This is a genomic window from Zymomonas mobilis subsp. pomaceae ATCC 29192 (genome assembly GCF_000218875.1).
GTDB lineage: Bacteria > Pseudomonadota > Alphaproteobacteria > Sphingomonadales > Sphingomonadaceae > Zymomonas > Zymomonas pomaceae.
The window spans coordinates 749,729-980,414 of record NC_015709.1; the positions used below are offsets into that span (position 1 = coordinate 749,729).

General features: G+C 44.3%; 202 protein-coding genes, 5 tRNA genes, 1 other RNA gene, 3 pseudogenes and 1 riboswitch. Of the genes and pseudogenes, 65 read left to right on the forward strand and 146 right to left on the reverse strand.

From position 1 onward, the window contains the following. The first annotated feature begins 3 nt into the window (after positions 1-3). The 4 genes from ZYMOP_RS03335 to ZYMOP_RS03350 all read left to right on the forward strand — a co-directional run bounded on the left by ZYMOP_RS03335 (position 4) and on the right by ZYMOP_RS03350 (position 2,869). A complete protein-coding gene (locus ZYMOP_RS03335; RefSeq protein ID WP_013933949.1) occupies positions 4-420 on the forward strand; it encodes a succinate dehydrogenase, cytochrome b556 subunit in 417 nt (138 codons plus the stop codon). A gap of 10 nt (positions 421-430) precedes the next feature. Continuing rightward, positions 431-805, forward strand: coding sequence for a succinate dehydrogenase/fumarate reductase transmembrane subunit (locus ZYMOP_RS03340; protein ID WP_158498490.1), 375 nt, complete (start codon positions 431-433; stop codon positions 803-805). 92 nt (positions 806-897) lie between these two features. Further along, entirely contained in the window at positions 898-1,782 is an 885-nt protein-coding gene (gene sucD, locus ZYMOP_RS03345) for a succinate--CoA ligase subunit alpha (protein WP_013933951.1), read from the forward strand. 559 nt (positions 1,783-2,341) lie between these two features. Further along, positions 2,342-2,869 (forward strand): glycosyltransferase, encoded by a 528-nt coding sequence (locus ZYMOP_RS03350; protein ID WP_252507451.1) that lies wholly within the window; start codon positions 2,342-2,344, stop codon positions 2,867-2,869. 143 nt (positions 2,870-3,012) lie between these two features. Here ZYMOP_RS03350 and hrpB read toward each other — a convergent pair whose 3' ends face one another. Beyond that, on the reverse strand, positions 3,013-5,514 hold the full coding sequence (gene hrpB / locus ZYMOP_RS03355) for an ATP-dependent helicase HrpB (protein WP_013933953.1): 2,502 nt from the start codon (positions 5,512-5,514) through the stop codon (positions 3,013-3,015). Positions 5,515-5,554: 40 nt separating this feature from the next. After that, positions 5,555-6,568: a polyprenyl synthetase family protein gene (locus ZYMOP_RS03360; RefSeq protein WP_013933954.1), complete on the reverse strand. Its 1,014-nt coding sequence runs from the start codon at positions 6,566-6,568 to the stop codon at positions 5,555-5,557. Positions 6,569-6,683: 115 nt separating this feature from the next. Here ZYMOP_RS03360 and ZYMOP_RS03365 point away from each other — a divergent pair, with 115 nt between their 5' ends. Beyond that, positions 6,684-6,986, forward strand: a complete 303-nt coding sequence (locus tag ZYMOP_RS03365) for a chorismate mutase (protein ID WP_013933955.1) — start codon at positions 6,684-6,686, stop codon at positions 6,984-6,986. A gap of 177 nt (positions 6,987-7,163) precedes the next feature. Here ZYMOP_RS03365 and ZYMOP_RS03370 read toward each other — a convergent pair whose 3' ends face one another. The 3 genes from ZYMOP_RS03370 to ZYMOP_RS03380 all read right to left on the reverse strand — a co-directional run bounded on the left by ZYMOP_RS03370 (position 7,164) and on the right by ZYMOP_RS03380 (position 10,965). Beyond that, positions 7,164-8,333 (reverse strand): pyridoxal phosphate-dependent aminotransferase, encoded by a 1,170-nt coding sequence (locus ZYMOP_RS03370; RefSeq protein ID WP_013933956.1) that lies wholly within the window; start codon positions 8,331-8,333, stop codon positions 7,164-7,166. 252 nt (positions 8,334-8,585) lie between these two features. Continuing rightward, positions 8,586-9,413, reverse strand: coding sequence for an ATP-binding protein (locus tag ZYMOP_RS03375; protein ID WP_013933957.1), 828 nt, complete (start codon positions 9,411-9,413; stop codon positions 8,586-8,588). 205 nt (positions 9,414-9,618) lie between these two features. Beyond that, positions 9,619-10,965, reverse strand: coding sequence for a PQQ-dependent sugar dehydrogenase (locus ZYMOP_RS03380; protein ID WP_158498491.1), 1,347 nt, complete (start codon positions 10,963-10,965; stop codon positions 9,619-9,621). A gap of 433 nt (positions 10,966-11,398) precedes the next feature. Here ZYMOP_RS03380 and rimP point away from each other — a divergent pair, with 433 nt between their 5' ends. The 13 genes and pseudogenes from rimP (at position 11,399) to ssrA (ending at position 25,476) form a co-directional block, all read left to right on the forward strand. Then, entirely contained in the window at positions 11,399-11,956 is a 558-nt protein-coding gene (gene rimP, locus ZYMOP_RS03385; protein ID WP_013933959.1) for a ribosome maturation protein RimP, read from the forward strand. Between the two features lie 5 nt (positions 11,957-11,961). After that, a complete protein-coding gene (gene nusA / locus ZYMOP_RS03390; protein WP_013933960.1) occupies positions 11,962-13,578 on the forward strand; it encodes a transcription termination factor NusA in 1,617 nt (538 codons plus the stop codon). A 66-nt stretch (positions 13,579-13,644) separates the two neighbouring features. After that, a complete protein-coding gene (locus ZYMOP_RS03395; protein WP_158498492.1) occupies positions 13,645-14,391 on the forward strand; it encodes a DUF448 domain-containing protein in 747 nt (248 codons plus the stop codon). Next, a pseudogene (locus ZYMOP_RS09685) lies at positions 14,381-14,546 on the forward strand (translation initiation factor IF-2 associated domain-containing protein); the annotation flags it as partial. The gene ZYMOP_RS03395 and the pseudogene ZYMOP_RS09685, both read left to right, overlap by 11 nt. Before the next feature lie 176 nt (positions 14,547-14,722). After that, positions 14,723-17,455, forward strand: coding sequence for a translation initiation factor IF-2 (gene infB, locus ZYMOP_RS03400; protein ID WP_371851885.1), 2,733 nt, complete (start codon positions 14,723-14,725; stop codon positions 17,453-17,455). 194 nt (positions 17,456-17,649) lie between these two features. Continuing rightward, complete coding sequence (gene rbfA / locus ZYMOP_RS03405; RefSeq protein WP_013933963.1) at positions 17,650-18,081, forward strand: 30S ribosome-binding factor RbfA; 432 nt, start codon at positions 17,650-17,652, stop codon at positions 18,079-18,081. Between the two features lie 27 nt (positions 18,082-18,108). Beyond that, the gene (locus tag ZYMOP_RS03410) at positions 18,109-18,690 is read left to right on the forward strand and encodes a thymidine kinase (protein ID WP_013933964.1); all 582 of its coding nucleotides are present in this window, start codon (positions 18,109-18,111) and stop codon (positions 18,688-18,690) included. Beyond that, positions 18,687-19,625 (forward strand): tRNA pseudouridine(55) synthase TruB, encoded by a 939-nt coding sequence (truB, locus tag ZYMOP_RS03415; RefSeq protein ID WP_013933965.1) that lies wholly within the window; start codon positions 18,687-18,689, stop codon positions 19,623-19,625. The genes ZYMOP_RS03410 and truB overlap by 4 nt, the downstream gene beginning before the upstream one ends. 16 nt (positions 19,626-19,641) lie before the next feature. Further along, positions 19,642-19,911: a 30S ribosomal protein S15 gene (gene rpsO, locus ZYMOP_RS03420; RefSeq protein ID WP_013933966.1), complete on the forward strand. Its 270-nt coding sequence runs from the start codon at positions 19,642-19,644 to the stop codon at positions 19,909-19,911. Positions 19,912-20,024: 113 nt separating this feature from the next. After that, complete coding sequence (pnp, locus tag ZYMOP_RS03425) at positions 20,025-22,289, forward strand: polyribonucleotide nucleotidyltransferase (RefSeq protein WP_013933967.1); 2,265 nt, start codon at positions 20,025-20,027, stop codon at positions 22,287-22,289. A gap of 173 nt (positions 22,290-22,462) precedes the next feature. Beyond that, positions 22,463-23,473: a sensor histidine kinase gene (locus ZYMOP_RS03430; protein ID WP_013933968.1), complete on the forward strand. Its 1,011-nt coding sequence runs from the start codon at positions 22,463-22,465 to the stop codon at positions 23,471-23,473. A 58-nt stretch (positions 23,474-23,531) separates the two neighbouring features. Continuing rightward, positions 23,532-23,611, forward strand: a riboswitch (Fluoride riboswitch). A 22-nt stretch (positions 23,612-23,633) separates the two neighbouring features. Then, on the forward strand, positions 23,634-25,115 hold the full coding sequence (locus tag ZYMOP_RS03435; RefSeq protein ID WP_013933969.1) for a voltage-gated chloride channel family protein: 1,482 nt from the start codon (positions 23,634-23,636) through the stop codon (positions 25,113-25,115). A 13-nt stretch (positions 25,116-25,128) separates the two neighbouring features. Beyond that, positions 25,129-25,476, forward strand: a transfer-messenger RNA (tmRNA) gene (gene ssrA / locus ZYMOP_RS09300). A gap of 139 nt (positions 25,477-25,615) precedes the next feature. On the opposite strand, the gene ZYMOP_RS03445 is transcribed toward ssrA, so the two are convergent. Further along, complete coding sequence (locus ZYMOP_RS03445) at positions 25,616-27,073, reverse strand: SulP family inorganic anion transporter (RefSeq protein ID WP_013933970.1); 1,458 nt, start codon at positions 27,071-27,073, stop codon at positions 25,616-25,618. Positions 27,074-27,407: 334 nt separating this feature from the next. On the opposite strand from ZYMOP_RS03445, the gene ZYMOP_RS03450 reads away from it, so the two are divergent. Together ZYMOP_RS03450 and trpC are read left to right on the forward strand one after the other, a co-directional pair. After that, on the forward strand, positions 27,408-28,655 hold the full coding sequence (locus tag ZYMOP_RS03450; RefSeq protein WP_013933971.1) for an MFS transporter: 1,248 nt from the start codon (positions 27,408-27,410) through the stop codon (positions 28,653-28,655). A gap of 92 nt (positions 28,656-28,747) precedes the next feature. Then, positions 28,748-29,542, forward strand: a complete 795-nt coding sequence (trpC, locus tag ZYMOP_RS03455; RefSeq protein ID WP_013933972.1) for an indole-3-glycerol phosphate synthase TrpC — start codon at positions 28,748-28,750, stop codon at positions 29,540-29,542. A 104-nt stretch (positions 29,543-29,646) separates the two neighbouring features. On the opposite strand, the gene icd is transcribed toward trpC, so the two are convergent. The 41 genes from icd to ZYMOP_RS03660 all read right to left on the reverse strand — a co-directional run bounded on the left by icd (position 29,647) and on the right by ZYMOP_RS03660 (position 60,298). Then, positions 29,647-30,909 (reverse strand): NADP-dependent isocitrate dehydrogenase, encoded by a 1,263-nt coding sequence (gene icd / locus ZYMOP_RS03460; RefSeq protein ID WP_013933973.1) that lies wholly within the window; start codon positions 30,907-30,909, stop codon positions 29,647-29,649. A gap of 105 nt (positions 30,910-31,014) precedes the next feature. Then, complete coding sequence (locus ZYMOP_RS03465) at positions 31,015-33,285, reverse strand: aconitate hydratase (RefSeq protein ID WP_013933974.1); 2,271 nt, start codon at positions 33,283-33,285, stop codon at positions 31,015-31,017. Between the two features lie 671 nt (positions 33,286-33,956). Further along, positions 33,957-34,047, reverse strand: a tRNA-Ser gene (locus tag ZYMOP_RS03470). 152 nt (positions 34,048-34,199) lie between these two features. Continuing rightward, entirely contained in the window at positions 34,200-34,622 is a 423-nt protein-coding gene (gene rplQ, locus ZYMOP_RS03475) for a 50S ribosomal protein L17 (RefSeq protein ID WP_013933975.1), read from the reverse strand. A 118-nt stretch (positions 34,623-34,740) separates the two neighbouring features. Next, on the reverse strand, positions 34,741-35,802 hold the full coding sequence (locus ZYMOP_RS03480) for a DNA-directed RNA polymerase subunit alpha (RefSeq protein ID WP_013933976.1): 1,062 nt from the start codon (positions 35,800-35,802) through the stop codon (positions 34,741-34,743). A gap of 92 nt (positions 35,803-35,894) precedes the next feature. Then, positions 35,895-36,284 (reverse strand): 30S ribosomal protein S11, encoded by a 390-nt coding sequence (rpsK, locus tag ZYMOP_RS03485; protein WP_013933977.1) that lies wholly within the window; start codon positions 36,282-36,284, stop codon positions 35,895-35,897. A gap of 63 nt (positions 36,285-36,347) precedes the next feature. After that, entirely contained in the window at positions 36,348-36,716 is a 369-nt protein-coding gene (gene rpsM, locus ZYMOP_RS03490) for a 30S ribosomal protein S13 (RefSeq protein ID WP_013933978.1), read from the reverse strand. A 315-nt stretch (positions 36,717-37,031) separates the two neighbouring features. After that, entirely contained in the window at positions 37,032-37,706 is a 675-nt protein-coding gene (locus ZYMOP_RS03495) for an adenylate kinase (RefSeq protein ID WP_013933979.1), read from the reverse strand. Between the two features lie 41 nt (positions 37,707-37,747). Next, a complete protein-coding gene (secY, locus tag ZYMOP_RS03500; protein WP_013933980.1) occupies positions 37,748-39,130 on the reverse strand; it encodes a preprotein translocase subunit SecY in 1,383 nt (460 codons plus the stop codon). Positions 39,131-39,427: 297 nt separating this feature from the next. Continuing rightward, positions 39,428-39,919, reverse strand: coding sequence for a 50S ribosomal protein L15 (rplO, locus tag ZYMOP_RS03505; RefSeq protein WP_013933981.1), 492 nt, complete (start codon positions 39,917-39,919; stop codon positions 39,428-39,430). A 151-nt stretch (positions 39,920-40,070) separates the two neighbouring features. Continuing rightward, positions 40,071-40,247 carry a 50S ribosomal protein L30 gene (gene rpmD, locus ZYMOP_RS03510; protein WP_013933982.1) on the reverse strand — a complete coding sequence of 59 codons (177 nt, stop codon included), beginning with the start codon at positions 40,245-40,247 and terminating at the stop codon, positions 40,071-40,073. Between the two features lie 5 nt (positions 40,248-40,252). Further along, complete coding sequence (gene rpsE, locus ZYMOP_RS03515) at positions 40,253-40,960, reverse strand: 30S ribosomal protein S5 (RefSeq protein WP_013933983.1); 708 nt, start codon at positions 40,958-40,960, stop codon at positions 40,253-40,255. Continuing rightward, positions 40,961-41,317, reverse strand: coding sequence for a 50S ribosomal protein L18 (rplR, locus tag ZYMOP_RS03520; protein ID WP_013933984.1), 357 nt, complete (start codon positions 41,315-41,317; stop codon positions 40,961-40,963). Beyond that, positions 41,317-41,850 (reverse strand): 50S ribosomal protein L6, encoded by a 534-nt coding sequence (gene rplF / locus ZYMOP_RS03525; protein WP_013933985.1) that lies wholly within the window; start codon positions 41,848-41,850, stop codon positions 41,317-41,319. Before rplF ends, rplR begins: the two co-directional genes overlap by 1 nt. Then, positions 41,850-42,245, reverse strand: a complete 396-nt coding sequence (gene rpsH, locus ZYMOP_RS03530) for a 30S ribosomal protein S8 (RefSeq protein WP_011240437.1) — start codon at positions 42,243-42,245, stop codon at positions 41,850-41,852. Before rpsH ends, rplF begins: the two co-directional genes overlap by 1 nt. Positions 42,246-42,257: 12 nt before the next feature. Then, positions 42,258-42,563 (reverse strand): 30S ribosomal protein S14, encoded by a 306-nt coding sequence (rpsN, locus tag ZYMOP_RS03535; RefSeq protein WP_013933986.1) that lies wholly within the window; start codon positions 42,561-42,563, stop codon positions 42,258-42,260. A 43-nt stretch (positions 42,564-42,606) separates the two neighbouring features. Beyond that, a complete protein-coding gene (gene rplE, locus ZYMOP_RS03540; RefSeq protein WP_013933987.1) occupies positions 42,607-43,185 on the reverse strand; it encodes a 50S ribosomal protein L5 in 579 nt (192 codons plus the stop codon). After that, complete coding sequence (gene rplX / locus ZYMOP_RS03545; RefSeq protein WP_215904809.1) at positions 43,178-43,498, reverse strand: 50S ribosomal protein L24; 321 nt, start codon at positions 43,496-43,498, stop codon at positions 43,178-43,180. The genes rplE and rplX overlap by 8 nt, the downstream gene beginning before the upstream one ends. Next, positions 43,495-43,866, reverse strand: a complete 372-nt coding sequence (gene rplN, locus ZYMOP_RS03550; RefSeq protein ID WP_013933989.1) for a 50S ribosomal protein L14 — start codon at positions 43,864-43,866, stop codon at positions 43,495-43,497. Before rplN ends, rplX begins: the two co-directional genes overlap by 4 nt. 74 nt (positions 43,867-43,940) lie before the next feature. Then, on the reverse strand, positions 43,941-44,192 hold the full coding sequence (gene rpsQ / locus ZYMOP_RS03555) for a 30S ribosomal protein S17 (RefSeq protein WP_013933990.1): 252 nt from the start codon (positions 44,190-44,192) through the stop codon (positions 43,941-43,943). Between the two features lie 12 nt (positions 44,193-44,204). Then, entirely contained in the window at positions 44,205-44,408 is a 204-nt protein-coding gene (gene rpmC, locus ZYMOP_RS03560; RefSeq protein ID WP_013933991.1) for a 50S ribosomal protein L29, read from the reverse strand. A gap of 2 nt (positions 44,409-44,410) precedes the next feature. Beyond that, entirely contained in the window at positions 44,411-44,842 is a 432-nt protein-coding gene (gene rplP / locus ZYMOP_RS03565; RefSeq protein ID WP_013933992.1) for a 50S ribosomal protein L16, read from the reverse strand. Between the two features lie 63 nt (positions 44,843-44,905). Beyond that, entirely contained in the window at positions 44,906-45,601 is a 696-nt protein-coding gene (rpsC, locus tag ZYMOP_RS03570; RefSeq protein ID WP_013933993.1) for a 30S ribosomal protein S3, read from the reverse strand. A 1-nt stretch (position 45,602) separates the two neighbouring features. Continuing rightward, a complete protein-coding gene (gene rplV, locus ZYMOP_RS03575; protein WP_013933994.1) occupies positions 45,603-45,983 on the reverse strand; it encodes a 50S ribosomal protein L22 in 381 nt (126 codons plus the stop codon). Beyond that, the gene (rpsS, locus tag ZYMOP_RS03580; RefSeq protein WP_013933995.1) at positions 45,983-46,258 is read right to left on the reverse strand and encodes a 30S ribosomal protein S19; all 276 of its coding nucleotides are present in this window, start codon (positions 46,256-46,258) and stop codon (positions 45,983-45,985) included. The genes rplV and rpsS overlap by 1 nt, the downstream gene beginning before the upstream one ends. Before the next feature lie 2 nt (positions 46,259-46,260). Further along, positions 46,261-47,097 (reverse strand): 50S ribosomal protein L2, encoded by an 837-nt coding sequence (gene rplB / locus ZYMOP_RS03585; RefSeq protein ID WP_013933996.1) that lies wholly within the window; start codon positions 47,095-47,097, stop codon positions 46,261-46,263. Positions 47,098-47,101: 4 nt separating this feature from the next. After that, complete coding sequence (locus ZYMOP_RS03590; protein WP_013933997.1) at positions 47,102-47,413, reverse strand: 50S ribosomal protein L23; 312 nt, start codon at positions 47,411-47,413, stop codon at positions 47,102-47,104. After that, positions 47,406-48,032 (reverse strand): 50S ribosomal protein L4, encoded by a 627-nt coding sequence (gene rplD, locus ZYMOP_RS03595; protein WP_013933998.1) that lies wholly within the window; start codon positions 48,030-48,032, stop codon positions 47,406-47,408. Before rplD ends, ZYMOP_RS03590 begins: the two co-directional genes overlap by 8 nt. A 2-nt stretch (positions 48,033-48,034) precedes the next feature. Beyond that, complete coding sequence (rplC, locus tag ZYMOP_RS03600) at positions 48,035-48,763, reverse strand: 50S ribosomal protein L3 (RefSeq protein ID WP_013933999.1); 729 nt, start codon at positions 48,761-48,763, stop codon at positions 48,035-48,037. 312 nt (positions 48,764-49,075) lie between these two features. Further along, positions 49,076-49,387 carry a 30S ribosomal protein S10 gene (gene rpsJ, locus ZYMOP_RS03605; RefSeq protein WP_012817274.1) on the reverse strand — a complete coding sequence of 104 codons (312 nt, stop codon included), beginning with the start codon at positions 49,385-49,387 and terminating at the stop codon, positions 49,076-49,078. A 104-nt stretch (positions 49,388-49,491) separates the two neighbouring features. Continuing rightward, entirely contained in the window at positions 49,492-50,685 is a 1,194-nt protein-coding gene (gene tuf, locus ZYMOP_RS03610) for an elongation factor Tu (protein ID WP_013934000.1), read from the reverse strand. A gap of 106 nt (positions 50,686-50,791) precedes the next feature. After that, the gene (gene fusA, locus ZYMOP_RS03615; RefSeq protein WP_013934001.1) at positions 50,792-52,864 is read right to left on the reverse strand and encodes an elongation factor G; all 2,073 of its coding nucleotides are present in this window, start codon (positions 52,862-52,864) and stop codon (positions 50,792-50,794) included. A 57-nt stretch (positions 52,865-52,921) separates the two neighbouring features. Then, on the reverse strand, positions 52,922-53,392 hold the full coding sequence (rpsG, locus tag ZYMOP_RS03620; protein WP_013934002.1) for a 30S ribosomal protein S7: 471 nt from the start codon (positions 53,390-53,392) through the stop codon (positions 52,922-52,924). 14 nt (positions 53,393-53,406) lie between these two features. Continuing rightward, entirely contained in the window at positions 53,407-53,778 is a 372-nt protein-coding gene (rpsL, locus tag ZYMOP_RS03625; protein ID WP_011240418.1) for a 30S ribosomal protein S12, read from the reverse strand. A gap of 387 nt (positions 53,779-54,165) precedes the next feature. Next, positions 54,166-54,864 (reverse strand): phosphatase PAP2 family protein, encoded by a 699-nt coding sequence (locus ZYMOP_RS03630; RefSeq protein WP_013934003.1) that lies wholly within the window; start codon positions 54,862-54,864, stop codon positions 54,166-54,168. Positions 54,865-54,875: 11 nt separating this feature from the next. After that, complete coding sequence (lpdA, locus tag ZYMOP_RS03635; protein ID WP_013934004.1) at positions 54,876-56,276, reverse strand: dihydrolipoyl dehydrogenase; 1,401 nt, start codon at positions 56,274-56,276, stop codon at positions 54,876-54,878. Between the two features lie 49 nt (positions 56,277-56,325). Then, positions 56,326-56,766, reverse strand: a complete 441-nt coding sequence (locus ZYMOP_RS03640; RefSeq protein WP_013934005.1) for an acyl-CoA thioesterase — start codon at positions 56,764-56,766, stop codon at positions 56,326-56,328. Beyond that, on the reverse strand, positions 56,766-58,067 hold the full coding sequence (locus tag ZYMOP_RS03645; RefSeq protein ID WP_013934006.1) for a pyruvate dehydrogenase complex dihydrolipoamide acetyltransferase: 1,302 nt from the start codon (positions 58,065-58,067) through the stop codon (positions 56,766-56,768). Before ZYMOP_RS03645 ends, ZYMOP_RS03640 begins: the two co-directional genes overlap by 1 nt. A gap of 347 nt (positions 58,068-58,414) precedes the next feature. Next, positions 58,415-59,209, reverse strand: coding sequence for an RcnB family protein (locus ZYMOP_RS03650; RefSeq protein WP_252507443.1), 795 nt, complete (start codon positions 59,207-59,209; stop codon positions 58,415-58,417). 141 nt (positions 59,210-59,350) lie between these two features. Continuing rightward, positions 59,351-59,713 (reverse strand): GNAT family N-acetyltransferase, encoded by a 363-nt coding sequence (locus ZYMOP_RS03655; RefSeq protein WP_252507444.1) that lies wholly within the window; start codon positions 59,711-59,713, stop codon positions 59,351-59,353. Between the two features lie 99 nt (positions 59,714-59,812). Next, positions 59,813-60,298, reverse strand: a complete 486-nt coding sequence (locus tag ZYMOP_RS03660; RefSeq protein ID WP_013934009.1) for a GAF domain-containing protein — start codon at positions 60,296-60,298, stop codon at positions 59,813-59,815. Positions 60,299-60,411: 113 nt separating this feature from the next. On the opposite strand from ZYMOP_RS03660, the gene arfB reads away from it, so the two are divergent. Further along, on the forward strand, positions 60,412-60,831 hold the full coding sequence (gene arfB, locus ZYMOP_RS03665) for an alternative ribosome rescue aminoacyl-tRNA hydrolase ArfB (protein WP_013934010.1): 420 nt from the start codon (positions 60,412-60,414) through the stop codon (positions 60,829-60,831). 44 nt (positions 60,832-60,875) lie between these two features. Here the strand turns inward: arfB and ZYMOP_RS03670 are convergent, their stop codons facing one another. Together ZYMOP_RS03670 and ZYMOP_RS03675 are read right to left on the reverse strand one after the other, a co-directional pair. Beyond that, positions 60,876-61,568, reverse strand: coding sequence for an RluA family pseudouridine synthase (locus ZYMOP_RS03670; RefSeq protein WP_013934011.1), 693 nt, complete (start codon positions 61,566-61,568; stop codon positions 60,876-60,878). A 121-nt stretch (positions 61,569-61,689) separates the two neighbouring features. Further along, on the reverse strand, positions 61,690-62,889 hold the full coding sequence (locus tag ZYMOP_RS03675; protein WP_013934012.1) for a glycosyltransferase family 2 protein: 1,200 nt from the start codon (positions 62,887-62,889) through the stop codon (positions 61,690-61,692). 227 nt (positions 62,890-63,116) lie between these two features. On the opposite strand from ZYMOP_RS03675, the gene ZYMOP_RS03680 reads away from it, so the two are divergent. Further along, on the forward strand, positions 63,117-64,772 hold the full coding sequence (locus ZYMOP_RS03680) for a hypothetical protein (RefSeq protein WP_013934013.1): 1,656 nt from the start codon (positions 63,117-63,119) through the stop codon (positions 64,770-64,772). Here the strand turns inward: ZYMOP_RS03680 and ZYMOP_RS03685 are convergent. Next, a complete protein-coding gene (locus tag ZYMOP_RS03685; protein ID WP_158498493.1) occupies positions 64,767-65,231 on the reverse strand; it encodes a GtrA family protein in 465 nt (154 codons plus the stop codon). The two genes, ZYMOP_RS03680 and ZYMOP_RS03685, sit on opposite strands and share 6 nt — an antisense overlap. A gap of 207 nt (positions 65,232-65,438) precedes the next feature. Between ZYMOP_RS03685 and ZYMOP_RS03690 the strand changes: the two genes are divergently transcribed. Both ZYMOP_RS03690 and ZYMOP_RS03695 read left to right on the forward strand, forming a co-directional pair. Beyond that, a complete protein-coding gene (locus tag ZYMOP_RS03690; protein WP_013934015.1) occupies positions 65,439-67,397 on the forward strand; it encodes a hypothetical protein in 1,959 nt (652 codons plus the stop codon). A gap of 30 nt (positions 67,398-67,427) precedes the next feature. Beyond that, a complete protein-coding gene (locus ZYMOP_RS03695) occupies positions 67,428-69,527 on the forward strand; it encodes a transglycosylase domain-containing protein (protein WP_013934016.1) in 2,100 nt (699 codons plus the stop codon). A gap of 105 nt (positions 69,528-69,632) precedes the next feature. Here ZYMOP_RS03695 and glmU read toward each other — a convergent pair whose 3' ends face one another. Then, positions 69,633-70,997: a bifunctional UDP-N-acetylglucosamine diphosphorylase/glucosamine-1-phosphate N-acetyltransferase GlmU gene (gene glmU / locus ZYMOP_RS03700; RefSeq protein WP_013934017.1), complete on the reverse strand. Its 1,365-nt coding sequence runs from the start codon at positions 70,995-70,997 to the stop codon at positions 69,633-69,635. Positions 70,998-71,206: 209 nt separating this feature from the next. Here glmU and ZYMOP_RS03705 point away from each other — a divergent pair, with 209 nt between their 5' ends. The 3 genes from ZYMOP_RS03705 (at position 71,207) to ZYMOP_RS03715 (ending at position 78,288) form a co-directional block, all read left to right on the forward strand. After that, a complete protein-coding gene (locus ZYMOP_RS03705) occupies positions 71,207-71,908 on the forward strand; it encodes an HAD-IA family hydrolase (protein WP_013934018.1) in 702 nt (233 codons plus the stop codon). Between the two features lie 126 nt (positions 71,909-72,034). Continuing rightward, positions 72,035-74,002 carry an autotransporter assembly complex protein TamA gene (locus tag ZYMOP_RS03710; RefSeq protein WP_252507445.1) on the forward strand — a complete coding sequence of 656 codons (1,968 nt, stop codon included), beginning with the start codon at positions 72,035-72,037 and terminating at the stop codon, positions 74,000-74,002. Further along, positions 74,002-78,288, forward strand: coding sequence for a translocation/assembly module TamB domain-containing protein (locus tag ZYMOP_RS03715; RefSeq protein ID WP_013934020.1), 4,287 nt, complete (start codon positions 74,002-74,004; stop codon positions 78,286-78,288). Before ZYMOP_RS03710 ends, ZYMOP_RS03715 begins: the two co-directional genes overlap by 1 nt. Here the strand turns inward: ZYMOP_RS03715 and ZYMOP_RS03720 are convergent. The 4 genes from ZYMOP_RS03720 to ZYMOP_RS03735 all read right to left on the reverse strand — a co-directional run bounded on the left by ZYMOP_RS03720 (position 78,285) and on the right by ZYMOP_RS03735 (position 83,507). Continuing rightward, positions 78,285-79,529 (reverse strand): multidrug effflux MFS transporter, encoded by a 1,245-nt coding sequence (locus tag ZYMOP_RS03720; RefSeq protein WP_013934021.1) that lies wholly within the window; start codon positions 79,527-79,529, stop codon positions 78,285-78,287. The two genes, ZYMOP_RS03715 and ZYMOP_RS03720, sit on opposite strands and share 4 nt — an antisense overlap. Before the next feature lie 192 nt (positions 79,530-79,721). After that, complete coding sequence (gene glnA / locus ZYMOP_RS03725) at positions 79,722-81,134, reverse strand: type I glutamate--ammonia ligase (RefSeq protein WP_013934022.1); 1,413 nt, start codon at positions 81,132-81,134, stop codon at positions 79,722-79,724. Positions 81,135-81,233: 99 nt separating this feature from the next. Beyond that, positions 81,234-81,572 (reverse strand): P-II family nitrogen regulator, encoded by a 339-nt coding sequence (locus tag ZYMOP_RS03730; RefSeq protein ID WP_013934023.1) that lies wholly within the window; start codon positions 81,570-81,572, stop codon positions 81,234-81,236. A gap of 135 nt (positions 81,573-81,707) precedes the next feature. Further along, positions 81,708-83,507 (reverse strand): aminopeptidase P family protein, encoded by a 1,800-nt coding sequence (locus tag ZYMOP_RS03735; RefSeq protein WP_013934024.1) that lies wholly within the window; start codon positions 83,505-83,507, stop codon positions 81,708-81,710. A 119-nt stretch (positions 83,508-83,626) separates the two neighbouring features. Here ZYMOP_RS03735 and ZYMOP_RS03740 point away from each other — a divergent pair, with 119 nt between their 5' ends. The 3 genes from ZYMOP_RS03740 (at position 83,627) to ZYMOP_RS03750 (ending at position 87,089) form a co-directional block, all read left to right on the forward strand. Beyond that, a complete protein-coding gene (locus ZYMOP_RS03740; RefSeq protein ID WP_013934025.1) occupies positions 83,627-85,711 on the forward strand; it encodes a S9 family peptidase in 2,085 nt (694 codons plus the stop codon). A gap of 150 nt (positions 85,712-85,861) precedes the next feature. Beyond that, positions 85,862-85,953, forward strand: a tRNA-Ser gene (locus tag ZYMOP_RS03745). 308 nt (positions 85,954-86,261) lie between these two features. Continuing rightward, positions 86,262-87,089 carry a hypothetical protein gene (locus tag ZYMOP_RS03750; RefSeq protein WP_013934026.1) on the forward strand — a complete coding sequence of 276 codons (828 nt, stop codon included), beginning with the start codon at positions 86,262-86,264 and terminating at the stop codon, positions 87,087-87,089. 110 nt (positions 87,090-87,199) lie between these two features. Here ZYMOP_RS03750 and ZYMOP_RS03755 read toward each other — a convergent pair whose 3' ends face one another. From ZYMOP_RS03755 to ZYMOP_RS03775, 5 genes are all read right to left on the reverse strand, one after another. Continuing rightward, positions 87,200-87,526 carry a TM2 domain-containing protein gene (locus tag ZYMOP_RS03755; protein WP_013934027.1) on the reverse strand — a complete coding sequence of 109 codons (327 nt, stop codon included), beginning with the start codon at positions 87,524-87,526 and terminating at the stop codon, positions 87,200-87,202. Between the two features lie 185 nt (positions 87,527-87,711). After that, positions 87,712-88,518, reverse strand: a complete 807-nt coding sequence (locus ZYMOP_RS03760) for an HpcH/HpaI aldolase/citrate lyase family protein (RefSeq protein ID WP_013934028.1) — start codon at positions 88,516-88,518, stop codon at positions 87,712-87,714. Continuing rightward, entirely contained in the window at positions 88,518-89,390 is an 873-nt protein-coding gene (locus ZYMOP_RS03765; protein ID WP_013934029.1) for an HTD2 family dehydratase, read from the reverse strand. The genes ZYMOP_RS03760 and ZYMOP_RS03765 overlap by 1 nt, the downstream gene beginning before the upstream one ends. A 72-nt stretch (positions 89,391-89,462) precedes the next feature. Next, positions 89,463-90,641 (reverse strand): acyl-CoA dehydrogenase family protein, encoded by a 1,179-nt coding sequence (locus tag ZYMOP_RS03770; RefSeq protein ID WP_013934030.1) that lies wholly within the window; start codon positions 90,639-90,641, stop codon positions 89,463-89,465. 314 nt (positions 90,642-90,955) lie between these two features. Beyond that, a complete protein-coding gene (locus ZYMOP_RS03775; RefSeq protein ID WP_013934032.1) occupies positions 90,956-91,651 on the reverse strand; it encodes an MgtC/SapB family protein in 696 nt (231 codons plus the stop codon). Between the two features lie 199 nt (positions 91,652-91,850). On the opposite strand from ZYMOP_RS03775, the gene ZYMOP_RS03780 reads away from it, so the two are divergent. The 3 genes from ZYMOP_RS03780 (at position 91,851) to ZYMOP_RS03790 (ending at position 94,825) form a co-directional block, all read left to right on the forward strand. Next, positions 91,851-93,143: a homoserine dehydrogenase gene (locus tag ZYMOP_RS03780; RefSeq protein WP_041581689.1), complete on the forward strand. Its 1,293-nt coding sequence runs from the start codon at positions 91,851-91,853 to the stop codon at positions 93,141-93,143. A gap of 110 nt (positions 93,144-93,253) precedes the next feature. After that, positions 93,254-94,252, forward strand: coding sequence for a class II fructose-bisphosphatase (glpX, locus tag ZYMOP_RS03785; protein ID WP_013934034.1), 999 nt, complete (start codon positions 93,254-93,256; stop codon positions 94,250-94,252). Positions 94,253-94,375: 123 nt separating this feature from the next. After that, on the forward strand, positions 94,376-94,825 hold the full coding sequence (locus ZYMOP_RS03790) for a hypothetical protein (protein ID WP_158498494.1): 450 nt from the start codon (positions 94,376-94,378) through the stop codon (positions 94,823-94,825). On the opposite strand, the gene ZYMOP_RS03795 is transcribed toward ZYMOP_RS03790, so the two are convergent. The 3 genes from ZYMOP_RS03795 to ZYMOP_RS03805 are packed head-to-tail and all read right to left on the reverse strand — an operon-like array spanning position 94,814 to position 99,192. Further along, the gene (locus ZYMOP_RS03795) at positions 94,814-97,108 is read right to left on the reverse strand and encodes a CHASE2 domain-containing protein (RefSeq protein WP_013934036.1); all 2,295 of its coding nucleotides are present in this window, start codon (positions 97,106-97,108) and stop codon (positions 94,814-94,816) included. The two genes, ZYMOP_RS03790 and ZYMOP_RS03795, sit on opposite strands and share 12 nt — an antisense overlap. Continuing rightward, positions 97,101-98,429 (reverse strand): FecR family protein, encoded by a 1,329-nt coding sequence (locus tag ZYMOP_RS03800; protein ID WP_013934037.1) that lies wholly within the window; start codon positions 98,427-98,429, stop codon positions 97,101-97,103. The genes ZYMOP_RS03795 and ZYMOP_RS03800 overlap by 8 nt, the downstream gene beginning before the upstream one ends. A 43-nt stretch (positions 98,430-98,472) precedes the next feature. Next, the gene (locus tag ZYMOP_RS03805) at positions 98,473-99,192 is read right to left on the reverse strand and encodes a response regulator transcription factor (protein ID WP_013934038.1); all 720 of its coding nucleotides are present in this window, start codon (positions 99,190-99,192) and stop codon (positions 98,473-98,475) included. Between the two features lie 219 nt (positions 99,193-99,411). Here ZYMOP_RS03805 and ZYMOP_RS03810 point away from each other — a divergent pair, with 219 nt between their 5' ends. From ZYMOP_RS03810 to ZYMOP_RS03835, 6 genes are all read left to right on the forward strand, one after another. Then, the gene (locus ZYMOP_RS03810) at positions 99,412-99,726 is read left to right on the forward strand and encodes a hypothetical protein (protein WP_013934039.1); all 315 of its coding nucleotides are present in this window, start codon (positions 99,412-99,414) and stop codon (positions 99,724-99,726) included. Between the two features lie 57 nt (positions 99,727-99,783). Beyond that, positions 99,784-100,776, forward strand: coding sequence for a bifunctional diaminohydroxyphosphoribosylaminopyrimidine deaminase/5-amino-6-(5-phosphoribosylamino)uracil reductase RibD (gene ribD / locus ZYMOP_RS03815; RefSeq protein WP_013934040.1), 993 nt, complete (start codon positions 99,784-99,786; stop codon positions 100,774-100,776). A 55-nt stretch (positions 100,777-100,831) separates the two neighbouring features. Beyond that, positions 100,832-101,452 (forward strand): riboflavin synthase, encoded by a 621-nt coding sequence (locus ZYMOP_RS03820; RefSeq protein WP_013934041.1) that lies wholly within the window; start codon positions 100,832-100,834, stop codon positions 101,450-101,452. Then, positions 101,449-102,588, forward strand: coding sequence for a 3,4-dihydroxy-2-butanone-4-phosphate synthase (ribB, locus tag ZYMOP_RS03825; RefSeq protein ID WP_013934042.1), 1,140 nt, complete (start codon positions 101,449-101,451; stop codon positions 102,586-102,588). Before ZYMOP_RS03820 ends, ribB begins: the two co-directional genes overlap by 4 nt. A 1-nt stretch (position 102,589) precedes the next feature. Then, positions 102,590-103,009, forward strand: coding sequence for a 6,7-dimethyl-8-ribityllumazine synthase (gene ribH / locus ZYMOP_RS03830; protein ID WP_013934043.1), 420 nt, complete (start codon positions 102,590-102,592; stop codon positions 103,007-103,009). Positions 103,010-103,287: 278 nt separating this feature from the next. Continuing rightward, positions 103,288-103,968, forward strand: a complete 681-nt coding sequence (locus ZYMOP_RS03835) for a COQ9 family protein (protein WP_013934044.1) — start codon at positions 103,288-103,290, stop codon at positions 103,966-103,968. A 54-nt stretch (positions 103,969-104,022) separates the two neighbouring features. Here the strand turns inward: ZYMOP_RS03835 and ZYMOP_RS03840 are convergent, their stop codons facing one another. Next, on the reverse strand, positions 104,023-104,982 hold the full coding sequence (locus ZYMOP_RS03840; protein ID WP_013934045.1) for a LysR family transcriptional regulator: 960 nt from the start codon (positions 104,980-104,982) through the stop codon (positions 104,023-104,025). A gap of 224 nt (positions 104,983-105,206) precedes the next feature. Here ZYMOP_RS03840 and ZYMOP_RS03845 point away from each other — a divergent pair, with 224 nt between their 5' ends. Continuing rightward, positions 105,207-105,665 carry a hypothetical protein gene (locus tag ZYMOP_RS03845; RefSeq protein WP_252507446.1) on the forward strand — a complete coding sequence of 153 codons (459 nt, stop codon included), beginning with the start codon at positions 105,207-105,209 and terminating at the stop codon, positions 105,663-105,665. A 59-nt stretch (positions 105,666-105,724) separates the two neighbouring features. On the opposite strand, the gene trpE is transcribed toward ZYMOP_RS03845, so the two are convergent. Beyond that, positions 105,725-107,272: an anthranilate synthase component I gene (trpE, locus tag ZYMOP_RS03850; protein ID WP_013934047.1), complete on the reverse strand. Its 1,548-nt coding sequence runs from the start codon at positions 107,270-107,272 to the stop codon at positions 105,725-105,727. After that, complete coding sequence (locus tag ZYMOP_RS03855) at positions 107,269-109,218, reverse strand: peptidylprolyl isomerase (protein ID WP_013934048.1); 1,950 nt, start codon at positions 109,216-109,218, stop codon at positions 107,269-107,271. The genes trpE and ZYMOP_RS03855 overlap by 4 nt, the downstream gene beginning before the upstream one ends. A 316-nt stretch (positions 109,219-109,534) precedes the next feature. Here ZYMOP_RS03855 and tpiA point away from each other — a divergent pair, with 316 nt between their 5' ends. From tpiA to ZYMOP_RS03885, 6 genes are all read left to right on the forward strand, one after another. After that, the gene (gene tpiA / locus ZYMOP_RS03860) at positions 109,535-110,287 is read left to right on the forward strand and encodes a triose-phosphate isomerase (RefSeq protein WP_013934049.1); all 753 of its coding nucleotides are present in this window, start codon (positions 109,535-109,537) and stop codon (positions 110,285-110,287) included. A 350-nt stretch (positions 110,288-110,637) separates the two neighbouring features. Continuing rightward, positions 110,638-111,012 (forward strand): preprotein translocase subunit SecG, encoded by a 375-nt coding sequence (gene secG / locus ZYMOP_RS03865; protein WP_013934050.1) that lies wholly within the window; start codon positions 110,638-110,640, stop codon positions 111,010-111,012. A 141-nt stretch (positions 111,013-111,153) separates the two neighbouring features. Further along, the gene (locus ZYMOP_RS03870; protein ID WP_013934051.1) at positions 111,154-112,788 is read left to right on the forward strand and encodes a CTP synthase; all 1,635 of its coding nucleotides are present in this window, start codon (positions 111,154-111,156) and stop codon (positions 112,786-112,788) included. Between the two features lie 548 nt (positions 112,789-113,336). After that, positions 113,337-114,656 (forward strand): proline--tRNA ligase, encoded by a 1,320-nt coding sequence (gene proS, locus ZYMOP_RS03875; RefSeq protein WP_013934052.1) that lies wholly within the window; start codon positions 113,337-113,339, stop codon positions 114,654-114,656. Positions 114,657-114,664: 8 nt separating this feature from the next. Then, positions 114,665-115,915, forward strand: coding sequence for a lipoprotein-releasing ABC transporter permease subunit (locus tag ZYMOP_RS03880; protein WP_013934053.1), 1,251 nt, complete (start codon positions 114,665-114,667; stop codon positions 115,913-115,915). Then, positions 115,908-116,618, forward strand: coding sequence for an ABC transporter ATP-binding protein (locus ZYMOP_RS03885; protein ID WP_013934054.1), 711 nt, complete (start codon positions 115,908-115,910; stop codon positions 116,616-116,618). The genes ZYMOP_RS03880 and ZYMOP_RS03885 overlap by 8 nt, the downstream gene beginning before the upstream one ends. A 73-nt stretch (positions 116,619-116,691) precedes the next feature. On the opposite strand, the gene ZYMOP_RS03890 is transcribed toward ZYMOP_RS03885, so the two are convergent. Together ZYMOP_RS03890 and ZYMOP_RS03895 are read right to left on the reverse strand one after the other, a co-directional pair. Then, positions 116,692-117,171 carry an Lrp/AsnC family transcriptional regulator gene (locus ZYMOP_RS03890; RefSeq protein WP_013934055.1) on the reverse strand — a complete coding sequence of 160 codons (480 nt, stop codon included), beginning with the start codon at positions 117,169-117,171 and terminating at the stop codon, positions 116,692-116,694. A gap of 230 nt (positions 117,172-117,401) precedes the next feature. Then, positions 117,402-118,364, reverse strand: coding sequence for a PDR/VanB family oxidoreductase (locus ZYMOP_RS03895; protein ID WP_013934056.1), 963 nt, complete (start codon positions 118,362-118,364; stop codon positions 117,402-117,404). Between the two features lie 387 nt (positions 118,365-118,751). Here ZYMOP_RS03895 and ZYMOP_RS03900 point away from each other — a divergent pair. After that, positions 118,752-120,424 (forward strand): annotated as a pseudogene (locus tag ZYMOP_RS03900) (formate--tetrahydrofolate ligase). Between the two features lie 81 nt (positions 120,425-120,505). On the opposite strand, the gene der reads toward ZYMOP_RS03900, so the two are convergent. The 4 genes from der to ZYMOP_RS03920 form a co-directional block, all read right to left on the reverse strand. Then, positions 120,506-121,873 (reverse strand): ribosome biogenesis GTPase Der, encoded by a 1,368-nt coding sequence (gene der / locus ZYMOP_RS03905; protein WP_013934057.1) that lies wholly within the window; start codon positions 121,871-121,873, stop codon positions 120,506-120,508. A gap of 76 nt (positions 121,874-121,949) precedes the next feature. After that, the gene (locus tag ZYMOP_RS03910) at positions 121,950-123,449 is read right to left on the reverse strand and encodes a PQQ-binding-like beta-propeller repeat protein (RefSeq protein WP_013934058.1); all 1,500 of its coding nucleotides are present in this window, start codon (positions 123,447-123,449) and stop codon (positions 121,950-121,952) included. 14 nt (positions 123,450-123,463) lie between these two features. Then, a complete protein-coding gene (locus tag ZYMOP_RS03915) occupies positions 123,464-124,228 on the reverse strand; it encodes a DUF2659 family protein (protein WP_041581697.1) in 765 nt (254 codons plus the stop codon). A 328-nt stretch (positions 124,229-124,556) separates the two neighbouring features. Then, positions 124,557-124,633, reverse strand: a tRNA-Asp gene (locus tag ZYMOP_RS03920). A gap of 489 nt (positions 124,634-125,122) precedes the next feature. On the opposite strand from ZYMOP_RS03920, the gene ZYMOP_RS03925 reads away from it, so the two are divergent. Continuing rightward, a complete protein-coding gene (locus tag ZYMOP_RS03925) occupies positions 125,123-125,779 on the forward strand; it encodes a cell wall hydrolase (protein WP_013934060.1) in 657 nt (218 codons plus the stop codon). 30 nt (positions 125,780-125,809) lie between these two features. On the opposite strand, the gene ZYMOP_RS03930 is transcribed toward ZYMOP_RS03925, so the two are convergent. From ZYMOP_RS03930 to ZYMOP_RS03945, 4 genes are read right to left on the reverse strand one after another with little or no spacing between them, the layout of a single operon-like run. Continuing rightward, entirely contained in the window at positions 125,810-126,133 is a 324-nt protein-coding gene (locus ZYMOP_RS03930) for a hypothetical protein (protein ID WP_013934061.1), read from the reverse strand. 16 nt (positions 126,134-126,149) lie between these two features. Beyond that, the gene (locus ZYMOP_RS03935) at positions 126,150-127,556 is read right to left on the reverse strand and encodes an MBOAT family O-acyltransferase (protein ID WP_013934062.1); all 1,407 of its coding nucleotides are present in this window, start codon (positions 127,554-127,556) and stop codon (positions 126,150-126,152) included. A gap of 36 nt (positions 127,557-127,592) precedes the next feature. After that, a complete protein-coding gene (locus tag ZYMOP_RS03940) occupies positions 127,593-129,140 on the reverse strand; it encodes an SGNH/GDSL hydrolase family protein (RefSeq protein ID WP_013934063.1) in 1,548 nt (515 codons plus the stop codon). Further along, a complete protein-coding gene (locus ZYMOP_RS03945; RefSeq protein ID WP_013934064.1) occupies positions 129,137-130,198 on the reverse strand; it encodes an SGNH/GDSL hydrolase family protein in 1,062 nt (353 codons plus the stop codon). Before ZYMOP_RS03945 ends, ZYMOP_RS03940 begins: the two co-directional genes overlap by 4 nt. A 338-nt stretch (positions 130,199-130,536) precedes the next feature. On the opposite strand from ZYMOP_RS03945, the gene ZYMOP_RS03950 reads away from it, so the two are divergent. After that, positions 130,537-131,574 carry a ribonucleotide-diphosphate reductase subunit beta gene (locus ZYMOP_RS03950; RefSeq protein WP_013934065.1) on the forward strand — a complete coding sequence of 346 codons (1,038 nt, stop codon included), beginning with the start codon at positions 130,537-130,539 and terminating at the stop codon, positions 131,572-131,574. 119 nt (positions 131,575-131,693) lie between these two features. Here ZYMOP_RS03950 and ZYMOP_RS03955 read toward each other — a convergent pair whose 3' ends face one another. The 5 genes from ZYMOP_RS03955 to ZYMOP_RS03975 all read right to left on the reverse strand — a co-directional run bounded on the left by ZYMOP_RS03955 (position 131,694) and on the right by ZYMOP_RS03975 (position 135,104). Next, positions 131,694-132,332 (reverse strand): HAD family hydrolase, encoded by a 639-nt coding sequence (locus ZYMOP_RS03955; protein WP_013934066.1) that lies wholly within the window; start codon positions 132,330-132,332, stop codon positions 131,694-131,696. 4 nt (positions 132,333-132,336) lie between these two features. Further along, a complete protein-coding gene (locus tag ZYMOP_RS03960) occupies positions 132,337-133,068 on the reverse strand; it encodes an ATP12 family chaperone protein (protein ID WP_013934067.1) in 732 nt (243 codons plus the stop codon). Positions 133,069-133,085: 17 nt separating this feature from the next. After that, entirely contained in the window at positions 133,086-133,379 is a 294-nt protein-coding gene (locus tag ZYMOP_RS03965) for a hypothetical protein (protein ID WP_013934068.1), read from the reverse strand. A 107-nt stretch (positions 133,380-133,486) separates the two neighbouring features. Further along, complete coding sequence (locus ZYMOP_RS03970) at positions 133,487-134,599, reverse strand: RluA family pseudouridine synthase (protein ID WP_013934069.1); 1,113 nt, start codon at positions 134,597-134,599, stop codon at positions 133,487-133,489. Between the two features lie 283 nt (positions 134,600-134,882). Then, positions 134,883-135,104: a hypothetical protein gene (locus ZYMOP_RS03975; RefSeq protein ID WP_013934071.1), complete on the reverse strand. Its 222-nt coding sequence runs from the start codon at positions 135,102-135,104 to the stop codon at positions 134,883-134,885. Positions 135,105-135,252: 148 nt separating this feature from the next. On the opposite strand from ZYMOP_RS03975, the gene ZYMOP_RS03980 reads away from it, so the two are divergent. The 3 genes from ZYMOP_RS03980 to gmk all read left to right on the forward strand — a co-directional run bounded on the left by ZYMOP_RS03980 (position 135,253) and on the right by gmk (position 137,020). Then, a complete protein-coding gene (locus ZYMOP_RS03980) occupies positions 135,253-135,651 on the forward strand; it encodes an MAPEG family protein (protein WP_013934072.1) in 399 nt (132 codons plus the stop codon). A 141-nt stretch (positions 135,652-135,792) separates the two neighbouring features. Next, positions 135,793-136,224, forward strand: a complete 432-nt coding sequence (locus ZYMOP_RS03985) for a glycine zipper 2TM domain-containing protein (RefSeq protein ID WP_013934073.1) — start codon at positions 135,793-135,795, stop codon at positions 136,222-136,224. Between the two features lie 142 nt (positions 136,225-136,366). Continuing rightward, positions 136,367-137,020 carry a guanylate kinase gene (gene gmk, locus ZYMOP_RS03990; RefSeq protein ID WP_013934074.1) on the forward strand — a complete coding sequence of 218 codons (654 nt, stop codon included), beginning with the start codon at positions 136,367-136,369 and terminating at the stop codon, positions 137,018-137,020. A 91-nt stretch (positions 137,021-137,111) separates the two neighbouring features. On the opposite strand, the gene dapD is transcribed toward gmk, so the two are convergent. The 9 genes from dapD to ZYMOP_RS04035 form a co-directional block, all read right to left on the reverse strand. Further along, positions 137,112-137,942, reverse strand: coding sequence for a 2,3,4,5-tetrahydropyridine-2,6-dicarboxylate N-succinyltransferase (dapD, locus tag ZYMOP_RS03995; RefSeq protein WP_013934075.1), 831 nt, complete (start codon positions 137,940-137,942; stop codon positions 137,112-137,114). A 50-nt stretch (positions 137,943-137,992) separates the two neighbouring features. After that, positions 137,993-138,658, reverse strand: coding sequence for a pyrimidine 5'-nucleotidase (locus tag ZYMOP_RS04000; protein WP_013934076.1), 666 nt, complete (start codon positions 138,656-138,658; stop codon positions 137,993-137,995). A 207-nt stretch (positions 138,659-138,865) separates the two neighbouring features. After that, complete coding sequence (locus tag ZYMOP_RS04005; RefSeq protein WP_013934077.1) at positions 138,866-139,207, reverse strand: HesB/IscA family protein; 342 nt, start codon at positions 139,205-139,207, stop codon at positions 138,866-138,868. A gap of 40 nt (positions 139,208-139,247) precedes the next feature. After that, on the reverse strand, positions 139,248-139,679 hold the full coding sequence (locus tag ZYMOP_RS04010; protein WP_013934078.1) for an SUF system Fe-S cluster assembly protein: 432 nt from the start codon (positions 139,677-139,679) through the stop codon (positions 139,248-139,250). Continuing rightward, positions 139,676-140,899, reverse strand: a complete 1,224-nt coding sequence (locus ZYMOP_RS04015; protein ID WP_013934079.1) for an aminotransferase class V-fold PLP-dependent enzyme — start codon at positions 140,897-140,899, stop codon at positions 139,676-139,678. The genes ZYMOP_RS04010 and ZYMOP_RS04015 overlap by 4 nt, the downstream gene beginning before the upstream one ends. After that, positions 140,899-142,017, reverse strand: a complete 1,119-nt coding sequence (locus ZYMOP_RS04020) for a SufD family Fe-S cluster assembly protein (RefSeq protein ID WP_013934080.1) — start codon at positions 142,015-142,017, stop codon at positions 140,899-140,901. The genes ZYMOP_RS04015 and ZYMOP_RS04020 overlap by 1 nt, the downstream gene beginning before the upstream one ends. Then, complete coding sequence (gene sufC, locus ZYMOP_RS04025) at positions 142,014-142,757, reverse strand: Fe-S cluster assembly ATPase SufC (RefSeq protein ID WP_041581951.1); 744 nt, start codon at positions 142,755-142,757, stop codon at positions 142,014-142,016. The genes ZYMOP_RS04020 and sufC overlap by 4 nt, the downstream gene beginning before the upstream one ends. A 21-nt stretch (positions 142,758-142,778) precedes the next feature. Next, on the reverse strand, positions 142,779-144,251 hold the full coding sequence (gene sufB, locus ZYMOP_RS04030) for a Fe-S cluster assembly protein SufB (protein ID WP_013934082.1): 1,473 nt from the start codon (positions 144,249-144,251) through the stop codon (positions 142,779-142,781). Then, the gene (locus ZYMOP_RS04035) at positions 144,251-144,661 is read right to left on the reverse strand and encodes an SUF system Fe-S cluster assembly regulator (protein ID WP_013934083.1); all 411 of its coding nucleotides are present in this window, start codon (positions 144,659-144,661) and stop codon (positions 144,251-144,253) included. The genes sufB and ZYMOP_RS04035 overlap by 1 nt, the downstream gene beginning before the upstream one ends. Before the next feature lie 1,152 nt (positions 144,662-145,813). Between ZYMOP_RS04035 and hisC the strand changes: the two genes are divergently transcribed. Both hisC and tyrC read left to right on the forward strand, forming a co-directional pair. Beyond that, entirely contained in the window at positions 145,814-146,920 is a 1,107-nt protein-coding gene (gene hisC, locus ZYMOP_RS04045; RefSeq protein WP_013934084.1) for a histidinol-phosphate transaminase, read from the forward strand. Continuing rightward, positions 146,920-147,804, forward strand: a complete 885-nt coding sequence (tyrC, locus tag ZYMOP_RS04050; RefSeq protein ID WP_013934085.1) for a cyclohexadienyl dehydrogenase — start codon at positions 146,920-146,922, stop codon at positions 147,802-147,804. Before hisC ends, tyrC begins: the two co-directional genes overlap by 1 nt. Here the strand turns inward: tyrC and ZYMOP_RS04055 are convergent. From ZYMOP_RS04055 to ftsE, 4 genes are all read right to left on the reverse strand, one after another. After that, entirely contained in the window at positions 147,801-148,529 is a 729-nt protein-coding gene (locus ZYMOP_RS04055; protein WP_013934086.1) for a lysophospholipid acyltransferase family protein, read from the reverse strand. The two genes, tyrC and ZYMOP_RS04055, sit on opposite strands and share 4 nt — an antisense overlap. Before the next feature lie 164 nt (positions 148,530-148,693). Continuing rightward, positions 148,694-149,302 carry a YdcF family protein gene (locus ZYMOP_RS04060; protein WP_013934087.1) on the reverse strand — a complete coding sequence of 203 codons (609 nt, stop codon included), beginning with the start codon at positions 149,300-149,302 and terminating at the stop codon, positions 148,694-148,696. 31 nt (positions 149,303-149,333) lie between these two features. Continuing rightward, positions 149,334-150,125 (reverse strand): cell division protein FtsX, encoded by a 792-nt coding sequence (locus ZYMOP_RS04065; protein ID WP_158498495.1) that lies wholly within the window; start codon positions 150,123-150,125, stop codon positions 149,334-149,336. Between the two features lie 86 nt (positions 150,126-150,211). Beyond that, positions 150,212-150,913 carry a cell division ATP-binding protein FtsE gene (ftsE, locus tag ZYMOP_RS04070; protein WP_013934089.1) on the reverse strand — a complete coding sequence of 234 codons (702 nt, stop codon included), beginning with the start codon at positions 150,911-150,913 and terminating at the stop codon, positions 150,212-150,214. Positions 150,914-151,121: 208 nt separating this feature from the next. On the opposite strand from ftsE, the gene ZYMOP_RS09660 reads away from it, so the two are divergent. From ZYMOP_RS09660 to ZYMOP_RS04085, 3 genes are all read left to right on the forward strand, one after another. After that, positions 151,122-152,228: a zinc-ribbon domain-containing protein gene (locus ZYMOP_RS09660; RefSeq protein WP_013934090.1), complete on the forward strand. Its 1,107-nt coding sequence runs from the start codon at positions 151,122-151,124 to the stop codon at positions 152,226-152,228. A 41-nt stretch (positions 152,229-152,269) separates the two neighbouring features. Continuing rightward, complete coding sequence (locus ZYMOP_RS04080; protein WP_013934091.1) at positions 152,270-152,596, forward strand: YggT family protein; 327 nt, start codon at positions 152,270-152,272, stop codon at positions 152,594-152,596. Positions 152,597-152,784: 188 nt separating this feature from the next. Continuing rightward, positions 152,785-153,411 carry a MarC family protein gene (locus ZYMOP_RS04085; RefSeq protein WP_013934092.1) on the forward strand — a complete coding sequence of 209 codons (627 nt, stop codon included), beginning with the start codon at positions 152,785-152,787 and terminating at the stop codon, positions 153,409-153,411. Between the two features lie 205 nt (positions 153,412-153,616). On the opposite strand, the gene parE is transcribed toward ZYMOP_RS04085, so the two are convergent. From parE to ZYMOP_RS04110, 5 genes are all read right to left on the reverse strand, one after another. Further along, the gene (gene parE, locus ZYMOP_RS04090; protein ID WP_013934093.1) at positions 153,617-155,596 is read right to left on the reverse strand and encodes a DNA topoisomerase IV subunit B; all 1,980 of its coding nucleotides are present in this window, start codon (positions 155,594-155,596) and stop codon (positions 153,617-153,619) included. A 62-nt stretch (positions 155,597-155,658) separates the two neighbouring features. Further along, positions 155,659-156,585, reverse strand: a complete 927-nt coding sequence (hslO, locus tag ZYMOP_RS04095; RefSeq protein ID WP_013934094.1) for an Hsp33 family molecular chaperone HslO — start codon at positions 156,583-156,585, stop codon at positions 155,659-155,661. Positions 156,586-156,720: 135 nt separating this feature from the next. Beyond that, a complete protein-coding gene (gene argF, locus ZYMOP_RS04100) occupies positions 156,721-157,665 on the reverse strand; it encodes an ornithine carbamoyltransferase (RefSeq protein ID WP_013934095.1) in 945 nt (314 codons plus the stop codon). A 29-nt stretch (positions 157,666-157,694) separates the two neighbouring features. Beyond that, complete coding sequence (locus ZYMOP_RS04105) at positions 157,695-158,885, reverse strand: aspartate aminotransferase family protein (protein WP_013934096.1); 1,191 nt, start codon at positions 158,883-158,885, stop codon at positions 157,695-157,697. Positions 158,886-159,121: 236 nt separating this feature from the next. Continuing rightward, the gene (locus ZYMOP_RS04110; protein ID WP_013934097.1) at positions 159,122-159,787 is read right to left on the reverse strand and encodes a GcrA family cell cycle regulator; all 666 of its coding nucleotides are present in this window, start codon (positions 159,785-159,787) and stop codon (positions 159,122-159,124) included. A gap of 156 nt (positions 159,788-159,943) precedes the next feature. On the opposite strand from ZYMOP_RS04110, the gene ZYMOP_RS04115 reads away from it, so the two are divergent. Further along, positions 159,944-160,765, forward strand: a complete 822-nt coding sequence (locus ZYMOP_RS04115; RefSeq protein WP_013934098.1) for an ABC transporter permease — start codon at positions 159,944-159,946, stop codon at positions 160,763-160,765. A gap of 129 nt (positions 160,766-160,894) precedes the next feature. Here ZYMOP_RS04115 and clpA read toward each other — a convergent pair whose 3' ends face one another. Together clpA and ZYMOP_RS04125 are read right to left on the reverse strand one after the other, a co-directional pair. Beyond that, complete coding sequence (clpA, locus tag ZYMOP_RS04120) at positions 160,895-163,216, reverse strand: ATP-dependent Clp protease ATP-binding subunit ClpA (protein WP_013934099.1); 2,322 nt, start codon at positions 163,214-163,216, stop codon at positions 160,895-160,897. Between the two features lie 700 nt (positions 163,217-163,916). Next, positions 163,917-163,990 (reverse strand) — tRNA-Gln (locus ZYMOP_RS04125). Between the two features lie 193 nt (positions 163,991-164,183). Between ZYMOP_RS04125 and ZYMOP_RS04130 the strand changes: the two genes are divergently transcribed. From ZYMOP_RS04130 to ZYMOP_RS04140, 3 genes are all read left to right on the forward strand, one after another. Further along, positions 164,184-165,284, forward strand: coding sequence for a Ppx/GppA phosphatase family protein (locus tag ZYMOP_RS04130; RefSeq protein WP_013934100.1), 1,101 nt, complete (start codon positions 164,184-164,186; stop codon positions 165,282-165,284). After that, on the forward strand, positions 165,284-165,961 hold the full coding sequence (locus tag ZYMOP_RS04135; protein ID WP_013934101.1) for an RlmE family RNA methyltransferase: 678 nt from the start codon (positions 165,284-165,286) through the stop codon (positions 165,959-165,961). The genes ZYMOP_RS04130 and ZYMOP_RS04135 overlap by 1 nt, the downstream gene beginning before the upstream one ends. A 228-nt stretch (positions 165,962-166,189) precedes the next feature. Continuing rightward, positions 166,190-168,256: a putative bifunctional diguanylate cyclase/phosphodiesterase gene (locus tag ZYMOP_RS04140; RefSeq protein ID WP_013934102.1), complete on the forward strand. Its 2,067-nt coding sequence runs from the start codon at positions 166,190-166,192 to the stop codon at positions 168,254-168,256. Positions 168,257-168,293: 37 nt separating this feature from the next. On the opposite strand, the gene ZYMOP_RS04145 is transcribed toward ZYMOP_RS04140, so the two are convergent. From ZYMOP_RS04145 to ZYMOP_RS04240, 20 genes are all read right to left on the reverse strand, one after another. After that, on the reverse strand, positions 168,294-170,948 hold the full coding sequence (locus ZYMOP_RS04145; protein WP_013934103.1) for a hypothetical protein: 2,655 nt from the start codon (positions 170,946-170,948) through the stop codon (positions 168,294-168,296). Between the two features lie 4 nt (positions 170,949-170,952). Next, a complete protein-coding gene (locus ZYMOP_RS04150) occupies positions 170,953-172,068 on the reverse strand; it encodes a tail fiber domain-containing protein (protein ID WP_013934104.1) in 1,116 nt (371 codons plus the stop codon). Between the two features lie 5 nt (positions 172,069-172,073). Beyond that, complete coding sequence (locus ZYMOP_RS04155) at positions 172,074-172,451, reverse strand: carboxypeptidase-like regulatory domain-containing protein (protein ID WP_013934105.1); 378 nt, start codon at positions 172,449-172,451, stop codon at positions 172,074-172,076. A gap of 6 nt (positions 172,452-172,457) precedes the next feature. Next, positions 172,458-172,904, reverse strand: coding sequence for a hypothetical protein (locus tag ZYMOP_RS04160; protein WP_013934106.1), 447 nt, complete (start codon positions 172,902-172,904; stop codon positions 172,458-172,460). Next, positions 172,901-173,269, reverse strand: coding sequence for a hypothetical protein (locus ZYMOP_RS04165; protein ID WP_013934107.1), 369 nt, complete (start codon positions 173,267-173,269; stop codon positions 172,901-172,903). The genes ZYMOP_RS04160 and ZYMOP_RS04165 overlap by 4 nt, the downstream gene beginning before the upstream one ends. 228 nt (positions 173,270-173,497) lie before the next feature. Further along, complete coding sequence (locus ZYMOP_RS04170) at positions 173,498-174,205, reverse strand: hypothetical protein (protein ID WP_252507447.1); 708 nt, start codon at positions 174,203-174,205, stop codon at positions 173,498-173,500. Between the two features lie 20 nt (positions 174,206-174,225). Continuing rightward, a complete protein-coding gene (locus tag ZYMOP_RS04175; protein ID WP_013934109.1) occupies positions 174,226-174,897 on the reverse strand; it encodes a hypothetical protein in 672 nt (223 codons plus the stop codon). Between the two features lie 9 nt (positions 174,898-174,906). Continuing rightward, positions 174,907-175,344, reverse strand: a complete 438-nt coding sequence (locus tag ZYMOP_RS04180) for a hypothetical protein (RefSeq protein WP_013934110.1) — start codon at positions 175,342-175,344, stop codon at positions 174,907-174,909. Between the two features lie 53 nt (positions 175,345-175,397). Continuing rightward, positions 175,398-175,643: a hypothetical protein gene (locus ZYMOP_RS04185; RefSeq protein ID WP_013934111.1), complete on the reverse strand. Its 246-nt coding sequence runs from the start codon at positions 175,641-175,643 to the stop codon at positions 175,398-175,400. Next, positions 175,640-177,061, reverse strand: a complete 1,422-nt coding sequence (locus tag ZYMOP_RS04190; protein WP_013934112.1) for a hypothetical protein — start codon at positions 177,059-177,061, stop codon at positions 175,640-175,642. Before ZYMOP_RS04190 ends, ZYMOP_RS04185 begins: the two co-directional genes overlap by 4 nt. Further along, positions 177,055-177,720 carry a phage adaptor protein gene (locus ZYMOP_RS04195; RefSeq protein WP_013934113.1) on the reverse strand — a complete coding sequence of 222 codons (666 nt, stop codon included), beginning with the start codon at positions 177,718-177,720 and terminating at the stop codon, positions 177,055-177,057. The genes ZYMOP_RS04190 and ZYMOP_RS04195 overlap by 7 nt, the downstream gene beginning before the upstream one ends. A 9-nt stretch (positions 177,721-177,729) precedes the next feature. Beyond that, complete coding sequence (locus tag ZYMOP_RS04200) at positions 177,730-178,056, reverse strand: hypothetical protein (protein WP_013934114.1); 327 nt, start codon at positions 178,054-178,056, stop codon at positions 177,730-177,732. A 183-nt stretch (positions 178,057-178,239) separates the two neighbouring features. Further along, positions 178,240-179,154 carry a DUF5309 domain-containing protein gene (locus ZYMOP_RS04205; protein WP_013934115.1) on the reverse strand — a complete coding sequence of 305 codons (915 nt, stop codon included), beginning with the start codon at positions 179,152-179,154 and terminating at the stop codon, positions 178,240-178,242. A 388-nt stretch (positions 179,155-179,542) separates the two neighbouring features. Further along, positions 179,543-179,650: a hypothetical protein gene (locus ZYMOP_RS04210; protein ID WP_041581954.1), complete on the reverse strand. Its 108-nt coding sequence runs from the start codon at positions 179,648-179,650 to the stop codon at positions 179,543-179,545. Between the two features lie 40 nt (positions 179,651-179,690). Further along, positions 179,691-180,530 carry a hypothetical protein gene (locus tag ZYMOP_RS04215; protein WP_013934117.1) on the reverse strand — a complete coding sequence of 280 codons (840 nt, stop codon included), beginning with the start codon at positions 180,528-180,530 and terminating at the stop codon, positions 179,691-179,693. A gap of 135 nt (positions 180,531-180,665) precedes the next feature. Continuing rightward, positions 180,666-180,968, reverse strand: a complete 303-nt coding sequence (locus ZYMOP_RS04220; protein WP_013934118.1) for a hypothetical protein — start codon at positions 180,966-180,968, stop codon at positions 180,666-180,668. Then, positions 180,965-183,157, reverse strand: coding sequence for a portal protein (locus ZYMOP_RS04225; RefSeq protein ID WP_013934119.1), 2,193 nt, complete (start codon positions 183,155-183,157; stop codon positions 180,965-180,967). The genes ZYMOP_RS04220 and ZYMOP_RS04225 overlap by 4 nt, the downstream gene beginning before the upstream one ends. A gap of 70 nt (positions 183,158-183,227) precedes the next feature. Beyond that, positions 183,228-184,514, reverse strand: a complete 1,287-nt coding sequence (locus ZYMOP_RS04230; RefSeq protein WP_013934120.1) for a PBSX family phage terminase large subunit — start codon at positions 184,512-184,514, stop codon at positions 183,228-183,230. 6 nt (positions 184,515-184,520) lie between these two features. Beyond that, positions 184,521-185,018: a hypothetical protein gene (locus ZYMOP_RS04235; protein WP_013934121.1), complete on the reverse strand. Its 498-nt coding sequence runs from the start codon at positions 185,016-185,018 to the stop codon at positions 184,521-184,523. A gap of 123 nt (positions 185,019-185,141) precedes the next feature. Beyond that, positions 185,142-185,777 (reverse strand): DNA-3-methyladenine glycosylase family protein, encoded by a 636-nt coding sequence (locus tag ZYMOP_RS04240; RefSeq protein ID WP_013934122.1) that lies wholly within the window; start codon positions 185,775-185,777, stop codon positions 185,142-185,144. Positions 185,778-185,983: 206 nt separating this feature from the next. Between ZYMOP_RS04240 and lon the strand changes: the two are divergent. After that, a pseudogene (lon, locus tag ZYMOP_RS04245) lies at positions 185,984-188,400 on the forward strand (endopeptidase La). A 132-nt stretch (positions 188,401-188,532) separates the two neighbouring features. Then, positions 188,533-188,607, forward strand: a tRNA-Val gene (locus ZYMOP_RS04250). Positions 188,608-188,652: 45 nt separating this feature from the next. Here the strand turns inward: ZYMOP_RS04250 and ZYMOP_RS04255 are convergent. Both ZYMOP_RS04255 and ZYMOP_RS04260 read right to left on the reverse strand, forming a co-directional pair. Next, positions 188,653-189,903, reverse strand: a complete 1,251-nt coding sequence (locus tag ZYMOP_RS04255; protein WP_013934123.1) for a glycoside hydrolase family 68 protein — start codon at positions 189,901-189,903, stop codon at positions 188,653-188,655. A gap of 204 nt (positions 189,904-190,107) precedes the next feature. Beyond that, a complete protein-coding gene (locus tag ZYMOP_RS04260) occupies positions 190,108-191,352 on the reverse strand; it encodes a glycoside hydrolase family 68 protein (RefSeq protein WP_013934124.1) in 1,245 nt (414 codons plus the stop codon). A gap of 437 nt (positions 191,353-191,789) precedes the next feature. On the opposite strand from ZYMOP_RS04260, the gene ZYMOP_RS09545 reads away from it, so the two are divergent. After that, on the forward strand, positions 191,790-192,155 hold the full coding sequence (locus tag ZYMOP_RS09545) for a hypothetical protein (protein ID WP_013934125.1): 366 nt from the start codon (positions 191,790-191,792) through the stop codon (positions 192,153-192,155). 209 nt (positions 192,156-192,364) lie between these two features. On the opposite strand, the gene glk is transcribed toward ZYMOP_RS09545, so the two are convergent. From glk to ZYMOP_RS04330, 13 genes are all read right to left on the reverse strand, one after another. Next, on the reverse strand, positions 192,365-193,339 hold the full coding sequence (gene glk, locus ZYMOP_RS04270) for a glucokinase (protein WP_013934126.1): 975 nt from the start codon (positions 193,337-193,339) through the stop codon (positions 192,365-192,367). A 149-nt stretch (positions 193,340-193,488) separates the two neighbouring features. Beyond that, the gene (gene edd / locus ZYMOP_RS04275) at positions 193,489-195,315 is read right to left on the reverse strand and encodes a phosphogluconate dehydratase (protein ID WP_013934127.1); all 1,827 of its coding nucleotides are present in this window, start codon (positions 195,313-195,315) and stop codon (positions 193,489-193,491) included. Beyond that, positions 195,308-196,765 (reverse strand): glucose-6-phosphate dehydrogenase, encoded by a 1,458-nt coding sequence (gene zwf, locus ZYMOP_RS04280; RefSeq protein ID WP_013934128.1) that lies wholly within the window; start codon positions 196,763-196,765, stop codon positions 195,308-195,310. Before zwf ends, edd begins: the two co-directional genes overlap by 8 nt. A gap of 151 nt (positions 196,766-196,916) precedes the next feature. Then, complete coding sequence (locus ZYMOP_RS04285) at positions 196,917-198,329, reverse strand: sugar porter family MFS transporter (RefSeq protein ID WP_013934129.1); 1,413 nt, start codon at positions 198,327-198,329, stop codon at positions 196,917-196,919. Between the two features lie 376 nt (positions 198,330-198,705). After that, complete coding sequence (gene ligA, locus ZYMOP_RS04290) at positions 198,706-200,904, reverse strand: NAD-dependent DNA ligase LigA (protein ID WP_013934130.1); 2,199 nt, start codon at positions 200,902-200,904, stop codon at positions 198,706-198,708. 129 nt (positions 200,905-201,033) lie between these two features. Continuing rightward, positions 201,034-202,197 (reverse strand): tRNA guanosine(34) transglycosylase Tgt, encoded by a 1,164-nt coding sequence (gene tgt, locus ZYMOP_RS04295; protein WP_013934131.1) that lies wholly within the window; start codon positions 202,195-202,197, stop codon positions 201,034-201,036. 230 nt (positions 202,198-202,427) lie between these two features. Next, positions 202,428-204,650 (reverse strand): excinuclease ABC subunit UvrB, encoded by a 2,223-nt coding sequence (gene uvrB / locus ZYMOP_RS04300; RefSeq protein WP_041581964.1) that lies wholly within the window; start codon positions 204,648-204,650, stop codon positions 202,428-202,430. 90 nt (positions 204,651-204,740) lie between these two features. After that, positions 204,741-205,712: a hypothetical protein gene (locus ZYMOP_RS04305; RefSeq protein ID WP_013934133.1), complete on the reverse strand. Its 972-nt coding sequence runs from the start codon at positions 205,710-205,712 to the stop codon at positions 204,741-204,743. A gap of 219 nt (positions 205,713-205,931) precedes the next feature. Next, positions 205,932-207,038, reverse strand: a complete 1,107-nt coding sequence (rodA, locus tag ZYMOP_RS04310) for a rod shape-determining protein RodA (RefSeq protein ID WP_013934134.1) — start codon at positions 207,036-207,038, stop codon at positions 205,932-205,934. Continuing rightward, a complete protein-coding gene (mrdA, locus tag ZYMOP_RS04315; RefSeq protein ID WP_013934135.1) occupies positions 207,038-208,981 on the reverse strand; it encodes a penicillin-binding protein 2 in 1,944 nt (647 codons plus the stop codon). Before mrdA ends, rodA begins: the two co-directional genes overlap by 1 nt. Positions 208,982-209,141: 160 nt before the next feature. Next, a complete protein-coding gene (gene mreD / locus ZYMOP_RS04320; protein WP_013934136.1) occupies positions 209,142-209,666 on the reverse strand; it encodes a rod shape-determining protein MreD in 525 nt (174 codons plus the stop codon). Beyond that, positions 209,666-210,727, reverse strand: coding sequence for a rod shape-determining protein MreC (gene mreC / locus ZYMOP_RS04325; protein WP_013934137.1), 1,062 nt, complete (start codon positions 210,725-210,727; stop codon positions 209,666-209,668). Before mreC ends, mreD begins: the two co-directional genes overlap by 1 nt. Positions 210,728-210,760: 33 nt before the next feature. Beyond that, positions 210,761-211,807: a rod shape-determining protein gene (locus ZYMOP_RS04330; protein ID WP_013934138.1), complete on the reverse strand. Its 1,047-nt coding sequence runs from the start codon at positions 211,805-211,807 to the stop codon at positions 210,761-210,763. 254 nt (positions 211,808-212,061) lie between these two features. Here ZYMOP_RS04330 and mutL point away from each other — a divergent pair, with 254 nt between their 5' ends. Continuing rightward, on the forward strand, positions 212,062-213,930 hold the full coding sequence (gene mutL, locus ZYMOP_RS04335) for a DNA mismatch repair endonuclease MutL (protein ID WP_013934139.1): 1,869 nt from the start codon (positions 212,062-212,064) through the stop codon (positions 213,928-213,930). A 38-nt stretch (positions 213,931-213,968) separates the two neighbouring features. Here mutL and ZYMOP_RS04340 read toward each other — a convergent pair whose 3' ends face one another. The 10 genes from ZYMOP_RS04340 to tldD form a co-directional block, all read right to left on the reverse strand. Then, positions 213,969-215,315 (reverse strand): bifunctional cytidylyltransferase/SDR family oxidoreductase, encoded by a 1,347-nt coding sequence (locus ZYMOP_RS04340; protein WP_013934140.1) that lies wholly within the window; start codon positions 215,313-215,315, stop codon positions 213,969-213,971. 49 nt (positions 215,316-215,364) lie between these two features. After that, positions 215,365-216,948, reverse strand: coding sequence for a glycosyltransferase family protein (locus ZYMOP_RS04345; RefSeq protein WP_013934141.1), 1,584 nt, complete (start codon positions 216,946-216,948; stop codon positions 215,365-215,367). A gap of 170 nt (positions 216,949-217,118) precedes the next feature. After that, complete coding sequence (locus ZYMOP_RS04350) at positions 217,119-222,323, reverse strand: DUF4011 domain-containing protein (protein WP_013934142.1); 5,205 nt, start codon at positions 222,321-222,323, stop codon at positions 217,119-217,121. A 238-nt stretch (positions 222,324-222,561) separates the two neighbouring features. Next, positions 222,562-223,185: a ParB-like protein gene (locus ZYMOP_RS04355; protein WP_013934143.1), complete on the reverse strand. Its 624-nt coding sequence runs from the start codon at positions 223,183-223,185 to the stop codon at positions 222,562-222,564. Between the two features lie 153 nt (positions 223,186-223,338). Then, positions 223,339-223,911 (reverse strand): YqgE/AlgH family protein, encoded by a 573-nt coding sequence (locus ZYMOP_RS04360; protein ID WP_013934144.1) that lies wholly within the window; start codon positions 223,909-223,911, stop codon positions 223,339-223,341. A gap of 21 nt (positions 223,912-223,932) precedes the next feature. Continuing rightward, the gene (gene hflX, locus ZYMOP_RS04365) at positions 223,933-225,309 is read right to left on the reverse strand and encodes a GTPase HflX (protein ID WP_013934145.1); all 1,377 of its coding nucleotides are present in this window, start codon (positions 225,307-225,309) and stop codon (positions 223,933-223,935) included. Next, on the reverse strand, positions 225,306-225,791 hold the full coding sequence (gene hfq / locus ZYMOP_RS04370; protein WP_013934146.1) for an RNA chaperone Hfq: 486 nt from the start codon (positions 225,789-225,791) through the stop codon (positions 225,306-225,308). The genes hflX and hfq overlap by 4 nt, the downstream gene beginning before the upstream one ends. A 391-nt stretch (positions 225,792-226,182) precedes the next feature. After that, the gene (locus ZYMOP_RS04375; RefSeq protein ID WP_013934147.1) at positions 226,183-227,529 is read right to left on the reverse strand and encodes an ammonium transporter; all 1,347 of its coding nucleotides are present in this window, start codon (positions 227,527-227,529) and stop codon (positions 226,183-226,185) included. A 202-nt stretch (positions 227,530-227,731) separates the two neighbouring features. After that, positions 227,732-228,481: an endonuclease/exonuclease/phosphatase family protein gene (locus tag ZYMOP_RS04380; protein WP_013934148.1), complete on the reverse strand. Its 750-nt coding sequence runs from the start codon at positions 228,479-228,481 to the stop codon at positions 227,732-227,734. A gap of 267 nt (positions 228,482-228,748) precedes the next feature. Further along, complete coding sequence (gene tldD / locus ZYMOP_RS04385) at positions 228,749-230,185, reverse strand: metalloprotease TldD (RefSeq protein ID WP_013934149.1); 1,437 nt, start codon at positions 230,183-230,185, stop codon at positions 228,749-228,751. Positions 230,186-230,686: the final 501 nt, after the last annotated feature.

The following is a 230,686-nucleotide window of genomic DNA, read 5'->3' on the forward strand; positions in this document are numbered from 1 at the left end:
CTTGTGGCGAGGCCGATTAATCCTTCTTCTTCTAAAACAGCATCGCCGGATTTCCAAAAATCGGCTACTTTGTTACACCGCATAACCGCGTTAGCAATTGCCTTTATTGCTTTTCCTGTTTTTACGCTATGGTTATTCTCGGTTGCAAGTAGCCCCGAAAATTATGCCTTTTTTCTGCATTATATGGTTCATGCAGCCGACAAGAACTCTTTTGCTTTTTCTGTGAATATTTTAAGCCGGATAATCGGGGTCGGGCTGACATGGTGTTTTTTTTATCATGTTATGGCCTCGATACGTTTTAATGCTCTTAAGGGAAGCCGTAATCCTTCGCTTAGAGAAAGCCACGGCTTCTATTCCGCTATGAGTATGATAGCGCTGCTTATAACATTTTTAGTGTGGGCTCTCATTTTATTAAGGTAATATTCGAGACATGATGAAAGACAGCCTCAGCCCGACACCCCCTATAGACAGGGATAAAAAAGCTGATTTTTATAAACAGCTAACAGCCTTGGCGAATGTCTTCTTATACAGTTGGTTAATTATCTCGTTTTTTCGGTTGCCGTCTTATGACTTTAACCTTGTGCGGCGGTGGCTTGGCCAAGCTATCGTGGCCATACCCATAGTGCTCTTGGTGTTTTCTACGTATGGTTATGCCCGATTTTTTGTCGATACGCTTTTTCCTTCGCCTTCTTATCGTAAAATAAGAAATAGTCTTCAGCTTATCCTCTATTTTTATATGATAATCGTAGGGAGTTTTGCTATTTTTTCTGTTTTGAAAATTGCTTTTCATTCAGGCATAAGCTGATTTCCATTTTCCGTTTTCTTTATAACTAAATCGCTTTTAAGACGGTCTGCCACGGCCTTGCAGCTGGGCGTCTGGTCAGGAGAAATTAACCGATGTCAATTCTTGCTAGTGCGGCGACGAAAGTTATTACGCAAGGCATCACTGGCCAGCAAGGCAGCCACCACACGGCACAATCACTGGCTTACGGAACAAAAATGGTGGGCGGTGTCACGCCGGGTAAGGGGGGACAAACCCATCTTGATCTTCCTATTTTTAATACTGTTTCCGAGGCAAGGGCAAAAACGGGCGCGGATGCGTCCATGATATTCGTTCCCCCCGCTTTTGCCGGGGATGCCATCTTAGAAGCGATTGATGCTGAAATTCCGTTAATTGTAACGGTAACAGAAGGCATTCCGGTTCTGGATATGGTACGGGTGAAACGGGCTTTAACCGGTTCTAAATCACGGTTAATCGGCCCGAATAGTCCAGGATTGCTGACGCCGGAAGGCGCACGGATCGGTATTATGCCGGGGGCTATTTTCAAAAAAGGTTCGGTGGGCATCGTCAGCCGTTCCGGCACCCTCACTTATGAAGCCGTTTTCCAAACCAGCCAATTGGGGTTAGGGCAATCAACGGCCGTAGGTATTGGGGGGGATCCGGTTAATGGAACCGATTTTATCGATGTGCTGGATATGTTTTTAGCGGATGATGAAACGGAATCTATTATCATGATCGGGGAAATCGGTGGCACGGATGAAGAGAACGCGGCAGAATTTTTAAAAGAGCAAGCCCGTAAAGGCCGTAAAAAACCAGTCGCCGGTTTCATTGCGGGCGTTTCAGCGCCACCGGGGCGTCATATGGGTCATGCGGGGGCTATTGTTTCCGGTAGTTCGGGGAATGCCGCGACAAAAATAGAAGCCATGCGGAAAGCGGGTATCGCCATGACACCCGACCCGTCAAAAATTGGTCAGACACTCTATAATCTGATTAAAGATTAATATCCCTTATCAGATATACAATGAAAAAAGAGGCGTGTATTTTTACATGCCTTTTTTCATTCTGTATTCTTCATTCACCCTCGCATTATCAATAAATAAGATAAACAAAAGGCTTGCAACATTCCCTATAGAAAACCCGATGTCTTCGGCCACATTGTGAATATTATAGGTTTATTCAGGCATTATAGATAATAAATCATATTTTATTTATTGTAAGATTTTTATAAAATTTTCTTATGTTTCTGGTAAGAAAAAAAATTACCTAAAATTAAAAATTTTAAATCTGTAGAGCCTTATATTAATAAGGCACTAATACATCTTTTAATTTATTGAAATAAATTGACGAATTCTTTACTACTTTCAATATCCAATATTATAAACAAAAGAAACGATATGGCTGATAAATACGGATTTAACGATATGATGGGGGGGGGGATTATCAATCCCGAAAATCATTCATACCATTTGGATCGGAGATGAGAGTAAATGCCCTACTCATTTCATCAACAGTTGGGTTGATAAAAATCCAGATTGGCAAGTTAAGGTCTGGGGTAACGATATTTTAGCTAATCATAATTGGTATAACATCCAACACATCAAAACGTTGTTAGAATGGGGCCGTTTGGATGGCGTTAGCGATTTGATGCGTTATGAAATCCTTTTTATTGAAGGCGGCTTCTATGTGGATGCAGATTGTTATTGTATCCGCCCCTTAGAAGACTGGCTTTTTGATAGCGATATTTGTCTTGGTTGGGAACATGAACAAATGCGCCCTGGCCTTATTGGCAATCATGTTATGGGGGCGGCCCCAGAACAAGAATTTATGGCTAAACTTATCGAAAGAATTCACGCCAGAGAATCTATTGTGGATGGTTGGCCTTGCCATATAACTGGCCCTAAACTCGTTACGGAAATCCACAAAGAAAACCCTCAATATGGCTATACTTTATGGCCTAGCCATTATTTTACCCCGATTCACAATACCGGTGCCCGCTATAGCGGAAAAGGGCATGTCTTTGCTGATCATGTATGGGGAACGACCAAGGGGCAACCTAATCGTGTCTGCGAAATAGCTCTAGAAGAATAACGACACAAAGAAAAGAGTCCCTATCCGCGCAAGCTTAAAGGCCAAAGATTTCGCCTGCCGGATGGTCCTGTCCTATGTCTGACTATAAGCATATTTGCGTTTATAGGACGGATTAACGTTCCATAATAAGGCTTTGGAAAAGGCTAATGTACTTTGCGCCCTTTTTGTGTACGCAAGGTTGGCACAGCGGAGGCGGGATCATCTGGCCATGGATGGCGAGGATACCGTCCCCGCATCTCTTTGGCGACCATTTTCCAACTTCCTGCCCAAAAATCGGGCAAATTTGTTGTGGTCTGAATAGGACGGCCTGCGGGTGAAACGAGACGAAAAACCAACGCCACCCTTCCATTGGCTAACATCGGATGGTTTTTCATCCCGAATAAAGCCTGGGGCCTTACTTCAACCGCAGGCCCTCCTTCGGCTTGATAATCAATAACATGGCTGCTGCCTGCGGGTGTTATCAATCGTGCCGGTGCCCAATCCTCTAGTTGCTGTTTCCCCTGCCAACCCAAAAGATTGTCCAATGCCTGCGATAAAGCGGTAGGGGCGATTTGATCCAGACGTCGACACCCCTTTAAAATCGGTTCTAACCAGATCGCCTGTTTTTCTAACAAGGCGTTATCGCTTAGATCGGGAAGATTATCTCTTATCTCATCCGATTGGGCAGCAAGAAAAGCCCATCGTTGACGTAAAGTACACGCCGTTTCCGGCCATGGAAGAATATTCAAGCCATATTGCTGCACAGCCTCGAGTAAAGCCGCCGCGATCATCGATTCATCAGGTGAATCATCACGCCCTTTACTGAGGATAACAGCCCCTAAGCGCTGCCTTCTCTGGGGCTCAACAGCATAATTCTCTTTATTCAACTGAACGAGATGCTCTGTCATAATTTTGTCTGAAAAAAGCGCCGTTATATCTTCTTTATCAAGAGGCGCTGCGGCTATAATCCGTGCCGATTGGGCAGAACCTTGCGCTTCTGCAACGGCTAACCATTCATGACGGGCTAGGGGTGAAGCTGGGTCTAGTTGGAATCCTCTTCCACCCACAGATAGCCATTGGGACCCCGTTGAATCGCGCCTTTTTGCGACCCGATCAGGAAAAGCCAAAGCGATACAAATACCGATATGATTTTCATTATCGGGCGTAGGTGGGGTAGAGGATGAAATACCGGCTAATTTTTGCCATCTTGCCGCTAAATCCCGTGCTTTTTGGGCACGTGGCCCTCTATCACGACGAAAACGGGCTAAACGGCTTTCAAGGTCACAGTCTAACCCGCCTAACCCGCGTTCTGATAATAAGACAGCCATATCCGCTGCCATTTTTCCCAGTCCTCTTTCTTTCGCCGCTAAAAGCATATGGCCCAGAGGTAAAGACATCGGTAAACGCGTTAAGGCCTCACCATGAGGTAACGGGCGATTTTCTGCATTAATCGCCTCTAAATTGCGTAATCGCGTATAGGCTTCTTCAATCCCGCTTGAAGGGGGGGCGTCAATCCAACGCAATTTCCGAGGATCATCAAGTCCCCACAAAGCGGACTCAAGCGTTAAAGTCGAAAGATCGGCTTCGGTAATCTCGGGTGGATCATAGGGCGATAAACCAGCTTGAGCGGCTTCTTCCCATAATCGCCAAACATAGCCGACGGTCTGTCGCCCTGCCCGTCCTGCGCGTTGATCGGCTGAAGCGCGACTGACACGCTCTGTTACTAATCGGGTTAAACCCGCTTGCCGATCATAACGGGCACGGCGCGTTAATCCAGAATCAACAACAATAGAAATGCCATCCAGTGTCAAACTTGTTTCCGCGATAGCACTGGCTAATACCAGTTTTCGTTTTCCTTTTTCGGCGGGTAAAATTGCCGCCCTTTGTTCTTTAGGGTCAATCACACCATGCAAGCGATAGAGACAGATATTGGACGGTAAATCTTTTAATAAAGCCGCTGTCCGTTCAATCTCGCCTAGACCGGGTAAAAAAGCTAAAAGGCCGCCTTCATTTTCCTGTAAAGCTCGCCGGATTATGGCCGCCATATTTTGTTCAATCGAGATTTCAGCTTGACGCCCGACATAATTATAATGAAGCGGATAACAGCGTCCCTGACTTTCAAAAACGGGGGCTATCCCCCTATCCTCTTCGGCCATTAATGCCGAAAAACGTGTCCCGTCCATCGTGGCGGACATAGCAATCAACCTTAAATCAGGTCGCAAGGCGGCTTGAATATCTAACGCGAGCGCTAAAGAAAAATCGCTATCCAAACTGCGTTCGTGAATCTCATCAAATAAAACGGCCGATATACCCTGTAATTCAGGGTCTTTCTGAATATAATGTCGAAAAATACCCTCGGTCACGACCAGTATGCGGGTATCTTTAGAACGCTTGGATTCCATCCTCGTGGCATAACCTATTTGATGCCCCACAGGCTCACCCAGCATAGCCGCCATCCGCTCGGCGGCGGCTTTGGCCGCCAATCTACGCGGTGATAATAAGATTATTTGTCCATCACACCATGCTTCTTGCAGCAAACAAGGCGCTAATCCTGTTGTTTTTCCTGCCCCCGGAGGTGCAATCAGCACGGCATTGCTACGTTTTTGCAAAGCACTCAACAGAGAAGGAATGATCTGAGTAACCGGTAAATCAGGAAAAGAAGACAAAGCGCAAAGAGCCTTATAAATAAAATACCCGTATTTCTTCTTAATAAGCGCGCGCTATAGTGAACTCCACCGTTTCTAAAAGCGCCTCTTTCACCGCATTATCGGGAAAAGCTTTTAAAGAAGACATTGCCTTATCGCCATATTCATGGGCCCGTTTTAAGGTGTCTGTTAAAGCGTCGGTTTTGACCAATAAATCTTTGGCGATCATCAAATCTTCATTTGAAATCCGTCGGCCTTCTATGGCTTCACGCCAGAAAATACGATCTTTATCATCCCCTCGCTTATAAGCCAGAATGACAGGCAGCGTTACTTTGCCGTCGCGGAAATCGTCGCCGACCCCTTTACCCATGGTCTCACTATCGGACATATAATCAATAGCATCATCGACCAATTGAAAGGCAATACCTAAATATTGCCCATAATTGGCAAGGTTTTGTTCCAAAATATCAGAACAGCCCGCCATAACAGCGGCAATGCGGCAAGATGCTGCAAATAAAACTGCTGTTTTAGCCCCAATAATAGACAAATATCGCGGCTCGTCGGTTTCAACCTGATATTGGGATACCAGCTGATCGACTTCCCCTTGGGTAATAACCGCCGCCGCATTGGCAAGGATGTCTAACGCGCGCAAAGAGCCAGATTCGACCATCATTTCAAAAGCACGGCTTAATAAAAAATCACCAACCAGCACAGTCGGCCCATTACCCCAGATATTATTAGCGGTGCGCTTACCCCGTCGCAGATCGCTGTGATCAACGACGTCATCATGCAGCAAGGTAGCCGTATGAATAAATTCAATGGCAGCCGCTAACTTATAATGGACGGTTTCAGGTTGTCCGATCAGGCGAGAACATGCCAACATCAACATCGGGCGCATCCGCTTGCCACCACTAGAAATCAAATGGCCTGCCAATTCAGGAATAAGCGGTACTTCGCTTTGCATTCTATTAAGAATGACGGCGTTCACAGCCTGCATATCATCAGCCACTAAACGCATAAGCGGATCGAGAGAAGCCGGTTTGGAACGGCGGGAAGAGGATAAAATAGCGGTCATGCCGGAAGGGCTGTGCCTTGATGCGTAAAGAAATACAAGCGTTGACACTTGCCCAACTTGTTTGCAACCGTCAAAAAGATACCTCCATCGCTTCGATAACTAAGGATTTTCATTTATGCCCAATGATCGGTTGCAGCGCTATCGTAAAAGTATTGATAATATTGATACGGCCTTAATCTGTCTTTTAGCAGAACGATTCAAGATTACTTCAGATGTCAGTTATTACAAGGCTGAAAAACAACTTCCCCCTGCCGATCTTGCCCGTGAAGCCGAACAGACCACACGTCTAAGGCATTTAGCTGAATCAGCAGGGCTTAATCCGGATTTTGCGGAAGGTTTTTTACGGATGGTTATAGAAGAAGCGACCCGTCACCACCGGCTTATAAGAGACGAACTCCAAAAAAATGGGTCTAATTAACTTTTTTACAAAAGCGATGAAAAAAAAGGCCTTTTCAAAAAGAGAAGGCCTTTTTCTTTAAAAATTAAACCAAAACAAAAGTAAATTTCATCGAAAATAGATCAGAAATATTCAAAATAACCAAGGATAAACCCTAAAAATTATCCTCATATTTTTAATTTTAAGTGATTCTTTTCGTCAGGCGGCCATTACCTTGGTAAAAGCAGCCTTAAAAATATTCATCTCAGCGGGTGTCCCAAGCGAAACACGTACCCAATCAGGATAATTCGGACGCGGTCCTGAAATATGAACCTTATATTTTTTTAAAGCATCCGTGACAGATTGCCCCGGTTTTCCAACATGCAGCATGAAGAAAGAAGCCTCAGACGGTGTAAAACGATAGCCTTTTGAAGTAAGCCATGCGAAAATATTATCACGCACGGCTTTATTGTAAGCCTTTCTTCGGGCGACCAAGCCGACCTCTAATAAACTGGCTTCGGCAGCAGCAAAAGCGGGCAAAGGTGGTGTATTAAAATCAAACTGCAATAATTTTTCGAGTAAATCAGGGCGCGCAGCGGCAAAACCTAAACGAAGCCCTGCTAATCCATAAATTTTGGAAAAGGTTCGCAAGACAATAACCTCTTTATTCTGTGCAACCAAAGGCAAGGCTGATTTAGCGTTATCACTATAGTGAATATAAGCCTCATCCACCAAGACAATCGATCCCACAGGTTTATGGGCCAACAACCATTCAATGTCGGCCAGCGGTGTAACCACCCCTGTTGGGTTATTGGGATTACAAATATAATAAAGACCAGCATTAGGCGCTGCGGCTAGCATAGCCTGAACATCAATTTTATGGTCTTTGGTAATCGGCACGGTTTGAATCGCTGTTAAAGCTTCACCTGAAGGCGTCATAAAAAACATATCGAATGTAGGAACCGAGTAAGCGAGGGGATGAGTCTTACTGGTAAAAGCCAAAGCCGCTGCATGAAGCGGTACCGATGAACCATTAAAAAAACGCACATAGTCGGTGGGGATATGCGCTTGTTTTCCAACAATCGCCGCAATATTTTCAGCAAATCCCATACCATAACGCCCGCTTAACGCTATCGTTTTACTTAAAATAGTGCGGGCTTTCTCGCTGGGGCCGAGAGGATTTTCATTATAATTAATGAAGACGCCGTCTGTCACACTGTTCAATAAGGCTTCGGGGGACACAATATTTGTATCAGTCTGTAAGACATTCGCTTTTACGGCATGAGCGGCTTCACTCTGAAGTATAAAAGGCACCGCAACCGTACCTCCGACCGCCCATTGCATTAAATGCCGACGAGAAACATCAGACTTTTGCAAACTATCGCGCATTTTATTCCCCCTATAGCCTATACTTAGTAATATAAGCGGCTATTAAAGAATGAATAATCCCGGATATTCAACACCATTCTTCATTGAAGGAGATAATAATATACGTATTTTTTGCCATTATTTATAATAATAAATTAAATAAAAACCAAATATATTAACCCTATTTCAATAGGGCATTATCCAAGAACTCTATTAATAATAAAGTTCTCAGATAATAAAGATCAAGATGAAATTAATTTTTACTTTTAAAAGTTAAAGAGAAATATTTTTTCCCTGTTCTCCGGCAATTTCAATGATATATTGCCATGCCATACGACCCGAGAGGCCGCTTCTGGAACGAACCCAAGATAAAGCCTGCTTTTCATCCAGTTGTAAACCAAAACGGGCAGCATAGCCGCGCACCATTTCAATATAAGTATCCTGATTACACACATGAAAACCAAGATTAAGACCAAAACGATCAGCCAAAGCTAATTGATCATCTAAAACATCCCGCGCAAAAGAAGCCTCCGTATGCTGCACTTCACGCGCCACAATATGACGGCGATTGGCCGTAACATAGAGTCGGGCATTTTCAGGCCTAGCTTCGGCCCCACCTTCTAACAAAGACCGTAAAAGACGGGGCGCAGAGCTTCCTTCTTCAAAACCAAGATCATCGACAAATAAAACAAAACTACGCGGTTGATCCGCGATATGACCAAATAAATCGGGTAAAGTATCAACCCGTTCCCCTGCAACTTCTATCAGGGCGATGGGTGCCCCTTCTTTTTGTAATTCACCAACGACTGACTTACAAAGTGCGGATTTCCCACTGCCGCGTGATCCCCATAACAAAACATCATGGGCCGCAACACGATTAGCCAGACGCGCAGTATTATCTAATAAAGCCTTCTTCTGAACATCTACCCCCGCCAAACATTCCAATGGGAAGGGTTTAAAAGAGCGGGTGGCAATCAAACTTTTGTCACGCCAAACATAAGCAGGGGCCGCTAGGGGATCTGCCAAAACCGGAGGAGGTGGCGCAAGACGTTCTAAAGCATCCGCAATGCGTTTAAGCGTAGTATCATCAGAAGCAAGCATATCTTTTTACCTTAAGAATTCTATAAAACGAGTATTCTGTCTCATAAATTACAATTTAGACGCATTAGAAATTATATTTTCTTCTCTAAAAATAAAAGAAACAGCCTAAATCGAGACCCCAAAAAATTGGTCTAAATTCACGGAAAATCGACAAAAATAATAATAATTTCAATGTCTTATTAACTTATCCTAGAGGCTAATCAATTTAGCGCCCTGGGGGTGCTAAACGGATTAATATCCCTCCATTAGGATCATCACAAATCAACCAAAGCGCGCCATCAGGTCCCTGCGTTACATCACGCACAGAATGTCCCATCGGCCAACGATCCGTTTCACGCACTTTTTCCCCCTTTATCTCCATCCTTACCAGCATCTGGCTAGCGAGACCGCCAATAAAGGCGTTTCCTTTCCATTCAGGAAAAAGATTGCCTGTGTAAAAAGCGAGCGAAGAAGGGGCAAGGCTCGTACTCCAACTCCATTTAGGGCCAACAAATTCTTGATGGGTTACATTGGATTCTGTTGTGGGCGTGTTGCTTGCTGCGGTCGCTTGTTCTGACACGATAGGCCAACCATAATTAGCCCCTTTTCTAATCAGATTAAGTTCATCACCCCCATTTTGACCAATTTCATTTTCCCAAAAAAGACCATCGGGAGAAAAGGCCAAGCCCAAAGGATTGCGATGTCCTGATGTCCATATTTGAGATTTTAAAAAACTGGTGCCATTGAAAGGATTATCCGGAGGAATACGTCCAATATCCGTAATTCTTACAATTTTCCCAAGATTAATACTCATATCTTGGGCAGAGGCGGGCTGGTGACGATCGCCACTTGAAATAAACAGAGATTTATCAGGCGCAAAAACCATTCTGGCCCCAAATTCCAGATTACCTTCTGTCTTTGGATCTTGACGCCAGATAACGGATAAACCGGATAATCGCCCACCGCCCTTATTATCAAAGATCAATTCCGCACGCCCGACGACAGCACCGACAATTGTTTTATCAAAGGATTCATTGCCATTATTTTCAGCTGGAATTTCTGCTGATAATTGCGAATTTTTATTTTTTCCAACAGTACTCGTCTCTGTCCAGCTGAGATATATTAGATGATTCCGGTCAAAATCAGGATGCAAGGCTATATCGAGCAAGCCCCCCTGCCCGGCATCTGAAACGGCAGGTAAATTCCTAATAATGCCGATCTGATTATCAGGATGCCATAACTTAATTTCGCCTGATTTCTCCGTAACTAACAAACGACCATCAGGCAAAAAAGACATCGCAGTAGGATGCGCGAATTTTGCTAATTCATGGACAATAAAAGGCCGTCGATCAACCGGTGTTAGCTGACCTTGAAGGACGCTGACAGACTCACCGCTTTCATCACTCTTTGCGGCTAATTCAGCATCTATCGCCTTGTGATACTTTTTAATGACGTTGCAACCACTGAGCAGAAAGGCCGATAAAAAAACACTTCCCCATGTAAAAACAGCCTTCCCCCTTATCCGCTGGCCAAAAGAACGGTTAAACAAGGGGGCTTTCGGGTGTTTGATCATGGCAATTCTTTCTTCCATTATCCGAAAAGAGGGTATTTAAGATGCGACATAGCAGATATTCAAAAGCAAAAGAGTGAAAAACAGTTCAAAAATAATCAAAGCCAAAAATCTTTAGAAGAAAATTTTTTATCCGGCTTATTTTTCTCCATAACCCTGAAAATAAGCAATATTATAGATATATCCTCTTGTAGGAAGCGACGAAAATCTGTATATAATTAGTGATCTCCTCGACATAGACGGTCTTTGTTGGGGCTGGTACTCTTTCAGTGCCGGCAGGATAACCTGTGTAAATAGGCTTATATAACCTTAAGGTATCATGAGCACCGATCAGATATTAAAGCCGCGTACGAAAATGAGAATAAATCTCGCTGATTAACACTGCCAAAACCTTAAATCATAAGGTTTAAAGGCAAAAGACGGAACAGACAGGGCTATGACAGATCCGGCAGAAAAAAAACCTCTCGTGGATATTCCCGCGATTACAGCCTTGATTGAACCCGAAGTTAAAAAGTTAGGTTTAGACTTGGTACGGATTGCTATGCTGGGTGGGAAAAGCGATCCGACTTTACAGATAATGGCAGAACGCCCTGATACACGGCAAATCGGCCTTACTGAATGTGAAACGTTATCACGCCGTATTTCTGACATACTGGATGAAACCGATCCGGTAGAAAGTGCTTACCGCCTTGAGGTTAGTTCCCCCGGTATTGATCGGCCTTTGACCCGTCTAAAAGATTATCAAGATTGGCAGGGCTTTTCCGCCCGTATTAAACTATCAGAACCGATAGATGGTCGAAAACAATTTGATGGCGTTTTACTAGGACTTGATGAAAAGAACGAAGCTATTGTCATCGACTGTGTTAAAATTGGTCGTAAGACGCTATCTTTTACGGCTATTGAACGTGCGAAATTATTGTTGACTGATGCGCTTATCGCCGCCACCCAACCGCTGACTAGCGAAGGTGCCGACCAGATTGTAAGAGAAGGATGACCGATATGGCTACTGCCATTTCTGCCAATAAGGCTGAACTACTTGCGATCGCCGATGCTGTGGCGCGTGAGAAGCTGATTGACCGCGCTATTGTTATTGAAGCGATGGAAGAGGCTATTCAGCGTGCAGCTCGGGCCCGTTATGGGGCTGAAAATGACATTCGGGCTAAAATTGACCCTAAAACTGGTGATATGCGCCTATGGCGTGTAGTCGAGGTAGTCGATCAAGTCGATGATTTTTTCAAGCAAGTATCCGTTACGGATGCTCAGAAATTACAAAATGGCGCCTCAGTTGGGGACTTTATTGTCGATCCGCTTCCCCCGATAGAATTCGGACGGATCGCAGCACAGGCGGCTAAACAGGTCATTTTTCAAAAAGTCCGCGATGCAGAACGTGAACGGCAATATGCCGAATTCAAAGACCGTATCGGTGAAATCATCACGGGTATTGTCAAGCGTATTGAGTTTGGCCATGTCGTGATAGACTTGGGTCGTGCTGAGGGTGTTTTACGCCGCGATCAACAAATTCCTCGGGAAACCTTCCGTGTTGGAGATCGCGTTCGCTCTTTGATTATGAATGTCCGCCGTGAAAATCGTGGCCCACAAATTCTACTTTCCCGATCTCATCCTACCTTCATGCGCAAGCTTTTTGCTCAGGAAGTACCCGAAATTTATGACGGTATTATTGAAATCAAAGCTTGCTCGCGTGATCCAGGCAGCCGCGCCAAAATCGCTGTTGTCAGTCAGGATAATTCCATTGATCCGGTCGGTGCCTGTGTGGGTATGAAGGGCAGCCGCGTTCAAGCCGTTGTTCAGGAAGTACAAGGCGAAAAGATCGACATTATCCCATGGTCAGAAGACATGGCGACCTTTGTGGTCAATTCCTTACAACCGGCACAGGTCTCTCGTGTGGTCATTGATGAAGATGACAGTCGAATAGAAGCTGTGGTACCTGATGATCAGCTTTCCTTAGCCATTGGTCGACGCGGACAAAATGTCCGTCTTGCCAGTCAGTTGACTGGATCCGCTATTGATATTCTGACTGAAGCCGATGCCTCGGAACGTCGCCAGAAAGAATTTGTGGCTCATTCCGAATTATTCCAGCAGGATCTGGATGTTGATGAGACCTTGGCGCAATTATTGGTTGCTGAAGGTTTTGGCAATTTGGAAGAAGTCGCTTATGTTGATCAAGCCGAAATTTCTAGTATTGAAGGTATCGACGAAGAGCTTGCTTCTGAGTTACAAAGCCGTGCCCGTGAAGCTTTAGAGCGACGCGAAGCAGCGGCTTGCGAAGAACGACGCAATCTTGGCGTTGAAGATGAACTGGCTTCTTTGCCTTATATGACAGAAGCGATGCTTCTTACTTTAGGTAAAGCGGGCATTAAAACGCTTGATGATCTTGGTGATCTTTCCACTGACGAACTAGTGCAGAAGAAACATCAGGATCAGCGGCGTCGACGTACGTCCGATAATAACGAAGAAGACGGTATTCTGGCTGAATATGGCCTCAGTCAGGAACAGGGGAACGAAATCATCATGGCAGCACGAGCCCATTGGTTCGATGAAGCGGATGATGAAAAAACTTCCTCAGAAGACACTGAAACAAGGTCGGAGAAAGCCTAATAATGGTTTATGGAACCTCATTCCATTGCCTTTGGGCGCCTTTATTTAAAGGAGGCGCCCTGGCGTATGGAAGACAATGAAACCGTCAATGATGAACTGACGATCGATTCGTCCCGCCGGTGTATTTTAACTGGCGATAAGGACTCGCGTGATTGTTTGATCCGCCTTGCACTTGCACCGGATGGCTCTGTCCACCCCGATGTTAGGGCGCGTGCGCCCGGACGTGGGGCATGGATTAGCGTTGATCGCACGACACTCGACCAAGCAATTGCAAAAGGTAAATTGAAGGCAGCGTTACAGCGAGCCTTCAAAACCTCTCAGATTGTTATTCTTCCTGATCTTTCCACCCGTATCACAGAAGCACTGCAACAGCAGTTTCTTAACCAGCTGGGCATAGAAGCCCGCGCGGGAAGACTTCTCACGGGATCAGAACGCATTGCAGATAGCTGCAGAGCTGGGCATATAGCCCTCTTATTGCATGCCTCCGATGCAGGCGAAGATGGACAGGGAAAGCTTGATTACGCTTTCCGTGTCGGGGGGAAGAATAAAGGTACGGGACAAGCGGTCATATCTGAAAAAGGTCTGATTCTGCCTGTCGATCGCATGATTTTGTCATTGGCGCTGGGGCGCGGAAATGTGGTACATATCGCATTAACTGCGCCAACTACAGCGGATCGCATCAAACATTCTTTGATGCGATGGTGCCGATTTATAGGTTGGAACTGGGATACCGATGCTTGTGTCGAAAAGACACAGGATCAACGGCTATCGCTGGAAAAATGTGAAGGGTTCGGATTAGCAGATGAGCGATAACGACAAGCCGAAGCTCGGGATGCGGGCGCCGCTGGGGGTAAAACGCACAGTAGAGACCAGCAAGGTGAAGCAGAGCTTCAGCCATGGCCGTTCAAATACCGTGATTGTAGAGACCAAAAGAAGGCGGGTTATTAACAAACCGGGGGCCAGTGATACGGCTGTAGAAAAAGCTGCCACACCGGAAACTGTTAAAGAGACAGAACAAGCCGCCGTCGCAAGCCAGAATAAGGATATAAAAGTTACTCAAACGATAGAGAAAACCGAAACTACCGCATCGGTTGCCCCTACAGCAGTAGAAAAGCCTGCTGTTCAAAAGCCGGTAGAAACTGAAATGCTGATTACAGAAGCGGCCCCTAAAACCGCATCGGTTGAGCCTGCTGCAAAGAAAACTGAAGCAGAAAAAGCGCCTATTGAAGCCGCTAAACCTGCAACAGAAACTAAGGCTACCGTAGAAAAAGCTCAGGTTGAAAAGGCCTCGGCACCAAAAGCGACAGCGGTCAAATCAGCAGATAAAGCCCCTAAAAAAGCGGGGGAACGTACCACAGCTAATAGTGGTAATAATCGTAACCAGCCTAACCGTGCACAGGATGGCCGTGGCCGTCAGGGTGCGCGTGGTCAGGGCCAAGGTCAAAAAAATCAGCCTGCACGTAGCGGCGGTGGACAGCGTGCGCCGCAACGGACGTTGCCGCATAGAGATCTTGCCTCACGGCAGGAATTACAGGCCAAGCTGTTACGTGAAGCCGAAGATGCGCGTTTACAGGCACTTGAAGAAGCCCGTCGCCGTGAAGACCGATTAAAGTTGGAAGCGGATCAAGAAGAGCAACGCCGTATTGAAGAAAAGCGGCGCCTTGAAATGGAAGCCAAGATTGAAGCCGAAAAACAGGCTGAAATTGCGGAAATTCAGGAAAAAGAAAAAGCTGAAGCCAAAGCCCGAGCTAAAGCTGAAAAAGAAGCCCGAGCAGCTGCTGCGCCTCAGAAAACAGCTGAGGCTGAGGATAAAGGACGTCGTCATCCACCGAAAACGGGTGCAGCAAAACCGCGCACGGCTGAAGAAGGTCGCACGACAGAAACGCCACGGACAACGACAGTACCGCGTCGCTTTACACCGGTGGCCCCTGCGCGTCGTGAACCGGCTCGTCCTGCTATGCGGGATCGTAAAGGTGAAGATCGTCGTCAATCAGGTAAGTTAACCGTTACCAAGGCTTTATCGGGTGATGAGGGGGGTGCACGTGCACGTTCATTAGCGGCCCTTCGTCGGGCACGTGAAAAAGACAAACGCGCCAATCAAAACCGTGCACAACAGGTGCGGCAGGTACGTGATGTTGTCGTCCCAGAAGCTATTACGGTTCAGGAACTGGCGAACCGTATGGCTGAACGGGGTGCCGATCTTGTCAAAGCGCTGTTCAAAATGGGGGTTGCAGTTACGCTAACCCAGACGATTGATCAGGATACCGCTGAATTGCTCGTGACCGAATTTGGTCACAACATCAAACGCGTATCAGACAGTGATGTCGAAATTGATACCCTAAGCGATGTTGATCCCGAGGAAACGCTAAAAGAACGGCCTCCTGTTGTTACGATTATGGGTCACGTCGATCATGGTAAGACGTCTTTGCTGGATGCCTTGCGCGGTAGTGATGTTGCTCGGGGTGAAGCGGGCGGTATTACACAACATATTGGTGCCTATCAGATTCAGGTTCCATCAGGGGCGAAAATCACCCTTTTGGATACACCAGGTCATGAAGCCTTCAGTGAAATGCGGGCTCGGGGTGCCAATGTTACGGATATCGTTATCGTGGTTGTCGCGGGTGATGATGGCTTACGACCACAAACAGTCGAAGCGATTGACCATGCGCGTGCCGCCAATGTGCCGATCATTATTGCCATCAATAAAATGGATAAGCCTGATGCAAATGCTCAGCGTGTCCGTGAAGCTCTGCTGCAATATAATGTGCAGGTTGAAGAGATGGGCGGCGATGTTCAGGACGTTGAAATTTCCGCTGCGAAAAAGACCGGCCTGGATGATTTGATCGACAAAATTCTGCTGCAAGCAGAAATGCTTGATTTAAAGGCCAACCCCGATCGTTCGGCAGAAGGTACTGTTGTCGAAGCCAAACTTGATCGCGGTCGCGGCCCAGTGGCCACCATTCTTGTCCGTCGAGGCACCTTGAAAGTCGGTGACATCTTTGTTGTCGGTGAATTCAGTGGGCGTGTTCGGGCTATGACGGATGCGCAAGGCCGCAATCAGCAAGAGGCAGGTCCTTCTATGCCGGTTGAAGTCCTTGGCTTATCCGGTGTGCCACAGGCAGGTGATACGTTATCCGTTGTTGAAAGCGAAGCTCGTGCTCGTGAAGTCGCGTCCTATCGTGCAGAGCTGGCCCTTCGCAAACGGACAACAGCGGCCCCTGCTAGCTTGGAATCAATGTTCTCGGCATTGAAAGACAAGCAGGCAGTCGAATATCCGCTGTTAATCAAGGCAGATACACAAGGTTCGGTTGAGGCTATTGCGGGTGCTCTGAACAAAATTTCGAATGAGGATATTCGCGTTCGTATTTTGCATCAGGGTGTAGGGGGTATTACCGAAAGTGATGTTTCACTAGCCGCCGCTTCTGGTGCCCCGATTATCGGTTTCCATGTTCGTCCCAATAGTAAAGCGCGTGACATTGCGCGTCGCGATGGCGTCGCTCTCAAATTCTATGATGTAATCTATGATTTGATCGACGAAATTAAAGCGGCAATGGCTGGCAAACTTGGGCCGGAATATTTTGAAACCGTCGTGGGTCAAGCTGAAATCCGTGAGGTCTTCTCGGCTGGTAAACACGGTCGGGCCGCCGGTCTTCTCGTTCTCGAAGGCTTTATTCGCCAGAAATTACGGGCGCGTGTATTACGTAATGATGTCATTATTTATAATGGCTCCATTGCTTCTCTCCGTCGGTTTAAGGACGATGTATCCGAGGTTCGCGCGGGTCTGGAATGCGGTATTACGCTTGAAGGCTCAATCGATATTAAGGCCGGTGATACCATCGAGACCTTCGAAGTCGAAGAGCGTGAACGCACCCTTTAACATTAACCTAATAATCCTCTGCTATAGCGGTCAGAAAAACTTTCTGGCCGCTATAGCCTCTTTATTCTAAACCGATGTCTTTTTAAGGGTCGTTCCTCACAGCCTTTAAAAAGGTATCGTGTTTTCTGCTTATAAAGCGGAAACAATAGATAAATCTGTTTTGTTTTTCTTTATTCCGCAAGGTCAGTTTACCAATGCGTCGTAACCAAACGCCCGAAGGTCACTCTATTCGTCCACTTCGCGTAGGAGAGCAAATCCGCCATGTTTTAGCGGAAATGCTTATGCGAGGAGAAGTGCATGGTGACAGCCTAGATAATCTGATGGTTTCCATCAGCGAGGTGCGAATGACACCGGATTTACGCATTGCTACAGTTTTTGTGAAATCTCTGGGCGGCGTTGCTGATGAAACGGTTATTTCGACGCTATCTAAAAATGCGACCTTTCTTCAACGGGCGATAGGACAAAAAATCAGGCTCAAATATGTGCCACGCCTACGCTTTTTAGCGGATGAAAGTTTTGAGCAAGGTAGTCTTATCGATCATCTATTAAGGTCGCCCCATGTCGCTCGTGATTTACAGGAAGATGACAAAGATATGCCAGATTCAGTGAGTAAAAATAAAGAATAACAGGATATAAAAGCGGACAAGCCTCAAATGGCCAAACTTTATTTTTACTACGCTTCGATGAATGCGGGGAAATCAACGAACCTATTGCAGGCGGATTTTAACTATCGTGAACGGGGTATGCGCACGATGTTATTTACCGCTGGTATTGATACCCGTTATAAAAAAGGCATGATCCGTTCTCGTATTGGTCTCGAAGCCCCCGCAATCCCCTTTTTTGACCACACTGCTATTCTGCCTCTAGTGCGCTATCAACATCAAGCAACCCCTGTGGATTGTATCTTGGTCGATGAAGCGCAATTTCTTAAAAAAGCACAAGTATTTCAACTTGCCCAAATCTGTGATGAGTTAAGTATTCCCGTCTTATGTTATGGTCTTAGAACTGATTTTCAGGCCCAATTATTCGAAGGTTCTCAATATCTATTAGCTTTGGCAGATGTCTTAACGGAAATTAAATCTGTCTGCCGTTGCGGTGCAAAAGCCACGATGAATTTACGGGTAGATGATCGGGGAAAACCAGTCAGACAAGGCCAACAAACGGAAATCGGGGGTAATGATCGCTATGTCGCACTTTGCCGCCGTCATTTTATGGAAAATCTAAACGCCCTATGACGATAGCTGATAAGTCGGAAAAGGTTACTTTATCCCCTCCTCTACTAGCCGCGCTTCACGGTTGGATCATCCTTGATAAAGCAGAAGGCCCTGGATCAACGCAAGCCGTATCCGCGGTTAAACGGGCCATTCGTCTAGCTGGCTTACCCAAAGTTAAAGTCGGCCATGGCGGGACATTAGATCCGTTAGCATCAGGTGTCTTACCCGTAGCCTTAGGTGAGGCGACTAAATTAGCAGGCTATGCCCTTAATTCTGATAAGGTTTACGAATTTACCTTACGTTTTGGCGAAGAAACAGACAGCTTGGATCGTGAAGGCGCCGTTATCGCGCAGTCGGATAATCGACCGACAAAAGAAGCGATCGAATCGATATTACCTAGTTTCCAAGGGAACATTCACCAGATACCGCCTATTTATTCAGCCTTGAAGATTGATGGAAAACGGGCCTGTGATCGTGTCCGTGCCGGTGAAACTGTAACGGTTAAAGGGCGAGATATTACGATCTATGATCTAAATCTTGTTGCATATAGTCCAGATGAGGCATCTTTTCGAGCCACTGTTTCCAAGGGTACCTATATTCGGAGCCTCGCTCGAGACATAGCCCATGCCCTTGATTGTCACGGTCATGTTAGTCGATTGCGCCGCTGTAAATCAGGTCCATTTACGGACAAACAGGCAATTTCGCTAGACAAACTGATGGAAATAGCTAATACTGGAAAGCTGAATAAAATACTTTTGCCCCTAACAGCAGGGCTGGACGACATCCCGGCTTTCGCTGTTTCTTCCGATCAGGCAAAAGCACTCCGTCAGGGGCAGAAATTGGTCGGAATTAATGCAGAACAAGGCTTGAATATGGCGATGGAAACAGAAATGCCCGTCGCATTAATTGAAGTTTTCGAGCAACAAGCTCGGGTTTTGCGCGGTTTCAATTTTTAAATAGAAAGGATCGCTGATGTCGATCACTGCAGAGCGCAAAGAAGCGCTGATTAAAGAATATGCTCGTGTTGAAGGCGATACGGGTTCCCCCGAAGTTCAGGTAGCGGTTCTGACCGAACGGATTATCAATCTGACGGAGCATTTCAAAGCCCACGCCAAGGATAACCATTCCCGTCGTGGTCTTTTACGTTTGGTAAACAAACGTCGCAGCTTGCTTGACTATGTTAAAAACAAAGATCAGGCTCGTTACAGCGATCTTATCGCGAGGCTGGGTCTTCGCAAATAAAAGACGACGCGGCCTCCTTAACTGGGGGCCGTTTCGCATCCGGGCATCTCGCAATCCGGCGACCCCGGAAAAAGGCAGCTCCAGACATAGGGTCGGAGCCAGAAGGAATTTGAATGTTCGATATTAAACGCCAGGAAATCGATTGGGGCGGAAAGAAGCTGACGCTGGAAACCGGACAGGTTGCCCGTCAGGCAGATGGCGCCGTCATCGCGACCTTAGGTGAAACGGTCGTGCTTTGCGCGGTAACAGCGGCCAAAACGGTTAAAGAGGGACAGGATTTTTTCCCTTTAACGGTTCATTATCAAGAAAAATATTCAGCAGCCGGTCGTATCCCCGGTGGCTTTTTCAAGCGTGAACGTGGTGCTAGCGAACGCGAAACTTTGGTTTCACGCTTGATTGATCGTCCAATTCGCCCCCTTTTCCCGGACGGTTTTTATAACGAAACCTTACTTATCGCTCAGGTCATGTCTTATGACGGCGAAAATGAACCTGACATCTTAGCCATGATTGCGGCCTCGGCTGCTCTTGCGCTTTCCGGTGTGCCTTTCTTGGGCCCAATTGGTGCTGCGCGTGTTGGCTATCAAGATGGCGAATATATTTTAAATCCGACCTTGGCTCAGCTCGAAAACAGCGATCTTGATCTGGTAGTCGGTGCAACGCGCGATGCCGTGATGATGGTTGAATCGGAAGCAAAAGAGCTATCCGAAGAAATCATGCTTGATGCGGTTTCCTTTGCGCATAAATCTTTACAGCCTGTTATCAAGGCGATCATCAATCTTGCCGAGCAAGCCGCGAAAGAACCGTGGGAGCTCTCAAGCTATGATGACACAGCTTTGGCTGCAAAAGTTGAAGAACTTTGCAAAGATAGCCTTGATAAGGCCTATCGTCTGACCAAAAAAAGTGAACGTGTAGAGGCTATTTCTAAGGCCAAAGCCGTTTTGGATGAAGCTTTCCCCGATGCTGATGCCTCGGAAAAACTACGCATTCAGAAATTGGCGAAAAAACTTGAAGCCAAAATTGTTCGCACTGCGATCTTAAAAGAAGGTCGTCGGATTGATGGTCGTGATCTAAAAACGGTTCGTCCTATCCGTTCACAGGTTGGTTTCTTACCTCGGACCCATGGGTCTGCGCTCTTTACGCGGGGTGAAACCCAAGCCTTGGTTTCCACAACCCTTGGAACCGCAGATGCTGAGCAAATGATTGATGGCCTGAATGGCCTTCATTACGAACGCTTTATGCTGCATTATAACTTCCCACCTTATTCCGTTGGTGAAGTGGGTCGTTTTGGCGCTCCTGGCCGTCGTGAAATCGGTCATGGTAAACTGGCATGGCGTGCTTTACATCCTGTGCTTCCTAGCAAGGCTGACTTCCCTTATACGATCCGCGTTCTATCCGATATTACGGAATCAAACGGTTCTTCCTCGATGGCAACGGTCTGCGGTGGCTGTCTTGCTTTGATGGATGCGGGCGTTCCCTTGAAGCGTCCGGTCTCCGGCATTGCGATGGGCCTTATTCTTGAAAAAGATGGTTTTGCCATTCTTTCCGATATTATGGGTGATGAAGATCACTTAGGGGATATGGACTTTAAGGTAGCCGGTACAGAAGAAGGCATTACCAGCCTTCAGATGGACATTAAGGTTGCTGGTATCACTGAAGAAATCATGGGTAAGGCTTTGGAACAGGCAAAAGCCGGCCGTGCCCATATTTTGGGTGAAATGTCCAAAGCTTTGGGTGAAGTTCGTTCGGAACTTTCGAATTTAGCGCCTCGTATTGAAACAATGAGCGTTCCTAAAGACAAAATTCGTGATGTTATTGGAACTGGCGGTAAAGTCATTCGTGAGATTGTTGCGACAACCGGCGCGAAAGTTGACATTGAAGATGACGGCACCGTACGCTTGTCTTCTTCTGATCCGGCTCAGATCGAAGCTGCCCGTAATTGGATTACCGGTATCATCGAAGAACCGGAAGTCGGCAAAATTTATAACGGTAAGGTTGTCAACATTGTTGATTTCGGTGCCTTTGTGAATTTCATGGGTGGCCGTGATGGTCTGGTTCACGTCTCTGAAATTAAAAACGAGCGCGTGAACAAGGTCAGTGACGTTCTGGCCGAAGGCCAGGAAGTTAAGGTTAAGGTGCTTGAAATTGACAATCGCGGTAAAGTCCGCTTGTCAATGCGTGTTGTCGATCAGGAAACTGGCGCGGAACTGGAAGACAATCGTCCGCCTAGGGAAGCTCGTGAAGTCAGTGATCGCGGTCCACGGGGTGATCGGCCTCGTCGCGATCGTGGCCCACGTCGCGAACCGCAGAATGGTTCAAACCATTCAGGCCGTGATATGGAACCCGAATTTGCTCCGGCTTTTTTACGAAAAGATGATTAATTTTTCTTTTTAGAAACTTAATCTTTGTTAAAAGAAAAGGGATCTTTCAAGGTCCCTTTTTTTATTTAAATAAAGAAGATGAAACCTGTAGAAAAAGAGACAAATATCATTTTTTACGCTATTATGTAAAAAATCTATAATAAAAAATACCAGAAGTTATCTGGAGAGGATGCATGGCCTTAGACCATAAAATTCCAGTCGCTTATAGCGTTTTGGAACGATTGCCCCTGTTACAAAATAGGCCATGGCTTGGCTATTTTTGTGCGCTCATTGTTGCGGGTGGAGCCTTTCTTCTCCGTGTTACCATCGATCATCTTCTTCCCGAAGGGTATCCCTTCATTACTTTTATGCCGGCGATACTTATCGCTACATTTTTATTTGGTACTAAACCCGGTCTTATTACAGCGATTATCAGTCTATCTTTAGCGCCCCATTTTATTGAGGAAGGCGTAGACTTTAATGGCGTTCTGGTATGGTTTTTATGCCTTTTAGAAACCGCCACAGATATGGGCTTGGTCGTTGCTTTACAGCATGGAACCTATCGGCTCAGAAAAAAACGCGCCTATAATCAAATGCTGGCTGAACGTAATGAATTACTGTTTCATGAGCTTCAGCACCGTATTTCTAATAATTTGCAGGTAATCGCTTCATTACTGCGGATGCAAAGCCGCAGTATCACAGATCAAAAAGCAAAAGAGGCCATCGATGCCTCGGTTCAGCGGATCCATATGATTGGTGAGCTTCAGCGTGCACTTTATATAAAGAACGGTAATCAACTGGGTGCTAAGCTCATCCTTAATCGCCTTATTCAAGATATTATTGCCTCTAGTGATCATCCTCATATTCGTTGCACTATCGAAGCAGAAGATTTAATTCTTCCTTCCGATATGGCTATCCCTTTGGCATTAGTCTCGGCAGAATCTGTATCCAATGCTTTGGAACATGGGTTCAAAGATAAAGAAAATGGCTGTATTGATATCAGTCTTAAAAAAATAGATGATCATATAGAATTGACTATTTCTAATAATGGGAAACCTTTACCCCAAGGGTTTTCTTTGGAAACAGTCGATAGTCTGGGCTTGAAAATCGCGGCGATGTTTGCCCGTCAATTTAAAGGTAAATTTACACTCACCAATCGTGCCGATCAAAATGTCGTTTCCTGCCTTATTCTTCACTATGGCTAAAATTACGTGTTATTTTCTACCTACCGTCACCTTGACTTTTTTTGTAATTTTTGGCTTATTTAGCACCGGTAATGGATTCTGCCTGATCCTTTGAATAAGGATCGAACCGCCAATCAGGCTAATGACTCCTGCTCAAACATATTTTTATGATTGAGGAGTCATGCCTGCTTTACGTCCCAATGAGGATGGCGGTAGCTCCTTGATCAAAGGAGCGAGAATGTATCAATTATTTTCAAAATATAAGCCTTTTAAACTCATTCTTCTGCTCAAATGGCTGGCTATTATTTTCCCCCTGTCGGCTATAATCGGTAGTTGCTGCGCTCTGTTCCTCTGGGCCTTAGAATGGGCCACAAAAACCCGTATTGCCTATCCCGTTTTGCTTTTTGGATTACCAATAGCCGGTTATATTACCGCATGGTTTTATGATCGCATTGGCCGCCCTGCTGCCGCCGGTAATAATCTTATTCTCGAAGAAATTCATAAACCGAATGCAGGCGTGCCTTTGCGCATGGCCCCCTTAATTTTCATTGCAACAATTATTACCCATCTTTTTGGTGGCTCTGCTGGCCGTGAAGGTACGGCTGTTCAATTGGGTGGTAGCTTTGCCAGTGGCATGGGTAAAATTATCGGTCTTAATAAAGCGGATATCAGACTTTTATTAATTTCTGGTATTGCGGCTGGTTTTGGTGCGGTTTTTGGCACCCCTGTTACAGGGGCTATTTTTGCACTTGAAGTCCCCGTCATTGGAAAATTAGAATATAGTGCGATGATCCCGGCTTTCGCTGCTTCGATTTTCGGAGACTGGATATGTCGTTTATGGGGTATGGATCACCTGCGCTATGTGATGAGTTTTCCAAGTGAAGTCGGTCATTTCGAACTAAATATCGTTATTTTCTTTAAAGTGATCTTGGCTTCCATCGCCTTCGGGATGGTGGCACGCCTTTTTTCCGAAAGTCTATCGAATACATCCCAATGGTTTAAAAAAATTATCCCCTCCTCGCCCCTCATCAGTTTTACAGGTGGCCTTATCATAATCGCTTTAGTCTATATCACAGGAACAAGGGATTATCTGGGTTTAGGGGTTATCGCCGAGCATGTCGGAGGCTTGCAAATCGGCAGTTTTTTTGATCCTGCACAAACGCATTATTGGAGTTGGCTTCTTAAATTCATCTTTACCGTCATCACTTTGAGCACAGGTTTTAAAGGCGGTGAAGTAACACCTTTATTCTTTATTGGGGCGGCCTTGGGTAGTGCGATAGCACATAGTATCGGTGCACCTGTTGACCTTTTTGCTGGCATTGGTTTTATCGCTGTCTTTGGGGCTGCGGCCAATACACCGCTTGCTTGTATGATCATGGGTGTAGAAATGTTCGGCGCCGGCAATATCGTTTATTTTGCAGTGGGCTGCTGCACTGCTTATGTTTTCAGTGGTTATTCTGGTATTTATCTTTCCCAGATTGTGGGTACTCTGAAACCGGATCCTCATCCGGTAACGTTACAACAAAGTCTTAAAATGCTGCAAAGGAATTGGTGGACAACGGCAACAGATCCGCTTCCTTCAGAAACAGAAATTTCAGAAAAACAGACACCCCAATCCTCTAAAAAGAAAATAGATTCCTCTAATAACACAGAGTTTTTATAAAAAATTGAAAGCAGCCCTTGCGTTTAGACGCATCCATCCCTAGCTACATAGCGTCACTTCGGTGACTATGATGGTAGATTTTCAGGTGAAATAGACTCGACGGACCCGGAGGGCAGTACTCCGGCGCCTCCACCATCAGTAGCGGTTTACATCCGCTGTTGATGATGGGGGCGAAACAGGATCGACGTGTGTAGTAAAGATCTGATTGCTATCCGGCGTGATTGAGCCGTTAAACCGATCATTTTCACAAGTGCCAACGATAACGAGGTACTCGCTGTTGCTGCGTAATGAAAACCCTCACGGGTAGACATTACAAAGTAAAAGCGCGGTTGGGCTGCACCGGGCAACAGAAGCAGATTCCAGCGGTTTGGGGAGCACCGGGCAACAGAAGCTCCCTATTTCTCCTTAAAAAATTCCAAAAGCAAAAACTTGAGCTGATAGACCCTAAAATCCCTATTTTAAGGCCTGATAGAATAGTGTGCCCGATTGGCTTTTGAAAATCATTCAGGGTCAAGTTTGTCAATCAGTACAGCACTAGCTTGGTTAAGACCCACAATAGCCAAATCAACATTATGATGCCGGAAGCGGGTCTGTACCTTATGAAAGGCTTCAACGGCTGTCACATCCCAAAGATGGGCATGGGTTAAATCTATTGTAACCGAACGACCCTCAATCCCTTTCATTTCAAAGGCATCAATAAACATATCGGCTGAAGCATAAAAAACCTGCCCTTTCACCTGATAAATCCGACTATCAGCTTCTTCGATAATATGGATTTTGATAAGGGCTGCGATTTTAAACGAGAAAAATAAGCTACTTAATAAAACACCGGCCAAAACACCGGCGGCTAGATTATGGGTAAAAACGGTCACAAGAACCGTTGTCAGCATAATAATAGCCGAAAGCTTTGGTAAGCGTCGAACGTCTTTGATGGATTGCCAGTTAAAAGTACTTACAGAAACCATCAGCATAATAGCGACCAGTGCCGCGACTGGAATCTGAGAAACCCAAGGGCGTAACCCTAATATCAAAATCATTAGAAAAGCACCGGCGGCAAAGGTTGATAATCGCCCCCTACCCCCATAGCGTATATTACCGACTGTTTGACCTATCATACCGCAACCCGCGATGCCGCCGAATAAACTGGCTGCAATATTCGCCATACCAAGGCCTAAAGATTCACGATTTTTATTACTATTGCTATCAGTCAGATCATCAGCCACAAACGCGGTCATAATAGATTCTAGCAAACCGACCATTGCAATAGCGAGCGCTGGCAAAAAGATGATTTGTAAACTCTCCCAGGCGAAAGGAATCGTCAGTGGGGTAAAATGAGGTAATGTCAGGGGTAAACGGCCAAGATCGGCTACAGTACGCACAGGTAAATGCCAAAAATTTGTGACAAGAGTCAAAATGACGATTGCAATTAAAGGCGAGGGAATGGCGCGGATTATACGCGGCGCACCATAGATAATTCCCAAACCGGCTATAATTAAGAGCAGGCCTTGCATATTAGCAGCAAAAATTTGTGGTAACTGTGCCGAAAAAATCAAAATAGCCAAGGCATTGACAAAGCCTGTTCGAACGGGACTAGCGACAAACCGCATCAAGACAGATAAGCGAAATAAACCAAAAACAATTTGGATGAGCCCCGCAAGAAGACCTGCGGCTAAAAGATAAGGTAATCCATGACTATGAATAAGGGGGGCAGCGACCAAGGCAACAGAACCCGCTGCTGCCGAAATCATAGCAGGCCGTCCCCCAAAAAAAGCAATAACAATACCGATCACAAAAGAGGCGTATAAGCCAACCTCAGGATCGATACCGGCAACAAAGCTGAAAGCAATTACCTCAGGGATAAGCGCAAAAGTAGCGACCATACCGGCTAAAAGTTCACGGCTTATATAAGGGAATAGTTTTCTCCCCTCGCCGCCGGATAATCCCTTGGCGCTTATCATGCTATTCTCCTTGGAAGTTACAGAATTTTAGTAATAAATTAAGGCTAGTTTCAGGTGATAAGAAAAAACGCTGACAGGAAAATAGCGCTAAAAAAATCTTATCCGCTTTTTATAAAAATATGATTTTTTTATCATAGCCTATCTATCAAAGAATATTAAACAATCTATCGTGTTTTTGATGGGAGAAAGCAGCGTCCTATAGGCTTATGGCAAATTTATAAGCATAGAGACGCTATCATTGACGCCTTACGCCGAAACATTAAGTCAGTATTTTATCAATATGCAAAGCTTAGATTGCTTGCCCCCCGATATTATCAAAAAGGCATCTTTTTCTATGGCATGGGACAAACAAAAAAATAGAAACGATTATTCGACAGCATCCGTTTCTTCTGGTGAGGGGACAGGTAATCTTAAAAAACTGAATCTGTCGATGCTGATTTTAGCCCTAGCGTTAGGTACCTTTTCTATCGGCATTGGCGAATTTGCAGTAATGAGTTTACTACCTAATTTTGCTAAGGGACTTCATATTTCTATCCCTGATGCGGGTAATGTCATTAGTGCTTATGCTTTAGGTGTAGTGATCGGAGCCCCCATAATCGCGATCGGTGGCGCATGGCAAAGTCGTCGTCATCTCTTAATTGGGATGATGCTGCTCTTTATGCTTGGAAATACGGCCAGTGCTTTGGCCCCTAATTATCACTGGATGTTATTATTTCGTTTTATCAGTGGTCTTCCTCATGGTGCATTTTTTGGCATTTCAATGTTGGTTGCGGCAGCACAAGTACCTTTTGAACAAAGATCGCGAGTAATTGGTCGGGTATTTTTCGGATTAACCCTTTCAACCCTCTTTGGGGTACCCATAGTAACGGCTTTCGGCCAATATCTGGGTTGGCGCTGGGGTTTTGGGTCGGTAGCTATCTTAGCAACGATAACATTTATTCTTATTATTATTTATTGTCCCTATGACGCCCCCAATAAGGACGAAAGTCCGCTTTCCGAAGTGAAATCAATGGGACGCATCCAAATATGGTTGACCTTGTTGATAGCCGCAATCGGTTTTGGAGGCATGTTCACAATTTATAGCTATATTGGGGCAACACTTACCGAGGTAACCCATATTTCTCCCCATTTAGAGCCTATGGTTCTCTTTATTTTCGGAAGTGGGATGGTTCTCGGTAATATCATCGCCAGTTGGTTTGCTGATAAATCCTTACTACCTACAATCGGCGGATTATTAATCTGGAGTATTCTTTCTGAACTTCTATTTTTCTTTGTTGCCGGTAATATTTGGCTACTAACTATAGATGTATTTCTTATCGGTGGGGGTGTCGCCCTCTCTCCGTTGCTTCAGACCCGACTTATGGATGTCGCAGGGAAAGCGCAGACATTAGCGGCTTCGCTTAATCACAGTGCCTTTAATATTGCTAATGCTATTGGACCTTTTTTAGGCGGTGAAGCAATCCGAGCTGGTTTTGGCTATCAATCCACGGGATGGGTCGGTGCCCTTCTTGCCGCAGGTGGTTTAGCTTTCTTTCTGATTTCTATTATGATTGACTCACGACATAATAAGATCAAGGCATGAATCTTAATTTGAAATACCATATTCATAAAGCACTGTTGTCTCTATTATCATACAACAGTGCTTATTCTATTGACTGTTCATTCGGATAACAGATGTCAAATATTCTTACAGAAATTTGTGCTACCAAAGCACGCCACGTTGCAGACAAAAAAAAGCATATCAGTGAAACTGATCTTTATAATTTGACGAAAAATCAGACTGCCCCGCGAGGTTTTCGCGCTGCTTTAGATAAAAAAAGAGCTGAGGGTAAATTTAGTTTAATCGCTGAAATAAAGAAAGCTAGCCCCTCCAAAGGCCTAATCCGTCCAGATTTTGAGCCTATTCTTCATGCTCGTTCCTATCAGGAAGGCGGTGCGGCCTGTCTATCAGTTTTGACTGACCAGCCTTACTTCCAAGGCCATGAGGACTATTTAATTGCGGCACGGAATGAAGTGACGCTTCCCGTTTTACGCAAAGATTTTATGATCGATCCTTGGCAGGTTACAGAAGCCCGCGCCATCGGTGCCGATGCGATATTAATTATCGTGGCTGCTTTAGAGGACAACCAGATGCAAGAAATCGAAGCCGCCGCCTTAGAATATGGAATGGATGCCTTGATAGAGGTGCATAGCACACAGGAAATGGAACGCGCTTTAAGGTTAAAATCGCGTCTTATCGGGGTAAATAATCGGGATTTAAGAGATTTTTCGGTTAGCTTTGACCGAACTTACGAACTGATCAAACAGGCGCCGAAAGAGTGCACTTTTGTGGCGGAAAGTGGAATCCAGACCCATGATGATTTAGTGGCAATGAATCAGCATAATATTGGTTGTTTTTTAGTCGGGGAAACCCTTATGCGTCAGAAGGATGTAAAACAGGCAACCCGTGACTTATTGGGATTAAACTAAAAATATAAAGCCTGATGCCGCTTTGTCGATGTAAAGCAAGGCATCAGACTTTTTATCACTCTGAAAATCCAAGGGTAAAAAATTACCTCTAAAATTTTATCATCTTAAAGATGAGCCACCATCTCTTCTGTGAACTGGCTTGTTGTCAAGGTTTGGCCATCAGGCATAAAACGCGCCAGATCAACCGTGGCTTTACCTTTTTGGAATAGCGACTCCATGGCCTTAATGATAAGCTGACCGACTTCGAACCAGCCTAAATAATCGAATAGCATGGCGCCTGAAAGCAATAAGGATGATGGATTAGCCTGATTTTTTCCAGCAATGTCTGGTGCGGTGCCGTGGGTTGCTTCAAAAATAGCATGGCCGGTTGCGTAATTAATATTAGCCCCTGGTGCAATGCCAATACCCCCAACCATAGCGGCCAGCTGGTCAGAAATATAATCACCGTTAAGATTAAGGGTCGCAATAACAGAATAGTCTTCTGGCTTTAATAAAGTATTCTGTAAAAACGCATCAGTAATCACATCTTTGACAATGATTTTTTGTGCGTCTTTCGCCGCCTGCAAGGCTTTATCTGCCGCTTCACTGCCTTCCGATTTTTTCAGCTTTTCATACTGATTCATCGTGAAAAGCTTATCGCTGAAATCACGCTCCGCTAAAGCATAAGCCCATTGTTTGAAGCCCCCTTCAGTAAACTTCATAATATTACCTTTGTGCACCAAGGTAATAGAAGGAGCCTTTTGAGCAATGGCATATTCAATCGCTGCTCTTACAAGACGTTCAGAACCCTCTATTGAAACAGGTTTGATGCCGAAAGAAGAGGTTTCAGGAAAACGAACTTTTGTAACGCCCATTTCTTCATGAAGGAATTTATAAAGCTTTTTCGCTTCATCCGTTCCTTCCATCCACTCAATACCCGCATAAATATCTTCGGTATTTTCTCTGAAAATTGTCATGTTGACTTTTTCAGGATGCTTGACAGGGGTTTCAACGCCCTTGAACCAGCGAACTGGACGAAGGCACACAAATAGATCTAACTCTTGTCTTAACGCCACATTCAAAGAACGGATACCACCCCCGACGGGCGTCATCAGCGGGCCTTTGATACCGATAAGGTAGGTCTTAAAGGCATCCATCGTTTCATCGGGCATCCATGAACCGGTTTGATCAAAGGCTTTGCCACCCGCTAAAACCTGCTTCCAGTCCACTTTACGTTTATTACCGTATGCTTTTTCGACGGCTTTATCAAAAATGGTCTGCGCCGACTGCCAGATTTCTTTTCCGACCCCGTCCCCTTCAATGAAGGGAATAATCGGATTAGCAGGTACTTGTAGCTGATTATTCTTAAAAGTAATCTTCTCGCTCATAGCGCTTCCTTATGGCTTTCACCTTAGCAAGATAACAATTTTTTTATGGTTACTTGCTAAGGTTAAGCTATTATTTTTAATATCTTTTTAAGAATGATCTATCGTCTAAGATAGCGTGTATTCTGATTTTAATTTATTGAGAGCACTACCGGCTTTAAACCACTCAATCTGCGCTTCATTATAAGTATGGCTAACTTCAAAAGATTCCTCAGAGCCATCCTTATGGGTAAGAACAACTATCAGATTTTTTCCCGGTGCAAATTCGGTTAAACCAAGAATACTGATTTTATCTTGCTCAGCGATTTTTTCATAATCCGCTTTATCAATGAAGGTTAAAGCCAGCATACCTTGTTTTTTAAGGTTTGTTTCGTGAATACGCGCGAAAGATTTTACAATAATCGCTTTTACATTTAAAAATCTGGGTTCCATTGCAGCATGTTCGCGCGAGGAGCCTTCGCCATAATTTTCTTCAGCAACAATAATAGAGCCTAAACCTTCAGCTTTATATTTTCTTGCTAAAGCGGGAACCGCTAAATAATTTCCGGTTTCAGGATCAATAACTGAATTGGTCTTTTTGTTGAAAGCATTTACTGCTCCAATCAACATATTATTGGCAATATTATCCAAATGACCTCGATATTTCAACCAGATGCCGGCCATCGAAATATGATCAGTCGTGCACTTGCCGCTTACTTTTATCAACAAGGGTTGTTTAATAATATCCTTGCCATCCCATGCCGGAAAAGGCGCCAATAATTGCAACCGATCAGAATCAGGCGAAACCGTTACTTTCACTTGGCTGCCATCAGAAACAGGTGCGGTATATCCGGCATCTTTGAGCGTGAAACCTTTTTTCGGCAACTCATCCCCAAAGGGTTCCGCCAGCTTTACGGATTCACCTTTTTCATTGATCAGGCTATCTTTTAACGGATTAAAGGTCAGACTACCTGCAATAGCAAAAGCAGCCACTATTTCAGGTGAACAGACAAAGGCATAGGTGTGCGGGTTGCCGTCATTCCGTTTAGCGAAATTACGATTAAACGAGGTAACAATAGAGTTACGGGGCTCTTTATCCGCCCCAGCCCGACGCCATTGACCAATACAAGGACCACAGGCATTGGCCATAATGACCGCCCCGACCTGCTCAAAATTTGCAATAATACCATCCCGATCAGAGGTCTCTTTGACCTGTTCCGATCCCGGATTGATAATAAGTTGTGATTTAACTTTCAGGCCCAGACTATGCGCATTTTTAATAACAGAAGCCGCACGGCTCAAATCTTCATAAGAAGAATTTGTACAGGAACCAATCAGACCAACTTCCATATTTTCAGGATAATCATTTTCAGCCACCGCCTGAGCAAATTTGGAAATTGGATAAGCCAAATCAGGGGTGAATGGGCCATTCACATGCGGTTCTAAATGATTTAGATCAATTTCGATCACCTGATCATAATAATCGGTCGGCTTTTCCATGACTTCATCATCAGCCTTAAAGCAGCTGGATAAAGATTGAGCCAAATCAGCAATTTCTTTACGATCTGTAATATTAAGATAATCAACAGATTTCTGATCAAAGGGGAAAATAGACGTCGTAGCGCCTACCTCGGCTCCCATATTGCAGATTGTAGCCTTCCCCGTAGCCGAGAGAGTATGCGTGCCTTCACCAAAATATTCGATAATAGAATTAGTGCCCCCCTTTACTGTCAGAATACCAGCCAGTTTCAGAATGACATCTTTAGGAGAAGCCCAACCTGATAATTTTCCTATCAGCTTAACACCGATAATTTTCGGCATTTTAAGTTCCCAAGGCAATCCCGCCATAACATCGACGGCATCCGCCCCCCCTACCCCGATAGCAATCATGGATAGCCCCCCGGCATTAGGGGTGTGAGAATCTGTCCCTATCATCATACCGCCTGGAAAGGCGTAATTTTCTAAAACGACCTGATGAATAATCCCTGCCCCGGGTTTCCAGAAGCCAATACCATATTTATTGGAAACGTCACGGAGGAAGGAATACACTTCCTTATTACTTTTTTCAGCAGAATGAAGATCATCCTTAGCATTCTTATAGGCCACGATCAGATGATCACAATGGACAGTTGACGGCACGGCCACTTTATCACGCCCTGAATTCATCAACTGTAAAAGCGCCATTTGTGCGGTTGCATCTTGCATAGCAACACGATCAGGTGCAAAATTTACATAATCAATGCCGCGCTGATACGGTTTTAAGGCCTCACCTTTGGCCAAATGGGCATAGAGTATCTTTTCAGTCAGCGTTAACGGCTTACCTAATGCGATTTGTATTTTTTTAATTTTTTCAAGATAGCCCAGATAAATGTGCTTAATCAAATCAACATCAAAAACCATTGTACGCTTTCATTCACTGTCAGTTAACGCATTTGTAAGAATATAATATCATTCAATTATCAAGATTTATATTTATTTTTTTATTTAAACTTTTCCACTAATATATATATTTTTATAATAAATATTGTAATAATATTACCTTAAATATTATTTATATTTTTTTAAAATTATTACTACAATATAATCGTTCTATTATTGAAATTAATCTTATTTTAAATAAAAAATCACTTTTTCTTGTTTAAATTAATATGATTAATAAGAAATTATATTATCAATAGGTTTATTTATTTTATAAATTATAATAAACTTTTATTACATAAATAATATTTATGTTATTTTTAACTATATTTTTGAAATCATTATAAATTTATCTAAAAATATAAATAAAAATTATAAAATTATATTTTTTACAAAAAAACATTTTGTTTTTTTAAGAAAACATAGGCTTTTTTAAAAAAATAAAAATGAAATATTCCTAATATTATTAATATTAATTTTGTAAGAACTACACCTAATTATAGGGTCAATCCAGAACACCATATATCAACAACAGAATAATTTTTTAAAAAAGAAACCGAAACAAATTTATTCTATAAATTTTAACTATAAAAAAAACCAGCAAGCTGGACGCTTCTGGTTCAAAAAAAGATCTGGTCTTTTATTAAAAAATTTGGCGGAGCGGGTGGGATTCGAACCCACGAGAGGCGGTTAGCCCCTACACACTTTCCAGGCGTGCGCCTTCGACCACTCGGCCACCACTCCGCATTATGTCTGGGGGTGAAGCTCTAACCATCCTTGCCTATAAAGGCAAGCCCTGCTTCACATTTTTCCCAAAAAATTTTAAAATATTTTTTAAAATAACAGAATAAAGAGAGAGGCTTATAAAAACCTCTCTCTTTTCAGAAAGAAGCCTATCAAGCCTCTTCGTTTTCGACTTCTTCACTCAAAACAGGACCAGAATCCTGACCTTTGGCAGTGACATCACGATCAACAAATTCGATGATCGCCATCTGTGCAGAGTCAGAAGCACGGATACCGGCTTTAATGATACGCGTATAACCACCATTACGATCAGCATAACGGGGACCCACGATATCAAACAGTTTTTTCAACTGTGTATCATCTAACAAACGGCTATGCGCCAGACGACGGTTAGCCAGACCACCTTTTTTCGCCAAGGTAATCAGCTTTTCTGTATAAGGACGCAGTTCACGTGCCTTAGCAAGCGTCGTCATAATCTGTTCATGCTTAATCAAGGCTGCAGCCTGATTACGGAATAAAGCCAGACGATGGCTAGAGGTACGTTGCAGCTTACGGCCGCCAACACGATGACGCATTTTTTATCCTTTCGTTTGTTCTCAAGGCCGTCTCAGGTACCCTGGACCACGCCCTTTTAAGAGAGAGCGCCTAACTCTTGATAAAGAGACCGGCCTGACTATCAGGCCGATTTAAAAATCAATATTCTTGTTCCAGTTTTTTGGCCATTTCCTCAATATTTTCAGGTGGCCAACCCGGAATTTCCATGCCTAAACGCAGCCCCATAGCGGACAATACTTCCTTGATTTCATTCAAAGATTTACGACCAAAATTAGGCGTGCGAAGCATTTCAGCTTCGGTCTTCTGAACAAGATCACCGATATAAATGATGTTGTCGTTCTTGAGACAGTTAGCAGAACGCACTGAGAGCTCAAGTTCATCAACCTTTTTGAGAAGGTTGCGATTAAGCTGGTTAGCGCTGCTTTCAGCCTCATTACTGGAAGTTGGTGTTGCACTCTGTCCAATTGCAGAAGCTGGCGGTGCCAGACCATCATCAAAGTGAACAAAGAGCTGGAGCTGATCCTGAAGAATGCGTGCTGAATAAGCAATAGCGTCTTCAGGTGCGATCGTACCATCCGTTTCAATGGATAGTAGCAACTTATCAAAGTCAAGCTCTTGACCAACACGCGCATTTTCAACCTTATACGCCACTTGGCGTACTGGAGAATAAAGCGCATCAATCGGGATTACCCCTATAGGGGCATCAGCCGGACGATTAGCAACAGCCGCCACATACCCTTTTCCGGTATCAACGGTCAGTTCAACATTAAAAGTTGCGCCCTGATCAAGATGACAAATTACCAGTTCAGGATTCATCACTTCGATATCACCTGTTACGGCAATGTCACCGGCAGTCACTACGCCCGGGCCTGTACGCGAAATATGCAGGCGACGGCTTCCGTCTCCTTGCATTTTAATCGCGACTTGCTTGATATTAAGAACAATATCCGTCACATCTTCCCGTACTCCAGTAAGAGACGAGAATTCATGTAACACATTTTCGATCTTAATTGCTGTAATGGCCGCACCTTGCAGCGAAGATAACAGCACCCGACGCAATGCATTACCAAGCGTTAGGCCAAAACCGCGCTCTAATGGTTCAGCAACAAAAGTTGCCTTGCATTTGCCGTTCCCGCTCGCTTTCTTTTCCAGGGCGTTGGGCTTTTTCAGTTCCTGCCAGTTCTTAGCGTTGACAGCCACGTTCGTCCCCTTATGAGTTGAGCCGGCGAGACTGCCCGCCGGCCACCAGAAAAATGGAAAAGGAAGGACACTGAGGCCCTTCGCCACATCAATCAGACACGACGCCGCTTAGAAGGACGTACACCATTATGCGGAATGGGGGTTACATCACGGATAGAGGTGATGTGAAAACCAACCGCCTGCAAAGCACGAAGTGCAGATTCACGACCTGAACCCGGGCCTTTGACTTCAACTTCCAGCGTACGAACGCCATGCTCAGCAGCCTTCTTACCGGCATCTTCTGCTGCAACCTGTGCGGCATAAGGCGTCGATTTACGGCTACCTTTAAAACCCATCATACCCGCTGATGACCAGGAAATAGCATTACCCTGTGCATCGGTGATGGTGATCATTGTATTGTTAAAGCTGGCGTTCACATGTGCAACGCCGGCTGAAATATTTTTACGCTCGCGTCTTCTAACGCGCTGCGGTTCGCGTGCCATATCCTAAAATTCCTCAAGCTGGGTGCTAAAGCAGAAAAACATCTTACTATAAAAGATGTTTGCTTATTTCTTCTTGCCAGCGATTGGCTTAGCCTTACCCTTACGCGTCCGCGCATTGGTATGGGTACGCTGACCACGGACAGGCAGGCCTTTGCGATGACGCAGGCCGCGATAGCAAGCCAGATCCATCAAACGTTTGATGTTCATAGCGACTTGACGACGAAGATCACCTTCGACGGTATAGCTTGCATCAATGGCTTCGCGAATCTGCAACACTTCGTTGTCAGACAGATCCTGAACACGCCGTTCCGGCGCAATTCCAAGCTTAGTCGTAATTTCTTTAGCAGTGGCTGGACCAATGCCATGAATATAAGTAAGCGCGATTTCTACGCGTTTATTCGTCGGGATATTGACACCCGCAATACGAGCCATATTTATAATCTCCTGCTCCACGAGATATGTGGCGCATATCTCATCTCAGCGCTTCTTTTTTTTACAGCTATCATCACAGACGCAAAAAAACGCCCCTGCGACGCGCTCCTGCAAAAGAGGAAGCTTGCTAACCGCTGGGCCATCATGAGTCAAGGATAACTGATATAAAATCAGCAATTATTCCATTTTCGTATAAAATACCGCTTGGCTGATAGCAACCGCCCTTTTACAATATCTCAATAACTTTTTTGTAAAAAAGCAGGTTACCCTTATAGAGAGTAACCTGCTTTCATTTAAGTGAATAAAGGCTATTTTTTAATTAGAAACAGTAGGTTTAGCGCCTTTTTCCTTTAAAATCATTTCAATTTCTTCTGATACCTCATCCATAGGCAGCATACCATCTACATGATAGGCAATGCCACGGGCTTCATAAATAGGCAGGATCGGCGCTGTTTTCTCACGATATTCGATCAGTCTTGCTCTAACCGCTTCTTCATTATCATCAGGGCGGCGTTTGAATTCTGACGATCCACAAATATCACAAACACCCTCTGCCTTAGGGCGATGCAGCTCATTATGGTATCCGGCACCACATTTAGCACAAATATAACGGCCTACGATTCGCTTAACCAAGGCTTCTTCATCGACTTTTATTTCGATAACGCAATCAAGCTTACGGTGGCGCTCGGCTAGTAATTTATCCAAGGCTTCAACCTGTGGTTTGGTCCTCGGGAAACCATCAAAGATAACGCCATTTTGTGTATCAGGCTTATCTAGTCTTTCCCCTAAAACACGGTTCATCAGGTCATCAGGAATAAGCTTGCCTTCTTTCATAATTTTTTCAGCAAGCTTACCCACTTCGGTACCCTCTTGTACCGCTTGACGCAGCATATCACCGGTGGAAAGCTGTATCATCCCAAAGTCCCGAACCAGACGAAGGGCTTGGGTTCCTTTACCCGCACCGGGAGGGCCAAAAAGAATAATATTCATGCGTAAATTCCGCTTCTTTAGACAGACAGGCTAATTTTAATTTACTTTGACCGTCGCCGGATAGTTTTTCCCCGAAGTTTAGACTTACGGATCAAATCACCATATTGATGGGCGATCAGATGACTTTGAATCTGGGTAATCGTATCAATGGTAACATTAACCACGATGAGAAGACTGGTGCCCCCAATGGCAAAAGAGGTCATCCCCAGTTGACTGGCCATAAATTCGGGAACCAGACAGATACAAGTCAAATAAGCTGCCCCAACAACGGTTATACGAGTCAGCAAGTAATCAAGGTAATCTGCCGTCGCTTTACCGGGACGAATACCCGGAATAAAACCACCATAACGTTTAAGATTATCCGCCGTTTCCTCAGGATTAAAAACGATCGCTGTATAGAAAAAGCTGAAAAAGACGATCCCTGCCCCATAGAGCAACATATAAAGCCATGTGCCATGGGCTAAATACTGATTAAGCGTAATCAATATATTATTCCAGCGACCGCCTGCGGTCATCCTCTGGCCAGCAAACTGCGTAATAGTTAACGGCATCAACAAAACAGAAGACGCAAAAATCGGAGGGATAACATTAGCTGTATTCAATTTTAAAGGTAGATGGCTTTTATCCGCTTGCATTACCCCGTGGGCAGATTGACGCTTAGGATATTGAATAAGTACCCGACGTTGAGCGCGTTCCATAAAACATATAAAAAGAATAAGCCCAACGACAACGACCAAAATACCCAAAACCAGAGCAGGATTAACAGCACCGCTACGAGCGCGTTCCAATGTATTGAGAATAATAACAGGTAGCTGAGAAACGATACCCGCCATAATAATAAGCGATGTTCCGTTACCGACCCCACGGCTTGTAATTTGCTCGCCTAACCACATTAAAAACATGGTACCGCCGATAAGGGATATGACGCAGCTAACTCTGAATAATAATCCTGGATCAACAACGGCTGAAAGACCGGCCGGCGTTCTCCAGTTTTCTAACCCAACAGCAATGAAGTAGCCCTGAATCGCGGTTAGAAGAACGGTTCCATAGCGGGTATACTGATTAAGCTTTTTCCGTCCACTATCGCCTTCTTTTTTCAAAGCCTCAAGATGTGGACTAAGAGAGGTAGATAACTGCACGACAATTGATGCTGTAATATAAGGCATCAACCCCAAAGCAATGAGCGACATGCGGCTAAGAGAGCCACCAGAAAAAGTATTGAAAAAATCGAGCACACCACCATGAGTCTGCGCAAAAAGCGCGCCCATTGTACGCGGATCAATTCCCGGTAATGGCACGAAAGAAAGCAATCGAAAGACAATCAAAGCTAGAAAGGTAAACCACAAGCGTTTTTTAAGATCGGTGGCTTTACCAAACTGAGAAAGATTGAAATTAGAGGCAAATTGGTTGGCTGCTGATGCCATTATTCAGTCGAACCCCGAAAAAATTGCTGATAGCTAATGTATAAATTTAACTATCATGACGTATGATCGACATGCCGCAAAAGAGAAAGAAATTCCTTATAAAGAGAATTATTCTTTTTTTCTACGACCTCCTGAAACCCAAAGTTCAGGAACCGGACATAGTGGTTTAAGCGGTGAATGCAGAATTGACAACCAAGCCTTTACCGAAAGATTACTTTCATCCATGAGAAAACGGTCTGCAAAGTCATTTCAACTTGCAGACCGCATCCCATCAATCAGGCTTGGTACCTTGCCAACTTAGGCTTCTGCTTTTTCAACATTGCGACGGGCAATTAATTCAACAGAACCGCCAGCTTTCTCAACAGCTTCACGCGCTGCTTTAGAAATACCAGCAACCTTGAACGTAACTTTGGAAGAGATCTCACCCTTACCTAAGAGACGCACACCATCTTTACCACCTCGGGCAACCCCTGCCGCTTTAAGAGCAGCATGATCAACCGGTGCATTTGCATCAAGACGACCGTTTTCGATCAGTTTCTGCACAACACCCAAATTGACTTCGGCATAATCTTTACCAAAAATATTGTTAAAGCCACGCTTTGGGAGACGCATGTAAATTGGCATCTGGCCACCAGCGAAACCTTTGATAGCCACGCCTGAACGGCTCTTTTGGCCTTTTTGACCACGACCAGCCGTTTTACCAAGACCAGAACCAATACCACGACCAACACGGACGCGATCCTGGCGTGAACCGGCATTATCTTTGAGTTCGTTAAGTTTAAAAGACATAATGGGCACTCGCTTTCGCTTTTGACGCGCTTATAAATTGGAAAGGAAGCTAAACTTGCGCATTTTATAGCTTCCCAATAAAAAACAGCGTCCCTCTACCGAGGCGACGCCGTTCTTTGCCATATTTCCCTGCTATAAAACAAGGAAAAGATTAATTCTCAATCTTAACTAGATGCGCCACTTTGCGAATCATACCCCGGACATCCGGCGTATCATTCAACTCACGCGTACGATGCATCTTATTAAGGCCAAGACCTACCAACGTTGCACGCTGGTCAGGACTGCGGCGGATAGGAGAGCCAATCTGAGTAACTTTAATAGTCGCCATCACATTTACTCCACGACCGCAGCGGCATCGGCTTCAGCCTTAGCAGCAGAAGCACCCCCGCGTCCAAACAGGTCTGCAATACGCTTACCACGACGCTGTGCAACAGCTTTCGGGCTCTTCTGATCATTCAGAGCTTCGAAAGTAGCACGGATCATGTTGTAAGGATTGCTCGTACCGACGGATTTGGTAACCACGTCAGCAACACCCAAGCTCTCGAAGATTGCGCGCATCGGGCCACCAGCAATAATACCGGTACCTGATGGTGCAGAACGCAAATACACAAGACCAGCGCCGAAGCGACCACGGCCATCATGATGTAAAGTGCGGCCTTCACGCAGCGGTACGCGGATCATCGCTTTCTTAGCAGCGGCCGTTGCTTTGGAAATAGCTTCCGGCACTTCACGTGCTTTACCATGACCAAAACCAACGCGACCTTTGCCGTCGCCGACAACAACGAGTGCAGCAAAGCCAAAACGCTTACCACCCTTAACCGTCTTTGAAACACGGTTAATGTGAACCAGCTTTTCAATCAGCTCTTCGCCAGCTTCTTCGTTACGCCGATCGTCACGACGGCCACGACCATCACGGTCACGACCACGTCCACCGCGACCACGTCCACCGCGACCACGCCGTTCGTTGTTCGGATTGGCGCCGTTAGCAGCATTGGCAACTTCGGCATTTTCCGTTTTCTGGATTTCGCTTTCGTCAGCCATTTAGAACTCCAATCCGCCTTCACGGGCAGCATCAGCCAGCGCCTTCACCCGGCCATGAAACAAAAAACCGCCGCGGTCGAAAACAACCTTGGTGATACCCGCAGCAGAAGCTCGTTCTGCTAAACGCTTACCGGTTTCAGCTGCAGCTGTAACGGTGGCACCTGATTTATCTTTCACAGCCTTTTCAAGCGTGGAAGCAGAAGCGACAGTCCGCCCCTGCGCGTCGTCAATAACCTGAGCATAAATATGCTGGCCTGAACGATGCACAGATAAACGGGGACGATGATTACCTTTGGCTCGCAGCGCAGTACGAACGCGCTGACGGCGCCGTTCAAAAAGAGAAAGACCTTTGGCCATTATTTCTTCTTCCCTTCCTTACGGAAGATGAACTCACCGGCATATTTAATACCCTTACCTTTATAAGGTTCAGGACGACGCCAGCGACGAATTTCAGCCGCAACCTGACCAACTTTCTGTTTATCAATACCAGAAATATTAACAGTCGTCGGTTCAGGAGTCTGAATCGTGATACCTTCCGGTACAGCAAAATCAATGTCATGGCTGTAACCGAGCTGAAGCTTCAGGGTTTTACCCTGGGCTGCGGCACGATAGCCGACACCGGTAATCTGAAGGGTTTTGGAATAGCCTTCGGTCACACCATCGATCAAATTTTGCACTAAAGTGCGCTGCATACCCCAAAAAGAACGGGAACGCTTTGTATCGTTAACAGGCTTTACAGAAAGCTGACCATCTTCAAGAGAATAGGTTACTTCCGAAGATAAAGGCATGGTAAGCGTGCCTTTTGGGCCTTTGATAGAAAGCGTATCATTCTCAAGGTTTGCGGTGACGCCCGTAGGTATAGCCACCGGCTTTTTACCGATACGGCTCATCAGAACACCTCCGCCAGAACTTCACCGCCGACATTCTGGTCCCGTGCTTCTGCATCGGAAAGAACGCCCTTTGGCGTTGAAACAATCGTGATACCAAGGCCGTTACGGACGCGCGGTAATTCGCGGGAACCGGAATAAATACGACGACCGGGCTTAGAAACACGGGCAAGATGATGAATAGCCGGTTGGCCTTCAAAATATTTCAGCTCAATACGCAGCGCGTCATGATTGCCAAGCTTGGCTTCAGTATAACCGCGAATATAGCCTTCACGTGCCAACACATCTAAAACGCGAACACGTAATTTAGATGCAGGTGATACCACGCTATCTTTGCGGGCATGCTGGCCGTTGCGAATACGGGTGAGCAAATCACCCAGAGGATCGGACAATGCCATTTGATATATCCCCTACCAGCTCGACTTAGTGACGCCTGGAATCAGGCCTTTATTAGCCAGATCACGCAACTGGATGCGGCAAAGCTGGAACTTACGATAATAACCACGCGGACGGCCGGTTAAGGCGCAACGGTTACGAATACGGGTAGGATTCGCATTGCGCGGCAACTCGGCCATTTTCAGCCGGGCAATAAGACGTTCAGTCTCATCCAAGCTTTTGTCATCAGCAACAGCTTTCAACCGGCTATATTTACCGGCAAAGGCTTTTGCCATTTTTTTGCGCTTTTCGTTCTTGTTGATCGAACTCAGTTTCGCCATGACTTAAGTTCTCTTTCCTTAAAGAGCTGCCTGATTCATAAAATCAGGCTGCCTTCTTCTGTGTAGTGTCAGCCGGAAACGGGAAGCCGAATAAGCGAAGCAATTCACGCGCTTCATCATCCGTCTTGGCCGTAGTGGCAACGACGACATCCATACCGCGGATGGTAGAGACCTGATCATAGCTGATTTCCGGGAAAATCAGCTGTTCTTTAAGACCAGTCGCATAGTTGCCACGGCCATCAAAAGATTTCGGGTTCAAACCACGGAAGTCACGAACGCGGGGAAGAGCAATCGTTAAAAAACGATCTAAAAACTCGAACATACGTTCACGACGCAGTGTCACCTTGACACCGATCGGCATGCCTTCGCGCAGTTTAAATTGCGCAATGGACTTTTTGGCACGGGTAACGACAGGTTTTTGACCAGCGATAAGCTCCATTTCTGCAGCTGCTTGGTCAACTTTTTTCTTGTCCTGAGTCGCTTCCCCAACACCCATATTAAGGACGATCTTAGAAAGTTTCGGCACCTCGAAAGAATTTTTGTAGCCGAACTTTTCAATCATCGCTTTGATGATTTCGTCCTCATATTGCTTTTTCAGGCGCGGAACATAGGCTTCAGCCATTGATCGTCTCCCCGGACTTCACAGCAACGCGAGTTTTCTTACCATCGCGTACTTCAAAACGAACGCGGGTAGCCTTGCCCGTTTTTGGATCTTCGATCGCCACTTTGGAAACCGCAAGCGGTGCTTCCATACGATCCAACCCGCCCTGTGGATTAGCCTGGCTTGGTTTACGGTGACGGGTCACAATATTGATCCCGGACACAACAACCTTGCCTTCTTTCGGCATTGCCTGGGTTACTTCGCCATGTTTGCCTTTATCCTTGCCGGATAAGACAACCACGCGGTCACCTTTTTTAATCTTAGCCGCCATCACAACACCTCAGGCGCAAGCGAAATAATTTTCATATGGTTGCGCGCCCGCAATTCGCGTACCACCGGACCAAAAATACGGGTACCAATCGGTTCACCGTTATTTTTATTGATCAGAACAGCAGCATTGCTGTCAAAACGAATCACCGAACCATCAGCCCGATGAATATCCTTGGCAGTGCGAACGATAACGGCACGATGGACGTCACCTTTTTTGACGCGTCCACGCGGTGCAGCGTCTTTGACTGAAACAACGATAACATCGCCGACAGTCGCAGTACGACGCTTAGAACCGCCGAGCACCTTGATGCACTGCACCCTCTTCGCGCCACTGTTATCGGCGACGTCAAGGTTCGTTTGCATCTGGATCATATATTAGACCCTTCTTTTCAAACCCGGGTTAGCCGGGAAAGCCTCTCTATACCTACAGGGCTTAATAAAAACTATTAAGCTGTAGGCGCTTTATCTGCTTTTTCAAGCACACGCCATGTCTTAAGCTTCGAAACCGGCGCGCATTCTTCAATACGCACAGTTTCGCCTTCATGATAGGCATTTTGCTCGTCATGAGCATGATATTTTTTCGACAAGCGGATGATCTTACCGTAAAGAGGATGCTTTACCTTACGCTCAATCAAAACCACTACCGTTTTATCGGTCTTATCAGAGACCACGGTTCCCGTCAGCACACGCTTGGGCATGATGAGAACTCCTTACTTGGTTGCCGAGCGCTGACGCTCGGCCTGCAAAGTCTTAATCTGGGCAATAGTGCGACGCACTTCGCGAACCCGTAAAGGTTTTTCCAGCTGACCAGTGGCCGCCTGAAAACGCAGGTTAAACTGCTCGCGTTTCATTTCACCCAGTTCGACGGCAAGTTGATCGTCACTCTTTACTTTGAGATCGTCAATCTTCGCCATATTTAGGCCTCTTCATATATGGTTTCACCCAAACGGGCAACAACCTTAACTTTGATGGGCAATTTTGCAGCCGCACGCTCAAAAGCAATACGGGCAATTGGACCCGGAACACCGTCCAATTCAAAAAGAATACGGCCGGGTTTTACGCGAGCGACCCAAAATTCAGGGGCACCTTTACCAGAACCCATCCGGACTTCAGCAGGTTTGCTGGAAACAGGAACATCTGGGAAAATTCTGATCCAAAGTCGTCCCTGCCGACGAATATGACGGGTAATAGCACGACGGGCAGCTTCAATCTGACGTGCCGTAATCCGATCCGGTTCCATAGCTTTTAAGCCATAGGCTCCGAAGTTAAGAGCGGCACCACCCGGTGCATTACCATGAATACGACCCTTATGGGCCTTACGAAATTTAGTTCGCTTCGGTTGCAGCATTTTACTTCGCCTTCTGACACCGATTATCCGGTCGATCAGGCGACGCTGACAAGGGAGTTACCCTTATCGCGCCGGCCGGACCCCCGACGTCTGAGCTTCTACCATCAGCCGGTCCTGAGCCAAGGGATCATGTGCCATGATTTCACCCTTAAAGATCCAGACCTTGATTCCACACACACCATAAGCGGTATGCGCTTCAGCTTCGGCATAATCGACATTTGCGCGTAGCGTATGTAAAGGCACACGACCTTCACGATACCATTCAGTACGGGCAATTTCAGCACCGCCTAAACGACCGCCACAGGTAATTCTTACCCCTTCAGCACCAAGACGAAGTGCTGATTGCACAGCCCGCTTCATGGCGCGACGGAAAGCAACGCGCCGTTCCAGCTGATCAGCAATACCCTGTGCGACTAACTGAGAGTCAATTTCCGGCTTACGGATTTCAACAATATTCAGAGAGACACCGCTTTCGGTCATACCTTCTAGCTTTTTACGCAGCTTTTCAATATCTGCACCCTTTTTACCGATGATAACACCGGGACGGGCAGCATAAATTGAAATACGGCATAATTTAGCCGGACGCTCAATCACTACTTTTGAAATCGCTGCCTGAGGCAAAGACTTCATAATGAATTTGCGGATCTTGATATCTTCGAGCAACAGCTGACCATAATCGCTGCCTTGGGCGAACCAACGGCTATCCCAAGTGCGGTTGATCTGCAACCGCATACCGATCGGGTTGGACTTATGACCCATCTTATTCAGCCTCTTCCTGTTCGCGGACAACGACACGGATGCGCGAAAACGGCTTGATGATCTGAGAAGAACGACCGCGAGCGCGGGTTGCAAAACGTTTCATCACGATCGATTTACCGACCGATGCCTCTTTAACGACCAGAGCGTCAACGTCGAGATTATGGTTATTCTCGGCGTTAGCAATAGCAGAAGCCAGTGCCTTACGAACATCTTTAGCCATCGCCTTTTTGGAGAAGCTAAGAATGTTTAAGGCCTCACCAGCTTTCTTGCCGCGGATAAGACCTGCAACAAGATTAAGCTTATAGGGACTACCACGAACGGTGGTGGCGACGGCTAAGGCCTCCTTATCACCGACGCGACGAGGAGCTTGCGGCTTGGACATTAGCGCTTACCCTTCTTGTCAGCGGCATGGCCTGGGAAAGTGCGCGTTGGCGCAAATTCACCTAGCTTATGACCAACCATATCTTCATTGACCGAAACCGGCACAAATTTACGGCCATTATAGACAGTGAATGTCAGACCAACAAATTGTGGCAGAATCGTCGAACGACGCGACCAGGTCTTGATGGGAGCCCGGTTGCTGCTGTCCTGAGCCGTCTCTGCTTTTTTCAACAGAGACAGTTCGACGAACGGACCTTTCCAAACGGAGCGGGCCATGCTTACCTCTTCTTCTTCGCGTGACGCGAGCGGATAATGAACTTGTCCGTCGCCTTATTCGAACGGGTGCGGGCGCCCTTAGTCGGCTTACCCCAAGGCGTTACCGGATGACGGCCACCTGATGTGCGGCCTTCACCACCACCATGAGGATGATCGACCGGGTTCTTCGCAACACCACGCGTCAATGGACGGCGACCAAGCCAGCGGTTACGACCGGCTTTGGCAAAGTTCTGATTGGCATTGTCAGAGTTTGACACGGCGCCAACCGTTACCATGCAGTCAGAACGAATATAGCGTTGTTCACCTGAATTCAGGCGAATCATAACCATACCCTTATCGCGACCAACGATTTGAGCGTAAGCACCAGCTGCACGAGCCAGCTGACCACCCTTGCTTGGTTTCAGTTCGATATTATGCACAATGGTACCAACCGGTGCTTGACCGATTTCCATGGCATTACCGGGTTTCACATCGGCTTTACGGGCCGCAATGATAACATCACCAACGCCTAAACGCTGCGGTGCCAAGATGTAAGCTAAGCTTTCATCTTCATACTGAACAAGCGCGATAAAAGCGGAACGGTTCGGATCGTATTCGATACGCTGAACCGTAGCAGACATATCCCATTTACGCCGTTTAAAATCGACGATACGATATTTTTGCTTGTGACCGCCACCGATACCGCGTGAAGTTCTGTGGCCTTTGTTATTACGACCACCGGTTTTATTTTTCCCCTCCGTGAGGGATTTTACCGGTTGGCCTTTCCACAAAGACGAGCGATCGACCAGAATAAGACCACGACGGGCCGGACTGGTCGGATTATAATGCTTAAGAGCCATCGTCCTAGACCCCTGTCGTCACGTCGATCGACTGACCTTCAGCCAGAGTCACGATCGCCTTTTTGACGTCTGACCGCCGATAAGGACGGCCTTTCCACTTTTTGGTCTTACCCTTAGTGATAATCGTATTCACTGATTTGACCGAAACCCCAAATAAAGCTTCAACAGCTTCTTTGATAGCAGGCTTGGTTGCGTCAGCGGCTACTTTGAAAACCACTGCGTTATGCTCGGAGACCATCGTTGATTTTTCGGTGATATGCGGACCGAGCACAACATCATAGTGGCGAATAGCCACCCCATCCTGAGTTTTAGCCATTGAGACGAGCCTCCAGCTTTTCAACAGCGGCGCGCGTCAGCACCAGCGTGTCATGTTTCAGAATGTCGTAGACATTGGCACCAATTGCAGGCAGCACATCAAGACCAACCAAGTTGCTGGAAGCACGAGCGAAATTTTCATTCACCGTTTCACCATCAACAACTAATACTTTCGGGCCAAAACCCAAAGATTTGATCTGAGTAGCCAAGAACTTGGTCTTCGCTTCATCAACATCCAAAGCATCGACCACGATCAGAGCGCCTGCCTTTGCCTTTGACGACAAAGCCATACGAAGCCCAAGGGTACGCAGCTTCTTGTTAAGAGACGGATTAAAAACCCGTGCCCGCGCACCATGCGCTTTACCACCACCGATAAAGATCGGGGCGCGACGATCACCGTGACGAGCCGTACCGCCACCTTTTTGGCGACCAAATTTCTTACCAGTGCGAGCAACATCAGCCCGTTCGCGGGTAGCGCGAGTCGGAGCACGACGCTTCTCAAGCTGCCACGTAACAACACGATGCAGGATATCAGCACGCGGTTCGACATCGAATACGGCATCATTAAGCTCGATACTGCCCTTCTGGGAAGCATCGAGGGACTGAACTTCAACTTTCACGATCAGCCCTCCTGACCTTCAGCGGCAACCGGTGCAGCCGGAGCCTCGTTGCCGTTCGCAGCTTTGACAGCTGCCGGATACGGTGCTTCAGCGGGACGCGCTACTTTTACAGCATCGCGAACGATCAGCCATGCACCCTTGGAACCGGGAACAGAACCACGAACAAAAATCAGATCGCGTTCAACATCCGTGGAAATGACTTCCAGATTTTGCTGAGTACGCTGACGGGCACCCATGTGACCTGCCATTTTCTTGTTTTTGAAAACGCGACCTGGATCCTGACGGTTACCCGTAGAACCATGAGAACGGTGAGACAAAGACACACCATGGGTAGCCCGCAAACCGCCGAAGCCCCAACGCTTCATAGCACCGGCAAAACCCTTACCTTGGGTTTGACCGGAAATATCCACTAACTGACCTGCAATGAAGTGGTCAGCAGAAATAGCAGTTCCGACTTCCAAAACGGCATCTTCAGCGACGGGGAACTCAACCAGCTTTGCTTTCAGCTCTACTTCGGCCTTTGCAAAATGACCCCGTTCAGGCTTGGTCAAGTTCTTAGCTTTGGCAGAACCTGCACCCAGCTGAACCGCAACATAACCATCCTGATCTTTATTTTTAACGGCCACGACCTGCACGCCTTCAAGCTTCAGGACAGTTACCGGCACATGCCGACCATCTTCCTGAAACAGGCGCGTCATTCCGACCTTCTTGGCGATCACGCCAGTACGCATGATCCGTCACTCCTTCAGAGGCTCGCGACAGCGGCGAGCATGATAAACGAAAAGCTCCTACGCCCGAATGACGAAGGAGCTGACCCCTTTACAATTAAAGCCCCCGCCAGGGCCAGTATACTATGAAACATAGTAAATAAGGCGGGGACGCATGACACCAGTTAAAAACTGGCCGGTATCCCTGCTTGTCTGCAACGGTGAATATAGTATTTCATCATAGAAATCTACCCTTCCCTTTTAAGGAGGGGTAAAAAAATATCGTCGCGCGACAAAAAGGAAAAGCCGGCAAAAATATTGCCGGCTATCGCACTCTTAGGCTAATTTGATCTCGACTTCAACACCAGCAGCCAAATCAAGCTTCATCAAAGCATCGACGGTCTGCGGCGTTGGCTGGACGATATCCAACAAGCGCTTATAGGTGCGCACTTCGAATTGCTCGCGTGACTTCTTATCAATATGCGGGCCACGGTTAACCGTGAATTTCTCAATGCGCGTTGGCAAGGGAATCGGCCCGCGAATAAGAGCACCTGTGCGACGAGCTGTGTCAGCAATATCACCAGTAGCCTGATCTAAAACACGATGATCAAACGCCTTGAGGCGAATGCGAATATTCTGCGTATCCATATCCCTTAACCATTTCAAAGAACGAGAAGGCGCTAAGACTCCAAGCCTTTTGCGCCCTCTTAGAAAAAAAGAGCTAACCGGCATAATACCGGTTAGCTAACGAATTACTTGTTGATCGTGCTCACAACACCGGCACCAACGGTACGGCCACCTTCACGGATAGCGAAACGAAGACCCGGATCCATAGCGATCGGGGCAATCAGCTTCACACCGAGGGCGATATTGTCGCCTGGCATAACCATTTCGACGTCTTCCGGTAACGTAATTTCACCGGTAACATCCGTGGTACGGAAGTAGAACTGCGGACGATAGTTTGCGAAGAACGGCGTATGACGGCCACCTTCGTCTTTCGACAGCACGTAAACTTCAGCTTTGAATTCAGTATGCGGCGTGATGGAACCTGGTTTAGCAAGAACCTGACCACGCTCAACTTCGGTACGAGCCGTACCACGAAGCAGCGCACCAATATTATCGCCAGCCTGACCTTGATCAAGCAGCTTGCGGAACATTTCAACGCCGGTTACCGTGGTCTTTTTGGTATCACGCAGACCAACGATTTCAACTTCTTCACCGACCTTGACGATACCGGTTTCAACACGACCCGTTACAACGGTACCGCGACCAGAAATCGAGAACACATCTTCGATTGGCATCAGGAAGTTTTTGTCGAGTGGACGTTCCGGCTGTGGAATGTATTCATCAACAGCAGCCATCAGAGAAAGAATAGCTTCTTTACCGATTTCTGGGTTCTTACCTTCCAAAGCGGCGAGAGCAGACCCTTTAACGATCGGAATATCATCGCCTGGGAAGTCATAGCTGGAAAGAAGTTCGCGAATTTCTAATTCGACGAGTTCCAGAAGTTCAGGATCATCGACCTGATCAACTTTGTTCATGAATACAACGAGCGCTGGCACACCAACCTGACGAGCAAGAAGGATATGTTCGCGGGTCTGTGGCATAGGGCCATCAGCAGCGGACACAACGAGAATAGCACCATCCATTTGGGCGGCACCAGTGATCATGTTTTTCACATAGTCAGCATGGCCTGGGCAATCGACATGCGCATAATGGCGATTCGCAGTTTCATATTCAACGTGGGAAGTCGAAATGGTAATACCACGTTCGCGTTCTTCCGGTGCTTTATCAATGTTGGCATAGTCAACAAAAACATTGTCACCATTGGCTTCAGCCAGAACTTTAGTAATAGCTGCCGTCAGGGTAGTTTTACCATGATCGACGTGACCGATGGTACCGATATTGCAATGCGGCTTATTCCGCTCAAACTTAGCTTTCGCCATTAGTTACCTCTTTTTGTTACCGCTTCGTTATCACTGTTGCATTGAGCGCGCCGCGCTACTTGCGGCGCGCTCATAACGACATTTTTCGGCTTATGCCAGTATTTAATTAAGCCATCTTCGCTTTGAGTTCATCCGCAACGTTAGCTGGGACCTCATCATAATGCGAAAATTGCATAGAATACTGGGCGCGTCCTTGCGTAAAGGAACGTAGCTGGTTCACATAGCCGAACATGTTAGCCAGCGGCACCATCGCTTCAACGACCTGGGCATTACCGCGCGTGTCGGTACCCTGAATTTGGCCGCGACGCGAATTCATATCGCCGATCACATCGCCGAGATAATCTTCCGGAGTAATCACTTCAACCCGCATAACAGGTTCAAGTAATTTGATTCCTGCCTTCTGAGCCGCTTCACGCATAGCACCACGGCCAGCAATTTCAAAGGCAAGAGCAGAAGAATCGACGTCATGGTAGGCACCATCAGTCAGATGGATTTCAAAATCGATAATCGGGAAGCCGATTAAAGAACCTGTTTCTGCCGTTTCACGCATACCTTTTTCGACAGAAGGAATATATTCACGAGGAATATTACCACCCTTAATTTCGTCAAAAAATTCAATGCCTGAACCGCGCTCACCCGGAATAAGGTTAATCTTGACGCGACCGAATTGACCAGAACCACCAGATTGTTTCTTATGGGTGAAATCGATGTCGACCGGACGGGCGAGAGATTCACGATAAGCCACTTGCGGGGCACCAACGTTAGCCTCGACCTTAAATTCACGCTTCATACGATCAACAAGAATATCAAGGTGAAGTTCACCCATACCCTTAATAATCGTCTGTCCTGATTCAAAATCAGACGCAACACGGAAAGAAGGATCTTCGGCGGCCAAACGATTGAGGGCAAGCCCCATTTTTTCCTGATCGGCTTTCGTTTTCGGTTCAACAGCGACTTCGATCACTGGTTCCGGAAATTCCATCCGTTCAAGAATAATCGGTGCATTCGGCGCACAAAGGGTATCACCCGTAGTAGTTTCTTTCATGCCGACCAAAGCAACAATATCGCCAGCATAAGCTTCTTCGATATCTTCACGGCTGTTGGCATGCATAAGAAGCATACGACCGACTTTTTCGCGCTTATCCTTAACCGAATTTAAAACGGTACCCTTGGTGAGTTTACCAGAATAAATACGGGCAAAGGTTAATGAACCGACAAAAGGATCGTTCATGATCTTAAAAGCAAGCGCAGAAAAAGGTTCGTCATCGGATGGCTTGCGGCTATCCCGAGTCTCACCATCAAGCTTCACGCCTTCAACTGGCGGAATATCAAGCGGGCTTGGCAGATAGTCAACGACGGCATCCAATAAAGGCTGAACGCCTTTATTTTTGAAAGCAGAGCCACAAAGAACCGGCACAAAATCCTGTGCCAAGGTGCCTTTACGGATCAGTTTCTTCAATGTCGCGACGTCTGGTTCAGTACCTTCGAGATAAGACTCCATCACGGCTTCGTCTTGCTCAACTGCCATTTCGATCAGTTCAGCACGCGCCGCTTCAGCTTCAGCCTTATACTTATCAGGAATTTCCTGATATTCAAATTTCGCACCAAGGCTTTCTTCAAGCCAAATAATAGCACGATTTTCGACCAGATCTACCAAACCTTTAAAGTCACCTTCAAGGCCAATAGGCAAATAAAGAACCAAAGGCCGTGCACCCAGACGATCTTTGATCATCTCGACACAACGAAGAAAATTAGCACCAGTACGGTCAAGCTTATTCACGAAACACATACGTGGAACGTTGTATTTTTCAGCCTGACGCCACACTGTTTCAGATTGCGGCTCAACACCGGCAACCCCATCGAAACAGGCGACAGCACCATCTAACACACGAAGAGAACGTTCGACCTCAATAGTGAAATCGACATGTCCCGGCGTATCAATGATATTAATCCGGTGATCATTCCAAAAACAGGTAGTCGCAGCAGACGTGATCGTAATCCCGCGCTCCTGTTCCTGTTCCATCCAATCCATGGTCGCCGTGCCTTCATGGACTTCGCCGATCTTGTAAGACTTACCGGTATAGAAAAGAATACGCTCGGTTGTGGTCGTTTTACCGGCATCAATATGAGCCATAATACCGATATTACGATATTTATCGAGCGGATATTTGCGGGCCATGATCCTTAGTCTCCGTGACCGGACAAATGTTTGTCTGTCCGGTATAGGGTAAAGCCGTTACCAGCGATAATGCGAGAAAGCACGGTTGGCTTCTGCCATACGATGCGTATCTTCACGCTTCTTGACGGCATTGCCACGATTGTTAGCAGCATCTAACAACTCACCCGACAAACGGGCAGACATGCTATGTTCAGAACGCGCACGAGAAGCGGTGATTAACCAACGAATGGCTAAAGCCTGCGCACGATCTGGACGGACTTCAACCGGCACCTGATAAGTTGCACCACCAACACGGCGGCTGCGTACTTCAATACCCGGCTTTACATTTTCGAGCGCTTCATGGAAAACTTCCAAAGGTACGCGTTTAGCGCGCGCTTCGATAGCATCCAGAGCAGAATAAAGAATACTTTCAGCGACAGATTTTTTACCATCTAACATCACTGAATTCATAAATTTTGAAAGTACCACATCCCCAAATTTAGGATCAGGTAAAATCTCGCGTTTTTCCGGGCGACGACGACGTGCCATATCAGTTCAACCTCTTACTTGGGCCGTTTGGCGCCATATTTGGAACGGCTCTGCTTACGATCTTTGACACCCTGGGTATCAAGAACACCGCGCAGAACGTGGTAACGCACACCAGGAAGATCGCGAACACGACCACCACGGATAAGCACCACCGAATGCTCCTGAAGGTTATGACCTTCACCGGGAATATAGCTGATAACTTCGCGTTGATTGGTCAGACGAACCTTGGCCACTTTACGAAGAGCGGAGTTTGGCTTCTTCGGCGTCGTGGTATAAACACGCGTACAGACACCCCGCTTCTGCGGATTTGCCTCCATGGCAGGAACTTTGGAACGTTCCTTCTGTAACTGACGGCCCTTACGGACCAATTGATTAATCGTCGGCATGAAGCCCTTCACCTCAAGAGTTACTTTACCAATATACAACTACGTCTGGTAACGATCCTAATAGATCATTTTAAGACGCATTAGACTAAAACACTAAGCCCAGATGCGCGATTTTTCAGAAAAAATACAAGCGTATATTGGCAATGTTCAAGCGCACCCGTCTGACGCCAAAGATTCACCGTCGACAGGGAAGTAGACGGGCGCTATAGCGACGATAACGGCAACGGTCAATGGAAAGAGTCTTTCCATCAACAAATTTACGCCTTTTAGTAAAAGAAATTGCAACGGACAGAATCACTCTGCCTTCGCTATGCTTTCTATAAAGGCATATGATCTTTCAGGCTAGAATAATTATCAGAACAAACAAGCCTTATTTCCAATAGCTTTTTAGCGTGGATCTTGCTCATAATTATTAACGGTGGATGACAAAGGATTTTTGTCAAGAAGGGGAGATACGGTATTCCCTTTTATCGCCCATCTATCCCAGATTTGACAGCAGATAAGTAACCAAGCAAATCCTGCGGTCCAGCCTCCAAGAACATCGCTTGGCCAATGAACAGCTAAAGCAATACGAGAAAATCCGACAAACAAGGCAATAGCAATGGATAGATATATCCACCATGTTCCGCCTCCATGGCGCCTAATAAGCAAGGCGACAACCGGATAGACGATCATAGTATTGGTGCTATGCCCACTGGGAAAGCTAGCTCCTGAAACGTGATCAAGATGAAAAAAAATCAAGGGACGAGGACGATTTATCAAGCATTTTAAAAAAGAAAAAAAAGCCCATCCTCCCAACGGAGCGACTAAAACAAATATTGCCCCTGCTCGGTCTCGCAGAAAGAGCATCACAACAAAAGTAACAAGAATGCAGGCTACACGAATAGAAACATTACCCGCAAAACTGCCTAGGCGGGCAATATCAGCAAACCACTGATGGTGGGATGCAAATCCGCCAATTAGGCGCAATATTTCCAGATCAAATTTGCCTGGTGCGCTCGATGCGGTCAGCCATCCGATTAATAAACACAGAGTAGCAGAGAATATGATAGTACCGCAACGCAGGCGGCTGGGAATAAAAGACAAAATTCCTCCGCTCAATAATGAAGGGCGCGGCCATAGGCAGCTAAGACACTTTCATGCATAGCTTCCGAAAGTGTCGGATGCGGGAAAATACTTTCCATAATTTCAGCTTCAGTTGTCTCTAACGTTCTAGCAACCGTATAGCCTTGTATCATCTCTGTTACTTCAGCACCGACCATATGAGCACCCAAAAGCGCACCAGTCTCACTATCAAAAATGGTTTTTACAAAACCATCGGTTGATCCTTGCGCAATAGCTTTACCATTAGCGATGAAAGGAAAATTCCCGACTTTAATTTGGAATCCCTGTTGTCTTGCCTTTTCTTCTGTAAGACCAACGCTTGCCACCTGAGGACGGGCATAGGTACATCCCGGAATATTATGAATATCAAGAGGCCGTGCGTGTTCTATGCCCGCGATGGCTTCGGCTGCAATCACCCCTTGATGACTTGCCTTATGCGCCAAGCAAGGCGCACCTGCTACATCCCCAATAGCCCAGACATTTTTTACATTAGTACGACCAAAACCATCGGTTGCAATAAAGCCTCTTTCCAGTTTAACGCCTAGCTTTTCAAGACCAATATCCTCGACATTGGCGACTACCCCAATAGCGACGATAGCATGACTAAAGCGTTCTTGTAATGTCTGACCATCGGCACCGACAATATCTGCTGTAACACCTTCATCATCTGAAGATAATTGATGCAAAGTTGACTTCGTTAATATCCGAATACCCCGTTTTTGGAAAGCTTTAGCCACATAAGCACTGACTTCGGCATCTTCTAACGGTAAAATTTGAGGGGCATGTTCGACGATCGTAACATCGGCTCCAAAATCCGCATAAAAGCTTGCGAATTCCATCCCGATAGCTCCAGATCCAATAACCAACAACCGTTTTGGCATCATCGGCGGCTTTAAAGCATGGTGATAAGTCCAAATACGCTTACCATCCGCAGGCGCTGTTGGAAGTTGCCTTGCCCTAGCACCCGTCGCAACAATAACATCTTTCGCTTTAAGGGTATGTTCTGTGCCATCAGAGGCTTTGACAATAACCTGACGGGAATCCGTGAGACGCCCTTCCCCGCTGATAACCGTTACCTTGTTCTTCCGTAATAAAGTTTTAACGCCCGATGCTAAACGGGCCGCTACTTCTCGAGAACGAGCAATGATTTTATTGAGATCAAAATCAAGCTTAACGGATGTCAAACCATACTCTTCAGCATGAAGCATTTCTTGATAAACTTCAGCCGAACGCAACAAAGCCTTCGTTGGAATACAACCCCAGTTAAGACACACGCCACCCAGATGAACGCGCTCCACAAGCGCTACTTTTAGTTTTAGTTGAGAAGCCCGAATAGCCGCAACATAGCCTCCCGGTCCTCCACCTAAAACAACAAGATCAAAATCATCGGCCATGCCTGAGTCTTCCTAATTTATATTCTCTGGGGCTGCATTCTTTATAGGATTATTTATCCGACAAGAGGCGCGTTTCACCTATCGGCGGGACCTGACAAGGTCGACGATCTTCACCGATCGCGACAAAAGTAAATAGCCCAGAAATTGCCTTGGTAGTTTCTAATTCATGGCGCACACGCCGCCAGCCTTCGACTTCGATTTTCATCGAGGTTCGCCCGACTTTGACTAAGCGGGCATAGAGCGAGAATTCATCACCAACCTGAACCGGTGCATGAAAGGTAATCGAATCCGCGGCAACGGTAACAACGCGCGCTAAAGCATGACGGGCCGCAACCAAACCGGCGGCCTGATCCAACATGCCCATTAGCCATCCGCCAAACATTCGGCCATCAGCGTTGGTGTTGGCAGGCATTGCAATGACACGAATTTCAGGACTACCCGCAGGCGGTAATTCCACAGAATTTTCTGTTTTTGTGACTTGATTACTCATTATGCCAAAATCCCCAAGGGTTTTTCAATCAAGCGTTTAAAAGTCGACATGAAAACAGCACCATCAGCACCATCAATAACGCGATGATCAAAACTACCTGTCACCGTAGCCAGCGTAGCTATGCTAATTTCATCATCGACAACACAAGGCCGTTTTTCACCAGCCCCAATAGCTAAGATAGAAGCTTGCGGTGGATTTATAACAGCACTGAATTGTTTAATAGCAAACATACCCATATTTGAAAGGCTTGCGGTACCCCCTTGATAATCTTCAGGTTGCAAACGACCTTCACGGGCACGGGCTATCAGATCTTTCATTTCAACTGAAAGATCAGACAGTTTTTTACCATCCGCATTTTTTAAAATGGGGGTAATCAATCCCCCAGGAATAGACACTGCCACGGAAATATCGGCACGCGAAAATTGCAACATCTGATCGCCATCAAAGCCGACATTGACTTTTGGGACGGCTCTTAAAGCTAAGGCTTGTGCTTTAATCAGCATATCATTGACAGAGATTTTAATATTTTTCTCAGAAAAAACCTCATTTAATTCTGATCGCAGGGCTAAAAGTGCATCAAGTTTAACATCAACGGTTAAATAAATATGCGGAATAGTTTGTTTTGATTCTGTCAAACGGCGGGCAATAACACGTCGCATATTGGATAGTTTAACCGTCTCATGCGGTGTAGCATGCTTCAACGCCTCACCAGAAACAGTAATATTGGGCGAAGATATGGGAGAAGATTGGCGGATAAAAGCGTCAATATCAGCCTTGACGATTCGTCCATGCGGGCCGGTACCGGATATTTTTGATAAATCTACATTATTATTTTTAGCCAGACGTTTAGCTAATGGACTAGCTTTTATCCGATTAGGCGCGGGTAGATTTTCTGAATTTTGAAAAATAGGCGAATCAGCCGCTTGCTTTGCATTACTGATTGCTTTTTCAAGAGCGGCATCCATAGAAAGTGCCCCGTCTGACGCTTCTGCTTTTTCTTGGGCAGGGGATGATTCTGCAGCGGACTTTGCCGAATCTGCTACGGATTTCACATCCTCTCCCGCTTCAGCCATAACCGCAATGACCTGACCGACGGCAACATTTTCGGTGCCTTCTGGCACTAAAATTTTAGCAATAATGCCAGCATCAACGGTTTCAAATTCCATGATGGCTTTATCAGTTTCGATTTCGGCCAGAATATCGCCTGCTTTAACGGTATCTCCCTCTTTAACTAACCATTTAGCAAGCGTGCCTTCTGTCATTGTAGGCGAAAGCGCTGGCATCTTGACTTCAATCGACATCCGGACATGGTCCTTTTTCTATTCACGTCTGTTGCCTGTTAGGGCAAAAAAACCTTTATTACCCTACAGGATCAGAAAAACATCTTAAATATTACCCGACACCTATTTGAAAGAAGACAACAATACATTCTAAACAGAAAAATCAAAGAAAACAGATCAAAAATTGATCTTATCTAAGAATTTAATAATCAGATAAGTATCTTGTAGATTCTATCATAGATTTGAACACGGATTTGAAAAAACGAGGAATGACTTTTAAAATATCATTCCAATTATCAATTTCATTCTATAAATGACTCATTAAAGAATGAGGAACAATATTTTCTATTATTTATGGTCATCTTTAATTATTGAGGACTATAATTATTGTACTCTTCGCGTTCATCATAACTAACGCCACCCTGCTGTGATGGCTCAGATCTCCAACCATTCGCATCATCTTGGGTTACAGGAGACACCGCTGCGCCTTCAGGGGTCTTATATTGAGACTTGCCATACGCGCCACCTCCAACTGGTGGGGCTTGCGGGGCCTCCGGCGCATTAGGCGCCGTTTGATAGTAACCATAATTATTGCCATAATAGCCGCTATTATATCCATTGCTATCAGGATAATTCTGATACCCATTACCGCCATAGCTGCCGTCACCATAATAACCGCTATTATTGTAAGTATTATTATAAGGCCCAGGGGCATTATAACCGACGCCATTTTGACCAGCAGTCGCCAGAATATTGCCCACCATATCTACCAAAAAAATATCCTGATAATATCGAACCCATCGCTGATCTCTACCGGGCGCAGGTAAACCATAATAAGACCAGTTGGATAAATCACCACCATAGGAACGCCAATGTCGGGGCAACCGTCCTCCCATTCTCATACGAGAGGGACCACCACGGCCGCCGTCCCGATAATCCCCACCCCGATTTCGATAATCCCCGTCTCGCCCATCGCGCCCATCTCGACCCTGACGGCCTTGCCCTTGGTCGCCACCCGAGCGAGAAGGAATCAAATATGGTGAGCCATTTTCTACTGACCTTACCACAGGATCGCCTCGGTTATCCGAAGGTGAACCCCCTTGTGCATATAAAGGAAAAGCCATACCCGTCGAGATAATCGCTACCAGTATATATCGCTTCATGGTGGGAAAGTTCATTATGATACGCCCTATCTTCACGTTATCTTGCGTTACTATTTCTAGTAGATAACTATGGTGCCCTTGAATAGAAGCGTAACAGACTATTATTTTATCGTATCGTTATCATGAAATGATATGATATTTTTAAACGGACATGGCCTTTTTTATCATACGAATTTCTTCAACTTCTCTTTCAAAGAAACGTTCTCCAACCGTATGGAACCCTAACCTTTTATAAAAATTTTGGGCCGGGATGCGCGCATTAAGCCATATTTCTTCTAAATGAGGCAGTTGCATTCTTTCCAAGGCAGTTTTCAAAAGAAAGCTGCCAATTCCGTGTCCACGATATTGCGGTAAAACAGCGACACGCCTTATCCGCATTTCTTTATCGCTTATGTGATGGAAAGAGGCACAACCGATAAGCACGTCGCCGTCAAAACTTCCGAAATGAGTAGCTTTTTTATCGCCCGGTGTTACACATTCCGCTTCCGTAAGAGCAGGCCACAAAATCGATTGTCTTAAGGGTAGACAATCTTCTAGCGTAATCTCTTTAATATCGTAACTTCGATAATTTATGGGATAACTCCTTAAAATTGAAAATCAGTTTTATTCTAGATATGGCCCGATTTCTGTCATCAAACGCACACAGCCGTCCACATCGGCTTTATCAAAGCGCCCTAAGTTAGCACTTTCGAGATCTATGACAGCAATTAACTGTCCACTTTTACCCCGAACCGGAATAACCAATTCTGAAGAAGCACTGGGATCACAGGCGATATGACCGGGAAAAGTATGTACATCCCGAACGCATTGGACACGTCCAGTGGCGGCGGCCGTTCCACAAACCCCTAAGCCATAAGAGATTTTGGCACAGGCTACCTTTCCTTGGAATGGGCCTAATACCAGATAGCTTCGAACGGCGCGGTAAAAGCCGACCCAAGTAAGATCAGGTACATATTCCCAAAGCAAAGCCGTCACATTGGCCATATTGGCAATGGGATCACTTTCCCCAGAAAGTAATTCTTTCAGCGCTGTCAGCAAGTCGCTATACAGGCTTTCTTTGCTACTGGTACTGATCGAAAATGAAAACATGATGAAAGAGTAACTGTAATTCGGTTTATGCTCAATGCACCATTCTGGTGATAATAAAAAAAATATTATTTTTTTTCGAAAATCAAAAATTTTTATCAAGATTTCCAATTTTTATGGCCAAATATTTTATTTCCCCTTCTATCAGTATCGACACGGATGATATTGAAGAATCCTTCATCCGTGCTTCTGGACCGGGTGGGCAGAATGTTAACAAAGTCTCTTCTGCTGTCGAATTACGCTTTAATATGGCAACCTCCTCTTTGCCTCAGCTTGTTATTGAGCGTTTAAGGGAGATTGCAGGTTATAGAATCAACAACAAGGATGTGCTGGTCATTCAGGCACAACGTTTTCGGGATCAACCGCTCAATCGAGCCGATGCAAGAGAACGCCTTATTGAACTGATTCGTTCTGCAACTTTGGTGCCTAAAAAACGACGCCCTACCAAGGCAAGCTTTGCCAGCAAGAAGCGGCGGATAGAAAGCAAAACAAAACGCGCCTTAGTAAAGGCTGCACGCCGCCGCCCTGATTTTTGATGTATAAATTGGGCTAGAGACCCCAAGATTTTGATAAACAGCTTTTACGCTTCACTGTTTTCTCGATAATTTTTATCTTTTACCCCTAATAATTTAAAAGCCTTTGGAATAGGCGCGACAGCCGCAACGGGCTTTTTATTTTCACGAGGCACCATCAGAGAACGGGCATGTAACATCATCCGTTCACTCTTTTGACTTTTATCGGTACCATAAAAAGGATCGCCCAAAATGGGCAAGCCTAGCCCTGTCGCGGCATGTACTCGAAGCTGGTGGGTTCGTCCGGTTTCCGGTTGAAATTCAACTAAGCTATACGCGCCTATACGTGCCAACAAATGCCATCTCGTAACCGCTCTTTTTCCTTTTGGATCAGCGATAATCTGCCACCCTTTTTGAACACTGGAAATTTTGGTAAGCGGTAAGTCAATAATACCGGATTCTTTATCAGGAATGCCGCTTAAAATGGCCCAATAGCATTTTTTAACCAGACCTTGGCTAAAGGCCTCTGAAAAACGACGATGAATACGTGGATTTCGCGCCAATAATAAGCAACCGGATGTATCCCGATCCAAGCGATGCACAATCATGGGCCAGCGTTTAAAACCGAAACATAAGGAAGCAAGATAGTTTTCTACACTAAAGGAGCCATCACGCACCGATGTCACGGGTAAGCCAGCAGGTTTATCGATAACAATAGCTTCTGCATCAATAAATAAAACATGATCAGCAAGTATAGGCATATAAAAGGGGCACCCTGTGAGGACTGTTTTAGGCTAGCTTCAGAGAAAAATTTTCAGTCTTAGCCGCTACAATTTTTCGATAAAAATTATCCGGTTAATCGAATAATTGAAGTTAAAAAGATTAACTAATCTTTTTCTTCAAGCGCCGTTTTGGCTTCTTTACGCGTTCCCATATCAGTTTACTGGCCGCTCCAAAATTGAAAGCTGCCCCAATAAGCGCCCCCGCTAATCCTGCCAAAGACCAACTTGATGTCCTGTGGATTGCTAATTCAGCAACCCCGATATTAGCTAAAGCCCCGATACTACAAATTATACAAAACACCAAAAGTCCCGGAATAAAGGCCCATCCCTTTAGGCGCCTATCCCGGTAGGTCAGTTCATTGTTAACAAAGAAGTTGAAAAGCATAGCGCAACTGATGGCGGCAATCTGTGCGGGTAAAAAAGCAATGTTATAAGACTTCATCAAAAACAGAATGCTTAAATGCACACATAAACCCAAACCCCCTACGGCACTAAATAAAACAAAACGTCCGGGGATTAGCCCATGCGATACTTTTTCGATAATTTGAAATAAAAATTCTGCTATCACCTGAAGGCTAACCTTGCTTTCACCCTCGCGTCGATTCCGAAAGATATAAGAGACTTCTTCTATATGAAGGGGGGTCGCCGCAGAACTGATAATGTCCAATAGTATTTTATAGCCTTGTTGAGATAGATCATGCACGGATTGCTCAATCACATCACGTCGTAACATGAAAAAACCGCTCATCGGATCAGAGGTTTGATCGCCAATCAGCAAACGACTGACTTTTGTCGCAAAATCACTCATTTGCCGACGCTTTTGATCCCAATCTGGAATACCACCCCCATGGGCATAACGCGTCCCGACCACAAGATCAGCACCAGTAGCTATCATTTTTTTATACATGGTTTTCAGAATTTTTTCGTCATGCTGAAAATCAGCATCCATAACCGCAATAAAATCCCCATTGGCAGCTAGAGCACCTTCCACAACCGCAGAAGATAGACCTCTGCGCCCTACTCTTCTGATGCAATGTAAACGAGGTTCTTGATGGGATAATTGGAAAGCCAGTTCATAGGTTTCATCGGGGCTATCATCATCGACGACAATCATTTCCCATTCTATGCCGATAAGGGCTTGCCTGACAGCAGAGACCAAAGCCTCAATATTCCCTTTTTCATTATAGGTCGGAATGACGACTGAAAGGCGGGGGGACATAATCGTTATATCAGATTTACTTTCCGATATTTCAGAGGAGGTCTGAACAGCTATCGGTCTATTCACGGTATCATCATGCATGGGTAACTCGTCCTGATCCCGGCAGACTGCCTTAATTATGATAAAGCCAGCCTCTTAGGGGCTAAGAAGACAGCAAAAAAGAGATTTTATCTTATGGATAATAAGACCGAAATTTTTTACATATTCGGCATTTCATGGCTGTAAGGCCTCAATACACGATACAATGCCACACTAAAAGGAAGTAAATCATCTTGCACATCGGTACAGGAAAAAGGATAAGCGCGCTGATGTTTTCCTTTCTACCCGGGCCCCGTATTCTCCGATCACCTTCAAAAACTGGTTATTGGTGGCAGAATCCGTTTTATATTCAGGCACTTATCCTGTTTTCGGCAATACCGCTTTTATGGCCAGTATTACCCCCCCTTACCGATGCGCCGGGACATTTGGGTCGCTACCGCGTAGAATTGGGTATCGTGCATTCACCATGGTTACATCAATGGTATAGTTTTGACTGGCATTTAGTGGGCAATTTGGGCTTTGATCTCCTGATTATTCCGCTGGCTAATATATTCGGTTTAGAAACCGGTTTTAAAATCGGTGTTATCGGGATGGTACTGCTAACAGCTACTGGGCTGTTGGCTATCTCGAAAGTGGTTCACGGAAAAATTCCTCCCACGGCGGCTTTCGCGCTTCCTTTTATCTATAGTTTTCCCTTCCAATTCGGCTTTCTTAACTATTGTTTGTCAATGGCGCTGGCTTTTAATGCGTTTGCGCTATGGCTTTATTGGGGGAAAACTCATTATGCAGTTTTGCGGGCCATCCTGTTTATTCCAATTGGAATCATCATATGGCTTTGCCATAGTTATGGATGGGGTGTTTTAGGGTTACTGTGCTTTTCCGCTGAGCTCTCAAATAATTACGCTTCTGCCCGGCGACAACGAAAGACCTATATTCGCTCCTTTTTTCAAGCGGGCCTAGATACTTTTCTGGCCATGCTACCGCTACTGCCGCCGATATTGTTAATGATATTGTGGCGTTCCGGCCATGTCAGCGAGGGTAATGGTGACTGGTTTCGATTTGATCTGAAAATGCAGTGGCTTCTTTTTGCCTTGCGGGATCGATGGCAGTTATTTGATATTCTTTCTATTGCTATAGCCGTGCTAGTCCTTCTGATAGGACGATTTCATCTAGCACGACCGTTAGGATTAGCTTGTCTTATTCTTTCGGTTGCCTTTATTTGTCTGCCCCGCATCTTATTAAGCGCTGCTTTTGCAGATATGCGCCTTGCGCCCTATTTATTCGCCCTTGCTTTGATAGGGCTTAAAGCACCCGTTAATCGGAATTTTGCACGGATAGCCGCTATAGCGGCTCTTCTATTTTTTCTTTCCAGAATGGTAGCCACAACGATAAGTTTTTGGCTTTATGATCAGGCCTATCAGCAACAACTAACGGCGCTTAACTATATAAAACCGGGATCGCGCGTTATAGCGATGGTAGAAACGCCTTGTCTAATGTCATGGTACAGCAATCATATGAGCCATTTACCCGCTATGGCTACCGTTAGGAAAGATGCTTTTACTAATAGCGAATGGGCTATTGCCGGACAGCAGCTTTTAACAATTCACTTTCCCGAGGCAGGACATTTCACTCATGATCCCTCTCAATCACTTTACCCCCGCCGATGCCGTTTTCGTGGGTCAGCAGATTTAGATACAACAGTTCACTATTTTCCAAGAAGTGCCTTCGATTATTTCTGGCTTATAGATATTCCGCCCAATGCGTGGCCTCATGCAAAAGGCCTTATACCTGTTTGGTCAGCCCGAAATGGAATTTTATATAAGGTTGATCATCGTATTCCGTCGCCCTCTCAAACAGAATATCCTTTATCCAGCCATGATAAGGCTATCAATTTAGTTCGAATGCAGATTAAAAAAATCCTATAATTCAGAGGCGGTTAGTTCATCGGAATGCGCATGAAATACCCATTGGCGGTTTAGCCAGAAGCTCAACAAGGGTGTTACAAAAATCATGAAGGGAAGCGGTGTCCATTTTAGTTGATGCATCACATCGACTAATAACCATACCCAAAAACTATTCCCTGCGAGGCTCAACAAAGATGCCAGAAAGAAACGAGGCAGTAATTGCCAATGGCTATCCTGACAGCCATGTCCACGGAAACTAAAACGGCTATGCATAATATAGCCGGTTATCATAGCCACAAGATAGCCGATAAAATTGGCTAGTAAAGGAGACAGGTGAATCCACTTAATACCTCCATAATAAATGCCTGCATTTATTAAAGTGGTAAGTCCACCTGTTATTCCAAAACGAACAACCTGCCCTGCCAATAAATGGATATTTTCATTAAGAAGAAAATGCGTCTTTAAAAGCCGGATCATCATACCTCATTCTTTTTATCGGGTATAAGGGGTAATCGACTCCGTGCACCCTTAGCGTTTTCAGGACAGCTATTGCACTGTTCAGGAAAAGGATTAAAGCCCCATTTATAAAGTATTTTTGACCAATTTTTTTATAAATTCGGGATTGTTAGCGTTTTTCCTGATTTCTTTATTCATCTTATACCCGAAATTGATAAAAGCTTTCTCTGAATGATAAAAAATACGTCCTATTCCGATAAAAAGCTGTCACTATTTCGGCGGGCTTCTCGCTATGACAATTCCCAAAAAGGACTGTGGGACTATCTCACTGTTTACCATTGGCGGGCGATTACGCTGATTTTTTGGCTGATTACAGCGGGCTTTTTACTTTATATGCACCGCCACGGAATTCATTGGCTTTCCCTATCGGATACGGACGACAATCTGCGTTTTGCCGAGGTACAGGATTGGTTGCATGGGCAAAAATGGTTTGATCTGGAACAGCATCGGTTAAACCCCCCTCAAGGGGCTAATATTCACTGGTCGCGGCTGGTTGATATTCCTATTGCAGCCTTAATACTTCTGACCCAGCCTTTTCTTGGAACAGGGGGTGCTACTCGTTTTGCGGTGGCTGTGGCACCGCTTTTACCCCTAGGTGTCATCTTTTTTGGAAATGCCCTTACCTGTCGTCGTTTAATCGGGCCACATAGTTTTCTGATCGCGAATGGCCTGTTATTATGTGCGGGTATCGCCTTGGGCATGTTTCTTCCCCTTAGAATTGACCATCATGGTTGGCAGCTGGCTTTTTTAAGCTTGATGATCGCGGGTAATGCGGATCCTGATTTTAAAAGAGGGAGCCTAACCGTTGCGATTGCCTCCACGCTTTCGCTTATCATCGGCCTTGAAATGTTGCCTTATATTGCATTGACCGGCGGCATGCAGACTTTATTTTGGGTAGCCAATATTCAGCGCGCCAAAGGACTAAGCTATTACGGTCTGACCTTAGCCTTTACCAGTTTTGTCGGCTGGTTGGCTTTTGCTTCTTATGCCAATCGTGGGCCAGTTTGTGATGCCCTATCGCCCGTCTGGTTAAGTGTCACTGTTGGTGGTGGCCTCTTACTCGCTTTAATAACACGCTTGCGAGGGGATTGGCCCTTACGCTTCATAGCCGCCTTTATTGTAGGGATTATCATTGCTACCGGTTTTTCTTTGGCATGGCCGCATTGCCTTGGCCGCCCCGAAGGTATTTCGCCCGAACTAAATGACCTATGGTTATCCCATGTCGGGGAAGCAAAACCTGTTTATACGCGTGATCTTAAAGTTATTATTCTTATTTTATCGCTTCCTGTCGTTGGAATAATCGCGCTTTTGCCAGCCTTATGGTGTAACCGATCATCGTTACGGATCGGCGGTTGGATAACGGTATTTCTTACATTTACAGCCGCTTTTGTAATGACCGCATGGCAAACACGAACAGCACCCGCTGCTCAGATATTAGCATTGCCTAGCTGTTGCTGGATCGTCATGCAGCTATGGCAGGGTATAAAAGTAGATAGGCCATGGAAAAGTAATTTATGGAGAAGTGTGACACTGCTTCTGCTGCTTTCTATTATAACCACCTTTTTACCTAGTCGATTAGTAGCTTGGTTGCATCCCGATCAGAAAAAGACAAAATCTTTGGGTTTAATTTCCAAATCACCCACCCACTCTAGAAAAACGAAATCCGAGAAAGAGAGCCCCTCCTATCCAACGCCCTCAACACCTCATCCAGAACGGCGCTGTCCGACAATTCCAGCGCTTCAGGCTATTGAGGCATTGCCCCCTGCCACTATTTTAACTTTTGTCGATTTTGCCCCAAGACTGATTGCGATGACCCATCATCGTGCAATAGCAGGCCCCTATCATCGTAATGGTACAGCCATTCTTGATGTACATCATGCTTTTCGGGGTAGTCAGCAACAGGCTGAAAATATTATAAGACGCCATGCCATTAGTCTGGTATTAGTTTGTCCGGGTATGCCCGAATCCTCAATTTATCTTAACGAAGCTAAAAATGGATTCTATGCGCAACTTGCGAAGGGTCAGGTGCCGTTATGGCTTGAAGCCGTGCCGTTACCTCAAAACTCCCCTTTTCTTTTATGGCGCGTCAAAGATCGTGACACACCTAATCCCCGTCATCACAATCCGTGATACTCTCTTCTCTCTGTAATTGACCATGAAATGAGCCGCTCCTTTTCTAAACGTCCAACATCTCCACGCCGCTCGAAAAGAAAAATCCTGCATAGCTTCTTGATAGCTGGCGGGATTTTAGGCGCTGTCGTCATCGCTTTGGCGGTTCTTTTAGGGATAGCGGTCTATACTACTAAGAGTACGCTGCCCGATTTTGATAAACTGAAAGCGTCTCCGAATGGTCAAACCATTCGAGTGCATGCCAATGATGGCACAGTTATTGTCAATATGGGGCCGGGTTATGGACGCTGGATCCCTTATAACGAGATTCCCAAATCTATGACCGAGGCGATGATTGCTACAGAAGATCGTCGCTTCCGTTATCATCTTGGTGTCGATCCCATCGGTATGCTTCGGGCCGTTGGGATAGCCGTGCTACATCATGGACAAGGCCGCCGTTGGCAGGGCGCCTCCACCATTACCCAACAGCTGGCACGGAATGTCTTTCTGACCAATAATTACAGCTTTGCCCGTAAAATTCGTGAAGCCATGCTTGCCCTCGCCTTGGAGCAGAAATTCACGAAAAACCAAATTCTAGAACTCTATCTTAATCGGGTTTATTTTGGCGGTGGTGCGTATGGTATAGATGCCGCATCCCGTAAATTTTATAATCACCCAGCGACTCAGCTGTCTTTGCCAGAAGCGGCTATTATTGCAGGTTTGGTAAAGGCCCCTTCCAATTATTCCCCGACGGCTGATCCCGAGGCTGCAATCGGACGCGGAAGAGTGGTCTTGGGGCTGATGGCAGAACAACATCTGATAAGCCCGACAGAACAAATTAACGCCGATCCTGAAAATGTTGGCTTATCCTCTGAACCGCATCAAAACGGGGTACGTTACTTTACAGATTGGGCCTTAGCCCAGCTTGATTCCTTGATCGAAACCAGTACTGAACCGATTGACGTGTGGACGACTCTTGATCTTACGATGCAAAGAGCAGCGGATACCACCATTCAAAACGCAACCCCTAAAGGGGCACAAGGTGCTCTTGTGACGCTTGATACCGATGGTGCAGTTCGAGCGATGGTCGGGGGACGCGATTATGTTTCTTCTATTTATAACCGTGCGACGCAGGCCACGCGCCAACCCGGTTCCGCTTTCAAGCTATTTGTCTATTTGGCCGCTTTGGAAAATGGCGTTAAACCGGACGATCGTATCGTCGATGAACCCGTCACGATCAACGGTTGGAGCCCGCGGAATGCCTCCCGTCATTTTTCGGGCGACATCAATATTCGCACCGCTTTTGCCTTTTCCCTTAATACTATTGCCGCTAAATTAGGTAATCAGGTCGGCTTCAATACCGTGGCAGCAATGGCGCAAAGATTGGGTATTACTACCCCGATTGATGTGGTGCCTTCTATGGTGCTGGGAACCTCGGATGTGCGCCTTATTGATATGACACGCGCTTTTGCCGTTGTTGCCCGAAAGGGCATCGCGGTAACGCCTTATGGAATCAGCCGCGTTACGACAAGTTATGGTAAACTCCTTTATCAACATTCAACCGATGAAGATCGGGTCTTATTAGCCCCTTGGGTGGCCGCCGAAATGACTGATTTGTTGCAAACGGCTGTGGCAACGGGCACCGCACGGGCAGCACAAATCGGACGTCCTGTGGCCGGTAAAACGGGAACCACCTCGTCCAATCATGACGGATGGTTTATCGGCTTTTCCAGCGGCCTAACAACCGGCATTTGGATGGGGCGTGATGATTCAAAAACAGTACCCGGTCTATCAGGTGGCCACGCTCCTGCGGCTGCTTTCTCGCAATATATGCGGGTTGCTGTTGCAGATCGACCTGTCATGCCTTTTGAAACGCAAGTTACCTTGCCCGATACCCAAGTCGAGCCTGACGATGAAGCTTATTTCGGCGATGCTGCATCGTCTCAATCTGTCAATGGGACAGCAACTGATAGCGTCTCCTCCCCCGCACCGTCCGATGGCCATGCAGAGGCAACTCCACCACCTTCATCACAGATTAAACCAGCAGAAAAAATGCCAACGAGATTAGATTCCGGTAAAGAAAAACCTGCCTCTAATGATCAGGCATTGGATAAAAAATGGTTGGATAATGTTCTGGGTCAGAATGAATAGATAAACCCTTTAATGAAAGGGTGAATCTAAAAAACATACCGGCGGTATTTATACCGCCGGTATATCTGTTTCATTCAAATAAATTAAATCAAACTTTTAAAGCGATTATTTTTTCGCTTTGTCCTTGCTTTTATGAGCACGGAAGGCCTTCGCCCATAAAGATTTATTTTCTTGCCGCCCGCGTGCAATGGCCAAGGCATCATCAGGCACATTGCATGTCACGATAGAACCAGCAGCAATAATAGCCCCTGCACCGATACGCACGGGCGCAACCAAAGCACTATTTGAACCGATAAAGGCATTTTCCCCGATTTCTGTTCGGTATTTACCAAAACCATCATAATTGCAGGTTATCGTTCCGCCGCCTATATTGGCACCTGCGCCAATGGAAGCATCCCCGATATAGGTTAAATGATTAACCTTGGCGCCTTTTTCGACCTTGGCCTTTTTTATTTCGACAAAATTGCCGACTTTGGCTTTCTCGGCAATATCCGCCCCTGGACGTAAACGCGCAAAGGGTCCGATTTCGGCTTTTTCAGCAACCTCAGCCCCTTCAATATGACTAAAAGCGTGAATAGTAACGCCATCGCCAATCTTTACTTCAGGTCCAAAAAACACCTGCGGCTCAATAGTAACATCGCGTCCGATTTTTGTATCATAGCTGAACCATACAGTTTCAGGCGCGACTAAAGAAGCGCCTTCTTCCATAACCCTTGTACGTTTTCTAGTCTGCCAAACCGTTTCCAACTGCGCCAATTCAGAACGGTTGTTAACTCCAGTGACTTCCCATGCTTCTGCTTCAACGGTGACGGCGACATCACCATCCACTAAGGCCAACATAACAATATCCGGTAAATAATATTCACCTGCCGCATTATTATTTTTGACCCGATCCAGTAAGGGCCACAGGTCAGCTGACCTTATGGCGAGTAAACCGCTGTTACAAAGATTTATTTGCCGCTCTTTTGGATTAGCGTCTTTGTACTCAACCATTTTTACAATATGATTGTTCTCACCCGTCAGAATACGGCCATATTGACGAGGATCATCAGGACGAAAGGCTAGAACTGCAACTTTCGGTTTATCCGCTTGATGGAGACGGCTCAATAAATGTTGGATCGTTTTTGGTTGCACTAAAGGAACATCGCCATAAAGAATGACAATGTCCCCTTTAAATTCTTCCAAGGCTGATTTAGCCTGATTAACAGCATGGGCCGTGCCTAATTGCTCATTTTGGGTAACCGGCGTGACAGACAGCGACATTTTTTCAAGATAGCGCTCTACCTGATTCCGTCCAGAACCTGTTACAAGAATGGTATAAACCGGTTCAAGCGGTGCAATAGTTTCAAGCACCCAACCCAAAAGCGGACGACCGGCTAAGGGATGCAAGATTTTATGGATATCGGAACGCATTCGTGTTCCCTTACCCGCAGCAAGGATAACAGCAGAAAAAGGCTTATGAGTAGTCATAACAAAAACTCTCCTATAGCGGGCTATTGCCACGAACTTCTTGCCATTTCCAGAATGCGATCTCACTTATTTCAAGGATAAAGACCGCTATTACCTGATGGCTATCTTTCATTTTTCAGCTAAATCGCCTTCAATTTTCTGTATTTCGCCAATTTTTTTGGAAAAAGGCGAATAAAATCTATTATTCAGTCAGGGACCCTTTACACATCATGACCCAATTTCCTTTTAGTGTCGTCGGCTTTGATCTTGACGGTACCCTTATCGATAGTTCAGCGGACCTTCATGCGGCTCTTGATTATGCTTTGACTGAAATGGGACGACAAGTGCCCCCACAAGAACAAGTTGAAAAGATGATTGGAAAAGGCATTCGACAATTACTGGAACAAGCCTTGGAGGCAACCGGCGGAAAAGATGATACGCTGATCGCGCGGGGTTTCCCCCTGATGCTAGAATATTACAAAAAGCATGTCCTCGTTTATACCGAACCCTTTGAAGGCGTTGAACCGGCTTTGAAAGAATTGAAGGCACGTGGTGTAAAGCTTATTATCTATACGAATAAACCCGAATGCTTAGCACGACCTATTATCGCACAATTAGGATGGTCCTCTTATTTTTCTATGATTATCGGAGGAGATAGCTATCCCGTCCGAAAACCAGATCCACGACCACTTTTAGAGGCTATTAGGACGTTAGGTGGTGGAAAAGCAGCCTTTGTCGGGGATTCTATCACGGATGTGAAGACAGGTCATAACGGTCATTTGCCAGTCATTTTAGTAAGCTTTGGATATTCTGATGTTCCGGTTAAAGCGCTGGGGGCTGATCAAATTATCGATGATTATCATGAATTAATACCGGCATTAGCCAGCCTACAAAAGGTTGATATGTTGTTATCTTCTGAAAAGCCCGATTGAATGGGGCTTTTTATAAAGCGGCTTTTCTTTTTTCAGCGGCTTTCTTTTGGGCTAAGTATTTTTTTGCGATGTCCACCCTCATGGTTTATCGCCGTGCTTATCCTTTTTATTTATATTGAACCGCTTATGGCTAAGCCTGAGCCTGCAAAAAAACCGCTATCCAGTGAGAATACAGTTAATATTGATGCCCCCCTTGAATCTTGGCCTGATCTTGGGGTGGACTGGCCCGATTTGAATGCACCTGATATTAAAAGCGATAATAACGAGACCACGCTTCAGCCTGCTGTCAAAATACCGGATAAAAAAATTATATCCTCTCAACAAGATAAAACAAACTCTGCCTCTTATGTTTCAGAGAATGTTTCTGGCTATCATTATAAGGTAAAAATAATAGGTTTACCGTCCCATGATCACACATGGTTAACACGTTTTAACAGCGTATCTACCCTTTATACGCTCCGTCGCAAGCGGGCTAATATGGCCCAAATTCATCGTCGTATTCGAGACGACAGTATCAGCTTAACCACAATTCTACAAACGAGCGGCTATTACGATGCCGAAGTTCAATCTGAAATGACGCCCATACCTGAAAAGCACAAAATTACTATCGCTTTTATTGTCCATGCTGGGCCACTTTATCGCTTTTCAGAAGTGCAGTTAACGGGTTTGGACAAACAGGATACACCCCAATTAGGTTTGCAGCATATCTATCCTTTACATCAGGATGATCCTGTTGATCAGGGAAAGATCATTGCAGCCAATCAACAGCTTGAAAAACAATTGGGACATCTGGGTTTTCCTTTCGCGAAGATTTCACCACCCGATATTATCGTAGATCATAAAACCCTTTCTGGCAGCATGACGATGAATATCGATACAGGGCAACAACAACGTTTCGGTCAGATTATTCTTAAAGAGAATAGCCGCCCGATAGATGTTCAGCATTTCAATGAAATAGCCCGTTTCCATCCGGGAAAGGTTTATGATTCCCAATTAATTGACGATTTAAGAAGAGCCGTTATTCAAACCAGCCTTGTTTCTACTATTCAGCTAACTCCGGTTCCAGATCCCAACCATCCGAATATTACAGATATTGTCGTTTCTACCGAAAAAGCGCCTCTTCATACGATTGCAGGCACTATTGGATATGGAAATGGTGAAGGGGTTAGATCAGATGTCAGTTGGACACATCGTAATATGGTCAAACCTGAAGGGGCAGTTACTTTTTCAGGTATTTTAGGTACCCGTGATCAAGGTGTCGGGGCAGCGCTAAGACAAGGAAACAAAGGCGCGCGTGATAGAATTCTTTCCTCCAGTTTATCCGTTCTCCATACGAAAAGACGCGCCTATGACGCCCGTACAGCGACTTTATCCGCAAGTTTTGAGCGGGAAACTAATATCATTTGGCAAAAGAAATGGATATGGTCGATTGGCGGACAATTTATCGCTTCAGATGAAAAAGATAATGCCTATTCTGCGAATGGTGCAGGGCGACGTCAATATTTGATTGCAGCCTTACCGGGAGAGCTCGGCTATGATAGCAGTGACAACCTCCTAAATCCGACACGCGGTATCCGACTGAGCGCCCATGCTTCGCCGGAAATTTCTTTTTTACATAAAACGGTGCCCTATGTTCGAACCCAAATTGATGCCAGCGGTTATCAACCGCTTGGAGAAAATATTGTTTTGGCTGGGCGTGTAAGATTGGGTTCTATTGTCGGTAGTAGCAGTAGCGATCTTGCCCCTTCCCGTCGCTATTATGTCGGAGGCGGTGGCTCGGTTCGGGGATTCAGCTATCAAGCAATCGGCCCTTTAAATGCGAATAGACAACCCCTCGGTGGTTCCAGTATGGCTGAATTTTCAATCGAGACGCGCTTTCGGTTCGGGGATTTGGGCATCGTTCCTTTTTTAGATGCCGGTAATCTTTATACCTCGACCTTACCGCGTTTCAGTAGTTTGCGTTTAGGCACAGGCATCGGGTTACGTTATTATACCAGTTTCGGCCCAATGCGGGTGGATTTGGGAACTCCGCTACATCGTCGTGCCGGTGAAAACCGGATTGGTGTTTATGTTTCTTTAGGACAAGCTTTCTGATGGAAAAGCGGACGGATATTCCTCCTTCCACAGATAAAACGGAAAGCGCCGCCTCCCTTGATGGGGATAAGAACGGATTTTCTAAAAATTCGGGTCATAAAAAATTGATAAGGCTATCAGGGTGGCTAAAATTAGCGGCCTTTTTACTGGCAATAATGCTGTTTATTCCCAGTGTCTTGATATTTTTCATAGATTCCAGCCTTGGTCATCAGCTTCTTATTAAAGAACTTAGACGACAGCATTTACCTAATGGTCTCCATTTTTCTGCTAGCAGCCTTGAAGGCTCTATTTGGCATAAAATGGTTATCCATAACTTACGTTTCTATGATCTTGATGGCATTTTTCTAGAAATACCCCAAGTTAATCTTGATTGGCATTTATGGTCTTTATGGAATCATCATTGGGATATACGTTTATTACAAGCTAATGCTGCCCATTTATATCATCTGCCGCATTTACGGACACAGGGGAAACCTTTCCGTCTCCCCAATAATTATATTCGTATTGATAACTTCGCTATTCTCCACCTTGAAGTTGACCGTCCCCCTTCAAAAAACAGTCAGGATAGAAAAAATCCTCTGCCTATAGTCACGATCAAGGGAAAAGCGCTGACTACTAAAGGGCAACTGACCACTAATTTTAGTATTCTTTCCACTTTAGCCGATGATGTGCGTTTTTTGATTGATATTAATCCAGCACATAATCAATTTTCGATGAAAGCGGCTGTCACGGCACCCGCCAAAGGCGTCATTGCTCAATTAGGGGGATTTGATAAAGGTATAACCGCTGATTTGGGTGGCCAAGGGCAGTGGCAAAGCTGGCAGGGTCATCTGCGCGCTTTTTTCGACAAAACAGCCTTAGCGAACATCCAATTAACGAAAAATATGGGTGATTGGCATATTGAAGGTATCGCCCATCCTGCACTCATGACGGGGAAAAATACGGCACGCCTATTAGGGTCAGAAAGCTATATTAATGCCCATATCCATCAAAAAAACCGTCTATTCGAGGGTAATCTCAAATTTTTATCGCCCACCCTTCAGATAGAAGCCAAGGGCGGAATGGATTTTGATAAACGTCTTTATAACTCAGTTGTGGTTGAGACCCAATTAAAACAGGCCGAAGCGCTGGATGCCAAGATGCGCGGCGAACACATCATTCTTACTAATCATCTGGAGGGTTCATTTGATAAAGCCCATCTAGCCTATCAGTTAAAGGCGCATTGGCTATCCTTTGGTAAAGAGCGTTACGAAGATGCAACCTTAGCGGGTGACATGAACTTATCGCAAGGCTTCTCTGCTATACCGTTAAAACTCACGATCCGCCACATTGCAGAAACAGATCGCACAACAGAAGATTTAACCCGTGATTTGGAATTAAATGGCCTCTTTGATATTCGTAATAGCCACCTAATCAGTGATAAAGTTACCCTTACTTCTCATTTTTTGCAGGGTCATGCGACTCTTGATATCAACCTAAAAGACGGTGCGTATAAGGCGCATATTTTATCGGACATCCATCGTTACCCTATTCCCCATTTTGCCCTTTTAAATATCAAGGGTGATATTCAGGTTGATCATCCGGCAAACGCTCCGGGGGTAAAAGCGACAGGTCATCTGGCGGCCAGCACAGAAAATTTTGAAAATAATTTTTTGCGGGGTCTCATGGAAGGGACACCTATTCTTGATACTGATTTTATTCGCCAGATTGAGGGTACTACCTATTTCAGTAAGATGATTTTACGGTCTCCAGCGCTTCAACTCGCCATGAAAGGAGAACGGGAGAATACAGCAGGCAATCCGCTTCATCTTGTAGGGCAAGGCCATCACCGTAGCTACGGTCCGCTTATCACGTTAAAACTGGACGGTGATATTGCGCATCCCGAGGTAGCTTTATTATTAGATCATCCGGTAGATAGTCTTGGTTTAAAAACAGTAACTTTAAATTTACAACCGACCGCCAGCGGATATGATTGGCAGAGTCATGGCGGTTCCAATTTGGGAAATTTTTCAGGAAAAGGTCGGATTGAAATTCCACCGAATCCTAGCCAACCAACGATAATTAATGTCCAAGGCTTAGAAGTATCTGAATCTCGTCTTACTGGTAATTTGACAGCCGTAGGCCATGGCGTCAATGGACAGCTTTTATCCACGGGGGCACTTACAGGTAAAATTGATTTCCAAGTACCGGTGGTTGCAACAGCAGATAATCAACAACAAATTCGTGTTAACCTAGCGAGTGATCACGGGCATTTAGGGGGTGTTGTTGAAGCTTCTATCCGTCACGGTATGATCAATGCCGATATTCAACTTGGTCAGAATAGTGCTATTATTAACGGAAATGTATCGGGTGAAGAAATTAAAGGAAAATTGCTCGAAATCGGCCAATTAAAAGGCGATTTTCATCTTAACCGCGATAATGGTTTCTTGCATATTATAGCCCAAGGTAATCATGGACAACCTTTTACACTAGATAGTACCGCCCATTTAAAGGGTGATCAGATTACGATTGAAGGTCAGGGTAGTATCGCCCACATTGGTCTTCAACTGACAAAGTCAGCCCGTATTACCAAAGATAAAGAAGGCTTTCATCTTGATAAAAGCCAACTTCAGATTATCGGAGGCGGCAGTGCGTCCTTACAAGGTTATTTAGGGCAAACTAAAAATGAAGGCCAGATTACACTTGAAAAAATTCCGCTTACCTTGTTGGATGTTATCCATCCCGGATTAGGTCTTGGCGGTTATAGCTATGGGCAAATTACATGGCAACAAAATCAGAATACCCCGTTAAATGGTGCTGCCCATATTACAATGCGTGGTTTGACACGATCGGGTGTTTTTCTATCTTCTAGACCTATTGATGCCGGTATTGCCGCGGTTCTTAATCCTGAAAAGTTAGCCTTTCGAGCTGTTGTAAAGGATAGCAACCAGATCGTTGGACAGGCACAAGGCGAATGGTTAAAAGATAAAAATTCAACCGCGCCTATCGCGACACAAGTCCGAAAAATGCCTCTTAGGGCACAATTGCGGTTCCGCGGTGCGAGCGAAACTTTATGGCGTCTATTAGGGATAGATAATCTTGATATTTCTGGCCCCATAGCCTTGGCTGTTGATGCCCATGGTAATCTCGATAATCCAGTTTTAACCGGAAAACTCCTAATGAATCGTGGTCGTTTAGAAGGGACGACCAGCGGAACAGTCATTGACCATATCCAAATGCAAGGTGATTTCGGACAAGACAGCTTAATCATTAATCATTTTACGGGGGATACCGCTAATAAAGGCCATGTTGAAGGCATGGCAACTATTGATTTTAAAGCACCGCAAGGCATCGGATTAGCTATTCGTCTGAAAGCTGATGATGCTTTGGTTATTAATCGTGATGATTTTAGAGCAACCGCATCCGGCGATATAAATATAGATTCACAAGGTGATGGGGGACGGATCAGTGGCGATCTTCAAATCAGACGGGCTAATTATCAACTAGGTCAGACATCAAGCACCACGATTCCCCGCCTACCGATCAAAGAGATTAATCGACTAGAGGAACCGACTATCGTCGATACTCCGCATAAAGATTGGTCTCTTGATTTGAAAACACATGCCCGTAACCGTCTGAATGTCACAGGTATGGGGTTAGATAGTGAATGGCGTGCAGAACTTGAAATTACCGGAACGCTGGAAAATCCTTCTGTTCGGGGAAGAACAGATCTTATCCGCGGAAATTATGATTTTGCAGGACGACGTTTTACCCTTGATCGGGGGAATATCCGTTTTCAAGGCGAGGTGCCCGTCGAACCGGCACTTGATATAACCGCACGGGCAACCCTTAATTCTGTTGATGCTACTATCCATGTCACAGGTACCGCGTTCAAGCCTGAAATCAATTTTACCAGCACGCCTGCGATGCCTGAAGATGAGTTATTGGCACAGTTACTTTTTGGTAGTTCCATCACGAATTTATCTGCACCAGAGGCTTTACAATTAGCCAGCGCTCTTAATCAGCTGCGCCACGGCGGCGCCAATGTGGATCCTATCAACAATGTCAGAAAACTGGTAAGGCTAGATCGCTTAAGGATTACATCTTCTAGCCAAAACAGCCAAAAAACAGCGGTGGCCGCCGGTAAATACATCGGGCGGCACACCTATGTAGAAGTCGAAACAGATGGTCAGGGATATTCACTGACCAGCGTTCAATTCCAAATAAATCGTTGGTTATCTTTATTGTCCTCTGTCTCTACCCTTGGCCGATCGAGTGGAAATATTCGTATTTCAAAGGATTATTAACTTTCCCGAGAAATAAACAAACGCCCCCGCTCTACCCACAAGACAAAAATTAAAGCGATACAGCCATAAAAGGCATTTCCGAAAGTCACCGGTAGAGGCGTACCATTATAGGCTTGTCCGATCAGGGTGCCTAACAATGACCCTCCAACTAACCAGAAAAAGCCCTGAATAGAGGAAGCCATACCTGCAATATGTCCAACAGGTTCCATAGCAATAGAGCCAAAATTAGAAACAGCCAGAGAGAAGAAAAACATTGTTAATCCTTGCATCAGGATAAAAACCCAAGGCGTTTCCAGATTATTTAATACCAGCAAACTATGCAGAGCAGCTGTAACAATCAGCATCAAAAGTGCAAAATGCCCTAAACGATGCATCCCTACTTTTTCTACAATTGAAGAGTTCACCACGGAGGCGAAAATAATAAAGACGCCCCCGCCAGCAAAAGCGAGCGTGAACATCTGCGGTGTATTGAAATAATCTATAAATATCTGTTCAACAGAATAGATATATCCCAGCAAACCGCCCTCTATTAAAGTCAGTGCTAAGGTATAGCCCATTACTGTCCGGTTAGTAAAAACCACACGTGCTGCTTGAAAAATTTCAGTGACATCCAACCCGCGTCGATCTTCTGGATGTAATGTTTCAGGTAAGGCGCGCGTAACCAATAAAAACATGACTAAGGCGGATAAAGCCAAAAATATAAAGATGCCCTGCCATGGAGCGATTTTTAGAATCAAGGCACCAATAGTCGGCGCTAAAATCGGAACACCCATAAAAATGATAACGGCTAAAGACATTACCTTAGCCATTTTGCGTCCAGAAAAACAGTCACGGACAATAGAGGTCGCCAGAACACGGGAACAGGCACCGGCCATGCCCTGCAATATTCTTGCAGCAATCATCACTTTAAAACCGGAAGAAAAGGCTGCAAACAGGCTGGTCGCTATAAATAAACCATAACCATATAATAATACAGGCTTGCGCCCAAATCTATCGGATAGAGGACCGTAAAAAAGCTGAGCGACACCAATACCCGTAATATAAACAGCAATGATCCATTGCTGCTGATTAGGATCAATAATATCAAGGCTTTTGCTGATTGCAGGTAAAGCCGGCAGCATGGCATCGGTAGCAAGCGCCGGAATAGCCATCATTCCGGCGATTAAGGCAACAAAGGCTGGAAAAGATAAGGGCTGGCATCCTCTTTCCGCCGGACGTTCATGGCCTGTCGTTACAGCCATAAGATACCTCTTTTCTAAAATTATACAGCGGACGCTCAATATTTATGCGACTGAAAGCTGGAAAGAAAAAATACCGTAAAATAATTTAAAAAACATTCACTATAAAAAAACAGGAGATGCCCAGTAAGTTCCGGACATCCCCTCAATAAAATTAAATATCTGTTTTCTAACAGATCTATTTTATTTTGATTATTAAACTGAATAATACATTTCGAATTCAACCGGACTTGGTGCCATTTCCCAACGGGTAACCTCAGCACGCTTGATTTCGATATAAGATTTAATCTGATCTTCAGTGAAAACATCACCTTTGGTCAAGAATTCATAGTCCTCAGCCAATGAATCAAGCGCTTCACGCAGAGAAGCCGCAACCGTAGGCACTTTTGCTAATTCTTCTTCTGGCAGATCATAAAGATTGCAATCCATAGCGTCACCAGGATGAATCTTGTTCTGGATACCATCAAGACCAGCCATCAACAAAGCGGCATAGCAAAGATAAGGATTGGCCGTGGCATCAGGGAAGCGGATTTCAACGCGCTTGGCTTTATCCCCTGCACCATAAGGAATGCGGCAAGAAGCGGAGCGGTTACGGGCAGAATAAGCCAGCAATACAGGCGCTTCAAAACCCGGGACCAGACGCTTGTAGCTGTTGGTTGATGGATTCGTTAAAGCGTTAATGGCTTTGGCATGGCGGATAATACCACCGATGAAATAAAGCGCATTTTCAGAAAGACCGGCATATTCAGAACCGGCGAAAGTCGGCTTGCTACCATCCCAAATAGAAATATGGGTATGCATACCTGAACCATTATCACCTGGGATCGGCTTTGGCATAAAGGTTGCCGTCTTACCATAGGCCTGGGATACCTGATGAACGACATATTTATAGACCTGCATACGGTCAGCCGTCTGCGTCAGGGTGCCAAAAGTTAACCCTAATTCATGCTGAGCAGGGGCAACTTCATGATGATGCTTATCCATAGGCAAGCCCATTTCCAGCATCGTGGAAACCATTTCACCACGAATATCAACCGCAGAATCGATTGGAGCCACGGGGAAATATCCCCCCTTGACACCCGGACGATGGGCAAGGTTGCCATTCTCATAGTCACGGCCACTATTGGTCGGTAATTCGATATCATCAACGCGATAAAAGCTACCATTGTAACCGGTATCAAAGCGAACATCATCAAACAGGAAGAATTCAGCTTCTGGCCCGATATAAACTGTATCCCCCAAACCCAAGGTTTTTACATAGGATTCAGCGCGCTTAGCCGTAGAACGAGGATCACGACTATAAAATTCGCCGGTAGCGGGTTCAACCACATCACAGATTAAAATCAGCATGGGTGAAGCAGAAAAAGGATCAATATAGAAAGCGTCAAGATCAGGCTTTAAGATCATGTCACTTTCATTGATCGATTTCCAACCTTCGATGGAAGAACCGTCAAACATGAAACCATTATTCAGGTCATCTTCACCGATTACGGTGCTTGACATGGTAAGGTGCTGCCATTTGCCTTTGGGGTCGGTAAAACGAAGATCGACCCAGTCGATTTCTTTTTCCTTAACAAGCTTAATCAGATCAGATGCCGAATTGGCCATAATGCGAATACCCTTTGAATGTCCTTACTGGGATCAATAGACAAGAAAAACGAGTGTAACTAGCCCAAAAGCCAGTTGTTTACAATTCACCGATTATGCTTAGATGGCTTCAGGTCCTCTTTCACCGGTGCGAATACGGACCGCATCCAAAATCTCACTTACAAAAATTTTACCGTCACCAATACGGCCGGTTCTAGCCGCCGTCGTAATGGCTTCGATAATACTTTCTACCAACTCGTCAGGTACCACTGTCTCCAGTTTTACCTTGGGCAGAAAATCCACTACATACTCGGCGCCGCGATACAGTTCAGTATGCCCTTTCTGGCGGCCATAGCCACGGGTTTCTGTAATAGTAATACCGGATATACCTGCATCAGTCAGCGCAGCCTTCACATCTTCCAGTTTAAAAGGCTTAATGACGACTTCGATTTTTTTCACAAGCGCATCCTCTATATCGCGCATTCAAACGCATTGATATTAGTGAGTAGCTTTGCTTCTAGCAAGGATTCTATAAAATAGCGCGAATATCTTGCCGATTTTTTCACTGTTCTCCCGAAACGATGCTCTCCTTCCTTAGCTTGCTAGGGGCAAAGTCATCTCTTTTAGCCATGTCGATTCTTCTTCTGACAGAAAAGGAGAGAGCCGCTGGCGAACATCTGCATGGTAGTTATCAAGCCAATTTATATCCGATTCGCTCAGTAATGAAATATCGATCAGATGACGATCTATCGGCGCAAAATTCAGGGTCTCAAATCCTAGGCATTCTTTTTCAGCATTGGTTATTTTAACCGGTTTAACCAGTAAAAGATTTTCTATACGGATGCCATAAGCGCCTGTTTTATAGTAGCCCGGTTCATTAGAAATAATCATACCAGACTGCAAAACTTCACTACCTCCTGAGAAGGCACCCCCAGAAGGTGAAATGCGCTGTGGCCCTTCATGAACTGATAAAAAGGCCCCTACCCCATGCCCCGTTCCATGGGCATAATCCAGCCCGGCCTGCCATAAATACTGACGGGCAAAGCTATCAAGCTGTGCCCCACAAACCCCCTTCGGGAACACCGATTGCGCTAAAGCAATATGTCCCTTTAATACCAGCGTAAAACGCTGTTTCATCTCTTGGGTAGGCGTGCCGATAATAACCGTTCGGGTAACATCAGTAGTCCCATCCTGATATTGCCCACCCGAATCTACCAAATAAATTTCATTATTCTTTAGCGGCAGATTACTCGCTTCGGTAACGCGATAATGCGGTATTGCACTATGGGGCCCTACCGCAGAAATCGTTTCAAAGGATACGTCGACCAAGGCACCCGTATCTTTTCTAAACTCCAATAATTTTTCAGCTGCCGATAATTCGGTTAAACTACCCTTGGGGGCTGTTTGGGATAACCAGTAAAGAAATCGTGTTAAAGCCGTACTATCCCGTAATTGAGCATGGCGATGCCCTTGGATTTCTGTCGCATTCTTAATAGCTTTTTTTAATATAACAGGATCACGAACTTCAATAATCTGGGCATTTCCGGCCTTTAACAAGGCGGAGATGGCCATGACCGAGTGTTCAGGATCAAGCGCCACATACTTTTTAGAGAAATTTTTAAGGGCGGCGGCAAAATCAGAACGGTCATGGATACGAATATCAGGCCCAAGATGCGCTTTTAGGGCCTCATCAATTTTTGAAAGATCAATAAACAGATCAGCCGATGCATCTTTATGGATAAAGGCAAAGGCCAAAGCTACCGGCGTACAGCTGACATCTCTGCCTCGGATATTAAAAATCCATGCGATCGAATCCAACGCCGTTAAAACCAAGCTATCCGCTTTTATTTCTTCAAGCCATTGGGCAATATCCTGCCGTTTTTTAGCCGATGTGCAGCCTGCCAAATTGTCGGGCTGGATAAAAACAGGCGCTTGCGAAGGAAGCGGCCTTCCCTGCCAAATATTATCTATAGGATTAGACTCAACCGCTATTAAATGGATACCGGAAGACTCAAGAAGAAGGCGGGTTGATTTTTCCCAACCACTACTGGCCAACCACGGATCATACCCCACTCGATCCCCCGATTTTAGATGGGAGGCCGCCCATCGTACGGGATTATCGCGCGGTGGCGTTCCATAAGACCATATATCGGGATCTGTTTGTTCACGCACCTGAATAGTATATCGTCCATCAACAAAGATAGCGGCACCGTGTTCTAAAACGACAGCCGAGCCTGCCGAGCCTTCAAAGCCGGTCAACCATGCCAGTCGTTGAGCATAAGCCCCGACATATTCGCTCATATGCTCATCCGTTAAGGGAACAAAAAAGCCTTGAAGATTCTGTCGGTGCAGCTCTTCTCTTAATGCTTTTAAACGCTGCATATGACTGGACATGTTTTTCCTTCAGCCTATCTTTTGATAAAATACTGATAACATTACTATCCGACGCTGTCAGATACTATCTCTGAGATAAAAGGCAGCCGTTGGAAAGTATCTTTAAAAGGGAGTTTCCTGTGTCCCGACCGTCTTTCAATTCTGAGGACTCCACCATAGCTGCTCCTGTAGCTAAACAACATCCGTATCAATTTGAGCGTTACGGCCAAATTATTCATGACAACTATGCATGGCTAAAAGACCCCCATTATCCCACGGTCGATAATCCCGAAATTCTCGATTATCTCAAAGCGGAAAATGCCTTTTTTGAACAACAAATGGCGCCTCATGCGCCTTTGACCAAAAGTCTGTTTGCAGAGATGAAAGCGCGGCTACAAGAAGACGAACAGGCTGTACCGTGGCAAGATGGCGACTATCTTTATTGGTGGTCTTTTCGGCCAGGCGGACAATATCGGGCATGGTACCGTCAATTGCGGGATCAAGAAGGAAACGATCAACTTCTTATTGATGAAGCGGCCGAAGCCGAAGGCCATGAATATTTTCGTATGGGAACACTGGCTATCAGCCCTGATGGTAATTTAGCAGCATGGTCGTGTGATACGAATGGGGCCGAACGATTTACTTTAAAAATACGCGATCTCGAAAGCGGCCAAGACATCGAAACGATCACCGAGGTCATGAATGGGCGTGTGGTCTGGTCTGCTGATTCAAAAGCGCTTCTTTATACCGAGGTCAACGAAAATTGGCGCAGCTATCGCGCTCTGCGTCACATCATTGGACAGGATATAGCAACAGATCGTGAAATCTATCGCGAACAAGATGATGGTTTCAGAATTTCTCTTTCACGCTCTCAAGATCGTCAATGGGTGTTCCTTGAAACGGGCAATCATCAAACCAGTGAAGTCTATCTGATTCCTGCGGATGATATTGATGCGACTCCCGATATTGTTAGCCCTCGCAAGACAGGACGTCTGTATTCAATGGATAGTGGTCAGGATAAGTTCTGGATTCTGACCAATGACGAGCACGTCAATTTTAGATTAGCCAGCGCTTCCTTTGAGGATCCTGGAAATTGGCAAACAGAAATAGCCGGTTCTGATCAGCTTTACCTGACAGGGCTGCACGCATTTTCGCGCCATCTGCTTCTTTCTGCCAGAAAAGCAGGTCTTGACCAGATTATTCTACGCAATACGGACGGTAAATTAGAATTTATAGCCTTTCCAGAAGCAAGCTATAGTGTGGGACTGGACCATAATCCTAGTTACGATCCGGTCTGCTATCGCCTCCGCTATGAATCTATGGTCACACCACCTACCATTTATGATTATGATCCCGATAGTCGGCAGCTCCATACTTTGAAAATACAAGAAGTTCCTTCGGGCTATGATGCCGATGCTTACACTAGTGAACGATTGATGCTCCCTGCGCGTGATGGGGTATTAGTCCCTACCACTGTAGTTTATCGGAAAGATTTCAAAAAAGACGGTCAAGGAAAATTGTTACTCTATGGCTATGGTGCTTATGGTATCAGCATTGCGCCTTATTTTTCGACCAGTCGCCTAAGCTTGCTTGATCGGGGTTTTGCTTATGCTATCGCCCATATCCGCGGCGGCGATGATTTGGGTTACCAATGGTATCTTGATGGTAAGTTAGAAAAACGTTGGAATAGTTTCCATGATTTTACGGATGTTGCCAAAGGTCTTATCGCGCACAAATTTACTGTCGCTGGCAATATCGCTATTCATGGAGGCTCAGCCGGTGGCGAATTGATGGGGGTCGTCAGTAATACAGATCCCGAATTATGGGGCACTGTGGTAGCAGAAGTTCCCTTTGTCGATGTTTTGAATACGATGCTGGATGAAAGCTTGCCGCTAACCCCGGGAGAATGGCCAGAATGGGGCAACCCTATTACGGATGAAAAAGCTTTCTCGCTTATTCTTTCCTATAGTCCCTATGATAACGTAAAGGCCCAAGCTTATCCGCCCATGTTAATTACGGGCGGTCTGAATGATCCCCGGGTAACCTATTGGGAACCCGCCAAATGGACAGCGCGGCTTCGTGCAACCAAATCCGATGATAATGAGCTACTTTGTAAAATCAATATGGGGGCAGGCCATGGCGGTAAATCTGGTCGCTATGCCCGTTTAGAAGAAACAGCCGAGGCCTATAGCTTTATTCTTACCCATATAAAGCCTTCCTCCTAAAATAAACCTGTAGAGTATGGGGCATAATCAGAGTGATTCAGTCATAAAGTAACTTTTTTATAAAAAAAATTGCTTTTCTTTGCATTGAGTTATTGATCATAGCCAAGGAGATGGTTATAGCCCCTCTCCACAGGCCATCATTTAAGCGCTGGAGACGTGGGTGAGTGGCTGAAACCAACGGTTTGCTAAACCGTCGTAGGGGTACACCCCTACCGAGGGTTCGAATCCCTCCGTCTCCGCCAATTTCTTTTAAAATAAAAATACATGTTTACGCCTCCTCGATACTAAAAGGTCATGAAAATGGGGCGTCTGGTATAATCTTGCCCTGTTTCTTTGATCCTGTGGATAAATATTCTAATCCTAATAAAGGCGTATTCATTAGAATGATGATGGGGATAGGGTAGATAACGCCTACCTATTTGGTTACGCTATAAGAATAAAAATCCCTTTTCTTCTATCCTTCCTCTTAGCGACCGAGCTTTGCCTCGTATCCTGTAATAGTCAGGATGACGAACGCTTCCTTGGACAGCACGCACAGGATCCCGAAGCCTTGAATGATCACTTCGGTAGCGAGGCTGAAAGCCGTTGTTCAGCGGGGGCCAATGACTATTTGAGAAGCGTCGCTGTCAATGATTTCGCATGGGATGACGATACAAAGGGTTTTTTGGGTGTTCGCTTCGATAAGATCAATCGCCAATCAGAAGCGCCTTATGTCATTACATTGATAAGCACCCGCGCCAAGCTATCTAATACTTTCGGTGCTTTTCGACATATCGAACTTTACTGCTCGTATCATGTACTTCAGAAAAAAGTCTTAAGCTACTCTCTTACCAATCCTTTACTTTTGAAGGCCGAATTGAACAATTTCGAGTCCCCTCAAAATTCTTCTCGTTCCATCGAATTCAAATCACAGGATGAACAATCTACTAAAGATGAAACACCCGCGACGGAGGGGACGAATACTGAACAGCCTGCTCCCGATGATTTAAAAACGCGCGCCGAGGCCTTTATATCAGAGTATTACAATGTAGCGGCACAAAACCCTGAACAGGCTATCCCTTGGATGATAGACCACTATACGCAGACGGTCGATTTCTTCGGGAAATCTTTATCTAAAAAAACGATCCTAGACCAAAAACGTGATTATCTCACGCGATGGCCTGACCGATCCTATAAGCTGGTGCCCGGTACCGCCACCAATACATGTGATCGGACGAATATGATCTGTCGGTCAACAGGTACCTTACAATTTGAAGTCCGCAGTCCTAGCCGAGGCGCTCTTTCACGAGGATTAGCTTCTTTCGTGCTTACGATAGATTTTTCAAATTCTGTTCCGTTGATAATGAGCGAAAATAGCCGCGTCCTATCTCGAGAATAAGCCCGTACTATCGAAGATTATCCCTATAACGGGTCAAGTTATGTAAGGAGGCTTTGTGAATGAAAGACGTAATATCATAGTCCTCCCTATAGGGGGTCTATTAACTATTTTTAATATCCATAAATAGCGCGTAATAATTCTTCAAATTTACGAATATTATATCTTTTCACCAGCCCAAATAGAAGTATGGCATCCGTAAGAAGCCATATATATAAAAACATAAGCACTTCTTCTTGGCCATTATTTTCAAATACGAAAAGGCCATATAAAAATGTTATTAATTGAATAAATCCCGATTTATGAGCCCCTACATAAAAACGGTGCGCCCCTAAAACACCGAAAAATAACCATAGAACATAAGCGATAAAAATAGATTTGATGCTATTATTATAGATTAAGCGTAAATTAGGAGGAATATTTTTTAAAAATTCTTCCACATTACTTCTCTACAGAGGCCATATCAGCCTTTTAAATTTGTAATAATTTAACGTTTCTAAAGCAGAACAACCTAACTAAAAATTTACTCAATATTTAAAAAGGACGAAGATATACCGACAAGGCATTCTCCGTCCTGTTAGTCCAATTATAGAAGCTAATTTTAAATTTTTATATCGAATAAATATTAGTTTTTAATTTTTTCAGCGCGCGCCAGAATAGTGCGTGCACGAATACGTACAGGTTCGTCAACCATGGCGCCATCAACCCTTTGCGCCCCTTCGCCACTGGACAATACGCGATGGGCCCATGCGATTTCATTATCATCAGGGAGGAACCCGCGGAATAAAGCCTGTATCTGTCGGGGGTGAATACAAAGCTTGCCCCCGAAGCCTAGACTACGAGCATAGCGCGCATCTGCTTCAATCGGGGCGGGATCATCAATCGTCGTGGTCACCCCATCTAAAGGCGCTATTTTTTTTCCTAACCGTGAAGCCAAAACCAATTCACTCCGGGCAGATAACAAGACTTCACGACTATGCGAACAGCCTAAATCAGCACAAAAATCGATCGATCCAAAAGCTAACCTTTTAACCGGTGGAAATTGAGCTAATTGCCGTGCATCGGCCAAACCCTGTGCGGTCTCAATGAGAGCAATCAAGGCCGTCTTTGAGTTTAAACGCTCGGCAACAGAGGTTAAGGCTAAACTCATTTCTGCCTTTGGAAAAATAACGCCCGCCAGATTGGGAAGCGCTATTACCGCCTCGACATCGGCTTGATGCCAAGGGGTATCTGCGCCGTTAATACGGATAAAAACAGGCAAATCGGTAAAATCTGTGGCTAAAGATGCACGGGCTTTATCTTTATCGCTATCGGCTACTGCGTCTTCAAGATCAATGATGACGGCATCTGCCCCACTGGCAGCAGCTTTGACAAATCTTTCCGGACGAGAAGCCGGAACAAAAATCGGGGCAATACAAGAAAATTTAGCCATTAAAACAAGGCCTCCGCTTTCATCGCCGCTGGCCCATTTTCACGCGCGGTCCATAAGGAGAGCCCTTTTTCATCGGGTGAAGCATTTAATGAAAAATGGGCATTATCAAATAATGGGGCGCGGCTTTGAAAAGAGAACTGCTTAGGGGGCGTACCTTTAACTTTCGCTGCAAAATGGATAAGCAAAGAAGCCTGTAACGGGCCATGCACCACCAAAGCAGGATAATGTTCTTCATTAACTGCATAGTTACGGTCGTAATGAATACGATGGCTGTTAAAGGTAATAGCTGAATAACGGAATAATAGGGGTGTTGTTGGAATAATAGGCTGCGTATATTCGCCTTGATCGGCGGCAGGCGGAGGCGAGGCCGGAGCAGGTGCAGGTGCAGTCGCGGCTTCGCGATAGACAATATCTTGCCGCTCACGGATTTTTATTTCGCCGTTCACCTTGATTTCATGTTCCACAGTGACAAAGCATAAAAGCCCGCTCCGCCCTTTTTTAGGCACAACGTCCACAATACGGCTATGACGACAAATTTTATCCCCGATATGAAGATCATCAAGAAATTTAATGTCACCACCAGCCCACATCCGACGGGGTAAAGGCACAGGAGGTAAAAAATTACCTTTGGCAGGATGTCCATCTGCGCCAAGTTCCGCGCCGGAAACAACCGTAGGGGCTAAACAAAAATGAATAAGCTGGGGCGCAACACTGCCTTCTTCTAAAGAGGAAGGCGGCAAGTCCAAGACCGCGATAAAACGTTTGGTAACTTCGGGGGTGATAACATCTTCTGCTAGGGTCTCACGACCTATCCAGCTCCGTAAAAATGCAACATCCAAATCTGAGGCTTCAGAGGAAGAATGATTCATCATAAAATCCCTTCTTATAAAAAAGGCTGAAGAGTTTCCCCTCCAGCCATAAAACCCTGAAAAATCAGGAAGAACCTAGTAAGAACGGGGCATACCGAGGACATGCTGTCCTAAAAAGGCAAGAATCAAATTCGTTGAAATAGGGGCAACCTGATAAAGGCGCGTTTCACGGAATTTGCGTTCCACATCATATTCTTCGGCAAAGGCAAAACCACCAAAGGTTTGAACACAGGCTTCTGCCGCTGCCCATGATGCTTCGGCAGCCAGCATCTTGGACATATTGGCCTCGGCCCCTGCACGCTCGCCTTTTTCGAACAGATGAGCCGCATGATATACCATTAATTCAGCCGCTCTCATCTGGGCATAAGCACGGGCGATTGGAAACTGAATGCCTTGATTAGCCCCGATGGGACGGCCAAAAACTTCACGTTCATTGGAATAGTCGCGGGCTTTTTCGATAAACCATTTGGCATCCCCAATACATTCGGCAGCGATCAGAACGCGTTCAGCATTCATGCCAGAAAGAATATAACGGAAGCCCTTCCCTTCTTCACCGATAAGGCTGTCGGCAGGAATCTTCATATTATCGAAAAAGATTTCAGTAGTAGAATGATTCATCATCGTGCGGATCGGACGAATCGTCATGCCACCTTCGGCAATAGCCTTTTGCATATCGACCAAGAAAACCGATAACCCATCGGTCTTTTTCTCGACTTTATCTTTGGGGGTCGTACGCGCCAAAAGAAGCATCAAATCCGATTGAACCGCACGAGAAGTCCAGATTTTCTGACCATTAACGATATAATGATCGCCCTGTTTTTCAGCAAAAGTCTTTAAGGACGTTGTATCGGTTCCGCTTGTGGGTTCTGTTACACCAAAAGCTTGCAACCGCAATTCGCCAGAAGCTATCTTAGGGAGATATTTCTGCTTTTGTTGGTCATTACCATGACGCAACAAAGCGCCCATGATGTACATCTGGGCATGACATGCCCCTGCATTACCCCCGCAATGCTGAATTTCTTCCAAGATAGCAGCCGCTGCGGAAAGGGGCAGACCAGAGCCCCCGAACTCTTCGGGAATAAGCGCTGCCAAATAACCAGCATCACTTAGAGTTTTTACGAATTCGGTAGGATAAGCCCCTTCCCGATCCAGTTTACGCCAATATTCCCCGGGGAATTCAGCACATAATTTACGTACCTCATCGCGAATATCAGCATAATCATCTTCTAATGGTTCTAATGGGCTCAACGTCATTTCTCACTCCTCAAATACAGGATCATACGTTTGGCACAGCAGCCACGTAAATCCTATACAATAGAGCATACTTAACATGGCTGTATCTATCGCAAACCAAAAAGCTACTCTAACCTGTTATGGCAATCATATCATGATACCGGTTAGGGAGGTAAAGGAAAAATATTGCAAATTAATCTCTATATTTTAATATTTAATTGTTTTTAAAGAGGATAAATTTATTATAAAATAATAATATGATGCAGTAATCATAAAAATAATGAATTAAATATTCAACATCCTGATTTTTAACAAAAAATTTCAAAATATCTGAATTATAAATCACTATTCCATGCGACATGCTGGACCGCCTCCCATGAGGCAATGTCCTGAATAAGAATATTTAAATCCTTACTGTCTGTAATATTACGGCCTAATCTTATAGTAATTTCATATTTTTTATTATCATTACCTGTCAATTGAACGCCATTAACCTGAAAATTTATTGATTTTAATTTTTCTAATATTTTGTTTTCTACTATAGAAGCATGAGGCTGGTCAGTTGTTACTGTAATAGTATAGGTAGCATCTGATTCCGAATTAGAAATAGGCCAATGATTTACCCATTTTACTAATGGCCTTAAAAGCGTATTGCCCGCTATAACAAAGACGGTCAGCAATAAGGCTACAGCATATTGTCCAATACCGACACAAGTGCCAACAGCGGCTGAACACCATATCGTCGCGGCCGTGTTTAATCCGCGAACATTCATGCCATCCTTCATAATGACACCCGCGCCTAAAAATCCGGTGCCTGAAACGACAGCGGCAATAACGCGAATAGCGTCTGTCGTAGACCCCAGACGTAAACAAAGATTCACAAAGGAAGTGGTCGCTAATACAACTAATATATTGGTACGAAGTCCGGCTATTCGCTGATGAATTTGCCGCTCTAATCCAATGAGTCCTCCCAGAAGAAAAGAGAGGCTATAGGTTATCAAAATTGAAGAAAAATAATGGAAATCAGCCATTTTTAATGCCAGCCCCTCTCATAGTCCACCTTCTTTCCCGATTAGAAAATAGCCCTAGTGGTGATAGGGGTTATAACAAGGCTCAGCCTTTTCACCTTCTTAAATAAACGACTTGCAAGAGAATCCCACAGTATCAAGCTTGAAATAGAAACGTTGTCAGGGCAAGTAACAGCTAATAGGCAAAAATTATGGGATATATATAGTGCAGGGCTTGCGAATAGCATTAGCCGGCTTAGGAACAGTCGGTTGTGGCGTACTGAAATTGCTCAGCGATAATGCTGATCTCATCAAGCGGAGAACAGGCCGCCGGATTGAAGTTATCGCAATATCCGCACGGAATAAAAATCGTGATCGGGGTATTGATGTTTCCCGTTATGACTGGGTTGAAAATGCCGTTGATCTTGCCAAAAGGGATGATATTGATCTTATCATTGAACTTATTGGTGGCTCGGAAGGAACAGCATTAGATCTTGCTCGGCAAAGTCTGAAAAAAGGTATTGCCTTTATTACAGCGAATAAAGCCATGATTGCCCATCACGGGTTAGAATTGGCAGCTTTATCAGAACAGTCCAAGGCCGTTTTCCGTTATGAAGCGGCTGTTGCTGGCGGTATTCCTATCGTAAAAGGTGTTAGTGAAGGCGCTGCCGCTAACTGTATTCACCAGATTTACGGCATTTTGAATGGTACCAGTAATTTTATTCTGACTACCATGGAAAAAGATAAGCGTGCCTTTCTGGATGTTTTGGCAGAAGCGCAAGAGCTGGGATACGCTGAGGCCGATCCAACCTTTGATATTGATGGTATCGATGCGGCGCATAAATTATCGATCTTATCAACATTGGCTTTTGGGACAAAGATTGATTTTGATTCTGTCATAACCTCTGGGATTCAGCCTGTTACAATAACCGATATGAATGAGGCTAAAGCCTTAGGTTACTGTATCCGACTTATCGGAATGGCTGAAAAAAGCGAAAACGGCTTATTTCAGCGTGTATCGCCCTGCTTGGTTCCTTTAAATCATCCTCTTGCACAGGTGGATGGTTCTGTGAATGCCGTTGCCCTTGAAGGCAATCATGTTGGTCGACTATTCTTTGCCGGTGCTGGCGCGGGAGCCGCCCCAACAGCCTCAGCCGTGGTTGCTGATTTGGTCGATATTGCACGGGGTTCTCGTACCCTCCCCTTCGGAATGCCGACCCAATCTCTAGAAGCTGTATCGGTAGAAACCGCAGATACCCATACCAGTCGTGTTTACATCCGACTCTCTGTTATTAATGATCCGGCTTCATTGGCAAAAATAACGACAGCCTTGGCAGAAGCGAAAATTTCATTGGATAGTTTGGCGCAGCATCATAATAATGATAGCGGTATTTCTGAACTGATATTAGTTACAGAACCTTGCCAAGGCGATCAGATAAAAACAGTGCTGACCCGCTTCGCTACAATACCGGAAATTAAAACTACGCCCGTTGTGATGTATATCCTGAATATTTAATATAACTTCGGCCTTGTATTAACAGAGTACTCTTTAGTGATATACCGGATTTAGCCATTATCAAGATAGCTGAACCCATATAGATAATAGGGTTAGAAAAGGCGTAACGCATGGCACAACAAGACAACGGCAAACTTAATCCTGCTCTGACACATGATATGGCTTATGTAACGCAAGCGGCTGCTTTGGCAGTCGCTCGTTTAGTCGGTCACGGCGATGAAAAAGCCGCGGATGCTGCCGCCGTTAAAGCTATGCGTGACGCTTTTAATCAGCTGGCGATCAATGGTACGGTCGTCATAGGTGAAGGTGAGCGTGACAAAGCACCCATGCTTTATATCGGCGAAAGAGTCGGCCTACGCAAAAACAGCGACGTTTCTATTGATATAGCGCTTGATCCTTTGGAAGGGACAACATTAGCAGCAAATGGTAATTCGAATGCGATTGCCGTTCTCGCTATTGCGCCACAAGGCAGCCTTCTTAATGCACCTGATGTCTATATGGAAAAAGTAGCCATCGGCCCCGGTTACGAACCCAATCTTGTTAGTGTTTTAAAAACGCCTGTCGAAAATGTAAGGGCATTAGCGAAAGCAAAGGGCGTTACTCCTGATAATATTCGTATTTGTATTCTTGACCGACAGCGGCATAAAAAGATGATTGCGGATCTCCATGCGATAGGATGCTCGATTATCCTGATCAAAGATGGTGATATTGCTGGTGTTATCGCCACAGCACGCGAAAATAGTAATATTGATATTTATATGGGTATTGGGGGTGCCCCTGAAGGGGTGCTTGCAGCCGCCGCCTTAAATTGTATCGGGGGACAGTTTGAAGGCCGTCTTCTTTTTCGGGATGATGAAGAGCGGAAACGCGCTCATTCTTGCGGTATCAAAGATTTAGATCGTATTTACAAATTACATGACCTCGCCCGCAGTGATACCGTCTTTGCGGCAACAGGTGTCACAGATGGTTCTCTTTTAAGAGGCGTCTATCAAGATTTTCGGGGCGTTTCAGTTACGCAAAGTCTGATAATGCAAGCCAGTACTGGGCAGGTCAGTTATATTACCACAGAGCATCGCCATATCCCTGATATAGCTTCGTTTATGAAATAAAGCTAATTTGCTGTGCAGAATGGGTAATTATATAGATTGGGATTATAAGATAAAAATGTCATTTATAAAATTATGATACGTTTATTTATAGTCCTTATCTTTGCTCTGATAAACGCTAGGCCTTTGTTCGCCGCTAAAAAAGAAATAGCCGCACAAGGTAAGGTACCGAAGCCTTCTTATTTCCGTATTTTGGAAGCTTCTCCCCAATCTATCATACCGTGTTTATTAGCTCTAGGATGGAAAGCCGCTTCTGATAATATGAAGGACGATGATGTCTGGCAAATTGCTGTCAGCTATGATCAACGATTAAAATTTATAAATGTACAAAATGAAGGTGATCGACAAAAAAAACCAGAACCCGTTCAACCTAAAAGTAATTTATGGGAAAGTCATCTGGTTTGGCTGTTTTTAGCTCCCCACCAAGCTACCGCGTCAGATCAAAATTATCGTATTACAGGCTATAAAAAATGGCATATTAATACCGACCAACATATTGCTGAAAAGATGAACCAACAATTTTGCACTTATTTTCAGAGTCGTTCACCCAAAATATCCCACTTATCAGAGGATTAAGGGTAAGGTTACAATAAAACAGGTTCCCACTCCGGGAGCAGTTTTACAGATAATATGGCCATGATGGCGCAAAATAACCTTATTAACAAAGACTAAGCCTAGTCCGATACCACTTATTTTCGAAGCAGGCCCAGCAGTAGCACGGGAAAAAGGTCTAAATAAAGCTTCGACTTGTGCTTGGTCCATACCGATACCTTTATCACAAATAGAAATTTCGACTTGTTCGCCTTTTTCCTTTATCGAACAGGAAACACTACTGCCTTCAGGGCTATATTTTACAGCATTATCAATAAGATTGATAAAAGTTCGTTCTAATAAAGAAGGGTCGCCTTTAACAAATAAAGGTTTATCCCATTCATTTAAATTAATCTGGATATGACGATTATGCGCCTGCACCCATAATTCATCAACAGCGCTTGTCATAACGCCTCCGATTTCAACATCCATCCATTGATATTCGGGCGCTTCAGCTTGCGCTAAACGTGTAAAATTGTCCGCCAACCCTAAAGTACGACGGGCATAACCAGAAATTTTTGAAATGATCTCTTGAGCATCGGCTTCTTTACTACAAGGGGTTCTGGAAAAGGTATCAATTAATGCCAAAATAGAAATTTGAGGCGAGCGCATGTCATGACTTAATAAATGCAAAATCCGCTGCCGTTGTTCTTCGGCGGCTCTCACAGCACTAATATCCACCAACATCACCAATGAACCATCGGGCTGCCCTTCAACCTTTCGGCAAGCCGCTACCCTAAGGTCAAAAGCGCGGCCATCTTCGGCATAACATTGGCTGCTTATTTCATTATTCTTTACCTGATCAAGATTGATAAGGTGGCCTTCTTCATTATGAAAATGATTAAGTAATTCTGAAATAGGGGTTTTATAGCTGGATTGTGCGCCCAATCCGGTGGCTAATTTCTCTGCGGCTTTATTGGCAAGAATAATATTATTATCTTGATCTGTTACAAAAAAAGCATCAGGCAAATAATATAAGCTGTCTGAAATAAAACGTCGCATAAATATAATGCGAGAAATAGCTAATCTTAGCAGCTGTTTTTTATACTCAAGGGGATCTGTCGCAGTAATTTCAGGCCAGCTCTGTAACTTCATGGGTGAAGTATCGCCCCAGAGCTTTTCCAATTCATAAGAAAAATATTTGCTTAAGCTTGCCAGCCGACTCCATGCCCAAAAAGGATAGGTAAAGATAACGGCAACGACAGATGTAATCGGCGGTATCCAAAAATTACCGAATAGGAAAAAGAGACCCGATAAGAAGGGCACACCGCATCCCAAGATAGCGGTCAGTAAAATTGTTAATCGGGGCGATAAAAAGCGAAAACCAATTAATAATGTCCAAAGCGATAACAAATCTACAATCAGTTTTACGATGTTACTCGCTTCTTTTATCGAGCGATCATTCAGTAAATTATCTAATATATTGGCCTGAATTTCGACACCCGGCATAATGCCAAAAGGGGTAGGATGTAGGTCTTCAAAACCTGAAGCCGTTACCCCCACCAGAATCCTTTTACCAGCCAGAAATTCCGGCGGCACTTCATTTCGCCAAATAGCAGCCGCAGAAATAGCGGGAAAACGATTAGATGGCCCGTCATAGGTAAATAATTGTTCGGTAAGATCTTGATCTGAAAACACATGATGTTGATTATTATTATCCATTAACGCAACAAGCGCCGGCCAATAACGCCCTTTTGTCGATAAAGCGGGCCAATAACGTCGGACTATACCATCGCCATCAAAAGGTAAGCTAACATGGCCCACAGCCGTCGCTGAGGACGCAATACTAGGAACAATCGCAACCGTTTTATTATTATGCCCACCGGATTCAACCAGCATAGGTAGAAATATAGGAGCCGGACTAGTCTTCAAAGTTTTCGACAAGTCATCTCGGGCTTTAGATTCCGAAGGATCAAGAAATAAGACATTATAGCCGATTGATGTCGGATGACCGGTATTTAATTGTTTTATAAATTGGGCATGTTTATCGGGCGTCCATGGCCATGGGCCGATGGTTTTCAGAGCATTATTGTCAATTTTTACAATAAGAATCGAAGGGTCAGGTTTGTGGTAACCTAACCTGACAACAGCATCATAAAACAACAAATCTAACTGATAGGTCATCCCTGCCCAGCTGATAATAATAACAGCCAGTGTTGCAGCAAAGGAAATCAACCACCATTCAAAAGCAAGGTTATCCTTTAGCTCGGGCTCGACATAGTCTCTGGCAGAAGTATCGGGCTTTAGACTACCTAAAACATCATTCATTTTTTTGCATCGGTTCTATCCGTGAAACATGCAGTGTATGAAACGGAGATAATATTTCTCCACCGGCAGGCCATGTAGCAATAATACGCCAAGAATAATCTCCTTCCGGCAAAGAGGAAACTTTTACTGTACCTTTCTTACCCCCTAATTGATCCACTAAAGGGGTTGCTGGTTCACTTATCTTGCCAGCCACAAGCTGGAGACGGCATAGGACAGGTTCATCATCCTTGACGATCCACTGAAAAACAGCCCCCTCAGCTACAGAATAAGCGGATGTCTCTATATGACCTGTTTTATGGTCTATAGATACGACCCTTTCCTGTCCTTCTAAATCATGATTATCAACAGCTGAAAGCCTTAAATAATAATGGCCATCGGCTAATCCAGATAATAATATGTTTCCTGTAGTCGGCCAGCTTTCAGAAAGCAAATCCAAGAAATCGGCATCTCGGGCAACGGTCGCATGATAAGACTGGACATTTTGTATTACAGACAAGGGAATATCAGGATTAACTTCACGAAAAATAGTTAAACGTTTTTTAGGCATGGGGGAATCAACTAAAGGGAAGCCTTTATTTTCTTTATAATTCGTACCATACCCCCCAGGCACAGCGTATTTATGGCGACGGTTATCTACCATGACTAAACCATCTAATACTTCGATAGTATTTTCTTTTTTTTGAGCCTTATCTTTTTGCTTATAATATACTCGAAAATTTGTGCCCCGAACGGCGGCCAACGAAGCAGGGGTCGCAATATGAAAGTAGCTATCTGAACGAAATAACGGAACAGCATAAACCCGTACATGCCCTGCTTCTAACTTGAAAGAACGTTCTATCGCATCCGTTAAAGCTACTTTTCGAAGTCTTGTTATGGTTAACAGACTCATAGAAGGCATACTGACACGCGAGCCATCTGGTAACATTAAGGTTACAAAGCCGGACGCGCCCGTCTCAATCGTTGTTTGCTCGGTAACTGGACGCCCTTGCTCCAGCGTCCCTTTTTGACCATTAATATATAAAAACACTGGCCCCGATACATGCGCAACAACAGCGTTAGTAATGGTACGTCGTAAGAGACTTTTGGGAATTTGAAGATGAAAACCGGCATGTAGCGGTTGGTCAAGCGAGACTCGACTACGCCGCGCAATAGATTGTATATCGGCCATCCTATCAAAATAAAGATGGGCAATCAGGGAAAGCGTATCTCCCTCTTGAATGATATAATCGACCGTTTTTTGATTTTGGAAATGGGCAGCAGCCTTCCCCTCTTCGTTAAAAAAAACAAAAAAGAGGAAGAGGACAAGCGCCCTTATCAACATAAAAGATTTGATGCCCCTCAACTGCCACTGCCATCGCATCAATTTACTGATTGATATCTGCGGGCGTTGCTCTTTTTTCGGTTAGCCGTTCCAAGCGATAACCATAAGCATAAACAGGCGCTAATCGATAACCATTTTCAGGTCTTAAATTGAGTTTTGTTCTTATTTTCGAAATATGCGTATCCAGCGTTCTGGTTGGTAAATCAGGATTTCGCCCCCACAACGTTTCGAAAATATAACCCCGAGATAAAGGCCGATGTAAATTGCGGAATAAAAGCAAAGATAGCATGAATTCTTTGGAAGTCATGGGTATCAGTGTATCCCCTAGAGAAACCTGTTCCCGAGATAAATCAAAGGTATAATCATCATAATGCTCAATACCATCAGAAGGTGGAACAGGATAGCTACGACGGAGTACTGCTTTAACCCGTGCCAATAAGATTTCTGGCTGGACAGGTTTTACTAAATAATCATCGGCACCTGCATTAAGACCCGTAACAATGTCTTCCGCAGCAGTTCTGGCGGTAGAGAGTAAAATAGGCGGTTTGGGATCACAATGCCGATTAACCCACTCAATTATCTCGATACCGGAAAAATCAGGTACATTCCAATCAAGTAAAAGAAGGTCAACCGTTTCGCTACGGAGCATTCGTAAAAGGGCATATCCTTTATGAAAAGATCGGCAATCATAACCAGCTTCGGTGAGGATAGCGGTCAGTTGGGCGGCTGTTTCCAGATCATCATCTAGCAGGGCTATTCTCACGCCCGTTAATCTCCATTAATATAATTTATAGATTTAAAACATATCTCTACGAAGTATGCCATTTTCAAGGGGGAATATCTAAATAGGACTAACCCATTATGAAGATACTTCCTTAACCTTCTAAGAAATTATCAAAAAATGAAAGTGTTTTTATCAAAAAAAAATTTCTTAACACAGCAAGACTAGCACTTTTTTTATTCTTTCATTATCTATCAGGATATGTTTTTACCCCGACCATCCCTATTATGGCGCGATATAAAAGAGTTTGCTCGTAACCATGGACGCGTTAAACCTCTATTTGCATTAATCGCCTTTGCTTTGGCAGGGGGTATGGTCTCTATGATGTATTTCGGTTCAGAGATTAAAAAGCCAGATCCCGAGCTGATTTTCGTGCAAAATATGAATGGCCCGCGCAGCGATGCTGAAATCATAGCGAATAACCAACGGGATCAAAAAAAATTAGAAATCCGTCAGGAAGAATCTAGAAAACGTTGGCGTGAATTTGGTCAGATGTTAGGTTATCCTACTAAATAAGATAAAAATGTTCGGTAACGAAAAAGGTTATTGTTCAAAAATAACGGATTATAAAATTTGACCCATCTTGATCAAGACATCCGATGGATGCGCGCGGCTATTGCGCTTGGAGAAAGGGGAAAAGGACTAACTGCGCCCTCCCCTTCAGTCGGATGTCTTATTGTTAAAAATAACCGTTTAATAGCCAGAGGATGGACGCAAGCCGGAGGAAGGCCTCATGCCGAGGCTATGGCTCTATCCCAAGCCCAAGAATCGCTTCGTGGGGCTACGGTTTATGTCACCTTGGAACCTTGTGCCCATAAAAGTTTAAAAGGCCCAACCTGTACTGACCTTCTTGTTGATGCTTTGCCTGAAAGAATCGTTATCGCTAGCAAAGATCCCGACATGCGGACGAATGGTCAGGGGTTAGAACGTTTAAAACAAGCCGGCATTAAAGTTGAATGGGGCCTTCTGGAAAAAGAAGCCCGGCAATCCATGTCAGGCTATTTTAGTCGCCGCTTATTAGGTCGGCCTTATATCACATTAAAGTTAGCGACCTCGCTTGATGGCTGTATCGCCCTTGAAAATGGAAAAAGTCATTGGATTACCGGCGAAAGGGCAAGAGCCCATGCCCATCTCGAAAGAATGCGATCAGAACTCATTGTCGTAGGACGGGGCACATGGGAGGTCGATAATCCTCGTTTGGATGTTCGCCTTTTGGGGCTTGAACATCGCTCGCCGATAAGAGCGGTTTTAGGTCACGGCTCTTTACCGCCTGATTGGATTGGCCTTGAACAACCAACAGACGTAAGTCTTACCGCAGCCGATCACGTTTTGGTGGAAGGAGGCGCCAAAGCGGCCGCCGCTTTTATAAAAGCTGATATCGTAGATCGAATTTTATTTTATCGCGCCCCGATTTTAATCGGGGGCGGAATAGCCTCCTTAAGCGATATTGGACTTCAAAATTTAGCTGAAACCCATGGCCGTTGGTGTCATAAAGAGACAAGAATGCTTGGCAACGACCAGCTAGATGCGTACGTACGTGTTACGAATGCAACGGACGCTGATTGAGCCTCTTTTTTAGCCTATCAGCCTATTATTTACCATGCGAACGGAGCTGCCCCTAATGTTCACTGGAATTGTTACCGATATCGGTCAGATTATTTCTGCGACCCAAAAAGGTGATCGTCATATTCGGATTGCAACCGCCTATGCAATGGATGAAGTGCCAGTAGGTTCCTCTATCGCTTGTTCAGGTGTGTGCTTAACCGTTGTCGATAAAGGTACGTCTCCTAAAAATTGGTTTGATGTTACTGTATCGGGGGAATCAGTTTCAAGGACGGCGCCTGGTCGATGGGAAGAAGGCCAAAAACTTAATTTAGAACGCGCTTTAAAAATGGGCGATGAATTAGGCGGTCATATCGTCACTGGCCATGTTGATGGCGTCGGAAAAGTGCTCTCGATTACCCCAGAAGGGGATTCACAAAATTTTCTGATAGAAGCTGGCCCTGAAGTGGCCCCCCATATTGCAGAAAAAGGCTCTGTCTCTTTAGATGGCGTCTCTTTGACGGTGAATGAAGTGCAAGATGTGGATGGTAAAGTACGCTTTTTTATCAATATTATTCCCCATACTGCTGAAAAAACGACTTTAGGTCTTCTGTCAGCAGGCGATTTTGTTAATATCGAAATTGATATTCTTTCCCGTTATCTTGCGCGCATGAATGCGCTAGAAAATGTATCTGCATGAGCAACAATCTTCCGATCCGTAAAGGGTCAACAAAACGTCATCCCTTCCTGTCTTCCGTCGAAGAATTGATTGAAGAAGCAAGGAATGGCCGGATATTCATTCTTGTTGATGACGAAAATCGCGAGAATGAAGGGGATCTGGTCATACCGGCACAAATGGCTACGCCTGCGGCTATTAATTTTATGGCGACCCATGGCCGTGGCCTTATCTGTCTTGCTATGACGAAGGAGCGTATAACGAGTTTAGGTCTTGAACCTATGGCTCGGGAAAACAATGCCCCCTTACAAACTGCTTTTACCGTTTCTATTGAAGCCAAAACGGGCGTCACAACGGGCATTTCAGCAGGTGATCGTGCGCGGACAGTAGCCGTGGCTATTGATAGCGCCCGGGGTGCCGATGATATTGTTACCCCGGGGCATGTTTTTCCGCTTTCGGCTAAATCCGGCGGCGTATTGGTTCGTGCTGGTCATACTGAAGCCGCAGTCGATATTGCGCGGCTAGCGGGTTTAAATGCCTCTGGTGTTATTTGTGAGGTAATGAAGGAAGACGGGACTATGGCCCGTCTTGACGATTTAGTTACCTTCGCTCAGCGCCATAATATTAAAATCGGTACCATTCGCGATCTAATCACTTGGCGACGCGAACATGATAATAACGTTGAACGTATCGAACAAAAATCATTTAACAGTCTTTATGGGGGCGATTGGGAAGCTATTCGCTTCAATAATAAAGCCAGCGGCAGTGAGACTGTAGCCTTAGTCAAAGGCAAAATCGATCCTGATAAACCTACGCTTGTCAGAATGCATGCGGTAGATCCCTTTACCGATATGCTGGGACAAACAGGGCCAAGACAGCAGTTATTATCGCAATCAATGAAAATAATTGCAGAAGAGGGCACGGGTGTCGTGGTTTTAATCCATCGTGCTGAAGAAAACAGCCTTGATAAAACCTTAGTTTGGGCAGCGGCACGCAGCCATGAAAAAATTCATCGCGATTATGGCATTGGTGCCCAAATTTTAGCCGAATTAGGCGTTAGGGATATGATATTATTAACAAATAGCCATCATATGCCTGTAGCCCTTTCTGGCTATGGTCTTAATATTGTAGGCGAACAGCCCATTGCTGAAGGAATTTAAGATGGCTAAAATTTTAATCGTTGAGGCCCGCTTTTACAGTCATTTAAATGACATGCTTATTCAAGGTGCGAAACAGGCCATTGAAGAAGCCGGCCATGAATGGGAAATCATTACGGTACCGGGGGCTTTGGAAATTCCGGCAGCAATCGTCATGGCTGCCGATACGGGGCTTTATGAAGGCTTTGTCGCTTTGGGTGTCGTTATCCGAGGTGAGACCTATCATTTTGAAATCGTCGCAACCGAAAGCGCGCGCGGGATCATGGCGCTTACGCTAGATGGCTTGGTTATCGGCAATGGTATTTTAACGGTTGAGAATGAAAAACAGGCATTGGTTCGTGCCCAACCTGATCAGAAAAACAAGGGTTTTGATGCGGCGAAAGCAGCTTTAACTATGCTTGACCTTAAGAAAAAACTTTCCTGATTTTTGTATAAAAGAGCCTGATTATTTCTATAAATCAGGCTCTTTTTATAAGGCTTTGAACGTTTGTTACAATAAAAATCCTGATACTTCCTGCCATGTCATTCTGACTAAAACAAAAAACTTCATCTATTATTGGCAGATGATGTGTTGACCTTTATTTTCTTAATAGCAAAATCAACATTCAGGTTTCTATAAGACAGATAATCTTAGGATTCATCTTTTTGCGGCTTCTTCCAATAAAGATAACCCGTAATTTCAAATGGCTGTGAAGGATTATTATGACAGACACCACGCCTTCGGGCAGTAATCCCGATGAAATGACACTGGAAGAAATAAGACAGTTGTTAGCGCCTAGTTTTCCCGAGCATGTTGCTTTTGATGGTTGGGGCGATCAGGCTTTGGCCTTAGCTGCCTATCAACACAAAGTCCCAATCGAGCGCGCAAGGCTGGCTTTTCCAGAAGGTCGTCTGCAGATGATCGATGCATGGTTTTTGGCTATTGATAAGGAATTTGAGACAAAAGCAGAGGCTATGCCGCTGGATACCATGCGGATACGCGATAAAATACAGACGTTGGTTATGCTCCGCTTCGAGTTAGAAAGGCCACATCGGGAAGCATTGCGGCGCGCTATTAGTATTTTAATGATGCCGAATCATCTAACACATTCTTCACAGCGCAGTTGGCATACGGCCGATTTGATCTGGAAATTTGCAGGTGATCAATCAACCGATTTTTCTTATTATACGCGTCGTTTCTCTCTCAGCACGATCTATATGGCGACTTTATACGTCTTTTTAGACGATAAAGATCCTGATCTTAAGAATACCCGACAATTTTTAGAGAGACGAATTGGAAATCTTATGAGAATTAATAAGATTAAAAGCTGGATAAAACGTCCAACAGGCAACAGTTTCTCTTTTTCCCGCTTATTGGGTCGCCTTCGTTATCCCAAGGATTAGAATTTATCTGATCCCTAAGAGTAAGAGAGCATATAAAAATATGCTCTCTTACTCTTACTCAATATGGGGGTGAAGTTCATTCCACCAGTGGCGTTCCATTTTACCCACAACCCAAGGTGTTTTCTGAAAGCGCTGTGCTAAAAAATTCAACAAAGCGCGAACCCTTGCTGGACGCGCTCTACCCGGCGGTGTCAATAAAAACATACCGTAGGGGGCAATCGTCCATTCAGGAAATAATTCTTCCAATATGCCATCACGTAGCGCTTGCCAGATAAAAAATTCTGGCTGACAGGCGATGCCGATTCCTGCCAACAGAGGGCCCATCGCCACATCCCCGTTATCGACGTGAACCCGTCCGTCCACTTTCACTTCGACTCGGCCTGCATCGGGATGGTTGAAACGCCAGATATGGGGATGTTCAATATGGGAATAGATAATAGCTTCATGGTTACTCAACTCACGTGGGTGACTTGGCCTTCCATACTGATCCAGATAGGAACGCGCGGCGACAACAGGCCGCCTTATTGAAAACAAGCGTCTTGCCCGTAAAGAAGAATCCGGTAAATCACCCATTCGTAAGGCAATATCAAAGCCTTCTGCGATAACATCTACTCTTGAATCGCTTAAATGCAGATCTATTCCCACCTGGGGATATTGGGCTAGAAATTCAGGTAATATAGGCCCTAACGCTTGAATACCAAAAGAAATAGGGGAAGCAATCCTTACTACGCCATAGGGGTTATTAGCGTCTTCCGAAACTTCTGCTTCAATCGCCTCACCTTCTTTAAGAAGATGCGTGGCGCGTGTCAGCGCAACACGGCCACTTTCGGTTAGAGAAAGATGGCGGGATGTTCGATGCAAAAGAGAGGTTCCCATCCGTTCTTCAAGGCGGGAAATCGCTTTGGACACAGTACCTTTCGAAAGGCCTAATGCAATCGCTGCCTTTGAAAATGAATTGGTTTCGGCAACTTTTGCAAAAATGGCCCATGCTTCAAAATCAGGCAGGTGACGCATGCCTTAATCACTTTACTTGTCCATTTATAGAACTTATGTCTGTTCAACATGATACGACTATTGACAAGCAAAAAAGCTGTTCATCTGATATAAACTGGCGTAAAAAAGATAATCTTTAGCGATAATACCAGAAGATTATCTCTTCTCTGTAAACATTATAGTAAGGAATTGATTCCTATATAAACGTCTAATAACCCATATCAGCCTTCCAGATACTATCTGTCATGCATAAGGCTGAGACCGATTGTGGAAGTGTAGTTATGATACTCTGTGATACCAAAGAGAAAACATTTTCTCATTTTGATTCTCATGAACATTGGCTTATCGAAAATAATGTAGGCTTTCAAAGCCCGTTAATTACAGGTCATTTTAGCCAACTGGAATGGGATGTTATTCATTTAGGTTTAAGAGAAGCCAAGCTCAAACACCGCAAACCTGTTATGAAGGCTATTAAAAAACCGAATAGCTTTCGCCGTTTTTGGCATTGGATGACGGGGATAGAGCCACCAAAAACTTTAGCCGATGAAAAATTAGAAACGCTTCGTTCTTTTGCCTATGCCCATGCGACTAAAAGAGACCATGGCCATTTAAAAAAACAGCTAGGCCACCATGGCTATAATGAGCAACAAATCGCTGCTATTGCGCATTTAAGCCGTCAGCATAAGAAAAAAGATCATAAGTAATGCGCTATAAATAAAAAACGGGGAATCTCTCCCCGTTTTTTATCTTTAGGTTTTAAAAATTATATTTTTGAATCTTTGTTCATAAGCAATTCGTTTTGTAAAAATGCTTCGCGCGCGGCCGCAATTAAGGCCCCGGCTTTGGCTTCACATTCCCTTTGTTCAGAAGCCGGATCACTGTCGGCAACAATTCCAGCACCGGCTTTAATATGAAGCAGGCCATCTTTCAGAATAGCGGTTCTTAAAACAATACAGCTATCCATAGAACCATCGGGTGCGAAATAACCGACACCGCCTGAATAAGGTCCCCGTGTTTCAGGTTCCAATTCCGCGATAATCTCACAAGCGCGCACTTTGGGCGCACCTGAAACAGTACCAGCAGGGAAGCCTGCGAAAAGCGCATCTAATGCGTCTTTTTCGGGTCTTAATTGCCCTACCACATTAGAGACCATATGCATGACATGGCTGTAATATTCTATACTGAAAGAATCCGTTACCTTCACGCTTCCAGCTTTGGAAACACGCCCCACATCATTGCGGCCAAGGTCTAAAAGCATCAAATGCTCGGCACGTTCTTTGGGATCTTTTAATAAAGAGTCACGATTTGCCATATCTTCAGCGGCATTACGCCCTCGGGGACGGGTACCCGCTAAGGGACGGATAGTCACTTCGTTCTCTCTCACTCTGACTAAAATTTCAGGGCTAGAACCGATGAGAGAGAATCCGGGTAAATCTAAAAAATAAAGAAAAGGAGAAGGATTAATCCGTCGAAGAGCACGATAAAGCGCCATCGGCGGTAGCGGGAAATCAATGGTAAAACGCTGAGCGGGGACGATCTGGAAAATATCACCCGCCTTAATGTATTCTTTGGCACGGATTACCATTGCCTCATAGGCTTCTGGTGTCATTACCCGCTTGATTTCAGGTAAAGCGTCAACCTTTACAGCTTCTAAATTCGGCACAGGTTTGGCTAATAACACGAGCATATCGTCAATAGATTTCAGCGCATCAGAAATCTTTTGCTTGGCGGTACCCTTTGTTTCCGGCCACACAGGGGAAATTAGATATAACGCATCTGTTAACTGATCAAAAATCAGAAACAAAGTTGGCCGAACAAACAGCATATCCGGCACATTTAAAGGGTCTATTTCTGGTCTTGGAAGATTTTCTACTAACCCTACGGTTTCATAAGAAAAATACCCCACAAGACAACTGATTGCTGAAGGTAAATCAGCAGGCACGTCCATTTGACAGGAGGCTACTAATTGACGCATCGCCGTCAAAGCATCTTCTGGAATCGGTTCAAAATCATCCTGATCATGTAGCCAGTTGCGATTGATTTCAGCCTTATTGCCAAAGGCACGGAATACTAAATCCGGAGCGAGACCGATAAAAGAATATCGCCCGCGTGTGGCGCCGCCCTCGACAGACTCCAATAGAAAATCACCGCGTTCCGGTTTATGCGCGCGGAGCATAACACTGACAGGTGTTTCGGTATCCGCAATACGTTTACGCCAGATCAACGCGGGCTGACCTTGATTTAGCCTGTTGAGTGCCAGCTCATCACTGGCACTACCATCATTTTCCTTAACCGCCGTTTTAGATATCACTGTGCACCGCCTCCATTATTCAGAAAGCGTTTTTCAAGCTGCATAAGGGCGGTTTGATTAATCGAAACGGATGACTGCTGCATAACAGCGCTAGAGAATTGTTCTGCAATGTCACCGGTCATCATATTCTGGAACTGATTTTGAACAGCGGTAATCAAGCCCTGCTCTTTTTCAGGATCTGAACTGACAAGTCGATCCATTTTTAATAACATCCACCCACTCTCATCAGGAGCCGCAACCAAACGCACTTCTCCCGGTTTCATTTCGAAAAAACGAATGATAGCAGGGGGTAAAGATTGCTGAAAACGACTTAGGTCAATCTGTCTGAAAGCCAAAGGCGTGGCAGGGGGTAACTTAACCCCAGCCTGCGCTGCCAATTCAGGTAAAGGCATTCCAGCCTTAGCTTTTTTCAACAACTCTTCAGCCAGATTATGCGATTTTTCAGCCATTTCACTATGGCGAATATCGGCAATGACCCGATCTTTTATGCGATTAAGCGGTTGCGGTGTTGGCGCGGTTACATGATCAACGGTCGCTATAGCATAAAGCTTATCTTGCATGATTGTAACCACAAAGGGCTCATTATTGCTGCCATTGTCGAAAGCAGGGCCAACAAGACTTTTGACCGTTGAGTCTGGTTGCCAATCCGGATGTTCGGGATCAACCGCCGCTTTGGTCAAAGCGGGTGTTTGAGCAGCCTCTAATTTTTCCTTATGCACAATATCGGAAAAACCATTCCCATTAGAAATGTTATCCTGAATATGGTTAATTCTGCTCGCTAACTGTTTAGCGGTCAGCGTTTCAGAAAGCTGACGTGTAATATCACCCCGAACCTGATCCAAGGTAGAAGCCGGTTTACGCTGAATGCTATCGACATGGACGATATGCCATCCCAAGGGAGAACGCAGAACATTGCTAACAGCCCCTTCAGCGAGGCCAAAGGCGGCATTAGCCGCTTCAGCCGAAGCCCGTTCTGTATATTGTTCTTTTGAAAGCGCCCCAAGATGAATATCTTCGGGTGAAAAACCGGCTGTTTTTGCCGCTGCCACAAAGTTCATGCCGCCATGGATTTTTGCAAGTAAGGCTTCTGCTGCGGCTTTATCGGGTAAAATAATCTGACTTAAAATTCGTTTTTCACTGGCCCCATATTCGGCAGCATGCTCACGAAAATAAGTCGAAATTTGGGATTCACTGGGTAAAATATTTTCGGGTTGCAATAAGGCATAGCGTATAACGCGCCGTTCTGGCAGCGTATAACGATCAATATTGCTTTTATAAAAATCCGATACTGCTTTATCATCCGGCATTTTATCAGAAGGCGGAAGCGCGGATGCCGGAATGGCGAGCACCATACCTTCATGGCGCTGCACTAACATACGGGCAAAAGGTGCAGCCATAGCCGCCGGTGTTTTTAACCCCGATACAAGAGGCAGTAAAACCTGACGACGAACTATATCTTCGGCGACATCTGCCCGCAATTGTTCAGGCCGCATATGCTGCTGTGCCAGAACGGCATCGAATAGCTTCTGATCAAATTTACCATTAACGCCGATAAAAACAGGAATACTGGCGATTTCACCATCAACCATACGGCGGCTGATCCCAACGCCATTTTTTTCAGCCCAAAAGCTCATTGCTTTGGCCGCTATATATCCATTAACAGAACGAAGGATGCCCCCTGTCGCAACAAAGGTAGCAACATCAATAGATGGATTTTGTTGACGCATAGAAAGGTAATCGCGGCGGACATAATCATACGCCTCGGCAGCCGAAAGTTTTTTCCTGCCGAAGGTCGCTATACTGCCCCCTTCTCCGCTATTTTCTGTACCTCCGCCAAATCGACTAAAGCCACCAAATACACCTGTAAAAATAAAAGCAAGGATGACGATGCCGAAAATAAGCATGGCAAACCAACTTTTGGTCATGCGGCGAAAAAAAGCAAACATCGGATATCCCGAAAAAATTTATAGTGAACACTGTGCTCTAATCTGCCCTTGGCGTAGCTTCAAGACAGCGATACACAGATCGGAGACAAAGAAGGTAACCTATCGCACGAAAACAGGGTATTGGCAAAAATAGTTATCTATTTTGATAAAAAATCTTCACCGCATTACCTTGTTTGTTAGAAAGGTTATTAAGTGTGACGACAAAAATTGCATCTGTCAGCACGTTTTTTTATTTACCTGATTTATTCCATCACGGCATATCATGTTTTAAGCAGGTCATGCTTTAGGTAAAGGCGATACGAAGGAATAGGCTATAATGACGATACGCAAGCTAATCGCCGGTAACTGGAAAATGAACGGCTCACTAGGGATGCTCCACGAACTGGACGATATAGCTCAAGCTACATTTAAACATCCAGAACTTGATGTTGTGCTTTGTCCTTCTTTTACGCTGATTGCGCCTGCTATTGGTCGTCAGCCAGATATGACCTTTGGGGCACAAGATTGCCATTATGATGAGAGTGGCTCTCATACAGGGTGTGTGTCGGCTCCGATGTTAAGAGAAGTTGGGGCTAGCTATGTTATCGTTGGTCATAGCGAGCGCCGTATGGAACAAAATGAAACTAATGAAGAAATCCGTGCCAAGACCATTACAGCAATGGCCAATGGATTAATCACGATCGTTTGTATCGGAGAGTCTCGGGCAGCGCATGCGTCCGGTCAAGCCCTTCCTATTATCGGCGCACAATTGGACGGATGTATTCCCACTGATGCCACGAGTGAAAGTCTGGTTGTGGCTTATGAGCCCATTTGGGCTATTGGAACAGGTCATACACCCCCGCCTGAAAATATAGCAGAAATGCATGCCTCGATTCGAGATCGATTATGTCTGTTATTAGGCAGTGAAGGTAAAAAAGTCCGTATTTTATATGGGGGGTCTGTTACGGGTAAAAATGCAGCCGAACTTCTTAGCATTCCCGAGGTCAATGGGACCCTGGTAGGGGGGGCCAGTTTAACGGCAAAGCAATTTGTTCCAATTATCGAGGCGGGTGCCTCTGTGGTGGCTTGAATTAATGGGGTCGTTTGAAAATTAAGCCGCGCCCTTCAAAAATTATAACAAAATTCAAAAATTATAACAAAAATTGACAAGGTGTTTAGATTTTACCTCAAAACACCTTGTTACTTACTTTGTTATGAGGCCTAGCTTATAACTCTGGTTGAAGAGAGGCTTTGCTTTCGCTAGAGCGTATTCCCATATCTATATGTAATGCTGTGATAACAGAATAACAGGAAACCAACGGGTGTCTTTAAAGATTTGACAGGACACTTTAATCTTCTGAAAGGTTCCGATAAAGATTTCTGTCTATTCAAAATCATGGCGCTTTTAAAGCTTTGTTTTTGCCGGAGAATTCGTTCCTGATGTTGTTTACTATTCTTATAGTCGTTCAGGCCTTGGTCGCAACGGCATTAGTCACCGTTATCCTGATGCAACAATCAGAAGGTAGCGGCATCACGGGTGGCGGAAATCCGGGTGGTCTTATGTCAGCCAGCGGGGCGGCTAATTTTCTGACGCGCTCCACCGGGGCTTTAGCCGGTCTTTTTGTCGTATTATCCATTACACTTGCGGCTTTAGCGAGCGTTCAGAATGCTGCGCCAGAAATTGATACATCGCTTGCACATAGACCGGTTTCTACTCAGAATGCCTCCTCTAATTCAGCGCAACAACCGACTCAACCGGCGGTACCTCTTGCGGATCAACCCGCCTCACCGACTACATCTACTTCCCATAAATAAGGACTTTCCTGCTATTATCAGAAGGAGGGTAAAAAATGATTCTGATAATAGCTATAAGATTACCTTATTTATAAATTTTAGAACGTTGTTCTAAATTCTTCGCTTGCATCCTCATCCTCTCAGTTTTAGGCGTTTACTCTCATGGCGCGGTTTATATTTATCACCGGCGGCGTGGTGTCGTCACTCGGCAAAGGTCTGATGGCGGCCAGTTTAGCTGCTCTCTTGCAGGAACGAGGCTTTAGAGTCCGTATCCGAAAATTCGATCCCTATCTCAATGTTGATCCCGGCACGATGAGCCCTTATCAACATGGAGAGGTCTATGTTACGGATGACGGGGCAGAAACCGATCTTGATCTTGGGCATTATGAACGTTTTTCGGGCGTTCCTTCCAGACGGTCGGATAATATTACATCCGGACGTATCTATCAGACCATTATCGCCAAAGAACGACGGGGCGACTATTTAGGCGCAACGGTTCAGGTAATTCCCCATGTCACGGATGCTATTAAAGAATTTGCACGAGACGAAACCGATGATCTCGATTTTGTTTTATGTGAAATCGGCGGCACAGTGGGCGACATTGAGTCTTTGCCTTTTATCGAAGCTATTCGACAACTGAGAAATGATCTTGGTCGCGGAAACGCGGTTTTTGTCCATCTTACCTTAGTGCCCTATATCGCTGCTGCGGGTGAACTCAAAACCAAGCCAACCCAACATAGCGTTCGCGATCTTACAAGCTTCGGTATTCAACCCGATGTCTTAGTCTGTCGTACCGAGCATCCGCTTCCCGATAGTGAGCGTTCTAAAATAGCCCTTTTCTGCAATGTACCTAAAGAGGCAGTTATTCCGGCACTGGATGCCAAAAGTATCTATGACGTGCCTTTGCATTATCATGCAGAAGGTCTGGATAGAGCAGTCTTGTCTGCTTTTGGCCTCAATATCGAAACACCGTTAGAATTATCTCGTTGGAAAGAAATTTCCACTCGTCTTGCCAATCCCGAAGGTGAAGTGACAATCGGGGTGGTTGGTAAATATGTTGGCTTGCAAGATGCTTATAAATCTTTGCATGAAGCCCTTGTCCACGGCGGAATCGCTAACCGTGTAAGAGTGAATATCGTCTGGCTGGATGCCGAAATGTTTGAAGGCGATAATGCAGCGGCCTCAGATGCCCTCTCATCCCTTCATGCCATTCTTGTTCCGGGTGGATTTGGTGAACGCGGTTCTGAAGGTAAAATTGCAGCCGTTAAGTTCGCGCGTGAGCACAAAGTGCCTTTCTTCGGTATTTGCCTGGGCATGCAAATGGCTTGCATCGAAGGGGCTCGAAATACAGCAGGGCTTATTAATGCCTCTAGTAGTGAATTCGGGCCTTCTAAAGAACCGGTGATCGGCCTGATTACGGAATGGGAAAAAGATGGTCAGCGTGAAAAACGCGCCGCCGATACCGACCTTGGGGGCACGATGCGCCTTGGTGCTTATTCCGCTGTTCTAAAAGCAGGTAGCCAAGTAGCAGAAATCTATAATAGCCGTGAAATTACAGAACGCCATCGTCATCGCTATGAAGTCAATATTCATTATCAAAAACCACTGGAAGCGGGGGGGTTAATTTTTTCAGGTATGTCGCCAGATGGTTTATTACCTGAAATTGTCGAACGTCCTGACCATCCGTGGTTTGTCGGGGTTCAATTCCACCCTGAGCTTAAATCAAAGCCGTTTGATCCCCATCCTTTATTTGCTAGTTTCGTAGCCGCGGCTCTACGCCAAAGTCGACTAGTTTAAATAAACACTCCATTTTCGATTAAACATAGTGTCTTATTTAAGGTTGACCCAAAAAAAACGGGGTCAAAATTTCTACAAGAAGTTTCACCCTTAATGTCTAAAAAAACGCCCGGGTTTAAAAACCCGGGCGTCTCGCGTGACGCGAATGCGTCAACCCCCTTGCTCGATTGTATGATCTGCTTTTTATTTCTTCCCCCTTGAAGCTTTCAAGCAGACCCTACTTCTCAGCCTTATCCCCCTCAATAAGGTCTGTAATTAAGGAGGCTATGCGACTTCCTATGGCTTGTCATGGCGCTTTTTATGCTGTGTTAAAAAGAACAGGACTATGTGTTATACGTGCAACAAATATGCCTAAGAGAAAATGAATAGTAATAAATATATTACTTTTTTTAACAAAATGGCCCTCTGAATTTTTAAATCATTATGCTTTCTTTTCCTGCAATGCATCAAAGTTAATCGAAAAAGAGAAAGTTCAGTTGCAGCTATCGATTCTGCGATTTACAAGCCTTGATAACAGTATGACTTTTTGACGGATGAAGTTTTAATCTATGCGTTTATCCCGTTATTTCCTTCCGGCGATGAAAGAAACGCCGGCTGATGCTCAAATCATTAGCCATAAGCTTATGCTACGAGCGGGTATGATCCGTCAGACAGCGGCCGGCATTTATGCGTGGCTCCCCTTGGGGCTACGGGTATTACGTCGGATCGAGGCTATTATTCGAGAAGAGCAAAATCGTGCAGGTGCGCTTGAATTATTGATGCCCACCTTGCAAACGGCTGACTTATGGCGAGAATCAGGCCGCTACGATGCCTATGGTCCAGAAATGCTTCGCATCAAAGACCGTCATAATCGCGAATTGCTTTATGGCCCAACCAATGAAGAAATGATCACAGCGTTAATTCGTGATAATCTTCAGAGTTACCGCGATCTGCCACGGATTTTCTATCATATTCAGTGGAAATTTCGGGATGAAGTTCGTCCCCGCTTTGGTGTTATGCGTGGCCGCGAATTTCTGATGAAGGATGCCTACAGTTTCGATCTTGATGAAACGGCAGGTCGCCACAATTACAATCGCATGTTTGTGGCCTATCTAAACAGCTTTGCCCGTCTTGGGCTGCGCGCTATCCCGATGCAGGCTGATACAGGGCCTATCGGGGGTGATTTATCTCATGAATTTATTGTTCTGGCCCCCAATGGTGAAAGTGATGTTTTCTATCACAGCAACTGGGAACAGCCGACCCAGCCGATAAATGCCGATTTTGACAATCCAGAATCATTACAAAAAATTGTCAATGCTCATATTACCGATTATGCCGCCACGGATGAAAAACGTGACCCCGTAAGGGAAGCACAGGCGGGTGATAAGCTTTGCCAGTCACGCGGAATAGAAGTCGGTCATATCTTCTTTTTTGGTAGTAAATATTCAAAGCCGATGGGCTTTACGCTGCCCGGCCCTGATGGAAAACCAATTCAAGTCCAAATGGGCAGCTATGGCATCGGTATTTCTCGCCTTTTGGGGGCTATTATCGAAGCTAGCCATGATGATTCTGGCATTATTTGGCCAAAAGAAGTCGCCCCCTATCAAGTAGGGCTGATCAACTTACGGGTGGATGATGAAAGCTGCAAATCAGTTGCCGATTCATTGTATAATCGATTAGAAACGGCAAAGATCGATACGCTTTATGATGACCGCAATGATCGCGGTGGCGCTAAATTTGCAACGATGGATTTAATTGGCTTACCTTGGCAGCTTATCGTTGGCCCCAAAGGGGTAAAAGAAGGCGTAGTTGAGCTGAAAAATCGTGCTACCGGAGATAAGCAGACGCTTCCCATCGAGGAAGCCTTTTCTCTTTTAACGACAGGTTAGCAATAAGAATGATTCTGACAGCCTATGAACGCATGATTGCCCGGCGATATTTGTTGCCGGGTAAGGAAGAAGCGTTCATATTTTTGGTTGCCTCTATCAGCCTCCTTGCGGTCACCTTAGGCGTAGCTGCCCTCATTATTGTTATGAGCGTGATGAACGGATTTCGGGCTGAATTATTTGATAAGATAGTGGGTATCAATGGCCATGCTGTTGTTCAAGGATACAACGGCCAATTAATCAATTGGCGGCCTATTCTAGAAGAAGCCAAAAACACACCAGGCGTTGTCAGTGCTATTCCTCTTATCGAACAACCGCTTATGGCCAGTCATGAAGGTCGGGTAGAAGGTGTTCTGCTTCGCGGCATGGAAATGGGCGATATTAAAGGGAATACCCTTATCCGCTCTAATATTCGCGAAGGTAATTTAAATGCCTTAAGACAAGGTTCTAATAGCGTTATTATCGGAATAAGATTGGCGGAACAACTGGGACTTCATGCCGGAGATGATATCAGTTTGATTTCTCCCGCAGGCCAGACCACCCCTTTTGGAACCGTGCCGCGCATCGTTTCCTATCATATCGCCGCTATTTTTGAAATCGGGGTTTATGATTACGATAAGGCCTTTGTCATTATGCCGATGGCGGATGCACAAACCTTACTCATGATGGATAATACAATCGGTATTATCGAAATCAGAACGACTAATGCTGACCATGTTGGGCAAATTCTCTCTTCTTTACGAGCAAGAGTCGCCAATGTTGGTGTTTTACAAGACTGGCGGACAATGAATGCCAGCCTGTTTCAAGCCCTGTCGGTTGAACGCGTTGTAATGTTCTGGATTTTAGCGCTTATTATTTTAGTCGCTGCTTTCAACATTCTTTCTTCCTTGATTATGTTAGTGCGCGCTAAAAATCGGGATATTGCTATTTTAAGAACAATGGGCGCTTCCCGCCTATCTATGCTTAAAATATTTATGGCGGTTGGTTTGGCTATTGGTGGTCTTGGCACCTTGGCCGGCTTAATTTTGGCCTCTATTATTTTATATTTTAGACAGCCTTTGGTCGATGCCATTCAATATTTTAGCGGTCAGGATTTATGGGACCCTTCTATTCGCATAATTACTCAATTACCGGCGCGCGTTGATCCTATTGAAGTATTGGGAATTATGGCGCTCTCTCTTGGCTCCAGTTTTCTTTTCACCCTTTATCCGGCATGGAAAGCCGCCAGCACTGATCCTGTAGAAGTCCTGCGCTATGAATAGCCCTACCCCTTTTTCTATAGATGACAGAAACGCCGTCGAGATATTCGATCTTCAGCGTAGTTTTATGCAGGCTGGACATTCTATACAGATTCTGCGTGGCATTGATCTTATAGTTAAAAAAGGGGAGATTTTAGCCCTTCTTGGGCCCTCCGGATCAGGAAAATCTACATTTTTACAGGCTGTAGGATTGTTAGAAAGGGGTTTCACAGGGTCAATCAGAATTGCCGGACAGGAAATTAACGCTCTAAGTGATAGGGATCGAACGACTATCAGGCGTGATTATCTCGGTTTTGTTTATCAGTTTCATCATCTGTTACCTGATTTTTCAGCGGTTGAAAATGTCATGTTGCCTCAGCTTATTCAGGGAAAAAGTCCAAAAGAAGCAAAAGAACGGGCCATTTTTTTACTGGTTAGTCTGAAATTGAAAGATCGACTCCACCATCATCCGGCTCAATTATCGGGAGGTGAGCAACAACGTGTGGCCGTCGCACGGGCATTAGCGAATCGTCCAGCGGTCGTGTTGGCCGACGAGCCAACAGGTAATCTTGATGAAATGACGGCTGATGTTGTTCTTAATGAATTTTTGAGGCTCGTAAGACGACAAGGGTCGGCAGCCATTATCGCAACGCATAATGTTACAATGGCTAAAAAGATGGATCGCATCGTAACCCTGCATGAAGGCCACCTCATAGAATATTACTAATGAGGCGGCGATAATTGTCTTATTTCTTATGCAGTATCGAGAATATTTCTCTAGATATTGATCTATTTAAAATTTATTTATGGCGGCTAGAAGGTAACGGTAAAATAGTACTGTGTTTTAATTCTTCCATAGAAAATATCGCACTGACGTCTGTTAATTTCACACTATTTACAAGCTTTTTATAAAGATTATCGTATTCTTGAATACTCGATACCTGAAGCTTTAAAAGATAATCAATATCCCCCGCTAAGCGATAAAACTCCATTACTTCTGGTAAGTCGTTGACTATACGAATAAAGTTATCCAGCCATTCTTGGGAATGTTCCGCACATCGAATACAGACAAAAACAGTAATGCCCAGACCTATCTTTTGCGGATCAAGCAAAGTTACACGATTGAGAATAACCCCATCGGCTTCTAATAAACGTATCCGACGCCAGCAGGCATTCGCAGAAAGGCCGGTCTTTTCAGACAACTCAGCCATGGTTACAGTAGCATCTTGCTGTAATAAAGCCAAAATACTACTATCAAAATTATCCAGTTTTCTGACCATAATTAGAGATATTTCCCAAAAAATTCTGCATATTATTGGAACATAATAACCTTATTTCATAATTTCTGCAAAATTTTTTTAAAGTTCTCTTTTCAAAAGAAACGCAATAGTAAAAATTATAGATAAAATATTAGTCTATAAAAAATTTTTCTATTGTTTAACATTATAAATAATGCATTACTATATTCACATGACAGTTAATCACAAAGCAAAAACTCACAAATAATTTCTTAAAGATCAATGACTAATCTTTTTGAACGCGATCGGGAACAGCATAACGCTATTTCTTTATTACTTGCTTTTTCTTCATCAGATTGAACAAAATCGCGATGGTCGCCTTGCCCCGAAATTAAACCGACAAGACAAGCGCCACACACACCTTCTTCACAGGCCAGCGAAATCTCAATACCCGCTTCATCCAAGGCTTCTGCGATACTTTGTGTAGGCGTAACCGTAATTACCTTTTGGGTTGAAGCTAATTCTACTTCAAAACTTTCCTCATTGGCATCCCCAAGCGCAGTAACCGCGGAAAAAGCTTCGCTGTGAATATGGTCAGCTTTCCATCCATATTTTTGCGCTTCAGTGGCAATTTTTTCCATAAAAGATTGCGGGCCACAGTGATAAAGTTGTGTATCGGGTGAATATCTTAGCAACTCGGCAGGAAGATTATGCCGTAAACTATCCCCCTGGCGGCTATAGTGAATAAAGATTTGGCCTGAACTAAAACCTTTTCGAAGACGTGCCATAAAAACACTGAAATCTTCACTAGAGGTATAATAATGTAAAACAAAAGGCTTCTTTTGATGATCAAGCGTTTCTGCCATTGCGAGCAAGGGCGTAATACCAATACCCCCCCCTATTAAAAGATATTCTGCCGCTTCTTGTAATTGAAAATGATTACGGGGAGGTGAAATTCTAAGCCTATCACCGACCTTTAAATAGTCATATAAATATGCAGAACCCCCACGGGATTTTTCTTCCCGTTTGACGCATATGAGATAGGAATCGCGCTCTCTCGGATCATTCGCCAATGAATATTGGCGTATGAATCCTTCAGGTATATAGACGTCAATATGAGCACCAGCCTCGAACGCAGGAAGCGGCGAGGCAGATTCAGGAACCAGTCGAAAACTGCGACTATGTTCGCCTTCAAAATGGGCTTCCGCAACAGTAACGGTAATCAGTTGATTCATAGAGAAAGGCAGCCTCCAAAGAAACAAAATACAAAGACAGAAAAATCAATTTTTTATAGCGCAAACAACCCTAAATAGCTTTTCTAAAAAGTTGAAATTTTCAATAATTTTTTAAAGCAATCGTCAAATTATTTTGTGTCTTCCGAACAACAGAAAAGCCTTGCAAAAAAGCTTTATATCCTCAACAAAACTGTGACTATTTAAGCTATTTTTCATATAAAAACGCTTTTTAGGATATGATATTGTTATATAATTTTATTATAAATTAATAATAAATCTATCCTTTTGATATTCGCTTGTTATCCGTTTTATTATTTTAAATAACTGCTAAAGACGGCTGAAAGTCACGTTCTTTTTATCTTATGTTTTCCGTTGGAGGAAATAATTATGCTGAGCGATATCGAAATCGCCCGGTCCGCAACTTTGAAGCCTATTACTGAGATTGCGGGTCATTTAAACATTCCTGATGAAGCGGTTTTACCCTTCGGTCATGATATTGCCAAAATAGACGGACGTTATCTTCAATCTCTGTCCTCACGTCCTCGTGGTAAGTTGGTGTTGGTCAGTGCAATTACCCCGACGCCAGCAGGCGAAGGCAAAACAACCACCACGGTTGGTCTTGGAGATGCCCTTAACCGTATCGGGAAAAAGGCGGTCATCTGTCTAAGAGAACCTTCTCTTGGCCCCTGCTTCGGTGTCAAAGGGGGTGTGCAGGAGGAGGCTACGCTCAAGTTGTTCCTATGGAGCGTATTAACCTGCATTTTACAGGCGATTTTCATGCCATTACGTCAGCACATGATTTGCTGGCAGCCATGATTGATAATCATGTTCATTGGGGTAATGAACCGATATTGGATCGTCGGAGCATTACTTTCCGGCGCGTCATTGATATGAATGACCGGATGTTGCGCAATATGGTGATAGGCTTGGGCGGTGGCGCCAATGGCTATCCCCGTGAAGCTGGCTTTGATATTAGCGTGGCCTCGGAAGTTATGGCAATTCTTTGTCTTGCCTCTGATCTTAAAGACCTTCGGGCACGGATCGAACGTATTATTATCGGTGAAGATAGTGATCGCAACCCTGTTGCTGCGGCGTTGATTAAGGCAGCCGGGGCCATGACAGCGCTTTTAAAAGACGCTTGCCAGCCGAATCTGGTGCAGACATTAGAAGGTAATCCGGCGCTTATTCACGGTGGCCCCTTTGCCAATATTGCCCATGGCTGTAATTCGTTAATCGCAACGAAGGCTGCGCTTCATCTTGGCGATATTACCATTACCGAAGCGGGATTTGGTGCCGATCTTGGTGCTGAAAAATTCTTTGACATTAAATGCCGCCAAGCCAATCTTGAACCTGATGCTGTGGTTCTGGTGGCAACGGTGCGTGCCCTTAAAATGCATGGCGGTGTTGCCCTGGCCGATTTAAAGCAGGAAAATGTTTCCGCACTTGAAACGGGCTTTGCCAATCTTGCCCGCCATGCAGAAAATCTTGCCAAATTCGGTGTCAAAGTCATTGTTGCCATTAACCGCTTCAATACAGATACCCAAGCAGAACTGGACACTCTTCAGGATCTTTGCGCGGGTATTGGCCTTGATTCGGCGATTTGTACTCATTTCAGCGATGGCGGTGCTGGAGCGGAGGATCTTGCCCGTAAACTATCTGGCATACTGGATGCCCCCAAAGAAGATAACTTCCGGCTCCTTTATCCAGATGAAATGCCTTTATGGCAAAAAATAGAAACGATTGCGAAAGAGATCTATCGCGCTGGTGAAGTTATTCCCCAAGGACAGGTTTTGAAAAAGCTGAAGAGCTTTGAAGAACAAGGCTTTGGTGACTTACCTGTTTGTATCGCCAAGACGCAATCTTCTTTTTCGGCTGATCCTAAAGCCAAAAATGTGCCTACCGGCCACAGCTTCCCCATCCGCGAAGTTCGGTTAAATGCAGGAGCGGGCTTCATTATCGCTATCTCGGGCAATATTATGACGATGCCGGGTCTTCCCCGTCATCCAGCAGCCGAAAATATTGATATTAATGAAAAAGACGAAATTATGGGGCTTGCCTGATAATTTTATCGTCTTCGTTTAAATGTCTAAAAAAAAGGCTTCCTAATTTTTTAGGAAGCCTTTTTTGTAAGAGGATAAATTTTAATCGAATGGATTATCAGGGGATCGGAAATGCAATCGTATGGGAACCGCCCCAAATCCTAAATCAGATCTCAGGCTGTTGACTAAATAACGTTCATAGCTTGTGGGAAGCTGATCAACACGGGTACCAAATAAGACAAAAGTCGGTGGTCTTGTTTTGATCTGCGTCAAATACCGCAGTTTGATCCTTTTACCGCCCGGTGCTGGGGGGGCATGATGCGTAATAGCGCGAGTCAACCAACGATTTAACTGGCCAGTAGAAACACGACGGCTCCAAGCTTTTCGCGTTTCAAAAGCGGCTTTTAGCAAAGGATCAATACCACGCCCCGTAATCGCGGAAATCGTTATTAACGGCACGCCTTTTACCTGTGCAAGGCCGTCATCTAGCCCTTGCCTTATCGCTTGTAAAAAAGCTGAAGGATTTTCGACCATATCCCATTTATTGATAGCAATAATCAGACTGCGCCCTTCTTCCAAGACGCGATCAGCAATCCGTAAATCCTGACCTTCCAGCCCTTGAGTTGCATCTAAGAGAAGGACAACTACTTCGGCATAATCAATAGTGCGGAAGGTATCCATAACGGATAAACGTTCCATCTTATCGACAACCCGCGCTTTTTTACGAAGTCCGGCTGTATCTATTAAACGCACAGGACGACCTTGCCATTCCCAATCAATGGCGATTGAATCGCGCGTAATACCGGCTTCTGGGCCCGTAATCATGCGATCTTCGCCAATCAACCGATTAATCAGGGTCGATTTTCCTGCATTAGGACGACCAACAATCGCCAATTGCAGCGGTGTTTGATCAATCTCTTCTTCTGTTTTTTCGGTTTCATCCTTTTCGTCATCCAAGGCTACTTTTTCAGAAGTCTCCCCTTCAACAAAAGGCAACAAAGCCTGAAATAAACCGACTAAACCTTCTCCATGCTCTGCCGAGAAAGGTAAAGGTTCCCCAAAACCTAACGAATAGGCTTCCAAGAAACCGGACTCCCCTCCCCGTCCTTCGCATTTATTGGCAACGACAAGAACAGGTTTTGATAAAGCCCGTAACCAGCGCGCTATTTCTTCATCAAGCGGTGTAACACCCTGTCGTGCATCAATGACGAATAAAGCGACATCGCAGTCTTTGACGGCAGCTTCGGTTTGAAAACGCATTCTTCCCGGTAAGCTAGCCGGATCTTCATCTTCAAAACCTGCCGTATCAATAGCAAGAAAACGTAACCCAATAAGATCGGCATCCCCTTCACGCCGATCACGAGTTACACCGGGCCGATCATCTACCAAGGCTAGTCGTTTTCCAACTAACCGATTAAATAGAGTCGATTTACCGACATTAGGGCGGCCAACAATGGCAACGCTTGGCATATTAATTTCCTAGTTAGGGCTTATAAAAGCCCTTAGAATAAATGAATTTTAATAAAATAAGGTAGTTCTAGCGCTGTTATTGCCATGCTTCCAACCGACCGTTTTCACCTAAAAGATACAGTTTATTACGGGCGACAACAGGAGTAACGACCATGGGCATCTTAATGTTCCGTCGCGCCATCATCTGACCATCAGTCGGATCAACCTCGATCACTTCTCCATGATTATTTGTCAGGATAAGACGATCACCCGCCAAAATAGGCCCATTCCAATTGATAGGCCCAGTTTTTCTATTAGGATTAACCCAAGTTTTTAACTGACTCATCCAACGAATATGGCCAGTCTTACGAAGAATAGAGAGTAATTTACCATCCATCGTCACGACAAATATCCATTGCCCGGCCACCCAAGGGGTAGAAAGACCCGCTATATTGAGTTCCCATAACCGTTGACCTGTAAACAGATCGACAGCGACCATTCTTCCGCCCTGACCAATGGCATAGACATGGCCGGAATCAATAACAGGGAAAGCATCAATATCCGACAAACTGCCAACCGAGGTTGAAATGCTGGTACGCGAAAGCGCATCCTGCCAAACTTCATAGCCATTTTCATAGCGATAAGCATTTAATTCGCCAGAAGAAAAACCCGCAACAATAGTACCATGAGAAATAGAGGGCGCAGCGGCTCCAAAGACAGCAGTAGCTTCTAATGTAGCCGCATCAGACCATTGCACATCGCCATTTTCCTGTGACAAAGCAAAAATCTGATTATCACGGGAAATAACGTAAACGTTACCAAGCCCGACCCCAGGCGCGCCCCGTAAAGGGCCCCCCGGACGTTTAATCCAGAGCTGTTTTCCGGTTTTAGCATCAAAGGCGGCAATATCACCAACACCCGACGTCGCAAATACATGCTCTCCGTCGACACTGACCCCACCCCCAAACATGGATGCACTGTTACCACTACCGCGTCTTGGTTTTTTATTTTTTATACGTAATTTTTCAGCCCGTTCCCATAATTTATAGGCTTGCTTATCAGAGCGTTTCGGTGGGGGTAAGGCTTCGCCTTCGTCATCATCAACCTGCGCAGCGGGGATAATGTCATGGCCGTCACCAACCATTTTTTTCCAGAGCAATCGCCCTTTATCTGCGTCGAAAGCATAAAGATGTCCGTGCGTATCAACAACAAATAATCGGCCATTGGATATAACTGGCCCAGAAGCCATACGCGCTTTGGTGCTGGCGCCTGCAATTTTTGCTTGCCATAGACGTGAGGTACCCTTTCCAAGGGTAAGCTGTCCCATTGATTTTTCTGCGTTACCGCCTGGCTGTTCCCAGTCTTCATTGAGAAAGGCCTCTGGTAAGGTGACAGGAACAGAAGACAAGCCGGGATCTACATCGACCCCAGTTTCTGACATCAGAATAGGCGTTCGTTCACCGATCAGAGGGGTTTTTGGCTTATTTTCTTTCCCCCCCAAACTCCCACATGATGTTGTAGTAAGCATTAAAAGGCAGCTAAGACCCACGCTTGTTAAAAGACGTGCCTTTTTTAACCCGTATTTTATAACCGTCATCCCCAGCTATTTCCTTATTTTTTAGCAGGAGCCGGTGTAACCGGAGCTGAATTCGCTTGTTTCGCTTTGGCCGGAACAATATCGGCATAAGAATTTGCAAGGGATTTAGCGCGTTCACGAATATCTTCTGGAACAGAAGGTTCGGCGATAATACGCTGATATACTTTTACAGCCTGATCCGGCTTATTGTCTTTTAGATAAGCGGCGGCCTGTATTTCACCTGCTGTACCTAGCCACCGACTACCGGGCAACATCAAAGGTTGAAGACGTTTAATGACATCAGCAGGCGGCAACGTATCAAGTTCGATAGCACTTAAATGTAAGGTTGCAACGGCCTGTAGAATATCACCCGCAGCCTGATCCTTGATAATCGTCTGATATAAAGCGCTAGCTCCTTTGACATCCCCCTTATCGGCCAAGCTACCCGCTTTTAAAAAGCGACCAAGACTGGCATATATTGGGTCACCAGAGGCGATAAGCTTATCCAGCGCCGCCATATCTTTTACTTGGCCACCTTGCGCAATAGGCGCCAGAATATTGGTAAGAGCCTCGCCCCGCTTTTCTATCTCGGCTTGTTTATGGCGATGATACGACCAACAGCCGATGCCTGAAACCAAAAGGATCGCTACAACAAGGCAAACGATTCCAACGATACATCGTCTATGGGTTTCGCAGAAACACTTGGCCTTTTCTAGGTGAGGCTGTTCAGAAACAGCATGCAACGCATTTTTATTATCGGTGCTGTTGTGCGGCAGGTCAGCCAAAATCATCTCCAACATCAATCAACGGTCACGCTTTAACACATTAAAGCGAATCGATATATTTTAGACTGTTAAGTTTATAGTGTTCTAACGGTCTTAACAAAGATTAAGCTGATAGCGTCTCTGATAAAGAGAGAAGTCAGTCAATGGCCGATTAAGGAATTATAAGAAAAGATTCTCAAGATAAAGAGATATACGCTATCTTTAGCGTATTTTATTGAACAGGGAGAAATAATTTTTTAGGAAAATAACTATAATCTATCACTGCCTAAGTGGCATAATGATTTTAAGACTTAGAAAAACAATGGTTTTCTAAACTTCCAGAGTAAACGCGCCATTAAAAAAATGGCGCGAGTGACGGGACTCGAACCCGCGACCTCCGGCGTGACAGGCCGGCGCTCTAACCAACTGAGCTACACCCGCTTGGGATGGGCTGTGCTCTAAGAGAGGGAGCTGCTGTCGTCAAGAACTATTTGAATATTTTTTCATTTTTTTGAAAAAAATCTAACATTTACCCCTAAAATAGCTCATTCGTTAGCGGTGGTTTATCTTAGCTTAAAGGCAAGGTTCAAAAACAAATATCCGTATTAAGGAACCACAGGATAGCAAACCATCGCCTTGTTGATGTTTTTCGCTATAAAATGACAAAATATATAAAATTATACGATAAGTCTTATTGATTGACCGCAAATTATGTCATTTATCGCGGCAAAATAACGGATAGCCTTGGAAAAAGTTCCAATGGATTGACCAAAAGGCGATAGCACGTCACCAAGAAAACGGCCGAGGAAATCCTCCCATCTGGATGTTTCCTGCGAGCAAGTCGTGATTATTCTTACCAGCATAATTTGAATAGCTGTTTTTTAATTTTGTTTATGCGGGTCGAAAATTGCGCAGGTGGTGGAGTTGTCTATGTCCGTTTTAGGGCATTTATTTTGTAAAAAATGGACGAAAATTGTTTTTCCTTTGGCCATTGCAGCGCTTCCTGCAAGCCATGCATTAGCCGCAGCGCTCCCTTTAGGGGCAACACTTGCCAATAATATGGCTATTGTTACGACACAAACGGCGAATGCCTCTGTACGTTATGATAATGAATCTGTTGCCAGTCATGCGCATCAGGCTCTAACTAAATCGGTTGATTATTCCGATAATGACGATCAGGAAGCATCCGTCTCTACGGATGAGTTAGAACAGCAATCTGAAGGTACACAGACGATGTGCATGGCAAAAGTGATTTATCACGAAGCCGCTAATCAGTCTCGTGAAGGCCAAATCGCTATCGCTCAGCTTATTCTTAATCGGGCTGAAAGAGGCGGTCGTTTTCCACAAACCGTATGTGGCGTTACCAATCAGCCGGGTCAATTTTTCGATACCACGCGTTATACGCCGCCGCGGCAGGATCGTCGTTGGCAGAAAGCTATTGAAATAGCCCATGATGTACTGACAGGGAGCAGCGAAGACCTTACCCAGGGTGCTTTATTCTATCACGCTAATTCTCAGGCACCGAACCACTTTTTCAAAACACGCACCCGCGTTCGTATGCTTGGTAGCCACATTTTTTATCGCTAGGTCATCACCTGCTCTATACAAAATATAGGCTTACTCTGATTGATCAGTATTAGAATTATCGGCATCGGAAAAATGAATTGCCTCTAATTTTTTCCAGCTTTGATGCAAAAAATCTCTTGGCTTAGATAGCCCCATATTCGCTGTCATATTTTTCCAGCTATCTGCTGTAGCGACGATAGGGGCTGTCCACGGTGTAGGGGACAGTTCGTCTGCCCAATCGGCAATAGAGGTCGCATTAAAAATAGCCAATAATACAGTCGCTATAACAATACTCTCTATCGTCCATAGCAAGGCATGATGCCTATCTTCTGCATCAGAAGGCAGATCTATCGGTGAAAAATCCTGATGAGCCATAGGACAATTTTTTCCTTTAGAACTGATAATAAATAAAGGGTGCCACGCCTTCATAGCGCATGGCGTCAATTATCAGGATTAAAACGGCAACCACTAGACCAACCGACCATGCCGGCCATTTTTTCAATCGAAGTGCAAAATGCTTCATGCCATCATGCGGTGTAAAGTGGATAACAATACCTAAAAGAATAAGGAACAGCATCAAAGGGGTTACCTGCCCTATCTGCCATGAGCCTTCGTAGATGCCCTTCAAATAATTAATAGCGGCCGTAAAGCTTTCTGCACGAAAAAATATCCAACCAATAACAACAATATGAAACGTAAATATAGTTTGTATCCAGACAGGTAAATTTGGCCAGCTTTTAGGCTTTATCGTATGCCATAGACGTTCACAGGCCAAGACGCCGCCATGGAGAGCACCCCAAATGACAAAAGTCATATTTGCTCCATGCCACAATCCACCAATAAGCATGGTTGCAAAAAGATTGAAATAGGTTCGAAAAGCGCCCCTACGATTACCACCCAGCCAGCCAATATAGACATAATCGCGTAGCCATGTTGAAAGGCTAATATGCCAGCGCCGCCAAAAATCCTGTAAAGAGGTTGCCCGATAAGGCTGATTAAAATTGACGGGGAAGCGGTATCCTAACAAGGCGGCCAGCCCTATAGCCATATCGCTATAGGCTGAAAAATCGCAATAAATCTGAGCTGCATAGCCATAAGCTGCCGCCAACAATTCAAAACGGGAATGGGTAGAAGGATCAAAAAAAATAGGATCAACTAATTGGGTGGAAATTTCAGAAGCGATAACGGCTTTTTTAAACAATCCCCAAATAATCAGTAATAAGGCCATACTGACTTTTGATTTTTCAAAAGGGGGCACTGATTTAAATTGAGGCAGTAATTCTGAAGCCCGAACGATAGGCCCTGCCACCAGATGGGGGAAAAAGGACATTAATAGTAAAATATCCCCTAATGCCGCGGGGGGGACTTTTCGTTTTTCGACATCTACTAGATAGGACATCCCCTGAAAGGTAAAGAAACTTACCCCCACCGGCAGAACAATCTCCATAAAGGGAAGATGGGGTGCGTATCCCAATACACCACAAAGCGCCGCTATCTGATTCAATAAAAAGGCGTAATATTTGAAAAAGGCAAGAATGGAGACATTGCCGATAACCCCGACAATCATAATTCTACGTCGGGGTTTGCCTTCATAATGAGAAAGCAACGCCGCCATAGCCCAATTAAATAACGCTGATAAAATTAAAAGCGCAACGAAACGCCAATCCCACCAACCATAAAAAAACCAACTAGCAATCAATAATGCAATTTTACGCCATTCATTATCTCCTCTGAAAGCACAGGCGATAAAGAAGACAATGAGAAAGAATAGGCCAAAGGTCAAAGTCGGAAAAAGCATTATAGAAACCTAATATTATCACATGGCAGGGATAAGCTATCGTGCTGCTGGCTGAGCCATAGCGTTTTTTATGTCGTTATCCAGCCGATTTGCGATAATTTGTCCACCTAGTAACGTATAGTGAACATAATCATGACGCATTAAAGAAGGGGAGGCTTTCCCCCAGCGGACAGCAGAACAATCCCCGCCCATACGCGCATGCCAATCCCAAAAAGCAATACCTAATTGATTAGCGACACGACGTTGCACATTTCGAACAGCAGCCAGTCCCGCAGGCGGGAATAGTGGATGCGCTGTAATTTTCCAAATTACATTAGAGCTTTGTATCGTCGGTAAATTATTAGAAGAGGGTGAACCTTCTCCGGGGGGCTGCGAAATATCCGGCCCGTTTCCATCATTCTGCCCCAAAACACCTTGAGTATGGAGCGCGTTCATAACCCCCTCCACCCCTTTTGATTGGGCAGGATGCGACAGTGCATTCGCATTTAAAGACGCGGTGATAGCCGAATTATCTGTTAAAATGGGTTCAGCACACATAGGGGGCGCACTGCCCGGCGCATTATGAAGCATCTCGTCACGGCGGCTGGAAGCATCCGGTGCCCCCAACATCAAAATAGGTACATCTCCCGAAAGCCGACGTAACCGACTAACCTGTGCCCGCAAAACAGCTTCAAAAGCGGTAGGATCAAAAAAAGGTGCAAACCCTTCATTCGTCCCAAAAGCCAAAACGATAAGATCGGGATGATAAACTTTAAGTTCAGCAGAAACCACCTGATCACTGCTTCTTTGCAGATGAATAAGTTGCGAGCCGACAACCCCTAAATTAGATAAAGCAATACCCCCATTATCGCGAAAACTCGCCCATGAAGTTAAAGTGATGGGACCATCTGCCGCAACCACATCGGCATGAACCTGCGGCATATCGCTGGTAAGCGTAACACATTGGGGATGTAACCAACTACTGTTAAAGTCCACCCGTTGAAATTGTCCGCCCATAGAAATGACAGCTACCCCTGCCCCAGGTTGGGCTAACCCACAAACCATAAAGCGATCAAAGGATTCTTGAACGCCACTATCCAAAGAAATCTGCGCACCATTTTTATGGGAAGTTAAATTAAAACCGCTGACGCCGACAGGGGGAATATCACTGCTGTAATGGGAACCGAAAATAGAACCAATATTCCAGCCATCAGACATAGAAACATGGACTCCATGGGCAATATAGCCTTTATAAGGAATCCCTGGGGCCAATACCCCCCTTCCACCGGAACCATAGCGATCCTGAAGAATAAACCGCCATGCACCAGAAATAGAATCTCCGGCTGTATGGCTATCGCCAATTTGCAAAATATGAAGCGGTTTTACCCCATTACCTCGGCGATACGCTTCTAGTTTTGAAAAAAAAGGTGCCAGCGCTGCCCCATCTTTTAGTGCAGCGGGCGTTTCTGGGGGTGTAAAGGGAACCTCTAATACTGGGGTTCCCATTGTTGTCGCAGCATTAGAAGAAGCCAATGCCACCGGCGACACACTAACCAAAACCGTTGTTAGAAAAGCTGTCAATTTTAGAAAGGTAAAGCTTTTCACCGGTTGCTTTCTTTTCCATTATTTGGACTAGAAACAGGGGACATTTGTGAGGCCATTTCATTGTCAGATTTTGGTCGGTTCTGATCTGCAAAATGTTTTATTTGCGAGGCCAGCCCACGGCTTAATCTTATATACCCTGTCATTGACATATGCACTCCATCATTCGCCCGCATCAGTGTCATTTTTTTCGGGCCGTCCCCTGCTCCATCTAAAAGATAAGGGGCATATTGCCCTTGTCCATCGACGGTTAACGAACGTGTTTCAATAAAAGGTACATTCAATTTGGCCATTTCAGCAGCATAAAAATTGTTCATATTACTGATGTCGGCATCAAAAGCCGGTTTTCGCATAACAGGCAATCCGACCCAATAGACCGCGATACCTTTCTGTTTCAGCATCGCCACAAAATTTTCTATGCGATCGCCAATAACCTGTCGCCATTCTGCACTTAAAAGGGGTGCAGCATGATGTCCTACTAAAACGCCTTGAACATCATTAGCGCCAAAACAAATAATGGCGATATCAATGGGCTGTGTCGCTAAATCTGATTTAGCCTTTTCTTCAACATTCTGGCTTTGATAACGTGTAAAGCCCGTTGATTGCTGGCTGAATTTTAAGACTCGAAACCCTTCTTTAGCGGGCAACAAGCGATAAAGCGCAGACCATAGCCCATCCCCATAACTATCCCCAAAGACACCAACCCGTAAAGCCTCACCTTGAGCCAGCTTTTTGGCTAATGTTGCCCCTGAAGGTGCAGGGGGTAAGGATGATTGCATCGGAATAGAAGGTTTATAGGCTTCATTCTGAACTAAATCTTTCTGAGGCCCTGTTTGTGGGACAAAGGTTTCATTAGCCGTAACCGTACTACCCGAAATTGTTGTATTGCTGATCTCATTCGATGTTGAAGTCGTGATAGCGGGCGCAATAGAAGTTGTATTAGATACAGACTGTTCTTCCGATTTTCCTGTTAAACCAAAAGCATAGCCTATTGCCACACCGACAGCGACACCCAGCAATAAAACGACCGCCCGATCAGCTAAAAAACGCGCTGACTTCATGAAATCTCCCAGTCTCCGGTCTTATAGGCCCGATAAAGTTATAATTTTAATCAATGGGGGTTTTTTAGCAAAAATCTGTAAGAGGCATAGTAAATCTTTTTCAGTATCCATAACGCGGAAAAATTCCCTGAACGCTTCAATATATTGATATGGGTGCACAAACCTTTGTAAAATAGCCCACTCGATTAATAAGTGATTTTACCCATAACCCCTATATAGAGGGGTGACGATCAATTTATCTACTGTATATAGATTAGCAGCTATAAATTAATGCTTTCGAGTAGCGCTTAGCTACTTAAAATCCCTATTCTAAAAAAGAATCCAAAGGAATACCTTTTATGTCTCTGCTTAAGGCATCTCCTGTTTATAAGCCTTTTGAATATCCGTGGGCTTTTGAATTCTGGCAGCGTCAGCAGCAGGTTCATTGGCTTCCCGAGGAAGTCCCCTTAGGGGAAGATTGTCGCGACTGGGCCCAAAAGCTTAGTAACCATGAGCGCAATCTTCTGACACAGATATTCCGCTTTTTTACACAAGCTGATGTTGAAGTTCAGGACTGCTATTTCGATAAATATAGCCGCATTTTTCGGCCCACTGAAATTAAAATGATGCTGACCGCTTTTAGCAATATGGAAACGGTACATATCGCGGCTTATTCTCATTTATTGGATACAATTGGGATGCCAGAAGCCGAGTATTCTGCATTCCTTCAGTATAAAGAAATGAAGGATAAACATGATTATCTCTCTACCTTTGATGTCGGTAGTGATGAGGATATTGCCCGTACTCTTGCCATGATGGGCGGTTTTACAGAAGGCTTACAGCTATTTGCTAGCTTTGCTATGTTGATGAATTTCCCACGCTTTAATAAAATGAAAGGCATGGGACAGATTGTATCATGGAGTGTCCGTGATGAATCCCTGCATTGCGAAGGGATTATCCGCTTATTCCACACCTTTTGTCAGGAAAGGCAATGCCTCACAAAAGCAGTTAAAGAAGATATTCTCGACATCTGTCAAAAAACGGTCAGAATTGAAGACGCCTTTATTGATTTGGTTTTTGAAATGGGGCCAGTTGAAGGCATGACCCCGAAAGAAATCAAAAAATATATTCGTTATATAGCGGATTGGCGTTTGAATCAGTTAGGACTTTCCCCAATTTATATGATTGAAGAGCATCCTTTACCTTGGCTGACGCCGCTCCTTAATGGTGTAGAACACGCCAATTTTTTTGAAACCCGCTCAACCGAATATTCAAAGGCCGCGACAAAAGGTGATTGGCAAGAAGTATGGGATGCCTTTGATCGTCGTCGGGATACTCATAGTACAGTTATCGAACAACCAGAAACCACGAATGAAAAAGGCTTATTTTCAGCCTAGCTCTACCGAACAAAGAAGAAAAGGCCACACCGAAAACGGTTCATGGCCTTTTCTTACCTAATTCATAGGGGACTAAAACATTTAATAGTTAGGAATTTAACTATCGCCCTTTGATTGATTTAGGAGGCTTTACGCTCTTCCAAAATCAGCGGACTCACGTCAATCACAGGCATATTCGCGCTTTTTGCGGCTTCAATACCGGTAACACTATCTTCGAAAACCAAACATTTTTCAGCGGCTACCCCTAATTTTTCGGCAGCTACCAGAAAAATATCAGGCGCAGGCTTGGGCACACCAATATCTTCAACGGAAAGAACCGCATTAAAAAGGTCGAATAGGCCGACCATTTGAAGCCCTTCTACCAACAGCGCCCGAGGGGCACAGGAAGCGACTGCCATGGGTAAAAGTCCGTAAGCATTACGCGCAATATCAGCAATAGGCTTGATCTCGACAACATGCTGAATATTGGCAAGATAATATTTTCTAACAGATGCAGAAATAAGGCTATGATCGACTTTTTTCCCGATTTCTTCTTCAAAAGCCGAAATCAAATTATCTTCAGAAAATCCTGAACGCGGATAATACCAACTATGGGTCATGGTATAACCAAGTTCGCCCCATGTTGCCTGCCATGCCCGTTCATAAACAGGTAAACTATTAAGCAGCGTCCCATCACAATCAAAAATCAAGGCCGCCGGCGCATCGCCCTCACCAAGATCATTATTGGCTAAAAAAGCCCATGCTTGCTCCGTACTCATTCAGTCATCCTTCGCTAACCGGTTCTAGGACCGTTTGATTGTTTAACAGATTGAAAAACCGGGCAGCTGCTAAAAAATCACGGCGGCGAACCATTAACGCCCGCGTCGCGATTTCATCTTCTCCCCACTGCTCAGTCTGCCATATCTGATCGATATGTGCGGCATCAAAAGCCTCTTCAGGAGAGATTTCTTTTTCCAAAACGGCAAGCGGAATAACAAGAGATCCCGAAATCATTGTCATTTGAGAAAGCGCGGCAACCTCAAAATTGTTAAAATCGGAAATAGCAGCCCCTATACGATTAAGGGTCGTTTCGGGTTGCTGCTTGTGAATAATACCTACGATCCGATGGAAATGGATATCAAAACGGCGTTCTGCCCATTCCAGCAAAGGATCCCACAATTCAGCTTCGCGCTGTGCTAGATTTTGGGGCGTATCAGCTCGATAACAGGTAACATCACTTTCAGCGAACTGCCTAATACCTAGAATAAAATCATCATAATTTTTGGGAACAAGATCGATCGCTGCATTAGCATAGCCCGTCATAGGCATAGCCGCCGGATCAATCTCGTGAGTCTGAGCACGCCATTCTTCTGCGACCTCTTCAGCTAAAGGCTCGCTGGGCAAAATCAATGGATTACGCGCCGGCGTCATGACCTGACGCTCATCTAGTTTTAGAGCAAAACCTAATTTTGCTTTTTCTACACTAGCCTCTTTATAAAAACGTTTTCTTTTCATTTCTTAAAGCCTCGTCCCTAGGACTTTTGCCATCTGATAAGGGCTTGCGGAATCACCATAATAACCAGACCCACAGCCACCAAGCCGTCAAGCCAACGAGAATCCCACGGAAAAAATTGCGGCATTTGTAGCAAGAAGATAGCCAATGTAATCAGTAAAGCGCCTACTACCCGACAAGATGACAGCCAAAACATACGCTGCCGACAAGCTCTGACAATATCGAAAGAGCTCTCTTTCCATTGCCGACTATTTTCACCCGCCTGTTCTAATTGACGAGCAACCCTATTATAATAGACGTCTTTCTGAGCCACATCCTTATGCCTTGATATATGCCTGAGTAATTGGGTTGCTTTTCTCTATGCAGAATAATTCAGCATAGGCAGAACGAAACCACAATGCCAGAACAAGCCCGCTAAACTTACCGTTTCTTATCATGCTCTTTTTGTGAAGAGCGATTCCGCCTTTCTCCGCGTCTGGCACGCCGCCGATCCCGCGCCCGTCGCCCCGCTGCTATTTTCTCAGATTCCTTATCCAAGGCGATTTTTTCACCTGCCAAGGGGCGATCAAAACCATTTTCCAGATCAAATCCTAATAACCCCATACTCTCGATAAAATGTTCAGGTAGATCAGCATGAACATCCAAAGAAGAACCATTGGGATGGGGAATCACTAAACGGCGGGCATGAAGATGCATTTTACGGCTGATGCCGCCTGTGAGAAAAGCTTCCTTGCCCCCATATTTACCATCACCCACGATCGGGAAGCCAATAGCCGAAAGATGGGCGCGTAATTGATGGGTACGTCCCGTTAACGGCTGTAATTCTAACCAACAAGCCGCATTTCCGGCCCGTTCAACAATACGATAAAGCGTTTTAGCCGTTGCACCGTTTTCTTCATCAACATGCATTTTTTCACCACCGGAGCCGGGTTGCCGTGCCAGAGGTAAATCAATTAAGCCTTCTTCAATCGAAGGTACGCCCACAACCAAAGCCCAATACACTTTATGAGCGGTACGTCCTGAAAAAGATTTTGAAAAATAACCCGCAGCATTCGCTGAACGGGCAAGCAATAAGACACCCGAGGTATCTTTATCCAGACGATGGACCAATTTTGGACGGGAAACGGCGTCAAATTGTAAGGCGTCTAATAAACCATCAAGATGGTAATGTGTTTTTGTACCACCCTGTGTGGCGAGACCAGGCGGTTTATTAACAATAATAGCATCCCGATCGCGATGGATTACCAAAGACTGAGCAAATTCATTTTCTGCCGCGGTTAATTCTGCTCTTTTTGGTTTTGACGGGCGATCATCTGACTGATCGGGTTCAATGGGGGGTACCCGAATAGATTGCCCGGCCATAACACGCGCCCCCGGAAGGGCACGGCGGCCATCCAGTCGCAATTGTCCTGTACGGGCCCAGCGCGCTATTCTTGTATAGCCGGTATCGGGCAAATGACGTTGAAACCAACGATCAAGGCGAATGCCATCGTCATCTTCGTCGACGATAAAACTGCGAACATTCTCACTCATAGACTGCCCCCTTCAGATACGATTTTTTAGAATAATGAATAGAATGACGAGAGACGGCAGCGTAAGGCGACAATGTCAAATACGTGTAGCTGGTCATCTTGCCATAAAAAGGGAAAGGCATAAATATCCTTGGAAGTAAGCCTAAAAATCAAGAAGAGCGGTTTATAAGAGCAATCCGAGCAATTAGCTAGAAAAAGGCTCTAATGGGCATCACCATTAAAACGCGTCTTATCACAAAAAGGATGTTAGCGTATCTACTGAGATTAGATTTCTGATATACGTACTAAAATATACCACCACCTATTATAAGCCGGAAAACAGCGAATAATATCGCTATCATATTAATACTACGCCCACTGGTTTGTTTCGAAAAACAGCCGACCGCTAATCCGATAATAGGCAAGGGGATAATAAACCAATTGGCCCATCCAAAAAAGGGTAGGAACGCAATTCCCGCTAAGACCAAAGAAACAAAACCAATAAGCGACGAAAGTATATTAGCCATATTTTGAATAGCCCGTTTTTAAAAAATTATTTTAAAATACCGAAAAAACGGCACATCTTTATAACTCAAGAGTTCTTAATATTAGGCATACGAAGTGAGAGGCGGCTTTGCCTCCAACAGTATAAAATGATTATGGAAAGTGTATTTTATGATACCTATCCCTCAACTTCAGCTGTTGGGTATCCTGTTATTACTAGCCTTACTACAGATATTTTTGACCGCCTATTTTCGTACCCGTCAATATGGAGCCAAATGGAATGTGGGGGCGCGTGATGAAAAGTTACCACCGCCAACACCTACTGTTGGTCGGTTAGCTAGGGCACAAGCCAATCTTTTTGAAACGTTACCCATTTTTATAGGGGCGCTGTTAGGCAATATTTTTCTTCATCCCGATAATTATTTCAGCTTGATATGTGCTGAGATTTATGTGGTTTGTCGTTTGATTTATCTGCCGCTTTATATCTTTGGTGTACCCTATATTCGAAGTTTCATATGGGGAATCGGTATTCTAGGCCTGATAGGCGAAATCGCCCTTCTCTTTTGTTAAAAATTTTCATCCCAATCTTACAACAAAAAGAGGATATGCTTAATCCTACGCTCATATTTAAATGATAATAAAGTGCCAATGGTATGTTGCTTTAAAAAGTAACATTTAAACAAAATAGTTCTCTGTCTTGGGAGAAACAAAATGAAAAAACTATCCTGTGTTTTAGCGCTCATGTTGATGGCGCCTTTCGCTGCCGTTCATGCGCAACCACCCGGATATGATCGAGGCGGACCAGGATATGATCGGGGTGGCCCCGGCGATGACCGTGGCGGACCGGGATATGGTCGAGGCGGACCAGGGGATGACCGTGATTATGGGCGAGGTGGTGATAGACGTTATCGCAACGCGCGGCGTTTAGGCCCAAATGATCGCATTTATCGTGGCCGCGATGGAAGATACTATTGTCGTCGTTCCGATGGTACAACAGGTACCATCATCGGTGCCTTGGGTGGCGGTGTCTTGGGCAATGTTATTGCGCCGGGTGGATCAAAAACACTAGGTACCGTGCTAGGTGCTGGTGGTGGTGCGCTTATTGGTCGCCAAATAGACCGTAATAATGTCCACTGCCGTTAATAAATTTTAATTTTTATCAAACGGTAAGCATTTTTTGAATGCTTACCGTTTTGAAAATTAGGGCATTATAAACTTTTTCGGCCTTATCCTGTTTCGATTAATCTCTTGACCTAAACTCTGGCTTCGGCAAAAGATCGCCGCCATGCCTTCAGCTAACTTCCGTCTTGCCCGTCGTGGGCTACTTTTCGTTATTTCCTCACCTTCTGGTGCAGGTAAGTCCACTATTGCTCGCAAATTACTTGAGGAAGACGATGAAATTCATCTGTCTGTCTCGGTCACCACCCGTCCCATGCGTCCCGGCGAAATAGACGGTGTCGATTATCATTTTGTTGACGTCCCTGAATTTAAAAAGATGGTCGCTGAAGACCAACTTCTTGAATGGGCGCATGTTTTCGATAATCGTTATGGAACGCCCCGAAAACCTGTCGAAGAAATGGTGCACAAAGGACAAGATGTCCTGTTTGATATAGATTGGCAGGGTGCACAACAATTATGGCAGCAAGCCAGTGGTGATACCATTCGTGTCTATATTTTACCCCCTTCCGTTGAAGAATTAGAACGGCGTCTAAGAGGGCGTGGTACCGATTCTGAAGAGGTTATCAAAAAACGAATGGCGCGCGCCGCCAGTGAAATTAGTCACTGGGATGGCTATGACTATGTTTTGATCAATGATGATATTGAAGAATGCTTCCAACAAGTCAGAAATATCTTGAAAGTTGAACGTATTAAGCGTCGTCGCCAGATTGGTTTAATCGGCTTTACCCGAAAATTATTGGCACCGCCTGAAGATAAATAAATTTACTAGAAACATAACTTATAAAATAAGGCTGATATATTAAAATATCAGCCTTATTTTTATTTATAGAATAATATTGCTAATTTATACTTTAATTCTGATATTCCCGTAACAACTGATTGATACTCGTTTTTGAACGGGTGCGTTCATCAGCCGTTTTAACAATAACAGCACAATAAAGCGAAGGTCCCGGACGACCATCAGGCAAAGGCTTACCAGGAAGATTTCCGGGTACAACAACCGCATAAGGGGGTACTTTCCCCATATGAATTTCACCGGTTGCACGGTCAATAATGCGCGTCGATGCCCCAATAAACACGCCCATTGAAAGAACAGCCCCTTCGCCAATAGTTACACCTTCGGCAACTTCTGCACGGGCACCGATAAACGCATTGTCACCGATGATAACAGGACCTGCTTGTAAGGGTTCTAAAACCCCACCAATCCCAGCACCGCCAGAAATATGAACATTGGCCCCGATTTGGGCACAAGACCCAACAGTTGCCCATGTATCAATCATAGTATTTTCGCCGACATAGGCGCCGATATTGACAAAACTAGGCATCAAAACAGCGCCTTTGGCAATAAAGGCACCGCGACGAACAACCGCACCAGGGACAGCGCGGAAACCCGCTTCACGAAATTGCGCCTCACTCCAATCAGCAAATTTCAGGGGGACCTTGTCATAACCACCATGAAACGGCTTATTTTCGGTAAGAAGGAAAGAGAGAAGAACCGCTTTTTTCAGCCATTGATTAACAATCCACTGGCCATTTTCATCGACTTCGGCAACGCGTCTTTTACCAGAATCCAATAATCCCAAAGCTTCATCAACCGCTTTTGCCACTTCACCGCCGGTAGAGGGCGTAATATCGGCCCGATTTTCAAAAGCTTTATCAATAATATTGATAAGGTCGGTCATATAAAATTTTCCCGTTTTATACCCTATTTAAAGGGATATTTAGAATCAGTTTACGTAGTTATCTTTTTTAACCAATTACTTACATCATGAATTTCGTAATCAATTTTTTCATGACCTTCTGTAATATGGCCTTGCCCAAGTGGCCCGTGATTAACCCAAACAGTCGTCATGCCCTGATCTTTAGCAGGCAATAAATTACAGGCCATATCATCGACAAAGAGAGATTGTTTAGGAGTCACATCAAATTTTTTCAGCATAAGCTGATAACAAAAAGGATCAGGCTTTGGACGATATTGAGAAGAGTGGATATCAAAGACATCTTCAAAAAGATTAGATAAACCCCGATGATGCAAAACACGTTCTGCATAGGGTTGATCGCCATTTGTAAAAATCCATTTACGCCCCGGTAATTTTTCAATGGAGGTTCGTAAGGTTGGATCCGGCTTTAAACTACTCATTTCAATGTTATGGGCATAAGCCAGATAATCGTGGGGATCAACGTTATGATGACGTTTTAATCCCGCTAACGAAGCACCATATCTCAGATAATAATCTTGCTGTAATTTTTGGGATTCCATGGGCGAAATATGAAGTTTTTTGGCAATATAATCGGCCATACGAACATCAATATGGGAAAAAAGATCAGCGCTAGGCGGGTAAAGCGTATTATCGAGATCAAAAATCCAATTCTCGACATGTTGTAAGTCGGAAATCATACTATACGCCTTGTCATTTAAACCGTTTCGAAAATGTAAAAAGGGATGAGCTTATAACAGTTTTTTGTCAGTTTAGAAAATGGCTTCTCTTTTAAGGCAAAAATATAGAAACCATAAAAATTCTTCTAGGACATCAGATAAAGAAAAAGGCCTTCATCTTTTAGAATGAGGCCTTCTTATTAAACAAGAATAGGACTTCGATGCGTATCAAACTGTAAAACTCTCACCACAGCCACACATACCCGTTGCATTGGGATTTTCAAAGCGAAATGCAGCCTGAAAATCGTCTTCCACCCAATCCATCACCGAACCAATGAGATAGAGTAAAGAGGCACTTTCTATAAAGATCACACCTTCATCAAGTGCAATACGCTCGTCCAATGGATCGGCCTTATCGGTATAATCCAAAGCATAGGCCAGACCTGAACAGCCTTTTTTAGGCGTCGATAATTTTAGCCCAATGGTACCCTCAGGCGCTTCCGATAGCAAATCCTTGACATGTTTTTTTGCTTTCGGCGTCAGAGTAAGAATAGCAGAGGATTCAGCCATTTTTGTTCGCCTTATCGAATAATTAAGTGACTATTTAGAATTACAATAACCCTAATTCCAATTTAGCTTCATCATTCATACGATCCATACCCCAAGGCGGATCCCAGACCAATTCGACATTAACAACACCAACGCCAGCCACATGCCCCACCCTTAATTCTACTTCCGCAGGCATTGAACCTGCAACTGGGCAGTTGGGCGTGGTAAGCGTCATCTTCACATCGACATGGTTATCATCCCCGATATTAACATCATAAATCAGACCGAGATCATAGATATTGACCGGAATTTCTGGATCATACACATCTTTCAAAGCCTTGATGACTTCTTCCCTCAAGGCTTCTTTTTCAGGTTTTTCTGGAGTGAAGCCTTCCAAATAATCCTGCTTACGGTCCGGACTGCTGGCATCAGAAGCCGTTACAGAGCTGTTTTCAGGTAAAGCGGCACTCGGTTTTTCTCTAGGATCGGTCATAGAAAAATACTCACTACTCTTGAAAGACCAGCTGCTAAACGCTCAATATCTTTGACCTCATTATAGAGACCAAAACTGGCCCTTGCCGTTGCGGCTACACCCAGATGCGTCATTAACGGTTGCGCGCAATGATGCCCTGCTCTTATAGCAACGCCTTCTTCATCTAATATAGTGCCGATGTCATGCGGGTGAATACCTTCGATTGAAAAACTGATAATCGCCGCGCTATCATCAGGTCCTAACAAGCGTAGACCTTTAATGTCCTTCAAACGCTTTCGTGCCGCTATCGTCAATTCTGCTTCATGGCGGGCGATGGCATCAGCACCCAGTTTTTCAAGATAATCAACGGCTACGGCGAGACCTAAAGTTCCGACAATATTAGGTGTGCCCGCCTCGAAACGCGCAGGAGGATCTAAAAAGGTAGTTTTTTCAAAGGTTACCTGATCAATCATAGCCCCGCCCCCTTGCCAAGGGGGCATAGAAGATAAAATATCAGGCTTTGCCCATAAAACACCGATTCCGGTAGGGCCATAAAGTTTATGGCCTGAAAAAACAAAGAAATCACACCCTAATTCTGCAACATTTATGGAAAGATGGGGGGCAGATTGGCAACCATCAATTAAGAGTTTGGCCCCAACACTATCGGCAATTTGTCGGGCTTTTTTAACGTCGAGGACAGAGCCCAAGACATTAGAGATATGAGCAAAAGAGACCAGTTTATGGTCAGGCCGAATCATTTCGGCTGCCGCATCAAGGTCTATTCTGCCTTCTTCATCCAAAGGAACAACATCAATTTCAAAACCGATACGTTCTCTTAAAATTTGCCAAGGGACAATATTGCTGTGATGTTCTAAAACGCTTAACAAAATACGATCACCGGCTTTAAGATGGGAAGCACCCCAGCTTTGAGCAATCAGATTAATCGCTTCGGTTGCGCCCCTGACAAAAACAATTTCATCAGGCGAAGCCGCACCAATAAAACGAGCAATCTTGCTACGAGCTTGTTCATAAGCAATAGTCATATCCGCCGAGCGACTATAAACACCGCGATGAACTGTCGCATAATCAACCGCATAGGCTTTCGTAATAGCATCAATGACAGATTTCGGCTTCTGAGCTGTTGCCGCACTATCAAGATAAGACCAATCGGCAGGAATCGCAGGAAAATCGGCACGATGGTTCAAATCTGATACTCTATCAAGCTCGGCTAGCGTGCTCATTATTTTTCTCCCGCCCAATGCTCCGCATCATTAAGCCATATAGAATATAAGGCGCTATCTGGTTTGGATACAAAAGCCTCTAAGATAAAAGATTGTACTAAAAGTTCTTTCGCATCTTCAGGTGCGATACCGCGCGATTCTAAATAAAACAGGGCTTGCGAGTCTAGTTCACCCACCGCTGCCCCGTGGGCACATTTGACGTCATCCGCGTAAATTTCCAATTCCGGTTTCATGTTAACCGTGGCCTGACGGGAGAGGAGCAATCCTTTCAGTGATTGCTCTCCATCACTTTTTTGGGCCCCTGAAGCAACCTCAGTGCGCACGGCCAGACTGACGGTAGATTTATCATCGGCTAACGCGCGTAATTTCTGACGACTGCTACATTCCGGCGCTGAATGACGGGTAACCAGCATAACATCATGATGTTGGGATTTTTTGGCTAAAAAAGCGCCGCCACTCAGAACCGTAGCGCCGTTCGCGATCAGGTCAAATCGTTGATCGACACGGCTATCGGCCCCTTCACACCCCATCCAATCTGTGGCGAGGGTAGCCGCCCTTCCGATTTCACCTTCTTCCACTAAAGAGGTAAAACCACTATCAGCGCATAATCGAGCCAGTCGATGGAGCTGGGCATCTTTTCCTAAATTAAAATAAGAAAAGCGATTGCCCCAGCCATGGCCTGCATAGGTTTCAATCAAGGTAGCGGATACATTATCCGCTAATCGGATAGAGGACGGTAAATGATAGCTTCCCCCACTACCCAGATATAAAACTTCGATAGGTTGATGATAGGACTGTTCAAGATGCAAAGTCCATCCTGTTTGTCCTTGCGTCATAAGGGCTAATGGATTTTTACTATCCTCTTTTACGGATTGAATAGTGATAGGACCGGGATTGCTCTTTTCTGCCTGATACACACCATCAATAAATAAAAGTTTAGGGCCTTCTAAATCAGACCATAAAGACAAGTAGTCAGGTAATGGAAAGCCTCCATGAGGCTCCTGGGATAGGGGCTCTAAAATGTCGAGTTTGGACCAACGCCAATCTTCTTCATTTTGGGAAGGCAAATTCAATTTGGCTACCGGTGGGGCTTCTTTCAGATGAACAGATCCAATCATGCTACGAGCTCCCCATAGCCTTCCCGCTCTAATTCCAAAGCGAGTTCTGGCCCACCAGAACGGATAATCTGGCCATTGGCTAAAACATGGACGAAATCAGGTTTTACATGATCCAATAAGCGCTGATAATGCGTAATCAACAAAACAGAACGATCAGGACGGCGCATCACCCGATTGATGCTTTCACTGACAATCCGTAAAGCATCAATATCAAGACCGGAATCCGTTTCATCAAGAATGGCCAATTTAGGTTCCAAAAGCGCCATCTGCATCATCTCATTGCGCTTTTTCTCACCACCAGAAAATCCGACATTAACAGGGCGTTTTAGCATCTCCTGATTGATGCCAAGAGCCTTGGCCTCATTACGGGCGATTTTGATAAACTCCCCTGCTGATATTTCTTCTTCACCGCGCGTCTTCCGTTGTGCATTAGCCGCGGCACGTAGAAATTGCAGGTTAGAGACACCCGCGATTTCAACGGGGTATTGAAAACCTAGGAACAATCCGGCGGCGGCTCTTTCATGGGGTTCTAGGGCTAATAAATCCTTGCCCATGAAAGTGGCCGATCCCCCCGTTACCGTGTAACCGGGTTTGCCCGAAAGGACATAGGATAACGTCGATTTACCTGCCCCATTAGGCCCCATAATCGCATGGATTTCACCCGCGCCAATAGATAAATTGAGGCCTTTTAAAATCTGTTTATTATCGATTTCAGCGCGAAGATCACGAATATCTAACATCTTGTTCATTATTTTCTCCTGTCAGCCAACCGCGCCTTCAAGGCTGATACCCAGTAATTTTTGGGCTTCGATTGCGAATTCCATCGGCAATTTTTGTAAAACTTCACGGGCAAAGCCGTTAACAATCAAGGCTACGGCCTCGTCTTCATTCAAGCCTCGCTGTCTGGCATAAAAAAGTTCGTCATCAGAAATTTTTGAAGTTGTAGCCTCATGCTCGATCTTAGCCGTAGGGTTTCTAACCTCAATATAAGGGATAGTATGGGCACCGCATTTTTCGCCGATAAGTAAAGAGTCGCATCGGGTAAAGTTACGGACATTTTCGGCGGCACTGCCTACTTTTACCAAGCCACGATAAGTATTGTCAGAATGACCGGCAGAGATACCCTTCGAAATAATAGTTGATCGACTATTTTTCCCGATATGAATCATCTTGGTACCGGTGTCGGCCTGTTGGTAATTATTCGTCAGTGCGACTGAATAAAATTCACCCACAGACTCCTCCCCTTTCAAAATACAGGAAGGATATTTCCATGTAATGGCAGAACCCGTTTCAACTTGCGTCCAACTTACTTTAGAACGCGCACCATCACAAAGGGCTCGCTTAGTCACAAAGTTGTAAATACCGCCCCGGCCGTTTTCATCACCTGGATACCAGTTTTGTACGGTAGAATAGCGCACTTCAGCATCTTCATGGGCAAAAATTTCAACAACGGCGGCATGAAGTTGATTTTCGTCCCGTTGGGGGGCGGTGCAGCCTTCGAGATAAGAAACATAAGCCCCCTTATCAGCGACAATTAAAGTGCGTTCAAATTGTCCGGTATTAGCTGCATTGATCCGAAAATAGGTAGAAAGCTCCATCGGGCAACGGACACCTTCTGGAATATAGACAAAGGTACCATCCGAAAAAACGGCGCTATTCAAAGCCGTAAAATAATTATCCCGTACGGGGACGACACGCCCAAGATAACGTTTAATCAATTCTGGATAGGTACGAATAGCTTCTGAAATCGATAAGAAGACAACCCCGACTTCCTGTAGCTTTGAGCGAAAGGTTGTTGCCACCGATACAGAGTCAAAAACAGCATCGACGGCTACTTCGCGAGCACCGACCACACCGGCTAAAACTTTTTGTTCCTCAATTGGAATACCTAATTTTTCATAGGTACTTAAAATTTCTGGATCGATTTCATCAAGTGATTCAACCGTTGGTTTTGCTTTCGGCGCGGCATAATAATAGGCATCTTGATAGTCGATTTTAGGCAGTTTTAATTTTGCCCATTCCGGCATTTCCATTTCAAGCCAGCGCTTATAAGCCTCTAATCGCCAGTTAAGCATCCATTCCGGCTCTTCTTTTTTAGCCGAGATAAAACGAACAATATCTTCATTTAACCCTTTAGGGGCGAATTCCTGCTCAACATTGGAAGAGAAGCCCCATTCATAACGATCATTGCGAGCCAGCGCCTCAAGGGCGGCTTCATTTTTGGTTTCACTCATTATGCTGCTCCCGCAAGACTTTTAAGTGTTATACTTTTAAGGGCATTTTTGACGGCTTGATTCACCGCTGGCCAATGTGAACGCATCTCACATTCAGCCGCAAGCCTGCAAAACGGTACGCTATCATCCATACAAACAGTCATCGCGATTGGCCCTTCTACGGCTTCCACAATATCAGCAAGATTTATTTCCTCTGAAGGTCGGGCCAGGGTAAAACCACCGCCGACACCTCTTAACGAAACCAAGAGATGGGTTGCCGCCAAGCGGCCCATCAATTTTTGTACCGTTGGCAAGGGAATACCCGTTTTTTCTGCCATTACTTGGGTCGTCAAACACTTCACATCTGACATATTATTGGCTACTTCGCGCAGCATGATCACGGCATAATCTGTCAGATTAGAAAGACGCATAGGCCCTTAAATGTTCCTTCAAAAAACGTCTTTTCATCGACGTCATTATTGTCTCAGTTTCTTTTGATAGAAATACATCGAATCAAAATAGGACTGATTTTGTCTTAATTGACAATGGCAAGCCGAATCTTCTCCGTCAAGGGCACCTTACTCTATTACTGTAATCGAAATAGATTATACCTTAAAATAATAAAATAAGCTCTAATTTTATTAAAATAGCATTTTTTTCTTAAAAAAATATTCCTCTTATTACAGAAAATGAAATAATGTATTTTCTAAAAAATCCTTAGAAACTAGATCAATTAAGTAAAAAATTTAATATATTTTCATATAAAATAAATTTTAAATTTTTAAATAATACAATTTAAATAAAAATTTAAATTTAAATGATTATTTTTTAATAAAAAAAATTACAATATTTATTTTATACTTAATTTAATGAAATGAAATTATCAAAATTAATTTATAATTTTAAATTTTATTAAAAAATTAAATAATTTACTATAAAATAAAAATAAAAAATATTTTTTATTTTAAGGTGACTAATTTTAGGTCATAATTGAATGTAAGTGTTTTAGAATAAATGTTCATTATTTTAGTATGTAAAAACTAAAATTGAATTATATTTAAGAGGATATTATTATATTTTAATTTAATAAAAGTATATTGATTTATGTCTAATTTATTATTAAATTTGTAATAATAAAATTTATTTCTAAAATTATAAAATTGAGATAAGACTTCTACAATCTATTTTCGATTTATAAAATAAATTAATTGGTTTAATTAATTAAATATTAATAATAATGGAAAGACTTTGTTGTGAAACTTGAAATTCATTGAATTAATTTACTTTAATACAAGAAAATAAAAAATATTTACTAAAATAAATATGATTTATATTTTATTTTTTATAAAAAAATTAATCTTTATTAAATTTTATCCCTTTAAAAAAGAAGGATGTATAAAATTAACTTACAGATATTTTTATCGATATAATTTTCGAAAAAACACTAAAAATTTTGCCAAGAATGCTATAAAACGTTTTCAATTCTCTCATTATAATAGATAAATTATATTCATAAAAATAAGATGCCAGAGGATGGCCTTTTAAGCGCGCCTTTTTTATCCGGATTTTTTAAAAGAGCTATTATGACTTCACCTGAACTTCGTCCAAAATCCTGGATTGACAGTATCGCGCCTTATATACCGGGATCATCAAAAACATTAGATGGTCGTCCGGCGATTAAGCTGTCATCCAATGAAAATCCTCTGGGAACCAGCCAAAAAGCACAAGAGGCTTATATCAATGCAGTTAGTTCTCTTTATCGCTATCCTGATAGCGAAGCGACTGAACTACGCGAAGCGATTGGCGCATGTTATAAATTAGATCCGGCCCGAATTATTCATGGTACGGGTTCAGACGAAATTTTACATCTTGCGGCTGGTGCTTATGCCGGACAAGATGACGAGGTATTATATCCACGTTATAGTTTTTCAGTTTATCCCCTAGCAGCCAGACGCGTCGGAGCAACGCCAGTAGAAGCGCCTGATGATGATTATCGCTGTTCCGTAGATGCCTTATTGGCTGCGGTTACACCTCGAACACGGGTTGTCTTTATTGCCAATCCGAATAACCCTACAGGTACATGGATTTCACAGGCAGAAGTAGAGAGGCTATATAATGGTCTTCCCCGTAACTGTTTACTTGTCGTTGACCAAGCCTATGCCGAATATCTTGACCCTGAATGTGATGATGGCGCTTTAGCCTTAGCGAAAAATGTCCGTAACGTTTTGGTTACACGCACATTTTCCAAAATTTATGGTCTAGCCGCCGAGAGAATTGGGTGGGGTTATGCAGCACCCAGCATTATTGATGCCTTAAATCGTATTCGGGCCCCTTTTAATGTAACGATTGCCGGTCAAAAAGCCGCCATGGCCGCGCTTGAGGATCAGAAATTTGTTCACGACAGCTATAAACATAACCGTAAATGGCGTAGCTGGTTTGAAGATCAAATGGCGCTTTTAAGCAATGCGGGTATTCGGGTTATTCCCTCTGCTGCTAATTTTAGCCTACTCTTATTTGAAGGTAGTCTTACGGCTGAAAATGCGTATAAAGCCCTGATGGAAGAGGGCTATACGGCCCGCTGGCTTCCTGGACAACGCTTACCGCATGCCTTGCGTATTACCATTGGTAGTGAAAAGCATATGCGTGATGTTGCCCGTATTTTAACGGATTTAGTCAGACAGGCGCTCTAGTGACTGTTTTTAACCATATTGCGATTATTGGACTTGGACTTATCGGTTCGTCAGCGGCTCGGGCTACACGTCAATATTGTCCAAACGTTACGCTTACACTGTACGATAATTCTACAGCCGTGTGTGAACGGGCACGTCTTCTGAATCTAGGTGATAAGGTCACCGAGGATATTCAGGAGGCAGTCCATAATGCCGATATGGTTCTGTTATGCGTGCCTGTAAGAGCAATGGGTGTTGTAGCCGGGGCTATAGCACCCGCGCTAAAACCGGACGTTATCATCTGTGATACGGGTTCGGTCAAAGCAAGCGTTGCAGAAATTTTACAAAAAGCCTTACCTAACCATATTATTGTCCCCAGCCATCCGCTTGCAGGCACAGAGAATAATGGCCCCGATGCGGGATTTGCACAGCTATTTCAGAATCATCCTGTTATTCTTACCCCCGATACGCACACACCGGCCCAAGCCATTGCCCATATTGCCGAATATTGGGAGGAAATTGGGGGACGCGTTAATCTGATGACGGCACAACATCACGATCATGTCTTGGCGGTGACTAGTCACTTGCCGCATGTCATCGCCTATCAACTGGTAGCGCTGGCTTCGGAATATGAAATGCAAAGCAGAACACCGATAATGCGTTATTCAGCGGGCAGCTTTCGTGATGCTACCCGCGTAGCGGCTTCAGAACCACGCATTTGGCGAGATATTATGCTTGAAAATGCCCCTGCCCTCTTACCTGTCCTCGATCACTTTATTGATGATCTTCAAAAAATGCGTCATGCTATCGCTCACGAAGATAGTAACTATCTTCTTAATATTTTGGGAAAATCCCAAAAAGCTCGTATTGCGCTTAATAAAGATATTGAAGCGATGATTTCTTAAGAATTCTGTTCCTTTTCAAAGGGATCATTTAGCTGATTAATGGCCTTATGTACCCTTGCTTCTGCCTCTTTTCTAGGTAAACCAGCGGGAATAACTTCTCCAACCTGAAAATGAACAATACCAGATTTCTTATTAAGGCCTGTTTTCCATAATAAGCCGCTGTCCAGTGCAATAGGAATAACAGGTAATTTTAACATCTTGTACAACCCAAAAAATCCAGAACGTAACGGCGGCATTTCGCCATGCGCTACACGCGTGCCTTCTGGAAAAAGCAACAAAGAACGCCCCTGTTTTTGTGCATCTCCGGCCGCTCGTAGCATTCTCCGTAATGCAACGGCAGAACCTGTCCGATCGACGGGAATAGCCCCATGTGCCTGTAGCAAACGTCCAAATAATGGCAAATCAACCAATTCTCGTTTCAAAATAATTGCAGGGTGGCCCAAAAACCGGACTAATTCCAGGGTTTCGAACATAGATTCATGCTTGGCCACAATAAGATAAACGGCATCTTTAGCTAGTTTTTCTGTTGGCAATACGCCGTGCCATTCGCTTCGGATACCAATGATATAACGCGCTAAAAAGCTATGAAGTCTGGCCCAGCGATTGGCTTGACGCCACATAGCCGATTGCTTTCCTAATAATAAAGGAAAGGCCATAAAAATCATAAAAACAGTAGCAGAATAAAATAATATCAAAAATAAGGCCGCACGCAATTTGGCTATCATCTATTTTTCCGGTAAATTTAAATGAGACAAAGGAGGTTATGCTAAGGGGGATGCTCCTTAATCAGCGCCGAATTAAAATATTATTCCTATGAAAGCCAGCACTGAATAAAATTGTCACCTATTTTCCTAGCCTGTATGGTGGCATCAATCGTTAGAAAAGCGGATTATTTTTGATGAAAATAATGCCAGATATTATTCGATGTAGAGGGATATAATACCGAATTTAGGCCTATAGCGATAGCAAGACGTCGCCAAAGATATTTACAATACTCAATCATCCATATCCGCCAGCTTGAGTGACTAGGGATCGCATCTTCCACTACGACAATATTGCGGCCTGCAACCAAGGATAATTCAAAACGTGCACGTGCCATGTGCCAATCCGTCGTTATCAATCTGACAGAGTGATAATGATGCAGCCTTAGCCATTTTACAGTTTCATCCGCATTCGAACTGGTATCGACCGCTTGGGTTCCAAGATCAACACAGCATAAAATAAGTTGAAGCGGCACGTGGTAAAGTAAGGCTATATCTTCGGGTTTTACCTGTCTATTAACACCAGATACCAGCATCCGTTTAGCCTGACGGTGTTGTAACATTTCAAGACCACGATCAATTCGACCAGCACCACCGGTAAGAACGACAATCGCATCGGTTACCTGATTTGTCGCCGGAGCCGCATGAAAGAAGAAAAACAGCATAAATCCCCCTAACCACAGCATGAAAATACTGATCAGAAACCGGCTGATCCTAATCAGAAAAGATTTGATCATGACTGAAACCGAAAGGCAGATCCGTAATGTTTCATTCTTTTCCTATCATTCCAGAGACGATTATATGCGTTACCACTATGTCTATTATAATGGTAACAACAACGAAGAAAGCGAGAATAAACACGGATAGAAAATTTATATACGGATAATGTAAAGCAGGGCTGTTAAGATATGCCGATAAATAGCCGAATGAACCAAAGATCGTCATAGCAAGTATACAACCAATACTAGCCCCTTTTAAAAGGATTATCCCTATTTTGTAACACAATAAACGCGCAATATATCTTTGTTCGGCGCCTAATAAAGATAACAGCTCTATTTTATCCTGACAGCTCTTAACCAAAATACGCACCGCTAGGACTATAATGAAGAGCGTTGCACTCTCTATCAAAAAGATTACGCCCCCTGTGAAGCAGATCAATATGCGTAAAAAAGACAATAACGCTACGCCGCTTGAGCCATAATCATCAATCATAGCCGAAGGGGCTATCTGATGAATTATGTTGACTAGCCTTAGACGATCTACCTTGGGTGAGACTGTAAAATCTATCATAGCAGGTAGAGTAATATCCTTCTTTAAAGAAGGTTCTAACCATGGCTCTACTAAAAGCGACAATTCAGACTGATGAACCGGATGAATTTGCTTGATGGAAGGAATCTGGCGTAAAATATTTTCAACGGCCCGTTCCTGACTATCCCTCGCAACAGGATCAGCTTCAAAAATTTGCAGCGTGACACGTTCAGACAGTTGATCGTGTAGCCGTTCCACCTGTTGATGAATGGCCAAAACAAAAAGCAACGCCAAAGCGGATAAAGTAATCATTAAGGTTATAAGCCAAGATAATACACTTGGTAAGCTAGCCTTATTCAATATTTTGTGAGGATAGATAGGAAAGAAGCAAGGGCTCTTCATAAAAGAGCATTTCGATAATCTAATAAAGCCATAGATTCTACTATCTGGCCATTTTCAAGATGGAAATGAATAGCCTTCGGTACGCGGGTTAATAAATCAAGATTATGGGTCGCCATGATGACAGTCATGCCCTGCTTATTGAGAGCTGAAAGTAAATGCAAAACAGAATTGGAAATTTTAGTATCAATATTGCCTGTAGGCTCATCAGCCACTAAGATTTCAGGTCGTCGGATTAAGGCTCTGGCAATCGCGACGCGCTGTTGTTCGCCTCGCGATAGACTATCAGGGAAAGCTGTTGATTTGTTTTCCAATCCCATTTGCAACAAAAGTCTGTTGACGGAAGTAGTAATAAAATTTTTGCCTTTTTGATCCAGACGAAGGGGTAAAGCGATATTATCAAAGACGTTTAAATCAGGGATAAGACGGAAATCTTGAAAAACTATCCCCATACGCTGCCTAAACGCAGGGATATATCGATGGGGTAAGGCGACAACATCTTCCCCAAATAATCGAATTATCCCCCGATAAGGATGTAATGCCAGATAAATCATTTTTAAAAGAGTAGTCTTACCTACCCCTGATGAGCCGGTAACAAAGTAAAATTGCCCTGAAAATAGGCTAAAATTGAGATCAGAGAGGATCTCAGATCCAGCCTGATAGGCAAAATTCACATGATCAAATTGAACAACAGCTGTCAAATGACCCTCTTTTTTTCGGATAAAAAAAGCAAACTATCCTACAAGACAAAACTAAAAAATGCCTTTATATCAAAAAAGCACCTTTTATTTGTCGCGTCTTGGATAAAGAAAAACTAATTCTTGAACTGCCTATACTTGCTCCGGTTGCCAAGGCGTGCTTTATCGGATTAAGCGGCATAAATAGCCCTCACATAAGCGCAGAAGAGCCATGATTTTAACCTGTCCAGCCTGCCATACCCGTTACGAAGTACAAGATGGCATGATCACTGCCAATGGCCGCCGTGTACGTTGTGCCAATTGCGGCCAAAGCTGGATCGCATATCCTGATGAGAATGCAGAAAACACGCCTGTTTCTATTTCTGATGCTCTCTCTGGAGAGAGTGATAAAAGCAATCTTTCAGAGGATAAAGACATCAATTCGGCGATTTCTGACAAAACAGAAATAGCTCCGGTCAAAAACTCTGAAAAAAAATCGGTCTCTTCCCCAAATCAGGATCAGGCCAATATCGTTTCAGAAAAAAAGACTCCTTCCTTTTCTCAATCGGATCACACCTTTTCTAAGGCATCCAAAGAAACCAATGATTCTGATATAGTCTCTTCTGTCGAGGATGAAGCGACCGACTCTCAACAAGTGCCATTTGCTGTAGAAGCCCATTCCGCTAAGCCTTCGCCTGATAAAGCCCCTTCTTTATCTGATAACGAGACGGATCATAAACTCTCCTCCGAAGATCCCTTAAAACCGGATAGCGGTGAAGAAAATTTCGCCTCTTTTAGCTATAAACTTTCTTCTTCAACGCCCGATTATAATTTTTCAGAAAACGAAGATGAAGAAAATACGCAAGCTTATAATTTTCAGAACCATCGTTCTTCATTGCCAGCCAACCCGTCAAAACCATGGATGAAAAACTGGTTACTTGGCACGATTGCGGCTCTTTTTGTTCTTTTAATAGCGTCAGCTGTTTTCTATTTTTCTCACAGAACACACGCTCCCGCGCCTTTATCCTCTGTAAAATCAGCGAATAATACGCTGACGATTGAGCATGTTACGAACGAAAGACATCGCACAAATAGTAATAATGAACTGCTCTCCATTTCTGGACAGATCATTAATCATGACCATAAAGCTTTAAAAGTGCCTGATATTCGTATCGATCTTCTCGATGATAGTGGACAATCTGTTTTTAATTGGGTCGCGCCTGCGCCGATTGCCAGTTTAAAACCAGATGAGGCGGCTCAATTTGATAGTGCCACCTTTAACATTCCGCCAACAGCACGAAGCATAAGTATTGATTTTGCATCTAATCCTGAAAAATAATTTTTTTAATTTTCAATCTTATACTAATAGGAAAGCAATTCATGATATTATTATTAGAAATAGTATATTTTATTCTTAACATTTTATGGTGGGTTATTCTAATCCAAGCCCTAGCTTCATGGCTCATTGCCTTTAATGTTATTAATTCAGATAATGATTTCATTCGTAAGTTACTTTATACTTTAGATCAAATTACTGAACCCCTTTATCGCCCTATTAGAAAAATATTACCAGACTTTGGTGCTATTGATCTGTCGCCGGCCGTTGTCCTCATGGTAATTTTGATTGTTAACAGATTCGTTATACCCCATCTTATAACCCATATTTATATGATGCCTTTTCATGGGTTCATGTATGGTGATGTTTAATTAAAATACAAAACCATACCCTTAAACAATATATCGTTTTATTGCAAAAAATTGATAATTAATTTCTAAAATTAAGAGATATATCGTTGTTTATACCAATAAAAAAATTACAAAATTACTTTTGTAATTTCAGAGTGATAACGATATGGACAGCCCTCTTTTCTACTTAGCTTTTTGAGCTTTTATCTATGATAACCTTATTTATCTCGACCTTCATTACACTTTTTGTTGTTATTGATGTGCCGGGTTGTGCGCCTATTTTTGCTAGTCTTACCAAAACAGCCTCTTCCACTGATCAAAGGGCCATGGCGATAAGAGCCGTTTTGGTAGCCTCTTGTGTTTTGATTTTTTTTGGCCTGTGCGGAGAAGCTTTTCTTCGCTTGGTAGGTATTAGCCTACCTTCCTTTCAGATTGCTGGGGGTATCATGGTACTCCTTATCGCTATCGAAATGGTTTTCGAAAAACGTACCCAAAAACGTGAAGACCGAGCTCGCGAAGTAAAAAACATACCCGAAGAAGCCGAAGATATTTCAGTATTTCCTATGGCAATCCCGATGATTGCTGGTCCGGGTGCCATTGCAACGATTATGCTGTTAGTATCCAAAACTGAAAATTGGGAACAAGGTCTGGTCGTCTTTTTAGCCTTAGGCGCTGTTCAATGCCTTATGCTAATCTCCTTAATTCTGGCCGGCCCTATCATGCGTGTCCTTGGACGCCGAACAGAGGCTATGTTAACCCGTATTTTAGGCCTAATTTTAGCTGCGCTCGCAGTGCAATTCATTTTAGCTGGGTTGAAGACGTTTTTTCATTTTTAAAGTATACATCAAAGTATTTTTTATTGTTACGTTGTGGCTCTTTCCTTGTTTTATAAAGTTAATAAGCTTACAAAAAAAGCATGGTGGATCCGTTCCACGATGCAGATTGTCCAAAGGTTCCGCTATCAGCAATGATAGCGGAACTTCGCTTATTCCCTTACAAAAGATGCCGCTTGGTTTGTAATGATGTCCAAAATCCTTTGGGCTAAATATCCATCGCCGATTCATCAAACTGCGCCGCGTTCTCCTGAATAAAAGAAAAACGATGCTCTGGTTGACGTCCCATCAGGCGTTCAACTAAATCGGCTACAGATCTGTCTTGAGAATCTTCAGGCAAAACGACTCTTAATAAACTGCGCGTTTCAGGATTCATGGTAGTTTCCCGTAATTGCTGGGGATTCATTTCACCTAAGCCCTTAAAACGCGCAACTTCAACTTTGCGGCCTTTAAAAAGGGTCTTCTCTAATTTTGCCCGATGCGCGTCATCTTGTGCATAGACCGTTTTTGCCCCTGATTTTAAACGATAAAGCGGTGGTTGTGCTAAATAGATATGGCCTCTTCGGACAATGGCAGACATTTCCCGAAAGAAAAAAGTCATAAGTAAGGTTGCAATATGGGCCCCATCAACATCGGCATCAGACATAATAATAATACGCTCATAGCGTAAAGCCTCTGGGTCGCAACGATCGCGCACCCCACAACCTAAGGCTTGCGTAATATCTGCGATTTCCTGATTGGCTAAAATCTTAGCATGAGTCGCCGAGGCTACATTTAAAATTTTACCTCTGATCGGTAGAATAGCTTGTATTTTTCGATCGCGGGCTTGTTTTGCTGATCCTCCAGCAGAATCACCTTCAACGATAAATATTTCGGTATTTTCAGCAGCGTCTTGAGTGCAATCAGTCAATTTCCCCGGCAAGCGTAACTTACGAGAAGCCGTGACCGTCTTACGTTTAATATCACGTTCGGCACGCCGCTTGAGACGCTCATCCATCCGTTCCAGAATAAAGCCGATTAAAGCCCGTCCCCGTTCCATATCATCCGTTAAAAAATGATCGAAATAATCACGAATGGCTTTTTCAACCAATCCGGTAACCTGCGGATTAGTTAAACGATCTTTGGTCTGACTTTGAAATTGGGGTTCCCGAATAAATAAAGATAACATTATTTCTGCACCAGGGATGACATCTTCCGGTGCAATATCCTTAGCTTTTTTCTGGCCGATTAATTCCCCAAAAGCCCGTAATCCACGAACCAAGGCTAGACGTAACCCTTGCTCATGCGTTCCCCCATCGGGGGTAGGAATGGTATTACAATAATAGAGGGTGGACCCCTCTGACCACAAAGGCCATGCGACGGCCCATTCGACAGAGCCTTCGTTATCGGGAAAAGTTTGACGCCCCACAAAAAAATCACGGGTAGCACATTCACGCTTCCCGATTTCTTCTTTTAAGCAATCAGCTAATCCACCTGGAAAATGGAAAACCGCTTTCTCAGGGATTTCTTCACTGGCAAGTGAAGGATCACAGCGCCAGATAATTTCAACACCCGCAAATAAATAGGCCTTGGATCGAACCAAGCGATATAATCTTGCTGGCTTGAAACTAATGGATTTACCGAAAATTTCATGGTCAGGAACAAAAGTTACTGAAGTACCCCGACGATTAGGCGCATTACCAATTTTTTCAAGGGAACCTTGCGCCTTTCCTCGGACGAAGGTCTGACGATAAAGCAGCCGGTTTCGGGCTACCTCTACGATAGTTTCCGACGATAAGGCATTAACAACTGAAATACCGACCCCATGCAATCCGCCGGAAGTAGCATAGGCCTTATTAGAAAATTTTCCGCCAGAATGAAGCGTAGTTAAAATCACCTCTAAGGCAGACTTATCAGGAAAGCGAGGATGGGGATCGACCGGAATACCTCGACCATTATCGGTAATAGTCAGACGATTATGAATACCCAAGGTAACTTCAATACGGGTGGCATGGCCAGCCACCGCTTCATCCATAGCATTATCAAGCACTTCGGCGGCAAGATGATGAAAAGCCCTCTCATCCGTGCCACCGATATACATACCAGGGCGCCGTCGTATCGGTTCTAAACCTTCTAAAACTTCAATCGAAGCAGCATTATACTCATCAGAAACAGAGGATGGGGCGGCGGCAAAAAGATCGTCTGACATATTTAAAGCTTTATAGATTATTTTTATGGCTGGAAAAAGCCGCCACCACAAAAAGCTTTTGTCTATTTATCAACGGCGGGGAAAGTGTAATGGCGGCCACAAAATTCACAGTCGATTTGGATAAGGCCATTTTCATCGCCCATCTCTAAACGTTGTTCTTCTGGGAAACGCATAATAATTTCTTTGAAATGGGCTTCACCACACCGGCAAGCTGTAGAAAGGGCTTTGGTCTCGGTAATTCTTATAGGCTTTTCTTCATGGAAAAGTCGCCAAATAATATCTTCACAGCTTAAGGCGCTTTCTGTCAATTCTTCTGGTTTAATAGTCTGTCCCAAAGCACTGACATGATCCCATGCAGGGTTATCAAGTCCGGTATGAGTTAACCGTTCCCCCTCGACCTCATTTTTGGGTAAATGTTGAAGTAATATGCCCCCAGCAATCCAGCCCTGTGCGGCTTTTGGGGGTTGAATGGCAACCCGTGCCAAAGTTGGAATTTGTTCAGATTGAACAAAATAATTTTCGACTGCTGCTGTTAAAGAGTCGCCCGTTAAAGCAACAATACCTTGATAGCGTTCCTTTGTTATCGCCTGATCAAAAATAATAGCCAGATAGCCTTCGCCGACAACCTCTTTCAAGGAAGCATTCATCTCTAAATTTTCGACTTTATCCCGATCAAAATTAAGATAGCCTCTAAGAACACCATTGCGATAATCACAGACTAACAAGTCCAAAATTCCGCCTTCAGCTCTTATTTGTAAGGTTAATTGGCTCTCGTCCCCTTCTAGCAAAGAACCCAATAACGCTGTTAAAGTTAAGGCTTCTGCCAAAAAACGCGCAATGGCTAAGGGATAGCTATGATAAGATAGTATCTCGTCCAATACCGTGTTCAAACGAACGATACGCCCGCGCGCATCCAAGGCTGGCAGGGTAAAACTTAAGTATCGATCAAGACTATTAGACGGACTGTCCAACGGATCATTTCCACTCATTTATACCTCACAGAAGCCTGCTTATAAAAAGTAAGCCGACAAAATTGTCGGCTCACTCTCTAATATAATTTCAATAGCGCTCATTACACCCCAAAGCTGTCATTATACCCAAGCTTTAGCAATCCATTGATTGTATTAAGCGGATAAATGGCCAAGGGACCATAACAAAACCGATTTTTGAGCATGAAGGCGATTTTCTGCTTCATCCCATACAACAGAATGTGGGCCATCGATAACGGCATCGACAACCTCTTCTCCACGATGAGCCGGCAGACAATGAAGGAATAAAGCCTGATCACCGGCATGGGCCATCAAGGCCTCATTAACCTGATAAGGCTGCATAGCCTTTATCTTGGCCTCGGCATGGGCTTGCCCCATAGAAACCCATGTATCGGTTACAATAACATCGGCGCCTTTAACCGCAGCGAAAGGATCATGGGTAACTTCAACATTACCCCCGTTCTTTCGAGCAGCAGCCACTAAATCGGGATTAGGCTCATAACCGGCAGGGCACGCGGCAATTACCGAAAAACCCATCATACTGCTAGCTTCGATAATAGAGTGCAATACGTTATTGCCATCCCCTAACCATGCCCAGCGTGTACCTTCTAGCTGGCCTTTATGTTCAATCACTGTCAACATGTCAGCCAGAATCTGGCAGGGATGGGATAAATCGGTTAGGCCATTAATAACGGGTACCGTCGCATATTCTGCCAAAGTTTCAATTTTGGTATGCTCATCCGTGCGGATCATAATAGCATCGACATAACGCGATAAAACTCGCGCTGTATCAGGAATGGTTTCGCCACGACCGATCTGCATAGAACCCGATTCCATGACAATGGTCGTGCCACCAAGCTGACGCATCCCGACATCAAAAGAGACGCGTGTTCGGGTAGAATTTTTTTCAAAAATCATACCTAAAATAGACCCCGATAAAGGGGCATCAGCATCAACTCTACCTTTTGGCCAAGTGGCACGCGCTTTTTTACGTGCCAGCGCATCAGCTAACATAGCTTTAATGGCAGCGGGACCTGCATCCGCAAAATTCAAAAAATGACGACGTTTGGAATGCGCCACAACAAATACCTTTATATTATCACCTAAAATCAGGCCGCCGCTGCTGGAGAATAACTTTTTAAGCCAGCTTCCAACTTTTCGATAAATTCAGCGATGTGTTTTTCTTCGATAACTAAAGGCGGTAATATCCGGATGACATTATCAGCGGCAGCTACCGTTAACAGAGCATGATTATCTCTTAGATGGGCAACAAAGTCGCGCGGCTGCACGGTTACTTTAATGCCCCGGATCAATCCTCGGCCCCGAGCTTCGAGACAAAGTTCAGGATATTTTTTGACCAGTTCGTTCAGCTTTTCTTCTAAGATTTTGCCCATCTTAATAACATGATCAAAGAAGCCGTCTTCCATAATCACGTCAAGAATGGCCTGACCGGCCGCCATAGCCAGAGGATTGCCGCCATAAGTAGAGCCATGCGTACCGAATACCATACCTTGTGCCGCATATTCAGTTGCTAAACAGGCCCCTAATGGAAATCCGCCGCCGATGCCTTTTGCCACAGCCATAATATCAGGCGTGAGGCCATATTGTTCATGCGCAAAGAAGGTTCCAGAGCGTCCATACCCGCATTGTACTTCGTCAAAAATCAGCATCAGGCCTTTTTCGTCGCAAATCCGACGCAGGCCATGAAGGAATTCATCGGTTGCCGGACGAATGCCGCCTTCACCTTGAATAGGTTCTACCAAGAACCCTGCTGTATGATCATCAACTGCCGCTTCTGCTGCGGCAAGGTCGTTGAAATTCAAGACTTCAAACCCCGGAAGCAAAGGTTCAAAGCCATCCCGCATTTTCGGTTGATTGGTAGCAGAAATAGCCCCCAGCGTACGACCATGGAAAGCATTTGAAAAGGCAATCAGCTTAGTACGCTGAGGATTGCCGGTGACATAGTGGAAACGACGGGCGGTCTTAATTGCACATTCAATCGCTTCAACGCCTGAATTGGTAAAAAAAACGGTATCGGCAAAGCAATGCTTTAATAAACGCTTAGCAAAAGCCTCACCCTGTGGGGAACCATAAAGATTCGACACATGCATTAAGGTCGCCGTTTGCTCTTGAATGGCTTTTACAAGATGAGGATGACCATGACCTAAAATATTAACAGCAATACCACTGGCAAAATCCAGATAACGATCCCCGTTTTCACTGATTAAATAACAGCCCTCACCGCGTACCGGACGTACGGCACAACGAGGATAGACAGGCATTAGTGGCGCTATGGCCATCTTTTATTCTCCCTATCAACTAGGCCGGACGCTGGCAGGATGCCGCGTCAGGCGTAGGATTAACCAAAGAAAAAAGGCAGCCCACAGGCTGCCAATAATCAAAATTTATACGCATAGTGTTACTAAGGTGCAACCCCGTGTGCCTATAACTTTTTAGCAAAAATATGGATTCCACCCTGTATAATATAATTCCTTTATGCCTCATCAATATCCCGATGCACTAAAGGCGTATTTTCTTAAGATCGATTACGAGGAAAAGGTATTTGGGGCGTGGGCCGCCGATCACGGCGTGGTAACTGCGCCTGATAAGCCACTGAACAATGTTCAAGACAATAGGGAAAACCGGGGTTAACAGGCTTGCCACAAAAATGGAAATCGGGTTCACCCGGATGTCCCATAGGCCATTTACAGATACGATCGGTCAAATCCAAAAGCGACGTCTTATCTGCAATTTCCGGTGATGGTTTCGCAGGGACTAAACGACGGGGCGGTGCCGGTGGAATGGGGGCTGTCTGCTCACCGGGAACCTGACGCTGAAAGCCACCCGGTCCAATAGAACGAATTATTGTATGAGTAGCCTTTTTTTCTTCCACTTGCGGGGCAACGATCGGTTCTGGTGCTTTGACTATTCTTGTTGCTTTTGGCTGTTCGATCGTTGGCTGCACGGGTGCCGTTCTAGCCGTGGATTTTATATCTTCTTTTTCTTTATGCGTATGATCAGATGTATCATGATGATCACTGTTTTTAACAGGAGAAGGCCGTGCCTGTAATCCCAATCGATGCGCTTTGCCTATAACAGCATTACGACTGACATCGCCCAGTTTTTCAGCGATTTGACTGGCAGTATCACCCGCTTCCCATAATTTTTTTAACTGCTCGATTCGTTCTTCGGTCCAGGCCATTTCATTCCTCGCAATCTATTGATTAAGCCGACCTAATGCATAATCAAGCCGGTTGTTTTCTTGTTTTACATTTTTCAATGTAAATTTATTTAAGCTGGGGCACTTCCCGGTAGGAACAGACTTGCAGCCAAAGCGAACAAGCTTTAGCGAAAAGATATGGTCAAACTGTCTTCCACTAGTCAACGCCCTTTTGGTAAAGCCACAATAACTTCTATCAATTGGGAAGGTCTTTACGCCCTCTATGTGAAGGAGGTAAGACGCTTCTTCAAGGTGCAAATGCAGACAATCTGGGCACCTGTCATGTCGACCTTGTTATTTTTAGTCATTTTTACCGTTGCATTGGGGGGCGGTCACAAAACACTGGGATGGGATTTTGCAGCCTTTGTTGCCCCAGGTCTTATTGCCATGGGCATGATGCAAAATGCCTTTGCTAATGCCAGTTTCTCACTTTTAGTAGGCAAAATGCAAGGTACTATTTTAGATTATCTTATTCCTCCTATCGGATCCAAAGAGCTAATAGCAGCCTTATTGGGGGCTGCAATGACACGGGCTTTTTTGGTGGGCTTCTTTTTGTGGTTAGCCATGGCTTTTTGGCCCCATGTTCATTACAATCCTATGCATATAGGCGCTGTCTTTTTGTTCGGTTTTCTAGGGGCTATGATGCTAGCGCTTATTGGTCTGCTCACTTCTGTCTGGGCCGATAAATATGATCATGCAGCTTCAGTTTCTAATTTCATTATTCAACCATTGGCACTTCTTTCCGGCACATTCTATTCTGTTCATAGCCTACATGGCCTGTTTTATGATTTCAGTACATGGAATCCCTTTTTTCATGTAATCTCAGGTTTTCGTTATGGCTTTATTGATGTTGCAGATGCCAATGTCACGATAAGCGCTAGCATTCTGATTGCAGTTAATATTATTCTTAGCCTCGTAGCCTATTTTTTAATTGCGCGCGGCTGGAAGTTAAAATCCTGATTCTACCCTTAGATAATATAGCAAGTGATATACAGAAAAACGGATCCGGTATAAACCAGATCCGTTTTTTATAGCGCAAATGAAGAGAGTGATGGGCTAAGGTTATCAGCCCATCTTCTCTATGAAGGATTATTCACTGGCAGCTTCACTGGCCTTTTTACTACTTTTAGCCTTTTTGCTGATGGAAGGCGCGCCTGGGACGATTTCAAAGCTAGGTTCATTGTCTTTCATATGAACTTTTACTTCACCACCATCTACGAGCTTCCCAAACAGTAATTCTTCTGCCAATGGCTGTTTGATCTTCTCTTGAATCAGGCGGCCCATTGGGCGGGCACCATAAAGACGATCATAGCCTTTTTTACCCAACCATTCGCGCGCTTCGTCATCAAAAGCGATGTCAACCTTCCGGTCTGCCAACTGGATTTCAAGTTCAAGGATGAACTTATCAACCACACGCTGGATCATATCCGGCGACAGATAGCTAAAGGGAACGATCGCATCCAGACGATTACGAAATTCTGGTGTAAACATCGTTTTAATCGCCTCGTAATCTTCACCCTCACGCGTGAGATCACCAAAACCAATCGTTTCCCGTGCCATGTCAGAGGCACCCGCATTACTTGTCATAATCAAAATAACGTTACGGAAATCGACCGTTTTTCCATGAGGGTCAGTCAGCTTTCCGTTATCCATCACCTGCAACAAGATATTGAAGAGATCAGGATGCGCTTTTTCAATTTCATCCAATAACAAGACCGAATGTGGATTCTGCTCGATGGCATCCGTTAAGAGGCCGCCCTGATCATAACCGACATAACCCGGAGGTGCACCGATCAAACGGCTGACAGAATGACGCTCCATATATTCAGACATATCAAAGCGTTTCAGCGGAATGCCTAACAGCGAAGCCAACTGACGTGCCACTTCTGTTTTACCAACCCCGGTTGGACCAGAGAACAGATAGTTACCAATGGGCTTATGCGGATCGCGTAAACCTGCACGGCTTAACTTAATGGCAGAAGCCAAAGTTTTAATGGCCTTATCCTGACCAAAGACCACACGCTTCAGATCAGTTTCAAGGTTAGCCAATACCTGACTATCATCATTGGACACTGATTTCGGTGGGATGCGTGCCATAGTAGCTACGACCGCTTCTACTTCTTTTGCCGAGATAACCTTACGTCTTTTAGACGGTGCTACCAACATCTGGGCAGCCCCTACTTCATCAATGACATCAATGGCCTTGTCAGGTAATTTCCGATCATTAATGTAACGTGCGGAAAGCTCTACCGCTGAGCGGATAGCATCCGAGGTATAGCGCACATTGTGATGCTGCTCGAAAGAAGGCCGCAATCCCGAAAGGATCTTGACGGCATCCTCTATAGACGGCTCAACCACATCGATTTTCTGGAACCGCCGCAAAAGCGCTCTGTCTTTTTCAAAGTGATTCCGAAATTCTTTATAGGTTGTTGAACCGATACAACGGATAGCACCACTCGATAACGCCGGTTTCAAGAGGTTAGAAGCGTCCATTGCTCCGCCAGAAGTCGCGCCTGCCCCAATGATGGTATGAATCTCATCAATAAACAGAACCGCTTTTGGCTGCTTTTGAAGTTCAGACACAACGGCCTTCAAACGTTCTTCAAAATCACCCCGATACCGAGTACCCGCTAATAGCGCGCCCATATCCAAAGAATAAATGATCGTGCCTTTTAAGACTTCTGGCACTTGATCTTCAATAATCTTACGGGCGAGTCCTTCCGCAATGGCCGTCTTTCCAACGCCTGGATCGCCGACATAAAGCGGATTATTTTTAGAACGCCGACATAATATCTGAATAGTGCGATCAACTTCGGCAGACCGACCGATCAAAGGATCAATGCGCCCAATTTCGGCTTTCTCATTCAGATTAACCGTGAACTGCTTCAAAGCGCTCTCATTCTTTTTAGCGACTTCAGCAGGACGCTGCGGTGCTTTTTCTTCCTCATTCTGGGTTTCAGGCGTTGCAAGTCCACCTTTTCCCACACCATGACTTAAAAAGCTTACAGCATCCAAGCGGCTCATATCCTGCTGCTGGAGGAAGTAAACCGCATAGCTTTCACGCTCGGAGAATAAAGCGACTAAAACATTCGCCCCCGTGACTTCATCGCGTCCCGATGATTGGACATGCAAAATAGCCCGCTGAATAACACGCTGGAAACCGCTTGTTGGCGAGGGATCACTGTTCCCCTCAATTTTCAAAGCATCCAGTTCAGTATCTAGATAGGTGGTAATAGAGCGCTTTAATTCAGCAAGATCAACGCCACAGCCTGCCATGACCTTCGACGCATGTTCGTCGTCAATCAAAGCCAGCAACAAATGTTCCAGCATAGCATATTCATGGTGACGGCGGCTAGCAATCGCAAGCGCATTATGAAGTGTCTGCTCAAGGGCTTTGGCAAAAGATGGCATATTCCCACTCCCTATTCCTAATGCATCGGATAAAAATCCGATGCCTAACAACTCGTACTATTCAGTATATTGGTATGGCCTATCCATTTATCAACACAATGAATTATCAATAATCGAAAAATAAAACAAAAAACATATTTACTTTATAAAAATGCGGATTTTAACCAGCATCGACTATAAAAACTCAGGGCAAATCCTCTGCCATAAAAAGCTGTTTGTAGCATTTAAGGATACTCCTGAAATTTCCTGAAGGAATAGAGAAACTAAATCGAGAACCCCTATAACGCCTGAACGATAGAAGGATTTTTTGTTTTTAGAATAATCCGATTCCACAGAGAATAAGGTTGACGTTCCTTATCGTGAAGTCAATAGAACATTAAAAAATAAGCACGTAAAAATAGCGCTAATAAGAAAAAATATTACAATAACAGTCATTAATTTTAGACATAAAGAATATTTTTTGAGAAAAATTTAAATTAAATAATAATTAAAAATAGAGTATCTTGTATTAGATACAGATTATAAATCTAAAATAATAACTGTAATTATATAGAGTTATCAGCAAAAAATTCTTAAGAACGTTGAGAGATTCACTTATTCTCATTTTGAGAAATACAGAATTTTTATCTACTTTTTGGAATGTGTTCTTAGAAGTCTTTGAATATCTTAAAAATCAGATATTTTATTCGATAATGTAATCTGGATGCCCCGTGTGGATTCGAACCACAATTGACGGAGTCAGAGTCCGTAGTCTTACCTTTAGACGACGGGGCAACAGTTGAGCTGCGAACTAATGCGGCAATAAGCTGCTGTCAACCCTCTTCCCCAAAATTACCTCATTTTCATAAAAAATCCTTCCCTCTTCAAACAGGTAGGATGCTTGCCGCCAGCGGTTCGCCGCTATACTATCCTTGTAACAAATCGGTAATTTTGCCTTTTATTTTTTACTATGTAGGACAAGACGATTATGGCCCCACAGAAGTTTAGGGCCGTTCCGACTTTTAAACAACGGTCGGGCGGCCGTTATCCGTCCGTACCCGATCTCGCCGAATCTCCTAAGAATCCTTGTGTTACCGCTCGTCCTCGTATTTATGGGGCACTTGATCTTGGCACTAATAATTGTCGTCTTTTAATCGCCCGCGCAGAAAAACGTGATTTTATGGTTGTTGATGCTTTTTCTCGCATCGTTCGCCTTGGAGAAGGGTTAGCCGCCAGTCAACGCCTATCCGATGCCGCTGTTGAACGCGCCTTGGGCGCTTTATCTATATGTGCCGAGAAACTGAGAAGACGTAATGTTTTTTTAGTGCGCTCTGTAGCGACTGAGGCCTGCCGGAGTGCTTTAAACGGCCAGCAATTTGTTCAGCGTGTTTATAAAGAAACCGGTATTATACTGGAAATAATCTCGGCTGAACAAGAAGCCCAACTAGCCGTGCTCGGCTGCCACATGTTACTGACGCATAAAGATATTCCCTCTCTTATTTTCGACATCGGCGGTGGATCAACCGAGCTTATTTTGACGATGAGCGATCATAACGGTCCAAAAGTATTAGACTGGATTTCAGTACCTTGGGGCGTCGTGTCTTTAACAGAAAGCCTGGGTTATCGGGGAGAAAGCCGGACTGAACGTACGCACGCCTATCAGGCAATGAAAGAATGCGTTAAAAAAATCTTTAACGCTTTTGCAGATAGGTTAACCAAACAAAAACTTGCCCCTCGTAGTTTACTTGGGACAAGTGGCACCGTTGCGACATTGGGAAGTATTTATCTGGATTTACCTCGCTATGATCGCCGTATGGTTGATGGTTTGATAGCACCCACTTCTGCGCTTCGAAAAATAAGTCAGGCTCTTTCTATAATGTCTGTTAAGGAAAGAGCCAAAATAGCTTGTATTGGCGAAGATAGAGCAGATTTGATCGTAGCTGGCTGTGCTATTTTGGACGCCATTGTTGAAATATGGCCGATCACAACCGTTCACATCGCTGATCGGGGTATAAGAGAAGGTATATTACGCGACCTTATTGCCCGCTATGGATGTTATCGCAGACCCTTCAATCGAGAGAGATTTTAATGAAAAGTCCAGGCCATCAACGGGTAAAAACGGCACGCAGAAGAACAGCGGCATCCACCCGTTGGTTAGAGCGTCAACTTAACGATCCTTATGTCCAAAAAGCGCAAAGTGAAGGGTATCGTTCGCGGGCAGCCTATAAATTATTAGAACTTGATGAACGCTTTTCCTTATTAAAAGGGGCAAAGCGTATCATCGATTTGGGTATTGCCCCAGGGGGCTGGAGTCAGGTTGCAAGAAAAAAAGCACCCCAAGCCAAAATTGTCGGCATTGATCTTTTAGAGGCCGCGCCCATTGAAGGGGTCACTATTTTTCAAAATGATTTTACCGATCCAGTGGCACAGCAACACCTCATCGAAGCCTTAGGCGGTGCTGCCGATCTCGTTCTTTCCGATATGGCTGCCAATACTATCGGCCATGCTAGAACCGATCATCTACGAACAATGGCGCTTGTTGAAGAGGCTGCTATTTTCGCCAGTGAAACGCTTCACGAGGGAGGATCTTTTGTCGCCAAGGTTTTGGCTGGCGGTGCTGACAATGACTTAGTCGCGCTTTTAAAGCGTCTTTTTGGTCACGTAAAACATGCCAAACCCCCTGCCAGTCGTCGGGAATCTTCGGAATGGTATGTCATTGCACAAAATTTCAAAGGGATTCCGTTTAATCAAGAAAACGATATTTAGTATATTAATATAAAAATGTTATTTTAATAAAAAAAATTATTTATATTTATAATATAATGTCTTTAATAAAGATTAACATTCTTATAAAACAATTTTTAATCCTTTAAACCTTAAATAGATACTGAACCACGTAACACCAGATAAATTCGGCCTACACCCTAATGATGCAATACTATTGTGAGAAATTTTAGGCATTAGATTTGGGTGGGCTGAACAGGGGATGTGAGCATGTCTATCAGGGATAAAACTTTGTCCTCTGACATCAATAATTTTCCAAGATATAGGATGGTGCTTTCTTGTAAAGCGGCGTCCCTGCTGGATTACATCCAAACTCAACACGATAATTTCATAAAATTAGTCAATGGTTATAAACAGAATATAATTTCTAATAAATTTGATATACGATCTAAGCGTATTTTAACGATATGTTTAATGTTCGCCTTTATTTCTGCAAATAGTTATTTTTTATTAAAAAATTTGATAAATTATTCCACAAGAAATAATGTTATTATATTTTTATTAACGGTAAGTTTTTGCAGTATGCTACTTTTTGGACATCATCGCCAGAAACAAAAAGCGCAGGATGTTTTGTCCAAAAATCCCATAAATTTTTTATGTTTTCTGGCACAGATAACCTTTGTTACATTCATAACAATACCATTTATTCTTTATATTCACGCATCACAAAATAATATCTTTAGTGATATTATATTCCCGTTTATGCCTACTCTAATATTCGGACTTTTTTGTATTTATCATTTTAGAGTATCATCTTTCATTATATTTTTTATAAGTCAGATAATATTTCTTTTAAAAGAATTTAACTTTGTATCGCAAAATATTTATTTTACTTTAGAAGGTGTCGAATTTTTTACCTGTAATATCATTATACTCGCTGTCTTCGATTATTATCGGACATCCTCATTTTTTGCTTTTCATGAAAAAACAACATCGCATCGCTCAAAAGAAATAATTGCGTCTATTACCCAAGAAAATCAGCAGGCTGCTTATTGTGATCCGATTACTGGGCTAGCCAATCGGCGCCAATTCTTTGTAGATCTAAAAGCTATTAATACCCCCTGTAAACATGATGGCATCCCTTTTTCGGTCGGTATTATCGACATTGATAGTTTTAAAAGAACCAATGAAATTTATGGCCATGATATAGGGGACATCATTCTTGATAGGATTGGTCACAGACTATGTCTTGCCCTGCAACAGCAGGCGCTTGTCTATCGAATAGGTAATGATGAATTCGGTTTCATTCTGCCCGGCAATAAAGATAGAAATATTTTAAGTCAGCAAGCAACGCATATTGTGACTGCGATTACCCATCCTATTCGGGTTCACAATAATAATATTATTATTAGCTGTTCAGTGGGTTGTGCAATGTCTTATCTTCATACAGCGGACAGCACCCAAATATTTGAACATGCTGATTATGCCCTTTATCATGCCAAGCGGGGCGGACAAGGACAAGTTGTTGTCTTTGATGTAGGTCATGAACTAGAATTACGGGAAATGGCGCTTATTGAACAGGCCATGGAAAAAGCTGATTTCGAAAAAGAATTTTTCCCTGAATTTCAGCCGATTATAGATGCTAAGAATCATAGAATTGTAGCATTTGAAAGTCTTGCCAGATGGTATAGCCCAAGCTTAGGTTTTATATCAGCAGACAAGTTCATTTCTATTGCCGAACAAACGGGAACCATTACAAGATTAACGCCACTTCTTTTTGAAAAAACCCTAAAAGAAGCTAAAAAATGGCCAACTTCGATTAGAGTTTGCTTTAATCTTTCGGCGTTGGATATTTCTACCGAAAAACAGATAGATCGCCTTATCGACCTTTTAACTCAGTCAGGAATAGCACCTGAACGTATAGAATTTGAATTAACGGAAACAGCTGTAATGCATAATTTTACAGCGGCTTTCATGAATGTCAAAAAACTACAGAAAACTGGTGTCAGCATTGCTTTAGATGATTTTGGTACTGGCTATTCCAGCCTTTCTCATATCCAAAGTTTTCCCATGAACAAGCTGAAAATTGACCGTAGTTTTGTAACAGATTTGCACTATAACAATAAAAATTATAAGATAATAAAATCTATTATCACCTTGTGCCAAGAAATGAACCTGGAGTGCGTTGTTGAAGGTGTGGAATGTGAAGAAGAAGTATTTCTTCTTTCAAATATGGGTATTCATTTTATGCAAGGATATTATTATTCTCGTCCAATGTCTTCAGAAAATGTTATTAATTATATTTCAAAATATGAAAATCTTGATACTATTGACTAAAAATTACTGAAGAAATAGGCACAATCATTAAATATTATTACAAATAAGGACGTAATAAAGCATATAGACTTAAGGCATCAAGAATTTCACCTGCCCAAAAACCATAAAAATGATAGGCCTCCGGTTGAGGAGAATAGCTTCCTGCCATATCGCCGGACGCGACCTGAAAACTATCCAACATACCATAAAGTCGATCAGCAACAGTTAGTGCAATGGTTTTATTATAACCCGCGCTTGCACACCAAAGCGATGCCTTTAAGGCTAAAGCGGTTTGATGAGGATCGTCACCATTTAAATCAGGATCTTCAGCCGCCGCAAAAAGAGCGGGTATGGATCGAGCCTCTGTATGGGTATTTAACCAATTGGCTAACCACTCCAGAAAAGAAGAAGCAATATCGCGCGCTAAAGCTGTCGATTTTTCCGCAGCATTGCCATTAGGGTCAATGCTAACAGATGCATCTACCATTCTCGCCCAATAATCGGCAACATTATGAAAAGCGCGATACTGGAAGCCGCCCCATCCCCAGTTAGGATCAGGCCCATCGAAGACAAAACTATAAGGGCTGCCATATTGTTCGGCATCCCATTGGGCGAAAACGTAACAAGGTACAAAGGGTCCCACGGTCGATTTATTATTTTGCTGCGTATAATGAAGCTGTGAATCATGCATCATCTGCAACATATTAACCGCTTCATCATATTTATTCAGCAGCATCCAAGGAACAGGATTTTGATAGCCCATATAAGCTGGCCCTTGCCATAACCCGCCGCCGCCAGAGGGTGAGCGACCTGACCCAATCGTTGCATGTTGAAAAGGTAATAATCCCGGGAAATAAGGCTGATTAATAGTTCCAGCCTTATCAATATAAACATTTCCTATTTGAAGGTTGATAGCATCAGCAACACTACAAGCTACGTTAGCGGATACAATCTGTAATTGGGGGGGCATAGCGCTCGGCATTTTATTATAAGCGGCAATAATATTTAGGCTTTGCGTGCCTGTCGAAGCTTTATTGAACTGAAACTGGATGGTTTGTATCGGACCACTCGTGTCGGGTGCAGAGGGCAAAGCGGTAGTATTTGTCTGATACCCAGCGAGCGAAAATTTATCCCAAGCAAAACTTGTCAAAGTTGCATCGGCATTAACCGGCAAAACAGTCTGCCAATGCCATCCTGCCGCATCGATAATAATCAATAAAAAATTGGTATCTTGGGTAATATAAGACAAAACCAAAGGGGCCGAGCCTGTCCAGCTTTGATGGGACGCGCTTGTTGAAAAACCTACACCTTGGGTATTGCTGGTTATCTCATAATGACGCGCTATCAAAACGCGGTCCTCCGAAGAGGTTATCGTATCGGTTGTAGCCGTCGCACCCCCATAAACAAAATCGGTATCACCAGGAATCCATTTGGCAACATCTGTATAATCTAAAAAGTCAGCAATAGAAATTGTATAGGTCGAAAGCGCTGTATCGGGGCAAACAATAGCCTCATAATGCTTTTGCTGGTTATCTATTAAAGCGATAGTCACAGAGGCAGGTATGGAAATAGCCGCTTCAAGGGTTACCGCTAGATCAGATGTAACGGTCAAATTTAAGGCATCATTCTGAAAAACCCATCCTAGCCTTTTACTATCATTTGGTAAGTTAAAATAAGCAACGCCCGTAATCTTATCACGACCATAATCACAATACTCAGTAGGCGGTGTATAAGATACACCACCCGCTTGATAGGCATAGAAATAGGTTAAAGGCCAACTGTCATAGGTACCGATAACAGAACGTTTAAAAATATTAGTTTCGGAAGAGGTCAACAGACAGGCATCTTGCCATAACGTCAGCATTGCTCGGTAATAGGATGACCATTCGGCAGCATTCTCGACATCTATCGACTGCATAAGCGCAAAAAGATCGATAAACCAATGAATAGCATCGGAAGCCATAACCTGTTCTGCGGGCATCAAATGGCGCCACATCGGCCAACCTTCAAACTGACTTGCATAGGCAATAGCATCGCTACTATAGAGGGAATAGCTAACGAAATAATCGCCGCTGATACCCGTATTTTTCATCTGGAGCGTGCCTGCCTCTATATCAGTTTGAGGTTGACTATCAGCGGAAAAGGTAACCGTTTCCCCCTGCCCGCTCTGCCAGCGGAAAAGATAGCCATCTCTGTCGATAAAATAATCTATGTCAAAAAACTGACCTTGGGCCAAATTGGCATAGACATTCTGCCACGTCAGACTTCCTTGAAAGACGGCATAAACATTAGCTAAATTATTAGGCAACAAGGCCTTACCGCCAGAAAAAGTGATCGCTTGCCCTACTATCCCATCATAAGCGTGACCATTGGGATTACTAGGCCCTTTTACATCGAAACTATTCCCAGCATTGACAACCCAATGATGATACCACGTCCCATTATCTGGTGGCGTTTTGGTAGCAAAAAAACAGCCTAATGCAGCTTTTATTAAAGTACGGGCATTATTTAAAGCCGCGGCATTACCCGAAGCGAGATAATAACGTGCATAACCCCGCGCTAATAAGACCTGACTTTCACTGGTGGCTGCATCATTAGGCAAATAACCGGCACGCCCTGCCTCCACATGCATGTTATTGCGAACAAGGCCATCACCTGAAACTAGATAAAGATCTGGACGACTGCTGACATAGGGGGCAGGAGATGCGGTCATTGTTTTAGGCCTGCGTTTTTTGCGAAAGTTCAGATTTTAAGGCCGAGATTTCAGCATGCTGTTTTGCTATTTCACGACGCTGCCATGCCGATTCAATGGCCTGACATTCGCTATAGCGTAAGCCATAAGATTCACCTGCTGGCACAGTAACCGATTTATAAATAGGCGTACCATCAGGGTTATGCTGATCGGTTTCTTCCTGCCGCGTGTAGGCATCCCAGCGGTCATGGCAAAGCAACCCTAAAGCTTCAGGATCAAGACCGGCTGATTTAAAAGCTTTTTCTATTTCCTGTGCGATCAGGCCAACATGCCAGCGGGCTTTTTCGCCTTTTTCTTCAATGGCCTTTTTAAATTTAAACTTCTGCCAAACAACCGTGCCCCAGACATCCAACCAGCTATCGGGAATAGCTTCAATACTGTCTTTTTCACGCGCATCAGAAGTGTTGATAGCCCCGTTAGAAGCATAGATTTCTGCCCATTTCTGATTGGGTTGTCCTAACGTGACGACACCATTGGAAGAAGGGAATAGATTACCATCCATTTGTACCGGAGTGTGGAAACAAAAAGCGGTATTAGGACCTTGGAAAGAATAAGCGACGACGGTCGTTTGAGTGTTGTTATAATAAAGGACAAAATTAGCATCATCTTGGAAAGCAGTATTAACACTCCATCCTTGAGCGTTTTTTTGAATAATCTCATTTTTACAGGTAAAAGAAGCTGTCATCTCTCCACCTGTCGTTAAAAGAGGCGATGCACCTCTGACATTGTCGATTTTAGAGACTAACCCGATCCCATCAACATTAGACATATCTTTATTAGCGGGTTCATAGCCAAGTCCGGCTGTAATCTGGCCATAAGACAGGGCCACTTTTTGCTGAAAGACACTCCCATTAAGATTGCTTAAATCAACATTTACGGGTTCATAGCCCAAGGCGTTGATAACACCGGAGTAAGAAAGTTTGCTGTTAATCACAGCAGGATCTGCAATCAAATTTTTCACATAACCAAGCTGTGCTTTATAGGAAGCATAACTGCCTCCTGTTGGGCGCGCAATTTCAAACCAGTCATTATCGGCAACATAGCCGGAATCATTCATATTATTAATATCTGAACTAGACATATTTATTATCCCATTGAATTATTTGAATAATTTTTGATGAATTGTGTTAAATTAGCAGCTGCACTCAAGGCGGTAGTGGCTAAATTATTGTCAGGGGACGTCTGGGCATTTTCAGCATCATGGAGTTCATCGTAAATCTGGACACCAGAAATGCTTAGCTGCACTTTACCACCATAGGTAATTGTCAGCGTATAAAGGCCATCAGGCGCATAAAACTCGAAATAACCTAGGCTATCCGTCCTTAAAGGCTGCGAAATAGGGGTCAGCCCATCATCAGAAAAAAGAGAGGCCAGACTATTATCTGCATTATATAAATAGATCAGCGCTCCGATGACGGGCTTGCCATCAAGGGCACTCGCCACGCTATCAAAATATTTGCGCATGGAGGTTTACCTTGTAAAAATACAGTTGACCTCGACTGAACCGGAAAAGCCATTCTGATCGGTAACATCATCCCGAAAACAGGCGGTTGCTGCATGGGTATGCGGAACACCATCGGCTCGAAAAGTCGTCGTGGCTGAAGAAGGTGAAAGCGCCATAACTTGATCCGCATTGTTAAGACTGACAAGCGACCATTGATGACGATAAGGGGGCACCCCGCCACTAATCTGAACAGTTACGGGCGCCGAGATTACCGGATTATGGCGAGAGTAGCTATTGACGGAAGAGGGCATCGCAGCCACTTGGAGTTGATGATGAAAGATTTCATACAACTGATTATCTTGTCCCCTTATAAGAACACGGCCAAGAGATTGTAAAACCCCCGTTCCATCTCTAACGGCGATACCCCTTATCTGGCGGGTAATAGCATCCTGATCTTTGATAAAAATCGTCATACATAGATCAGCCAGATATCGCCGGGCTGACTGGTGGGATCAGAAGCCTGACTATTGGTTAGATAAATGCGCCCCCCTGAGAAGACTGTATCCGCAAAATAGGGGAAAACACCTTGTCCTTTCTGGCGCAAGATACCCTCAACATCTCCGCCCGTTTCTGATAAGGCCCCAATGGCAGAACGAAAACTAGCCATATCGCCCGAAGCTAAGGCGCTATCCATGCTATTATTAATAGCAGAACGTATTTCGGCCATCATTTCTCGCAAGGCATTATTTATGTTACCCGGTGGACAGCCTTCAGCAATACTAATGCCCCCGATATTACTGTTGCTATCTGCGTTTTGCGACCAATCTGAAAAAGACATAGCGCCGCCCTCCCCCATTTAAATAAGGATAAAATTTCTTATTTTTACGTAATTAAAAAACGGATAACGTAATTATATTGTGGTTTTTATATAATAAAATTACTTCAAAATAATAATATGTAAAAATACAAATATCTTATTTGAAATAAAATCAACGATATAAAATCAACTTCATTATAATTACTTAAAAAATCCTACATTTTAAGACTTTTTTTGATTTTATTTTATTTAAGACAAAGGCCGCATAAGAGGCCTGTTTTTACCTAACAGGGCTTGCTCTGTAAGGCGGCGTTCTGGATCATCAGCGGGTAAATTTATGATACGATTGATCATACGCTCATGTTCACTGAGATTGGGCGTATCAGGATCTCTTAATTGGGAGGTCTCCCCTGTCAGAGGATCAAGTGCCAACACACGGCCATCTGTTCCAAAATGATATTGCGGTTTAGTGGCTTTCATTGCCGCAGTTGATTGCTGTTGGCTCAGTTTTTGAGCTGCTATAGTGGCATTAGCTTCCCGCTGTTGTTGTTGTCCGTTTTGCTGCTCAATCTGCCGATTATGTTCCATTACAGAAGGAAGATAAAGCGGATAACGACCATTGGCGAGCAATAAAGCATCCCCTATAATACCAGCGATACGCTGCCCCGCCCCGCCAGAAGAAAAGAAAGACGGATGAGAAGCCAATTTCGAGGTTGAAGAAGTATCCTCTTGCACTGGAAAAGAGACGTTATCCGGTGACGCTTGAAAATAAGCTGCCGTCTTAGGCAAAGCGCTAGAAAGATCAGGCGATATAGAATTGCTTATTGGGTTATTTGAATTTCCAAACGAGGTAGAAGAAACAGAAGGCGAAGAATCCGAAAAAACAGGGCTATTTTGTAGGCTGTTTAAAGCGTTTTCCAGACTATTATTGTCCTGTTGAAGAGTATTGCCGAACATAGCCATAGTTTTAAACTTTCTTAAATTTTAAAACCATTGGAAGCAAAACCGGATAAACCTGCGCCCGCCAAGCTTGCAAGCATGGAGCCTAATCCTTGATTTTGCGTCGTGGTATTATAATTCCCCAATAAAGACGCCATGTTGCTGGCGAGAGAAGAAGCAGAAGATTGCGGTAATGCCGCTGTATTTTCCAAATAATTATCGAGCGTGTTAACGCCATTATTGCCAGCCTCTGCAATATTACTAGCATTTTCGGCGGCCTGCTGCTGATAACCGCGCTCATTATTATAATTGTTATAAAGAAGGTTACTATCCGTTTGCCCTAATGTTTTGGCCAATAATTGTGTTTGGGCAGAACCGCCGGTAAGACCTCGGGTCCCAATCGCTCCATTAACGCTATTGGTAACATCTTGATTGGTCATATTGATAACATTTGACAAAGCAGAATTAGAAGATGGATTAAGATAATTACCAGACAAGACTGATTGGTTATATTGACTGGCTTTATTAAGATCATCATTATCTAATGTTTTATCAGCGACATTATCAATATTGCTCTGCAATACATTATTGATATTACTCACATTACCTTGATTACTATCATAAGCCTGCTGAAGCGCATTGGCGCCTGTTGTAATATAGGGCTGTGCAAAACGGCTAGGCGCCGTTGTTGCCTTGCTTTTCTTACTCATAAAATCCTCTTATAATCGCTTTTCATAAGCGACTGTTTTTTCATGCCAGCCTAAAAGGGCCAAAGGACGCCGCCAGCCGCTTCGACCATAAGCACGAAGCGCAATACAGCCTATTTCACGGGCTGATCGGGCAATAACCTCCGATAATTCAGCTAGCCAAAGTGAAAAATCTTTTCCGCCTACCAGATAAATTTCCGCTACCTCACCCGCGGGGCTATTCACTATGCGGGTAACGGCGGCTGCATATAATTTCTCTTGAAGATCGAATTTTTCCGAAGAAAGGGTCTCTGTCTGCAATACAGCCCACAGTTGAAGACTACCGCTGGCTAATTCCGGTAGAATATCGGACCAAATTTCATCAGAACGTTTTAAAGCCGGATCTAAAAAATGCTTGGCTTCAGGCCAGCCTAGCCATTTTAAAGGGTCTGCAATCATGCCAATTTTCATTGAGGGCCTTTCCTTCATGACAATGCATTGAAACCATTATTCAGGTTGAATAATCACCACAAAGCCTGCCATCCCGCCCCGTCCCACATCATCGCTTTGTTGTTACGGGTATTAAAGAACCATTGGCCTTCTTCAGGATCGCTCGGTGGCGTATCACTTTTAGGAAGCGGCTGGTTACGATAGCTTTGCAGTAAAGCCGCTTGTTGTTCCGACTGCGTCATTAAACTATTAATAGCGGTTGCAGCCCGTCGCACCCAATCAGCTATAGAAGAGGTCGTCACAGATAAACGGAGCATCATCGCCCTTCTCCTGCGATAATTTCCCAATCAAATCCTTGAATAAAAGACCAGTTAGCGCCTTTTTTTGTTTCCAACACAGCCGCACAATAGCGGCTATTGACGCGTAACGGGATGCGACCGGAAGGCATTACTATAGTCTTTACTTGCCCTGTTGTCGGATCCCCTAATCGAGCGCGCATTTTGATCGTTAAAGTGGCTTCTTCTGTTATATCACTCAGCAAGCGCGCCGATCGTATGCGACTGTGGTAACCCTCCTCGGCACTAAAGAAACCGGTCTCGAAACAGGCAGGCAAATTACATCCAGTCAAAACCCCAAAATCATTTTGAGGCCCAACAAATATAAAAAGCGGATCACCGCCGGAAAATCGGGGATCGTCCAGACTATAAGGGATCGTATCCAACCCATGGGGATAAAGTTTATTTAAATCTTCTAACGTCGTATTAGCAGTAAAACCCGAAAATAGGCTGATAGCGGCAAGGTCTAGTCGGCTCCAACGATCAATAGCCCAATTATAAATCAGCACCATGGAAGGATGACCGGGTATAAGCCACGCTACCATATGACGACGCGGATCAATGGCTGCCGTAATCTCAGATAAATTATTGCGGGGGCAGCTTTCAAAAAAGCTTCGATCCACTCTTTCATTCCCGATGGGGGTTACAGAAACACCATCGGTCATCATAAAACCTCGATCGGACAGAAAGAAAGCCTGTCGTCCGGCCTGGGCAATTGACCCAGCGGCAATAGCACCAACATTGGCGCTTATTTCATCAAACTGCCAAATATAGGCATCACCCGTATAGGTCATTCTGACGATACGGGAACGCTGAATAATGACACCATATTCACCCCCGATAATCCCCATAATGTCCCCCCCTGTCAGCATAGGCTGATAACCCGCCTGATCATCGCCGATGACATTGCTGTCTTCATTATTAAAGCCAGACCATTGGAGAAGATTTTTCTGGGCAGATGCTCGCCCGTAAACGACAAAATCACGGATAGTCGCCACAATTTCCGCCGTGGGTGCATCTGATATTGCGGAGGCCTCCCCTGTCAGGATATTCACCTTGCGCGTGGCACTTCCATTAACCGCGATGACAAAATCCCCGAATTGGGTAAAATGCCACAAACCATAGGCGGGTAGGCCGGTTAAGATAGCTTGCCAGTTGCCGGAAACATAGCGGTATAGGCTATCTTTTGTGCCCGCTAATAATAAAGTCGACCCATCAGAGCCTAAAAAAGCCGAGGCGCCCATAAAGGCCGTGGGTAAAGCCGGTGCAAAAGAACAAAAACTACCTACAGGGCGATAACCATTGGCACTCGGATAAGCATTACTGACATTAATCAGACAATCCGTTAAATGGGGAGGCTGATCAGGTTCATAAGCTCCCAGAATAAAGCGCTGACTTACCATCGATAAGCCCCCCTGACCGCTTCTGATACGGGCGTAGGGGCGATAAGGGGGCCAGCCCCATATCTTTTACGAAGACCTGCTGTGTTTAATTCATCCAAGGCCTCATCAAGTGCGGCTTTAATCACAGGCAGACGACTGTCATTCCATCCGAAAAATTCAGCCTGTAACAGGCTACCAAACAAATAAATATCGGGATGGGCTGTTAATAACCAATTGCTTTGCCGTTCCAAAGATAAAGAAGGCAAGCTTGCCAAATAGGTTAAGGCAATCTGTGTTTCTGTTGTCGATAGAGGGGAAATCCACAATTGCCCCGCTATAATGGCAAAAATAGGCTTGTGGTTGCCATTCGCCTTATATTGTTGAAAATTTTCTGGAGAAACCTGTAAAATACTTTGTTTTCCAGAAAAATCGGAAACCGATAACAAGCGGACAGAAGCAAAATCATCCGGTAAATTGATAACCCCCGCGACGGGCAAAGGTATCTCTATTTCTAATTCTGGATTGACCAGCAATCGTCTGAAACGTGCTTCAGCCAATTGGATAAAATAAGGAATTTCATCCCCTAAATCTTCCCGCTCAAGCCACAGTGCCACCGCTTTTAACAAGCCATCATAATGCGTAAGGCTGTCAAAATTCTGGGCGTCAATAAAAAGACCCATCAGTCGTCCTCACATAATAAAATGATTGACCCGCAAATAGCGATAATCGGGATGGTTCAGTAATCGGCGGACGGCGGGCGCATGGTTCTTATCCCAATAACGCACCCCATATTTCACCAACCATTCCATCAAAATAGCAGCCGGTATATGCGCCGCATGCCACATATCGGAACGGCGATCGAAAGCTTCATTTTGCGCGCGCTTGTTGGCCTCTAAAGCGGCTTCGCAATCCTGTTCATAGCGGATATGCCAACTGCCTTGATTTTCCTCAGAAGAGGAAAACCAACTTTTTAATCCCGTTATCGGATCAAAGGATAATAGGCGTTCACGCGCCATTTTAACGGCTCTTTTCTTTTAGATTCTCTGATAGCAGAGAGGATAAACGACGCGCTAAAATGCCTCTTTCATCAGGTATTTTTAGATAAAGGAGGAAGAACATTTTAGGCTTCCGAGATAATATTGCGCCTAAAAGGCGACCCAAAAAATCGGCCGCCTTTTAGCTTTTTTTCTCAACTTGAATTAAGCGGCACTCAAATCGGCCAGCACACCAGAAGCGGCCTCATTGTGACAGCGCAGCGCAATTTCAGTATAAAGCGCATCCCGATCAGCAAGGCCGGTCGTGGCTAAAGAACGTTTCTGCATGGGGTCTAAGGTGGCTACAGACCAGTATTCGGGATCAATAACCAAAGCACTGCTGTTGTCACAAAAACGGTTCGGCACAAATTGCACTTCCCCAACATCGGAAACATAAATATCAGCACCTGCAATGATGCGTGCTTTTTGATCGCCTGTGCTACGGCGATTTAAGGCAAGGCCGGGAAAAGCCGCCGCCGTCTGTTTCAACTTTAACGAGGTAATAACCATATTAGGTTGCCCTCCACTGACCCAAACATCGCCCAAAACTTCTTTTAACAAATCTTCAGTATAGGGACGCATCGTTCCATTTGTGGCTGCAACCGTTGGATAACCACTGCCATTATCGCCGCCGGACATTGACGGATTAACGCCACCTGTGCCACGGTTCGCATTATGCCTTATCCATGCTAAAGCGCCTGCGGTTTCACGGGCGACAGAGGCACCATCACCCGGGATCGCCGCGAAATTACCCGTAAAGCGGGCTTCAATATCGCGTTTTAATTCCTGACCGGCACGGGCTAACTGATAAGCATGTTCATCACCGCGTCCCGCATTTCTAACGGCACGATCTGTCGTGGAGGTACCGACGACTTTTGTCATAATCTGGGTATAATTGCCTACTCGAACCGTAGGTTGACGACTTTCATTGGCAAGATCGGCCCCCTCTACTTGCTTGTTCTGGGCATTAGCATTTGCTAATGTGTCTGTCTGCCATTCTGTATAGGTGTTTTTAGCTGTTGTCTGACCAATGGCTGTGACAAAAGGTGTTTCCAGATTGTTACCGCAAGGGCTCTTTATCCCCTGCTTCCTTACATTCCTGCAAGGCTCAGACTATATCATCGCTTTCGCGGGCGGCGCTCGTGTCAGCATTACTGCCATAAGTTTAAAACAGACTGATATTAAAAATGAAAGGCTTTCATAACGCTTTTCAAAGTCATATTTTTGTCATTGCATGTCGCAACGATAAAGAGTTCCTCTTGCCTCTTTTTCAAAAGTAGACGTAATCAGTTTTATTGCTTTACTCGTAGGCTCGGCTATTAGTCGTTACACCTTCAAGAAACTTTCGTCTCAAGCTTGGCTCGGGATTATCCCCGTTTTTCACGGTCGGACGTTCCCCGAATTCACCGCCTTTTCATTTAATGCAGGTCTTCCATTTCCTCTTTTGAGAAAATTTTTAAAACCTACATTAACGGACCAAGAATCCAGTCGGGCTGATATTGTAAATAATATCGGCTAAATCTTCACGCACACCCACACGCGAATAAGTTTGTACTGTATTTGAGGCAACCGCCATAAATAATAAATCCTTTAAAATAAGGGTAAAAATTAAATAATTATCGAAATAAGGCATTCATGGCTGCGGCGGCGGAATGGACATCGCCCTTTTGCCGTAACATACCCATAGTTTCATGCAGTTTTCGGGTTTGGGAGGCACCTTGTGGTTGGGCCGTGCCGGGTTGGGCGGTCTTGCCAGAAGTCTTCGCAGCCTTAATCGCGGCCGACTTACCTTGTTGCAAAGCATCCCATTGCGCCGCTTTACCACGCCATTCATGGGCTTTTTTTAAAGCCAAAATATCTGTTGCGTCGGCATGAGCCAATGAATGGTCATTATAGCCTAAATGCCGCCCCGTCTCTTCAAAAGCTGCCACCATAGTCGCGCGTTGATGGTTATCATTCCATTCCGGCATCATCGTTATCAACCGCTGATGTTCTGCTTTTGCCCAACTAACTCGCCTAGCTAATTCAACGGATTCAGCCTGCGAGGCTGCCTGAATCGCTTCTTGAACAATCTGATCGCGTTTCGCGGTTAAGTCCTCATATTGAGTCAGTTGTGCCGCATAAAGGGCAGGATTGCTGACAAGCAGATTCGGGTCTGGTTTTTTAGGGGTAATAGCTTCCGCATATTTGGCTAACTGATCGGCATAATGGCGATGAAGAGCCCCATAATCACCCTGTGGCTTCGTGGAATCTGTTGAAGATAGCGGTACAGATTGCGTAGCTGTATTATTACCGCCTGTATCTACAGAATTATCTGGAAGGCTATCGATCCCGTTATCGGACGCTGATGATGACTGATCGCCTTCTAGGTCGGGCGAAAAATTATTTAAAGCCCTTGCCGCTTCCAGAATAGAGCCCTGAGAGCCTTTTCCTGAAGCCTGTTTAATATTTGTCATTTCCCTGTTATTCCTACGGCTATTATACCGTTTTCAAGAAAGCATGGGCGTTAACAGACGTCTCGTCACGTCTGAATTAAGGCCTTTGATGCCGGTTAATGAAGAATGAAATTTATGGTCAATCCATGAAAGGATTTACAACCAGCGCCGTTTTCGCTCTGGTAAATTTTCGATTTTACGGGCGTGTTCTTGGGCTTGATCGGCCAATTGACCATCGCCGATAATAACCTGCACCAGATTGTCAATCTGACCGACGATGCGATTGGCCATAGATAACCGCAACAATTTACGTTCAGCCTCGGGCTCCCATGGAGCAATCGCTGACATACGCTGAATATAACTGGTGCCTATATCACTTAAAATGTCTTTTAATCCCCCTGCTTCTTCATAAAAACTTTGCCAGCGGCGCGCCCGTAAAATGGGGTCTTGAGGGCTCATTTATCCAATGCTCCGCCAGATTTATCCTGAGGCAACCACTGATCTATCTTGCGACTTGGCTTGCCTTTTTTTTGCTCTGCCATTTTTAAAGCCATTTCATAGTTACGATCCGCCGTTTCTTTGGCTAAAGAGGCTTCAAATTGCGAACGTTGCCGCGCAAGTTCTGCATCTTCTGCCGCTTTCGCTTTGGCTAAGGCCAAACGCTGTGCATGCTCCTGCTGCTGCATTACCAATTTTGCTTCAGCTTCCTGCTTTTTTAAGGCAAATTCTGCCGCGATTTGATTTTGCTCAGCCATCGCTTTTTGCTGCGTTAAATCGCTCTCTTGTTCAGCCTTCAATGCTCTATCATCCGTATTATTTACAACTGTGCCAGCAGAATTTTGCGTTTTATTTTGAGAAGACGTATTTTGTCGCAAGGTTGCAGGATCAATTAAATAATCGGTTGGAATACCCAGTCCACAATCGCGGATCATTGCCGCAATATTGTTATAAATTTGCTCTGGCCCCGTTAAGCCCAAAGCCAAGGCCTGTTGCTGAACATTCAACAATTGCTGACGATAGGCCAAGCGTTGATCTTTCCTGCCAGACCCCAAACCTACTGTTACCCGAATAGCCATATCCGGCGGCCATAACGTCGGATCAACGGTACGATACAAGCCTTCAACCTTAATCGCTATCGGATCACCGTCAGCAATCATAAGCCACAGTTTCTTTTGAAAAAGACGCCCTAAACTCTGGGCAAAATTACGGGCAACATATTCTTCCATTTGCTGCCCTTGAGCCTGTAATAAAGCCTGACCGGTTGCTGTCTTATTGAGGGTATCCGCATCCAATCCTTGATTAAGACGGGTAATACCTGTGCGACTCTCTTGAGCCGCCTGCATGTATTCCATCATCCCCAAGGATTTTTGAATATCGAAACCTTCATTAAGGGGAGTTGGCGGAATACTTCCCCGATACCGGACAATAGCCCCCGGTCTAACGGTCAATAAATCATCAAATGTATCTTCGGTTAAACCATCAATATTAACGGCCATACGAGGCGCATTTGTCTGATAAACCCCATCCAGAGCCTGCCGCATCAAAACCGATTTGATGCGTTGAATATCCATGACCTTTTCGGCCAGAGAATTGCCGACCATCCGATGCGCTCTAGGAAAGGGTGTCCATATCACAAAGGGCGCTTCGTCCACTTCCTCAATCGCCAATAGGGTGTCTTGAACCCGAAAGATTTGCAATAATTCGGCGATACCATCCCCGTCACGATCAAGCTTTACATATTCTTCATGTAATAAAACTTCGCGGTTTACGCCCTCTGCTGCCGATAAAGAAGGATTCTCATCACGCCAACGGGCATTGGCTCTTGGGTCAGAATCAAAACGACCCTTATCATACGGTAACGTCTCGATGATATTGGGATCGAAACCCATTTCGATCAAATCTGACAGCGTTTTATAACTGACATGCGCTTGATAATCAGCGTCATCTTCATGGCGGGTTCGGGCAGAAAAGCGATATTCTTCTGACGGAATCGGCATATCGATGTAACGTTTTTGCTGTCGATAACGCGTTATGGTCACATCATAAAAACCATTTGTGCCCCTATCCGTTACAGATAGTTGAAGATCGGGATCGTCTTCTGCCTCCATTAACAAGGCGGCTAAGGCATCTTCTTCTAAAGTGATATGTCTGATGGCAGCCCGCCGTTCAGACAGAACAGCCGTTTTTACGATACCGATTTTTTCAATTAAACCCGACTGAATCCAGTCATGCAAAACTTTATAACCATCTTGGCCATGCATAAAGGCATAGCTAATCGCTTCTGTGGCATCTTCAGCCGCTTGCGCCTGTTCTAAAGAAGCGGGTTCAAATTCGACAACCCGATCCCCCGATATAATCGTGCGCAATAGGCTAACGGTCATATAATCGACGACTTCGGCGACGTCTGGACTGACTACTTGGCTACGACCTTCTTCTTCATCACCAAAGGGGCGTGCTTCATAAAAATCTATCGCATTTTCTTGATCATCGGCTAATAAACTACTGTGCCAACTATCGGCGGCCTCTGCTTTTTCCCGTATAATAGTCAATAGCGCCCTATTGCTTAAATATTGCGCATTTTGCGGCTTCTCTTTTTCGACTTTATCCGATGGAGAGGCGAAGGTCTGATTTTTTTCAGGGAGCGTCATAAACAAGGCTCCCTTAATTTCGATTTAATACAGAAATTCGCCCGTCTGAGCTTTTTTCCCAGCCGATCCATTATAATATTCCTTTATTGCTATAGACAATTTTCCGACTGGTAACGGGGGGCTCCCAAGCGATGGCGGCTAAACCAAAAGCATCCGCCGAATGGCTGGCCCAGTCATGTTCCGGTCCAAGGCCAATGCCGCGGATTTCGTCCCGTTTTTCATGATACCAACCGAGCGCCTCTAAGCCCCCTCGACAACGCTTTTCATCGAACCACATTTGTGGGAACAATCGTCTTGCAGATTCTACGCGCTGCATGGCCGCGCCTTTGCCTTGATTAGGCATCACGCGCACAGAAAACCCCGCTTCTCGCAACGCGCCTTCATAACTGGTAGAAACTATTTTATCGTGCTGCGCGCCATCATGGGGCAGGATACAAACGGCCTGTTCATAGCCTTGGGAACGCAACCAATAAAGATGCGCGGACAAAGGTTGCCCTTGCGCTTCATAATGATCTAAAAATCGAATTTCCCGCCCAATATATTGAATAATCCAGATAGCCGTAGCATCGGCTTTCGCGCCGGTTCCTCCTATGTCCCAAACAGCCCGAAACGCCATCAAAGGATCAGCAGCAAGGGTTCCGATACGGCCTTCGGCCCGTGCTATTGCCAGAGCCTTGGCATAATAAGCGCCCTCGGTAATCTCGGCATATCCGCCCTCCCAAATATGATGATATTTGTCAGGATCATAGGCTAAACAATCGAGCCGCTCTTGTTCCAAGGGTGACGGGAACCAAGGGTTGTCAGACCAGTTTGCTTCTATAACAAGGGCACCCGTCGGTGGATTATCACTGCGCAGCATTTTATCTACGGGATCATTTTTGAAACGGGGATTCCATGAAAACCACAATTCAGAATCTTCGCTACGAATAGTAGGACGAAGAAGTTCTAACGAGCGCTGTGACAAGGTTTGCGCCTCTTCAACCCATGCCCGCGAAAAACCTTCCAATGACTTGATAGTTTCCGCCGTATGATCCTGCATCCCTTGAAAGATAATTACCCCATCACCGGGAGTGCGGATACTATCGCGCAAAACCCGAAACCCTTGCGCCTGTCCCAGATTATAGGCCAAAAGTTTGGCTTCGATCAGACGTTTTGCAGAATCTTTCAGTGATTTTTGAATTTCACGAATACAAACAGCGCGTAAGCCTGGATTTCGCAAACAATCTTCAACCAGCATTTCGGCAAAAAAATGTGATTTACCTGAACCGCGTCCACCATAAGCCCCCTTGTAACGCGCAGGTTTTAACAGCGGACTAAAGACTTTTGCGGTAGGTATCCGTAATAAAGAAGGCGGCATAAAGCGCTATCCTTCTCTCTGTCCGATAGTATTGCACTTCTCTGGTTGACCTCTTTTATGAGGATCTCTTTCCTCGACAATCACCCGTTCAATCTGGGCAATAATAGGACCACCATTTTGACCGGTAACTTCTGTTTTCTGTTTATCATTCCACTGTTTAGGACGACGATTACGCAACCAAAAATTACAGGCATTAATATCCGGTGGTAAATGCTCGACAAATTCAACAATCTCAGGTTTTCCTGCGACCATCATCACTTTCTGACAATCATAGCTGTATCCTACAGCTCTTTTATAAAGAGAGGCCTCGACGCGATCATCGGCCACCGCCTTTCCCACGCGAACAGCGCGGGCAAATTCAGGATGATTTAAAATCCAACGGCCAATAGTGCGAATACTCACATCGAAAAATTCAGCCAGTTCACGATTGGTGGCCCCTAATTTTGCAAGTTTTCGAGCTTGTGGGACATAATCAGATTTAAAAGAAGAAAAACGAATACTCATGAAATTTTTATTGTCGATGAAATACTACATCACAAGCCTATAAAAAATATTAAAAAATCAATTTTTATAAAAAGTAAAATATTTATATTTAAAATTTTTATTCCAACTATCAAAGTTAATAATTTATATTTTAAGAGTATTGTTTCTCCATCTGTAATGATGCCACAAAAATAACGCTAATATACTTCGAAAAGGCCTAAAATTATTTCCTAATGCTACAGTCTCAGATGGTTTTGCCCGATAATCCAATTCATGAAAGCGGCCTACTTCTATTCTGATTGCTAAATCAGCGGCTGGCCAAATATTCAAACGCCCTTCCGCAAAAATCAGATAGTTTTCGGCGCTCCAACGTCCGATACCATGAATCTGCATAAGAAGACGTAAGGCCTCTTCATCATTTTTAGGGAGCTTTGTTAAATCAATAATACCTTCTGAAACATACCGTCCTAAATCTTTCAGATAAGCAATCTTGCTTAATGAAAGGCCACATTTTCGTAAGTCTTCTGATTCAGCTAAAAGCAAGGATGTTGCATCTACTATTCCTAAATACTGAGAAATTCTCTGCCATAACGTCTCGGCGACTTTTGTATGTAATTGCTGACCGATTATGATGCGAGAAAGACTGGCTATATCTGGTGATATGGGACAGTAATGAGGGTATCCGCTTTCTAAAATCCATTGGCTTAACAAGGGATAGAGAGCACTCCATTCATCCAGTTTTTGTCTAATAGTTTGATGATTTTTCAGCTGGCTCTTCATTATTATCAGGGTATATAAATTTATAATTCAAACCAGTATTTTAATTTTCAAAATTAAAAACGATAATAAAATCCGGATTTTGTGCTATTTTCAAATTTTTTCTTAAAATAAGAATTTTTCCAGACGCATCCCTTGATTGAACCCCAAAAGATCGTCACCATATTTATAAAAAGACGGATATAATTGTCCGTTTCAGTGGAGTTGTGATGACAGAAACCCTTCCCGTTTTACCGCTGCGCGACATTGTCGTATTTCCCCATATGATCGCGCCGCTCTTCGTCGGACGTGAAAAATCGGTAGCAGCGCTTGAAAGCGTGATGGCAGCAGAAAAAACCATTTTTCTTGTTTCCCAGCGCGACCCGGCTGAAGAAGACCCTGACCGTAAAGCACTTTACGATGTAGGCGTGGTCGCGAATGTGCTTCAACTTCTTAAATTACCTGATGGCACTGTCCGTGTTCTTGTTGAAGGTCAATGCCGTGCTAAATTAGTCGGCGTTGAAAATTCAAGTGGTCCGAGATCGAACGTCTGGAAGACGAAACAGTCGAGAATGATGAAGTTGAAGCCTTAATGCGCTCGGTCAAAGACCAGTTCGAGCATTATGCCAAACTTAACCGTAAATTGCCGGGTGATATTGCTCATGAGATTGGAGAGATTGGTACCCCTTCCCGATTAGCGGATGCTATTGCCGTCAATCTAGCTGTCAAAGTTGCGGATAAACAACCGCTTCTTGAAGAGCTTGATCCTTCTAAACGGCTGGAAATGACATTCGGTCTGATGGAAGGCGAACTAGGTGTTTTACAGGTTGAACGGAAAATCAGAAGCCGTGTCAAACGCCAGATGGAAAAAAACCAGCGTGAATATTACCTCAATGAACAATTGAAGGCTATTCAGCGTGAGCTTTCCACAGGAGAAGCCGCCGCCGAAGGTAATGAAGAAGATGACGGCGATGAACTCTCTGAATTCACGCAAAAGCTTAATAATCCCAAGCTTCCTAAAGAGGTAAAAGCCAAGGCAACTTCCGAACTTAAAAAATTGCGTGCGATGGGGCCGATGTCCGCCGAGGCTACCGTTGTAAGAACTTATCTGGATACGCTTCTCAATCTGCCATGGGGTAAAAAATCCCGTGTTAAGAAAGATATTTTAGCCGCTGAAGCTATCTTGAGCGAAGATCATTTCGGCCTTGATAAGGTCAAAGAACGGATTGTTGAATATATTGCGGTTCAGGCGCGCACCAACAAGCTTAAAGGCCCGATTTTATGTTTGGTCGGCCCTCCTGGCGTAGGGAAGACCTCGCTTGCGCGTTCTATTGCAAAGGCAACAGGCCGTGAATTCGTGCGTCAGTCTTTGGGCGGTGTTCGGGATGAAGCCGAAATTCGCGGTCATCGCCGTACTTATATCGGATCGTTGCCTGGTAAAATTGTTACCAATCTGAAAAAGGCTGACAGTTTTAATCCGCTATTCCTGCTGGATGAAATTGATAAATTAGGACAAGATTTCCGCGGTGATCCCGCTTCTGCTTTATTGGAAGTTCTTGATCCAGAGCAGAATAACAAGTTTCAAGACCACTATCTTGAAACTGAAGTCGATCTCTCGGATGTCATGTTTGTTGCAACGGCAAATTCTCTCAATCTGCCTCCTGCCCTTATTGACCGCATGGAGATTATCCGGCTTGAAGGCTATACCGAAGACGAAAAAATTGAGATCGCGAGTAAACATCTTTTGCCGCGCCAGATTAAATCCCATGGCCTGAAAAAAGGTGAATTTAACGTTGATAATACGGCCATCCGTGATCTTATCCGCTATTATACACGGGAATCCGGTGTTCGCGCCTTGGAACGTGAATTAGCTAAACTGGCGCGCAAAGCCTTGCGGCGCATCTTGGAAAAGAAGGCAAAAAAAATTACCGTGAATGCTGATAATTTAGCAGAATTTGCGGGTGTCCGTCGGTATAAATTCGGTATTTCCGAACAAGAAGATCAAGTGGGTGTTGTAACAGGTCTGGCATGGACAGAAGTCGGCGGTGAATTGCTGACGATTGAAAGTGTTACAGTGCCGGGTCGGGGTAATATCCGAACGACGGGTAAGCTGGGAGATGTGATGAAAGAGTCTATTCAAGCCGCTCTTTCTTTCGTCAAATCCCGTGCACCAGCCTATGGTATCAAACCAAGCCTTTTTGGCCGGAAAGATGTGCATATTCATTTACCCGAAGGTGCGGTGCCTAAAGACGGGCCATCTGCTGGTATTGGTATCGTTACAGCGATCACATCTGTCCTGACGGGTATACCTGTGCGACGGGATATTGCAATGACGGGTGAAGTTACTCTTCGCGGCCGTGTTTTACCGATTGGCGGCTTAAAAGAAAAATTACTAGCCGCATTGCGCGGTGGAATAACCACTGTTCTGATCCCAGAGGAAAATACGAAAGATTTAGCCGAGTTGCCGGACATCGTAAAAGAAGGCCTGAAGATTATTCCGGTCTCTCATGTTGATGAGGTATTAACTTTGGCCTTGACTAAAAAGCTGGATCCCATTGATTGGAGCGAAGAAGACGATTTAGCCGCCTTCCCGCCTGCTGCAATGATGGGCCATTCCTCGGAAGGCCTGAGTCATGTTCACCACTAAAATATAATACCTAAATATTCTTCCCCTTCTACCCTGATGGATAGAGGGGGAAATTTTGTTTAAGCGTGTTTTGCCTTTTTAAAAAAGGCTGGACAAAAGGCTCAGTTTTTCTTAGTGGCATTAACCACAGGCGGGCGCGTAGCTCAGTGGTAGAGCACTGTGTTCACATCGCAGTGGCCGCTGGTTCAATCCCAGCCGCGCCCACCATTTTAATTTCCTAAACAGATAAATTAAATTATTAACGCTCCGGGGTTAACGAATACTGGGACGTCGATCTGGAATAGATCTTACTGGCCAAGCGTAATCAGCTTGAATATACCCATAGGCTTTAACTTCGGTTGCAAAGGTTTCATGGCCTTGCAATTCAACCTGCACTGTAGGTGCCAAGGTGCCGCCAGCGATAATTTTACCTGTTTTAGGGTCAATAACTTCATTGATGAATGATTCTACCAAACCATTATTCATCATATAATGCGCATAGGATTCCGTAGGCTGGGATGGCGTGCCGCCTAAAACCAAACCTGAACCATTCAAAGGTTCATAGGGGCCAAAAATACCGTTTTCAGAAACAAAACCATAAAGACCATCAGAGCCCGTCAGCCCATCGGCAAAAGTAGAATTATGGGTAATCGTGAAAAGATAGGTCAAACCATTCTGAAAAATAACATGGGGACGTTCTGTCTGATCATTAACACCAAAAGCGGTTACCAAGGGTGGTAACAGTTCCCATTCTGTACGGTCATCTGAAAGACAATGGGCGATTCCGATAGAGGCAGAACATAAGCAGGAATCCTCAGCCACGGCTGTATTTTCTGGTACGAAACCTATTTCCTCTTCACCTACCGCACTTTGCCCACGCACCATGGCGACATTGCCTTCAAACAAGGCATAGGTCTCACCATCTTCAGGATTAATAAATACATGGGGATCGCGGAAATTCCACAGATTATTTTCGGTATAATTGGCATAGAAGAGGCCATCTGCTTGAAACATATCCGTTGACTGATCAAAGCCACTGAACCAGACACCTTTATTATCAGCGTATATATGGCCTTTCGTAACAGCAGCTACTGCTTCAGCTACGCCAGATTCATTAAAAAGTGTTGAAGTAAAGAAGGTCTCAACTTGATTACGCGAACCGGGAGCCATAATAGTGCCCCCTGACCATTCCGCAGTCCGCGTATTAGCGGTTTCGTTCAAAAGATGGCCCCCATAGATCCAGCTTTTACCATCTTTTGAATAAAAATATCCGATACGGGCATGAGAGTGACGATTATTCCACGCGATTTTCCGGTCAGCGACCAGAGAGAATATAACCGTCCAGCCTTTAAAGCTGACGACATTCCCATTAATATCACGTAGTGGCCAGGTATCCCAAAGCCATAGATCATCACGCATAATTGGAAAATCGGTACCGATTTCCGGCATCATCGTGGTTTTATCTTGCTTATTGATTTTCATCGCTTGGGCACGCGTCCAACGACTAGCATTGAAATTAAACATTGCGAAAATTTTGCTTCTTATAAAACATATGAATAAAGGTTCCATTGGAGTAATAAATCACCCCAATGGAACGAGTAAAAAGGGTAAAAAACGATCTCTTCAAAAGAAAAATCTTTTAAAGTATTTGAATTTTAATTTTTTAAAATAATTACGAACGTTCTTCTTGAGATAAGAAGAATAAAAATTTTAAAATAGGTATCTATTTTAGAAAAGGTCAGCAGTTGCTTCCGTTAACCATTCAATCTGTGGCGGAATATAACCATAGCCTTTCACTTCAGTTACAAAGCTACGATGCCCTACTAATTCCAGCTTAACGGTTGGAGCCAAAGTCCCCCCATAACGGAAAACCGTCGGGTCGCTACTGGGAACCGTATCAATGAAAGAGGTGACCAATCCATTGGTCATCACGTAATGTGAATAAGCCTGATAAGGCTGAGATGACGGATTACCCAAGACCAATCCAGAGCTGTTTAATGGCTCATAAGGGCCAAAAATGCCATTTTCTGAGACAAAGCCATAAACACCATCAGGACCATCCAAACCCTCAGCATAGGTCGAATGGTGACTGATCGTAAACAGATAGGTTAGACCATCCTGAAATACAACATGAGGGCGTTCAGTCTGATCATTAACACCAAAAGCGGTTACCAAAGGCGGTAACATCTTCCATTCAGTGCGCGCTTCATTAGTAGCACGAGCAATACCGATAGCGGCAGCCGTATAGCGTGCACCATCTGGCGTCACAGTTTCTGGCGGGACGGGGCCGATTTCGTCTTTGCCAACCGGCACTGTGCCCCGATCCATGGCTACATTGCCTTCGAACAGGACATAAGTTTTTCCGTCTTCAGGGTTAATAAAGACGTGTGGATCGCGGAAATCCCAAAAATTATTTTCAGTATAATCGGCATAATAAAGACCGTCTGCCTCAAACAGATCAGTAACCTCATCAAAACCTTCAAACCGAACACCCGTATCATCAGCATAGATATAACCCTTACACTGGGCGGGTACTGATTGGGGCGGCGTTTGGTTAACTGAAGTAAAGAAAACTTCAACTGAATTAGCCGTACCTGGTGCCATAATTGTACAGCCAGACCATTCCCATGAGCGGGGGTTTGCGCCATCTTTTAACAAATGACCGCCAAAGACCCAATTTAAGCCCCCACGAGAATAGAAATAGGCAATACGGGCACCATCATTACGATTGCTCCAACCGTATTTAGACCGATCCGCTACGAGAGCAAAAATAACAGTCCAGCCCTGAAAACTGACAACTTGGCCATGAATGTCGCGTAAAGGCCAAGTATCCCAGATCCAATAGTCCTCATTCATAACAGGGAAATCATAGCTGATAGCTGGCATCGTTGCTGTCGGATCATCGGCATGCACTTTCATGGCATCAGCACGTGTCCACAGACTTGATTCTGCAATACCTACAGTATTCAACATAAAAACTATCCTAAAAAGAGGCGATTAAAAGCCAAAAACATAAAAGTTCTCGACTTTGATAAAGATATAATTTTACTATCTATATCCTTACCAAAATATAGAATGAAAAATTTTCATTTTATATTTAGTGCTTCAACCTTCGATATAGATAATATGTATATTTTATTGCCTGTAGGACAGAAAAAAATTAAATTTATTTTTTAAAAAAATAAATTATACTTATTTTTTGTTTAAAAATTAAACAATATTATATGATTTACTACAGTTAAATATTATTTTAAAAAAAATTATAACTTAACGTTAAAAATATATTCATTAATTATTTATAGCGCATTTTTAATATTAAATTTCATAGAATTTAACATTTTATTTAGGAATCACTTCATATTGTATTTTTAATTATAATTACTTCACCAACTGAATTGATACTAAGATCGATGATGAAACAACAAAAAATCATTGCTGACTGGCTTCATAGTATTCGTTATAAAATGGGGATAAGTTGGGCTGAGTTAGCCCGTAAAGCTGATATAAAGGCAGCAACAACATTATCACGTGCGGTCGATAGAAATTACAGTTCGATAATGTCGGTTAGAAATCTTGAAGCTATTGCTCAAGCTGCAGAAATACCTTCTATTTTAGATTTTTTGACGTATCAGAATAAAGTAACCTGTTCTGAAGAAGCCGATATTATCATGATAACGACAATTTTAGAAAAATATGGTCCTCGGAATGGATGGCAAGGCAACGATGTCCGCCAACTAGCCTCTATATTAATACAACATTTGTCTCTTTATAAATAATATTACGATGTGAAAGAAGATAAGACAGAAAAAATAATCACATATAAAATATTATTTTAAAATTTTAAAACGAACGCCCTTATTTCTTACAGAATAAGATACACAAATTTAATAAAAAATGCCTTTTCCCGTTAACTACAAAAGCAATTAACAGAAAAAGGCATTATAGTAATTTAACTCTAAGATAATTAAATTCTTAAAATTAAAAACTATTCAACGTCAGAATATTTATTGGCATAGGCGGCGGCAGCACCCAATAAGCCAGGCTGCGGATAAGTAATCAACTTAACCGGAATTTTAGACATAACGCGTTCAAAGCGACCTTTGGATACAAAGCGCTGACGGAAGCCAGATCCTGGTAAATGACCGGCAATACGCAGACCAACACCACCGCCGATAGCAACACCAGAGGCACCCTGTGCCAAGGCAAGATCACCTGCGATAGCGCCCAAGCTTAAGCAGAAACGATCAAGAGCGGCTTCGGCCAAGTTGTCTTTGCCTTCGAGAGCCATCTGCCAAAGTTTAACATCATCAAGAAGGCTGAAAGGAACACCTTCGATTGCAGCTAAAGCTTCATAAATGTTGCCAAGACCTGGTCCAGAAACAATACGCTCGATAGAAACCCGGCGGAAACGTTCACGAAGACGGGCTAAAACCTTATCTTCAAGCTTATCCAAAGGCGCAAAATCGATATGCCCGCCTTCCGTCTCAATGACGAAATAGCGACCTTCTGTGCGCAACAGGTGGGCTACGCCTAAACCCGTTCCCGGCCCAAGAATGGTGATAACCCCCTCAGCAGGTAAGGCTTCATCAGGACCACAAATATGGCCTAAATAAGAAGCATCCATATGCGCAACGGCATGGGCTACAGCACCAAAATCGTTGATAAGGATATGGGAATCAACATTCAATTTTTCATTCAGCGTAGCAGGACGTAATACCCAAGGGTTATTCGTCAGCTTTAAAACTTCACCATGTACAGGACCCGCAAAAGCAATCGCGGCAGCCCGAGGTAAAGGACGACCAAGCTTTTCACCAAAACGTTCCCAAGCTAACTGTAAGCTAGCATGTTCAGCTGTTTTGAACGTTGTTTCCGTTCCCAAAGAAACAACTTTACCACCACTGACTTCCGCAAGAGCGAAACGCGCATGCGTTCCACCAATATCAATCGCAACGATTTCCATGAAACACTTCCTTTCTAGAATAAGAAAGTCACCATATTTAAGAAAAAATCAGTAAATCTTATGCCCATACTCCAGCGTAGATTAAAAAACCTACGCTGGAGAATATAAAATCTGCCGGATTTTAGCCTATTGGTTCTTCTTTAGAGGAATTAGAGGCCAGCAGCAGCCAAAATGGCCATTGCGCCTTCTTCAGCAACAGGGGCATGCTGCCGCAGCAGGGCAAAAAGCTCACGACCGGTACCCGGATGGAATGCAGGTTGCTCAGCATGAGGACGAGCGGCCCATTCTTCAGCAGGAACCAAGGCTTCGACTTTGCCTTCTTCAACGGAAATACGAACAATATCACCGTCGCGTAATTTACCAATAGCACCGCCACCCAAAGCTTCTGGGCTAAGATGCAGAGCAACAGGCACTTTACCCGTTGCACCAGACATACGTCCATCGGTCAAAAGTGCGACTTTGTAACCTTTATCCTGCAAAACACCTAAGGCAGGCGTTAATTTGTGGAGTTCAGGCATACCATTGGCACGGGGGCCTTGGAAACGAACGACAACAATAACATCCTTGTCAAGCTGACCCGCTTTGAAAGCTTTCTGAACATCATCTTGATCAGAGAAAACCTGAACAGGGGCTTCAATCGTCCAGAATTTAGGATCAACAGCACTGGATTTATACATCGCACGACCCAGATTGCCTTCGAGAAGACGAAGACCACCATCGGGAGAGAACGGTGCAGAAACGGGATGTAAAATCGTGTCGTCACCTGGCGTTTTAGGTGCCGGTTCCCAAACGAGTTTACCACCATCATCTAAGACAGGTGCCTTAGCATAATCCTCGATACCACCCTTGGAAACGGTCATCACATCACGGTTCAACAGATTAGCAGAAAGCAGTTCGCTAATGACGTAAGCCATACCACCTGCATGATGGAATTCATTCACATCACGTGGGCCATTTGGATAGACACGGGCAATTAACGGAACAACTTCAGAAAGATCATGGAAGTCATTCCAGTTAACAAGAATACCGGCAGCACGGGCAATAGCTGGAATATGCAGCGTGTGGTTAGTAGAACCACCCGTCGCCAGCAATCCAACGATTGCATTCACGATTGATTTTTCATCAACAATTTTACCGAGAGGACGATAATCATCACCCTTCCAGCCCATCTCCGTCACACGGTGAACAGCTGCACGCGTCAATTGCTGACGAAGAGGCGTTCCAGGCGTTACAAATGCCGCACCCGGCACGTGTAAACCCATAACTTCCATCATCATTTGGTTCGTATTGGCCGTACCATAGAAGGTGCAGGTACCTTCCGCATGATAACATGCGGCTTCCATATCCAGCAGTTCTTTGGAACCAATTTTACCCTGTGCATAAAGCTGACGAATCCGAATCTTTTCCTTGTTAGGAATGCCGGTCGTCATCGGGCCTGATGGCACCAAAACAGTAGCCAAATGACCAAAGCGTAAAGCACCAATTAAAAGACCGGGGACAATCTTATCACAGATACCAAGAAGAGCAGCCCCTTCGAACATACCATGCGATAAAGAAACCGAGGTCGCTAACGCAATAACTTCACGACTAAACAGTGATTCTTCCATGCCAGGCTGACCTTGGGTCACACCATCGCACATAGCAGGAACACCGCCCGCCACCTGAACAGTTGCCCCAACTTCGCGGGCAAACACTTTCATCTGTTCTGGATAGCGGTAATAGGGTTCGTGCGCTGACAGCATATCATTATAAGCTGTAACAACGCCGATATTCATGCGGTTAAAGTCGCGTAATGCGGCTTTATCTTGTCCCATCGCAGCGAAGCCATGAGCCAGGTTACCACAAGCTAAATTCGGGCGATCGACACCATGTTCACGCTCACACTGAATCAAGTCCAGATAAGCTTTGCGGGTTTTCCGCGAGCGTTCAATAACGCGGGCGGTAACCTTTTCGACAGTCGAGTGTAGATCAGTCATACCAAGTTACTCCATCACGTTCAGCTAAAGCAATAGCAGCAGAAGGGCCCCATGTTCCAGAAACATAGGTTTTCGGCTTCATGCTGTTCGCTTTCCAGCCTTCACGAATTCCGTCAATCCAAGTCCATTGTGCTTCGACTTCATCACGACGCACAAATAAAGTGGCGTCTCCTTCGATAAGATCAAGCATCAGACGTTCATAAGCGATACGACGCTTACGATCCTTGAATACATCGGTCAAAGAAAGATCTAGCCATACTTCGCGCATATGGGCACCATTACGGTCAAGACCCGGCTCTTTTACCATCATAGAAATCTGAATGGTTTCATCTGGCTGAAGAACAATACGCAATTTATTCGGCTGAAGAACGCCACCGCTTGACGAGAAAATAGAATGCGGGACGGGCTTAAACTGAACCACAATTTCAGAACGACGAGCAGGTAAACGCTTACCCGTACGAATATAGAAAGGAACACCCTGCCAACGCCAGTTATCAACATGGGCCTTGATAGCAACAAAGGTTTCCGTATCGGACGGATGCCCCAGTTCTTCAATATAACCGGCTACTTCTTTGCCACCAGAAACACCAGCGCCATACTGTCCGGTAACCGTGTGGGTAAAGACGGTATCGTTGTTAATAGGACGTAAAGCGCGGAAGACCTTTACTTTTTCATCACGGACAGCGGTAGCTTCCATGTGAGCAGGCGGTTCCATAGCGACCAAGGCGACCAGCTGAAGAATATGGCTTTGAACCATATCACGAAGGCTACCAGAGCCATCAAAATAACCGATGCGGCCTTCTAAACCGACCGTTTCAGCAACGCTAATCTGGACGTGATCAATGCCTTTTGAATTCCAAAGCGGTTCAAATAAAGCATTACCAAAACGCAGCGTCAAAAGGTTCTGAACAGTTTCTTTTCCAAGATAATGGTCAATACGATAGACCTGTTTCTCAGAGAAAACTTTCAATACGGCATCATTGATATGATCAGAGGAAGCCAGATCCTGACCCAGTGGTTTTTCAAGCGCCAAGCGTGACGTGGAACCAGCCAAACCAGCCTGTTGAAGACCAGCGATTGCGCCTTCAAATAAAGAAGGTGCAGTCGAAAGATAAATGGCGATACCTTTTTCAACCGGACCAGAGAGTTCAGCTAACTTTCCGAACTGGGTAGGGTCAGTAATATCTACCGTGTCATAGAAAAGTTTAGTCAGGAATTTTGCTTTAGCTTCATCATTGAGCCGATCAGGGGCTACAAAACGATCAAGCGCTTTTTCAGCAAAATTACGGAAGCCATCAGTATCATAATCGCTACGGGAGGTGCAAACGATACGAAGATCTTCTGCCAGCAATCCGTCAGCATCAAGGCCATAGAGCGACGGCAACAGCATACGCTGTGAAAGATCGCCAGTCGCGCCGAATAATATCATCGTCGAAACGGTATTCGTCATTATTTTCGTCCTTAAAACAGAGGCCGAATCCTTTGCATCTATTTTTTAGCGCTTACGCTTCGTTCATACTACCGCCCAAAACAGAAAGTATAATCGGTTAAGACTTATCTAAAAAAAGATAAAAGAATTCAGCCAAAGCAACTTAACTATTTTAGGAGCGCCACATCTCCTCGATTTCTTCCAGGCTCCGTCCTTTCGTTTCAGGAACAAAGCGTGCGACGATTAAAGCGCCGAGTATACTTAATCCTGCAAACACAAGGTAAGAGAAACCATGGTTGAAAGTCCGATTTAAACCGGGATCACCATCCGCAATTTTAAACAGGAAGTTAACTAAAATATTGGCGATCCATTGCGCGGTAACCGCAATAGGCATAGCGGAACCTTTGATAGCATTCGGGAACATTTCTGACAGGACAACCCAGCAGACCGGCCCCCAAGACATTGCGAAACCAACAATGTAAAGAAGAATAGCAGCCAAAGGCAAAACGCCACCGATATGATATGTGAACATCATACCTAAGCTAAACATCATAACAGCCATGGCGATACCACCCCAAATAAGAAGCGGTTTACGACCAAAGCGGTCAACAATGCGTGACGCAATCATGGTGAATACGAAGTTCACAACGCCAATTGAAATCGTCTGAAGTAATGCGGTATCAGCACCAAAACCTAAGTTCAGGAACATTTGCGGTGCATAGTAAAGCACAGCATTAATACCGACAAGTTGCTGGAACATAGCGACTGAAACACCAGCGAAGATTACGGTTGCGCCAAAAGCAAACAAACCTGAATTGCTTTTTTGCAAAGCCTTATCAAAGCCAGCTTTAATTTTCTGAATCGTTAAACTAGGATCAACCTGAGGTTCCAAGCGAGCCAGAATCTTACTTGCTTCTGAATGGCGGCCCTTCATGACCAACCAATGCGGTGTATCAGGAGCCGTTAACAGTAACAGTAAGAAGACAACAGCAATTATACCTTCAGATGCAGGTGACCAACGCCAACCATTAGCATTGATCCAGTCAACAGAACCAAAATGGGCCAGAAGCCATGTGAAGATATAACCCGTTAAAGCGCCGGTTACGATGGCCATCTGTTGACCAGATACCATTTGACCACGCTTATCAGGAGGCGCAATTTCAGCAATATAGGTTGGAGTCAACGTCGAAACGATGCCGATACCAAAACCACCTAAAAAGCGGAAAAAGCAAAAAATTGGCAATGCTGAGCCAATATCACCAGTCAATCCCGTTGTAGCGGCACCAAATCCAGAAATGATGAAGCAGACTGCACTAATAAGCAGACCGCCACGACGTCCGAAACGGATACCCATCCAACCGGAAATTAATGAACCAACAACACAACCTGCCAAGACAGCAACAACCACCATCCCTGAAAGGGAGGCGGCAGCGGTAGCTGACAGATGGCGGGGACCAATAAAGTTAATATCAACCGGTATACCGATCGCAGCAATAACGGCTGAATCGTAACCAAATAGTAGACCGCCAATGGCGGCAATTAAGGCTAGTCGCGTGACTAGACCTTGACTACTTTCTGAACTCATGGCGATTCCTCTCCCGCCTTATATCTAAAAACATCTTACAACAGCTGAGTATCGGCTTTGATATGTCGCAGTCTTATTTTAGTTTCCCGCCACATAACATAGATAAAACCGAATCCTTAGCGATGGACTGATTACGAGTTACTCCTATTAAACTGATTTTGAAACCTCCTTATCATTATTGGAACAATATTTGCGTCGATCACGGACGATCATTTTTTTACTTTTGATCGATTGCGATAACTACAAGTAAAACTATTTTTTTATCTAGAAATACTCTAAATATATTGTAAAAAATTTTATATTTTTTTTAAGAAAAAATTTAAAATACCAAAAATGAAAAAAAATTAGATATAAATTTCAAAGAATAACTTTTCATTTATTCAGTTTTAACAGATATATGACCATTGTTTTTAACAATTTTTTGCCATTTCATTTCATCAATAACAGGAATTGAAAGCGCTTCTGCCTTAGAAAGTTTAGAACCTGCTGCTTTTCCGCAGACAACAAAACTTGTTTTGCGCGAGACAGAAGCGGCAACTTTGGCCCCCAAAGTCTCAGCCTGCCGTTTGGCCTCTTCGCGGGACAGGGTTTCCAAACTTCCAGTAAAGACAATGACTTCTCCTGCAAGCGGGGAGGATTGTTGCTGAAAATGGACAGATTTGACCTCGATTTCGAGCAGCAGATCATCAACGACAGATTGGTTGTGGCTTTCCGAGAAAAAAGCAATCAAACTCTGAATTATTTTATTCCCAATATTAGGAATATTAACAAATCCAGTCAGTTCTTTGGCAACTCTTTTTCGATATTTTTCTTCAGTTTCAATGAGAGATGGTAATAATATGTTACGCATACTCTTAAGCTGCCCTATCATTTTTGAAAAGGCATCCCATTCATGATACTGTCGAGCAAAATCTCTAGCTGTAACCACACCAATATGGCGAATGCCTAAGGCATATAAAAATCTATCAAGAGAAATAACACGACGATTTTCAATAGCCGCTAATAAATTGTTCACTGAAACTTCTGCCCAGCCCTCTCGATTTATTAACGTATCACGTCGTTTATGAAGACGAAAAATATCTGCGGGTGTTACTATCAATTTATCGGCAAAAAAACTCTCAATATGGGTTAACCCCAAGCCTTCAATATCAAACGCCGTCCGCGATACAAAATGACGTAAGCGTTCCACACGCTGAGCCGGACATATCAAACCACCGGTGCAACGCCATGCGGACTCCCCTTCTTCCCGTTTTGCCAGTGAATGACAAACAGGACAAGTTGAAGGAAAATGCCAATCCTCCCGATTAACCTCAGGTGTTAAATTTTCAACAATTTGGGGAATAACATCACCCGCACGCTGAATAAGCACGCGATCTCCCGGACGAACAGCTAGTCGCTTAATTTCATCTGCATTATGAAGCGTTGCAGAAGTAACCACGACCCCCCCTACGGTCACCGCTTCCAATTTAGCGACAGGGGTCAGAACACCCGTTCGTCCTACCTGTATATCAATATCTAAGAGCGTTGTTTGCGCTTTTTCCGCAGGGAATTTATGAGCTAAAGCAAAACGGGGGGCACGGGCAGAAAAGCCAAGACGGCTTTGCCAATCAAGTCGATCAATTTTATAAACCACCCCATCAATATCGAAATCCATATCGGCTCTATGGGCTTCTATCTTATGATAATGCTGTAACATTTCATCCAGTGAATGACAGCACAGCAAAAGATCACTGACAGGCAGACCATAACTTTTAATAGCCTGCATCATACCGTATTGCGTGTCGGCAGGAAAATCAGATATTTCTCCCCAACCATGGGCTAAAAAGCGAAGTGACCGCCTCGCGGTAATATTCGGATCTAACTGTCGTAAAGAACCGGCCGCAGCATTTCGAGGATTGGCAAATAGCTTTCCATTTTCTTCTGATTGCCGTTGATTGAGATCAGAAAAGGCAGCTTTTGTCATATAGACTTCGCCTCTGATCTCCACGACCTCCGGCCATGTGGAACCCGCTAGAGTTTCAGGAATATCATTAATAACCCGAACATTAGGCGTAACATCTTCTCCGATGATACCGTCGCCTCGCGTTACCGCTTGGGTAAGCCTTCCCTTTTCATAGCGGAGAGAACAGGAAAGGCCGTCAATTTTAGGTTCAACCGTTAAAGCTACCGGTTCTTGCGCACCTAAGCGAAGAAAACGCCGAATGCGGTCTAAAAAATCACCCACATCTTTATCTGAAAAACCATTATCAAGGCTCAGCATAGCGATAGAATGAGCAATTTTAGGAAGACGAGAGGTCGCGCGTGTCCCAATACGCTTACTAGGGGAATCTGGCCTCGTTAAATTAGGGAAATTCTGTTCAATAAGACGATTACGCAGCACTAAAGCATCATATTCCCCATCAGAAATAGCCGGGGAATCTTGGTCATGATAAAGCCTATCATAATGGCGAATTAATGTAGCTAGTCGCTCCAATTCGAAAGTAGCCTGATCCGATGTTAAGCGTTCAGGTGAAATAGTAGATAATGTCTGATTTTGAGACGATATAGCGGAAAAAAGATCGGGATCCTCACTCATAATCCTACGCTTTAACGAAGCTCATCAGAAATACAAAGGCTAGGTTAAAATCATCTCAATTTTTATAAAAGTCAGAGAAGGCGCGTCCGACTTTTATAAAAGAGTTTCATTCAACATAGTAAGAAATAGCTAATTGTTTTTAGCCCGATAACGCGCACGAAAAGCGGTAGCAAAATCAGATAAACGCCCTTCTTCAATAGCCATTCGTAATCCCTGCATAAGCTGTTGATAAAAAGCAATATTATGCTCTGTCATCAGCATAGCTCCCAAAATTTCACCCGCGCGGATAAGATGATGAATATAGGCCCGGCTCCATTTTTGACAAACAACACAATGACAGCTGCTGTCCAAGGGCTTCATATCTTCTGCAAAACGAGCATTTCTAATATTGATCGGGCCATCCCATGTAAAAGCTTGTCCATTACGGCCTGAACGTGTGGGCAGGACACAGTCAAACATATCAATGCCCCGTTCAACGGCACCCACAATGTCATCGGGTTTCCCGACGCCCATCAGATAATGCGGCTTGTCATCAGGTAGCATAGGAACAGAAAAATCAAGCACGCGGAACATCGCTTCTTGACCTTCACCGACGGCTAATCCCCCGACAGCATACCCATCAAAACCGATTTCGGCCAAAGCATCAGCGGATTTCTTGCGTAAATTTTCAAACACAGAGCCTTGTTGAATACCGAACAGAGCAGAATTGACGGATTGGTCTTTATTCTTATCAAAGGCTTCCCGCGATCTTTTGGCCCAACGCATGGAACGCTCCATAGAGGATGCAGCCAAGGTGGGCGTGGCCGGATAGGGCGTACATTCATCAAAGGCCATAACAATATCACTACCCAATAAACGCTGAATTTCGATTGAGCGTTCAGGGGTCAATATATGGCGGGAACCATCCAGATGGCTTTTAAAGGTAACCCCTTCTTCACTCTTTTTGGTAAGAGAGGATAAACTCATCACCTGATAACCGCCGCTATCCGTCAGAATAGGGCGATCCCATCCCATAAATTGATGCAATCCGCCTAATTTAGCCAATCGTTCTGCCCCGGGCCGCAGCATAAGATGATATGTATTTCCGAGAATAATATCAGCGCCGGTAGCGCTTACCGCCTCGGGTTTCATAGCCTTCACCGTAGCCGCTGTGCCGACTGGCATAAAAGCAGGCGTACGAATGACACCCCGCTTCATTGCGATGCTACCCGTGCGTGCTTTTCCATCGCGCGCCGTTATAGAAAAGGTAAAACGCGGATGGGATATTTCTTCTTTGGCTACCGCCTCTGTCACGTTCAATTCCTTTTCTAGCTGACGCCCTTACGCTTGAGCGCGCTGTTCTTCTGTCATTGTAGCTTTTACTGCAAGATATAAAGGCATACCGCGCAATGCTTTCTCAAGCTTCCTATGGAATAACAAGACAAAATAAAAGGCTATCGGTAAAAATGATTTTTCTGTGAAAAACCACGCCGACAGCCTTTAAAAATTAAGGGATAGTCTGATCTGATTTCAGACTGACAGGGTCAATGACCTCTGGAACGCAAGACTTTTTTACCTGCATATTGCTTGGCTTGTTTCGCCGCCTTAGTCTCTTTCGCTTTATCACTTCGCGTTTTACGTGTTCCAGGGCGACCCGCTTCAGATCGGCCTTGCTTCTCGGAAGCCTTTTCAGAAGGTAAGCCTAATTGTTGGCGTTTTAATTGTCTTAACACATCCCTTAATTCAGCGGCCTTCTCAAATTCAAGATCAGCAGCGGCTTCTAACATCTGCTTTTCAATCTCGGCGATACGGACTTCAATTTGTTGAGTATCCAACAGGGTATTTTCTTCAGCCACATTGGTCTCTTCTACTATCCCAAAATGACCTACAATATCGTCGACCTGACGCTGTACTGTCGTAGGGGTAATATTATGGCTAACATTCCATGCGATCTGTTTTTCACGGCGTCGCTCTGTTTCTGCAATAGCGCGTTCCATCGAACCTGTAATCTTGTCACCATAAAGGATAACACGACCTTCTGAATTACGAGCAGCTCTTCCAATAGTCTGGATTAAAGATGTTGCAGAGCGTAAAAAACCTTCTTTATCGGCATCCAATACCGCGACCAACCCACATTCGGGAATATCCAAACCTTCACGCAACAGATTAATACCGATTAAAACGTCATAAACGCCTAATCTCAGATCGCGGATAAGCTCGATACGCTCAATTGTTTCAACGTCAGAATGCATATAACGCACTTTTAAACCTGCTTCATGCATATACTCCGTCAAATCTTCAGCCATTCTTTTGGTTAATGTCGTTACTAAAGAGCGCCATCCTTTTTCTGCTGTTTTTTTAGCTTCATTGATCAAATCATCGACTTGCTCTTCAATGGGACGCACTTCAATCACAGGGTCAATAAGACCTGTGGGACGAATAACTTGTTCGACAAAGACACCACCCGTTTGTTCTAACTCCCATGGACCGGGTGTTGCTGAAACATAGATGGTCTGAGGACGCATGGCATTCCACTCTTCGAAACGGAGTGGACGGTTATCGATACAGGAAGGCAGACGAAAGCCATAATCAGCCAAAGTGGTCTTACGGCGAAAGTCTCCCCGCGCCATCCCATTGATCTGCGGGACAGTTTGGTGACTTTCATCCACAAATAACAAAGCATTATCAGGAAGATATTCAAATAAAGTCGGAGGGGGTTCACCCGGCGCACGTCCGGTAAGAAAGCGGGAATAATTTTCAATGCCAGAGCAAGCCCCTGTGGCCGCCATCATCTCAAGATCGAATTCGGTGCGCTGCTCTAATCTTTGGGCTTCTAATAACTTACCTTCCGCTTGAAATTCGTGCAAACGATTATCCAATTCTCGACGGATCGCATTATTGGCTGCCTTTAATGTCGGTTCAGGGGTCACATAATGAGAATTGGCATAAATTTTAATCTGATCCAGTTTGGCAATTTTGGCACCCGTTAATGGATCAAATTCGGAAATTTCTTCAATTTCATCTCCAAAAAAACTAATTCGCCATGCCATATCTTCATAATGTGACGGAAATATTTCCAGCGTATCACCGCTTACACGAAAAGACCCTCTCCCAAAGGCAAGATCATTACGCTTGTACTGCAAGGCCACCAACCGACGGATAATTTCACGCTGATCGACGATCTGCCCTTTAAATAAGCGAAAAGTCATAGATGAATACGTATCAACGGAACCAATACCATACAGGCAAGAAACCGAGGCCACGATAATCACGTCATCCCGTTCTAATAGCGAACGGGTCGCCGCATGGCGCATTCTATCTATGGCTTCATTAATCGCGCTATCTTTTTCAATGTAAGTATCTGTGCGCGGGACGTAAGCCTCGGGCTGATAATAGTCATAATAGCTAACAAAAAACTCAACGGCATTTTCGGGGAAAAATCGCTTAAATTCCCCATAGAGTTGGGCTGCCAGAATTTTATTAGGCGCTAATATTAAACTTGGACGCTGCAATTTTTCAATGACTTTCGCCATGGTGAAAGTCTTACCAGAACCCGTTACCCCTAATAAAACCTGATCCCGTTCATGGGCATTAATATCGCGACATAATTCCGAGATAGCTTCGGGTTGATCACCTGCCGCATCATAAGGCGAAACCAAATGAAATGGTTTAGAAGGTTCCGTTTTTTCAGGACGCGCTGGCCGATGCGGCACAAAATCGGGCCGATTTTCTGGTTCATCAAGGGTGGTGCGAATCTCTATGGTCATAGAAAACATATGATAACGCCCTATGACCTAAACAAGCACTCTCCATCAGTTGGCTTCTTTAATTTGGGCTTTTCACCTAAAAAACGGTAATTAAAACACCATATCAAAAGCGACCTGCCCTGACAGACTTTCATTGGTATTACGTCCCCAAAAAGGGGTCGATACACCGGCGATAATACCATAACGGCGAGACCAGTTATATTCGATAGCAGGCGCTACCACCCAATCCCCCGAGCCATCGCCTGTTTTATCAATATAAGTAAGATTATTATACCCTTTTACTCTGGAACCATAAGACCAGTTACGCGCAACATCACAAGCAAGAACCCAGCGTTGATTTATACCAAATTCAAGAGAAACACCCCCTTGCCCATTCATACCCGCTTGCGCACGTCCTAGAAAATCCTTACTTGTCCCATAGCCACTAATACCATGGATTTCGGCTTCATTCAGAGAACGCCGAAAAGTAGCCCAAGTACGCGCGCGTAGGGCATGGCCGGCTATTTTATAGGTTGATTGGGTAACCAAGGCTGCCCTAAAAACATAATTGCCATTCCCACCAGCATTCGTTTTTGTCGTATTCAAATGGTCATAACGTCCGGTCGGAAAGGATACACCGCCAAAAAACATGACAGCTGGAATAAAACGATTAGGATCAGGGTCAACAAACCGCCAAATAATATCCAGCGGCAAATCACCTATTCGCGGCTGACCACCGCCATTACCATAGCTTGACTTCCATTTATAAAGAAATTGAGGATGAAGCTGTACACTTATATGGTTGGTAATCCCATATTTCATGAGGGTTGTATTCACAACACTTTGGGTTCCTCCATAAGTCGGTGACTTATGACCAAAAGCATCTATATTATAAATGGGTCGATTATAGGAAATATAAGGCTCAATCGTCACGCCACCCTGACGAAGGGCACCGGCAGGCGATAATAATGAACCTGTATACCATTGCTGTTTATCTGAAGAGGAACCGCTGTCCGCGGCATAAAGAGAAGATGGGGTTATAATTAAACCAAAAACGAAGCTTATATTGTAGATCAACTTCATCTGTAATATTATTTTCCATTTATGATTTTTAAGAATAAAAGTAAAAAAATAAGATAACTTAAATTTTTACTATTAAACCTATAGTGTTAAATTCTAAAAAAAAACAATATAGATAATATGTTTTGTTATCTTTTGTGGACATTTTTTGAATTCTATTGAATAAATCATAAGTTAATTTCAATTATTTGAAATTAACCATGTAAAACAAATAGTAAAATATTAAAAACCTCTTTTAGGGAAGCGCGTCCAGCGATCAATCGCCATTAATAATCCCAAACAAATCATAACGGTCATCATAGCAGAGCCGCCATTAGAGACCAAAGGCAGCGGAATACCGACCACAGGTGCCAAGCCCATCACCATGGCCAGATTAATCGCAACATAGAAAAAAATGGTAGTCGATAGACCGGCTGCCGTCAGCTTGGCAAATCGTGAAGGCGCATTAAAAGCAACCCGCATCCCCCAGTTAATGATCAGCATAAAACTTACAATAATAAACAACCCACCAATTAATCCCCATTCTTCTGCCATTGTAGCGAAGACAAAATCGGTATGACGTTCTGGTAAATAATCGAGATGGCTTTGTGTACCATTAAGAAAACCCTTGCCAAAAACCCCACCCGATCCAATTGCAATTTTAGATTGGCTTATATGATACCCTCGCCCCAAAGGATCACTTTCAGGGGTTAAAAAAATTAACACCCGATTACGCTGATAATCATGAAGCAAAAAAAAGAAGGCAAAAGGGGCCAACGCAGCAATAGCTGCCCCACCTCCAATAAATAACCAAAGAGGGAGCCCCGCCAAAAAAGTGACAATAAGCCCCCCGCCAATAATCATCAAAGCGGTTCCCAAATCCGGTTGAATAGCCACTAAAAAAGCGGGCACTAACACAAGTACAGCAGCAGGCCACATCGCCGAAAAACTTCTTGTTTCACCCGCGGGTAGTAAATCATAAAAACGGGCAATAGCTAAAATAATGGCGAGCTTCATTAATTCTGAAGGTTGAAGCGTCAAGATACCGAGATTAAGCCAACGTCGGCTTCCGCCGCCCACAAAACCAAATAATTCGACAGCAATTAATAAAAGAAGCAACCCCCCATACAGAGGCCATGCTGTTTTTTTTAAAAAATCTTGATCAATTCGGCTAATAGCTACTGAAACAAAAATAAAAAAAATGAACCTGAGCCCCTGATTAAGAGCCCATGGATGCATTCCACCCCCCGCAGAATAAAGAATAACCAGACCAAAACTACCGATCGCTATGACCAGCAAAAGTAATCCCCAAGGCAATTGGCGTAATGGGGTTGGTACCATAGACAACATCAGGATTTCTCCGGAGTTTCAGCCGGTTTTGAAGAGGACGCATGTAAAGCCTCAGCCCTTATGCGCATTCTGGTAGCAAGATCCCCGCCCCAAGAGGTCTCAAGGGCATTTAACGTTGCCATAGCGCGGTCAGGATCAAACAAATAGGTTAAAACATCACGCGCAATAGCGGGGCCATCAGTTGCAGAATCCGTATGTCCACCATGCTCTATAACCACCGATGCAGCATATCGCGGGTTACCCACGGGCGCAAAGCAAACAAACAAAGCATGATCACGCATACGCCAAGCCAACTGAGAGTTTTTAAGGACCCCTCTATCTCGTTCTGCCATAGATATTCGCCGAACTTGCGCTGTTCCGGTCTTTCCGGCTAACTCTACATTAGGAACAAATAATTTTGCAGCCCCGCCAGTTCCGCCTCCATTAACAACGTCCCGCATAGCCTGACGAATAATATCTAGATGCGCCTCATTAATACCTAAACCTGTAATAATCGGCGGTTTGGAAGACATGATTAAACGCGGCATTATCTGTTTGCCTGAGGCTAATCTTGCGACCATTACGGCCAATTGCAAGGGATTAACTAAAACATCCCCCTGCCCGATTGAGGCATTAAGTGTATCCGCCGCGGTCCAGTTATGATGATATTTTTTTAATTTCCATGCCGGATCAGGAACCGTGCCATAATGTTCAGACCCTAAAGGCAAATGATAGCTGGCTCCCAAGCCCAACCGCCGCATCATATCCGCCAAAGGGTCCATCCCTACCCTATGCGCCATATGATAAAAATAGACATCACAGCTTTGGGTAATAGCCGTATGCATGTTGACAGGGCCATGACCATGACGACGCCAGCAATGAAAAACGCTATTTCCAAGCTGATAACTACCCGTGCAGTTAACCGTTTCATGCGGATCAACCCCGGCTTCTAAAAGCGCTAGGGCATTCATCGGCTTTACAGTAGATCCGGGCGGATAAAGTCCGGCAACCGTTTTATCAATCAAGGGATGATGATCATCTTCCGAGAGACTTTGCCATTCACGATGGCTGATCCCATCCGCAAAATCATTCGGGTCAAAACAGGGCATAGAGACCTGTGCTAAAATATCCCCGTTTTCGGTATCTATAACAACAACCGCGGCACTATTATCGCCAATCCGACGGGCTGCATAGCTTTGTAAACCTGCATCAATCGTTAGAGGCAATTTTTTCCCGGGTTGGTCAGGTTTATTTTCAAGATCACGTACCAGACGGCCTTTTGCAGTTACTTCGGATCGTCTTGCTCCGGGAACGCCTCGTAAGTAATCATCAAAAGTTTTTTCTAGTCCCTGCTTACCCAATTTAAAACCGGGGGTAATGAGCAAAGGATCGTGGGTCTTTTTATAATCTTCTGTGGTAGCCGAACCCACATACCCAATTAAATGTCCAACAGCAGCACCTTCAGGATAATAACGAGCATAACCTCTTTGGGGGGCAACGCCTGCCATTTCTGGTAGCCGGACAGAAATAGCTGCAAAATGCTCATAATCCAAATGTTCGGCAACAGGCACAGGTTGATACCCGGCCGCTTTATTCAAATCTTCCCGTATACGGTCAAGGTCATCTTGAGACAGATTAAGTAGTTCTGTCAGGGTGATAATAACCCGCTCTCTATCTTGTATTTGATCAGGAATAAGATCGACCCGAAAATCAGTGTGGTTAATCGCCATAGGACGATTGTGACGATCGACAATCCAGCCTCGCCGAGGAGGAATCATAACAGTTTGGACGCGATTATCTTCTGCCATTAAACGATAACGTTCATTTTCAGCAATAGACAACCATGCCATACGAGCAGCCAGCAATCCACCTGTTGCGAGTTGTAAACCGCCTAATACCAAAGAGCGGCGGGAAAATGTGTAACCAAGCGAATGCTGGGTGATAAGGCGGCTACGATTTTTCACAAAAAGCAATCCAGAGAGTATGAGAGCTCAGGATAAAGACAACTCTCTTGAAAATATTTACTGGCATTAAAAAATACAGCAAAAATTTTGCTATTATATTACCTGTTACTGCCTCTAGCCAAGTATAATTACTATGATTTATCTTAATTTTTAAAATCTTTTACACGGCCAAGCGCCACCGATCGACGATAGCACAGAGGGCTTCGACAAGAGGAAATAACAGAATAGAAATCAATATTTCTGGCATAATGGAAAGTATAAGTAATATTGTATGTCCCTTTATTATCCAGCTGGTCATAAACAGCGAAAATAAGGTACAAAAAATAATAGCACAGGATGCAAAAATCCAGTCCTGCCAATAATTTCGCCAGACTAAACGATTATCGATAATATCAAATGCCAAAAAGCATATTGTCCATGAAATCATCGAGATCCCCAAAGGCTGCCCATTAATCAGATCGTTACTCATCCCTAAGGGTAAAGCGATCCATGCTTGCCATAATTCTGGCCGTAAAAGCCGCCATCCCAAAGCGACGAGCAGACCAAAAGAAGGTAATAAGGGTAAAACCGATACCAAGGGGCCGGTTTCTAGCAGGCTAGCGAATAAAACCATAATAAGCGGTGTTATTTGTGCTTTTATAGGTAACCAACTTAATGTTTGATCTTTTTCGATAAGGGGTATCATTATCGGCCTATGGTTGCCTGAGGTAGGCTCGAATGCGGCTGCATTTTACTTTTGTCCAGTGGGGCTATTTCCGGCTTAAATATAGCGGTAGCAGATACAGGCGTCTCGACCGCCAATAATTGCGTTACGGCCTTAGTATTCCCATCCTTGGGCAATTTTTTATGGCTACTCTGTTTTTGAGATATAGCTTTACCCATCGTGACCTGTTCAGGGGGCGCATCTGGCTCGAATATCTTTTCAACCATAATATAATCTAAACGCGCGGGGTTTGCTGTAGGTAACGCAAAAGCCCCATCGCTATTTAATTTTGATATAATCGCAACAGGTATATCCGGCGGGTAAATCCCCCCAGTACCAGATGTCACTAATAAATCGCCTATTTGAAAAGGCGACTGTCCTGCAATAAGCGGACGAATATCTAATAAACCATCCCCTCTTCCCGAAGCTAAGGCAGGGACACCCGAACGAACAATTTTAACAGGAAGGGTATTGGATGAATCAACTAATAATAAAATACGGGCAGAAAAATGACCGGTAGCTAAAACGCGGCCAACCAAGCCTTCTGAAGAGCGCACCGGCATCCCTGTGATGACGCCTGAGGAAGAACCAAGATCAATGATAGCAGTACGACGGCTGGTCGTTAGAGGAGAACCAATGACATGCCCCACCGCTACCCGCATAGGGGTATGATCCACTAAATTCAGCATACGCTTTAAACGGATATTATCCGCATTTAAAATCTGCGCTTCAATAAGCTGTGGCCTTAATTTTTCAATATTCGCTTTTAGTGCCCGATTTTGGCTCCCAGCATTGATATAATCGGCAATGCCATCCCTGCTGTTATGCAAAATTGTCACGACCCCATGACCAAAACGTGACAAGGGACTGGTGCAGTCTGTGATAAAGCCGATAACCCCATTATATTTATCAGGATAAACATTCGATAGTATCAGCATTACCGCGGCAGCAATGATCCCCCCGATAGCAAAGACATAACTGGTAAATAAGCCTAGTTGCGCCCGCCTAGAAAAACCGGAATTACGAAAGCGAGGCGGTGCCATGCAGGAAAAGACCCCTTATCTCATCGTATAAACTCAGGCTGTTTGTAAAACAGCCCTGAAAGTTGGATCTTCAAGCGCCCGTCCTGTTCCCATGGCAACACAAGTCAAAGGATCATCCGCAATAGTAACAGGTAATGAGGTTTCTTCACGTAAAACAGTATCCAATCCAGAAAGTAAAGCACCGCCCCCCGTTAAAACAATGCCCTGATCGACAATGTCGGCGGCCAGTTCTGGGGCCGTATTTTCAAGCGCCAAGCGGACACCTTCGACAATAGCCGCCACAGGCTCGGATAAAGCTTCGGCAATCATAGCCTGATTAATCTGGATTTCTTTTGGGACACCATTAACAAGATCACGACCTTTAATACTGATCGTCATACCAATGCCATCGTCGGGCATACGAGCGGTGCCCATTTCCTTCTTAATACGTTCAGCGGTAGCTTCTCCGATCAGAAGATTAAAATTACGACGGACATAAGAGCCAATCGCTTCATCCATTTTATCGCCGCCAACCCGGACAGAGGTAGTATAAGCCAAGCCGCGCAAAGACAACACTGCCACTTCGGTTGTGCCGCCGCCTATATCAACAACCATAGACCCGATCGGTTCGGTAACGGGCATTTCTGCCCCAATCGCGGCCGCCATTGGCTCATCAATCAAAAAAACCTGACTAGCCCCTGCATTAGAGGCCGCATCACGAATAGCCCGCCGTTCCACAGAAGTGGAGCCTGATGGTACACAGACGACGATTTCAGGAAAACGCCACGGACGTGCCTTTCCTCCGTGCACTTTTTGGATAAAATGCTTAATCATCTGCTCTGCAACATCAATATCAGCAATGACGCCATCGCGCATCGGACGAATAGCCTGAATGCTATCGGGGGTTTTCCCCATCATTAGTTTGGCATCATTACCAACAGCACGCACCCGCTTAACGCCATTTAAAGTTTCAATAGCCACCACAGAAGGCTCGTTCAAAACAATGCCGCGGCCACGCAGATAAACAACAGTATTAGCGGTTCCAAGATCAATCGCCATGTCATGGGACATGAATTTAAACAGGCGGGTAAAAAGAGACATTCAGGCATCCGTCCGCTAGCAAGGGGCTTTAGGAATGAGGTAAGAAAGGCTATAAGCTTCTCTTACCGAGATTACTCGATATATTGATGATACACCGGTATAAAGGAATAGGTGAGACAATTATTTTATATTCCCTATACCGATCCTGAACATCAATATACTATTTATAAAACTTTATAAAAAGTCATTCTCCAGTTTCACATAAATATTAAACCGGAAAGCTGAAGAAAAGCGCTTGGGGCAGGGTTACCGATATGTCAATACGCCGTCTACCAGAGGATGTGATAAATCGTATCGCAGCTGGAGAAGTCGTTGAAAGACCAGCAAGTGCGCTTAAAGAATTGGTCGAAAATGCTATAGATGCCGGTTCGACCCATATTAGCATTCGCCTTTTAGCGGGTGGATTAGAAGGCCTTGAGGTTATCGATAATGGTATCGGTATTTCTGCTGATGAAATGGCGCTGGCCTTGGAACGTCATGCAACCTCAAAATTACCCGATAATGATGCCATAGAAGCTGTTACGACGCTTGGCTTTCGGGGAGAAGCGCTGCCTTCTATTGCGAGTGTTGCCCGCCTTGTTTTAGAAAGCCGCATTCTTGATAGTGACAGCGGATGGCAACGGACTATTGATAATGGTCAGTTGGAAAAAGAAGGGCCAGCCGCCCTCCCTCATGGTACAAGAATAAAGGTAGAAGATTTATTCGCACGCCTTCCAGCGCGACGTAAATTCATGCGTAGCGCTAAAAGTGAGTATATAGCCTGCCTTGATATTGTTCGCCGATTAGCGATGGCACGACCCGATATAGGTTTTTCCCTGGAACATGATGGCCGCCGGATTTTTTCACTTATGGCAGGTGAAAATCAGGCACAAAGAGTAACGACTATCATCGATAGAACGCTAAAGGATAATAGCGTATCGATAAACTATCAACGAGACCAAATGAAGGTAGAAGGGGTGGCCAGCCTACCTACTTTTCATCGTGGCTTGCCAGATCATCAATATCTGTTTGTTAATGGCCGCCCCGTAAAAGATCGAATACTTATCGGGGCTGTCAGGGCAGCGTACCATGATTTGCTAGCTAAAGACCGTCATCCTGTTCTAGCCTTATTTCTAAAACTTCCGGGTAGTGACGTCGATATCAATGTCCATCCTGCCAAAAGCGAAGTCCGCTTTCGGGATGCGACGGCTGTTCGGGGGCTCCTTATTACTGCTTTACGCGAAAGTCTTGATCTTTCTGGTTTTAGATCAGCACAACCAGCCAATGTCGAAGCCATGGGGCGTTGGCAAACCAGCGATCAACCCGCCGTGCCCTTATCACCTTCAGAAGAAAAGGAAGCGGCCTTTTTATCTTCGCCATCTGCTGTTTCTGAATCGGCTATTCCCTTTAAAGCCAAAGAACCGGAAAGCTCGTCAGATTTCAAGACGTTACCCCTAAAAAGTCGGTCTGCTGATCTTTGGAGCATAACAGGCCATCCAAAACTACCCCCAATGGGAAGAGATCGTCCTTTAAATACAGCCAAAATTCCCAGTGGACACAATGATTTCCCACTAGGATTAGCCCGAGGACAAGTGGCGGCTACTTATATTGTAGCCGAGGCGAAAGATGGTTTGGTGTTGGTTGATCAACATGCCGCCCATGAACGGCTAGTCATGGAAAGAATGCAACGTGCCCTGGCAGAAGGACAGATAACAGCACAACGTTTATTGCTGCCAGAAGTCGTCGAAATGGATGAAACGGCCTGCGATTTATTTGAAAGCCGACAGGAAGAATTTTCAGCGATGGGGTTAGAGACTGAACGCTTTGGCCAACAAGCTATCTTGGTCCGGGCGACACCGGGGCTTTTAGGGAATTGCGCGGTAAAAGAAATGGTAAAAGATTTGGCGGGTGAAATTGCTGCTTATGACCAAGCCCTTCTATTAAAAGAAAAACTCGATCATATCGTGGCGACTATGGCATGTCATAGCTCTGTCCGTGCAGGTCGATTGCTGTCCTTGGCCGAAATGAATGCCCTTTTACGTGAAATGGAAATCACGCCCCATAGTGGACAATGTAATCACGGCCGTCCGACATGGGTAAAGCTCGGCCATAAAGATATCGAAAAACTTTTTGGCCGCAGCTGAATAAAATAAGGTGAAAAGGTAACCAAAAAAGTGGCTCTTCAGTAAATATGCTTAATCAAGCCGGTTTGGGGATGCATAAGCATACCTATAACCTCTTTACTGACCACCTCAGGTGCCAAACAAACCGCTGGATTTTCTTTGGGAAATGCTTTGCGGCGCATAGGCGTATTGGCGCGACGGGGGGCAATACAAGATACCGCGATGTTATCATCAGCCCATTCTTCTGATAAGGCTTGGGTTAAATTAACGACTGCCGCTTTAGAGGCTGAATAGACAGCGGAATTTGCTCTGCCTCTGAAATAGCTACTGGAACTGACTAATAACAGATGGCCGCCCGCCTTCTTAAGATAAGGATAAGCGGTCAGCGCTACATTGATAGTGCCGACCAGATTAACATCTATCATTTCGCGAATATCTGAAGGGTTCATTTCAGTAATTTTGCCTGTTTTCAAAATACCTGAAAAAATAACAACCGCATCTATAGTAGAGGTCTTATTCAATACCTCTTTAAAAAAAGACTGAACCTGTTCCGCATGACGAATATCAACCCCTGTGCTTCTGGACGCCGGGAATACTAACCAGCCTTGTTCTTTCATCGCTTGGATGGCAGCAGCCCCTAATCCCGAAGACGCCCCGAAAATAATGACAGATTTTTTTTGTTTCTTTTCTGAAAGGACGGAACGACTTGCCGCTTGTCCTGAATACAAAATCTGTTCCGCTAAAAAGAAGTCTATCGGTGTTGTGATTTTGATGTTTTTGTCATCACCCGCTACTATACCGATAGCGGCTGTCGGATTCTGATCTAAGAATACGCCGCAATCATCAGAAAAGTGATTTAGCCTTTCTGTATCCATAGTTTGATAGGCCGCTTTAAGGGAATCTGCCCAAAATCCTTGGGGCGTTTGACCGCGGCGTAACCGACTTCTTTCTGGAATAGCCGTTAATTGTTTTTCGGCTGCATCAATTTCGACAATAGTATCAGCAGTCGGAATGACGACATCCACAGCATCATAATTGTCTAGGGCTAAGATCGTTTGGCTGATAATATCATGCGAAACAAAAGGCCGCACCGCATCATGGAACAAAACCTTTTTACGCTGCTCGCCAATAACATTTAAAGCGGCAAGCGTTGTTTCCATACGGGAAGCGCCTCCTGCCACAAGTGTTATAGCTTTATGACCTGAAAAAGCGGAAGCAATTTTTTCGATTTCGGCCTTATAATCGGTGGGATAAGTAATAATCAGTTCATCAATATCAGGATGAAAAAAGAAAGCCTCAATCGTATATTGAATGATGGGCTTTCCCCCCAAAGTCTTAAACTGCTTTGGGATAGCATCACCAAAACGGATGCCTTTTCCACCTGCCAAAATAACCGCTATAGCCATTTTATTCTCCGGCAATTGAGCCTTTTATAAAGAAGAATTTCTTTATGATTTATAAAGCTATATGATTCTGAATATCATCCACTATCCGTTTGGCGGCTTGTCCCGGCCACGGTACCATCATTTCAAAATTTTCTTTTCTGATAGCGTGAAGCGGATCGTTTCCTTCCTGTCGATAATTGTCAATAAACGCCTGTGCTTGGGCAATGGTGGTCACATCATAAGCACCACGCATAATTTTTTGCCCTATTTCATTAAAAGCACGATGACGCTGGCTATCAAGAAAGATCAGCGGTTTATCATAAAAAACCTGATATTCAGCTAAAAAGCTGACACCTTCGGTTATCATTGCATCAGAAGCTGCCAATAACGGCCCATAATCGCCCCCTTCTACTAAAGCGGTATTGGGTAAACGATTCCATAGTTTTTTGAATTGTTCGACTTGGGCTTCTGTAAATATTTGGTATAATAATAAAGCGTTAAATAATAAAGGATGAGGCTTTAGCACAAATTCAATGTCAGGTGCATTTTCAGCCCAATGTAGCATATCCCCAAAGCTTTGCGGAAAAGTCCCAAAATCTAACCAGCCCTCACCTACTGAATGATGGGGCGCCCAGATTAAACGAAATTTTTTCTTACCTTCACTTTTAATAGGCCATGCGGGATGCTTTCGGGCGTTCCATAAACGGTCTAATTTGGGATGGCCACTGACAACAATATTATCCCCTCCGCGCAAAGCTTTCTTTTTCATCCGCTGATAAAGAAGGTCATTCTCACAATAGATACGCCAGCACATACGATGGAAATACTGATCAATAGAGAAATCCTGTTCTTCCTCTTCTCCCGAAGTGAGGCGTTCAAGGATATTCAAGCCATAATAAGGAACATAGCAAAGACGGGCAAAATTAAGATTCTGGGTCTGAAAAGATTCAGGTGTATTTACTTCCCAAGGCATCTGCCGAAAAATAATATCGGGTCCAATAGCTTTTATGACCTGAAGAGCCTCGTCAAAATTATTCTTAAAACGAATATGAGGAATAGCCTCCTTTTCTAAACCTTGATGAACGTCCTCTTCTGCCTGATAATCTTGCGTTTCAGGAAAATATCGAGGAGAGGTTGCGACAACAGGTTCAAAGTTATCGCTTTCACGCATGATCATATAAATATCATGCAGACTATCCCACATAGAAATATTGTGAATTAAGAATAAAACTTTTATTTTCTGCGACTGTCGCGTGCTACGTTGAGAGACCAAATTCACAGTATCACGTATCTGATCCAATTTTCGTTCTAATATTATTAAGGCTGGCGTCATATCCGCAACAGCCGGTGCAGCATCCTCGCCTCGTTCTAACTCGCCTCGTTCTAACAAAATATAGCGTGGTTTTTCCTCTGAACGTGTCGTGCCCTGACCAAAAAAGATAAAAAGGTCATTATGTTCAAGGCAGCAGGCAAAAAGGATAGATGGTGTTTTGTTTTGATTAGTCAACGCAATCTGAGTTCCGATAACCGACCAATATTGCCGTTCGAAATGCTGTGCTCCAGAAATTTCTCCATTCTCAAGAAAGCGAATGTTTTTTTCAAGCAGCGTTCCATCTTCCTGAAAAAGATCAAAGGTTTTTTCGGTTAACTTCATTCCACACTCCACCGATCTTTTCAGATGCTTGTTTTATAAGACCTAATAAAAATTGAGACATCAGCTTTTTCTACTTAAAGATTAGATGAAATTTTAATGTCTCAAATCTCTTAATTTTTGAATACTCAACGAAATTATAGCCTTTTAATCGTCTAAAGCTTTATAATATCTCATCCCAGAGCCTCCGGCACTGTTCTTTTAAGCCGATCTTCTTCCAGTAAAGCCATTAAACCTTTATGCAAATGATCGGCTGCACTTTGTTTATCGACCCACCAATCGGTTGACCAAACGCGCAGTAATTTCCACCCCAATTCTGACAATATAGCCGCCCGCACCTTATCCCGATCACGGGCTGTCGCTGCGCTATGATAGGTTGCGCCATCACATTCTACACCGGCCAGATAATCGCCTGGGCGATCGGGATGGACAACGCCAAGATCGATCCGAAAGCGAGATACCCCAATCTGAGAAGCGACTTGCCATCCACGCTGCATTAATTCTCCTGCGACGGCTTCTTCAAAAGGAGAATCATAACCGCCTAATGATCCATGGACGGCGGTTGAAAAAGCCTGTGGGCCCCGATCCGCAAATTCGATAAAATGCTTCAGATCAATCACAGCTCTTGATGTTGTCCGGTTAAGATCAATCATTTCCGGCCCAAAAGACGTAAACAGAATCATTTCTTGCCTTGCCCGCGTCAAAGCGACATTAAGCCGTCGCCATCCCCCTTCAGCGGATAAGGGGCCAAAGGACATCAACATAGTAGGCGCATTAGGTTCAGTCGGGCCAAAACCAATCCCTAAAATAATAATATCTCGTTCAATGCCTTGAACCGTTTCAAGATTACGAACGGTGACGGGCTCGGCAAGCGTATCACTAAAATGATGTTCAATTTCAGGATGATCTCGTCGGGCTTTATCCAACAGATCTTCAACCAATCTTTGCTGGTCAGTGTTCAGCGTAATAATACCCAAAGACCAACCTTGCTGATTGAATTCAGGCATGGTCAAACGGGTGATTGCTTCATCAACCATGGCCTGTGCTTCAATCGCATTCACGCGATTGCGGCCTCGACTATAAACGCCTTCAACGCGCCGCCAATGGACAGCGCTTTCTTTACGGACAGGTGCTGGAAAAGTGACTAACCCCCCATCGTAATAGCTATAATTTGAAAAAGCGATCAGGCTTTCATGGCGACTACGATAATGAAAGCTCAAGGAATGCATGGGAATACCGGCGGTCAAACATTCATCAAGGATGCTTTCCATATCCCGTTCTGTATCAGTTTCTAAATCATCATTTTGGACAGAGCGATTAAAAAAGCTGGTCGGCGGCATCTGGCGTGGATCGCCCGCGACAATAACCTGTTTTCCTCGGGCCATGGCTCCAATAGCATCCCAAGGCGCAATCTGAGAGGCTTCATCGAAAATAACCAAATCAAATAAATCATGATCTGGTGGTAAAAATTGCGCCACAGAAAGAGGGCTCATCAGCATGCAAGGGGTTAAACGGCTAAAATCCTTACCCATTTCTGTAATTAACTGACGAATAGGCATGTGATGTTGTTTTAACTGCAATTGCATTTTCAGCGTAGCATAGCCTGCTGGTAGCCCTTCTTTTTCATCAACCGCGATCCGTTTAGAAAGCTGTGCACGGATGTACTGGATGGCTAATTCCGATAAATGGTCATCCAGCTTACGAAAAGCAGCGATGTCAGCCATTTGCATCGCCGAAGAAAAGCGTCGTAATCTTGGTTCAGCATCAATAAGATTACTGGCAAACCAGCGGGCATAAGCGGCTTCAAAAACCGATAAGGCATTTTCACCCGTCACAGCATGGCTTTCGATAGCCTCTACCAACGGTTTTAAACCGGCTGAAACCGCCTCGTAACGTATGCGCTGCCAATTCGCCCAAGCTTGTAAGCGGTTTTCTTGGTTAATGACCGTTTCAGCTAAGGCAAGCCATGATTTGGGATCATCGGATAAAGGCGAATCGGCTAAGGAAACAAAATGCTCTTTTGTTCTATCAACGCCTTGTAAAGCCTTTTTCAGCCGTCTTGCTGCAATCATCAGCGGAGAGGTCGGCTCTAATAAGGCATTAGCCTCAATCACTAAATTTTTGACGGATTGTCTTAAAGTTATCAGATGCTCGGGATTAGCGGCTTGGGCTATTATCGCTGCTTCTAAATCCTCTGCAAAACGGCACTCATCTTCAATCATACCTAAATGACTGCCAATATCTTTCCAACCCGCAAAATTCTTTATTTCAGGCACAGCTTTTTTTAATTGATAAAGCTTCTCATATAATCGCGCCATCATCACCAAACGTGGCAAATCATGAGCAGCGTCAATTTTCCCTTTTGTCCGACCTGCCTTTGCCAAGCGCTTGATAATTTTTTTCTTCTCAAAACCGGCTAAAAACCAAAAGCGTTGTTCGGCTTTTTCCCACTCATTCCATAGACTGCGCGGATGACTGCGAAGACGTTTTAAAATGTCACGATCATAGCGCACAGAAAGGCCGGCAGCTTCTTTTCTATAGCTTTTTAAAAGGGAGATGGCCTGATGGGCAGCCTCTATAATTTTGTCTTTTTTAGGTGAAAAAGTCAGATAACAGTTATGACCATACGCTTGGCCCAATAGATGGATAAAACTACTTAACTGTTCTAAATCATCCCGAGTGTTTATAACCACAGAAAGACCGGAAGCATCTATAATAGCCTCTTTGGCGGCTTCGACTTCCGTTACGGCTCTTTGTAATTTTTTAGCCGCCGCAACAATAGCGTCTTGCCAGCCATTAGACCATTCACTGACCGTAACAGATTCAAAATCTTGCGGTAAATCACCGACTTCCTGCCACGCTAGCCCTAAACGTCGCGCAAGATCACGAAAATGCGCTAAATCTTTTTCACTATGCTGTAACGGATGATAAAAAGTTAATCGTGGTACCGCACGGCCTCCATCGCGCACGACTAAACCGATTGCTTGATAAAGCGTCAAACCATTGGGTTGACGCTGATGAAGTAACTGTACAACCTCATTAAGATTATCACGCAATATCCTTAATTTTTCGGCTTCGATCTTCCAGTCTTCTTCTGTAACATCCTTACTCGCCGTCCAAGCGCGATTAAGCTGTTTTATGACTTCTGCTCGGGTGGCCTTGCTGGAATGTAGTTCCAAACAGAAGTCCCCTAAACCTTTAGCGTTTAGACGACGTTGAACGACATCAAGCGCTGCCTTTTTTTCGGCAACAAACAACACACGCCGCCCTAAGGCTAAATTATGGGCAATAATATTTGCAATAGTTTGGGATTTCCCAGTGCCAGGAGGGCCATCCAGAACAAAATCACATCCCTTAGCCGAGGCGACAATAGCCGCTAGTTGCGAACTATCCGCAGGAAGCGGCGTAAAAAGTTCTCCAGGTTTAACCGCATTATCAAGATTTTCTGCAACAGGAAAAGGCTTGTTTTTAGGAAGATTTTCGGGTTTCCTATCTAAAAGATAGCGAACAAGTGGACTTTCTTTTAACTGATCGGAACGATCGGTAAGATCTTTCCACATCAGATATTTAACAAAAGAAAACGTGCTGAGCATACTCTCCGGGATCAGCTCAAAACCTTTCATATCCCGAATGGTATGGCGTATAATGGTCCAAATAGCTTCAATATCAACCTGACCGTCCCGTTCAGGTAAAACACCATTTAAAGCAGGAATAGTAAGATTAAAATCATGACGAAGCATTTCCAGCAATGTCAGATTAAAGCGTATTTCATCTTCATGCCGTGTCATAACGACACCTGACAAGGCACTTTTTCTTTCTAAGGTAACAGGTATTAAGATCAGAGGGGCCAGATAATGCCGTTCTTCGTCAGGATTCCGTTTCCATTTTAGAAATCCCACGGCCAAAAACAAAGTATTAGCCCCGCCTTCATCAACATCACTTCTTGCTTTACGGTAAAGGTCTATAAGGGTCGCTTCCAAAGCTTTGGAAGACAAGGAAGACATAATCTCACCGCGTGTAAGCGCTGCCGCTGCTATTTCTGCTATTAAATCGCCCTGATTTTGGGCCGCATAAAGATTTTTATCTCGTCCACTTACGGAAAGATCAGGAAGCGCAGTTATTTTTAATTTTTTACCTTCTGCCAACCGTGCTTCTAACTGCATCGGGTCTGAACAAATCAAAGGCACCAGCTTTCCTTTAGCCGGTAAATTTAATAAGCGGTTACGGGGCGTTAATTCCAGAAGTTTACGCTGCCAGTTTGTCAGGCGATCTTTAGCGATAATGCCTTTTTCTTCGTTTTCAACGTCAAAAGCAGGCAAAGCAGGCGCGGATTCAAAAGCCTCTGCCGCCTCCCAATTCACAATAGAAGCGCTATCTTCCAATTCTGAAACTGTGCTGAGAGGGCGTATCTTTTGCAAACGCGCCCGATGAATATCAATCGCCATTTCAAAATCAGAGGCAAATTCTGGCGCTATTTTTCGTAAAGCACTTTTTTCAGCAATAGTTAAAGAGGCGGGTATCCTCTGCAAAATAAAGCCTGAGTCCAATAACAAAATATCTTTAAGATCTATACGGCGTCTTAAAGCAGCGGCTTCATCGGTAATAAGCGAAGCAAATTCTATTGGTTGTAACCAGACACCTGTTAAAACTGTTTCTTTTAAAAGAATGACAAGCGGATTTAAGCCTGCCTTTTCAAGCACAGCGGCTAATAATAAAGCACAATCAAGACGATTGGCTATCTGACCTGAAACTATTCTTTCTGGTGTTCTGATCTTTTGACCATTTTCAGTATAATTATCGGATATTTCTGCTTCGGCTATATGTAAACCACATAAAGCCGACCAGATAGCCGAAGTAATTTCCCATACCCGACTACGAGATTGTGCCTTATACCCTTCTATAGTCTCGTCACGACCGGCCTTCCCCAAAACATCGGCTGCCGTTTTTAAAATGCGATCGATAGCGGGATCATTCGGCATCACAAAGGCCGGTAATAATTCCGACATTGTTTTATAACCGCCCCATTGATCATAAGACAAAAGCTCAATAGGCAGGGAATGTTCTGTTATTAAAACATCACCTTTAACCAAAGTGAAATTCAGATGGGCGGTTATGCTTTCTCTAAGCTCATGCAGAAAAGCTGCCTCTAAGGTTATCGGCTGGAAGGCTACGGAATAGACTGTTTTCGAATGAAGATAGGGGATTGTCCATCGAGATTCCCTTATAAAGGGTAAATCTGCCGTTAAGGTCAGCGTTAAATCCTGAAAATCTTCCTCAGTCTCATTGATAACTTCAAGACTATGCAACAAAGGGACGGCATTCTGATGAGACGCAAAACCAATTTTACTGGCGACTGAAACGCCAATTCTGATACGCATGCACTATAATCCCTCACCTTTATCGCATATTAAGGCGTTCAGGCGTCCTCATCGAAATAACAATAATGATGAGCATCACGCCCACCATTGATTAATCACCCTATAGAACTTGATAGATAGAGTTATTCAATCGCTTTTTTTAAGAAAGCGCAGAATACAACAAAAAAACGTATTTTATCGAAGATATGTGAAGCAATCCCAGATAAAAGAACATCAAACAAAAAATTATGCTGTTCTTTTAAGCATTTGATGACAAAGGGCCGCACCAACCTGGCAAATAAGAAGCCTGTTTTTGGCGTGCCAAGACCAAAGATTTTTTCAAGGCAGCATCAAAATCTTTTTCTATATCTTCGCCATTAAATTGACGACGTAAATAATCAGCCCATAAAAATTCGCTAAAAGGTGTCGTATCCTTAGCATAGCCACCGGATCGCCTTAATGCCCCAGCTAAGGAGCGGTAAGAGTCATTTTTAAGGCCTTTTAAATCGGATGGAATAGCCTGATAAGATTGGCGATCTCCCTTTTCATCAAAAGGATGCATCCATCCCCGATTATCCATAACAAACCAGAAGTGATCATCTTCTAATTTGGAAAGATTAGCTATTACGGTAATAGCTACTTTTTCTACACCTTCATCTAAAAGGGCACGGCATAAGTGATGGTGATCAAGAACGTAAGGTTGTTCTTGAGATCCAAGAATAACGGGAATTAGATGCTTTCCCAGATAGAGAGAAGCCTTATCTGTTTTTTCCTGACGCCATCCTTGGCGCTTTATCGCTACTTCACGCATACCGACAGAAATTTGGGTAGGATGCAAATCTACTAACGGAACAGTTACAAGTTTAGGTTCGCGAGCATTCACTACAACGTCTCCGGCTCGGAAAATGAATATTTTTTATATGATTTTTATAAAAAATTAGACGAATAAAATTCGCAGATAAATACTATAAATTTTAATTAATTAATAAAAAAGAAATTAAAATCCACAGACAATTCTATATTTAATATTGTTGATCTATGCCTGTCCCACGCTTACCGCCAACCGATGAAGATCAACCCCTGCGCTTTGATAACTTTGTATCCAGCGATCTTTCGCAGAGCAGCTAAAAAGCAGATGATCTTCTGCCTTTGTGATGAACCAATCCGCCTGTTTAATTTCCCGATCAAGTTGCCCTGCACCCCAACCAGAATAGCCCAAAGCAACAAGCCAATGATCTGGCCCTTTTCCAAGACTCAAGGCATGAAGAATATCCAATGTGCTTGTAAGGGCCCATGCTTTACCGACCATCATGCTATCCGCTGTTTGCCAATCACGACTATGTAATACCATACCACGCTGAGGTTCACAGGGCCCCCCCACATGGACAGGGCGGTCCGGTGCTAGACCCGGCTTAATATCTAATTGGCGCATTAACGTATGCAAGCTAACATCCGGCACAATATGGCTGATATTTAATCCCAAAGCGCCTTCTCTATTAAAAGCACATAAGGCAATAACGGCTTCTTTAAATTCAGAATCTCTCATGGCGGGTAAAGCCAAAAGCAACAAGCCGCTTAGATCAGAAGATACGGGGTTATATAAAGCCATATTGTGGTAGTAGCGCTCCCTTTATAGGGGATGCAAGCCTTCCTTTTCGTTCTTTAAAGTGGTCTCATCGTTATAAAGAAAACCAAAGCGCTCGATAAAACGCCCCCAATTTTCATCGGACATCCTGACATCAAATTCCATTTGTGCCTGATCATTCATAGTCTGATTGACGACTTCACCATGGGCATGAAGCCAAGCCATAGCCTGCCCTTCAGTTGAAGGTAAATCAATATGACGCAACCGATGCGCATTTGATAAACGTTCTGAAATTAAATGGCGTAGCGATTCGATACCTTCACCCGTCCACGCTGAAATCAAGGCGACATCTTCACGTCTTGAGGCTTCGGCGGCTAAACTTTCATGCGCTTCTTCGGATAAAAGATCACTTTTGTTCCACGCTTCAATAATGGGGATAGCAAATTCACCCCCTTCTTCAACGGGAGCAATACCGATTTCCGCTAAAACACGTTCAACATCATCGCGTTCTGAATCGCTATCAGGCTGTGCAATATCACGAACATGCAAAATTAAATCAGCTGCGGTAACCTCTTCCAAAGTAGCGCGAAAGGCGGCCACTAATTGCGTTGGAAGATCCGAAACAAAGCCAACCGTATCAGAAAGAATAGCCTTATCGATACCGGGAAGCTCAATCTGGCGCATAGTCGGATCAAGAGTCGCAAAGAGCAAATCTTTGGCCATGACATCAGCACCGGTTAATCTATTAAAAAGCGTTGATTTACCCGCATTGGTATAACCCACCAAGGCAATAACAGGCCACGGAGCGCGTTTTCGTCTGGCACGGTGTAAACCGCGGGTTCGCGTTACTTGGGCTAAATCGCGCCGTAATTTAGCCATTCGGTCACGAATCATGCGTCGGTCGGCTTCAATCTGGGTTTCACCCGGTCCGCCAAGGAATCCAAACCCCCCACGCTGCCGCTCAAGATGGGTCCAACTCCGAACCAAACGTCCAGCCTGATAATCAAGATGGGCTAATTCGACTTGTAAGCGCCCTTCAGCTGTTGCCGCGCGTGCACCAAAAATCTCAAGGATAAGCCCTGTTCGATCGATGACCTTAACATCCAAGGCGGTCTCAAGATTACGTTGCTGAATAGGAGTTAAAGGTCCATCAACCACCACCAGATCAATTTCTTCATCTTTCGCCGCCGTGACGATTTGATCGACCTGTCCCTGTCCGAATAAAGTCGCAGCCTTTGGGGATCGTAAACGGAACGCTAACTTAGCCACGACATCCAGACCAATAGCATGGGCTAGGCCGGTTGCCTCTTCCAGACGGGCTTCTGTTGAACGCCGATTATTATCTTCTAATTCCGGCAGAACAACTAATATCCGCGCCCCTTGTGAAACGCCATCTGCGTCAGATCGGACAAAACCGCTCAATCTTCTTCCCGCCTTTCTGCCATTGTCAAATCTATAGATTTAACCGGCTGTACGGTTGAAACCGCATGTTTGTAAACTAATTGTGCGTCATCATTGCGTGTCAACAGAACGCAGAATAAATCGAATGCGGCGATCTCGCCCTGTAACATCACACCATTGATTAAAAACATGGTGACAGGTTCTTGTTGCTGCATAACAGCAGACAAAAACACATCTTGTAACAGACTCGATTTCCGCTCTGCCATGATAGAACGACTTTCCTTCAACTGATCCAGTTGATGGGCAGGGATAATCGTTGAAATGGCATGTTTATAAACAAGCTGTGACTGGCCATCCCTCCGCAATAGAATAGAGAAATTATCAAACCAGGTGATTACACCTTGCAATTTAACCCCTTTAACCAAAAACATGGTAACAGGGGTTCTTGTTTTTCGCAGCGTATTGAGGAAAAAATCCTGAAGATTATTGACCTTTTCGGCCATGGTCCGGTTCTCCGGTTTGTTGGCTGAGCAAAAAAGACGAAAAATCGTCACAAAAGCATTCACGCTCAGCAAATATGAATGCGAAGTTACACGCTAGACTCTGTATAGATATATAATACAGTTTAAATCTTCAAATGTCACAAAGACAAATCAAGCTACAACGGAAATTTTAGCAAGACGCCTAATATTAAACTTAATCATACTTCTTATTATCGTAAAATAAAAATACTACTAAAATTATATATAATAAAATATTGAATAATTTCAATTTTTTAAAAATAAAAAATAAAAGGCAGAACTTATAAAAAAGCCCTGCCCTTTATTTTTTAAAAATAAAATATTTTTCTTGTAATAAAAAATAATATTTTAAAAATTAAGTCTAAAAACAAAATCAAAAATTAAGGTTATAGGCACGTTCATCATGTTCACTAATATCTAAACCAATATTTTCTTCTTCTGGTGATACACGTAAACCAACGATTTTATCAACAACAAAGAAAACAATGGTAGAACCAATAGCTGACCAAAGAACAGCGACGGCGACAGCAAAAACCTGAATAAGCAACTGATGTCCGATGGCATAATCCGCATTACCCGGCCCACCGAGTAAAGGTGAACAAAAAAGACCCGTCGCGATAGAACCAATAATCCCGCCGATGCCATGAACCCCAAAGGCATCTAAGGCATCATCAAATTGCAGTTTCGGTTTAACATAAATGACCATCCAAAAGCAGCCAAAAGAAGCCAAGATACCGATAATCATTCCGCCCATAGGACCAGCATTACCCGCAGCAGGGGTAATAGCGACCAAACCTGCAATCGCACCAGAACAAGCCCCCAACAAGGAAGGTTTACGCCCCACCATTGCTTCAAGGCTGATCCAAGTTAAAATTGCCGTTGCTGTCGCTAAAAAGCTATTAATCATCGCCAGTCCGGCTGAACCATTAGCCCCCAAGGCAGAACCTGCATTGAAACCGAACCAGCCGACCCATAATAAACCAGTACCAGTCAATGTCATCATCATCGAATGGGGGGCCATTAATTCTTTGTTATAGCCAGAGCGTTTACCAATAATCAGACAGCCGACCAAGGCCGAGATACCGGCATTAATATGCACAACGGTACCACCTGCAAAATCCAAGGCGCCCATTTTAAAGAAATAGCCATCAGATGACCACACCATATGCGCTAAAGGCAGATAGACCAGCAACAGCCATAACGGGGTAAAAAGCATTACCGCCTTGAATTTAATCCGTTCAGCAAAACCACCCAAAGCCAAAGCCGCTGTAATGGCAGCAAATGTCATCTGATAACAAATGAAAACATATTCCGGAATACTTCCCGAGATACTGGCAGGCGTTACTTTTTTCAAAAACAGATTAGTCAAATCACCAATGAAAGGTGAAGAACCACTAAAAGCCAAGGAATACCCGATTAAAGGCCACAGCACCATGACCACAGCCGTCATACACAAAATTTGGGTCAATAAAGATAAAGCATTTTTGGCGCGGACCATTCCCACATAAAATAAAGCCAACCCCGGAACAATCATCAACAGAACCAAGGCTGTCGAGATCAGCATCCAAGCCGTATCCCCGCTATCAATACTGGCAGGCGTTTCCGCCCAAACCGGAGTGGTTAAACCAACCGCCGTTATACCGATGATTTTTTTTAAAAACCCTATCTGATTAATAACAGGGCTAAACAGATTCTGCCCGTTTCTTTTTAATTTCTGCATTCCCCGATATATCCCTAAAGAGCACAACAAGCTGGCATGATTTAGAATAACAATTCGCTTAAAAAAACATATTTGTTCTTTTATTCTTACAAAACCTAACGCAGGCCAAAACTATTATCCAATAGAAATTACCTAATGAGTGACTCTTAAGCGGGTATTTTTATAGGGAAAAAATATAAAAATTCATAAAAACGATGCAATATTACAAAACAGAAGACGCAGAAAGAGACAAGGTTGCCCATATCGGTAAATGGTCAGAAGCTTTTTGAGCGACGGGTGTATTGTGAACACCGCACGCTAATAATTTGATACCAGGACCAATAATAATTCGGTCTAATGTCCCAATCGGGCGATTGGCCGGAAAGCTGGCACCGGTGGGTAAAGCTCTAAAATCATCAGGTAATAAACGAAGACAACCAAAACGCTTACGCCATTGATTAAAATCCCCCATGACAACCGTTGGTAAATCTTGGGGCGTCTGCTTAAGACTATTAATAATAGCGGCCACCTGCCGTCGACGATATAGGCCAGAAAGATCAAGATGGGCACCAATAAAGCGCCATGGATTGCCCGCTATCCGAATATCACTTATTATAGCGCCCCGTGGCTCAAGCCGAGGCAATCTTAGACGTTCATATCCTAAACAGGCTGCCGAATCTCGTACCAGTAAGGCATTCCCATGCCACCCGAGACTACAAGATCGTAAAGACAAGGGAATGTAAGTATAGCCATGCGCCTTGATAGCCTCAAAAGGTAAAACAGCCCTGCGATTTCCAAAACGATGATCAGCTTCCTGAAGAGCAATACAATCAGCATCGATTTCATCGAGCACGGTTAAAATTCGTTCAGGATCACGCCGTTGATCATTACCAATAGCCTTGTGAATATTATAAGAGGCTACTTTAATCGTATAATGGGAATTTAAAGGGGTTGGCGATATATCATACGCCATCTTTATTCTCCTTCTGCCAAATTTATACTTAGCAGAATTATAAAATTTAAATACGTTACGCTTTTATCCCTGTAGAAAATATAGATTTTATTCCCAAAAAAGAAATAATTTTTTCAAAAAGCCTTTAAATTATATAATTTAAGATAAACGCAGTTAAATTTATTAAAAAAAAGTGAAATTTAAGGCATTTTAATTTGGTAATAGATGGGAATAGGCACTGCATATTTGATAATATTGCCTATTCCCTGTTCTACTGCTTATAATAATTTAAGTGGCCGTTCCGCCGACGGTTAATCCTTCCACTAATAAGCTGGGTTGGCCAACCCCTGCAGGTACAGACTGTCCCCCCTTACCGCAAATACCTACACCTTCATCTAACGCTAAATCATTTCCGATAGCCGCGATTTTGTTAAGAACTGTCGGGCCATCACCAATCAATGTAGCGCCCTTAATGGGCGCGCCAATCCGACCATTTTCAATAAAATAAGCTTCAGTGCAGGAAAAAACGAATTTACCACTGGTAATATCCACCTGTCCGCCACCAAAATTTTTAGCAAAAATACCTTTTTTAACCCGTGACATAATCTCGGCAGGATCTTCTTGTCCCGCAGCCATAAAGGTGTTGGTCATACGCGGCATAGGCGCGTGCACATAACTTTCACGACGTCCATTCCCCGTAGGGGCCATCCCCATAAGACGGGCGTTCAACCGATCTTGCATATAAGATTTTAAAATGCCGTTTTCAATCAGCACCGTACGACTGGTAGGTGTCCCTTCATCATCAATACTGAGTGATCCTCGACGATCGGCAATAGAACCATCATCAATAACAGTAACACCATCTGCTGCCACTTTTTCGCCGATTCGACCTGAAAAGACAGAGGAACCTTTTCGGTTGAAATCACCTTCTAATCCGTGTCCTACCGCTTCATGTAATAACACACCAGGCCAACCCGGCCCTAACACGACTGGCATTTCTCCGACAGGCGCGGGTACCGCTTCCAGATTTACCAAAGCAGAAGCCAAGGCCATATCTATACCGCGTTGCCATGATGCTTCTTCAAAAATGGGGTCATAAAGGTAGCGACCACCCAATCCGTAAAAGCCGGATTCTCGCCGTCCATTCTTTTCAACAACAACGGAAATGTTTAGCCGAACTAAAGGCCGAATGTCTTGGGCAATAAAACCGTCGGCTCTTATAATTTCAATAACGCTCCATGAAGCCGATAAGCCGACTGATACTTGGCAAACATGCGGATCTCTAGCCCGAGCCGCCGCATCAATCTTTTGGCACAAAGCCACTTTTTCGGAAAAAGGTTTTAAAGTGAGGGGATTAGCATCGGTATAAAGGTGACGATTAGTACGAGAAGGGGCCGAAGGGGGTGATATTTTGGTCGGATCTAATAAACGTAAGGTTTCACCAGCCCGCTGGATAGCCTCCGCTGAAATTTCGCTTGCATGGGCAAAGCCCGTTGATTCACCCGATAAGCCCCGAAGCCCGAAGCCCGATTGATTATCATAACTAGCATTTTTCAATCGGCCATCGTCGAAAGAAAAACTTTCAGAGACACCATATTGTAAATATAATTCCCCGTCGTCACAATATCCCAGCGCTTTAGAGGTTAGACGCTGGGCATCATCCGGCGTTAGTAAACCAGGGCGATAAAGGAAATGGCGAGGCGCGTCAGCTATAGCAATAGTCATGTTCTATAATTATAACGCTATGGCGATGGGTGCAATCGCTGAACGCATCAAATAATACGTGTTAAACATAAAAAACACAAAACATCTTAAATTAAAGATGTCTATCGATACCCTCCTGACATTTTTGAATTTTAGATGTACCTAAATTAGACTATATTTTTTATCAAAATATCAAAAACAGGAATTTCAACTAACCCTGTCTAAAAGACATAAAATTAATTATTGATTATAGTTTAGCTATGGGATTTCGCTAAAAAATAGATTTCTTAAAAAATTCATAGAAATCATTTTTATTTTATATCTTTACTAAACGACAAATTTTAAAAGGTTATTTAAAGTTATCTTGCAACATTATCGTTACAAGGTCATATTTCTGTTTAAATTGTCTGCCTTTTTCAAAAACCATTAGGCGGCATTAATGAATCAGCCTTGGTTTTTATGGTAGAAAATAGAAGTAAAATAACAGAAAACGCCCCATCTGTAGAGGAATTCTCCCCTTCA

What these genes read in the sequence shown, in the direction of transcription:
- rplF (WP_013933985.1), bottom strand. Translation starts at nt 41,850, where the DNA reads ATGAGCCGTATCGGTAAAAAGCCGGTGGCTATACCTACGGGCGTCACC.
- ZYMOP_RS03720 (WP_013934021.1), bottom strand. Translation starts at nt 79,529, where the DNA reads ATGGCTGTAACGACAGGCCATGAACGTCCGGCGGAAAGAGGATGCCAG.
- rpsO (WP_013933966.1), top strand. Translation starts at nt 19,642, where the DNA reads ATGTCGATCACTGCAGAGCGCAAAGAAGCGCTGATTAAAGAATATGCT.
- ZYMOP_RS03380 (WP_158498491.1), bottom strand. Translation starts at nt 10,965, where the DNA reads ATGATCAAACACCCGAAAGCCCCCTTGTTTAACCGTTCTTTTGGCCAG.
- rpmD (WP_013933982.1), bottom strand. Translation starts at nt 40,247, where the DNA reads ATGGCGACTATTAAAGTTACTCAGATTGGCTCTCCTATCCGCCGCAGT.
- ZYMOP_RS04260 (WP_013934124.1), bottom strand. Translation starts at nt 191,352, where the DNA reads ATGTTGAATACTGTAGGTATTGCAGAATCAAGTCTGTGGACACGTGCT.
- tldD (WP_013934149.1), bottom strand. Translation starts at nt 230,185, where the DNA reads ATGACTATTGCTATAGCTGACGCGCCTCGCCATTTCCTTTATCGCCCT.
- ZYMOP_RS04210 (WP_041581954.1), bottom strand. Translation starts at nt 179,650, where the DNA reads ATGGCGGTTGCCTCAAATACAGTACAAACTTATTCGCGTGTGGGTGTG.
- ZYMOP_RS03890 (WP_013934055.1), bottom strand. Translation starts at nt 117,171, where the DNA reads ATGGTCAGAAAACTGGATAATTTTGATAGTAGTATTTTGGCTTTATTA.
- rpsG (WP_013934002.1), bottom strand. Translation starts at nt 53,392, where the DNA reads ATGGCACGTCGTCGTCGCCCGGAAAAACGCGAGATTTTACCTGATCCT.
- zwf (WP_013934128.1), bottom strand. Translation starts at nt 196,765, where the DNA reads ATGACGAATACCGTTTCGACGATGATATTATTCGGCGCGACTGGCGAT.
- ZYMOP_RS04105 (WP_013934096.1), bottom strand. Translation starts at nt 158,885, where the DNA reads ATGGCCATAGCGCCACTAATGCCTGTCTATCCTCGTTGTGCCGTACGT.
- ligA (WP_013934130.1), bottom strand. Translation starts at nt 200,904, where the DNA reads ATGAGTGAGGATCCCGATCTTTTTTCCGCTATATCGTCTCAAAATCAG.
- ZYMOP_RS04110 (WP_013934097.1), bottom strand. Translation starts at nt 159,787, where the DNA reads ATGGCCTGGACCGAAGAACGAATCGAGCAGTTAAAAAAATTATGGGAA.
- ZYMOP_RS03975 (WP_013934071.1), bottom strand. Translation starts at nt 135,104, where the DNA reads ATGGCTAATATACTTTCGTCGCTTATTGGTTTTGTTTCTTTGGTCTTA.
- ZYMOP_RS04230 (WP_013934120.1), bottom strand. Translation starts at nt 184,514, where the DNA reads ATGCCGCCTTCTTTATTACGGATACCTACCGCAAAAGTCTTTAGTCCG.
- ZYMOP_RS03870 (WP_013934051.1), top strand. Translation starts at nt 111,154, where the DNA reads ATGGCGCGGTTTATATTTATCACCGGCGGCGTGGTGTCGTCACTCGGC.
- ZYMOP_RS04145 (WP_013934103.1), bottom strand. Translation starts at nt 170,948, where the DNA reads ATGACCGCATCTCCTGCCCCCTATGTCAGCAGTCGTCCAGATCTTTAT.
- ZYMOP_RS03690 (WP_013934015.1), top strand. Translation starts at nt 65,439, where the DNA reads ATGATAAAAAATACGTCCTATTCCGATAAAAAGCTGTCACTATTTCGG.
- ZYMOP_RS04060 (WP_013934087.1), bottom strand. Translation starts at nt 149,302, where the DNA reads ATGATCAAATCTTTTCTGATTAGGATCAGCCGGTTTCTGATCAGTATT.
- trpC (WP_013933972.1), top strand. Translation starts at nt 28,748, where the DNA reads ATGTCAAATATTCTTACAGAAATTTGTGCTACCAAAGCACGCCACGTT.
- ZYMOP_RS04155 (WP_013934105.1), bottom strand. Translation starts at nt 172,451, where the DNA reads ATGCGCAAATATTTTGATAGCGTGGCGAGTGCCCTTGATGGCAAGCCC.
- ZYMOP_RS04185 (WP_013934111.1), bottom strand. Translation starts at nt 175,643, where the DNA reads ATGATGCTCCGTTTATCTGTGACGACCTCTTCTATAGCTGATTGGGTG.
- ZYMOP_RS03935 (WP_013934062.1), bottom strand. Translation starts at nt 127,556, where the DNA reads ATGCTTTTTCCGACTTTGACCTTTGGCCTATTCTTTCTCATTGTCTTC.
- rpsL (WP_011240418.1), bottom strand. Translation starts at nt 53,778, where the DNA reads ATGCCGACGATTAATCAATTGGTCCGTAAGGGCCGTCAGTTACAGAAG.
- ZYMOP_RS03925 (WP_013934060.1), top strand. Translation starts at nt 125,123, where the DNA reads ATGTCCGTTTTAGGGCATTTATTTTGTAAAAAATGGACGAAAATTGTT.
- tpiA (WP_013934049.1), top strand. Translation starts at nt 109,535, where the DNA reads ATGACGATACGCAAGCTAATCGCCGGTAACTGGAAAATGAACGGCTCA.
- ZYMOP_RS03980 (WP_013934072.1), top strand. Translation starts at nt 135,253, where the DNA reads ATGATACCTATCCCTCAACTTCAGCTGTTGGGTATCCTGTTATTACTA.
- glnA (WP_013934022.1), bottom strand. Translation starts at nt 81,134, where the DNA reads ATGGCCAATTCGGCATCTGATCTGATTAAGCTTGTTAAGGAAAAAGAA.
- ZYMOP_RS04065 (WP_158498495.1), bottom strand. Translation starts at nt 150,125, where the DNA reads ATGATTACTTTATCCGCTTTGGCGTTGCTTTTTGTTTTGGCCATTCAT.
- rplN (WP_013933989.1), bottom strand. Translation starts at nt 43,866, where the DNA reads ATGATCCAGATGCAAACGAACCTTGACGTCGCCGATAACAGTGGCGCG.
- ribB (WP_013934042.1), top strand. Translation starts at nt 101,449, where the DNA reads ATGAGCAACAATCTTCCGATCCGTAAAGGGTCAACAAAACGTCATCCC.
- ZYMOP_RS04285 (WP_013934129.1), bottom strand. Translation starts at nt 198,329, where the DNA reads ATGAGTTCAGAAAGTAGTCAAGGTCTAGTCACGCGACTAGCCTTAATT.
- ZYMOP_RS03735 (WP_013934024.1), bottom strand. Translation starts at nt 83,507, where the DNA reads ATGTCCAGTCATATGCAGCGTTTAAAAGCATTAAGAGAAGAGCTGCAC.
- ZYMOP_RS03915 (WP_041581697.1), bottom strand. Translation starts at nt 124,228, where the DNA reads ATGTTGGAGATGATTTTGGCTGACCTGCCGCACAACAGCACCGATAAT.
- arfB (WP_013934010.1), top strand. Translation starts at nt 60,412, where the DNA reads ATGGCCAAATATTTTATTTCCCCTTCTATCAGTATCGACACGGATGAT.
- glmU (WP_013934017.1), bottom strand. Translation starts at nt 70,997, where the DNA reads ATGACTACTCATAAGCCTTTTTCTGCTGTTATCCTTGCTGCGGGTAAG.
- hisC (WP_013934084.1), top strand. Translation starts at nt 145,814, where the DNA reads ATGACTTCACCTGAACTTCGTCCAAAATCCTGGATTGACAGTATCGCG.
- glk (WP_013934126.1), bottom strand. Translation starts at nt 193,339, where the DNA reads ATGGAAATCGTTGCGATTGATATTGGTGGAACGCATGCGCGTTTCGCT.
- ZYMOP_RS04150 (WP_013934104.1), bottom strand. Translation starts at nt 172,068, where the DNA reads ATGTCTAGTTCAGATATTAATAATATGAATGATTCCGGCTATGTTGCC.
- hfq (WP_013934146.1), bottom strand. Translation starts at nt 225,791, where the DNA reads ATGGCCGAAAAGGTCAATAATCTTCAGGATTTTTTCCTCAATACGCTG.
- ZYMOP_RS03970 (WP_013934069.1), bottom strand. Translation starts at nt 134,599, where the DNA reads ATGAGTGAGAATGTTCGCAGTTTTATCGTCGACGAAGATGACGATGGC.
- ZYMOP_RS09545 (WP_013934125.1), top strand. Translation starts at nt 191,790, where the DNA reads ATGATGAAACAACAAAAAATCATTGCTGACTGGCTTCATAGTATTCGT.
- ZYMOP_RS03340 (WP_158498490.1), top strand. Translation starts at nt 431, where the DNA reads ATGATGAAAGACAGCCTCAGCCCGACACCCCCTATAGACAGGGATAAA.
- ZYMOP_RS04035 (WP_013934083.1), bottom strand. Translation starts at nt 144,661, where the DNA reads ATGCGTCTTTCTAATCTGACAGATTATGCCGTGATCATGCTGCGCGAA.
- ZYMOP_RS04140 (WP_013934102.1), top strand. Translation starts at nt 166,190, where the DNA reads ATGTCTATCAGGGATAAAACTTTGTCCTCTGACATCAATAATTTTCCA.
- infB (WP_371851885.1), top strand. Translation starts at nt 14,723, where the DNA reads ATGCTGATTACAGAAGCGGCCCCTAAAACCGCATCGGTTGAGCCTGCT.
- ZYMOP_RS03960 (WP_013934067.1), bottom strand. Translation starts at nt 133,068, where the DNA reads ATGAAAAGAAAACGTTTTTATAAAGAGGCTAGTGTAGAAAAAGCAAAA.
- ribH (WP_013934043.1), top strand. Translation starts at nt 102,590, where the DNA reads ATGGCTAAAATTTTAATCGTTGAGGCCCGCTTTTACAGTCATTTAAAT.
- ZYMOP_RS03835 (WP_013934044.1), top strand. Translation starts at nt 103,288, where the DNA reads ATGACAGACACCACGCCTTCGGGCAGTAATCCCGATGAAATGACACTG.
- pnp (WP_013933967.1), top strand. Translation starts at nt 20,025, where the DNA reads ATGTTCGATATTAAACGCCAGGAAATCGATTGGGGCGGAAAGAAGCTG.
- ZYMOP_RS03495 (WP_013933979.1), bottom strand. Translation starts at nt 37,706, where the DNA reads ATGAATATTATTCTTTTTGGCCCTCCCGGTGCGGGTAAAGGAACCCAA.
- ZYMOP_RS04175 (WP_013934109.1), bottom strand. Translation starts at nt 174,897, where the DNA reads ATGAGTAAGAAAAGCAAGGCAACAACGGCGCCTAGCCGTTTTGCACAG.
- ZYMOP_RS03365 (WP_013933955.1), top strand. Translation starts at nt 6,684, where the DNA reads ATGCCCAATGATCGGTTGCAGCGCTATCGTAAAAGTATTGATAATATT.
- ZYMOP_RS04195 (WP_013934113.1), bottom strand. Translation starts at nt 177,720, where the DNA reads ATGGGTCTTTTTATTGACGCCCAGAATTTTGACAGCCTTACGCATTAT.
- ZYMOP_RS03885 (WP_013934054.1), top strand. Translation starts at nt 115,908, where the DNA reads ATGAATAGCCCTACCCCTTTTTCTATAGATGACAGAAACGCCGTCGAG.
- hslO (WP_013934094.1), bottom strand. Translation starts at nt 156,585, where the DNA reads ATGAGTGGAAATGATCCGTTGGACAGTCCGTCTAATAGTCTTGATCGA.
- rplE (WP_013933987.1), bottom strand. Translation starts at nt 43,185, where the DNA reads ATGGCTGAAGCCTATGTTCCGCGCCTGAAAAAGCAATATGAGGACGAA.
- ZYMOP_RS03650 (WP_252507443.1), bottom strand. Translation starts at nt 59,209, where the DNA reads ATGAAGCGATATATACTGGTAGCGATTATCTCGACGGGTATGGCTTTT.
- ZYMOP_RS03950 (WP_013934065.1), top strand. Translation starts at nt 130,537, where the DNA reads ATGTCTCTGCTTAAGGCATCTCCTGTTTATAAGCCTTTTGAATATCCG.
- ZYMOP_RS03765 (WP_013934029.1), bottom strand. Translation starts at nt 89,390, where the DNA reads ATGATGAATCATTCTTCCTCTGAAGCCTCAGATTTGGATGTTGCATTT.
- ZYMOP_RS04055 (WP_013934086.1), bottom strand. Translation starts at nt 148,529, where the DNA reads ATGATAGCCAAATTGCGTGCGGCCTTATTTTTGATATTATTTTATTCT.
- ZYMOP_RS03450 (WP_013933971.1), top strand. Translation starts at nt 27,408, where the DNA reads ATGGCATGGGACAAACAAAAAAATAGAAACGATTATTCGACAGCATCC.
- rpsH (WP_011240437.1), bottom strand. Translation starts at nt 42,245, where the DNA reads ATGGCATTGTCCGATCCTCTGGGTGATTTGCTCACCCGTATTCGCAAC.
- ZYMOP_RS04005 (WP_013934077.1), bottom strand. Translation starts at nt 139,207, where the DNA reads ATGGCTGAATCCTCTGCTATTCTTACTCTGACGCCGAAAGCAAAAAAA.
- uvrB (WP_041581964.1), bottom strand. Translation starts at nt 204,650, where the DNA reads ATGACCATAGAGATTCGCACCACCCTTGATGAACCAGAAAATCGGCCC.
- ZYMOP_RS03395 (WP_158498492.1), top strand. Translation starts at nt 13,645, where the DNA reads ATGGAAGACAATGAAACCGTCAATGATGAACTGACGATCGATTCGTCC.
- rpsM (WP_013933978.1), bottom strand. Translation starts at nt 36,716, where the DNA reads ATGGCTCGTATTGCGGGTGTCAATATCCCGACGAATAAACGCGTAGAA.
- ZYMOP_RS03945 (WP_013934064.1), bottom strand. Translation starts at nt 130,198, where the DNA reads ATGAAGTCAGCGCGTTTTTTAGCTGATCGGGCGGTCGTTTTATTGCTG.
- lpdA (WP_013934004.1), bottom strand. Translation starts at nt 56,276, where the DNA reads ATGGCCGATGATTTTGATCTTGTTGTTTTAGGTGGAGGACCGGGAGGC.
- mutL (WP_013934139.1), top strand. Translation starts at nt 212,062, where the DNA reads ATGTCAATACGCCGTCTACCAGAGGATGTGATAAATCGTATCGCAGCT.
- rplB (WP_013933996.1), bottom strand. Translation starts at nt 47,097, where the DNA reads ATGGCTCTTAAGCATTATAATCCGACCAGTCCGGCCCGTCGTGGTCTT.
- ZYMOP_RS04130 (WP_013934100.1), top strand. Translation starts at nt 164,184, where the DNA reads ATGGCCCCACAGAAGTTTAGGGCCGTTCCGACTTTTAAACAACGGTCG.
- ZYMOP_RS03680 (WP_013934013.1), top strand. Translation starts at nt 63,117, where the DNA reads ATGTTTTCCTTTCTACCCGGGCCCCGTATTCTCCGATCACCTTCAAAA.
- ZYMOP_RS03800 (WP_013934037.1), bottom strand. Translation starts at nt 98,429, where the DNA reads ATGTTGATAAGGGCGCTTGTCCTCTTCCTCTTTTTTGTTTTTTTTAAC.
- parE (WP_013934093.1), bottom strand. Translation starts at nt 155,596, where the DNA reads ATGTCAGACGATCTTTTTGCCGCCGCCCCATCCTCTGTTTCTGATGAG.
- sufC (WP_041581951.1), bottom strand. Translation starts at nt 142,757, where the DNA reads ATGTTAGATATTCGTGATCTTCGCGCTGAAATCGATAATAAACAGATT.
- ZYMOP_RS03695 (WP_013934016.1), top strand. Translation starts at nt 67,428, where the DNA reads ATGAGCCGCTCCTTTTCTAAACGTCCAACATCTCCACGCCGCTCGAAA.
- ZYMOP_RS04225 (WP_013934119.1), bottom strand. Translation starts at nt 183,157, where the DNA reads ATGACGCTCCCTGAAAAAAATCAGACCTTCGCCTCTCCATCGGATAAA.
- ZYMOP_RS03930 (WP_013934061.1), bottom strand. Translation starts at nt 126,133, where the DNA reads ATGGCTCATCAGGATTTTTCACCGATAGATCTGCCTTCTGATGCAGAA.
- ZYMOP_RS04165 (WP_013934107.1), bottom strand. Translation starts at nt 173,269, where the DNA reads ATGTCTTTTTCAGATTGGTCGCAAAACGCAGATAGCAACAGTAATATC.
- ZYMOP_RS04135 (WP_013934101.1), top strand. Translation starts at nt 165,284, where the DNA reads ATGAAAAGTCCAGGCCATCAACGGGTAAAAACGGCACGCAGAAGAACA.
- ZYMOP_RS03855 (WP_013934048.1), bottom strand. Translation starts at nt 109,218, where the DNA reads ATGTTTGCTTTTTTTCGCCGCATGACCAAAAGTTGGTTTGCCATGCTT.
- ZYMOP_RS04180 (WP_013934110.1), bottom strand. Translation starts at nt 175,344, where the DNA reads ATGAAAATTGGCATGATTGCAGACCCTTTAAAATGGCTAGGCTGGCCT.
- ZYMOP_RS03430 (WP_013933968.1), top strand. Translation starts at nt 22,463, where the DNA reads ATGGCCTTAGACCATAAAATTCCAGTCGCTTATAGCGTTTTGGAACGA.
- ZYMOP_RS04015 (WP_013934079.1), bottom strand. Translation starts at nt 140,899, where the DNA reads ATGAGCACGCTAGCCGAGCTTGATAGAGTATCAGATTTGAACCATCGT.
- proS (WP_013934052.1), top strand. Translation starts at nt 113,337, where the DNA reads ATGCGTTTATCCCGTTATTTCCTTCCGGCGATGAAAGAAACGCCGGCT.
- ZYMOP_RS03640 (WP_013934005.1), bottom strand. Translation starts at nt 56,766, where the DNA reads ATGAGTAATCAAGTCACAAAAACAGAAAATTCTGTGGAATTACCGCCT.
- ZYMOP_RS04215 (WP_013934117.1), bottom strand. Translation starts at nt 180,530, where the DNA reads ATGACAAATATTAAACAGGCTTCAGGAAAAGGCTCTCAGGGCTCTATT.
- ZYMOP_RS03375 (WP_013933957.1), bottom strand. Translation starts at nt 9,413, where the DNA reads ATGCTTGCTTCTGATGATACTACGCTTAAACGCATTGCGGATGCTTTA.
- rplP (WP_013933992.1), bottom strand. Translation starts at nt 44,842, where the DNA reads ATGCTGCAACCGAAGCGAACTAAATTTCGTAAGGCCCATAAGGGTCGT.
- rbfA (WP_013933963.1), top strand. Translation starts at nt 17,650, where the DNA reads ATGCGTCGTAACCAAACGCCCGAAGGTCACTCTATTCGTCCACTTCGC.
- ZYMOP_RS03410 (WP_013933964.1), top strand. Translation starts at nt 18,109, where the DNA reads ATGGCCAAACTTTATTTTTACTACGCTTCGATGAATGCGGGGAAATCA.
- ZYMOP_RS03435 (WP_013933969.1), top strand. Translation starts at nt 23,634, where the DNA reads ATGCCTGCTTTACGTCCCAATGAGGATGGCGGTAGCTCCTTGATCAAA.
- nusA (WP_013933960.1), top strand. Translation starts at nt 11,962, where the DNA reads ATGGCTACTGCCATTTCTGCCAATAAGGCTGAACTACTTGCGATCGCC.
- ZYMOP_RS03775 (WP_013934032.1), bottom strand. Translation starts at nt 91,651, where the DNA reads ATGGCTGATTTCCATTATTTTTCTTCAATTTTGATAACCTATAGCCTC.
- edd (WP_013934127.1), bottom strand. Translation starts at nt 195,315, where the DNA reads ATGACTGATCTACACTCGACTGTCGAAAAGGTTACCGCCCGCGTTATT.
- sucD (WP_013933951.1), top strand. Translation starts at nt 898, where the DNA reads ATGTCAATTCTTGCTAGTGCGGCGACGAAAGTTATTACGCAAGGCATC.
- rplV (WP_013933994.1), bottom strand. Translation starts at nt 45,983, where the DNA reads ATGTCCAAGCCGCAAGCTCCTCGTCGCGTCGGTGATAAGGAGGCCTTA.
- clpA (WP_013934099.1), bottom strand. Translation starts at nt 163,216, where the DNA reads ATGCCATCTTTTGCCAAAGCCCTTGAGCAGACACTTCATAATGCGCTT.
- ZYMOP_RS03810 (WP_013934039.1), top strand. Translation starts at nt 99,412, where the DNA reads ATGTTTTTACCCCGACCATCCCTATTATGGCGCGATATAAAAGAGTTT.
- ZYMOP_RS03660 (WP_013934009.1), bottom strand. Translation starts at nt 60,298, where the DNA reads ATGTTTTCATTTTCGATCAGTACCAGTAGCAAAGAAAGCCTGTATAGC.
- ZYMOP_RS03895 (WP_013934056.1), bottom strand. Translation starts at nt 118,364, where the DNA reads ATGAATCAACTGATTACCGTTACTGTTGCGGAAGCCCATTTTGAAGGC.
- ZYMOP_RS04340 (WP_013934140.1), bottom strand. Translation starts at nt 215,315, where the DNA reads ATGGCTATAGCGGTTATTTTGGCAGGTGGAAAAGGCATCCGTTTTGGT.
- rimP (WP_013933959.1), top strand. Translation starts at nt 11,399, where the DNA reads ATGACAGATCCGGCAGAAAAAAAACCTCTCGTGGATATTCCCGCGATT.
- ZYMOP_RS04080 (WP_013934091.1), top strand. Translation starts at nt 152,270, where the DNA reads ATGATATTATTATTAGAAATAGTATATTTTATTCTTAACATTTTATGG.
- rpsN (WP_013933986.1), bottom strand. Translation starts at nt 42,563, where the DNA reads ATGGCGAAACTGAGTTCGATCAACAAGAACGAAAAGCGCAAAAAAATG.
- ZYMOP_RS03705 (WP_013934018.1), top strand. Translation starts at nt 71,207, where the DNA reads ATGACCCAATTTCCTTTTAGTGTCGTCGGCTTTGATCTTGACGGTACC.
- rplO (WP_013933981.1), bottom strand. Translation starts at nt 39,919, where the DNA reads ATGTCTTTTAAACTTAACGAACTCAAAGATAATGCCGGTTCACGCCAG.
- rpsJ (WP_012817274.1), bottom strand. Translation starts at nt 49,387, where the DNA reads ATGGATACGCAGAATATTCGCATTCGCCTCAAGGCGTTTGATCATCGT.
- glpX (WP_013934034.1), top strand. Translation starts at nt 93,254, where the DNA reads ATGGCACAACAAGACAACGGCAAACTTAATCCTGCTCTGACACATGAT.
- icd (WP_013933973.1), bottom strand. Translation starts at nt 30,909, where the DNA reads ATGAGCGAGAAGATTACTTTTAAGAATAATCAGCTACAAGTACCTGCT.
- rplQ (WP_013933975.1), bottom strand. Translation starts at nt 34,622, where the DNA reads ATGCGTCATCGTGTTGGCGGCCGTAAGCTGCAACGTACCTCTAGCCAT.
- ZYMOP_RS09660 (WP_013934090.1), top strand. Translation starts at nt 151,122, where the DNA reads ATGATTTTAACCTGTCCAGCCTGCCATACCCGTTACGAAGTACAAGAT.
- ZYMOP_RS04220 (WP_013934118.1), bottom strand. Translation starts at nt 180,968, where the DNA reads ATGAGCCCTCAAGACCCCATTTTACGGGCGCGCCGCTGGCAAAGTTTT.
- ZYMOP_RS03590 (WP_013933997.1), bottom strand. Translation starts at nt 47,413, where the DNA reads ATGGCTAAAACTCAGGATGGGGTGGCTATTCGCCACTATGATGTTGTG.
- secG (WP_013934050.1), top strand. Translation starts at nt 110,638, where the DNA reads ATGTTGTTTACTATTCTTATAGTCGTTCAGGCCTTGGTCGCAACGGCA.
- ZYMOP_RS04170 (WP_252507447.1), bottom strand. Translation starts at nt 174,205, where the DNA reads ATGTTCGGCAATACTCTTCAACAGGACAATAATAGTCTGGAAAACGCT.
- ZYMOP_RS04200 (WP_013934114.1), bottom strand. Translation starts at nt 178,056, where the DNA reads ATGGCGCGTGAACGCCTATTATCCTTTGATCCGATAACGGGATTAAAA.
- ZYMOP_RS04380 (WP_013934148.1), bottom strand. Translation starts at nt 228,481, where the DNA reads ATGGCGTATGATATATCGCCAACCCCTTTAAATTCCCATTATACGATT.
- ZYMOP_RS03820 (WP_013934041.1), top strand. Translation starts at nt 100,832, where the DNA reads ATGTTCACTGGAATTGTTACCGATATCGGTCAGATTATTTCTGCGACC.
- der (WP_013934057.1), bottom strand. Translation starts at nt 121,873, where the DNA reads ATGCCAAGCGTTGCCATTGTTGGCCGCCCTAATGTCGGTAAATCGACT.
- ZYMOP_RS03845 (WP_252507446.1), top strand. Translation starts at nt 105,207, where the DNA reads ATGCATAAGGCTGAGACCGATTGTGGAAGTGTAGTTATGATACTCTGT.
- ZYMOP_RS03955 (WP_013934066.1), bottom strand. Translation starts at nt 132,332, where the DNA reads ATGAGTACGGAGCAAGCATGGGCTTTTTTAGCCAATAATGATCTTGGT.
- ZYMOP_RS04375 (WP_013934147.1), bottom strand. Translation starts at nt 227,529, where the DNA reads ATGCAGAAATTAAAAAGAAACGGGCAGAATCTGTTTAGCCCTGTTATT.
- mreD (WP_013934136.1), bottom strand. Translation starts at nt 209,666, where the DNA reads ATGATACCCCTTATCGAAAAAGATCAAACATTAAGTTGGTTACCTATA.
- ZYMOP_RS04350 (WP_013934142.1), bottom strand. Translation starts at nt 222,323, where the DNA reads ATGCGTATCAGAATTGGCGTTTCAGTCGCCAGTAAAATTGGTTTTGCG.
- tuf (WP_013934000.1), bottom strand. Translation starts at nt 50,685, where the DNA reads ATGGCGAAAGCTAAGTTTGAGCGGAATAAGCCGCATTGCAATATCGGT.
- ZYMOP_RS04360 (WP_013934144.1), bottom strand. Translation starts at nt 223,911, where the DNA reads ATGGCTTTATATAACCCCGTATCTTCTGATCTAAGCGGCTTGTTGCTT.
- ZYMOP_RS04160 (WP_013934106.1), bottom strand. Translation starts at nt 172,904, where the DNA reads ATGACGATTTTTATCAAAGATCAGGATGCTATTACCCGCCAGATAAGG.
- ZYMOP_RS04115 (WP_013934098.1), top strand. Translation starts at nt 159,944, where the DNA reads ATGGTCAAACTGTCTTCCACTAGTCAACGCCCTTTTGGTAAAGCCACA.
- ZYMOP_RS04240 (WP_013934122.1), bottom strand. Translation starts at nt 185,777, where the DNA reads ATGAAGAGCCAGCTGAAAAATCATCAAACTATTAGACAAAAACTGGAT.
- ZYMOP_RS03840 (WP_013934045.1), bottom strand. Translation starts at nt 104,982, where the DNA reads ATGCGTCACCTGCCTGATTTTGAAGCATGGGCCATTTTTGCAAAAGTT.
- ZYMOP_RS04235 (WP_013934121.1), bottom strand. Translation starts at nt 185,018, where the DNA reads ATGAGTATTCGTTTTTCTTCTTTTAAATCTGATTATGTCCCACAAGCT.
- truB (WP_013933965.1), top strand. Translation starts at nt 18,687, where the DNA reads ATGACGATAGCTGATAAGTCGGAAAAGGTTACTTTATCCCCTCCTCTA.
- ZYMOP_RS04000 (WP_013934076.1), bottom strand. Translation starts at nt 138,658, where the DNA reads ATGATTTCCGACTTACAACATGTCGAGAATTGGATTTTTGATCTCGAT.
- ZYMOP_RS03760 (WP_013934028.1), bottom strand. Translation starts at nt 88,518, where the DNA reads ATGGCTAAATTTTCTTGTATTGCCCCGATTTTTGTTCCGGCTTCTCGT.
- ZYMOP_RS04190 (WP_013934112.1), bottom strand. Translation starts at nt 177,061, where the DNA reads ATGGTAAGTCAGCGCTTTATTCTGGGAGCTTATGAACCTGATCAGCCT.
- ZYMOP_RS04345 (WP_013934141.1), bottom strand. Translation starts at nt 216,948, where the DNA reads ATGAAGTTAACCGAAAAAACCTTTGATCTTTTTCAGGAAGATGGAACG.
- ZYMOP_RS03445 (WP_013933970.1), bottom strand. Translation starts at nt 27,073, where the DNA reads ATGATAAGCGCCAAGGGATTATCCGGCGGCGAGGGGAGAAAACTATTC.
- rodA (WP_013934134.1), bottom strand. Translation starts at nt 207,038, where the DNA reads ATGTTGTCTATGGTACCAACCCCATTACGCCAATTGCCTTGGGGATTA.
- ZYMOP_RS03465 (WP_013933974.1), bottom strand. Translation starts at nt 33,285, where the DNA reads ATGGTTTTTGATGTTGATTTGATTAAGCACATTTATCTGGGCTATCTT.
- ZYMOP_RS03670 (WP_013934011.1), bottom strand. Translation starts at nt 61,568, where the DNA reads ATGCCTATACTTGCTGATCATGTTTTATTTATTGATGCAGAAGCTATT.
- ZYMOP_RS04255 (WP_013934123.1), bottom strand. Translation starts at nt 189,903, where the DNA reads ATGTTTAATTTCAATGCTAGTCGTTGGACGCGTGCCCAAGCGATGAAA.
- mreC (WP_013934137.1), bottom strand. Translation starts at nt 210,727, where the DNA reads ATGGCACCGCCTCGCTTTCGTAATTCCGGTTTTTCTAGGCGGGCGCAA.
- ZYMOP_RS04020 (WP_013934080.1), bottom strand. Translation starts at nt 142,017, where the DNA reads ATGATTGGATCTGTTCATCTGAAAGAAGCCCCACCGGTAGCCAAATTG.
- ZYMOP_RS03715 (WP_013934020.1), top strand. Translation starts at nt 74,002, where the DNA reads ATGGAAAAGCGGACGGATATTCCTCCTTCCACAGATAAAACGGAAAGC.
- rpsC (WP_013933993.1), bottom strand. Translation starts at nt 45,601, where the DNA reads ATGGGTCATAAGTCCAACCCGATCGGTATGCGGTTGCAGATCAACCGC.
- dapD (WP_013934075.1), bottom strand. Translation starts at nt 137,942, where the DNA reads ATGACCGACCTTATCAATATTATTGATAAAGCTTTTGAAAATCGGGCC.
- ZYMOP_RS04330 (WP_013934138.1), bottom strand. Translation starts at nt 211,807, where the DNA reads ATGTCTCTTTTTACCCGCCTGTTTAAATTCATGTCCCATGACATGGCG.
- ZYMOP_RS03675 (WP_013934012.1), bottom strand. Translation starts at nt 62,889, where the DNA reads ATGCATGATGATACCGTGAATAGACCGATAGCTGTTCAGACCTCCTCT.
- ZYMOP_RS03685 (WP_158498493.1), bottom strand. Translation starts at nt 65,231, where the DNA reads ATGATGATCCGGCTTTTAAAGACGCATTTTCTTCTTAATGAAAATATC.
- ZYMOP_RS04010 (WP_013934078.1), bottom strand. Translation starts at nt 139,679, where the DNA reads ATGACCGATCCTAGAGAAAAACCGAGTGCCGCTTTACCTGAAAACAGC.
- secY (WP_013933980.1), bottom strand. Translation starts at nt 39,130, where the DNA reads ATGGCATCAGCAGCCAACCAATTTGCCTCTAATTTCAATCTTTCTCAG.
- ZYMOP_RS03770 (WP_013934030.1), bottom strand. Translation starts at nt 90,641, where the DNA reads ATGACGTTGAGCCCATTAGAACCATTAGAAGATGATTATGCTGATATT.
- ZYMOP_RS03910 (WP_013934058.1), bottom strand. Translation starts at nt 123,449, where the DNA reads ATGACGGTTATAAAATACGGGTTAAAAAAGGCACGTCTTTTAACAAGC.
- ZYMOP_RS04085 (WP_013934092.1), top strand. Translation starts at nt 152,785, where the DNA reads ATGATAACCTTATTTATCTCGACCTTCATTACACTTTTTGTTGTTATT.
- rpmC (WP_013933991.1), bottom strand. Translation starts at nt 44,408, where the DNA reads ATGGCGAAGATTGACGATCTCAAAGTAAAGAGTGACGATCAACTTGCC.
- rpsS (WP_013933995.1), bottom strand. Translation starts at nt 46,258, where the DNA reads ATGGCCCGCTCCGTTTGGAAAGGTCCGTTCGTCGAACTGTCTCTGTTG.
- sufB (WP_013934082.1), bottom strand. Translation starts at nt 144,251, where the DNA reads ATGAGTGAAACCAAAAATGAAGCCGCCCTTGAGGCGCTGGCTCGCAAT.
- ZYMOP_RS03645 (WP_013934006.1), bottom strand. Translation starts at nt 58,067, where the DNA reads ATGTCGATTGAAGTCAAGATGCCAGCGCTTTCGCCTACAATGACAGAA.
- ZYMOP_RS03985 (WP_013934073.1), top strand. Translation starts at nt 135,793, where the DNA reads ATGAAAAAACTATCCTGTGTTTTAGCGCTCATGTTGATGGCGCCTTTC.
- rpsQ (WP_013933990.1), bottom strand. Translation starts at nt 44,192, where the DNA reads ATGCCCAAGCGTGTGCTGACGGGAACCGTGGTCTCTGATAAGACCGAT.
- ZYMOP_RS03880 (WP_013934053.1), top strand. Translation starts at nt 114,665, where the DNA reads ATGATTCTGACAGCCTATGAACGCATGATTGCCCGGCGATATTTGTTG.
- rpsE (WP_013933983.1), bottom strand. Translation starts at nt 40,960, where the DNA reads ATGGCTGACGAAAGCGAAATCCAGAAAACGGAAAATGCCGAAGTTGCC.
- ZYMOP_RS03370 (WP_013933956.1), bottom strand. Translation starts at nt 8,333, where the DNA reads ATGCGCGATAGTTTGCAAAAGTCTGATGTTTCTCGTCGGCATTTAATG.
- rplR (WP_013933984.1), bottom strand. Translation starts at nt 41,317, where the DNA reads ATGGCCAAAGGTCTTTCTCTTTTTGAACGGCGCCGTCAGCGCGTTCGT.
- ZYMOP_RS04305 (WP_013934133.1), bottom strand. Translation starts at nt 205,712, where the DNA reads ATGAAGTTGATCTACAATATAAGCTTCGTTTTTGGTTTAATTATAACC.
- ZYMOP_RS03795 (WP_013934036.1), bottom strand. Translation starts at nt 97,108, where the DNA reads ATGAATGATGTTTTAGGTAGTCTAAAGCCCGATACTTCTGCCAGAGAC.
- ZYMOP_RS03360 (WP_013933954.1), bottom strand. Translation starts at nt 6,568, where the DNA reads ATGACCGCTATTTTATCCTCTTCCCGCCGTTCCAAACCGGCTTCTCTC.
- rpsK (WP_013933977.1), bottom strand. Translation starts at nt 36,284, where the DNA reads ATGGCACGCGAACCGCAGCGCGTTAGAAGACGCGAGCGTAAAAATATT.
- rplC (WP_013933999.1), bottom strand. Translation starts at nt 48,763, where the DNA reads ATGCGTACTGGCGTGATCGCCAAGAAGGTCGGAATGACGCGCCTGTTT.
- fusA (WP_013934001.1), bottom strand. Translation starts at nt 52,864, where the DNA reads ATGGCCCGCAAATATCCGCTCGATAAATATCGTAATATCGGTATTATG.
- gmk (WP_013934074.1), top strand. Translation starts at nt 136,367, where the DNA reads ATGCCTTCAGCTAACTTCCGTCTTGCCCGTCGTGGGCTACTTTTCGTT.
- ZYMOP_RS03710 (WP_252507445.1), top strand. Translation starts at nt 72,035, where the DNA reads ATGGCTAAGCCTGAGCCTGCAAAAAAACCGCTATCCAGTGAGAATACA.